152 protein-coding genes, 3 tRNA genes and 12 pseudogenes (1 of these 167 cut by a window edge) are annotated in these 174,084 nt (G+C 69.7%); 105 read left to right on the top strand and 62 right to left on the bottom strand.

Annotated features, from left to right (window positions below):
* Positions 1-131 precede the first annotated feature (131 nt).
* Both VS93_RS32800 and VS93_RS32370 read right to left on the bottom strand, forming a co-directional pair.
* Complete coding sequence (locus tag VS93_RS32800) at positions 132-425, bottom strand: AAA family ATPase (RefSeq protein WP_338022658.1); 294 nt, start codon at positions 423-425, stop codon at positions 132-134.
* Positions 422-550, bottom strand: coding sequence for a hypothetical protein (locus tag VS93_RS32370; protein WP_269082779.1), 129 nt, complete (start codon positions 548-550; stop codon positions 422-424). Before VS93_RS32370 ends, VS93_RS32800 begins: the two co-directional genes overlap by 4 nt.
* 563 nt (positions 551-1,113) lie before the next feature.
* Between VS93_RS32370 and VS93_RS30840 the strand changes: the two genes are divergently transcribed.
* Positions 1,114-1,992 (top strand): hypothetical protein, encoded by an 879-nt coding sequence (locus VS93_RS30840; protein ID WP_046468123.1) that lies wholly within the window; start codon positions 1,114-1,116, stop codon positions 1,990-1,992.
* A 377-nt stretch (positions 1,993-2,369) separates the two neighbouring features.
* Positions 2,370-4,507, top strand: a pseudogene (locus tag VS93_RS33650) (transglycosylase domain-containing protein).
* A 57-nt stretch (positions 4,508-4,564) separates the two neighbouring features.
* On the opposite strand, the gene VS93_RS01020 reads toward VS93_RS33650, so the two are convergent.
* The 5 genes and pseudogenes from VS93_RS01020 to VS93_RS32790 form a co-directional block, all read right to left on the bottom strand.
* Positions 4,565-5,641 carry a prenyltransferase/squalene oxidase repeat-containing protein gene (locus tag VS93_RS01020; protein WP_046468122.1) on the bottom strand — a complete coding sequence of 359 codons (1,077 nt, stop codon included), beginning with the start codon at positions 5,639-5,641 and terminating at the stop codon, positions 4,565-4,567.
* Positions 5,638-6,369, bottom strand: a complete 732-nt coding sequence (locus VS93_RS01015; RefSeq protein WP_046468151.1) for a class I SAM-dependent methyltransferase — start codon at positions 6,367-6,369, stop codon at positions 5,638-5,640. The genes VS93_RS01020 and VS93_RS01015 overlap by 4 nt, the downstream gene beginning before the upstream one ends.
* A 26-nt stretch (positions 6,370-6,395) precedes the next feature.
* Entirely contained in the window at positions 6,396-7,679 is a 1,284-nt protein-coding gene (locus tag VS93_RS01010) for a glycosyltransferase family 4 protein (RefSeq protein ID WP_046468121.1), read from the bottom strand.
* A gap of 348 nt (positions 7,680-8,027) precedes the next feature.
* On the bottom strand, positions 8,028-8,627 hold the full coding sequence (locus VS93_RS32795) for an MBL fold metallo-hydrolase (RefSeq protein WP_338022656.1): 600 nt from the start codon (positions 8,625-8,627) through the stop codon (positions 8,028-8,030).
* 161 nt (positions 8,628-8,788) lie between these two features.
* Positions 8,789-9,061: pseudogene (locus VS93_RS32790) on the bottom strand (MBL fold metallo-hydrolase); the annotation flags it as partial.
* Positions 9,062-9,554: 493 nt separating this feature from the next.
* On the opposite strand from VS93_RS32790, the gene VS93_RS01000 reads away from it, so the two are divergent.
* On the top strand, positions 9,555-10,142 hold the full coding sequence (locus VS93_RS01000) for a TetR family transcriptional regulator (RefSeq protein ID WP_236700264.1): 588 nt from the start codon (positions 9,555-9,557) through the stop codon (positions 10,140-10,142).
* A 772-nt stretch (positions 10,143-10,914) separates the two neighbouring features.
* Positions 10,915-11,166, top strand: coding sequence for a hypothetical protein (locus tag VS93_RS30835; RefSeq protein WP_046468118.1), 252 nt, complete (start codon positions 10,915-10,917; stop codon positions 11,164-11,166).
* A gap of 740 nt (positions 11,167-11,906) precedes the next feature.
* Here the strand turns inward: VS93_RS30835 and nadA are convergent.
* Complete coding sequence (gene nadA, locus VS93_RS00980) at positions 11,907-12,905, bottom strand: quinolinate synthase NadA (RefSeq protein ID WP_046468116.1); 999 nt, start codon at positions 12,903-12,905, stop codon at positions 11,907-11,909.
* A gap of 390 nt (positions 12,906-13,295) precedes the next feature.
* On the opposite strand from nadA, the gene VS93_RS00975 reads away from it, so the two are divergent.
* On the top strand, positions 13,296-14,042 hold the full coding sequence (locus VS93_RS00975; protein ID WP_162231623.1) for an NUDIX hydrolase: 747 nt from the start codon (positions 13,296-13,298) through the stop codon (positions 14,040-14,042).
* Positions 14,043-14,053: 11 nt separating this feature from the next.
* Here VS93_RS00975 and VS93_RS00970 read toward each other — a convergent pair whose 3' ends face one another.
* On the bottom strand, positions 14,054-14,572 hold the full coding sequence (locus VS93_RS00970; RefSeq protein WP_046468115.1) for a DoxX family protein: 519 nt from the start codon (positions 14,570-14,572) through the stop codon (positions 14,054-14,056).
* Positions 14,573-14,722: 150 nt separating this feature from the next.
* Between VS93_RS00970 and VS93_RS00965 the strand changes: the two genes are divergently transcribed.
* From VS93_RS00965 to VS93_RS00945, 5 genes are all read left to right on the top strand, one after another.
* Positions 14,723-15,379 carry an HAD family hydrolase gene (locus VS93_RS00965; RefSeq protein WP_236700263.1) on the top strand — a complete coding sequence of 219 codons (657 nt, stop codon included), beginning with the start codon at positions 14,723-14,725 and terminating at the stop codon, positions 15,377-15,379.
* Positions 15,380-15,500: 121 nt separating this feature from the next.
* Complete coding sequence (locus tag VS93_RS00960) at positions 15,501-16,643, top strand: ABC transporter ATP-binding protein (protein ID WP_046468114.1); 1,143 nt, start codon at positions 15,501-15,503, stop codon at positions 16,641-16,643.
* Positions 16,636-17,367 carry an ABC transporter permease gene (locus VS93_RS00955; protein WP_046468113.1) on the top strand — a complete coding sequence of 244 codons (732 nt, stop codon included), beginning with the start codon at positions 16,636-16,638 and terminating at the stop codon, positions 17,365-17,367. Before VS93_RS00960 ends, VS93_RS00955 begins: the two co-directional genes overlap by 8 nt.
* Positions 17,364-18,044 (top strand): ABC transporter permease, encoded by a 681-nt coding sequence (locus tag VS93_RS00950; RefSeq protein WP_046468112.1) that lies wholly within the window; start codon positions 17,364-17,366, stop codon positions 18,042-18,044. The genes VS93_RS00955 and VS93_RS00950 overlap by 4 nt, the downstream gene beginning before the upstream one ends.
* A 59-nt stretch (positions 18,045-18,103) precedes the next feature.
* On the top strand, positions 18,104-19,012 hold the full coding sequence (locus VS93_RS00945; RefSeq protein WP_046468111.1) for an ABC transporter substrate-binding protein: 909 nt from the start codon (positions 18,104-18,106) through the stop codon (positions 19,010-19,012).
* Between the two features lie 274 nt (positions 19,013-19,286).
* Here VS93_RS00945 and VS93_RS00940 read toward each other — a convergent pair whose 3' ends face one another.
* Both VS93_RS00940 and sppA read right to left on the bottom strand, forming a co-directional pair.
* A complete protein-coding gene (locus VS93_RS00940) occupies positions 19,287-19,814 on the bottom strand; it encodes a flavin reductase family protein (protein WP_046468110.1) in 528 nt (175 codons plus the stop codon).
* A complete protein-coding gene (gene sppA / locus VS93_RS00935; protein WP_046468109.1) occupies positions 19,811-21,532 on the bottom strand; it encodes a signal peptide peptidase SppA in 1,722 nt (573 codons plus the stop codon). The genes VS93_RS00940 and sppA overlap by 4 nt, the downstream gene beginning before the upstream one ends.
* 102 nt (positions 21,533-21,634) lie before the next feature.
* Between sppA and VS93_RS00930 the strand changes: the two genes are divergently transcribed.
* Positions 21,635-22,306 (top strand): hypothetical protein, encoded by a 672-nt coding sequence (locus tag VS93_RS00930; RefSeq protein WP_046468108.1) that lies wholly within the window; start codon positions 21,635-21,637, stop codon positions 22,304-22,306.
* A gap of 178 nt (positions 22,307-22,484) precedes the next feature.
* Here the strand turns inward: VS93_RS00930 and glgB are convergent.
* From glgB to VS93_RS00910, 4 genes and pseudogenes are all read right to left on the bottom strand, one after another.
* Positions 22,485-24,643: pseudogene (gene glgB / locus VS93_RS00925) on the bottom strand (1,4-alpha-glucan branching protein GlgB).
* Positions 24,644-24,815: 172 nt separating this feature from the next.
* Entirely contained in the window at positions 24,816-26,189 is a 1,374-nt protein-coding gene (locus VS93_RS00920) for a maltokinase N-terminal cap-like domain-containing protein (RefSeq protein WP_046468107.1), read from the bottom strand.
* Between the two features lie 27 nt (positions 26,190-26,216).
* A complete protein-coding gene (gene treS, locus VS93_RS00915) occupies positions 26,217-28,007 on the bottom strand; it encodes a maltose alpha-D-glucosyltransferase (RefSeq protein ID WP_236700269.1) in 1,791 nt (596 codons plus the stop codon).
* Positions 28,008-28,119: 112 nt separating this feature from the next.
* Positions 28,120-30,117 carry an alpha-1,4-glucan--maltose-1-phosphate maltosyltransferase gene (locus tag VS93_RS00910; protein ID WP_046468106.1) on the bottom strand — a complete coding sequence of 666 codons (1,998 nt, stop codon included), beginning with the start codon at positions 30,115-30,117 and terminating at the stop codon, positions 28,120-28,122.
* A 516-nt stretch (positions 30,118-30,633) separates the two neighbouring features.
* Between VS93_RS00910 and glgP the strand changes: the two are divergent.
* From glgP to VS93_RS00870, 8 genes and pseudogenes are all read left to right on the top strand, one after another.
* A pseudogene (glgP, locus tag VS93_RS00905) lies at positions 30,634-33,268 on the top strand (alpha-glucan family phosphorylase).
* A gap of 159 nt (positions 33,269-33,427) precedes the next feature.
* A complete protein-coding gene (locus VS93_RS00900) occupies positions 33,428-34,216 on the top strand; it encodes an enoyl-CoA hydratase/isomerase family protein (protein ID WP_046468105.1) in 789 nt (262 codons plus the stop codon).
* Positions 34,217-34,226: 10 nt separating this feature from the next.
* A pseudogene (locus tag VS93_RS00895) lies at positions 34,227-34,771 on the top strand (YbaK/EbsC family protein).
* Between the two features lie 367 nt (positions 34,772-35,138).
* A complete protein-coding gene (locus VS93_RS27505) occupies positions 35,139-36,140 on the top strand; it encodes a serine/threonine-protein kinase (protein ID WP_046468147.1) in 1,002 nt (333 codons plus the stop codon).
* A gap of 72 nt (positions 36,141-36,212) precedes the next feature.
* A complete protein-coding gene (locus VS93_RS27500; RefSeq protein ID WP_082126524.1) occupies positions 36,213-37,121 on the top strand; it encodes a hypothetical protein in 909 nt (302 codons plus the stop codon).
* 247 nt (positions 37,122-37,368) lie between these two features.
* Positions 37,369-38,148: an electron transfer flavoprotein subunit beta/FixA family protein gene (locus VS93_RS00880; protein WP_046468104.1), complete on the top strand. Its 780-nt coding sequence runs from the start codon at positions 37,369-37,371 to the stop codon at positions 38,146-38,148.
* A gap of 31 nt (positions 38,149-38,179) precedes the next feature.
* Entirely contained in the window at positions 38,180-39,124 is a 945-nt protein-coding gene (locus VS93_RS00875) for an electron transfer flavoprotein subunit alpha/FixB family protein (RefSeq protein ID WP_046468103.1), read from the top strand.
* Between the two features lie 115 nt (positions 39,125-39,239).
* Positions 39,240-40,409 carry a cysteine desulfurase family protein gene (locus VS93_RS00870; protein ID WP_046468102.1) on the top strand — a complete coding sequence of 390 codons (1,170 nt, stop codon included), beginning with the start codon at positions 39,240-39,242 and terminating at the stop codon, positions 40,407-40,409.
* A gap of 10 nt (positions 40,410-40,419) precedes the next feature.
* On the opposite strand, the gene VS93_RS00865 is transcribed toward VS93_RS00870, so the two are convergent.
* Complete coding sequence (locus VS93_RS00865; RefSeq protein ID WP_046468101.1) at positions 40,420-41,580, bottom strand: DUF695 domain-containing protein; 1,161 nt, start codon at positions 41,578-41,580, stop codon at positions 40,420-40,422.
* 109 nt (positions 41,581-41,689) lie between these two features.
* Between VS93_RS00865 and mnmA the strand changes: the two genes are divergently transcribed.
* The 7 genes and pseudogenes from mnmA (at position 41,690) to gatA (ending at position 51,016) form a co-directional block, all read left to right on the top strand.
* Entirely contained in the window at positions 41,690-42,775 is a 1,086-nt protein-coding gene (mnmA, locus tag VS93_RS00860) for a tRNA 2-thiouridine(34) synthase MnmA (protein ID WP_046468100.1), read from the top strand.
* A 97-nt stretch (positions 42,776-42,872) separates the two neighbouring features.
* Complete coding sequence (locus VS93_RS00855; protein WP_046468099.1) at positions 42,873-43,385, top strand: DedA family protein; 513 nt, start codon at positions 42,873-42,875, stop codon at positions 43,383-43,385.
* A gap of 98 nt (positions 43,386-43,483) precedes the next feature.
* On the top strand, positions 43,484-44,503 hold the full coding sequence (locus VS93_RS00850; RefSeq protein ID WP_046468098.1) for a methionine synthase: 1,020 nt from the start codon (positions 43,484-43,486) through the stop codon (positions 44,501-44,503).
* Positions 44,504-44,526: 23 nt separating this feature from the next.
* Positions 44,527-46,704, top strand: a complete 2,178-nt coding sequence (gene ligA, locus VS93_RS00845) for an NAD-dependent DNA ligase LigA (protein WP_046468097.1) — start codon at positions 44,527-44,529, stop codon at positions 46,702-46,704.
* Between the two features lie 295 nt (positions 46,705-46,999).
* A pseudogene (locus VS93_RS00840) lies at positions 47,000-49,050 on the top strand (putative bifunctional diguanylate cyclase/phosphodiesterase).
* Between the two features lie 167 nt (positions 49,051-49,217).
* Positions 49,218-49,517, top strand: a complete 300-nt coding sequence (gatC, locus tag VS93_RS00835) for an Asp-tRNA(Asn)/Glu-tRNA(Gln) amidotransferase subunit GatC (RefSeq protein WP_046468096.1) — start codon at positions 49,218-49,220, stop codon at positions 49,515-49,517.
* The gene (gene gatA / locus VS93_RS00830) at positions 49,517-51,016 is read left to right on the top strand and encodes an Asp-tRNA(Asn)/Glu-tRNA(Gln) amidotransferase subunit GatA (RefSeq protein ID WP_046468095.1); all 1,500 of its coding nucleotides are present in this window, start codon (positions 49,517-49,519) and stop codon (positions 51,014-51,016) included. The genes gatC and gatA overlap by 1 nt, the downstream gene beginning before the upstream one ends.
* A 129-nt stretch (positions 51,017-51,145) precedes the next feature.
* Here the strand turns inward: gatA and VS93_RS00825 are convergent, their stop codons facing one another.
* On the bottom strand, positions 51,146-52,405 hold the full coding sequence (locus tag VS93_RS00825) for a Cys-Gln thioester bond-forming surface protein (RefSeq protein WP_338022655.1): 1,260 nt from the start codon (positions 52,403-52,405) through the stop codon (positions 51,146-51,148).
* Between the two features lie 730 nt (positions 52,406-53,135).
* On the opposite strand from VS93_RS00825, the gene gatB reads away from it, so the two are divergent.
* The 8 genes and pseudogenes from gatB (at position 53,136) to VS93_RS00785 (ending at position 66,405) form a co-directional block, all read left to right on the top strand.
* A complete protein-coding gene (gene gatB / locus VS93_RS00820; RefSeq protein ID WP_046468145.1) occupies positions 53,136-54,683 on the top strand; it encodes an Asp-tRNA(Asn)/Glu-tRNA(Gln) amidotransferase subunit GatB in 1,548 nt (515 codons plus the stop codon).
* A gap of 334 nt (positions 54,684-55,017) precedes the next feature.
* Complete coding sequence (locus VS93_RS00815; protein ID WP_046468094.1) at positions 55,018-57,723, top strand: putative bifunctional diguanylate cyclase/phosphodiesterase; 2,706 nt, start codon at positions 55,018-55,020, stop codon at positions 57,721-57,723.
* A 379-nt stretch (positions 57,724-58,102) separates the two neighbouring features.
* A pseudogene (locus VS93_RS00810) lies at positions 58,103-59,861 on the top strand (acetolactate synthase large subunit).
* 19 nt (positions 59,862-59,880) lie between these two features.
* Positions 59,881-60,405, top strand: a complete 525-nt coding sequence (gene ilvN, locus VS93_RS00805; protein ID WP_046468093.1) for an acetolactate synthase small subunit — start codon at positions 59,881-59,883, stop codon at positions 60,403-60,405.
* 116 nt (positions 60,406-60,521) lie between these two features.
* Positions 60,522-61,517 (top strand): ketol-acid reductoisomerase, encoded by a 996-nt coding sequence (gene ilvC, locus VS93_RS00800; RefSeq protein WP_173434227.1) that lies wholly within the window; start codon positions 60,522-60,524, stop codon positions 61,515-61,517.
* A gap of 231 nt (positions 61,518-61,748) precedes the next feature.
* Complete coding sequence (gene serA, locus VS93_RS00795) at positions 61,749-63,335, top strand: phosphoglycerate dehydrogenase (protein WP_046468091.1); 1,587 nt, start codon at positions 61,749-61,751, stop codon at positions 63,333-63,335.
* 614 nt (positions 63,336-63,949) lie between these two features.
* Positions 63,950-65,014: a 3-isopropylmalate dehydrogenase gene (locus tag VS93_RS00790; protein WP_046468090.1), complete on the top strand. Its 1,065-nt coding sequence runs from the start codon at positions 63,950-63,952 to the stop codon at positions 65,012-65,014.
* A 272-nt stretch (positions 65,015-65,286) separates the two neighbouring features.
* Entirely contained in the window at positions 65,287-66,405 is a 1,119-nt protein-coding gene (locus VS93_RS00785; protein WP_046468089.1) for a branched-chain amino acid aminotransferase, read from the top strand.
* 68 nt (positions 66,406-66,473) lie between these two features.
* Here the strand turns inward: VS93_RS00785 and VS93_RS00780 are convergent, their stop codons facing one another.
* Together VS93_RS00780 and VS93_RS00775 are read right to left on the bottom strand one after the other, a co-directional pair.
* Positions 66,474-67,469 carry a saccharopine dehydrogenase family protein gene (locus VS93_RS00780; RefSeq protein WP_046468088.1) on the bottom strand — a complete coding sequence of 332 codons (996 nt, stop codon included), beginning with the start codon at positions 67,467-67,469 and terminating at the stop codon, positions 66,474-66,476.
* 125 nt (positions 67,470-67,594) lie between these two features.
* Complete coding sequence (locus VS93_RS00775) at positions 67,595-67,945, bottom strand: hypothetical protein (protein WP_156184632.1); 351 nt, start codon at positions 67,943-67,945, stop codon at positions 67,595-67,597.
* A gap of 284 nt (positions 67,946-68,229) precedes the next feature.
* Between VS93_RS00775 and VS93_RS00770 the strand changes: the two genes are divergently transcribed.
* Both VS93_RS00770 and VS93_RS00765 read left to right on the top strand, forming a co-directional pair.
* Complete coding sequence (locus tag VS93_RS00770) at positions 68,230-69,036, top strand: helix-turn-helix domain-containing protein (RefSeq protein WP_082126522.1); 807 nt, start codon at positions 68,230-68,232, stop codon at positions 69,034-69,036.
* Positions 69,033-69,272 (top strand): DUF397 domain-containing protein, encoded by a 240-nt coding sequence (locus VS93_RS00765; RefSeq protein WP_046468086.1) that lies wholly within the window; start codon positions 69,033-69,035, stop codon positions 69,270-69,272. Before VS93_RS00770 ends, VS93_RS00765 begins: the two co-directional genes overlap by 4 nt.
* A 62-nt stretch (positions 69,273-69,334) precedes the next feature.
* On the opposite strand, the gene VS93_RS00760 is transcribed toward VS93_RS00765, so the two are convergent.
* The 3 genes from VS93_RS00760 to VS93_RS00750 all read right to left on the bottom strand — a co-directional run bounded on the left by VS93_RS00760 (position 69,335) and on the right by VS93_RS00750 (position 71,175).
* The gene (locus tag VS93_RS00760; protein ID WP_046468085.1) at positions 69,335-69,706 is read right to left on the bottom strand and encodes a DUF4180 domain-containing protein; all 372 of its coding nucleotides are present in this window, start codon (positions 69,704-69,706) and stop codon (positions 69,335-69,337) included.
* 201 nt (positions 69,707-69,907) lie between these two features.
* Entirely contained in the window at positions 69,908-70,747 is an 840-nt protein-coding gene (locus tag VS93_RS00755) for an alpha/beta fold hydrolase (RefSeq protein WP_046468084.1), read from the bottom strand.
* Positions 70,744-71,175, bottom strand: coding sequence for a helix-turn-helix domain-containing protein (locus VS93_RS00750; RefSeq protein WP_046468083.1), 432 nt, complete (start codon positions 71,173-71,175; stop codon positions 70,744-70,746). Before VS93_RS00750 ends, VS93_RS00755 begins: the two co-directional genes overlap by 4 nt.
* A gap of 365 nt (positions 71,176-71,540) precedes the next feature.
* On the opposite strand from VS93_RS00750, the gene cimA reads away from it, so the two are divergent.
* Positions 71,541-73,181, top strand: coding sequence for a citramalate synthase (gene cimA, locus VS93_RS00745; RefSeq protein WP_046468082.1), 1,641 nt, complete (start codon positions 71,541-71,543; stop codon positions 73,179-73,181).
* A 46-nt stretch (positions 73,182-73,227) separates the two neighbouring features.
* On the opposite strand, the gene VS93_RS00740 is transcribed toward cimA, so the two are convergent.
* From VS93_RS00740 to VS93_RS00730, 3 genes are all read right to left on the bottom strand, one after another.
* On the bottom strand, positions 73,228-74,043 hold the full coding sequence (locus VS93_RS00740) for a DUF3152 domain-containing protein (protein ID WP_046468081.1): 816 nt from the start codon (positions 74,041-74,043) through the stop codon (positions 73,228-73,230).
* A gap of 133 nt (positions 74,044-74,176) precedes the next feature.
* Positions 74,177-74,527: an antibiotic biosynthesis monooxygenase family protein gene (locus VS93_RS00735; RefSeq protein WP_046468080.1), complete on the bottom strand. Its 351-nt coding sequence runs from the start codon at positions 74,525-74,527 to the stop codon at positions 74,177-74,179.
* 160 nt (positions 74,528-74,687) lie between these two features.
* Complete coding sequence (locus VS93_RS00730; protein ID WP_046468079.1) at positions 74,688-76,364, bottom strand: cation:proton antiporter; 1,677 nt, start codon at positions 76,362-76,364, stop codon at positions 74,688-74,690.
* A gap of 810 nt (positions 76,365-77,174) precedes the next feature.
* Between VS93_RS00730 and VS93_RS30830 the strand changes: the two genes are divergently transcribed.
* Positions 77,175-77,696: a hypothetical protein gene (locus VS93_RS30830; protein WP_236700272.1), complete on the top strand. Its 522-nt coding sequence runs from the start codon at positions 77,175-77,177 to the stop codon at positions 77,694-77,696.
* 242 nt (positions 77,697-77,938) lie between these two features.
* On the opposite strand, the gene VS93_RS00720 is transcribed toward VS93_RS30830, so the two are convergent.
* On the bottom strand, positions 77,939-78,673 hold the full coding sequence (locus VS93_RS00720) for a YsnF/AvaK domain-containing protein (protein WP_046468143.1): 735 nt from the start codon (positions 78,671-78,673) through the stop codon (positions 77,939-77,941).
* A gap of 655 nt (positions 78,674-79,328) precedes the next feature.
* Here VS93_RS00720 and VS93_RS00715 point away from each other — a divergent pair.
* Positions 79,329-81,644, top strand: a complete 2,316-nt coding sequence (locus VS93_RS00715) for a trehalase-like domain-containing protein (RefSeq protein WP_046468142.1) — start codon at positions 79,329-79,331, stop codon at positions 81,642-81,644.
* A 193-nt stretch (positions 81,645-81,837) separates the two neighbouring features.
* Here the strand turns inward: VS93_RS00715 and VS93_RS00710 are convergent, their stop codons facing one another.
* Positions 81,838-83,181 carry a sensor histidine kinase gene (locus VS93_RS00710; protein WP_046468078.1) on the bottom strand — a complete coding sequence of 448 codons (1,344 nt, stop codon included), beginning with the start codon at positions 83,179-83,181 and terminating at the stop codon, positions 81,838-81,840.
* Positions 83,178-83,876, bottom strand: coding sequence for a response regulator transcription factor (locus tag VS93_RS00705; RefSeq protein ID WP_046468141.1), 699 nt, complete (start codon positions 83,874-83,876; stop codon positions 83,178-83,180). Before VS93_RS00705 ends, VS93_RS00710 begins: the two co-directional genes overlap by 4 nt.
* Before the next feature lie 249 nt (positions 83,877-84,125).
* Between VS93_RS00705 and VS93_RS00700 the strand changes: the two genes are divergently transcribed.
* The 10 genes from VS93_RS00700 to VS93_RS00655 all read left to right on the top strand — a co-directional run bounded on the left by VS93_RS00700 (position 84,126) and on the right by VS93_RS00655 (position 92,547).
* Positions 84,126-85,328: an ABC transporter ATP-binding protein gene (locus tag VS93_RS00700; RefSeq protein ID WP_046468077.1), complete on the top strand. Its 1,203-nt coding sequence runs from the start codon at positions 84,126-84,128 to the stop codon at positions 85,326-85,328.
* 22 nt (positions 85,329-85,350) lie between these two features.
* A complete protein-coding gene (locus VS93_RS00695) occupies positions 85,351-86,652 on the top strand; it encodes an ABC transporter substrate-binding protein (protein WP_046468076.1) in 1,302 nt (433 codons plus the stop codon).
* Positions 86,653-86,667: 15 nt separating this feature from the next.
* Positions 86,668-88,017 (top strand): ABC transporter permease, encoded by a 1,350-nt coding sequence (locus VS93_RS30825; protein WP_046468075.1) that lies wholly within the window; start codon positions 86,668-86,670, stop codon positions 88,015-88,017.
* Complete coding sequence (locus VS93_RS00685; RefSeq protein WP_046468074.1) at positions 88,014-88,934, top strand: carbohydrate ABC transporter permease; 921 nt, start codon at positions 88,014-88,016, stop codon at positions 88,932-88,934. Before VS93_RS30825 ends, VS93_RS00685 begins: the two co-directional genes overlap by 4 nt.
* A gap of 292 nt (positions 88,935-89,226) precedes the next feature.
* Positions 89,227-90,027: a fumarylacetoacetate hydrolase family protein gene (locus VS93_RS00680; RefSeq protein WP_046468073.1), complete on the top strand. Its 801-nt coding sequence runs from the start codon at positions 89,227-89,229 to the stop codon at positions 90,025-90,027.
* A gap of 63 nt (positions 90,028-90,090) precedes the next feature.
* A complete protein-coding gene (gene gltX / locus VS93_RS00675; protein WP_082126520.1) occupies positions 90,091-91,533 on the top strand; it encodes a glutamate--tRNA ligase in 1,443 nt (480 codons plus the stop codon).
* 130 nt (positions 91,534-91,663) lie between these two features.
* Positions 91,664-91,735: transfer RNA gene (locus VS93_RS00670), tRNA-Gln, on the top strand.
* A 62-nt stretch (positions 91,736-91,797) separates the two neighbouring features.
* Positions 91,798-91,870: transfer RNA gene (locus VS93_RS00665), tRNA-Glu, on the top strand.
* Positions 91,871-92,007: 137 nt separating this feature from the next.
* Positions 92,008-92,083: transfer RNA gene (locus VS93_RS00660), tRNA-Glu, on the top strand.
* Positions 92,084-92,205: 122 nt separating this feature from the next.
* Complete coding sequence (locus tag VS93_RS00655; RefSeq protein ID WP_156184631.1) at positions 92,206-92,547, top strand: hypothetical protein; 342 nt, start codon at positions 92,206-92,208, stop codon at positions 92,545-92,547.
* A 50-nt stretch (positions 92,548-92,597) separates the two neighbouring features.
* Here VS93_RS00655 and VS93_RS00650 read toward each other — a convergent pair whose 3' ends face one another.
* Positions 92,598-93,236: a MerR family transcriptional regulator gene (locus VS93_RS00650; RefSeq protein WP_046468070.1), complete on the bottom strand. Its 639-nt coding sequence runs from the start codon at positions 93,234-93,236 to the stop codon at positions 92,598-92,600.
* A 79-nt stretch (positions 93,237-93,315) separates the two neighbouring features.
* Here VS93_RS00650 and VS93_RS00645 point away from each other — a divergent pair, with 79 nt between their 5' ends.
* Together VS93_RS00645 and VS93_RS00640 are read left to right on the top strand one after the other, a co-directional pair.
* Positions 93,316-93,825, top strand: coding sequence for a monooxygenase family protein (locus VS93_RS00645; protein ID WP_046468069.1), 510 nt, complete (start codon positions 93,316-93,318; stop codon positions 93,823-93,825).
* A gap of 113 nt (positions 93,826-93,938) precedes the next feature.
* Complete coding sequence (locus VS93_RS00640; protein WP_046468068.1) at positions 93,939-95,069, top strand: PQQ-dependent sugar dehydrogenase; 1,131 nt, start codon at positions 93,939-93,941, stop codon at positions 95,067-95,069.
* 87 nt (positions 95,070-95,156) lie between these two features.
* Here the strand turns inward: VS93_RS00640 and VS93_RS00635 are convergent, their stop codons facing one another.
* Entirely contained in the window at positions 95,157-95,843 is a 687-nt protein-coding gene (locus VS93_RS00635) for an IclR family transcriptional regulator (protein WP_046468140.1), read from the bottom strand.
* Positions 95,844-96,049: 206 nt separating this feature from the next.
* On the opposite strand from VS93_RS00635, the gene leuC reads away from it, so the two are divergent.
* The 5 genes from leuC to VS93_RS00615 all read left to right on the top strand — a co-directional run bounded on the left by leuC (position 96,050) and on the right by VS93_RS00615 (position 100,089).
* Positions 96,050-97,447 carry a 3-isopropylmalate dehydratase large subunit gene (gene leuC / locus VS93_RS00630; protein WP_046468067.1) on the top strand — a complete coding sequence of 466 codons (1,398 nt, stop codon included), beginning with the start codon at positions 96,050-96,052 and terminating at the stop codon, positions 97,445-97,447.
* A 41-nt stretch (positions 97,448-97,488) separates the two neighbouring features.
* Positions 97,489-98,079: a 3-isopropylmalate dehydratase small subunit gene (gene leuD / locus VS93_RS00625; protein ID WP_046468066.1), complete on the top strand. Its 591-nt coding sequence runs from the start codon at positions 97,489-97,491 to the stop codon at positions 98,077-98,079.
* A complete protein-coding gene (locus VS93_RS33645) occupies positions 98,058-98,306 on the top strand; it encodes an SCO5555 family protein (protein ID WP_082126518.1) in 249 nt (82 codons plus the stop codon). The genes leuD and VS93_RS33645 overlap by 22 nt, the downstream gene beginning before the upstream one ends.
* A 78-nt stretch (positions 98,307-98,384) precedes the next feature.
* Positions 98,385-98,663, top strand: coding sequence for an HU family DNA-binding protein (locus VS93_RS00620; RefSeq protein WP_046468065.1), 279 nt, complete (start codon positions 98,385-98,387; stop codon positions 98,661-98,663).
* Between the two features lie 226 nt (positions 98,664-98,889).
* Positions 98,890-100,089, top strand: a complete 1,200-nt coding sequence (locus VS93_RS00615) for an RNA-guided endonuclease InsQ/TnpB family protein (RefSeq protein WP_046468064.1) — start codon at positions 98,890-98,892, stop codon at positions 100,087-100,089.
* A gap of 95 nt (positions 100,090-100,184) precedes the next feature.
* Here the strand turns inward: VS93_RS00615 and cofC are convergent, their stop codons facing one another.
* The gene (cofC, locus tag VS93_RS00610) at positions 100,185-100,832 is read right to left on the bottom strand and encodes a 2-phospho-L-lactate guanylyltransferase (protein ID WP_173434225.1); all 648 of its coding nucleotides are present in this window, start codon (positions 100,830-100,832) and stop codon (positions 100,185-100,187) included.
* A 249-nt stretch (positions 100,833-101,081) separates the two neighbouring features.
* Here cofC and VS93_RS27490 point away from each other — a divergent pair.
* The 3 genes and pseudogenes from VS93_RS27490 to VS93_RS00595 form a co-directional block, all read left to right on the top strand.
* Positions 101,082-101,783: pseudogene (locus tag VS93_RS27490) on the top strand (lysophospholipid acyltransferase family protein); the annotation flags it as partial.
* A 109-nt stretch (positions 101,784-101,892) separates the two neighbouring features.
* Positions 101,893-102,903: an NAD(P)H-dependent glycerol-3-phosphate dehydrogenase gene (locus VS93_RS00600; protein WP_046468061.1), complete on the top strand. Its 1,011-nt coding sequence runs from the start codon at positions 101,893-101,895 to the stop codon at positions 102,901-102,903.
* Positions 102,904-102,991: 88 nt separating this feature from the next.
* Positions 102,992-104,107 carry a D-alanine--D-alanine ligase family protein gene (locus VS93_RS00595; RefSeq protein ID WP_046468060.1) on the top strand — a complete coding sequence of 372 codons (1,116 nt, stop codon included), beginning with the start codon at positions 102,992-102,994 and terminating at the stop codon, positions 104,105-104,107.
* A 437-nt stretch (positions 104,108-104,544) separates the two neighbouring features.
* Here the strand turns inward: VS93_RS00595 and VS93_RS00590 are convergent, their stop codons facing one another.
* The gene (locus VS93_RS00590; protein ID WP_046468059.1) at positions 104,545-105,000 is read right to left on the bottom strand and encodes an ATP-binding protein; all 456 of its coding nucleotides are present in this window, start codon (positions 104,998-105,000) and stop codon (positions 104,545-104,547) included.
* 273 nt (positions 105,001-105,273) lie between these two features.
* Here VS93_RS00590 and VS93_RS00585 point away from each other — a divergent pair, with 273 nt between their 5' ends.
* The 3 genes from VS93_RS00585 to VS93_RS00575 are packed head-to-tail and all read left to right on the top strand — an operon-like array spanning position 105,274 to position 106,512.
* A complete protein-coding gene (locus VS93_RS00585; RefSeq protein ID WP_046468058.1) occupies positions 105,274-106,083 on the top strand; it encodes a helix-turn-helix domain-containing protein in 810 nt (269 codons plus the stop codon).
* On the top strand, positions 106,076-106,264 hold the full coding sequence (locus tag VS93_RS00580) for a DUF397 domain-containing protein (RefSeq protein WP_046468057.1): 189 nt from the start codon (positions 106,076-106,078) through the stop codon (positions 106,262-106,264). Before VS93_RS00585 ends, VS93_RS00580 begins: the two co-directional genes overlap by 8 nt.
* Entirely contained in the window at positions 106,261-106,512 is a 252-nt protein-coding gene (locus tag VS93_RS00575; RefSeq protein WP_046468056.1) for a DUF397 domain-containing protein, read from the top strand. Before VS93_RS00580 ends, VS93_RS00575 begins: the two co-directional genes overlap by 4 nt.
* A gap of 175 nt (positions 106,513-106,687) precedes the next feature.
* Here VS93_RS00575 and VS93_RS00570 read toward each other — a convergent pair whose 3' ends face one another.
* The 3 genes from VS93_RS00570 to VS93_RS00560 all read right to left on the bottom strand — a co-directional run bounded on the left by VS93_RS00570 (position 106,688) and on the right by VS93_RS00560 (position 108,628).
* The gene (locus VS93_RS00570) at positions 106,688-106,936 is read right to left on the bottom strand and encodes a hypothetical protein (RefSeq protein ID WP_156184629.1); all 249 of its coding nucleotides are present in this window, start codon (positions 106,934-106,936) and stop codon (positions 106,688-106,690) included.
* A gap of 3 nt (positions 106,937-106,939) precedes the next feature.
* Positions 106,940-107,755 (bottom strand): nucleotidyltransferase family protein, encoded by an 816-nt coding sequence (locus VS93_RS26560; RefSeq protein WP_052745433.1) that lies wholly within the window; start codon positions 107,753-107,755, stop codon positions 106,940-106,942.
* A gap of 105 nt (positions 107,756-107,860) precedes the next feature.
* Positions 107,861-108,628 carry an EI24 domain-containing protein gene (locus VS93_RS00560; protein ID WP_046468054.1) on the bottom strand — a complete coding sequence of 256 codons (768 nt, stop codon included), beginning with the start codon at positions 108,626-108,628 and terminating at the stop codon, positions 107,861-107,863.
* 156 nt (positions 108,629-108,784) lie between these two features.
* Here VS93_RS00560 and VS93_RS00555 point away from each other — a divergent pair, with 156 nt between their 5' ends.
* Positions 108,785-109,363, top strand: coding sequence for a hypothetical protein (locus VS93_RS00555; protein WP_046468053.1), 579 nt, complete (start codon positions 108,785-108,787; stop codon positions 109,361-109,363).
* A 53-nt stretch (positions 109,364-109,416) separates the two neighbouring features.
* Here the strand turns inward: VS93_RS00555 and cydC are convergent.
* From cydC to VS93_RS00530, 5 genes and pseudogenes are all read right to left on the bottom strand, one after another.
* Positions 109,417-111,203, bottom strand: a pseudogene (gene cydC / locus VS93_RS00550) (thiol reductant ABC exporter subunit CydC).
* On the bottom strand, positions 111,200-113,050 hold the full coding sequence (cydD, locus tag VS93_RS00545) for a thiol reductant ABC exporter subunit CydD (RefSeq protein ID WP_046468052.1): 1,851 nt from the start codon (positions 113,048-113,050) through the stop codon (positions 111,200-111,202). Before cydD ends, cydC begins: the two are co-directional and overlap by 4 nt.
* Positions 113,051-113,079: 29 nt before the next feature.
* On the bottom strand, positions 113,080-114,126 hold the full coding sequence (gene cydB, locus VS93_RS00540; protein ID WP_046468051.1) for a cytochrome d ubiquinol oxidase subunit II: 1,047 nt from the start codon (positions 114,124-114,126) through the stop codon (positions 113,080-113,082).
* Positions 114,127-114,138: 12 nt separating this feature from the next.
* Positions 114,139-115,578 carry a cytochrome ubiquinol oxidase subunit I gene (locus tag VS93_RS00535; protein WP_046468050.1) on the bottom strand — a complete coding sequence of 480 codons (1,440 nt, stop codon included), beginning with the start codon at positions 115,576-115,578 and terminating at the stop codon, positions 114,139-114,141.
* A 144-nt stretch (positions 115,579-115,722) separates the two neighbouring features.
* Positions 115,723-116,391: a DUF305 domain-containing protein gene (locus VS93_RS00530; protein WP_046468049.1), complete on the bottom strand. Its 669-nt coding sequence runs from the start codon at positions 116,389-116,391 to the stop codon at positions 115,723-115,725.
* Positions 116,392-116,489: 98 nt separating this feature from the next.
* Between VS93_RS00530 and VS93_RS00525 the strand changes: the two genes are divergently transcribed.
* Complete coding sequence (locus VS93_RS00525) at positions 116,490-117,131, top strand: DUF3105 domain-containing protein (RefSeq protein ID WP_046468138.1); 642 nt, start codon at positions 116,490-116,492, stop codon at positions 117,129-117,131.
* 9 nt (positions 117,132-117,140) lie between these two features.
* Here VS93_RS00525 and VS93_RS00520 read toward each other — a convergent pair whose 3' ends face one another.
* Together VS93_RS00520 and VS93_RS00515 are read right to left on the bottom strand one after the other, a co-directional pair.
* Complete coding sequence (locus VS93_RS00520) at positions 117,141-117,599, bottom strand: DUF3515 domain-containing protein (RefSeq protein ID WP_046468048.1); 459 nt, start codon at positions 117,597-117,599, stop codon at positions 117,141-117,143.
* Positions 117,600-117,620: 21 nt separating this feature from the next.
* Positions 117,621-117,851: an Lrp/AsnC ligand binding domain-containing protein gene (locus VS93_RS00515; protein ID WP_046468047.1), complete on the bottom strand. Its 231-nt coding sequence runs from the start codon at positions 117,849-117,851 to the stop codon at positions 117,621-117,623.
* 96 nt (positions 117,852-117,947) lie between these two features.
* Here VS93_RS00515 and VS93_RS00510 point away from each other — a divergent pair, with 96 nt between their 5' ends.
* From VS93_RS00510 to VS93_RS32785, 3 genes are all read left to right on the top strand, one after another.
* Entirely contained in the window at positions 117,948-118,907 is a 960-nt protein-coding gene (locus VS93_RS00510; protein ID WP_156184628.1) for a thiamine-phosphate kinase, read from the top strand.
* 181 nt (positions 118,908-119,088) lie between these two features.
* On the top strand, positions 119,089-119,589 hold the full coding sequence (locus VS93_RS00505; protein WP_338022654.1) for a cellulose-binding protein: 501 nt from the start codon (positions 119,089-119,091) through the stop codon (positions 119,587-119,589).
* Entirely contained in the window at positions 119,586-119,762 is a 177-nt protein-coding gene (locus VS93_RS32785; protein WP_338022653.1) for a hypothetical protein, read from the top strand. Before VS93_RS00505 ends, VS93_RS32785 begins: the two co-directional genes overlap by 4 nt.
* Positions 119,763-119,913: 151 nt before the next feature.
* Here the strand turns inward: VS93_RS32785 and rpmB are convergent, their stop codons facing one another.
* Positions 119,914-120,099, bottom strand: coding sequence for a 50S ribosomal protein L28 (gene rpmB, locus VS93_RS00500; protein WP_046468046.1), 186 nt, complete (start codon positions 120,097-120,099; stop codon positions 119,914-119,916).
* 394 nt (positions 120,100-120,493) lie between these two features.
* On the opposite strand from rpmB, the pseudogene recG reads away from it, so the two are divergent.
* From recG to ftsY, 13 genes and pseudogenes are all read left to right on the top strand, one after another.
* Positions 120,494-122,693, top strand: a pseudogene (gene recG, locus VS93_RS00495) (ATP-dependent DNA helicase RecG).
* A 51-nt stretch (positions 122,694-122,744) separates the two neighbouring features.
* Complete coding sequence (rsmD, locus tag VS93_RS00490; RefSeq protein WP_046468045.1) at positions 122,745-123,326, top strand: 16S rRNA (guanine(966)-N(2))-methyltransferase RsmD; 582 nt, start codon at positions 122,745-122,747, stop codon at positions 123,324-123,326.
* A gap of 70 nt (positions 123,327-123,396) precedes the next feature.
* Positions 123,397-123,873 carry a pantetheine-phosphate adenylyltransferase gene (coaD, locus tag VS93_RS00485; protein WP_046468044.1) on the top strand — a complete coding sequence of 159 codons (477 nt, stop codon included), beginning with the start codon at positions 123,397-123,399 and terminating at the stop codon, positions 123,871-123,873.
* 196 nt (positions 123,874-124,069) lie between these two features.
* A complete protein-coding gene (locus VS93_RS00480) occupies positions 124,070-124,663 on the top strand; it encodes a YceD family protein (protein WP_236700268.1) in 594 nt (197 codons plus the stop codon).
* A 146-nt stretch (positions 124,664-124,809) separates the two neighbouring features.
* Positions 124,810-124,986, top strand: coding sequence for a 50S ribosomal protein L32 (gene rpmF / locus VS93_RS27485; RefSeq protein WP_082126515.1), 177 nt, complete (start codon positions 124,810-124,812; stop codon positions 124,984-124,986).
* Positions 124,987-125,230: 244 nt separating this feature from the next.
* Positions 125,231-125,962 (top strand): ribonuclease III, encoded by a 732-nt coding sequence (gene rnc / locus VS93_RS00475; protein ID WP_046468042.1) that lies wholly within the window; start codon positions 125,231-125,233, stop codon positions 125,960-125,962.
* A gap of 14 nt (positions 125,963-125,976) precedes the next feature.
* The gene (mutM, locus tag VS93_RS00470; RefSeq protein WP_046468041.1) at positions 125,977-126,888 is read left to right on the top strand and encodes a bifunctional DNA-formamidopyrimidine glycosylase/DNA-(apurinic or apyrimidinic site) lyase; all 912 of its coding nucleotides are present in this window, start codon (positions 125,977-125,979) and stop codon (positions 126,886-126,888) included.
* 17 nt (positions 126,889-126,905) lie between these two features.
* Positions 126,906-127,184: an acylphosphatase gene (locus tag VS93_RS27480; RefSeq protein WP_082126514.1), complete on the top strand. Its 279-nt coding sequence runs from the start codon at positions 126,906-126,908 to the stop codon at positions 127,182-127,184.
* A 315-nt stretch (positions 127,185-127,499) separates the two neighbouring features.
* Positions 127,500-127,691 (top strand): hypothetical protein, encoded by a 192-nt coding sequence (locus tag VS93_RS27475; RefSeq protein ID WP_082126513.1) that lies wholly within the window; start codon positions 127,500-127,502, stop codon positions 127,689-127,691.
* A 453-nt stretch (positions 127,692-128,144) separates the two neighbouring features.
* Complete coding sequence (smc, locus tag VS93_RS00465; protein ID WP_046468040.1) at positions 128,145-131,714, top strand: chromosome segregation protein SMC; 3,570 nt, start codon at positions 128,145-128,147, stop codon at positions 131,712-131,714.
* 302 nt (positions 131,715-132,016) lie between these two features.
* On the top strand, positions 132,017-132,946 hold the full coding sequence (locus tag VS93_RS00460) for an ABC transporter substrate-binding protein (RefSeq protein ID WP_046468039.1): 930 nt from the start codon (positions 132,017-132,019) through the stop codon (positions 132,944-132,946).
* A gap of 4 nt (positions 132,947-132,950) precedes the next feature.
* Positions 132,951-133,982: a FecCD family ABC transporter permease gene (locus VS93_RS00455; protein ID WP_046468038.1), complete on the top strand. Its 1,032-nt coding sequence runs from the start codon at positions 132,951-132,953 to the stop codon at positions 133,980-133,982.
* Positions 133,983-134,038: 56 nt separating this feature from the next.
* The gene (gene ftsY / locus VS93_RS00450; protein WP_046468037.1) at positions 134,039-135,214 is read left to right on the top strand and encodes a signal recognition particle-docking protein FtsY; all 1,176 of its coding nucleotides are present in this window, start codon (positions 134,039-134,041) and stop codon (positions 135,212-135,214) included.
* Positions 135,215-135,298: 84 nt separating this feature from the next.
* On the opposite strand, the gene VS93_RS30820 is transcribed toward ftsY, so the two are convergent.
* Genes VS93_RS30820 through VS93_RS00435 form a run of 4 tightly spaced genes read right to left on the bottom strand, consistent with a single transcriptional unit; the run spans position 135,299 to position 137,541 of the window.
* Positions 135,299-135,775, bottom strand: coding sequence for an ABC transporter permease subunit (locus VS93_RS30820; protein WP_236700267.1), 477 nt, complete (start codon positions 135,773-135,775; stop codon positions 135,299-135,301).
* Positions 135,754-136,098: a hypothetical protein gene (locus tag VS93_RS30815; protein WP_236700262.1), complete on the bottom strand. Its 345-nt coding sequence runs from the start codon at positions 136,096-136,098 to the stop codon at positions 135,754-135,756. The genes VS93_RS30820 and VS93_RS30815 overlap by 22 nt, the downstream gene beginning before the upstream one ends.
* On the bottom strand, positions 136,085-137,032 hold the full coding sequence (locus VS93_RS00440; protein WP_046468036.1) for an ABC transporter ATP-binding protein: 948 nt from the start codon (positions 137,030-137,032) through the stop codon (positions 136,085-136,087). Before VS93_RS00440 ends, VS93_RS30815 begins: the two co-directional genes overlap by 14 nt.
* Positions 137,029-137,541: a GbsR/MarR family transcriptional regulator gene (locus tag VS93_RS00435; RefSeq protein WP_046468035.1), complete on the bottom strand. Its 513-nt coding sequence runs from the start codon at positions 137,539-137,541 to the stop codon at positions 137,029-137,031. The genes VS93_RS00440 and VS93_RS00435 overlap by 4 nt, the downstream gene beginning before the upstream one ends.
* 358 nt (positions 137,542-137,899) lie before the next feature.
* Here VS93_RS00435 and VS93_RS00430 point away from each other — a divergent pair, with 358 nt between their 5' ends.
* From VS93_RS00430 to VS93_RS00360, 15 genes are all read left to right on the top strand, one after another.
* A complete protein-coding gene (locus tag VS93_RS00430) occupies positions 137,900-139,204 on the top strand; it encodes an ammonium transporter (RefSeq protein WP_046468034.1) in 1,305 nt (434 codons plus the stop codon).
* 471 nt (positions 139,205-139,675) lie between these two features.
* Positions 139,676-140,830, top strand: coding sequence for a hypothetical protein (locus VS93_RS00425; RefSeq protein ID WP_236700261.1), 1,155 nt, complete (start codon positions 139,676-139,678; stop codon positions 140,828-140,830).
* Between the two features lie 124 nt (positions 140,831-140,954).
* Entirely contained in the window at positions 140,955-142,547 is a 1,593-nt protein-coding gene (gene ffh, locus VS93_RS00420) for a signal recognition particle protein (protein WP_046468136.1), read from the top strand.
* Between the two features lie 340 nt (positions 142,548-142,887).
* On the top strand, positions 142,888-143,349 hold the full coding sequence (rpsP, locus tag VS93_RS00415) for a 30S ribosomal protein S16 (protein WP_046468032.1): 462 nt from the start codon (positions 142,888-142,890) through the stop codon (positions 143,347-143,349).
* Position 143,350: 1 nt separating this feature from the next.
* Complete coding sequence (locus VS93_RS00410; protein WP_046468031.1) at positions 143,351-143,593, top strand: RNA-binding protein; 243 nt, start codon at positions 143,351-143,353, stop codon at positions 143,591-143,593.
* Between the two features lie 132 nt (positions 143,594-143,725).
* Complete coding sequence (gene rimM / locus VS93_RS00405; protein ID WP_046468030.1) at positions 143,726-144,238, top strand: ribosome maturation factor RimM; 513 nt, start codon at positions 143,726-143,728, stop codon at positions 144,236-144,238.
* A 101-nt stretch (positions 144,239-144,339) separates the two neighbouring features.
* Entirely contained in the window at positions 144,340-145,158 is an 819-nt protein-coding gene (gene trmD, locus VS93_RS00400) for a tRNA (guanosine(37)-N1)-methyltransferase TrmD (protein WP_046468029.1), read from the top strand.
* Between the two features lie 170 nt (positions 145,159-145,328).
* Entirely contained in the window at positions 145,329-145,688 is a 360-nt protein-coding gene (gene rplS / locus VS93_RS00395) for a 50S ribosomal protein L19 (protein WP_046468028.1), read from the top strand.
* Positions 145,689-145,957: 269 nt separating this feature from the next.
* A complete protein-coding gene (gene lepB / locus VS93_RS00390) occupies positions 145,958-146,803 on the top strand; it encodes a signal peptidase I (RefSeq protein WP_046468135.1) in 846 nt (281 codons plus the stop codon).
* Between the two features lie 136 nt (positions 146,804-146,939).
* Positions 146,940-147,272 (top strand): DUF2469 domain-containing protein, encoded by a 333-nt coding sequence (locus tag VS93_RS00385; RefSeq protein ID WP_046468134.1) that lies wholly within the window; start codon positions 146,940-146,942, stop codon positions 147,270-147,272.
* A 166-nt stretch (positions 147,273-147,438) separates the two neighbouring features.
* Positions 147,439-147,819: a YraN family protein gene (locus VS93_RS00380; protein WP_046468027.1), complete on the top strand. Its 381-nt coding sequence runs from the start codon at positions 147,439-147,441 to the stop codon at positions 147,817-147,819.
* Positions 147,820-149,343: a YifB family Mg chelatase-like AAA ATPase gene (locus VS93_RS00375; protein ID WP_046468026.1), complete on the top strand. Its 1,524-nt coding sequence runs from the start codon at positions 147,820-147,822 to the stop codon at positions 149,341-149,343.
* Positions 149,340-150,479, top strand: a complete 1,140-nt coding sequence (gene dprA / locus VS93_RS00370) for a DNA-processing protein DprA (RefSeq protein ID WP_046468025.1) — start codon at positions 149,340-149,342, stop codon at positions 150,477-150,479. Before VS93_RS00375 ends, dprA begins: the two co-directional genes overlap by 4 nt.
* Positions 150,480-150,509: 30 nt before the next feature.
* Entirely contained in the window at positions 150,510-150,887 is a 378-nt protein-coding gene (locus VS93_RS00365; RefSeq protein WP_046468024.1) for a RidA family protein, read from the top strand.
* Positions 150,884-151,798, top strand: a complete 915-nt coding sequence (locus VS93_RS00360; RefSeq protein ID WP_046468023.1) for a tyrosine recombinase XerC — start codon at positions 150,884-150,886, stop codon at positions 151,796-151,798. Before VS93_RS00365 ends, VS93_RS00360 begins: the two co-directional genes overlap by 4 nt.
* On the opposite strand, the gene VS93_RS00355 is transcribed toward VS93_RS00360, so the two are convergent.
* The gene (locus tag VS93_RS00355; RefSeq protein ID WP_082126511.1) at positions 151,712-152,332 is read right to left on the bottom strand and encodes a M23 family metallopeptidase; all 621 of its coding nucleotides are present in this window, start codon (positions 152,330-152,332) and stop codon (positions 151,712-151,714) included. The genes VS93_RS00360 and VS93_RS00355 overlap by 87 nt on opposite strands.
* 326 nt (positions 152,333-152,658) lie before the next feature.
* Here VS93_RS00355 and rpsB point away from each other — a divergent pair, with 326 nt between their 5' ends.
* The 5 genes and pseudogenes from rpsB to VS93_RS00330 all read left to right on the top strand — a co-directional run bounded on the left by rpsB (position 152,659) and on the right by VS93_RS00330 (position 157,021).
* Positions 152,659-153,567 carry a 30S ribosomal protein S2 gene (gene rpsB / locus VS93_RS00350; protein WP_046468022.1) on the top strand — a complete coding sequence of 303 codons (909 nt, stop codon included), beginning with the start codon at positions 152,659-152,661 and terminating at the stop codon, positions 153,565-153,567.
* Between the two features lie 102 nt (positions 153,568-153,669).
* Positions 153,670-154,506 carry a translation elongation factor Ts gene (gene tsf, locus VS93_RS00345; RefSeq protein ID WP_046468021.1) on the top strand — a complete coding sequence of 279 codons (837 nt, stop codon included), beginning with the start codon at positions 153,670-153,672 and terminating at the stop codon, positions 154,504-154,506.
* 132 nt (positions 154,507-154,638) lie between these two features.
* Complete coding sequence (gene pyrH, locus VS93_RS00340) at positions 154,639-155,406, top strand: UMP kinase (RefSeq protein WP_046468020.1); 768 nt, start codon at positions 154,639-154,641, stop codon at positions 155,404-155,406.
* A 51-nt stretch (positions 155,407-155,457) separates the two neighbouring features.
* Positions 155,458-156,015, top strand: a complete 558-nt coding sequence (gene frr / locus VS93_RS00335; RefSeq protein WP_046468019.1) for a ribosome recycling factor — start codon at positions 155,458-155,460, stop codon at positions 156,013-156,015.
* Positions 156,016-156,068: 53 nt separating this feature from the next.
* Positions 156,069-157,021, top strand: a pseudogene (locus VS93_RS00330) (phosphatidate cytidylyltransferase).
* A gap of 185 nt (positions 157,022-157,206) precedes the next feature.
* On the opposite strand, the gene VS93_RS00325 reads toward VS93_RS00330, so the two are convergent.
* The 7 genes from VS93_RS00325 to VS93_RS00295 form a co-directional block, all read right to left on the bottom strand.
* Complete coding sequence (locus tag VS93_RS00325) at positions 157,207-157,794, bottom strand: TetR/AcrR family transcriptional regulator (RefSeq protein ID WP_046468018.1); 588 nt, start codon at positions 157,792-157,794, stop codon at positions 157,207-157,209.
* Complete coding sequence (locus VS93_RS00320) at positions 157,787-158,608, bottom strand: alpha/beta fold hydrolase (protein ID WP_046468017.1); 822 nt, start codon at positions 158,606-158,608, stop codon at positions 157,787-157,789. The genes VS93_RS00325 and VS93_RS00320 overlap by 8 nt, the downstream gene beginning before the upstream one ends.
* Positions 158,609-158,710: 102 nt before the next feature.
* The gene (locus VS93_RS00315; protein WP_046468016.1) at positions 158,711-159,559 is read right to left on the bottom strand and encodes an SDR family oxidoreductase; all 849 of its coding nucleotides are present in this window, start codon (positions 159,557-159,559) and stop codon (positions 158,711-158,713) included.
* 302 nt (positions 159,560-159,861) lie between these two features.
* Positions 159,862-160,269, bottom strand: a complete 408-nt coding sequence (locus VS93_RS00310; RefSeq protein WP_046468015.1) for a type II toxin-antitoxin system VapC family toxin — start codon at positions 160,267-160,269, stop codon at positions 159,862-159,864.
* Positions 160,262-160,513 carry a type II toxin-antitoxin system Phd/YefM family antitoxin gene (locus tag VS93_RS00305; RefSeq protein WP_046468014.1) on the bottom strand — a complete coding sequence of 84 codons (252 nt, stop codon included), beginning with the start codon at positions 160,511-160,513 and terminating at the stop codon, positions 160,262-160,264. Before VS93_RS00305 ends, VS93_RS00310 begins: the two co-directional genes overlap by 8 nt.
* 354 nt (positions 160,514-160,867) lie before the next feature.
* The gene (locus tag VS93_RS00300; protein ID WP_046468013.1) at positions 160,868-161,125 is read right to left on the bottom strand and encodes a hypothetical protein; all 258 of its coding nucleotides are present in this window, start codon (positions 161,123-161,125) and stop codon (positions 160,868-160,870) included.
* 96 nt (positions 161,126-161,221) lie between these two features.
* Positions 161,222-162,316, bottom strand: coding sequence for a suppressor of fused domain protein (locus VS93_RS00295; RefSeq protein WP_046468012.1), 1,095 nt, complete (start codon positions 162,314-162,316; stop codon positions 161,222-161,224).
* A 184-nt stretch (positions 162,317-162,500) separates the two neighbouring features.
* Between VS93_RS00295 and rlmN the strand changes: the two genes are divergently transcribed.
* Both rlmN and VS93_RS00285 read left to right on the top strand, forming a co-directional pair.
* The gene (gene rlmN, locus VS93_RS00290; protein WP_046468011.1) at positions 162,501-163,598 is read left to right on the top strand and encodes a 23S rRNA (adenine(2503)-C(2))-methyltransferase RlmN; all 1,098 of its coding nucleotides are present in this window, start codon (positions 162,501-162,503) and stop codon (positions 163,596-163,598) included.
* Between the two features lie 36 nt (positions 163,599-163,634).
* Entirely contained in the window at positions 163,635-164,108 is a 474-nt protein-coding gene (locus VS93_RS00285; protein ID WP_046468010.1) for a VTT domain-containing protein, read from the top strand.
* A gap of 69 nt (positions 164,109-164,177) precedes the next feature.
* On the opposite strand, the gene VS93_RS00280 is transcribed toward VS93_RS00285, so the two are convergent.
* Entirely contained in the window at positions 164,178-165,788 is a 1,611-nt protein-coding gene (locus VS93_RS00280) for a PucR family transcriptional regulator (RefSeq protein ID WP_046468009.1), read from the bottom strand.
* Between the two features lie 220 nt (positions 165,789-166,008).
* On the opposite strand from VS93_RS00280, the gene VS93_RS00275 reads away from it, so the two are divergent.
* On the top strand, positions 166,009-167,307 hold the full coding sequence (locus VS93_RS00275) for an aspartate aminotransferase family protein (protein ID WP_046468008.1): 1,299 nt from the start codon (positions 166,009-166,011) through the stop codon (positions 167,305-167,307).
* Between the two features lie 201 nt (positions 167,308-167,508).
* Here the strand turns inward: VS93_RS00275 and VS93_RS00270 are convergent, their stop codons facing one another.
* The 3 genes from VS93_RS00270 to gabT form a co-directional block, all read right to left on the bottom strand.
* The gene (locus VS93_RS00270) at positions 167,509-167,751 is read right to left on the bottom strand and encodes a hypothetical protein (protein WP_046468007.1); all 243 of its coding nucleotides are present in this window, start codon (positions 167,749-167,751) and stop codon (positions 167,509-167,511) included.
* 225 nt (positions 167,752-167,976) lie between these two features.
* Positions 167,977-168,774, bottom strand: a complete 798-nt coding sequence (locus VS93_RS00265; RefSeq protein WP_046468006.1) for a carbon-nitrogen hydrolase family protein — start codon at positions 168,772-168,774, stop codon at positions 167,977-167,979.
* Positions 168,775-168,885: 111 nt separating this feature from the next.
* Positions 168,886-170,238, bottom strand: coding sequence for a 4-aminobutyrate--2-oxoglutarate transaminase (gene gabT, locus VS93_RS00260; protein WP_046468005.1), 1,353 nt, complete (start codon positions 170,236-170,238; stop codon positions 168,886-168,888).
* Positions 170,239-170,374: 136 nt separating this feature from the next.
* Here gabT and VS93_RS00255 point away from each other — a divergent pair.
* Positions 170,375-171,845 (top strand): annotated as a pseudogene (locus tag VS93_RS00255) (PucR family transcriptional regulator).
* A gap of 85 nt (positions 171,846-171,930) precedes the next feature.
* The gene (locus tag VS93_RS29630; RefSeq protein WP_052745431.1) at positions 171,931-172,173 is read left to right on the top strand and encodes a DivIVA domain-containing protein; all 243 of its coding nucleotides are present in this window, start codon (positions 171,931-171,933) and stop codon (positions 172,171-172,173) included.
* A gap of 23 nt (positions 172,174-172,196) precedes the next feature.
* Here the strand turns inward: VS93_RS29630 and VS93_RS00245 are convergent, their stop codons facing one another.
* The 3 genes in view from VS93_RS00245 to VS93_RS00235 are tightly spaced (each overlapping or abutting the next) and all read right to left on the bottom strand, a layout consistent with a single transcriptional unit that may run on beyond the window.
* Positions 172,197-172,406, bottom strand: a complete 210-nt coding sequence (locus VS93_RS00245; RefSeq protein ID WP_236700265.1) for an HPr family phosphocarrier protein — start codon at positions 172,404-172,406, stop codon at positions 172,197-172,199.
* On the bottom strand, positions 172,313-174,022 hold the full coding sequence (locus VS93_RS00240) for a PTS fructose transporter subunit IIC (protein WP_236700260.1): 1,710 nt from the start codon (positions 174,020-174,022) through the stop codon (positions 172,313-172,315). Before VS93_RS00240 ends, VS93_RS00245 begins: the two co-directional genes overlap by 94 nt.
* Positions 174,019-174,084, bottom strand: partial view of a PTS sugar transporter subunit IIA gene (locus VS93_RS00235; protein ID WP_046468003.1) — the 3' end only. Its footprint extends 399 nt past the window's final position; 66 of the gene's 465 nt are visible here — the last part of the coding sequence; its start codon lies off the right edge, out of view; its stop codon occupies positions 174,019-174,021. The genes VS93_RS00240 and VS93_RS00235 overlap by 4 nt, the downstream gene beginning before the upstream one ends.

Genomic DNA, 174,084 nt, shown 5'->3' with positions numbered 1-174,084 from the left:
GGCCCGAGAAACCGAACACCGTCCGAATCGCTCCCTACCGACGGAGTATGGGAGGGGAGGTCGTCCGGAAACGCCGGTGAAGTGTGTGGTCGGGAACCGGAACCTCTCTTCGACGGATGCGTGGGGAAGCGTCATCGATTCATATCCGTACTCTCTGTGAGTTGTGAGCATCGACTCATAGGGCTCGCTTTCCTGAAGGACTGTTTGCGTTCGTTGTCACGTTCGTAGATTCCCGGGCAGGGAGGAGCAGCGGACACACGTCGGTGGTAGCGGAACTTCTGTGCCGCGATGTGAATGTGCTCCGGCGCGGGGCGCCTCTCCAGACGCAGGCAGCCCACGATGTCCGGGACGTCGCGATCGAAGAGGACGGTCCCGGTCTCCCCTGCCGCGCGCAGGCAGGAACGTAATTCCCAGCACGGCGTCATCTCGGCGACCATGTCGGGGTGACCCACGGCAGCGTGTGCCCGCCGATAGTGGTCCGCTCCTGGATGATGGCTCGCCCACACTCCTCGGAGTGTGCGTAGCCGGCCTTCTGCAGCCGGTCGATCAACGTACTCCTCTCGGCTCCTGGTTACGACGACGAAACGCACTGATTCCGAATGCGTGTGGAAAATCTTCCTTATCTGGCTAAAGAGCCGTCGTTTGTATAGAGAGGTCAGTTATCCGGTGCTATGCCGGTGCTCGCTCCGGCTACTCAGACCGTTCCGGGCCCGGCCTTCGAGAGAGACAGAGCCGGGGTGGCGGTGGTCAGCGTGTCCACGTGCCAGGCTGGAGCGGGAAGGGCGTTAATACCGCGGTGCCGGTGAGGAGAAGGGCGGGTATCGTATTGGCGAGCGTAATCGGCGGTTCCCTCCATAGCGCCGATCCGCCCAAGATTTCCGGTGAACCGATATACCCCACGCTGGCGTCATACGCACGCAGCCACATGGTGGGCGATCGAGATTTCCAGGGGGCGACCAACTGAGCGAGAGTAGATACGGCGAGGACGGGGCCGAGCCGCGTCCTCAAGCCGGGACGCCCGAGACACAGGACACTACTGAGGCCGAGACCCCCACTCCTCAAGGGGGTGACCCCGGCAGTGGCGTCGAAAGTACCGACGATACTGCCAGTGATGTGGCCGACGCGCGCCAGCAGGACCTAGACGACGCTCCAGAGCCGCCGAGGGATGAGGAGGAAGAGCCCTCGACGGACGCTGAAGACACGCCGCCCGCTGAGAACCAGGAGTCCGCAGCCGAGGTCGGTGCGGAGAATGCTTCCGGTGACCTCGACGATGCCGCGGACACCGAGGCGTCGGCTTCCGCCACCGCGTTCAAGGACAGCGGCAGCTTCTTCCGTGAGCGGGTCGCCCGCGCGCTGGCCGAGCAGGGGTACGACTTCAAGCAGGACGGCACCTGGGGCCAGCGGGACCAGCGGGCCTCTGATCCGGAGGAGTCCGCTCAGGAAGAGGCCGACGCGGACTCGGAGGAAGAGAAGACGGAAGAGCTGTCGCTCGCCGGAAACGACGAGGTCGGCACGGATCGGGAGGATCGTCCCGCCGGGGAGGGTCCAGAGGATTCCCAGCCGTCCACCGGTGCGACTGCGAACGAGCGCGCCACTGAAGACGCTGGCGCGGGCGCGGCTGAAGAGGCCGCGGAACCGGGCCCGGCCGCCGACGCCGAGGAGGACGAGGCGCGCGAATCCGCAGTGGCTGGCGAGTCCGCCGCTGCTGAGGAGCCCGTCGCCGATGAGCCTTTGGCTCCTTCGCCATATCCGACGCTTCCGCGGAGGCGCCCGTCGACGCCGGCCGGGCTGGGGAGGACCACGGGCCGGGGCCGGATGGCGCTTCGGAGAGTGCGGCTGGTGCCGACAGTGGGCGGGACGACCAGGAGAAGCCCCTTGGCCAGGAGGAGGTTGCGGAGCCTGCGGGGACCGGCGGTCCCGAGCCCGGATCGGACGAGACCGTCTCGTTCGAGGCCGCGGCTTCTGAGCACGACGACCCCGCTGGGGCGGTGACGGAGTCCCTCACCATCGCCGGCGACGAGACCGGTTCCGGTACCGGAGAGTCCGCCGATGTGCCCGGCGGGCCGGGCCCGGACTTCCCGACCCTTGAGGTTCCGGTCTCCGCCGGTTCCGACGCGGAGGGAGACGGCCGTTCCCCGACCGGGGACGCCGAGCCGGGGCCTGGTGATACCGGCGCCGATACCCGCTCCCTCCCCGAGCCCGACTCCGCCGGCTCGGCACCTGCCACCGAGGGCGCGGGCACCTATACGGCGCCTCCGCCCGGGCCCGCCGGAGCCGGTGCTCCCGCCGCGGCGACCGCCGGTGCAATGGGGTCCGGTGCCGCTCCTCCGCCCGGCAGCGGCCGTGCAGACGCGCCGGCGGGATCCGGGATGCCGGTCGTGGTCAAGAAGCCGGGGAAGGGTCCCGAACAGCCGCGGACGGCCAAGAAGTCGCTCTGGTGGCGGCTCGGCCGCGGCGGGCTCATCGTCGCGGGGATCTTCCTCGTACTCGCGATCGCCGGCTTCGGTGTCGCCTACGCGGTGATCCCGGTCCCGGACGCGGCGAAGGCCGATGCCACCGACCAGGGCTCCACCTTCTACTACGCCGATGGGGAGACCGAGTTCGCCGAACGGGGGGTCAACCGCGACCCGGTGAGTTTTGACGACGTCCCCGAGCCCGTGCAGGAGGCGGTCATCTCCGCTGAGGACCGGGGGTTCTGGACCGAGCCGGGCGTTTCCGTCAGCGGGACGCTGCGCGCCGCGTGGTCCACGCTCACCGGTCAGCAGCTCCAGGGCGGTTCGACCATCACCCAGCAGATGGTGCGGAACTACTACGAGGGCGTGAGCATGGAGCAGACGGTCTCGCGCAAGTTCAAGGAGATCATCATCTCGCTCAAGGTCGACCAGTCCAGGTCCAAAGAATGGGTGATGGAGCAGTACCTCAACACCATCTACTTCGGGCGCAACGCCTACGGGATCCAGGCTGCGGCCCAGGCGTACTACCACAAGGACGTCGCGGAACTGGAGCCGTCCGAGGCGGCGTTCCTGGCAGCGGCGATCCAGCAGCCCTCCAGGTTCGGCGCGGCGGACAGCAGCACCACACCGGCGATGGAGCACCGCTGGCGGTTCGTCGTCAACGGCATGGTCAAATCGGGGGATCTTTCGGAGGCCGAGGCCGAGGAGCTGGAGTTCCCCGCGCCCAAGGAGGAGACCCCGCAGACCGACCTGAGCGGGTACAAGGGGTACATGCTCCAGCAGGCCATGTCGGAGCTCGAGGATCTCGGCTACACCGAGGACAACATCAACCGGGGCGGCTACACGATCGTCACGACGTTCGACAAGGACCTCATGGAGGCGGCCAAGGAGGCCGTGGAGTCCACGGTCGACCCGGACACCCTGCCTGAGGGAGTCCAGACCGGTATGACCGCGATCGACCCCGCGACCGGCGAGGTCGTGGCGTTCTACGGCGGCAAGGACTACACCCAGAACCAGTACGACAGTGCCTTCCGAGGATCGGCGCAGGTGGGGTCGTCGGGCAAACCCGTTGTTCTGGCAACGGCGCTGAAGAACGGCTACAGCCTGAACAGCGTGATCGACGGGCGCGGGCCGCAGTCGATCAGCGGAACCCCGATCCAGAACTACAACAACGCCCCGGGCGGCCCGATGAACCTGATCGAGGCCACGCAGAAGTCGAACAACGTCGGCTATGTGAATCTCGCGATGGAGGTCGGGATCGAGGACGTCGTGCAGACCGCCTACGATCTCGGGCTCCCCGAGGGCAGTATCGGCGAGAACCAGGTGGTCCCCACGCTTGCGTTGGGAATCAACGACGCCGCCCGGTCGATCAGGCCAGCATGTACGCCACGTTCGCCAACGGCGGGGAGCACGTCGAACCGCACGTCGTCAAGGAGATCGTGAACCGCGAGGGCGACGAGCAGCGTTCCGAGGTCGCCACGAAGCAGGCCCTCACGGAGGGTGAGGCCGCCGACGTCACCTACGCGCTGCAGCAGGTGGTCAGCGGAGGTACCGGGACCGAGGCGCGGCTGCCGGACGGCCGTCCGGCAGCGGGCAAGACCGGGACCACCGACGACAGCGTCGCGACATGGTTCGCGGGGTACGTACCGCAGCTCTCGACCGCCGTGAGCGTCTACAACAGCAACAACGAGTCGTTCAGTGTGCCCGGATGGGGGGCGCTCTCGGGCGGTACGCTCTCGGCCACCATCTGGCGTGAGTTCATGACCAGGGCCATGGAGGGCAAGGAGGTCGAGGAGTTCCCGTCGCCCACCTACGGGGGGACGACTGAGAACTGGGCCCCTGATGTTCCCACGAGGGAGCCCGAGGAGGAGACGGAACCCGAGCCGCCCGAGGCGCCGATTCCGGAGGAACCCGAGCCGCCCGAGCCCGAACTCCCCACTCCGGAGGAACCGGTGGACCCCGGGACCCCTGAGGAGCCGCCGGGCGAGCCGGTCGATCCGGGGGAACCCGAGCCGCCCCCCGACGATCCGGGGGAACCCGAGACCACCGGCTAGCCGAGCACACCGCGGTGGCGGCCGTTGCGGCCGCCACCGACCGGCCGGTGGCGCGGGTCAGTAGACCAGCGCGGCACAGCCGCAGGAAGCCGGGTAAGCGGCCGCGACCTCCTCGGGAACATCGGTGAACACCCGTGTTCCCGGCGTCGTCCCGCTGAGCGCGTCGGCGGCGAGGATCACCGCGGCGGCCGTCCAGGTGCTGCGTTCCACCGGCCACTTCACCTTCTCGGCGAACTGGTAGCCGGTCCAGTAGGCGCCGTCGTCGGGGTCGCGCAGATGCTGGATGTCGGCGAGGAGCCGGATCCCCAGCTCGGTCTCGCCCATCGCGGCGAGCGCCAGTACCAGTTCCGAGGTCTCCGCTCCGGTGACCCACGGCTGGTCGCTCACACAGCGGATTCCCAGGCCGGGGCGGACGAACAGGTCCCAGCGCGCTTCGAGGCGCTCCTTCGCCCTGGCCCCGCGCACCGCCCCGCCGAGGATTGGGTAGTACCAGTCCATCGAGTAGCGGCTGCGGTCCGCGAACACCGACTCGTGTTCCGCGACGAGATGGCCGAGTTGCGCGGCCGCGAGTTCCCAGTCCGGCTGCGGACGCCCGAGCCGGTCACCGAGGGCCACAGCGCAGCGGAGCGCGTGGTGGATGCTGGCGCATGCGGTCAGCAGGGCGTGATCGCCCGACGTGCCGTCGGGGCTGCGCGCCCACTGGATCTCACCGCGGTCGGTGCGCAGGCTCAGGACGAATTCGACACCGCGGCGCACGGTCGGCCATAACCGCTCGGCGAACCGCTCATCGCCGGTGATGAGAACGTGGTGCCACACGCCGACCGCCGGGTAGGCGGCGTGGTTGGCCTCGCGGACCGGATCGGCGACCCGCGTGCCCCGGAGTTTGGCGGACCATGAGCCGTCGGTGTTCTGGCTGGTGGCCAGCCACAGGTAGGCGCGCCGTGCGGCCTCGGTGTGCCCGGCGGCCGACAGAGCCATCGCGCACTCCACGTGGTCCCACACGTCCAGGTGGCCGCCAGGGAACCAGGGGATGGCGCCGCTGGGCTCCTGGGTGTTGAGCAGGTATCCCGCGGATTGGGCGATGTCGTCGGCGCTGAGCAGGCCCGGCAGCTCGGGTACATCCCACGAGCTCATGCGGTTTCCTCGCTTCTCAGGGGTCTGCGCAGGTAAACGACCACGCTCTTGCCGATGAGAGGGTTGAGGACGCGTTCGGCGACACGGGTGGTCCTGGGCGCCTGCAGGATGTCCCACACGAGCAGCCGGTGGTAGGCCCTGGCCATCGGGTGGTCGTCGTTGTCGGGACCCACGGCGCACTTGATCCACCAGTACGGGGTGTGCAGCGCGTGGGCGTGGTGGTGCGGGCCGACCTCGAAGCCGGTCGCCTTGAGCTTCGCCTCCAGTTCGGCGCGGGTGTAGATGCGGACGTGTCCGCCTTCGACCGTGTGGTAGTCCTCTGAGAGCGCCCAGCACAGTCGTTCGGGCAGCCATCTGGGGACCGTGACGGCTGCGATCCCGCCGGGCCTGAGAACGCGGAACACCTCGGCCATGCCCGCGGTGTCGTGCGGGAGGTGCTCGAAGATCTCCGCGGCGATCACCCGGTCGAAGGACGCGTCGTCGAAGGGCATGTCGAGCGCGTCGCCTTTGACGGTATCGGCCTCGGTCGCGGCGGGGGCCTCGCCCTCGGTGCGCATGGCGGTGAACATGGTGGCGACGTCGGCGAGGTCGTTCTCGTTCCGGTCGAAGGCCACCACGTCGGCGCCGCGGCGGTAGACCTCGAACGCGTGTCGGCCGTTGCCGCAGCCGAGGTCGAGGACACGGTTTCCCGGACCGACGGGGAACAGGGTGAAGTCGACGGTGATCAGTGGTGACTCCTTGGGTCGTGCCGGCGTTACAGCCGGGCGGTGTAACCGACGGACCGGCTGTGTAGGCGGTCGATCGCCTCGGTGTAGCGGCGGGCGGTCGCCTCGGCGACCGCCCGCCAGGTGAACCGTTCCTGCACCCGTTGCCATGCCACTGCGCCCATCCGGGCGCGTTCGGCGGGGGTATCCAGGAGGGTGCCAATGGCGGCGGCCAGTTTTTCCGGGTCTCCGGGGGGAACGAGCCGCCCGGCCGCGCCGTCCTCGCCCACGACCTCTGGGAGCGCTCCCGCCCGGCTGGCCACCAGCGGTGTTCCGCAGGCCATCGCCTCCACGGCGGGCAGCGAGAACCCTTCGTAGAAGGAGGGGACGGCGGCCACCTGTGCCTCGGCCAGGAGCCGGCCGAGTTCGGCGTCATCCATGCCGCTGACGAAGGTGACCCGGTCGCGCAGGGAGAGTTCGTCGACGAGCCGGTCGGTGGGACCACCGGGTTTGGGTCTGCTGACGATTTTCAGTGAGACGTCGCGTTCGGTGGCGAGTTTCGCGGCCGCACGCAGCAGGGGTGCGACCCCCTTCAGTGGGCTGTCGGCGCTGGCCACGCACACGATCCGTCCGGGGATGCGCTCGATGCCGGCGTGTGGGTGGAAGAAGCGGGTGTCGACGCCTAGTGGGACGACGTCGATGGCGGAGCGGGGTGTCCCGAACTCCCGCACGATGTCGTCGGCGGAGGAGTGGGACGGTACCAGGATGGGGCGGAGGCGGCGCGCGACCCTGCCCTGCATACCGACGAAGCTGTACCAGCGGCGTTTGGAGAGCCTTTGCCATCCTTCGGCCTGTGCGAGCTCGATGCGCCGGTCGACGGTGATCGGGTGGTGGATCGTGGTCACGAGGGGGAAGCCGCTGTTGCGGAGGCTGAGCAGGCCGTAGCCGAGGGTCTGGTTGTCGTGTACGACATCGAACTCGGCCCGCCGGCGGCGCAGTTCGCGCAGCGCCCGCAGCGAGAAGGTGAGGGGCTCGGGGAACCCTGCGGTCCACATCGTGCCGACTTCGAGGGCGTCGATCCAGTCCCGCCATTGGGCGATCGGGGGAGCTTTGAAGGGGTCGGTGTCGTTGTAGAGGTCGAGGCTGGGGAGCTTCTCCAGCGTCACTCCCGGGTCGAGTACGGGATAGGGCTGGCCGGAGAAGACAGTGACGCGGTGCCCGAGTGCCGCCAGCTCGCGTGAGAGGTGGCGGACATAGACGCCCTGCCCGCCGCAGTGGGGTTTGCTGCGGTAGGACAGGAGCGCGATACGCAGGGGGTGGTCGGTATGCGACATATGTCTAACCCATCGGCGGCTGAGGAGTGGTGAGCGGGCATCGAGGTTCGCAGACGCGCGCTTGAGGTGTGGGGAGCGGGGGTCCGGTTGCGCTTTCCGGCTGGCGGGGGCAACACATCACCTCGTTCGTCGCTCGCGGTATCCGCTACCGCTGGTCACAGGGGCGGGACGGGGACGTCCGCGCGCCAGGACGGGGATGCGGAGACAGGGAGCCTGACTTGTGCGCGCCCCATATGTTACTCACCAGTTTATTAGGTGGTCGTAACAAGGCCGGTCGCCGGTACCCGGATCTTAATGTGTGCCGCGATGCCGGCGGTTCGGCCCCCGCCCCGTTCGGACGGCCGCGTGCTACCGCGCGGCGACCGTCTCGGCAGCGGAGGTCCACAGGAGGGTGGTGTTCGCGTCCGTCTCCCGCCTGGAGCCGCGCACGGCCCGACCGCGGCGCTCCAGTAACCGGAGGTGCGCCGCGGTCTCCGAGAGCGCGATCCGCCGGGCGAAGGTGTGCATGTCCGCCCACGCCTTGCGCCATGTGAGGGCGGTGGCGAGCTCCCACAGCGTTGCCGGTTCCGTGGTGAGCACACCGGACAGCTGGTCCAGGCGTTCCTCGTGGTGCGCGATGATCTCGTCGGCCCTCGCTTCGAGGTCGGTGAACCGGTGCTCATGGGCTGGCAGCGCTTCGGTCGCCCCGAGTTCGGGGATCTGGGCGAGAGAGTCGAGGAAGCAGCCGAGGGGGTCGCGGCCGGTGCCGTCGAAGGGGTGGAGGCCGACGTGCGGGGTGATGCGCGGCAGCAGATGGTCGCCGGTGAACAGGCGGCCGCTGTCCTCCAGATGCAGGCAGATGTGGCCCGGGGAGTGACCGGGGGTCCAGACCACGCGCAGTTTGCGGTCGGGGAGGTCGACGAGTTCCCCGTGGGACAGTTCACGGTCGGGGGGTTCCTGCGGTTCCATCCGCGGACCGAGGGCGGTGGAGGCCTCGACCTCTGAGTCGGGGCCCCGGCGAGCCGGAGCTGGCCGTTCTCGGAATCATGCCAGTCGGCAGCGCTGCGGGAACTGATGCGGCGGAGCATGTCGGCGTCGGCGTGGTGCATCGCGATCCATGCGTCCGAAGCCGCGCGCAGCCGTCCGGCCAGCCCGGAGTGATCAGGGTGGAAGTGGGTGAGGACCGCGCCGCGCACGTCGGCGACGCTCAGCCCGATCCGGCCAAGGCCGGCGGTCAGCGCCCGCCAGGATTCGTCGCTGTCCCAGCCGGTATCCACCAGGATGGGGCCGCCCCGGTTCTCCAGCACATAGGTCAGGGTGTAACCGAGGGGGTTGCCCGGGATCGGTACCGGCAGGCTCCATACGCCGTTGCCGAGGTCCTCCACCGGTGGCGTTTCGCGCATACGTTACGACCTTCCTGGACCGCCCTGAAACCGAACCGCATTCTAGACGAAGAAGGGGTGTGCCGGCGCGTTCGGCTGCCCGTCGGGTGGAGGAGTGTGCGGGGTCGGGCCGTGGCGCCCGGTCGGGGGCTCTGGGTACATTGATGATTACGATTAGTGGCCGATGTGTTACGGTCAAGTCTGCGATGCTCTTTTAGAACTGATTCTAAAGTGGCCGTCCCGTCGGTGCGGAGGCAGGCCGCCTCTACCGACATCTGCGACTTAAACAACACCTAATGAGGTCTTCTGCACAGTGGTTCGGCGCTGATTTCGTAGCCGATCTTTGGATAACTTGTTCTTGTAGGGCATAGGACCAACGAAGTCGCCGAACGAAGCAGACAGCGGAGCGTGGCGAAGGTGGCCCTCACCGGGCCGCAGAAGCGGGCAAAGGCGGCACATGCCGGCGGATGACGAGGATGGGAGAGGCATCGTGGCGGTCCAGGCGCCGATCGGTATGCGATCACGAAGTCAGAACCAGCGCCGCAAACGGATCGTGCAGAGCGCGGCGGCTCTGGCGCTGCGTGGCGGGGTCGAGGCCATGCAGATGCGCACCGTCGCCGAACGTGCCGGTGTCGCGCTGGGCACCCTCTACCGGTACTTCCCGTCCAAGATGGACCTTGTGGTCGCGGTGGTCAGCGAAGAGCTCGATCTGCTGGAGAAGAGCATCGTCCGCCGCCCTCCGAACGCGGAGACCGCGGCAGGGCGCGCCGTCGATGTGCTGATGCGCGCCACGCGCGGGCTGATGCGGGAGCCGGAGCTCGCCGACGCACTGGTCCGTTCGCTGATCATGGCCGAGGTCAAGACGGAGCTGGGCCAGCGCATCACCGATCTGCTGTGGCTCGTGGCCACCAGGGCGCTGCCGCCGGAGGAGGGCGGGCAGCAGGCCGAGCCCGACCGGGACAGTGCCGGTTACGTGCTGGCCGGTTCGCTGTCGAGCATCTGGTTCTTCGAGTTGCTGGAGATTCTCAAGGGGGACCGCGACCTCGAACAGGCGAAGCACCGCCTGGAGATCGCGGCTGAGCCGCTGCTCGCGGGCTTCTGAGCGGCGGCTCTCCCGGACCTGCGAGGGCGCGGTCCACCCGCCGCGCTCCCTGCTCGGGGAGCACGGCGGCAGGGAGCGGTCAGGGGTGGTGCCGCGGGTGAGTGGAACCGGCCGTGCGCCACGGCGGCTCAAGCATCCGGGGCGAGGAAGTCCCGGACACCTTCGAGGAACTGGGATACCGCTCCGTCCGAGGCAGGGGGGACGTCGTCGTCTTTCGACCCTTCGCTCTCCTCCGGCGGCCGCTCGTCCGGGGGCGCCTCGCCGCCCGTCTCCTCGGGGGCCTCCGGTGTTGACGGTGGATCGCCGGGCCGCCTGTCCGAGATGGGAGGGCCTGGTGCGGCATCGCCGCTTGGAGCAGGAGAGCGCGCGTCGCTCGTGGGGGCCTCAGCGGATGCGCTCGGCTGGTTCCGCGGTGTGGTCGGGGTGCCCTCCGGAGGAGACGCCAAACCCGGCGCCATGTCATCGCCCGACCCCTCGGCGGCGGGCGGAGGGGACGACGGATTGGGCGGGTCGGAGGGGACGGTGCCGCTGGGCGCTCCGGCCGTGAGAAGCGCAATCCCCCAGAGAGCCAGGGCGACCCCCACTGTGACCAGCCCGGATGTCGCTGAGACCGGCCAGCGGCGCCGGGATGCCCGCTTCTTCCCGCTCGGGTCGTCCTTCTCGCCGCTTGCCGGGACCAGTTCGGAGACGTGCTCCGGTCGGCGCCGGGCAGGGACGTCTCCCGTGGTGACCCGGTCGGACGGGGGATAGCGGGCTCCTCGCCGGTGTTCCCGTGACCAGCGGGCGCGGTCTCGGGGCCACCGGACGGCGGTTCCTGTCCAGGGGCGCCGCTCTGTTCGGAACGGTCCCGATGCAGGGGGAAGCCGTTGCCTCCCAGGGGCGCCATCGCCACGCCGAGCTCCTGACGCTCCGCCGCCTTCAGCGGATCGGTGCAGCCTCGGAGCACCCGGTCGCGCAACCCCTCCGGTGGATCGGGCGGTTCGAGCAGCGCCAGGAGTTCGCTGACGTCGGTGTGGTCCAGTAGGCTCCCGCCGGTGGTGCCGTGGTCGTCGTTCGGGGCCTGTTCGGTGCAGACATCGGCCGCGCGGCGCACGGCCGCACGGCAGAGCTCCCCGGTGATATCGGTGTCGAGGCCGAGGATCCTCGCGATCTGCGACGGCGACAGGCCGTGCCTCAGGTACAGCTCCAGCAGCTCACGCTGGCTCGGGGGAAGCCGCAGCGCCATCTCCACGACGGGGCGTTCGCCAGGGATCGTGGCCAGTTGGGCGTACGGTGAGGCCGGGCTGAATCCGCGCCGCTGGCTCGCGCTCCTGGCGAGTGCGAACAGCCACGGGCGGAGGTCGGAGTGGTCTTCCAGGTGATCGAACAACTGCACCGCGGACAGCAGCGTTTCGTAGACGGCCTCGTCCGCGCCGTCGGGGCCCAGCAGTGTCCAGCAGTACCGGTAGAGCTGCGGTGCGTAGGTGTCGTAGAGGCGGCCGTGGCCCCGCCCCTCATGAAGCAGCGCGGCCAATCCGGCGCAGCGCCGACCGGGGTTGGGTTGCGTGGTCACGACCCCTCCTGAACAGTTCCCTCGCGACACGCGGCCCCGGCGTGCGCCGAAACCGGCTGAAACGTCGGAGTTGTCCGATGACGTTAGCGACGGAAGGGTGCTGCTGTCCGGTGGGTTGGTGAGCTGTGGCGATAAGGAAAGAAATTTGTTACTCAGGGCCGGAACGTGAGGTGCCGACCCTGCGCTGTCCGGTACCGCCTGGCGTCGGCCGGTTACTCTCCGCCCCGCGACGGCGACCCGATCTCGACCATGCGCTCCACCGACCGCCGCGCCTTCGCCGCAGTCTCCTCACTGACGGTAATTTCAGTTGTGCCGTTGCGCAGTGCGTTCAGCAGTTTGTCAGCGGTGATCATCTTCATGTAATGGCATTCGGCGCGTGAGTTGACCGGTTCGAAGACGGTGCGCGGATTGGCGGCGCGCAGTTGGTGCAGCATGCCCGTCTCGGTCGCGATGAGCACCTTGTCGGCCGTCGACTTCTCGGCGGCCGAGAGCATGCCGCCGGTGGACAGCACCCTGACGCGCTCCTCCGGCACCGTTCCCGCGCCCACCAGGTACAGCGCGGAGGTGGCGCAGCCGCACTCCGGGTGGACGTACAGTTCGGCGTCGGGTTCGGCCGCGACCCGCTCACGCAGGGTCCCGCCGTCGATCCCGGCGTGCACGTGGCACTCGCCCATCCAGACATGGATGTTGTCGCGCCCGGTGATGCGTTTGACGTGCGCGCCGAGGAACTGGTCCGGCAGGAACAGGATGTCGGTCTCTTCGGGGATGGAACGGATCACGTCGGCCGCGTTGGAGGAGGTGCAGCAGATGTCGGTCTCCGCCTTGACCGCCGCGGTCGTGTTGACGTAAGCGACGACGACGGCTCCGGGGTGCTCGGCGCGCCACGCGCGCACGTCCTCGGCCGTGATCGTGTCGGCGAGCGAGCAGCCGGCCTCGGGCTCGGGGAGCAGAACGGTCTTCTCCGGAGAGAGGATCTTGGCCGTCTCCGCCATGAAGTGGACGCCGCAGAAGACGATCGTGCCGGCTTCGACGCTGGCGGCCAGGCGGGAGAGCGCGAGGGAGTCGCCGGTGTGGTCGGCGACGTCCTGGATCTCGGGTCGCTGGTAGTTGTGCGCGAGAATGACCGCGTCGCGCTCCTTCGCCAGACGGCGGATTTCGTCGGCCCATTCCTGCCGAGTCATGGTGTCCGCTGTAGCGGTGACCGATGCCATGTCCTACTTCTTCCTCCACGTGGGGCGCGTCGGGCGGTGGAACCGCCGACGGCCTGTGTGCGATGTGGCGAGCGGCCACATCCGGTTTCCTGCGTTCCGGGGTTCCGGCGGGGAGGGCCCGGGGCGCCTGTCCTTCCTCTCCTCGGTGGATGCGCCCGCACCGCGGCTCTCCCGGGACGTGGAGCCGCACGTGCGGACTGCGGCCGGTTAGCGTGGTTCCTCACTGTGCTCCCGGAGGCCGTGGGTGGCTGTGCCGCCCTCCGGGGCCGGCGGCTCTGGGGACTCCTGCGCCACTTCGCGGCCGGCTTCGCTGATCCCCTCCGCGAAACCTCGAAACGCCAGGTTTTTGTCTTACAGGCAAAAACTTATCGCAGCTTAACATGGGGGGTCATGGGAGGGACAGGGGTAGACATCGACGACATCAGTGAGCAGCCGGTGCACGAGAACACGGCCGGGGCGCCAGCTCCCCCCGCCGCCCACGAGGTGCTGGCCGTCGTCTTCCAGATCCGCCAAGGGCGGCTGAGCGTGCTGCTGTGGCGGCGTGCCCGTCCGCCGTTCGAGGGGGCCTGGGTGCTTCCGGGCGGGCGCATCGGCGCCTCCGAAGGGCTGGACGAGTCCATCCGCCGCCAGCTCGCCCAGAAGGTCGATGTGTGCGACCTCACGCATCTGGAGCAGCTGGAGACCCGCGGCGACCCCGGCCGCCATCCCCACGGCCGTATCCTGGCCACCTCCTACCTGGGGCTGGTCCCCGCTGATATCGACCCCGTCACCCCTGAGGACACGAGCTGGCATCCGGCTTCGGGCCTGCCGTCGATGGGGTTCGACCACGCCGCCATGGTGCACGCGGGGCGCCGGAGGCTGCGGGCCAAGCTCTCCTACACCAATGTCGGCTTCGCGCTGGCCCCTCAGGAGTTCACCATGTCGGAGCTCTCGGGCTACTACCGCGCGGCCCTGGGGCACGACGTCGCCGCCACCAACCTCCGCCGTGTGCTGCTGCGGCGCGGTCAGATCGAGGAGACCGGCCGGTCGGTGCCCTCGGGGCGGTCCGGCGGGCGCCCGGCCGCGCTCTTCCGCTTCCGCGCCCGGCGGCTGGAGATCACCGACGCCTTCGCCGTGCTGCGGCCGCCGTCCCAGTGAGCCCGTGCACCTCAGCCGCCCGGGCGCGCTTGCGTCAGGGCCGGCAGGCGGCCTGGTGCGGGACTCCTGCTCGATCCGGCCACCCATAGCGCCACGGTGATGTAGAGGAGCTGCAGCGGGACTCTGAGCCACAGGGGCGTCGCCTCGCCGCCGTTGAACGGCACGTGAGCGACAGCAGCGTAGATGTTGGCCGGAAGCAGCAGCGCGTAGAGCATGGCGAGGCCGATCCCGGCGGACCGGCGTGTCGCGGCGAACACGAGCCCGGCGGCTCCGAGCAGCTCCACTGCGCCGGTCAGGTAGACCACGGTGCTGGCGAACGGCACGATCGGCGGCACCATGCGGACCATGTCGGCGTGGTTGGGCATGACCGTGACGCTCTCCGGGACGAAGTGGGCGCTGGCGGTGACAACGAGCATGGCGGCCATCCCGTGTGCCGCACTGGCCGGCCAGTCGGCGAACCGGCTTGCGCCGAGCGCGCCCAGCAGGCGGAAGCCCGCCAGGGCGGTCAGGAGAACAACGAATGCGGACATGGCCCCTCCTTCTGGATAGCTATACTATCCAATATTGGATAGTATAGCTATCCAATATGTCAAAGCCAAGGAGGCGGCCGTTCACGGCGAGGAGACCGGCGCCCGTACCTCGGGAAAGCGCCTGTCGCCTCTGTGTTAACGTCCTTTTTTGTGACGATTCGCAGTGTGGTGCTCGATGTCGGCGAGACCCTGGTCGACGAGACGCGCATCTTCGGGCGGTGGGCGGACCGGCTCGGGGTCCCGCACCTGGCCTTCTTCGGGGTCATCGGGGGCGTCCTCGCCGAAGGGCGGCAGCTGATGGACGCCTTCGCCATCATCAAGCCCGGTTTCGACCTGGCCACCGAGTCGGCCGCCTGGCGTGCCGAGGAACCCGACCTGCTGCGGGAGAATTTCGGCGCCGCCGACCTCTACGCCGACGTCCGCCCCGCCCTGACCGCGCTGCGCGACGCGGGGCTGGGCGTGCTCATCGCCGGGAACCAGCCGCTTGAGGCCGGTCCCGCCCTGGAGGCCATGGAACTGCCCGTGGACGCCATCCATGTCTCCGAGGCCTGGGGGGTGGCCAAGCCGGACCCGGCCTTCTTCGAACGCGTGCGCGTCGAAGCGGGCAGTGAGCCCGAGGAGATCCTCTACGTCGGTGACCGCCTGGACAACGACATCGTCCCGGCCAAGGCCGCCGGCATGCACGCGGCCCTGATCCGCCGGGGGATGTGGGGGTACCTGCACGCGGAGCGGCCCGAGGCCGAGCGCGCCGATGTGGTGATCGACAGCCTCGCCGAGCTGCCCGCATGGATCAAGAACAGCGCCTGAGCGCCCGGCCGGCGACGGGAGCGGAGACCGCCGTGCTATTGACCTGTTCCCCGGTCGGTGATGTGCGTTCCGATGGCCTGACAGCGCCCTCGACGCCCGGAAGAGAGACGCGGCCAGCCACATGATCACCTTCGAGGATGTCACCAAGCGTTTTCCCGACGGCACCGTCGCCGTCGACCACCTGGATCTGGAGATCCCCACCGGGCGTACCACCGTCCTCGTGGGGCCGTCGGGCTGTGGCAAGACCACGTCGCTGCGGATGATCAACCGGATGGTGGAGCTCACCAGCGGTACCGTCGCCATCGACGGCGACGACGTCCGCACCAGGGAACCCGCCGTCCTGCGGCGCTCCATCGGCTACGTCATCCAGCAGGCCGGGCTCTTCCCGCACCGCACCGTCCTGGACAACATCGCCACCGTTCCGTTCCTCCTCGGCTGGGACAAGCGCAAGGCGCGCGAACGGGCCGGGGAGCTCATGGAACTGGTGGGACTGGAACCCGGGCAGGCCCGGCGCTACCCGCACCAGCTCTCCGGCGGCCAGCAGCAACGGGTCGGCGTGGCCCGCGCGCTCGCGGCCGACCCGCCGGTCCTGCTCATGGACGAGCCGTTCAGCGCGGTCGACCCGGTCGTCCGGGCCAGCCTGCAGGAAGAGCTGATCCGGCTGCAGGACGAACTGCAGAAGACGATCGTGTTCGTCACCCATGACATCGAAGAAGCCGTCAAGATCGGCGATGCCATCGCGGTGTTCCGCCCCGGCGGCAGGCTCGCCCAGTTCGACGTCCCGGAACGGCTGCTCGCCGAGCCCGTCGACGAGTTCGTCGAAGGGTTCATCGGCTACGACCGGGGCGTGCGGCGGCTGTCCTTCTTCCCCGCCCGCACCCTCTCGCTGCGCAGCGACGTCGTCGTCGACGCCGGGACCTCCGCTGAGAAAGCGCGGTCGGTGGCCCGCGATGCGGCCGAGCCATGGCTGCTGGTCGTCGACCCCGACAAGCGCCCGCTCGGCTGGGTGAGCGCCGAAACCCTGGAAGGGGCGGCGGGCGACCGGGAGCTCGGCTCCCTGGCCCTGGTCGGCTACGGCCACATCTTCGTGGTGGCCACGGACTCGCTGAGGGCTGCTCTGGACGCGTCCGTCCTCTCGCCCGCCGGCCGCGCGATCGGCGTCGACACCGACGGAACGGTCGTCGGTGTGGTCTCGCAGGCGGATCTGGGGGCGGCCATCTGGTCGGCGGGCGACGCGGCAGTGCCGGTGGGCGGCCGTGACTGAGGCGCCGCCGGTCGACTGGGGCTGGATCCAGCGCCAGCTCGACGGCGTGATCGCGGACCGGCTGCTGGAGCACCTGTATCTGTCGTTCCCCCCGATCCTGCTCGGTCTGCTCGTAGCGTTGCCGCTCGGGATAGCGTCCGCGCGCTGGCGGCCGGTGTACCCGCCGGTGCTCAGCGGCGCCAACATGCTGTACGCGATCCCGTCGATCGCGCTGTTCTACCTGCTCGCCCCGTACACCGGGCTCACTCCGTGGACGGCGATCATCCCGTTGGCGCTCTACACGCTGGCCATCCTGGTGCCCAACGTCGTCGACGGGCTGAACCAGGTGCCCGACCACGTCCGGCAGGCCGCCGCCGCCATGGGGTTCGGTCCGCTCCGCCGGCTGCTGCAGGTCGAGCTGCCGGCGGCGATCCCGGTCGTGGCCGCGGGGCTGCGGGTGGCGTCGGTCGCCACGATCAGCATGGTCAGTGTGGCCTCGGTGGTGGGGCTCGGCGGGCTCGGCCAACTGATCCTCACCGAGGGCTTCCAGCGCCAGTTCCCGACACCGATCATCGCGGGCATCCTGCTCTCGGTGCTGCTGGCCTTCCTCACCGACGGGGCGCTGGTGCTGCTGCAGCGCTGGCTCACTCCGTGGACGCGCGGGCGCCGGGCGGAAGCGGGCCGCGCCTCGCGCCGGGCCCGCGCATCCAGCGCCCCGGCCCGCGAAGAGGAGGCGGTCCCGTGAACGTCGTCCTGTGGATCCTGGAATGGTTCGGCCGGCCGGAGCAGTGGACCGGAACGAGCGGGATCCCCGCCCGCTTCCTGGAACACGTGCTCTACTCGGGACTGGCCCTGCTGCTGTCGGCCGCCATCGCCGTACCCGTGGGGCTGGTCACCGGGCACACCGGCCGGGGCGGGTTCCTCGCCGCCACTCTGGCCAACTTCGCCCGCGCGCTGCCGACCATCGGTGTGCTCATGCTGGTCGTCCTGGTCCTGGGGATCGGGCTGGCGCCGGTCATGGCGGCGCTGGTGGCGCTGGCGGTCCCGCCGATCCTGGTGAACACCTACGAGGGGGTGCGCGGCGTCGACCCGCAGCTCCGCGACGCTGCGGAAGGCATGGGCATGCGCGGCCGCGAGGTCCTGCTCAGGCTGGAAACGCCCATCGCGCTGCCGCTGATCCTCGTAGGACTGCGCACCGCCGCGATCCAGGTGGTCTCCACGGCCACGATCGCGGCCTTCGTCGGTCTTGGCGGCCTCGGGCGGTTCATCGTCGACGGCCGGGCCCGCCAGGACTTCCCGATGATCCTGGGCGGGTCGCTGCTCGTCGTCCTGCTGGCGCTGATCGTCATCGTGTTGTTCGCCCTGCTCCGCCGGGTACTGGTGGCGCGGGGACTGCGCAGGCGCGCAGCGGCCCCCATATGACCCGAGGCTGCCCGTAGTCCGATCGTCCCCGACAACCCCGTGAGAGAAGAAGGTACGTCATGCGCATCCCGACACGGCTCACGGCCGCCGGCTTCCCCGTTCTGCTGGTGCTGAGCGCCTGCGCGGGCACCGACCCCTATAGCAGCGAGGACGAGGGCTCCGGTGGCGACCAGAGCCGAATCGTGGTCGGCTCGGCAGACTTCCCGGAGAGCACCCTGATCGCCGAGATCTACGCACAGGCGCTGGAGGCCGAGGGCGAACAGGTCGAGACCCACCTCAACATCGGCAGCCGCGAGGTCTACTGGGAGCAGGTCGAGGACGGCAGCCTCTCGGTGTTTCCCGAGTACAACGGCGCCATCCTGTACCACCTCGACCCCGAATCCGAGGTCGGTACCACCGAGGAGACCAACGAAAGAGTGCGGGAGGCGCTGCCGGAGGAACTGGAGATCCTCGACTCAGCCCCCGCCCAGAGCAAGGACTCGGTGACCGTTACCCGGGAGACCGCCGAGCAGCACGACCTGGAGACCATCGCCGACCTCACCGATGTCGCCGGGGAGATGGTGATCGGCGGGCCGCCCGAGTTCGAGACCCGCGCGCAGGGACTGCCCGGCCTGGAGAGCACCTACGGCGTGGAATTCGAGGACTTCCGTTCGCTGGAGGCGGGGATAATCCCGGAGGCGCTCGACGGCGACGACATCCAGGCGGCGAACGTCTTCACGGCGGACGCCTCGATCGCGGCCTACGATTTCGTTCCCTTGGAGGACCCCGAGAACCTCTTCGGCGCCCAGAACGTCACTCCTCTGGTCCACAGCGACGATGTCAGCGACACGGCCCGCGAGGCGCTCAACGCCGTCTCCGCGGAACTCAGCACCGAGGACCTCCGCGAGCTCAACGAACGGGTCGGTATCGACCACGAGGACGCCGACGCCGTGGCCGCGGACTGGCTGCAGTCGGCGGGCCTGGACTGAGGAGCCGCCGCCCCGGTCGTCCGGCGGGGCGGCGGACCGAACGCCCGCTGCGCGGCGCCTGCGGCCACCGCACTCCCGCGAGCGGGCGTTCCGCTCGCTTGTTCCTAGAGGAGGATGAGAGCGAGGATCACTCCGAACAAGATGATCCCCAGAAACGCGTAGAAGCCTTCCATGGGGGAATTACAACGCGGGACCGGTCGGGGTCGGCAAGTACCTCCCCGCCGGGAAACGGTCGCACCGGGTGAGGGGGTGTGACCTCTCCAGAGAGTTTGTCTCAGCCCAGAGTGCGGTACCGCCCCGCATACCTGATCAACGGCGACATTTCGGCCGGTAGGCCGCCCACGGGCGGCAGAGACGTCACCTCTGCGAGGTAGGCGATGTGGTCGCCGGCCGGAACACGCCGCACCACCGAACACTCCAGTGCCGCGATCGCGTCGTCCAGGACCAGCGCACCCGTGTGCTCCCCCCGGTGGTGCGGTTCCCCGGCCACCAGCAGGCGGGCGCTGGGGCGTCCTTCGGCGGCGAACCGCCCGGCGATCGCCCGGTGCTGGGAGCCGAGTACGTTGACCGCGAAGCACCCCTGCGCGTCCATGACCTCGCAGAGATAGCTGGTGTTGATCACGCAGACCATGACCATGGGGGGTTCGGCGGAGACCGACGAGAACGCGCTCACCGTACTTCCGATGTCGTCCAGTTCGTCGTGGACCGTGACCACGGTCACGCCGGTGGCGAACCGTCCCACGGTCTCGGTGAACTCCGCCGGTGCGAAACCGACGGGGTCGCGCTGCGGGTTAGGGGTCAACGGATCTCCCAGTTCCCGGGCATGACCAGCGGTCCGGCGGCGGGCAGTCCGATCTCGGCCGAGAGCTGCGCGAGCGATCCCCACGAGGCCGGCCGCAGTTGGGCGGTGGCCGCCCTGTCCTCGCTGGACTCGGCGGGCAGCATCCGTTCGAGCGGGTTCGTCTGCGGGTAGGACCGCAGGTTCGTGCCGGCGGGCAGCCCGGCCTTCTCCCGTGCCAGCCGCACGGCGGTCTCCAGGCCGCCGAGCTCGTCGACCAGGCCGCCTTCGTAGGCGTCCCTGCCGGTCCACACGCGCCCGCGCGCGAGTTCGTGCACCTGCTCCCGTGTCATGCCGCGCGCCTCGGCGACCTTGACCGTGAAGTCGTCGTAGACGTGGTCGAGCATCGCGTTGATGCGCCGCCACTCGGACTCGCTGAACTGGCGGCCGCTGTGGAACATGCCGGCGTGCTCGCCGCCGTCGATGGACTCCGTGCTCACCCCGAGCTTGTCCATCAGGCCGGACAGCACCGCCTTGCCCATGTACACCCCGATGGAGCCGGTAAGCGTGCCCGGCTGGGCGACGATGGCGTCGGCGCCGAGTGTGACGTAGTAGCCGCCGGATCCGGCGAAGTCCCCCATCGTGGCGATCACGGGGGTGCCGGCCTCGCTGGTCATCCTGGCCTCGCGGCGGATGACGTCGGAAGCGACCGGGGAGCCGCCGCGGCTGTCCACCCGGAAGACCACCGCGCGCACATGCGGGTCGCGCCGTGCGGCTCGGAACGCCGCTGCCAGCGTGTCGGAGCCCAGCACGGTACCCCCCAGTGGAGAACGGTGGCTGCGGCCGGTGGTGATCAGCCCCGCCCCGGAGATGAGGGCGATGTAGCCGCCGCGCTGCGCGGTCGGTATCCGGCCGGCGAGCGCCTGCCTGCGCTGGTAGCGGGAGACGAACTGCAGGTGCGGCTCGACGCTGATGCCGTCCTGGCCGGAACGGAACCGGTCGCGCAGGTCGGCGTAGATCTCGTCGCGGTAGGCCAGCCGGTCGACGAGCCCTTCCTCCATCGCTTCGGCGGCGAGGAACGGTCCGCGGTCGATGAGCGTGCGGACCTGCTCGGGGGTCAGCCCGCGCCGCTTGGCGATGCCCTCGGTGATCTGGTCGTTCAGCGACTCGACGATCCGTCCGGTGGCCTCGCGGTGCGGCTCGGTGAACCCCTGTTCCGTGAACCTGTTGACGGCGGTCTTGTACTCGTGCCGCGCGCCGACCTCGTACTCCACGCCGAGCTTTTCGACCGCGTCCCGGAAGAACGTGGTGTTGACGCTGACCCCGGTCAGCCCGAGCGTCCCGGAGGGCAGCAGCACGATCTCGTCGAACGCCGTGGCAAGGTAGTAGGGCACCGTTCCCGGGCCGAACTCTCCGAAGGACTCGCTCCAGGCGACCGTGGTCTTTCCGGCGGCGCGGAACGCGGCGACCGCCCTGCGCAGTTCCTGCACCTGGGCGAATCCCAGCGGCTTGCCGTCGATTCTGGCGATCAGCGCGCGAACCCGGGGGTCCCGCGCACCGCGGCGGATCCCCTCGACGACATCGGAGAGCCGCTGCCGCCGCTTCGAGATGATCTGTCCGAGGGGGTCACCAGGGGCCTCCTCGGTGAGCCCGTCGGTGAGGTCGAGCTCGAGTATCAGGGGGAGGTTCCGCCGCCGGCGGATCTGGGACAGGGGTTCGATGAGTTTCACGGCATCCACCATGCTCTCAGGCTAGTCGTCAACAGCCGGGGTGTGGGGTGGCACGCGCAGCTTGATGGCCCGCTATCGTCAGTGAGGTCAAACGTGGACGCAGAAGGGAATCGCATGTCTGGCACGACCGGCCGAGCGCGGTTCACAGCGGGCACCCCGGCATTCGGCGCCGCGGCCTTCGCAGCTCTGGTACTGGCCGGGTGCGGTGGCGGGGGCGGCAACGGTCCCGATCCGGCCTACAGTGAAGCGGTTCCGGCGGCGAAGCCCCCGGCGCCCGACGACCTCGTCGCTGTCGACATCGCCGGAGTGAAGATCGGCGCGCCCGAGGACTGGGAGGTCGACAAGGAGAACAACCAGCTCTGCCTGCGCCCGCCGGGCCAGAACGAGTGCGGCTACGGCGCGGTCCAGGTGCTCCCGAAGGCGGCCAAGAACGATCCGAAGAACTGGCCGAAGAAGGGCGCCGCCTTCGACAAGCCGAACGGCTGGGCCTCCACCCCCAACGAGTGCCGCAGCCTGAACACCACCGGCGAGAACGGCGTGGGCGTCGAGAACGCCGAGCAGGTGCAGGTCGGAGACGAGCAGGGGCTGGCCACACACGCCGACGGCCTCAAGTCGCATCACCGGGCCTGGGAGGTGACCTGCGAGAACGGCGACACGTTCGAGGTCCTGCTGTGGTACCTGCCCCAATCCGACGTCGCCGTCTACGCCGGTTCGGTCGACAGCCAGTACCGGACGACCTACGACGAGATCGCCGAATCGATGGACGTCACCGAGTACAATTCCTGACCGCGCGCCTCCCGCTGTACCTCGCCCCGTGCGGGCCGGCCCGCACGGCCCCGGCCGCACGCGGGGCCTCTCCCTCGTCTCCGGCGGGGCCGCAGAAGGCTCGGTGAACCGGTGACCTTGATGAGACCGGGTCGTCCCGGCGGTGGGAAGATCCGGTCTCCGCGAGCTCAGTGCGGTGCTACTCCCGCTTCAGCCACACCGTGGCCAAGGGCGGGAGGGTCACCAGCGCCGAGTTCGGCTGGCCGTTCCACGGGGTGCGGGTGGCTCTGACGCGTTTCGGCGCGGCGTACTCGCTGCCGCCGTAGGCGGTGGCGTCCGTGTTGAGGACCTCCCGCCAGGATCCGGTGGACGGCAGACCCACCCGGCGCTTGGGACGCGGTGTCGGCGAGAAGTTGACCAGGCAGGCGAGGACCGAGCCGTCGTCTCCGTGCCGCAGGAAGGACAGCGTGTTCCCCGCGGCGTCACCGCCGTCGATCCAGGTGAACCCGGCCGGCTCGGTGTCCAGGCTCCATAGCGCGGGTGTGTCCCGGTAGACCCTGTTGAGCTCGGTGACCAGCCTCTGCACTCCGGCGTGGCAGGCGAAGTCCAGCAGCCACCACTGCACCCCGCCCTCGTGCGACCACTCGTCGCCGTGGCCGATCTCGCTGCCCATGAACAGCAGCTGCTTACCGGGGTGCGCCCACATGAAGCCCAGGAGCGCCCGCAGACCGGCGAAGCGCCGCCATTCGTCGCCGGGCATCTTGTTCAGCAGCGACCCCTTGCCGTGCACGACCTCGTCGTGGGACAGCGGGAGCACGTAGTTCTCGCTATAGGCGTACACCATCGAGAACGTGACCTCGTTGTGGTGGTACTGCCGGTGGACCGGGTCGCGCTTGAGGTACTCCAGGGTGTCGTGCATCCACCCCATGTTCCATTTGAAGCCGAACCCGAGCCCCCCGTGCTCGATGGGGAGGGACACCCCGGGCCAGGCCGTGGACTCCTCGGCGATCATGGTGATGCCCGGGTTGCGCCGGTACGCCGTGGCGTTGAGCTCCCTGACGAGCTCCAGGCGTCCAGGTTCTCCCGGCCCCCGCGGGCGTTGGGCTCCCAGTCGCCCCCTTCCCGGGAGTAGTCGAGGTAGAGCATAGAGGCGACGGCGTCGACCCGGAGTCCGTCGATGTGGAACTCCTCCAGCCAGTACAGTGCGCTGGCGATGAGGAAGTTGCGCACCTCGGTGCGGCCGTAGTCGAAGATCAGGGTGTCCCAGTCCGGGTGCTCGCCCCGGCGCGGATCGGCGTGCTCGTAGGTCGGGGAGCCGTCGAAGCGCGCCAGGGCCCATCCATCCTTGGGGAAGTGGGCGGGCACCCAGTCGAGCAGCACGCCGATCCCGGCCCGGTGCAGCTCGTCGACCAGCAGTCGGAAGTCGTCGGGCGAGCCGAAGCGGGAGGTGGGGGCGTAGTAGGAGGTCACCTGGTACCCCCACGAGCCGCCGAACGGATGCTCGGCCACCGGCAGGAACTCGACGTGGGTGAACCCCGTTTCGCGCACGTACTCGACGAGCTCCGATGCGAGCTCGTGGTAGGTCAGTCCCGGCCGCCAGGAGCCCAGGTGGACCTCGTAAATGCTCATCGGCGAGCTGGTCCAGTCCTGGGTCTTGCGTTCGGACAGCCAGGCGTCGTCCCGCCACCGGTACCGCGAGGTGTACACCACCGAGGCGGTGTCCGGCGGGACCTGGGCGGCGAAGGCCAGCGGGTCCGCCTTGTCGTGCCACACGCCGTCCCGGCCGAGGATCTGGTACTTGTACAGTGCGCCGTCGCCGATGCCCGGAACGAACAGTTCCCACACGCCGGTCGCGCCGAGTGAGCGCATCGGGTGGGCCGTTCCGTCCCAGTGGTTGAAGTCGCCGATGAGGCGCATCCCCTGCGCGCCGGGCGCCCATACGGCGAAGGAGGTGCCGCTCACCTCGCCCATGGCAGTGGTGTAGCGGTGCGTGTGCGCCCCCAGGGCCCGCCACAACTCCTCGTGGCGGCCTTCGCTGATGAGGTGCAGGTCGAGTTCCCCGAGAGTGGGCGGGTGCCGGTAGGGATCGTCGTCGACGCGCTCGTCGGCGCCGGGGTAGCGCACGGCGATCCGGTAGTCCGGCACGTCCGGACCGGGGAGCGCCGCGGCGAACACGCCCCGGTGGAGATGCGTGAGTTCGATGCGCCGGCCGTCCTCCAGCACCGCGTGCACCGACGAGGCCAGCGGGCGCAGCGTGCGCAGGACGGCCCCGCCGTCCGCGGGGTGGGCCCCGAGGACGCTGTGCGGGTCGTGGTGCGCTCCGGTGACGATCCTGTCGATCTCGCCGGCGAGAGATATGGTCGCGTGGGTCGTGTCGTGTGCGTCGTTGGTCAGGTTCAAGCCGGGCTCATCTCCAAGCCTTGGCGTGGCTCCCGTTGCCGGGGTCGTCCACGGTCGTCTGTTCGTATCGGGCTTTCGATCTGTGGTTCTCGTGCCCGCCGTGTCGCGGTGCGGGCGCTGCGGCTCCGGTTCACACCGCCAGCGCCGCGATGGAGTCCAACGGAATACGCAGCCACGAGGGGCGGTTGCGGGACTCGTACATGACCTCGTAGACCGCCTTGTCGTATTCGAACGCACGCAGCATGACCTGGTGTTTCTCCGGGTCGACGCCGCCGCCGAAGGCGTAGCCCGCGCAGAACGCCTCGCGGTTGCGGCGGGCCCACGCGCGTGCCACCGGCGCCAGTTCGTCCTCGTAGGCGTTTCCGATGAGCTGGTAGCGGGCCGCGTAGTCGAACGAGCGCAGCATCCCGGCGACGTCCCGCAACGGGCTGGACAGGCGCTGCCGTTCACCGATGGGGGCGGCGGGTTCGCCCTCGAAGTCCAGCAGCACCCACCCGGTGTCGGTGCGCACCACCTGGCCCAGGTGGTAGTCGCCGTGCACCCGCTGCACCGGCAACGGCTCATCGACCTCGGCGAATGCCGAGAACGCGGATCCCAGCGCACCGGTGTAGGGCTTGAGCTGCGGAACCTCCTCGGCGGCCCGGCGTAGCCGGTCGTTCATCGACCGGGCGAGCTCCCGCAGCGCGTGGCGGGAGAGGACGTCGGTCGGCAGTTGCCGGGCCAGGTCCTGGTGGACCGCCGCGGTGGCGGCGCCGAGCCGTTCTGCTTCACCGGCGAAGTCCCCGCCGGCGGCACCAGGGGGAGTGGCGGGTTCGGCGTACAGGTCGCGGACACTGGTGGCGGCCAGGACCCAGCCGTCTGTCGCGGTGCGCAGGTACTCCTGGAGCATCGCCAGCGTCGTGGGGACCGGGCGCCCCTGGTCGCTGAGGTCGGTCTCGATCCAGCCGTGCGGCGGGGACACGAACGGCGACCCGGCCAGAGCCGCGTTGAGCTCCAGATCGGGGTTGTAGCCCGGCCACAGCCTGCGGAAGATCTTGAGGACATAGTCCTCTCCGTAGATCACGGAGGTGTTCGACTGCTCTCCGGTGAGAACCAGACTGCGCAGCCCCGTGCGGACAACGGTGCCGGGGATGGGACAGGAGCGGAGCGAGCCGTCCCCCGCCCCTTCGGCGATGTGCTCCAGCAGCCGCGACATCAGCTCGGAGTCGTGAGCGGCGTCGTAGACCGTGCAAGGGAGGCCGCGCCCCGGTAGCTCGCACACGCCGATCACGGCGTGGCTGAGCTCGGAGCGCAGCGTTCCCTCGGGGCGCAGACCGAGGAGCACCTGGTATCGGGAGGTACAGTCGCGCTGGCCGACATTCACCACCAGCAGGCGCAGCCCCGTTTCACCGGTGACGACCGTATGCTCCGCCTCGACCATCACCTTCTCGATCGGTACCCCCTTCCCGGCGAACCACCGCTGCCGCGGGATCCAGCCGACGAGGAGCTCCTCAAGCTGGGTCATATCTGAGAGGTCCGTTTCCCTTCTCGCCTAGGTCCGCGCCGGGACCGTGGAGGACGCGATGCGCTGGGCGATCGCCTCCATATCCGTCCGGTGCGACACGGGCGTCGTATGCCGGGCCCAGTCTTCTTGCGCCGGCCCTTCCGCCTCGTCCACCGGTGGAAGCTGAAACCAGTAGAAGCCGTGGCCGGGCAGCGTGAGCAGGTACGGGAGCTCGCCGACGGCCGGAAAGCGCACGCCCCCGACGCATTCGATCGGGGTGACGCCTTCGAACCGTCGCAGGTCCAACTCCACCGGCTGCGGAAAGCGCGACAGGTTGTTGACGCACAGCATGCGGTCGTCCCCGTATTCCCGCACGAACGCCAGCACGCTGGGATTGCTCGCGTGCAGCTCGGTGAAGTCTCCGGTGCCGAAGACCGGGTGGCGTTTGCGGATCTGGATCATCTTGCGCGTCCAGTTCAGCATCGATCCGGGGTTGTCGCGCTGCGCTTCGACGTTGAGGGCCTGGTAGCCGTAGATCGGGTCGAGAATCAGCGGCAGGTAGAGCCGTGCGGGGTCGCATCGCGAGAAGCCCGCGTTGCGGTCCGAGGTCCACTGCATCGGAGTGCGCACGGCGTCGCGGTCGCCCAGCCAGATGTTGTCGCCCATACCGATCTCGTCTCCGTAGTAGAGGACGGGCGAGCCGGGCAGGGAGAGCAGCAGGGCGGTGAACAACTCGATCTGGTTCTTGTCGTTGTCGAGCAGAGGAGCGAGCCGCCGCCGGATGCCGACGTTGGCGCGCATCCGCGGATCCTTGGCGTACTCGGCGTACATGTAGTCGCGCTCCTCGTCGGTCACCATTTCGAGCGTGAGCTCGTCGTGGTTCCGCAGGAATATCGCCCACTGGCAGTTGCGCGGGATCCGCGGCGTCTGGGCGAGGATCTCCGAGATCGGGTAGCGCTGCTCGCGGCGGACGGCCATGAACATTCGCGGCATCAGCGGGAAGTGGAAGTTCATGTGGCACTCGTCGCCGCCGGACTCGAAGTCGCCGAAGTAGTCGACGACGTCGGTCGGCCACTGGTTGGCCTCGCTGAGCAGCACCCGGTCGGGGTAGAGGCGGTCGACCTCCGCGCGGATCCGCTTCAGGAACTCGTGTGTCTCCTTGAGGTTCTCGCAGTTGGTGCCCTCGCGTTCGTACAGGTAGGGCACGGCGTCCAGGCGGAAGCCGTCGATGCCCAGGTCCAGCCAGAAGCGGAGGACTTCGAGGATCGCCTCCTGGACCGCGGGGTTCTCGAAGTTGAGGTCGGGCTGGTGCGAGAAGAACCGGTGCCAGTAGTGCTGGCCGCGTACCTCGTCGTAGGTCCAGTTGGAGGTCTCGGTGTCGACGAAGATGACGCGGGCGTCGGTGTAGCGCTCAGTGGTGTGGGACCAGACGTAGAAGTCGCCGTAGGGCCCGTCGGGGTCCTGGCGGGAGGCCTGGAACCAGGGGTGCTGGTCGCTGGTGTGGTTCATGACGAGGTCGGCGATCACCCGGAGTCCGCGCTCGTGCGCCTGCTCCACCAGCTCCACGAAGTCGGCGATCTGCCCGAACTCGGGCAGGAGCTTCATGTAGTCGGAGATGTCGTAGCCGCCATCGCGCAGGGGCGACTCGTAGATCGGCAGCAGCCAGATGCAGTCGATCCCGAGCCAGTCGAGGTAATCGAGTTTCTCGATCAGCCCGCGAATATCCCCGGTTCCGTCGCCGTTGGAGTCGTAGAAACCGCGGACGAGTACCTCGTAGAAGACGGCGTGTTTGTACCAATAGGGAGCGCGTGGCTTCTCGTGGGTGAATGTATCGGGCACGGCCGCGGAGGGCGTGAGGCTGGTGTCTGGCACCGACTCGGGTGTGGTCACGAACTACTCCACCAGTTGGCGTTCCAGTGCGTTCCGCCGGAGATCCCCATTCGCGGCCCGGCTACGGGGCCGATCCGGCAAAAGTGACTGTGAATACGTGCGCGGTCTGGGAAGCCGGGTCAAGGCGGACATAGTTCGCCTCTCCCCAGCTATAGGATTCGCCCGACAATTGGTCCGTCGCGGTGAACGTGTCGTCGGAAGAGAGCCCGAGAGCGGGCATGTCCAGCCGCACCGTTGCCTCGTGTGTGCGGTGCGGATCGAGGTTGACGACGGCCAGGATGATGTCGTCGTCCCCCCGGGCCCCTGCTCCGGCCAGGTACTTGGAGAAACAGATCAGCTCTGGCTGATCCACATGGTGGAACCGCAGGTTGCGCAGTTCCTGCAGTGCAGGGTGCTTTCGTCGGAGAAAGTTTAACCTGCGAAGTAGCGGTGTGATTGTCATTTCGGACGCTTCGGCCGCGTCCCAGTCCCGTGGCTTGTATTGGTATTTCTCGGAGTCGAGATACTCTTCGCTCCCCGGAGCTACCGCGGTATTCTCACAGAGCTCGTACCCGGAATAAACTCCCCACGTCGGTGAGAGCAGGGAGGCGAGCACCGCCCGGATCTCAAAAGCGGGCCTGCCGCCGTTCTGCAGATAAGCGGTGAGGATGTCGGGCGTGTTGACGAAGAGATTCGGCCGCAGGTAGGCGGACGATTCCTCGCTGAGCTCCCTCAGGTAGGACTCGATCTCCTTCTTGGTGTTGCGCCAGGTGAAATAGGTGTAGGACTGGTGGAAGCCGATTTTCGCCAGCGTTTTCAGCATCGCCGGGCGGGTGAAGGCCTCGGAGAGGAACAGGACGTCCGGGTCGGTCTCGGCGATCTCGCCGAGCAGCCGCTCCCAGAAGGCCACCGGTTTCGTGTGTGGGTTGTCCACGCGGAAGATGCGCACGCCGTGCGACATCCAGTACCGCACGGTCCGCAGCACCTCGGCGTAGATGCCCTCAGGGTCGGTGTCGAAGTCCAGGGGGTAGATGTCCTGGTACTTCTTCGGCGGGTTCTCGGCATGCGCGATCGAGCCGTCGGCACGGATGCGGAACCATTCCGGGTGCTCGCGTACCCAAGGGTGGTCCGGTGAGCACTGCAGCGCCAGATCCAGCGCGATCTCCAACCCGTGGCCGCGCGCTTCGGCGACGAAGTCGTCGAAGTCGCCGATATCGCCGAGATCGGGGTGGATCGCGTCGTGGCCGCCGTCGGGTGAGCCGATCGCCCAGACCGAGCCAGGGCCGGCGGTCGCCGGGTCGGCGAGCCGGGTGTGCGGGGTGTTGTTGGGCCCCTTGCGGAAGGAGTGGCCGATCGGGTGGATCGGCGGCAGATAGACGACGTCGAATCCCATGTCGGCGATCGCGGGCAGCCGCTTGGCGGCGGTGGCGAAGGTGCCCGATCGCCGCCGGCCGTCGGCGCCGTCGAGGACCGCCCCTTCGGAGCGGGGGAAGAACTCGTACCACGAACCGACCAGCGCCCGTCTGCGGTGCACCATGACGGGAAACCGCTTGGAGCGCGTGAGCAGCTCGCGGATCGGCGACTCCGAGAGCCGGTCGACGACCTCCGGGGCGGTGGCGAGGGTCAGCCGCCCGGCGGCCGTCAGGGAGGTGTCGCGCAGTCCGGCGGCGACCCGCGCCAGGTCCGGGCGGCTGGGCACCCGGCGCGCGGCGCGCTCGAACAGCCGCGCCCCCTCCTCGAGCATCAACTCGGTGTCCTGTCCCAACGGGACTTTGATCTCCGCGCTGCGCCGCCAGTCCGCGAAGGGGTCGGCCCACGCCTCGATGGTGAACGTCCAGCGGCCCTCACGGGGGAGGGCGACGTCGGTGCCGTAACGATCGCTGCCGGGCGCGACCTCACGCATTTCCTGGTGCCCGTACCGGCGGCCGTCGGGGTCGTAGAGGACGACCCCGGCGCTGGGGGATCCGTGCCCTTCGCGGAGCACGGTCGCCCGAACGGGGAAGGTCTCGCCGACGGCGGCTTTGGCCGTGCCGCAGTCGAGAGCGGGATACACGTCGAGAATGGGAAGGCGTCCGATCACAGCTGCACCGTAAAATCGTGTTCCGAGCGGTTCGGAGATTTGCGTTTTGGTTGCCCAACAGAAAGCAAAGAGATTGCAAAGAGACCCGTCGAAAAGCGGAGCCGGGGAGCTCCGCCGTCCGGTTCCGGTGTGTTCCAATATCTATCCTCGATGCCGATTGGCCGCTCGCCGACGGCACACGGTGATCTATTTTTGTGATTGTCGTCACACAGTCAGCGCTTCCATATTGCCTGGTCATCGGGTATCGATTCGGTTAAATCGGACAAATCAGGCGCCGGTTGCGCGAGGGTTCGCACCGAGGGTTTCAGGTGGATGAAGTTCAAATAAATCAGGAGGAGTGTGCCGTCCCTGCTGTAAATTCAGGGAAACCGAAAGCCGTGAAGCGAGTGTCTTCGCCGTTTCCGACGGCGCCGGAGGGGCGGCCCCGGGTCGGGAGTAAAGCCGGTCCCGGCGGATGCGGGATTTTCGGTGTGCCGGGGTCGCGCATTCCCGGGAGTTTGACTAGCCTCACCATCCGTGAAGGCGATCCGTACGTTCACCGTCCGTACCGTCCTGCCCCAAGAACTCGCGCCGCTGGGATCCCTAGCGGCCAATCTCCGATGGGCGTGGCACACTCCGACCCGCGAGGTGTTCGCCGCGATCGACCCCGGCATCTGGGAGGTCGTCGGCCACGACCCCTACCGCATGCTCGGGGAGGTCACCAGCGAGCGTTTCGCCGAACTCGCCGCTGACGCGGGGTTCCGCGCCAGGCTGCACGAAGCGGCCGCCGATCTGGAGGGCTACCTCACCGGGCCGCGCTGGTACCAGGAGCTGCTCGAAGGGGGCGATGGCGCGGGCGCGTCCCCGCCCTCGGCCGTCGCCTACTTCTCCGCCGAGTACGGGTTGACGGCCGCCCTGCCCCAGTACTCGGGCGGGCTCGGGATCCTGGCCGGCGACCACCTGAAGAGCGCCAGCGACCTAGGGGTCCCGCTGATCGGCGTGGGGCTGCTCTACCGGCACGGCTACTTCTGCCAGAGCCTCTCCCCCGAGGCTGGCAGATGGAGCACTACCCCGAGATCGACCCGAGCGGGCTCCCCATGACCCAACTGCGCGACACCGCCGACGATCCCGTCCGCATCACCATCGGCCTGCCGGGCGGGACGCCCCTCGTCGCACACATCTGGGTGGTCCGGGTGGGCCGGATCCCGCTACTGCTGCTCGACGCCTGTCACCAGGCCAACGATCCCGAGCTGCGCAGTGTCACCGACCGGCTCTACGGCGGCGGGTCCGAGCACCGGCTGCGCCAGGAACTGCTCCTCGCGTCGGCGGAGTCCGGGCGGTGCGGGCCCACTGCGAGCTGACCGGTCACCCGGAGCCCGAGGTCTTCCATATGAACGAGGGGCACGCGGGCTTCCTCGGCCTGGAGCGCGTACGCGAGTACATGAAGAGCGGAGCCCTGACGTTCGACCAGGCGCTGGAGGCGACCCGGGCGGGGACCGTCTTCACAACGCACACCCCCGTATCAGCCGGGATCGACCGGTTCCCGCGCGAGCTCGTCGAACGGCACTTCGCGAAGGAATCCCCGGTCGAGGGGCTGCCTCTGGACCGCGTGCTGCAGCTCGGGGTCGAGGACTACGCGGGCGGCGATCCCGCCGTGTTCAACATGGCCGTCATGGGCATGCGGTTGGCGCAGCGCGTCAACGGGGTGAGCAGCCTGCACGGTGCGGTCAGTCGGGGGATGTTCCAAGGCCTGTGGCCGGGCTTCGACACCGCGGAGGTGCCGATCACCTCCGTCACCAATGGCGTGCACGCGCGCACCTGGGTCGCTGAGGAGGCGCAGGACCTGGCCCAGCGCATCGTGCCCGACTCCGCCGAGTTCACCCGCCCCGAGGGCTGGCGCAAGATCACCGGTGCCTCTGAGGCCGAGCTCTGGGAGATGCGGCGTATCCTGCGGGAGCGGCTGGTCATCACCGCCCGCGCGCGGCTGCGCGACTCCTGGCGGCAGAGGGGCGCCAGCGAAGCCGAACTCGGCTGGATCGACGATGTCCTCGATGCCGACGTCCTCACGGTCGGGTTCGCCCGCAGGGTCCCTTCCTACAAGCGGCTCACCCTGATGCTGCGCGACCGCGCCAGGCTGAAGGCGATGCTCACCGATCCAGAGCGCCCGCTGCAGATCGTCATCGCAGGCAAGGCGCATCCGGCCGATGAGGGCGGCAAGCGCCTCATCCAGGAGATCGTGCGCTTCACCGACGATCCGGAGGTGCGCCACCGCATCGTCTTCCTGCCCGACTACGACATGGCACTGGCCCGTTCCCTGGTGCAGGGCTGTGATGTGTGGCTGAACAATCCGCTCCGCCCGCTGGAAGCCTGCGGCACCTCCGGGATGAAGTCCGCGCTGAACGGCGGGCTCAACCTGTCCATCCGGGACGGCTGGTGGGAGGAGTGGTTCGACGGCTCCAACGGCTGGGCCATCCCCACCGCCGAGGAGGTGGGCGATCCCGACCGCCGCGATGCGCTGGAGGCGACCGCGCTCCACGACATGTTCGAGGAGCAGGTCATCCCCCTCTTCTACGACCAGGACGAGCGCGGCCTGCCCAAGCGCTGGCTGGAGATGGTCAAGCACACACTGGTCTCGCTCGGTCCGAAGGTCCTGGCGACCCGGATGGTGCAGGACTACGTGGCCCGCCTCTACCAAGGGGCGGCCGATTCCTCCCGGCTGCTCACCGGCGACGGCATGGCCGGCGCGCGCGAGCTCACGGCGTGGAAGCAGCGAGTCCGCCGGTCCTGGAACGACGTGCGCATCGAGCACGTCGAGGTGGGGGGCGTCGAGGACCCGCCGCAGGTCGGCGGCGAACTGGAGGTGCTGGCCACCGTCTCCCTGGGCGACCTCGATCCCAAGGATGTCTGCGTGCACGCCGCGGTCGGCAGGGTCGCCCCCTCCGAGCATCTGGTGGATCCGGCCTTCGTGGGGCTCGTCGCGGTCGGCGGCGCCGGGAGCGACGGTGCGCCGGCCCGTTACTCGGGCACGATCCCGCTGGAGCGCGCCGGCTCCTGCGGCTACACGGTGCGGGTCATGCCCAAGCACCCGCTCCTCGCCGATCCCGCTGAGATGGGCCTCCTCGCCCTTCCCGACCCGCCGGGGGGAATGGGCGACGGGGTCGTGCTGCGCTAGGGACCCGCACCCGGACCGGAACCGGTCGGGGCCGCCGCGGCTCCGGCGCCTGCGGCCCGCGTACCTACCGCCGCCGCGGTGACGCGTCGCGGCCGGCGGTGTGGAATGGTTTGCCATGGTTCAGGCTGTGATCCGGTATGGCTGAAAGGTGTGTGGCCCGTGGGTGAGTTCGTTCGTGTGGAGTCTGATCCGAAGAACCCGGCCGTCGCGGTGATCCGGCTGGACCGGCCGAAGATGAACGCGCTGGACGCGCAGATGCAGCGGGAGATCGGCGCCGCTGCGGCGCGGGTGGCCGAGGACGGCTCGGTGCGTGCGGTGGTCCTCTACGGTGGCGAGAAGGTGTTCGCGGCAGGGGCCGACGTCAAGGAGATGGCGGAGATGGGCTACGCCGAGATGTCGGCGCACTCGCGGACACTGCAGGACGCGTTCACCGCGGTGGCGCGGATTCCCCAACCGGTCATCGCCGCCATCACCGGCTACGCTCTGGGTGGTGGCTGCGAACTGGCGCTGTGCGCCGATTTCCGGGTGGCGGCCGACGACGCGAAGCTCGGCCAGCCGGAGATCCTGCTGGGGGTCATCCCCGGCGCCGGCGGGACGCAGCGGCTTCCGCGCCTGGTCGGACCGGCCCGGGCCAAGGACATGATCTACACCGGGCGGATGGTCCCGGCCGAGGAGGCGCTGCGGATCGGGCTGGTCGACGACGCCGTTCCGGCCGCGGAGGTGTACTCCACGGCTGCCGCCATGGCGGCGCGCTACGCTGATGGGCCCGCGATCGCCCTGCGCGCCGCCAAGCAGGCGATCGACTCCGGGCTGGAAACCGACCTCGACACCGGTCTGGAGGTCGAGCGGCTGCAGTTCGCCGGTCTCTTCGCCACCGAGGACCAGAAGGCGGGCATGCGTACCTTCGTGGAGAAGGGGCCCGGTCAGGCGCGGTTCTCCGGCCGTTAGGAGAGATGCGATGTGGGGACTGGAACCGCGGCCCGTCACCAGCGGCGACGACCTGCTCGCCGCTCCGGTGGCGGCCGCGGTCGAGGGCGGGAAGAGCGGCATTCCGGCCGCGGAGCTGATCGTCGCCGAGATCGACCCGGCGCACGCCGACACCGCGGCCCTGGGGGAGGCCTATGGCGTTCCCACGGAGCGTCGGTGAACTGCGTGGTGGTCGCGGCCAAGCGGGGCGGCCAGGTGCGCATGGCGGCCTGCCTGGTGCGGGCTTCGGCGCGGGCCGATGTCAACGGGGTCGTGCGCAGGCGCATGGGAGCGCGCAAGGCGTCGTTCGCGCGCCAGGACGAGGTGGTCGAGGCCACCGGGATGGAGTACGGCGGCATCACCCCTATCGGTCTTCCCGGCGACTGGCCGATTCTGGTCGACTCCGCCGTGCTCGAATGTCCTCACGCGGTGATCGGCAGTGGGGTGCGCCGTTCCAAGCTGATCGTTCCGGGCGCGGCCCTGGCCGACCTGCCGGGGGCGGAGGTCATCGAGGGGCTGGGCGTGCCCGTTGAGTGACCGCTCGACCCGCGGGTCGCCCGCATCCGGGGAGGGCTCTTCCCGGGTTTCCGGGGATCTCCCCGGGCGTGCCGGTGGCGGATACTCGGATCCTCATTTCGAGAGGCCGAATTCGGAACTGTGGACCCCGAGTCTCCGTCATAATCGAGAGATCGCCGGATTGGTCGCACCTCGCCCGAAACGGCATGGTTTCGTTTCCCGGGCCTCCGGGGGCAGGCGGCGTGCCGGATGGCCTTCCCGCCCGGATCGGAGGACCGGGTGCGGTGCGAGGCGACCACCGGCTCTTTAACCGTCACAGGTGCCCGAACGCCCCCGGCCGATAGGCTGGACGCGGTGGTTATGCGGGGTTTGAGGGGATGAGTTCGCTATGGCAATGACGGCAGGTTTCTCCGAGGGCGAGGAGCTGCCGGCCCGCATAGGTCCGTACCTGATCCGTCGCAGTATCGGACAGGGCGGAATGGGGGTTGTGTACCAAGGCGTGGACCCTCGGCAGGACCAGTTGGTCGCGATCAAGGTACTCAAGCCCGAGGTGGCCGGCGACAACATCGCCCGGGCCCGACTGCACCGCGAGGTCGAGACCATGCGTCGGGTGCACAGCCGGAACGTCGCCGAGGTCATCGACGCTGACACCAGCGCCGAGCGCCCCTGGGTCGTCACCGAGTACATTCCCGGCCCCACGCTGGACGCCACGGTCACCGATCACGGTCCCCTGCGTGGACGGGCCCTGAGCCGGTTCGTCACCGGCCTGGCCCAGGCGATCGACGACATCCATGCGGCCGAGGTCATCCACCGCGACCTCAAGCCCGGGAACGTCATCATCTCCAACGGAGAGCCCATCGTCATCGACTTCGGCATCGCCCACGCGGTCGACGGCGCGAAACTCACCCAGACCGGCACGTTCGTCGGCACCCCCAGTTACCTCTCGCCGGAGGTCATCGAGGGCACCGACCTCGGTCCCGCCACCGACGTCCATGCCTGGGGCGGCACGGTGGCCTTCGCCGCCACCGGCAATCCTCCCTACGGGGCGGGATCGTTCGAGGTCATCTTCTTCCGCATCCTCAACGGCGAGGTCAACCTGGAGGGCATGCCCGAGGAGCTGCAGCCCTTGGTGCGACGCGCTGTGGCGCGCGACATGGCGCCCCGCCCGACGGCCGCGCAGCTCGTCGCCGAGGCCGGCCGCCTCAACCTCGACCTGCCCTGGAGCGAGGACCTCTCGCAGTACGAGGCCTCGGGACTGACCGGGAACCACACGATGCAGGGCGCGACACCAGACCCCGGCCCCCAGGGCGGGGGAGGCGGTGCGTTCGGCGCCATGGCCGCGGGCGCCGCCGGGGCCGGGCGGCCGGAGCCGCCGCGGGCGCCGCCATAGTCCTACCGCCGCGATGAGGAGGACAGGGAGGCGGCCGCCGGATCCGGGGCCGCGCCGGAGAGCGACCACACCGTGGTCGCCGGCCCCGACGGGTCGGACCAGGCGGACCAGACCATGGTGGCGCCGCCGCAGGACCCGCAGGCCACCAGCATGATGGGGGCGCAGGCACCCGAGGATCCGCTGGAGCCGCGCACCCAGTACTTCAACTCGACACTGCGTCCGGAGGAGTTCCGGGACATCCTCACCCCGGTCGGGCGGAATTCCGGCAGCAGCCGCACGTCGACGTTCCCGGCCCAGGAGCGCGAGGAGAGGGCGGGCTTCCTCGACCGATTCAAGCGCGGCGGCGGCGACCGGATCAGCGACTATTGGGGCCGCCGCGAGGAGGACACCGGCTACGGCGGTTACTACGACGAGGCGGAGCCGCGCCGGCTTCCCCCGCTGTTCCTGGTGCCGGTGCTGCTGGTGGTGGCCGGCCTCTGCCTGGTCGTCCCGATGATCGGGGCGGTGGTCGGTGTACTGGCCGCGGGCATCACAGGGGCGCTCGACACCGTCAAGAGCGAGCACGCCCGGCGGTTGCAGACCCGTGGTCCGCGCAATTCCGACCACATGGTCATCGCGTTGAGTATGCCTTGGGCCGTGGTGCGCAACCTCGGCGTCACGCTGTTCTACGGGTTGGGGTACCTGCTGGCCGGCATCGTCCTCGGGCTGGTGGTCGGATTCGCCACCGACAGGACGACGCCCAACGATGTGGGCGCCTTCGCGCTCTTCACCGTTGTGATCCTGAGCTTCCTCGGCCCCAACGGCCGGGGTGCGCGGCGCCAGGCCCGGTGGATGGTCGAGAACATCACCATCCGCAATGATTACGTCTACTGGGGAGTCATGATCGGGGCCGTACTCCTGGCCCTGTTCTTCCTCTCGCTGGGGTACACCGCCATTCCCGCGTGGAATCCGATACAGGGGCCCTCCGGGTGGTTCTCGTAAGGGTGCCGCGTGGCTAGGTGAATCTTGCCTCAATCGATGATCGCGCCCGGCGTTTACCCTTGTGCTACTAGTCAGTAACATCGGGGGTGAGTCGCAGACTGATCAGGCGGGACGGCGTGACGTGAACGTCTGCCCCGCTGCCGGGCGACCATCGGGCGTCCGGCATCCTTAGGGACACCGACGCGTCAGGCGTCCGCGCCCTCCGACGGGACGGCGCATGGGAGTGCAGGGAGGTTGGCCACCGGCCATGAATATTGTCGTTTTGGTCAAGCAGGTCCCGGATACGGCGACCGAGCGGAAACTCTCGTCGGATGACAAGACGCTGGACCGCGCGGCGTCCGATGGCGTCATCAACGAGCTCGACGAGTACGCGATCGAGGAGGCCCTCCTCCTCAGGGAGAAGCACGGCGGCGAGGTCACCGTTCTGACGATGGGACCGGACCAGGCCACGGACTCGATCCGCAAGGCGCTGTCCATGGGAGCCGACAAGGCCGTGCACGTCAACGATGAGGCGCTGCACGGCAGCGACGCTCTCCAGACCGCCTACGCGCTCTCCCGGGCGCTGGGCAGGATGGAGTTCGACCTGGTCGTCCTGGGCTCGGAGTCCACGGACGCGCGCACCGGTGTCGTCGGCGCCGCCCTGGCCGAGTACCTCGAACTGCCCCAGCTCACCCTCGCCGGCAAGGTCGATATCGAGGGCCGGGCCATCAAGGTCCAGCGCCTCACCGACTACGGCTACGACGTCGTCGAGGCGCAGCTGCCGGCCGTGGTCTCCGTGGTCGAGAAGATCAACGAGCCGCGCTACCCCTCGTTCAAGCTCATCATGCAGGCGAAGAAGAAGCCGGTCGAGAAGCTGACGATCGCTGACGCCGAGATCGACGCGGCCAAGGTCGGCCTCGCCAACGCGACGACCGAGACCGTGGACTTCGCTCCGGCTCCGCCGCGTGCCGCGGGCACCATCGTCAAGGACGAGGGCGACGGCGGCACCAAGGTCGCCGACTTCCTCGCCGAGAAGAAGTTCGTGTAGGTCCGGCGGAGACGAAAGAAGGATTACGGATATGGCTGAGGTCCTCGTCCTCGTCGACCACGTCGACGGAGAGATCAAGAAGGTCACCACCGAACTGCTCACCGCCGCTCGCCGCATCGGCGAGCCCGCGGCCGTGTGGGTCGGTGAGGGGGCGGAATCGGGCAAGGCGAGACTGGCCGAGTTCGGTGCCGAGAAGGTGTACGTGGCCCCGGCGGAGCTGAACGACTACGTCGTCGCGCCGAAGGCGGAACTGCTGGCCAAGCTGGCCAACGACGCGTCGGCCGCCGCGATCCTGGTCTCGGCCACCCCCGAGAACAAGGAGGTCGCCGGCCGGACCGCTGTCAAGCTGGGCTCCGGCGTGCTGACCGATGTCGTCGACGTCGACGCCGAGATCGTCACCGAGCACAGCGTCTTCGGCGGCAGCACCATCACCCACGCCAAGGTGACGGCGGGGATCCCGGTCGTCGCGGTCCGGCCGAACTCCGTTGCGCCGGAGGCCGCGCAGGGGGCGGCGGTGGAGGAGGAGGTCTCCGTCGAGCTCTCCGACGCCGCCAAGGGCGCCAAGGTCACCGAGCGCGTGGTGCAGGAGAAGGGCGCACGACCGGAGCTCGCCGAGGCCGCGATCGTGGTCTCCGGCGGCCGCGGTGTCGGCTCCGACGACTTCTCCGTGGTGGAGGGTTTGGCCGACGCGCTCGGCGCCGCCGTCGGCGCCTCGCGTGCGGCGGTAGACTCGGGCTGGTACCCCAACCAGTTCCAGGTCGGTCAGACCGGTAAGACGGTCAGCCCGAACCTCTACATCGCGCTCGGCATCTCCGGTGCGATCCAGCACCGGGCGGGCATGCAGACCTCGAAGAACATCGTCGCGGTCAACAAGGACCCCGAGGCGCCGATCTTCGAGCTCGCCGACTTCGGTGTCATCGGCGACCTGCACAAGGTCGCCCCGCAGCTGACGGAGGAGATCGGCAGGCGGAAGTAGCCGGCTCCTGACGGCCGTCCCAGCGGCCCCGGGACGCCCGGGGCCGCTCTCGCTTCCGTGGGCCGGGTACCGCGCGGAGCGGAGCCCGGACGGCCCGCCGTATCCTGAACACACCATGGTGTACCTGGATCATGCCGCCACGACGTCCGTCCGGCCCGAGGTTATCGCGGACATGACGGAGGAGTTCGGCCGCCTCGGCAACGCCTCATCGCTGCATGGAGCGGGGCGCCGCGCCCGCAGGGCGGTCGAGGAGTCCCGCGAGAGCATCGGGGAGGCGCTCGGCGCGGCACCGAGCGAGGTGGTCTTCACCAGCGGCGGCACCGAGGCCGACAATCTCGCGGTCAAGGGCCTGTACTGGGCGCGCAACCAGGCCGACCCCGCGCGGCGCCGGATCCTGCTGAGCGCGGTGGAGCACCATGCGGTGCTCGACCCCGCGCACTGGATGGCCGACCGCCAGGGGGCCGTCTACGAGGAACTCCCGGTCGACGAGATCGGCCGGGTACACCCCGAGACGCTGCGTGCCGCGATCGAGCGCGACCCGACCGATGTCGCACTGGTCTCCGTCATGTGGGCGAACAACGAGGTCGGCACGGTCCAGCCGGTGGCCGAGCTCGCCGCGATCGCCCGCGAGCACGGCATCCCCTTCCACACCGACGCCGTGCAGGCGGTGGGCGCCGAGCCGGTGGACTTCGCCGCCAGCGGCGCCACGGCGCTCACCCTTACCGGGCACAAGATCGGCGGCCCGGTGGGTGCGGGGGCGCTGCTGCTGTCACGGGGCGTCGACCCGGTCCCGCTCCTGCACGGTGGCGGGCAGGAGCGCGAGGTCCGCTCGGGAACGCTCATGACGCCGCTGCTGCGCGGCTTCGCCACCGCGGTCCGGCTGGCCGCGGAGGAGCGGGCCTCCCATACGGCCCGGCTCGCCGAACTCCGCGACGAACTGGTCGCCACCGTCCGCAAGGCGGTCCCCGACATCACGCTCAACGGCCACCCCGTTGACCGGTTGCCGGGCAACGCCCACATCTCCTTCCCCGGGTGCGAGGGCGACGCCCTGCTGATGCTGCTCGACGCCGGCGGGATCGAGTGCTCCACGGGGTCGGCCTGCTCTGCCGGCGTCGCGCAGCCCAGTCACGTGCTGCTCGCCATGGGGGCCTCGGCCGAGACCGCGCGCAGCTCCCTGCGCTTCTCGCTCGGCCACGGCTCGGACCGCGGGGATGTCGCGGCGCTGGGTGGCGCCATTGGGCCCGCGGTCGAGCGCGCCCGGGCCGCGTGGAACAAGCGCCGGTAACGGCGTCCGGCTACCCTAGCTGGCGCTTGAGGGGCTTTCTGATCTGGTTGATCGTCAGCCATTCGGGGTCGAGAGCGCTGCGGATCTGGGTGCGCCCCTCCGGCCATTCGCGGAGGGCCGCCTCAAGCCCGGGCAGCACACCGGAATCCGGGTCGATATAGAAGTGCAGCTGGCGCTGGCCGGCGACCGTCTGCTGGGCCAGAAGCGCGCCGTTGTCTCCGAGGAGCTTGCGCAGGCGGGCGCCGAAGGTCTCCAACGCGTCGGCCGACGACCCGCTGGGAAGCTTGTCCTCGCCGCTGTTGGCGTAGCCCACTGTGACCTGGACATAGAGCGTCAGTGCCGGGAAGTCGCGGCGGTGCAGCGGATGGCGGACCGCGATCTCCAGGCTGCCGCGCAGCGGGATGCGGCCCTGCAAGGTCACCCATCCTCCGCCGACGAGGGCGTCGGCGAGCTGCCGCACGACGGAGGGCATCGACGCCGGCGGCAACGGGTCCAGCGGCTTCTCCACCAGCGGCTCGACGTCGGAGATCCAGCGAACGCAGTCGTCCTCGCCGAGAGCGAGCATCACCACGTGGTCGGCGACACCGGCCTGGACCTCTTTGGGGAGGAACATGAAATCGGGGTGGTAGACCCCGGCCTCTACCTTGCCCTGCTGCTGGTCCACCCGCATCGAGACCGTGCAGTGCGACAGGTCGAGCTCGTGCTCGTCCCAGGCGAGCTGCTTCGTGAGCTTTTCGTGGTCAGCGGGGTGAGCCGGGTGGAACCGCCAGTCGGCCTCCTCGGGGGCGGTCCGCATCCAGCGCTCGGCCAGAATACGGGCGGAGTCGTCGGGGCCGCCGCTGAGCGTCAGCGTGTAGGAGGGGCCTTCGTCCGCGGGGGAGGAGGCGTCGTCCAGTTTCGACATCTGGGCCAGCAGGTCGCCTGCGTCGGCGTCATCGGGCAGGTCCAGGTCGCCGAGGGCGGGGCGCGGGGCGGCGGAGACCTCCCATCTGAGTTCGGGGTGGATGCGCCTCACCAGTTCGGTGATCCGAGCCGCGGCCTCTTCCGGTACCGGGGTGTTGGTGTCGACCGACGACGCGAGGACGTCGCGGACACGGGGCCAGTGGGACCAGAACTCGTCCACGGCGACAGCGGAGTCGGGCGCGGATCGGCGACGACGGAACAGTGCCATAATCCGATTTTCGCAGAGTCCGGGGAGTACCGTGCCACGTCGGCGCGGCTCTTCGCGGGGATGCGGACCGGTGGGAGCAGCCCGTGCCACCGCATAGTCTGGGACCGTTATGAGTTTGCGTGTACTCGCCGCCATGTCCGGCGGCGTCGATTCCGCGGTGGCGGCGGCCCGCGCCGCCGAGGCCGGCCACGACGTCACCGGCGTGCACCTTGCCCTGTCGAAGAATCCGCAGTCCTACCGCACGGGGGCGCGGGGGTGCTGCACTGTCGAGGACTCCCGCGACGCGCGCCGCGCGGCGGACGTGATCGGCATCCCGTTCTACGTGTGGGACATGGCCGAGGAGTTCGACCGCGACGTCGTGCAGGATTTCGTCTCCGAGTACGCGGCCGGCCGCACGCCCAACCCCTGCCTGCGCTGCAACGAGAAGATCAAGTTCGAAGCGGTGCTGGACCGTGCGGTGGCGCTCGGCTTCGACGCGGTGTGCACCGGCCACCACGTCCGGCTGGCCGATGGCCGGCTGCGCCGCAGTGTCGACGCGGCCAAGGACCAGTCCTACGTGCTGGGCGTGCTCACCAGGGAGCAGATCGCGCACACCGTGTTCCCCCTGGGCCACAGCACCAAGGAGGAGGTGCGGGCGGAGGCCGAGCGGCGCGGGCTCGCGGTCGCGGACAAGCCCGACAGCCACGACATCTGCTTCATCGCCGACGGCGACACCGCCGGGTTCCTGAACGAGCGCCTGGGCAGCGAACCCGGACCGATCAAGGACGAGTCCGGCGAGGTGCTGGGCACGCACAACGGAGCGCACACCTACACCGTCGGTCAGCGCAAGGGGCTGAACCTCGGCGGTGCCCCCGAGCGGCGCTACGTGCTCTCCATCGAACCGGTGGCCAACACGGTGACGGTGGGCCCGCGCGAGTCGCTGCAGGTCGACGAGATCATCGGCCGGCGGCCGGTGTGGAGCGGCTGCGACCCGGTCACGGAGCCGATCGCCTGCACGGTCCAGTTGCGCGCGCACGGCGAGGTGTACACCTGCCGCGCCTGGCAGCGCGACGACGAGCTGGTGGTCCGGCTGGAGCAGCCGGCCACGGGCGTCGCCGCGGGGCAGGCGGCCGTGCTCTACGAGGGGGACACCGTCCTGGGGTCGGCCACGATCACCTCGACGTCCCGCAGCGCCGAAGCAGCCGCGGCCTTCTGAGCCGCGCCGCATCCCCGCCCGGCCGCCCACGGTGAACGCTCCGGGTTAGGTTAGGCTTATCACCGTCATCGGGTCGGTGGGCGGTTGGGAGAGCGCGATGCAGTACGGCTTCCTGGAGGGGCAGTCCTTCCTGGTGGTGTATTCCACGCTCTTCGGGATCGTCTTTCTCCGGACGCAGGCCACCTACTGGATCGGCCGCGGAGTAGGGGCCGGGCTGGAGCGGTCCCGCTACGCCGAACGCCTCGGCGAGCGGCTGCGGCGCGCCCAGAAGCTGATCAACAGGTTCGGCCCGCCGGCGGTCACCGTCTCCTATGTGACCTGGGGCGTGCAGACCGCCGTCCATTTCGCCGCGGGGGCCATGCGCATGCACTTCGTGCGCTACCTGGTCGCGATGCTCCCCGGCTGCGCGCTGTGGGCCGCCATCTACAGCCTGGGGGGAATGGCCGTCCTCGGCGTCTGGTGGAACCTGTTCGTCCACTCGCCGTGCGTGGCCGTCGCGGCGGCGGTGCTGCTCGCCGCCCTGACCGCGGGGGGTGTTTACCTGAACCGCCGCAAGAGCGCCGCCGGTCGCGGCGCCGGCGGCGAATCGGTGGCCGGCCCCATGCCGTGACCGGGACGCTGATCGCCCCGGGCGCGGCGCTCTCGCAGGGCCATCGGTGACGCGCCGCCGGCCCCGCTGCGGGCGGGTGTGCTCTACCCTGGGGCACCGTGAGTGAGCAGCGCTACCCCTGGCCCGAAGCGAGTTCCACCGGCGTCGGATCGTATCCGGGGGAGGACCCGGACGAGGTGGCGCGGACGATCCTGGGAGAGTTGCCGGACCTCCCGCACCTCGCTGAACTGCCCGGGCGCGGTGCGGGCGCCGACATGATCGGCCGATCGGCCGCGCTGCTCGTCGACTTCCCGGTGGAGGTGCAGCCCACGGGCTGGCGGGTGGTACAGCGTCCCGGGCGCGACCTGGCGCGGGCGGCGAGCTTCCTCTCCTATGACCTCGACGCGCTCGAAAAGCACGCCCACGCCTACGAAGGGCCGCTGAAGATCCAGGTGGTCGGCCCGTGGACCCTCGCCGCGGGGATCGAGCTGCGGTCGGGCGAGCGGCTGCTGGCCGACTCCGGAGCGGTCGCCGACCTGTGCGAATCCCTGGTCGAGGGCGTGTGTGCGCATATCGAGGACGTCCGCAGGCGGGTGCCACGAGGACGGATCCTGGTGCAGGCCGACGAGCCGTCACTGCCGGCCGCGCTGCAGGGAGGCGTGCCGACGGTCAGCGGGTACGGGCGGCTGCGGGCGATCAACCGTGTCACCTGCGAGGAGAGGATGCGCGCGCTGTTCGGCGCCATCGCCGACACCGGGGCCTTTCCGATGGCGCACTGCTGTGCGCCCGCGGCACCGGTCGACCTGCTGCGCCGTTCCGGCGCGCGTGCCCTCGCCCTGGACGCGACCCTGCTGACCCCGGACTCCGACGAGGCCCTGGGAGTCGCGGTCGAGGACGGCCTGGGACTTTTTCTCGGCGTCGTGGCGGGTACGGACACGCCGTTGTCGGACCCGGCGACTACCGTCGAACCTGTACGTGAGCTGTGGAACCGGATCGGCTTCGCTCCGGAGCAACTGGCCCGCACGGTGGTCACCACGCCCACCTGCGGGCTGGCCGGGGCCTCGCCCGACCATGCGCGCGCGGCGCTCGCGGCCTGCCGCAAGGCGGCGCGGGTCCTGCGCGAGGAGCCACGGCGCTGAATGAGCCGAAAGGACGTGTCCGGGTGAGCGCGCAAGAACGGGCAGGTACCGATGCCGTCTCCGCCGCGGTGCGGGAGCGCCACGCCGAGCTGTGCCAGGAGCTCGACGACCACAGCTACCGGTATTACATGGGTCGCCCGATCATCTCCGACGCGGAGTACGACGAGCTCATGGCCGAGCTCCGGGCGATCGAGGACGCCTATCCCTCGCTGATCACCCAGGATTCGCCCACGCAGAAGGTCGGCGCTCCGATCAGCGTCGACTTCGCGGCGGTCGAGCACCTGGAACGCATGCAGAGCCTGGACAACGCGTTCGATCCCGAGGAACTGCTGGCGTGGGTGCAGCGGGTGGAGAACGAGATCGAGATCGACGCGTACCTGTGCGAGCTCAAGATCGACGGCCTGGCCGTCGACCTCGTCTACGAGAAGGGGCGGCTCGTCCGCGCGGCCACCCGGGGCGACGGCCGGGTGGGCGAGGACATCACCCCGAACCTGCGCACCATCGACGCGGTGCCGGTGCGGCTGGACGAGAGCGTCCGGGCCGCCCACGATCTGCTGGAGGTGCGCGGTGAGGTCTTCATGCCCTGGGACGCGTTCGAGTCGCTCAACGCACGGCTGGCGGACGAGGGCAAGCAGCCCTTCGCCAACCCCCGGAACGCCGCAGCCGGCTCACTGCGGCAGAAGGACCCCCGGGTCACCGCGACCCGCCCGCTGACCATGCTCGTGCACGGGTTCGGCGCGTACGAGAGTGTGCGCTTCACCCACCAGTCGCAGGCGTATGAGCTGATGCGCGAATGGGGGCTTCCGGTCGGCGACCGCTATCGCGTGCTGCGCACGGTCGACGAGGTCCGGTCCTACATCGATTACTACCAGGGGCACCGCCACGACACCGGCTACGAGATCGACGGCGTCGTGGTGAAGGTGGACGACATCTCCGTGCAGCGCCGCCTCGGCTCCACGAGCCGGGCGCCGCGCTGGGCGATCGCGTACAAGTACCCGCCAGAGGAGGTCACGACCAGGCTCCTCGACATCCGGGTGAACGTCGGGCGCACCGGGAGGGTCACCCCCTACGGCGTGATGGAGCCGGTCCGTGTCGCGGGCTCGGAGGTCGAGTTCGCCACCCTGCACAACGCCAACGAGGTGAAACGCAAGGGCGTGCTGATCGGCGACGTCGTGCTCGTGCGCAAGGCGGGCGACGTCATCCCGGAGATCCTCGGGCCGGTGCTGGAGCGGCGGGACGGTTCCGAGCGGCCCTTCGTCATGCCGGAGCACTGCCCGGAGTGCGGTACCCGACTGGGGCAGCAGCGGGAGGGCGACGTCGACCTCCGCTGCCCCAACGCCCGCTCCTGCCCGGCGCAGCTCCGGGAGCGGCTCTTCCATCTCGCGGGGCGCAAGGCGTTCGACATCGAGGAGCTGGGCTACGTCGCGGCGACCGCGCTGACCCAGCCGCTCGAACCGGCCGAACCCCCGTTGCGCGACGAGGGCGACCTGTTCCACCTCACCATCGAGCGGCTGCTGCCGATCAAGACGCTGGTCCTCGACCCGGACACCGGGGAGCCCAAGATCGACCCCGAGACCGGCGAGCGCAAGGTGGTCAGCTTCTTCGCCAACCAGCAGGGCAAGCCGAAGAAGACGAGCGAGAAACTCCTGGAGCAGCTGGAATCGGCCAAGCGGCGTCCTCTGCCGCGGGTGCTGGTGGCGCTGTCGATCCGGCACGTGGGGCCGGCCGTCGCGGAGGATCTGGCCCGGCACTTCCGCTCCCTCGACCGGATCGCAGAGGCCGACGAGGAGGAGCTCGCCTCGGTCGACGGCGTCGGCCCGACCGTGGCGAGGTCGATCGTCGAGTGGTTCGAGGTGGACTGGCACCGCGAGATCATCCGGAAGTGGCGCGAGGCCGGTGTCCGGATGGAGGAGGAAGGCGCCGCCAGCGGGCCGCGTCCGCTGGAGGGGGTGACGCTCGTGGTCACCGGATCGCTCACCGACTACAGCCGCGACAGCGCCAAGGAGGCGGTGGGGAGGCTGGGCGGCAAGGTGACCGGGTCGGTGTCGAAGAAGACCGACTTCGTCGTGGTGGGCGACAGCCCCGGCAGCAAGTACGACAAGGCGGTGCAACTCGGGGTTCCGGTCCTGGACGAGGACGGTTTCGGTGTGCTGCTGGAGAAAGGGCCGGATGCGGCCATGGAGCACCGGCTGAACAGCTAGAATATGGCGCTCTCTACAATGGGCGATCAATGTGCTACGTGTCGCAGTATTCTGGAGCGAATCGGGTGATTGGCCTAGGTACTGTACGCCTCACCTAAAGTCCTCGTCCGGCGACACCTGGTGACGAAGCGTCGTAAGCTGAATGCGTACTGGGTGCATCCCGTCATTCCAGACGACGGCTGTGACGGTCATAGGGGTGACCGCCCCGGCCGAGACAACACTCGTGAGGAGCGTCGGCACCGCGACGGACCCGCCCGCCCGGTGCCGCGTTCCGTGAATCACCCCGAGGACGCATATGTTGGACCCCAACAACACCCGGGATGTCGGCCCGCGGATCGGGACGCCGCTGTGGCTGTACCTCGTGAGCACACAGTGGCCGGCTGCGTCCTTCTCGGTGTCTCCCTGTTCTGGTTCGGTTCCGAGCGCCTGCAACTGCTCGCGGCGCAGCCGCTCATCTGGGTCATGCTGGGCATGGTGATCATCGGCGAGCTGCGTCCCATCGCCACCCCGACCGCGCCGACCGATAACGGGTCCCCGACCTCGCTGCCGTTCTCCTTCGCGCTCATCATCTTCTACGGCCTGCCCGTGGCCGGGCTGATCCAGGTGATCGCCACGGTCATCGCCGGTGTCGCGCGCGGCCACGCGGCGCACCGGACCGCGTTCAACGGAGCCCAGTACGTCCTCAGCTTCGGCGTGGCCGACGCCGTGATCCGGCTGTTCGGCCCCGATACCGCCGACGCGCCGTGGATCCCCGAAGGCGCGCACCTCATCGTGGTGGCGCTCGCTGCGGGCGGCTACTTCCTGACCAACCTGGTCCTGGTGGAATGCGCGGTCGCCATGCACGAGCGCGCCCCTCTGCGCTCCATGCTCACCAAGGACATCGGCCAGCGGCTGTTCGTCAGCGGGGTGCTGCTCAGCCTGGCGCCCCTGGTCGTGGTCGCCATGACACACTCGGTCTGGCTGGTGCCGCTCTTCTTCTTCCCGCTGTCCGCGCTGTACATCAGCGCCACACTGTCGGTGAAGCGCGAGTACCAGGTCAACCACGACGAACTCACCGGACTGGCCAACCGCAAGCTGCTGATCCTGCGCACCCAGGAGGCGCTCAGCGAAGCCCAGCAGCGCAACCACCGTGTGGGGCTGCTCCTCCTCGACCTCGACCGGTTCAAGGAGGTCAACGACACCCTCGGGCACCCCACGGGCGACCGCCTGCTGCAGACCGTCGCACGCCGGCTCACGCACAGCGTGCGGCCCGGCGACCTGGTGGCGCGGCTCGGCGGCGACGAGTTCGCCGTGCTGCTGCCGCAGGTGCGCGACGCTGTCTCGGCGCGCGAGGTCGCCACGCGCCTCCGGGTCTCGCTGGCCGAGCCGATGCGTCTCGACGGCATGGACTTCGACCTGGAGGCCAGCATCGGTATCGCGCTCTACCCGAACCACGCCCCGGACTTCGAGCTCCTCATGCAGCGCGCGGACGTCGCGATGTACGTGGCCAAGGAGAGCCGGTCGGGGGTGGACCTCTACGCGCCGCACAAGGACCGCAACTCCACGGCCCGGCTCAGCCTGTTCGGCGACCTGCGCCGCGCGCTGGTCGAGGGCGAGCTGGAGATGTTCTACCAGCCGAAGGTCAACCTGGATGAGTACCAGGTGGTGGGTATGGAGGCGCTGGTCCGCTGGCGGCACCCCCAGCGCGGTGTGCTCCCGCCGGAGGAGTTCGTGCCGCTGGTCGAGCAGTCCTACCTCATGCGCAACTTCACGCACGAGGTACTGGAACTGACACTGTCGCAGGTCGCGCGCTGGCGGGCCGACGGCCTCCGAACACCGGTGGCGGTCAACCTCTCGGCCCGCGAACTGCTCGATCCCACCCTGCCCGACATCGTTACCGCCGGTCTGCGCCGGCACAGGCTGCCCGCCCGCGTGCTGCGCCTGGAGATCAGCGAGCGCGTGATGGTGACGGACGCCGACGCGATCACGCCGACGATCCTCGCCCTCGCCGACCTTGGAGTGTCCCTGGCCCTGGACGACTTCGGGACCGGCTACTTCACCCTGGCGCGGCTGAACGGCCTGCCGGTGCAGGAGATCAAGGTCGACGAGTCCTTCGTCCAGCGGATCGTCGACGACCCCGACGGCCGGGTGATCGTGGGTTCCGCCATCGATCTCGTCGGCACGCTCGGGATGCACGCCGTCGCCGAAGGCGTGGAGACCGCCCGGGTGGCCGAGGCGGTGCGTTCCATGGGGTGCTACGCGGCCCAGGGGCGGTACTTCGCTCCTCCGCTGGAGGCGGCCGAGGCCACCAAATGCCTCAGAAAGCACAAAGCCCTGCCGGCGGAAGAGCACACGAGGTCGGCTTAGCCGGGCCGGTCGGCTCAGGGCTCCCCGCGCTCCCCGGGCGGTCATAGGATTGAGCTGTCCGAGTCCGACCGAGCCGTGCGCTCCAGAGGCCGTTCCGGCCGCGCGCGAGGGGCACCGCTCCTACGCTCGGACACGTCCGAGTCCACCGAAGAAACGGTTTGCCATTCATGTCCGCCATTACCCGCGATGAGGTCGCTCACCTCGCCCGGTTGTCGCGGCTGGCGCTGCACGAGGACGAGCTGGACCAGCTCGCCGCCCAGCTTGATGTGATCATCTCTGCTGTGGCCAAGGTGCAGGAGGTCGCCCAGGGCGATATCCCGCCGAGCTCGCACGCTCTGCCGCTGACCAATGTGTACCGCCCGGATGAGGCCCGTCCGGGCCTCGACCCCGACCAGGCGCTGGCGGGCGCGCCCGCGGTGGAAGACGAGCGGTTCCGCGTACCGCGGATCCTGGGGGAGGAGGCGTGATGGGGGCGGAACTCCTCCGGATGAGCGCCTCCGAGCTCGGCGCGGCCATCCGCACCGGTGAGACCACCTCCGCCGCGGCCACCGAGGCGTACCTGGACCGGATCGTCGAAGTCGACGGGGAGGTGCACGCCTTCCTGCACGTGGACCGCGAGGCGGCGCTGGAGCAGGCCCGGGCGGTCGACGCGCGCCTGGCCGAGGGCGCGGAACCGGGACCGCTGGCGGGTGTCCCGGTGGCCCACAAGGACGTGTTCACCACCAAGGACATGCCCACCACGGCGGCGTCGAAAATCCTGGAGGGGTGGCGTCCGCCCTACGACGCCACGGTCACCACCCGGCTGCGCGAGGCCGGGCTGGTCATCCTCGGCAAGACCAACATGGACGAGTTCGCGATGGGGTCCTCCACGGAGAACTCGGCCTACGGGACCACGCGCAACCCGTGGGACCTCTCCCGCATCCCCGGCGGCTCCTCCGGCGGCTCCTCCGCCGCCGTCGCCGCCTACGAGGCACCGCTGGCCACCGGTACCGACACCGGCGGATCGATCCGGCAGCCCGCGGCGGTGTGCGGCCTGGTCGGGGCCAAGCCCACCTACGGGGGCTCCTCCCGCTACGGCCTGATCGCGTTCGCCTCCTCGCTGGACACGCCGGGGCCTTTCGCGCGCAACGTGCTGGACGCCGCGATGCTGCACGAGGCGTTCTCCGGGCACGACCCGCGCGATTCCACGTCCGTCGACGCCCCGGTCCCGCCGGTGGTCGAGGCGGCGCGGCGGGCCGACATCGAAGGACTGCGCGTCGGTGTCGTCAAGGAGCTCGACGGCGAGGGCTACCAGCCCGGGGTGCTGCGGCGCTTCCACGAGACCGTGGAACTGCTGGAAGGACTGGGCGCCAAGGTGGCCGAGGTGTCCTGTCCCAGCTTCGGTGCCGCCCTGGCCGCCTACTACCTGATCGCGCCGAGCGAGTGCTCCTCGAACCTGGCGCGCTTCGACGCCATGCGCTACGGCCTGCGGGTCGGCGACGACGGTACGCGCAGCGCCGAGGAGGTCATGGCACTGACCCGGGCGGAGGGGTTCGGCCCGGAGGTCAAGCGCCGCATCATCCTGGGGACCTACGCGCTGTCCAGCGGCTACTACGACGCCTACTACGGTTCGGCGCAGCAGGTGCGCACACTCGTCAAACGCGACTTCGACGCCGCGTTCGGCAGCGTGGACGTCCTGGTCTCGCCGACCACGCCCACCACGGCGTTCCCCATCGGGGAGCGCGCCGACGACCCTATGGCGATGTACCTGGCCGACCTGTGCACCATCCCGAGCAACCTGGCCGGCAACGCCGCCCTTTCGGTGCCGTGCGGGCTCGCGCCGGAGGACGGGCTTCCGGTGGGGCTGCAGATCATGGCCCCGGCGCTGGCCGACGACCGCACCTACCGTGTCGGCGCCGCTGTGGAGGCCGCCCTGGCCCGGCAGAACGGTTCGGACCTGCTCAGCGGGAGCGCCTTCGCTGTGTGAGGGCCGCGGTCGGCCCGACCGCGGCCCGCGATTCCCCCGCGCGGGGGATCGGGCACACGAGAACGCCCGCCGCCGTGGAGTCACGGCGGCGGGCGTCGTCGTAGCCGCGGCCTCAGCCGCTGGGGGCGCTTAGCCCTCCAAGGTGGCGCTGCGGCGCTTACGGCTCAGGTACATCGCGGTGGCGCCGGTACCGAGAGCGGCGACGGCCGCGAGGATCAGGCCGGTGAGAGCGGTGCCGGTGACGGGCAGGCCGCCCTCCTTCTCCTCTTCCTCCTCCGGCTCGGGCTTCTTGTCGGCGGGCTCGCTCGACTCCGGGGACGGCTCCTCGGACGGCTCCGGCTCCGGCTCCGGTTCGGGCTCGGGCTTCTCCTCGCCGGGCTCCTCGGGCTTCTCGGGGACGCCCTCGGTCCAGCTGACCTTGGCGCTGCTCTCCACCGTGGCCTCGCCGGTCTTGGCGGTGATCAGCGTCTGCGTCGGGTCCTGGCCCTCGACACCCTTGAACAGCAGGCCGGCGTGCACGTTGGTGGAGACGGAGGCGGAGACGGTGGCCTCGCCCGGTTCGGCGTCCTCGGGAACCTGCACGCCGAACTTGCCGCCGTCGCCGGCACTCTCGACCGGCTCGCCGGTCTCCAGGTCGACCAGTTCGACACCCTCGGGCGCGTCGAGGTTCAGCGGGACGGAGTCGGCGCTGGTTTCGAGGGTGAACTCGCCGATGGTCGAGCCGGCCTCGCCTTCGGCGGAGGAGGGGGAGATCCGCAGCGAGTTGTCGGGCTCGCCGGTCTGCGGCAGTTCCTCGGCGTTCTCGACCAGGTAGTCGTAGACCTTCTCGACCTTGTCGTGGTTCCTGCCCTCAAGGCTGACGTCGTTGCTGAAGTGCCAGATCGCCGCCTGGGTGCCGCTCATCGCCTCCTTGTCGTTGAGGCCGTCGACGCCGATCTCCTCGGCGAGCTCGTCGGCGCCGACACTCGGGTAGGAGTTCTGCAGGATCCAGTGCACCTTCGCCGGCTCGGCGAAGTCGCCCTTGCCCGGGTAGTTCGACCAGGAGTCCTCCTGGTAGTCGGCCCCGTTGACGATGCCGGTCTCGAAGTCGATGCAGTAGGTCTGCAGGACCGTGTCGTCCTCGAGCTTCAGGTTGAACAGGTTGGCCTTGATGTTCCCCTTGCTGGTGGAGAGCTTCAGGCCGTTGAGGCGTTGCCGGCGTAGGTGCCTTTGGCGCCCTCGGCGAATGCCGGGCCGGCCGCCATGCCGAAGGCGAGAAGGGCGGCGGTGGTGCCGGCGAGCGCGGTCAGGCCACGGACGCGGTGTCTCGGGGGGTGGGGGAGGGATGTATTGTTCAAGTTCTTTCCCGGTTAGTTCTCGAAAAGGAGCCGGATGGTGTCGTTCGCCCACCTCAAAGGGCGAATTGCGGGTGGCCGGCCGAGAAGGGGCGCGCGCCTTTCCGTCCTGCGTCGCGCCGGGCCTCGGTGCGGTGATCGGCCACGGGGGAACTGAGCGTGCCCGTGAGGGCGCTATACGTCGATCGTCGCTGGCGCGCATCGGGACGCGGCGACGAGAAGGTGACTACCGCACCGCCAGATACTAGCGCTCCAATTCCAGGGTTCCAACCGTTCCGGTGGAATGTTGACGACCGTTTCTCGACCCTTGTTATCGGAAGGCCGTGACCTGCGTGTTCGCTTCATCTTTCCGGGGGGACGAAAGTCCCTTTATTTCATGTCGGATCGTTACCGTTCTCAGGTAAACCAGATCCGGGGTACGGGATTCTGGGTGCAATTAAGGAATGACCAGCGGAAACAGGAGGTCTCATCACGGCCTGGTCACGGCGTGCGGCCTTCGGTGCCGCTGTCTCCCGCTTCGCGGAAGTCCGCGGGAGAAGGGGAACGGGGACCGCTCGGAAGCCCCGTGCGGGGGTAAAGTGACCGGCCACGGGAGGCGGACTCCGCGGTCGCGCCCGGGATGGCCGCGCGTCGCCCGAGGCATCGGTAAGCTGCATGCAGTGCCCGCTGCGGTCCATGCGGAGAGGGCACGGCCGGTCACGATGGATGTGTTCCGCTGGCCGGGTGGTACGCGCATACAGTGCATACAGTGGGACTTTTCGGATACGGAAACGGGTTGTGTGGCGATGGTTGGCGCGGTAACGAGTAGCCCTGCCACGAGCGGAGGTCCGGCACCGGTTGCGTACGACGACGTTGTACGCAGGTACGAGCCCGTGCTCGGGCTGGAGACGCACGTCGAGCTGGGCACCGCCTCGAAGATGTTCTGCTCCTGCTCGACTGTGTTCGGAGCCAAGCCCAACACCCAGGTCTGCCCGGTCTGCCTGGCGCTGCCCGGTTCGCTCCCGGTCGCCAACGGCGCCGCGGTGGAGAGCGCGATCCGGCTCGGCCTCATGCTGAACTGCTCTATCGCCTCATGGTGCCGATTCGCCCGGAAGAACTACTTCTATCCGGACATGCCGAAGAACTACCAGATCTCGCAGTACGACGAGCCGCTGTGCACCGACGGCTACCTCGACGTCGCGGTCGAGACCCCTGACGGCCCCCGTGAGTTCCGGGTGGGGATCGAACGCGTGCACATGGAAGAGGACACCGGCAAGACCTCGCATGTCGGCGGGGCCACCGGCCGCATCCACGGCGCCGACTACTCCATCGTCGACTACAACCGGGCCGGCATCCCGCTGCTCGAAGTCGTCACCAAGCCGATCGAGCACACGGGCGAGTTCGCTCCGGAGGCGGCCCGCGCCTACGTCCGGGAACTGCGCGACCTCGTCCGCTCCCTCGGTATCTCCGATGTGCGCATGGAGGAGGGGTCGCTGCGCTGCGACGTCAACGTGTCCCTGATGCCGCGCGGCGGCACCGAATGGGGTACCCGCAGTGAGACCAAGAACGTCAACTCCCTCCGCTCGGTCGAGCGGGCCGTGCGCCACGAGATGGAACGGCAGGCCGGCCTCCTCGACGCCGGGCAGCGTGTCGTTCAGGAGACGCGCCACTTCCAGGAGGCCAGCGGAACCACGGTCTCGGGGCGGAGCAAGGAGGAGGCGCAGGACTACCGCTACTTCCCCGACCCGGACCTGGTGCCGGTCGCTCCGAGCGCCGAGTGGATCGAGGAGCTGCGCGCGACCCTGCCCGAGCCGCCCGCCGCCAAGCGGGCCCGGCTCCAGGCCGAGTGGGGCCTCTCCGATGAGGAGCTGCGTGACCTGGTCAACGCTGAGGCCACCGACCTGGTCGCCGCGACCGTCGACGCCGGCGCGCCCTCGGCCGAAGCCCGGAAGTGGTGGCTGAACGAGCTCTCCCGCCGCTCCACCGAGGCCGAGATCTCGCTGTCCGCGCTGGCGATCACCCCCGCGCAGGTGGCCCGGATCATCGCGCTGGTGGCCGAAGGCACTCTCACCAACAAGCTGGCACGCCAGGTGGTCGACGGCGTGCTCAACGGCGAAGGGACGCCCGACGAAGTCGTGGACGCCCGCGGCCTCAAGGTCGTCAGCGACGACTCCGCCTTGGGGGCCGCGGTGGACGCGGCCATCGCCGACAACCCCGATGCCGCAGAGAAGGTCCGCAGTGGCAAGGTCGCCGCCGCGGGCGCCTTGGTCGGAGCGGTGATGAAGGCTACCCGTGGCCAGGCCGACGCCGGCCGTGCCCGCGAGTTGATCCTTGAGCGGCTCGGCGCGGGATGACCCGGGAAAGGCAGCGAACACGGAGTGTGACCGTGTTGTCGCCTTGTCTCTGCCGGGCCTCTATCTGAGCGTGACATTGGATCAATAGCCTGGTCACGCAGGATTCGGGTGCGCTGCGGCGATCGGCGGTCGAGGGGGTGGCGGGCGGTTCCGGGCGCGATGGCGAACCCGCGGGGGGTGAACCAGTGTCCGGGCGTTGTTCCGCGGATTCCGAGATCTCCCGCAGGGGTCCGTACGACAGACTGCCACTAACCGGAAGGGTGCCCATGTTCACGGCCGTCGCGGGGAGGCATGCGTCCCGCCTCGCCCGGACCACGTACCCCGGGGCGCCGCGATGAAGAGCGGCACCCGCAGGTGGCTCGGCGGTATCCTGCTGCTCACCCTGGTCTACGCATCGGGGACGATGGTCGACGCCGGCGGGATATCGCTCACCACATGGCTCGGTAGCTGGCCCGTGGCCCTGGCCGCGGGAGCGGCGGCCGTGTCGCTGCTGTACGCGGCCCGCCACCGCGCCGAGACGGCCGAGGATCCGGACGCCGACGCCGCCGGCGCCGACACCGCCAGCGCGCTCCGCTATCTCGGCTTCTCCGCGCTCGCCTGGTGCGCGGGCGCCATCATCTATTCGGTCACGGGCCTGCTCAGTGCCAGCGCCGCTCTGTCGCTGACGTTCGGCGACCTGTTCGCGCTCATCGCGCTGCCGCTGTTCGTCATCGGGTTCACCCGCTTCGCCCCGCTGCCGAGCGGGCTGCGCCCGGCACTGCGGCACCTGACCGACAGCTACGTCTGCGCGGCCGCCTTGTTCTCCGTCGTGTGGCTGCTGGTGTTCGCCCCGCTCTACAGCGAACTGGAGGAGAGCGCGGGCCTTCTCGGGTTCGCGCTGGTCTACCCGGTCGCCGACATCGCGGTGCTGTGCCTGCTGGCACCCCTGGTGTTCACCTCCCCGCACAGCACGCGGCGCGCGGTGCTGATCGCGATCGGCGCTTTCGTCATCATCTGCGGTGCGGACCTCATCGGGGCGGTCACCCGTCTGACCGGAGCCGCCCTCGCCGGAGGCATCGAGTACCCGGTCCGGCTGCTCGGGTTCGCCCTGCTGGGCAGCCTTCCCTGGTTGATCCGGGAGCGTGCCGGGGCCGAGCCGCGCCGGATCACCGGCCGCGGCCTGTACCGCTTCGCCCCCGAGATCGCCGCGGCGGGCGCGCTGTGCGTCGCCACGGTCATCCTCACCGTCGCGGCGCTGCGCCTGGAACAGGTGGCGCCGGTACTGCCGTTGGCGGCGGGCTCGGCGGTGGTGGTGCTCGTGGTGCGGCTGATCGGCTTGCTGGAGGAGAACGCGACCCTGACGCGCATGGTCCTCACACGCGAGCGCCATTTCCACGAACTCGCCCGCAACAGCGGGGACGTCATCCTGATCCTGGACTTCGACGGCAGGATCTTCTACATCAGTCCCGGCGCGGCCGAGACGTTCGGGTACCGGCTGGACGACATCCTCGCCGAGCCGGTCACCTCGATGATCCACCCCGAGGATCTGCCCGATGTGGGCGCGGCGATGTCCGCCTTCAACCGGGGCGCCAACGAGGGGATCCACCTGCGGGTGCGGATCCGCGCGGGCGACGGCACGTGGCGGCACATCGAGACCACGGCCTCGCTGTACGAGCAGCCGGGTGAACCCGATCGGCTGCTGGTGACCACGCGCGACATCAGCGCTCAGGTGGCACTGGAGGACCAGGTCAACCACCTGACGTTCCACGACGGCATCACGGGCCTGCCCAACCGCGCCTACCTGGAGGAGCGCACCCGCGAGGTGCTCACCCGCCGCGAGCGTGCGGGCGAGGCGCCGGGAGAGGTCGCCGCGATCTTCCTGGACCTCGACGGTTTCACCGCCGTCAACGACTCCGCCGGGCACACCTTCGGCGACTACCTGCTGGCCCAGGCCGCCCGCCGGCTCCGGGGCACCGCCGGCTCCGGCGTCACCCTCGCGCGCTGGGGCGGGGACGAGTTCGCGGTGCTGATAGAGGAGAGCGCCCACGCCCAGCAGGTGGTGGACCAGGCCGAGCGGCTGTCCAGGGTCGTCAGCGCCGAGCCGTTCCAGGTGGCCGACCGCGAGGTCGTGCTCACCGCGAGCGCCGGCGTGGCGTTCGCCGAGCAGGGGATGGACAGCGGCGAGCTGCTGCGCAACGCCGACATGGCCATGGCCCGGGCCAAGGAGCACGGCGGTGCCGGGCGGCTGGAGATCTATGCCGCCCACATGCACGCCAAGGTGGTGTCGCGGCTGGAACTCCAGACCGAGCTGCGCCAGGCCCTGGCCGACCGCGAGTTCGTGCTCGAGTACCAGCCCGTGGTGGACCTGGCGAGTTCGCGGGTCACCGCCGTGGAGGCGCTCGTGCGCTGGCAGCACGGCGACGAACTGGTCCCCCCGAGCGAGTTCATCGGGCCGGCCGAGGAGTCGGGCCTGATCGCTCCGCTGGGGGAGTGGATCCTGCGCGAGGCCTGCGAGAAGGTCGCGCTGTGGCGCGCTTCGGAGTGGGACATCGGGCTGTCGGTGAACCTGTCGGTCAAGCAGATCCTGTCGCCGCGGTTCGTCGAAACGGTGGCCGGGGTGCTCGCCGAGAGCGGGCTGCCGGCCGAGGTCCTGACCATGGAGGTCGACGAAGAGGTCCTGCTGGAGAACCCGGGGGAGGCCGTCGAGCGGCTGTCCGAGCTGCGCCAGCTGGGGGTGCGCCTGGCCATCGACGACTTCGGGATGGGGTACGCGTCGCTGGCGCATCTGCGGGAGCTCCGGGTCGATGCGATCAAGATCGATCCCTCGTTCGTCCGGGATCTGGGATCCGACGGCACCGTCACGCTGCTTACCCATACGATCATCCGGCTGGGCCAGGACCTCGGCATGCAGGTCATCGCCGAAGGGATCGAGAGCCCGGAGCAATTGGAGCAGTTGCGCTCGATGGGGTGCGGCCACGGCCAGGGCTTCCTGGTGGCGCGGCCCATGATCGCCGAGGGCGTGGAGGCGCTGGTGGGGGGCGAAGCGGGGATACCGCTGTAGGGCGGGTGCCCGCTGGATCCGCTACCGGGGAGAGCGCCTCACGGGACGGGAACGAGATCCGTCTCACCATATGTCTCCGGTGCGACACCGTTTTTCGGTCTGGAAAACCCGGTCTTCGCAGGTCGCCGTGTCCTGCGTAGACCCGCATGCTGATCGTGTCGTCTCATATATTGAGATAAAACCGTGTCTGAGTTGACGGAGTGCCACCGGCTCGGCCATCGTTAACACCGTGCAGAGCAACTTCCACATTCTCGTACTTGGTCGGCGCGCGGCGAGCTGACCGAGTTTCTGCTGCGCGCCCCCCTCAACCGCATCGCGGTGGGGGGTTTTTTGTTGCCAGGCACACCTAGTTTCCGAGCCCTCTCCGAAGGATCTTGTGATGACCGAGCAGATGACCGGAGCCCAATCGCTCGTCAGGTCGCTGGAGCATGTCGGCGTCGACGTGGCGTTCGGGATCCCCGGCGGGGCGATCCTCCCCGCCTACGACCCCCTTTTCGACTCCGCCCGGGTACGCCACATCCTCATGCGGCATGAGCAGGGCGCCGGCCACGCGGCGGAAGCTACGCCTACGCCACCGGCCGCCCCGGGGTCTGCATCGCGACCAGCGGACCCGGGGCCACCAACCTCGTCACACCGCTGGCCGACGCGCATATGGACTCCGTTCCGGTCGTGGCCATCACGGGTCAGGTGGCCTCCCCGGCGATCGGCACCGACGCCTTCCAGGAAGCCGACATCTGCGGCATCACGATGCCCATCACCAAGCACAACTACCTGGTCCGGGACGCCGCTCAGATCCCGCGGACGATCGCGGAGGCGTTCCACGTCGCCTCCACCGGCCGGCCCGGGCCGGTCCTGGTCGACATCGCCAAGGACGCCCTGCAGGCGCAGACCGCCTTCTCCTGGCCGCAGCGCCTGGACATGCCCGGCTACCGGCCCGTGACCAAGCCGCACGGAAAGCAGGTCCGCGAAGCGGCGCGGATGATCGCCGAAGCCAAGCGGCCGGTCCTCTACGTCGCGGCGGTGTGTTCAAAGCCGGGGCCTCGCAGGAGCTGCGGATCCTGGCCGAGCTCACCGGGCTTCCGGTGGTCACCACGCTGATGGCGCGCGGGGTCTTCCCGGACAGCCATCCGCAGCACCTGGGGATGCCGGGCATGCACGGGACCGTCGCCGCCGTGGGATCGCTGCAGAAGGCCGACCTGATCGTCGCGCTGGGCGCCCGCTTCGACGACCGCGTCACCGGCAAGCTCGACAGTTTCGCCCCCGACGCCAAGATCGTGCACGCCGACATCGACCCGGCCGAGATCTCCAAGAACCGGCACGCCGACGTCCCGATCGTCGGTGACTGCCGCGAGGTCATCGCCGACCTGGTGGTGGCCGTCCGCAACGACCAGACCAACGGGCGCCAGGGCGACTACGCCGGCTGGTGGGCCCAGATCGAGCGGCTGCGCAGCGTCTACCCGCTGGGGTACGAGGAGAGCCACGAGGGCGGACTGTCCCCGCAGCACGTCATCAAGCGCCTGGGCGAGATCGTTGGCCCGGACGCCGCCTACGTCACCGGGGTCGGCCAGCACCAGATGTGGGCCTCCCAGTTCATCGGGTACGAGAAGCCCGGGACGTTCATCAACTCCGGTGGCCTCGGGACGATGGGGTTCGCCGTCCCCGCCGCGCTCGGAGCCCAGGTCGCCAGCCCCGGCCAGACCGTCTGGGCGATCGACGGCGACGGCTGCTTCCAGATGACCAACCAGGAGCTCGCGACCTGCGCGGTGGAGAACATCCCCATCAAGGTCGCGGTCGTCAACAACGGGAACCTGGGCATGGTGCGGCAGTGGCAGACCCTGTTCTACGACGGCCGGTACTCCAACACCGACCTGCAGACCGCGCCCAAGGACGAGAAGGTGCGCATCCCCGACTTCGTCCGGCTCTCGGAGGCGTACGGTTGTGTCGGACTGCGGTGCGAGCGCCCCGAGGACGTCGACGCCACGATCGAGAAGGCCATGGCCATCAACGACGCCCCGGTCGTGATCGACTTCTCCGTCAACCACGACGCCATGGTCTGGCCGATGGTGGGGCCCGGAGTGAGCAACGACAACATCCAGTACGCGCGTGACATGGCGCCCGAATGGGACGACGAGGACTAGGGAAGGGCAACGTTTCACGATGAGCCAGCACACGCTTTCCGTCCTCGTGGAGGACACGCCGGGCATACTGGCGAGAGCATCGGCGCTGTTCTCCCGCCGCGGATTCAACATCCACTCCCTCAGCGTCAGCACGACCGAATACGAGGGGCTGTCCCGCATGACGATCGTGGTCAACTGCGACCGCCACCCCTTGGAGCAGGTGACCAAGCAGCTCAACAAGCTGGTGAACGTCATCAAGATCGTCGAGATGGACAACGACGCATCGGTGCGCAGGGAACTCCTGCTGGCGAAGGTCAAAGCCGACGCCGGCACCCGTTCCCAGGTCATCCAGACGGCCGAACTCTTCCGGGCCAACGTGGTCGACGTCCACCCGGACGTCGTCGTGGTCGAGGCCACGGGCCGACCCGAGAAACTCGACTCGCTGGTCCGGAACCTGGAACCGTTCGGCATCAAGGAGCTGGTGAAGTCCGGACTGGTCGCACTGGGGCGGGGACCGAGGTCGATCACCGATCGGTCGCTCCGCGCAGTCGAGCGCAGCGCGTGAACCACCCCCGGACGCGCGGTCGGCCAGGCGCGGGCGCCGGGAACCCGTCATCCGCACCGCCCGGCCGCACCGGCCCGCGGCGGTGCCGAGCAGCAAGGACTAAGGAGTAAGCCGAAGTGGCAGCAGAGATGTACTACGACGACGCCGCGGACCTGAGCTTCGTCCAGGAGCGCAAGGTCGCCGTCATCGGCTACGGCAGCCAGGGGCATGCGCACGCGCTGTCGCTGCGGGATTCCGGTGCCGACGTACGGGTCGGGCTCGCGCAGGGCTCCGCCAGCCGCGCCAAGGCCGAGGAGCACGGCCTGCGCGTCGTGACGCCCGCACAGGCGGCCCAGGAGGCCGACCTGATCATGATCCTGGTGCCGGACCACATCCACCGGGACCTCTACGCCAACGAGATCGCCCCCCACCTCAAGTCGGGCGACGCGCTCTTCTTCGGCCACGGGTTCAGCATCCGCTACGGCCTGATCCAGCCTCCGGCCGATGTGGACGTCGCCATGGTCGCGCCCAAGGGGCCCGGGCATCTCGTCCGCCGCCAGTTCGAGGCGGGCCGCGGCGTTCCCGTGCTCGTCGCCGTCGAGCAGAACCCCTCGGGCAAGGCGTGGGACCTCGTGCTCTCCTATGCCAAGGGCGTCGGCGGCACCCGCGCCGGTGCGCTGAAGACCACCTTCACCGAGGAGACCGAGACCGACCTGTTCGGTGAGCAGGCGGTGCTCTGCGGGGGGCTCTCCGAGCTGATCAAGGCCGGGTTCACCACGCTCACCGAGGCCGGGTACCAGCCCGAGGTCGCCTACTTCGAGTGCCTGCACGAGGTGAAGCTCATCGTCGACCTCATGTACGAGGGCGGCATCTCCAAGATGTACTGGTCGGTCTCCGACAACGCCGAGTACGGCGGGTACACCCGCGGGCCGCGCGTCGTCAACGAGCAGACACGCGAGGAGATGCGCCGGATCCTGTCCGAGGTCCAGGACGGCAGCTACGCGCGCGAGCTCGTCAACGAGTTCGACGCCGGCCGGCCGAACTTCCTCAAGCGCCGCGAGTCCGAGCAGAGCGAGCCGATCGAGAAGGTGGGCGCCGAGCTGCGCCCGCTCATGAGCTGGCTCAAGGGCTGAAACCGCGCGACACGGCGGCCCGGCGGACGCGCCGTCCGGGCCGCCCCGGCGTCACCCCGCTGACCTGCGGCGATAGTGTGCTTCCTGGGAGTTTCCGCCCCCTACCTCCTTCCCGTAACCCACCGGCACAGTAGACTTTTTATCGGCCGTGCGGCCGAAGAGTAAGTTATGGAGTTCGTCCAAGGCCGCTGCGAACAGTGGCCACGTCGCAACCCACATAAGGATTTAGCTGTGCCCAAGCCCTCCGTTCTCGTCGCGGAAGAACTCTCGCCCGCCGGAATCGCGCTGTTGGAGGAGGATTTCGAGGTCCGCCGTGTCGACGGCGCAGACCGCTCCCAGCTGCTGCCCGCCCTCGCCGGAGTCGACGCCCTGATCGTGCGCAGCGCGACCAAGGTCGACGCCGAGGCGCTGGCCGCGGCTTCCAATCTGCAGGTGGTGGCGCGTGCGGGCGTGGGTCTGGACAACGTCGACGTCGACGCGGCGACGAAGGCCGGCGTGCTCGTGGTGAACGCGCCCACGTCCAACATCGTGAGCGCCGCCGAGCAGGCCATCAACCTGCTGCTCGCGTCGTCGCGGAACACCGCCCCCGCGCACAACGCGCTCATCAAGGGGGAGTGGAAGCGTTCCAAGTACACCGGTGTGGAGCTCTACGACAAGACCGTGGGCATCGTCGGCCTCGGGCGGATCGGCGCCCTGGTCGCCCAGCGGCTCGCGGCCTTCGAGACCCGGATCATCGCCTACGACCCCTTCGTGCAGCCCTCGCGTGCCGCGCAGATGGGCGTGGAGATGGTCAGCCTGGACGAGCTGCTGCGGAGCAGCGACTTCATCAGCATCCACCTGCCGAAGAACAAGGACACGGTCGGGCTGATCGGCGACGAGGCGCTGCGGAAGGTCAAGCCGAACGTGCGCGTCATCAACGCCGCCCGGGGCGGCATCCTCGACGAGGACGCGCTGTACCGGGCACTGAAGGAGGGGCGCGTCGGGGGCGCCGGTATCGACGTCTGGGCCAAGGAGCCGTGCACCGACAGCCCGCTGTTCGAGTTCGAGAGCGTGGTGGTCGCCCCGCACCTGGGCGCCAGCACCGAGGAGGCCCAGGAGAAAGCGGGCACCCAGGTGGCCCGGTCGGTCAAGCTGGCGCTGTCCGGCGAGTTCGTTCCCGACGCGGTCAATGTCCAGGGCGGTGCCGTGGCCGAGGACGTCAAGCCGGCCCTCCCGCTCACCGAGAAGCTCGGCCGGATCTTCACATCGCTCGCCCGCGGTGTGGCCAGCCGGGTCGAGGTCGAGGTCCGGGGCGAGATCGTCGCGCACGACGTCAAGGTGCTGGAACTGGCGGCGCTCAAGGGCGTGTTCCTTGACGTCACCGAGGAGACGGTCACGTTCGTGAACGCCCCGCTTTTGGCCAAGGAGCGGGGCGTCGAGGTCACCATGACCACCAGCGATGACAACTCCGACTGGCGCAACCTCGTCACGGTCCGCGGGATCCTGCCCGACGGCCAGCGGGTCTCGGTGTCGGGCACGCTCACCGGGCCGCGCCACTACGAGAAGCTCGTCGAGATCAACGGCTACGACATGGAGATCGGGCTCAGCGAGCACATGGCCTTCTTCTCCTACGACGACCGCCCCGGCATCGTCGGGAAGGTCGGCGCGCTGCTCGGCGAGGCCCAGATCAACATCGCCGGCATGCAGGTGAGCCGGGACCAGCAGGGCGGCAAGGCGCTCATCACGCTGACCGTCGACTCCGCTATTCCGGACGACACCCTTGAGGAGATCTCCAAGGAGATCAAGTCGGTCTCGACCCGGCAGGTCGACCTGGACTGATCCCGGGCTCCGCACATACTGAAGGGCTGTCCGCCGGAACGATGCGCGGACAGCCCTTCAGCGTTTTCGGTGAACACTCCTTCCCGTCGGAGTGGCCGGATAGTTGGCCTTCCGATAGTCTGTCTTCCAACGAGTTGGTGCGCCGGTAATGATGCCGGCACTCCGCGCGAACGACCGCCGTCCCCACATCGATCTGGCGAGAGCGGCGGCTCTTCCCGGGCAGGCGATCCCACCGGAATCCGCGCGGTTCACCCGTGCCCGCACGCGACCCCGGAACGACCGGGGGACGACCACGCGTGCGCGTGAGCCGGGTTCTCCACAGTGTCCACCCTGATCCGGCCCTGTCCGGGCCGCCGGACTCGGATCTGCCCCGCGAGGAGGATCGCCATGTACGAGATGACCCAGGAGGCTCCGGCCGAAGCGGAAGACGAGGCCACCCGGGCCGTGCAGACCGCGTTGGACCGTCGTGACAACGGCGGCTCCGCGGGTCGCTAGGCTTGTCTCATCACCGCTTTCGCTCATCTCAATACCGAGAAACCGGTTGTCGGCGTCCGCAGGGGCGCCGACACCCGTGAGTGCCGAGACCATTGTTGAAGTAGAGGCTGGGCTGTTCCATGGCTGCTCGCACCGTTAAGTTGGCCGTCATCCCCGGTGACGGAATCGGGTCCGAGGTGGTGGCGGAGGGACTGAAGGTCCTCTCCGCCGTCGCCCCGAAACACGACTTCGCGCTGGATACCACCGAGTACGAGCTCGGTGCCAAGAGATGGCACGCCACCGGGGAGACGCTCCCCGATTCGGTGGAGGAGGAGCTCCGCGGCCACGAGGCCATCTTCCTGGGGGCCGTCGGCGACCCCTCGGTGCCCAGCGGCGTCCTGGAGCGGGGTCTGCTGCTCCGCCTGCGGTTCGCGTTCTCGCACTACGTGAACCTGCGCCCGGTCCGGCTCTACCCGGGCGTGTCCACCCCCCTGGCCTCCACCGCGTCCGACGACATCGACATGCTCGTCGTCCGCGAGGGCACCGAGGGCCCCTACGCGGGCATGGGCGGGGTGATGCGCAAGGGGACCCCGGGCGAGATCGCCACCCAGGACAGCGTCAACACGCGTCTCGGCGTGGAACGCGTCGTGCGCTACGCGTTCGAGAAGGCCGCCGCCCGCCCGCGCAAGAAGCTCACCCTCGTGCACAAGGACAACGTCCTGACCTTCGCGGGGGAGCTCTGGCAGCGCGTCGTCCGCGAGGTCGGCGCCGAGTACCCGCAGGTCTCGGTGGACTACTGCCACGTCGACGCCGCCACCATGTTCTTCGTGTCGCAGCCGGGGCGCTTCGACGTCGTCGTCACCGACAACCTGTTCGGTGACATTCTCACCGACCTCGGCGCGGCCGTCGCCGGCGGCATCGGCCTGGCCGCGAGCGGCAACATCAACCCGGAGAACGACTTCCCCAGCATGTTCGAGCCGGTGCACGGCTCCGCCCCCGACATCGCCGGCCAAGGGAAGGCCGACCCCACCGCCACGATCCTGTCGTCGGCCATCATGCTGGAGCACCTCGGCCTCGACACGGCCGCCCGCCAGGTCGAGCGCGCGGTGGCCGAGGACCTGCACGCCCGGGCGAAGGACGCCAGCGAGCGGTCCACCACCCAGATCGGCGACGACATCGCCCGGCGAGTAACCGAGCAGGGCTGAGGCCACCCGCCTCGGCCCTGCACATCGGGCAGGCGGCACGGCCGAGGCGGACGCGGAACCCCGGTAGCCAGCGGGCGTGCCAACGGCACGCCCGCTGGGCGTTTCGGGCGCGCGCCACCCCGCAACAGCCATGTCCGGCCCGCGTGCCGCCCTTCGACGCGCCCCGACCCGGCAGGGGGCCGCGGTATGGCCCGGGTGCGTCTTTTCCGTCACACTTGATCCTGGGCCGGCAGTGTTGCCGGTCTGGTGTACCCGAGAGGACCTAATCACTCATGAACAGCAGCACCACCACAAGCGGGTTGGCGTTCGAGGTGCGGCTCTCGCCCCAGCGGAAGACCCCGCAGGAACGAGCGGCCCTCCTGGAGAATCCCGGGTTCGGCAACGTATTCACCGACCACATGGTCACCGTCCGCTACACGGAGAGCAGGGGTTGGCACGACGCCCAACTGGAGCCGTACGGGCCGCTGATCCTCGACCCGGCCACCGCGGCCCTGCACTACGCCCAGGAGATCTTCGAAGGACTGAAGGCCTACCGGCACCCGGACGGCACGATCGCCTGTTTCCGGCCCGAGGCCAACGCGGCGCGGTTCAACCGCAGCGCCCGGCGCATGGCCATGCCCGAGCTCCCGGAGGAGCTCTTCATCGGAGCCATCGAGACACTCATCCAGCACGACGGGGAGTGGGTCCCCACGCAGGAGAACAGCAGCCTCTACCTGCGTCCCTACATGTTCGCGACCGACGTCGGGCTCGGGGTGAACAACCCCTCCCGCAGCTACCTGTTCGTGCTGATCGCCTCGCCGTCCGGCCCCTACTTCTCGGGCGGGATCAAACCGGTCACGGTCTGGCTCAGCGAGGACTACACCCGCGCCGCGCCCGGCGGCACCGGCGAGGCGAAGTTCGCGGGCAACTACGCCGCGAGCTTCCTGGCCCAGGCCCAGGCGGTCGAGAAGGGGTGCGACCAGGTCGTCTGGCTCGACGCCCTGGAGCACCGCTGGGTCGAGGAGATGGGCGGGATGAACCTGTTCTTCGTCTTCGGTTCCGGTGACGACGTCCGGCTCCTCACCCCCGAGCTCACCGGGACGCTGCTTCCCGGCATCACACGCGACTCGCTGCTCAAACTCTCCTCCGAACTCGGCATCGCCGCCGAGGAGGGGCGGATCTCCACCGAGCAGTGGCGCGCGGCGGCGCAGAGCGGCGAGCTCACCGAGGTCTTCGCCTGCGGTACCGCGGCGGTCATCACGCCGGTCGGCCACGTCAAGGGCTCCGGCGGCGAGTTCTCGATCTCCGACGGCACGCCCGGCCCGCTCACCATGCGCCTGCGCGAGGAGCTCGTGGCCCTGCAGTACGGCACCCGCCCCGACACCCACGGCTGGGTCCGCAAGGTGGGTTAAGAGGCCGTCCCCACCCCGCCGATCTTGAGCACACGGTCGCTTCAACGTGCTCGGAAGGAACGCTCAGCTCAGGATCGGCGGGGAGGGGCGCCGAGGTCGAGCGCGAAGCCGTGGGACGCCAGTTCGGTGAGGAATTCGGCGGGGTCGACGAGCCGCTCGATGTGGTGGACGCCCGCGGGCAGATCGGGCAGCCGCCGGAGGAGCAGTGCGGCGGTGAGACCGGTCGCGCGGCTCTGTCGGCGCCCGCCGAAACTCGCCCGGGCCGTGCCCGAGCGGGCGGTCACCGCGAAGCCGTCGCCGCCGAGGTGGAACCGGGACAGCGTGTCCAGCAGCAGGTCGTGCACCCGCGGGCGGCGCAGCAGGCGCGAGACCGCGGGGTGCCGCGCGGCGACCAGCAGGGTGGTCGTGGCGCGGGAGTCCAGGCACAGGCCGGTCCGCACCCGCTCGACCCCGAGGCTCTCCGGCAGGGTGTACTGGTCGGAGAAGGGGAATCGGTAGACCGTGCGTTCCCCGAAGGGGCCCGGGAAGCGCATCCGCCACGATCCCTCCAGCCGGCCCAGACCGTCCAGGGTCCAGGCCAGCGCTGCGGGTCCGTGCCGCTCCCCGGAGCCGATGAGCACCCCGATCTCCACCTCCGCCGCCCCTGAGCGCTCGGCGCAGGACGCCGCCAGCAGGTTCGTCACGCCGGGTGCCAGGCCCACACTGAGCACGGCCGTCGCGCCGTGCTCGCGGGCCAGGCCGTCGAGTTCCCCGATCCCGGCGAGCAGCCGGTGCGTGGCCGAGACGTCGAGGTAGCCGGTGCCCCGTTCCAGGCAGGCGCGGGCGATCCGGGCGTTGTCCAGCTCCGCGCACATGAGGACCGCGTCGACGCCGTCCAGCGCGCGGGCCAGGTCGGCCTCGTCCGCCGCGTCCACCCGCATCGCGGTCGCGCCGGGGACGGGCCGCGCGGTGTCCGGGTCGCGCCCGGCCACGACGACGGCGGCCTCGGGGAGGAGCCGCACCAGCGCCGCCGCCGCCTCGCGGCCCACCGCGCCGTACCCGCCGAGTATCAGGATCCTGTCCATGATGTGTCTCTTCCCCCGTCCCCGCCCCGTCAACGGACAGCGGGTACGACCCGTCATCCCGCTGACGCTTCTCGACGGAATCGGGCCTGCCCAGCGCCGGGCAGGCCCGGTTTCCTATCAGTGAGTCAAGTGGGGTTGCCGCACCAGTGGCAGGCGGTGCGGGGCGCGGCGTTGGCCGAACCGCACAGCGAGCAGAAGCGCATGGCGCCGCGGACATTGGCGATCTCGGCCTGCATGCGCTGTTCGGCCTGGAGCCGGGTATGGCAGCGGTGCAGCGCGGCGGCGGCCAAGTGGCAGGCGGCCGCCCAGCGCTCCAGCAGCTCCAGCAGCTCCACCCGGGCCGAGACGTCGGCGGTCCCGGCGGAGAACACGTACTCCCGGCCGTCGAGAGAGAAGGCCACGTTGCGGCCCTCGGGATCGACCCGCACCGCGAGCGGCGCGGTCGCATCGGGACCGGACGCGGGCGGGGCTATCACCGTACCCCCGAGCGTGAGTCAGGCAGACCAGCACATAGGGCCGCATCCGGCCCCGCTGACTCCGATACGCCCGCACCGGCCGCGCGGCCGGTAGTCTGTTCCCGCTCATCTGGCACCTCCAGGTGGGCCATGCCCCGGGACGGGTCACAGCCGTCGCCGGGGTCTTCTTGTGTTCGAAGGTCTACAGTGCCAATTTGTATTCTGGCCTGCCATGTTTTCCACAGTTCCGTGGAGAATCATAGATTTATGAGACACGACGGGAATCACGGTGGAACCATGTAGTCATGGCTGAGACACGAGATCCTGCGTGGGAAAGATTCGGAGCTGAGGTCCGGCGACTACGTGAACTATCTGGGGGAACTCAAACTGACCTTGGGCGTAGTGCGCTCATGGCAAAAGCGACGATGAGCGCCATCGAGAGAGGGACGAGAGCCCCCAAACAGCGCCAAGCAGAAGCCCTCGATACAGCGCTGTCTACGGACGGGGTTCTCGCCCGGCTGTGGCAAGAGATCACCAATCAGCGCAAGGTCCCCGAATGGTTTAAGGACGTTCTGCTTCTGGAGCAGAGATCCCGCGTGATCCGTGAATACGAGCCCACCGTTATCCCCGGTTTGCTCCAGACACCTGACTACGCTCGGACAATGATCGGCGCGCGGCACACCAGGAAGAGCCAGGAGGAGATCGAAGAACTCGTTGAGACCCGTACGAGCCGCCTGCCGACGATCCGGAAAGAGCGCCCCCTGCTGCTGTTCGTCATCAGGGAGACCGCGTTCGCCCATGTGGTAGGCAGCGAGAAGGTCATGAAGGAGCAATTGGGACACATCACTACACTTGCGGAAGAAGGCATCGTTCAGGTTCAGATGCTCCCTCCCAGTCGGGTCACTGCTGGGCTCTGCTCTCACTTCCGGATCAGTACCCTCAGCACGCCTCAGTCCGTCATCTACTTCGAGCACCCGCTGGGAGGCGAGACCTACGACGCCTCAGAGCACGTCGAGGAGATGATGACCTTGTTTGGACAGCTTCAAGCGGAAGCTCTTCCACCTTCCTCCTCTATTGAACGCATTACGAGGATGCAAGGTGATCTCACATGAGGGCATGGCGCAAGTCCAGTTACAGCCAGAACTCCGGTGGCAACTGCGTCGAGGTGGCTGTCCCCTGGCGCAAGTCGAGCTACAGCACCGGTGGCAGTGCCAACTGCGTTGAGTGCCGTACGGAGCATGAACGGGTGCTGGTCCGGGACACGCGGCATCGGCGGGTGGGGCACCTGGACTTCAGCGCCGCCGCGTGGACCCGCTTCCTGACCGCCGTGCGCCGTGACGAGGTGTGACTCCGTTTACCCCGACCGGATCGAGGGTGCTCGGTACTGGTGAGAGGCCATCCCCGTCGAAGTCAGCGGGGTAGGCCGCGCAGCCGGGCGTCGAGCGCGTCGAGGTCGGGGAGGAACCACACGTGGTCGGCCCGGTTCGACTCGTGGACGAGGGCGCGCAGGGCCGAGCTGGCCGCCAGATGCCGGGAGATGTCGCCGATGACGGCCAGGCGCATCCGGTAGTTGCGGAACTTCTGCATGACCTCGCCGGCGAAGCGGGTGTCCAGAGAGAAGAAGCGCTCGTCCAGGCGGTCCGCGGGAACGGCTACCACCTCGGCGCCGATGTAGGCCGCGCCGATCAGGTCCAGCGCGTCCTGCGCCGTGGCCACCTGGGGCCCGGCCGGGTCGCACACCAGCACCGGCACCCCGGCCCGCTCCCGTATCACGTCAGGCACGGCCGACCTCCCGGAGGTTCACGCCGGGGCTGCCGGTGAGCACGGCTTCGAGCGGGTGCGGCACGTCGGCGGCGACGCCGCCCGGTCTCACGATCGCCATACGGTACTGCTCCTCGTGACGGTCAGGTCGGTCCGGCCGTGGCCGGCGGGAACCGGGGCGACCGCCGCCTTCCCCGGTCGTGAACGGATCGCAGTGGCGGGTCAGCCGCGCAGGAACGCCAGGACGGAATCGGTCTGGTCGAGGATCGAGTGCCCGACCTCGGGCAGGAGGGCGACGGTCGCGTGCGGCACACACTGGCGCATGCGCCGGGCGGTGTCCTCGGAGTCGAGCATGGCGTCGCGGCCACCGATGATCACCAGCACGGGCATGGTCAGGCGGCGCAGCGCGTCGTCGGTGAACACGGGCAGGCGCTGCGTGCGCGGCTTGAAGTGCGTGAAGGTCAGCACCAGGTGGTCGAGGACGGGCCGGGCTTGCGGGGCGTCCAGGCCCGTGACGATTCGTGCCGACCGGCGCAGCCCCCAGCGCCCGAAGGGGCGCAGGAGCAGGGCCTTGGCCATCCAGCCCGTTTTCTGTCTGCCCAGGCCGCCGGGGCACAGCAGGGCCAGGCGTGTCACCCGCTGCGGCCGGCGGGCGGCGTAGTCCAGCGCCAGCCAGCCGTCCAGGGAGGCCCCGACGATCGAGGTGCTCGTGATGCCGAGGCCCTCCAGCACATCGTCCAGCCACAGCGCATAGGCCTCGGAGGCCAGGGGCGGGCGGGACGGCGTGCTCAGGCCCGGCTCGCCGATGAGGTCGAGGGCGTGGACACGAAAGTGCCGCGCCCAGGAGGTGATGTCGTTTCGCCACATCGTGGTGTTCGTCCCCGAGCCGTGCAGCAGCAGCACGGGCGGCGCGTCCTTCGGGCCGCAGACGAGGACGAAGGTCTCGCCCTCGCGGGTCGGTACCCGCACATGTTCGGCGGCCACCGGCCAGGTGCGCAGCACCTCCCGGTAACGCCGCCGGATCTCGTCCGCGCCGGCCTCGGACCTGTAGATCGTGCTCATGATGCGAGAACCGCCTCGATGTAGTCGAACAGCCGGGCGGTGTCGCCCAGGCCGCCCAGGACGATGATCTTCATCCGGGCCCTCTCCTCGTCGTAGGCCGTCTCGATCCGCAACGGCTGCTCACCCGGGCCGCGGTTGGCGGCCGAGCCCATCAGCAGGGTGGTCAGGCGGTCGGCCGTTTCGGGGCTGACCGCGTCGATCTCGACGATGCCCGACACCTCGGTATGCCGCTGCCGCCTGGCCGTGTCGCGCGGGGACGCGGGCGCCGAACGGCCGGTGAAGGCTTCCAGATCCTCGTGCGCGATCCGGTACTGCTTGCCGATGCGGACCGCGCTGAGCCGCCCTTCGCGCACGTAGTTGCGGATGGTGCGCACATGCAGCCCCAGGCGTTCGGCGACCTGTTCCACGGAGTAGAAGCGATCATTCACGAAAGTACTCTAAACTTCTCTGTCGAGGGACACAATAGGGAAAATCTGAGGAAAATAGGGAGTCTTGCCGGGCGGTGGAGACGGTCGTGAAGTTAATCCCGCTTGCCCCCTCCGCGGGTGGCATTGACTTCACGAAGGCCGCCGCGGGTGAGGGCGACCGCCCGGGGAACGCATGGTCCTCCACCGGCCCAGCGACTCGTGTGGCATACTGGGGCCCGTGCCGTCTCAGGTGATCATTATCGTGAGGCGCGCTGGCTGAAACCGGACCTCGCCAGCGCGCCGACCTCTCGTGTCCACGAGAGGTCTTTTTATTGGGCTGGCGAGGCCCCCATCACCACACGACGCGTTCGACCCGGGAGCTCCCCATGCCAGACGACAGTTTCCACGTCTTCGACACGACCCTGCGCGACGGCGCCCAGCGTGAGGGCGTCAACCTCACCGTCGCCGACAAGCTCGCGATCGCGAAGCTGCTCGACGAGTTCGGCGTGGGGTTCATCGAGGGCGGCTGGCCGGGAGCCAACCCCAAGGACACGGAGTTCTTCCAGCGGGCTTCACGAGAGCTCCCGCTGAGACACGCGCAACTCACCGCCTTCGGCGCGACCCGCCGGGCCGGTGCGCAGGCCGCCGACGACCCTCAGGTGGCCGCCTTGCGCGACTCCGGGGCGCCGGTCGTCACCCTGGTGGCCAAGAGCGACGTCCGCCATGTCGAGCGCGCCCTGCGCACCACCCTCGACGAGAACCTGGCCATGATCGCCGACACCGTCGCCCACCTGCGGGACAGCGGGCAGCGGGTGTTCCTCGACTGCGAGCACTTCTTCGACGGGTACCACTACGATCCCGACTACGCGGTCCGGGTGGTGCGCACCGCCGCGGAGGCGGGCACCGACGTCGTCGTCCTGTGCGACACGAACGGCGGCATGCTGCCCAGCGACATCACCCGGGTCGTCACGGAGGTCCAGGAGGCCACCGGGGCCAGGCTGGGCATCCACGCCCAGGACGACACCGGCTGCGCCGTGGCCAACACGCTGGCCGCCGTCGACGCGGGTGTCAGCCACGTGCAGTGCACCGCCAACGGCTACGGCGAGCGGGTGGGCAACGCGAACCTCTTCTCCGTGGTCCCCGCCCTCGCCCTCAAGCACGGCCGCCCGGTGCTGCCCGACGGCTGCCTGCAGGAGATGACGCGGGTCTCCCTGGCCATCGCCGAGCTCGTCAACATCGCCCCGGCCACCCACCAGCCCTATGTCGGGATCTCGGCGTTCGCGCACAAGGCGGGCCTGCACGCCTCGGCGATCAAGGTCGACCCCGACCTGTACCAGCACATGGACCCCACTCTCGTGGGCAATGACATGCGGATGCTGGTCTCCGACATGGCCGGGCGGGCCTCCGTCGAACTCAAGGCCAAGGAGCTCGGGCTCGACCTCGGCGGCGACCGCGAGATGCTGGGCCGCGTGGTCGAGCGGGTGAAGACGCTGGAGCAGGCCGGGTACAGCTTCGAGGCGGCCGACGCCTCGCTGGAGCTCCTGCTGCGGGAGGAGCTGGGCCGGAAGGTGCGCTACTTCGAGACGGAGTCGTGGCGGGTGATCGCGGAGCGGACGGCAACGGAAAGTGCCGCGACGCCTGGCGTCTCCGAGGGCGCCGCCCCGCTCGCGCCGGCGGCCGGCACCGCTGTCAGCGAGGCGACGGTCAAGCTGCACGTCAAGGGCGAGCGCGTGATAGCGACCGCGGAGGGCAACGGCCCGGTCAACGCGCTGGACCGCGCGCTGCGCAGCGCGGTGGAGGGCGTGTACACGGCGCTGGCCGGCCTGGAGCTCACCGACTACAAGGTCCGCATCCTCGAAGGCGCTTCGGGGACCGCGGCCATCACCCGCATCCTGGTGACCTTCAGCGACGGCCGCTCGGAGTGGACCACGGTCGGTGTCGGGGAGAACGTCATCGACGCCTCGTGGATCGCGCTGGAGCAGGCGGTCTGCTACGGCCTGCTCCAGCAGGGCTACCCGGTGCCCTGAGCCGGCGGGCGGACGCGCCGCCTCCGGTGCCGCGGCCGTGCGCGGGTCAGGGGTGCACCCAGCCGTTGGGTTCGCAGCCCTTGAGCCCGAACGTCTGCTGCTGCATGACCGGCGCGGGTCCGCCGTCGGTGTCGCAGTCGACGTGGCCGTGCCCGAGGACGTGGCCGACCTCGTGGTTGACGACGTAGATGCGGTAGGTCTCCAGGTCGCCGTCGAAGTGGTCGACCCCGCTGACCCAGCGGTTCTGGTTGATGACCGCCCGGTCTCCGTTGCTGCAGGAGACGCGGCCGTCGGTGCGGAGCGGCGCGCACAGGGCGTCCACGGTGTCCGGTGCGGCCAGTGTGATGCGGAAGTCCGCCTCGTCCTGGGAGTCCACGCGCTGGAACGAGCGGTCGCCGTCGCCGATCCAGCCGCGTTCGTCGCCGAGGATCACCTCGACGGCCGCGGCGAAATCCTCGGCCTCGCCCGGCAGGTCCTCCTCGACCTCGACGAGGTAGCGCATCGTGGCCCCCTCGCCCGCGACCCCACTCTCCCCCTTGACCACCTGCATTTCCCCGCTGCCGCTGGTGACCTCGTCCACGACGGAGCGCATCAGCACCGGCTCCTTTTCCTCGGCCGGACCGGCCGGGGGCTCGGAGGAGGCGCCGGGGGCCGACAGGGAGCGGTCGGTGTCGGTGCCCGCGTTCTCCTCGGCCGTCGGAAGGCCGATGACCAGGACGCCCGCTCCGGCAGTGATCGTAGCGAGGCCGCTGATGAGGAGCAGGGGGTATCGCCGGCTGCGCCGGTGCTTCGGGCGGCGGCGGGCGGAGCCGCGGTGCGCGGCGTTCTCGTCGAGGAGGGTGCCCGGATCGGGAGTTGACACGGGGGCGGAAACCTTTCAGCGCCGATACGGGGCGGTTGCCCGGCGTCCCAGTGAGGTGAGGCGGTCCGCGGAGCCGCCCCGCTGCCCACAGCACCGGCCGGGGCGCGCACGCGCCCCGGCCGGGGCGCACGGTTCACCCATCGGTTTTGACATGCTGCACCACTTCGTACCCCCATAGTTCGCTGTCGGTCGCCGCCGGACCGCCGCGCCCGTGCCCGTGCCCGGCCTGCTCGGCTTCGGCCGCGGCCTTGGCGTGCCCCTGCTGGAACGCGCGGCTCTCCACCCAGTTCCGGAAGTCCTCCTCGGAGCGCCAGCGCGTGTAGACGAGGTAGCGGTCGGTGCCTTCCACTGGACGGAGCAACTGGAACTCCTCGAAGCCGGGCTGGCCCTCGACCAGTCCCGCACGGTTGGCGAACCGCTCCTCCAGTGTCGCCCGGGAGTCCTCCGGGACGGTCAGTACGTTGAACTTCACCACACTGCCCACAAGGAACCTCTCAACCGTCGCGGTTTCGTCTCGATCGTGTGCGTTCCAGTCTGCTGCACCTTTCGGTCCGGACGTAGTGCGGCGGTTCTGTGATTCTGTCACGCGTCTCTCCGCGCACGCGGCACGTATGCACGATCGGTAGCAATAATATTGCGTAAAGTTACTGCTTGGGGTTCTTTCGTTCACGCTCGCCGTCCGCGGCCGGTGCGGGGCCGACCTCGTCGGAGATCATCGTCAGGGTCTCGGCGGCCGCGGAGGAGAACGGTTCGAGGACGATGTCGGCCCCGGCGGCGCGCAGCTGCGCCGCATCGCGTGCGGTGTGCGCGGTCAGCGCGACCCGCCCCTGGTAGTCGTGGTGGCGGAGCGCGTGGAGCAGCGTCCGGTTCGTCTCGACGACGGGGATCGTGCTGACCACCAGGCGCGCCCGGTTCAGCGGCAGCGTCTCCAGGAAGTCGAGGTCCTCGGCGCTGCCGAAGACAGCGGTGATCCCCTCGCGGTTGTTGGCGCTCACCCGCTGGGGGTCGAAGTCCACCACGAGCATGCGGTATCCGCTTGCGGCGAGGCGGTCGGCGAGGCGGCCGCCGAAGCGGCCGAGCCCGTACTGGATCACGTCGGCGTCGGTCTCCGGGCCGGCGATGTCGGCGGCTCGGCTCTTGCTGCGGTCGAGTGGTGTCAGCCATCGCTGCAGGTACCGGTAGATCGTGTGCGAGTAGAGGATCAGATAGGTCGAGCCGCCGATCGTGATCAGCCCGACCACCGTGATGAGGCTGACCGTCTCGGTGCCGATGTGGCCGAGACTGAACCCGAGCGCGGCCAGGATCAGGGAGAACTCGCTGATCTGGGCGACGGTGAGCCCGGCCAGGAAACCCACCCGCACCGGGTAGCGCATCGCCACCATGATCAGCAGGACGATGATCGGATTGCCGACCAGGACGAACACCGAGAGCACCGCGGCCTCGGTGAACTGGCGGGCGGCGTCGGTGAACTCCAGCTGCGCGCCGAGGTTGAGGAAGAAGAACAGCAGCAGGAAGTCGCGCAGGCTGATCAGGCGGGCACCCAGGGCGTCCCGGTAGGAGGTGGTGGCCAGCGAGACGCCGGCGAGGAAGGCGCCGACCTCGGAGCTGAAGCCGAACCACTCGCTGAGCGCGGCGATGGAGACGGCATAGGCCACGCCGAACAGCACCAGCAGCTCCTGTGAGCGGGCGATGTAGGGCAGCAGCCACGGCAGCACGTAGCGGGTGAGAACGGCGATGCCGGCCAGCAGGCCGATCCCCGTGCCGAGGACCGTCCCGATCTCCAGGGCCATGTTGTTGTCCCCGGTCTGCCTGCCGAAAGCCGTGAGGCCGATCATCACCAGGACCACGACGATGTCCTGCACGATGAGGAAGCCCACGGCGATGCGCCCGTGCAACTGGTCGAGTTCCCGCTTGTCCGAGAGCAGCTTCACGATGATGATCGTGGAGGAGAAGGTGAGCGCGATCGCCACGTAGACGGCGGTCACCGGATCCATTCCCAGGCCGCGCGCGATGAGGTACCCGATTCCCGATGTGAAGACGACCTGGCCGAGTCCGGTGGCCAGCGCGATGGGACCGGTGGTGCGGATCAGGTGCAGGTCCAGCCGCAGGCCCACTAGGAACAGCAGGATCGCGATGCCCAGGCGGGCGAGCAGCTCCATTTCGCCCTCACCGACCACCCAGCCGAACCCGACCGGCCCGACGAGGATCCCCACCCCGATGAAGGCGACGATCAGCGGCTGGCGCAGGAAGGTGGAGAGCAGCCCGGCGACCGCGGCGACCGCGAGAACCGCCGCGAAGAGCCAGAAGTCGTGCGCGTCCATCGGTAGCTCTGATCCAAACAGTCGAGGGGAATCCTTGACCAGCATGGTCATTACTTTTTTACGAGCCGGACCGGCGGTGGGCCCGGCGGGGCCCGGCCGGTGATCCGCTGCCTTTCCCCGCTCACCGGGAAGGAGTAAGCTCGCGGACATGAGCCGACGACATTGATACCCGACTGAATCCCGGATCGCGCGCAGGCTCTACGCCTACGCGTTCCTTGAGGACCTCGTCCTGCTCTACCCGGTCTACGCGCTGCTGTTCGCCGAGACCGGTCTCTCGGCCGCCGAGATCTCCTCGCTCTTCATCATCTGGTCCGTCACGGCCTTCGCGCTTGAGGTGCCGTCAGGTCTGTGGGCCGACGTCTTCTCCCGCAGGTACCTGGTGACGCTCGCGCCGGTCCTCACCGGTGCCGGATACGCGTTGTGGACGTTCGCCCCCTCCTATCCCTCGTTCGCGCTGGGCTTCGTGCTGTGGGGCGCCGGCGGCGCCCTGAGCTCGGGCGCGCTGGAGGCACTGGTATACGAGGAGCTCGCGCGGGCGGGGAGCCGCGGGCGACGGGATGCGCGGGGCGGTAGCGCCGCCTACCCGCGCCTCATCGGCCGGGCACGCGCGCTCGGCACGACCGCGGCCATGGCCGCGACCGCTCTGGCCGCGCCGGTTCTGGCAGCGGGCGGCTACCTGGCGGTGGGATGCGCCAGCGTGCTGGTGACCCTGCTCAGGGTGCCCGTGGGGTGGTCGATGCCGGAGTCCCGCGGCGAGGCGGAACGAGGCGAGGGCTTCACCGAGGTGCTGCGCGGCGGGGCCGCCGCGAGATGCGGCGGGCGCCGCGGGTCCGGGGCGCGGTGCTGCTCGTCGCGGTGCTCGCGGGGATCGCCGGGGCGTTGGAGGAGTACGTCCCGCTGCTCGCGCAGTCGACCGGAGTCGGCGTTCCCGCCGTCCCGTCCCTGGTGCTGCTGGTCATGGCGGGGATGGCGGTCGGCGGCTGGCTGGCGGGGCGGGGAACGCGGTGGGCGGCGCCGGCGCTGGCGGTCGCCGCCGGGTGCCTGGCCGCCGGGGCGCTCAGCGGGCACCCCGCGGGCATGGTGCTCGTGGCCGCCGCGTTCGGGATCCTCGAGTGGGCGATGGCCGCCGCCGAGGCGCGGCTGCAGGACCGCGTTTCGGACCGGGCGCGGGCGACCGTGACGTCGATGGCGAGCCTCGGTGCGGAGGTGGTCGCGATTCTGGTGTTCGCCGCGTACGCGCTGGGGTCCGTCTGGGTGGGGCCGGCCCCGCTCTTCGCCCTGGCGGCCGCCGCCTGCCTGGCCCTCGCCCCGGCCCTGTGGCGCACCGGATAGGCCGGGTCCGCGTGGTCCCGGCCCGCTCCGCGGACGGCGGAGCACGCCGGCGCGGCCATGTGCGCTGGGGTGTCCGGTCCGGCCGGACCGGTACGGCGAAACACCGCTGAAGGTGCGGACACCCGTACGGGACCGCGGCGGCCGCCCGAACGCCTCCGAATCCTGCCCCGAACGCTCCGGAGCCGTCAGGCGGACGCGCGCCGGGGCGGGGCCCGCGATCCCCTTCGCTCGTACCGGAGGCGCTACGCCGGGCGGTCGGGCCCTTCGCCCTCCTCTTCCTCCAGTTCGACGCGCTCCTTGCGCACCTCGCCGCGGACCTGCGCGTCCTCGGTCACCTCTTCCTTGGAGACCTTGATCCTCTCCACGGACTCCGTCCGTTTGGACACGACGGGACGCTCCGCATGGAGGGTGATCTCCTCCTCCTGGGGCTCCATCGCCTGGGGCCCGGGAGCGTCGGCCTCCGTCACGGGCTCACGCTCTACCCGCAGCTCCTCGTGGGTCACGGGGACGGTCTCGCTGAACTCCTCGCTTTCGACCGTCTTGCGTACCCTCGCCTTTCCGGCCTCGCGGCGTTCGACCCCGATGTCGGCCCGTTCCTCCGAGCGGGTGACATAGGAGGCGTCGCTCTGCTGAGGACTCCTACGCCGCTCCTCCTCCATCGAGCCGCGCCCGCCCCTGATATCGAGGCCGTAGTGTTCGTAGAGATCGCGTTCCTCGTCGGACGATATGGGCGTGTCCGCCTCGAAGTGAGGGGCGTCCTTCACCGTCTGCTTGTCGAAGGGCACCTGGAGGTCCTCCTGAACGGGGCGCGCTCCCTGCACGGGAACGAAGCACTCCCGCGTGCCGAACAGGCCGGTGCGCACTGTGACCCACTTCGCCTCCTGCGAGGCGTCGTCGTAGAACACGTGCCCGATCTTGCCGATGTTCTCACCGCTGGAGTCCAGCAGGTGATGACCGATCAGCTCCTGCGGTCGCATGCTGATCACTTCCGTATTCGTGTTGCGGATATCGATGGAGACGGGAGCCGAAGGAGAGCGCTCCCCTTCCTCCTGCCGCCTCCTGAACGCACGTCTACCCTGGTCAACGCATTATCCTACATATGGCGGAACAGATATCGAACCCGGGTGGGCTGTTTAACGGAAATTGGCTCAAAGGGGCGGAGCGCGGAAACCGCTGAGGGGTCCGGCTATGGTGCCGCGGCCGCGGCAGGGGCGGTGTTTCTCGGTTGGGCCGCTTTTTACCCGTTGTCGGAGCCGTGGGATCCTCCCTCGGTCCCTGTTTCCGCCGCGCGGGGAAGGGCGGTTCCGGCGAACAGGTCGCGATCAGCTCGGTAACCGCGGCAGCACGGTCCGGAGCCGGGTTCCTTCCCGGAGAGGCGGGCGTTCTCCCCTCCGCGGGCCGGGCCTTAAAAGTTCCTTAAGCACGGCCTAACGCCTAGTTAGAGGCATGTTGGCGTGGCCGACGGCGACCCTAGCGTCCTTGTACCGGTCGCGGTGATGTGACCGGTTTCATGTGACCCCCGCTGTCGGAGGAAACGAACGTGACTACCCCCCTGGGTTGCTGGAGTTCCGGAGCCGGTCCACGTCCGGGCCGCCCTTCGCGTCGCCCGGGCAGCGGGCCACACCAACGGCGGTGGCGGCTGGCCTGCCTGTCGAGTTGCGCCGCGCGATCGCCGAACTGGCGCGTACCCCGAGGCTGCTCATCACGTGCGACTACGACAAGATCGTGGCGTCCGGCCTGAACGGGGTGTCGGCGTGCCCGCTGCCGGAAGCGGTGCACGCACTGCGCTCCCTTGCCGGGCTGCCCGCGACCTCGTGCGCGGTGATCTCGGGCCGGGCCCTGCCGGACCTGGCGATGGCCTCCCGGCTGCCGGCGGAGGTGCACCTGGTGGGCCGCGATGGCGCCGAGACCGACCCCCGTTTCCCCGTCCCCGCGGCGGAGAGCGCGGGAGAAGCCTTTCAGCCCGGTGAGGAGGGCGATGCTCTGGACGTGCTGCGCACCCAGACCGGCGCGACCGCGACACTCTCCCTCAGCGGGGAGCCGGGGGGCGACGTGGCCGCACGGCTCCTCCGTTCGGAGGCGGAGAGCCGGGCGGGGCGGGAAGAGGCGGCACCCGCGCACCGGATCGGCGATGCCCGCACCGCTGTGCTGCTGCTGGAACTGCTGGCGGAGGAACGCCGCCTGTGGTCGTTCGGTGCCCCCGCGCCGCCGATCGAGCGGCTGTCGATGCTGTCGAACCAGTGGTCGATCGCGCTGCTCGGCCCGGACGCGCGCCTCATGTGGTTCTGCCGTCCGGACCCGGACTCCGGTGCGGTGTTCGCCGAACTGCTCGGCGGGCGCGAGGGCGGGCACTTCGCCATCCGTCCTGACCACAGCGGCCGGCCGCTCGGCCAGCGCTACCTGCCGGGCACGATGACCGTGCAGACCCGGTGGTCGCGCCTGCTGGTCACGGATTACCTCGCGCACGACACCGCGCCGCACCGCACGGATATCGTCAGGGTGATCTCCGGATCCGCGCCCGCGGTCGTGGAGTTCGCGCCGCGCCCCGAGTTCGGCCGGGTTCCGGTGCGGCTGGTCCGTGAGGGCAAAGGGCTCCGGATCCTGGGGGCCGCGGAGTCGATGGTGCTGTACTCGCCGGGGGTGGAGTGGGAGATCAGCTCTGACGGCGCCAATGATGTGGCGCGGGGCGTGGCCCGTCCGGCGCCTGGGCGTCCCGTGCTGCTCGAACTGCGGTGCGGTACCGACGCGCTGTCGCCTCCCGCCGCCTCCGAGCCGCAGCGCCGGGAACACGCCGGGTCGTGCTGGTCGGACTGGCTGGCGGGATTGCGGCTTCCGGAGACCGACCGGGAGCTGGTCGCGCGCTCCGCCCTGACGCTGCGCGGATTGTGCCGGCCGGACGGTGCCGTCCTGGCGGCGGCGACGACCTCACTGCCCGAGGAGATCGGCGGGGTGCGCAACTGGGACTACCGGTACTGCTGGGTGCGCGACGCGGCGCTGAGCGCGCAGGCGCTGGTGTCACTCGGCTCCACCGCAGAGGCGGAGGCGTTCCTCGGGTGGGTGCACAGAGTGCTGGAGAGCCTGCCCGGCCCGGAACTGCTGCGCCCGCTGTACACACTGCGCGGCGACGACCTGGGGCCGGAATCGGTGATCGAAGCCCTGCCCGGCTACGCCGGGTCCAGACCGGTGCGGATCGGCAACCTGGCGGACCGGCAGGTGCAGCTGGACGTGTTCGGCCCGGTCGTGGAGCTTGTCGCCCAGCTCGCCGAGGCGCGAGGTCGGCTTCCTGACGGCGACTGGGACCTTGTCGTCGCGATGACCGAGGCCGTGGCGCGGCGCTGGCACGAACCCGATCACGGGATCTGGGAGGAGCGCCTGGAACCCCGGCACCACGTGTACTCCCGGGTGATGTGCTGGCTCACGATCGACCGCGCGATCCGGTTGGCGCGGCGGCACGGTCGCGAGCTGCCGGACTCCTTGGAGGAGCTGCGCGCGACCATCGCCGCCGATGTACTGGAACGGGGATGGAACGACGAGGTGCAGGCGTTCACCACCGCCTACGACGGAACCGACCTCGACGCCGCCTCCCTGCACATCGGACTGGCCGGGCTTATCGAGCCCAGCGATGAGCGCTTCCAGGCGACGGTGACGGCCATCGAGGAGGAGCTGCGCAGCGGCCCGGCCGTCTACCGGTACCGGCGCGACGACGGCCTGCCCGGCGGTGAGGGCGGTTTCCACCTCTGCGCGGCCTGGTTGATCGAGGCGTACTTGCTCACGGGACGGCGCACTGAAGCGGAGGAGCTGTTCAAGCAGTTGGTAGCCTGCGTCGGTCCCACAGGGCTGCTTCCCGAGGAGTACGACCCAGTGAGTGAACGTTCGCTGGGCAACCACCCCCAGGCGTACTCGCACATGGGGCTGATTCGCTGCGCCCGGTTGCTCGACGGCATGTGAATCCGGCCTGTTGCGCCGTTGTCCGCACAAGCCGCGCTTACCCCCGGCCGCTCCCGCTATCACTCCCATCCCGGCGGATGCGGCCGGTCCTGGCGCCCCCAGATCCCCTCCCCTTCTGGGGGCGCCCCTCCCTCGCTCCGGGCGGTGTGTGCCGTCATGGTGCCGGGCGCGTGGCAGGGGAGGCGCAGTCCGCCTACCCGTTGTTCCGGAGCCGCCAGGCCCGAGGTCCCTCCGACTCGGGGTGCGCCCCCGCTTCGGCGAACCGCAGCCGGATCCGGGCGCCGCCGAGCCTGCCGCGTTCGATGTGCACCGTGCCGCCCGTGCCCTCCACCGCGGACCGGGCGATGTCCAGGCCCAGTCCGGTGGAACCGCCCCCGCTGGCGCCGCGGCGCAGCGCGGCCGCCGGGTCGGCGATCCCCGTGCCGCCGTCCTCCACCACCAGGGTGACCCACCCGGCGTGGGCGACCAGCGCGACCGCGAGCGGCGTTCCGGGGGGCGTGTACCGGAAGACGTTGGTGAACAGGGCGTCGATCACCGCGGTGAGCTCGCTTCCGGTGAGGGCGATGCGCAGCGGGGCTTCCGGGAGATCGATCCCGCACGAGCGCTTCTGGTCCCTGGCGAGCATGCCCCAGAACTCCAGTCGCTCCCGGAGGAGCTCCACGATGTCGCAGCCGTCGGGATCGTGGTCGGGCGCGGCGTGATCGGCGGTGCTCCGGGCGGTACGGATGATGTCGTCCACCCCGTGCTCCAGGGTGGCCACCGCGCTGCGGATCCGTTCGGCCACCGGGCCCGTCCCGGCCTCGGCGTCCAGCCGCAGCGCGGTCAGCGGGGTGCGTAGCTGGTGTGAGACATCGGCGGCCATCTCCCGCTCCCTTTCCAGCAGTTCCTGCACCCGGTCGCCGATGGTGTTGACGGATGCGGCGAGCGTGGTCAGCTCCTCGGGGCCGCTCAGCCTGATCCGGGTCTTCAGATCACCGCGCCCGATCGCCGCGGCGGTGGTCGCGAGGACGTCCATGGCCCCGCGCAGGGAGGAGGTGAGGCGGTCGGCGAGCAGGACCGCGCCGGCCACCGCAGCGGCGGCCAGCAGGAGGACCAGCGCGATCGTGGCGAGGGCGGTGCCCGTCGGTCCGGAACGGGGGCGATGGATCTCCACGACGGCGGTCTCCGCCTCGGCCGTGCGCACCGGCCGCAGGTGCAGGGTTCCGCCGTCGGCCTCGACGTCCAGCTCCGTGTTTCGCGCCGCGGTCCACTGCACGTCGTCGGTGTCGGCGCGGCTCGCCCCGATCGTCGCCCCATTGGGCAGGTGCACGGCGAGCCGCCCCTCCGCCCCGGCCGGGGTACTGGCGATCACATGGCGCAGCACGTCGTCATCGGTGTCGGCCGCGGCGACGGCGGCAACGGTCGACGCCTGCAGGAGCGCCTCGTTGTCGGCTCGCTCGAGTTCCCCTTGCCACACGACCACAGTGATCGCCGCGACCAGGACCAGGGCCACCAGCATGGCGGTCAGCGCGGCGGATCGTGCCAGCAGCCGCCTCACTCCGGTTCCACCAGTTTCAGTCCCACGCCGCGCACTGTGTGCAGGAATCTCGGCTTGGCCGCGGTCTCGCCGAGCTTGCGGCGCAACCAGGACACGTGTACGTCGATGGTCTGGTCGTGCCCGCCGAACGGGTGCTGCCGCCAGACCGATTCGGCGAGCTCGCGCCGGGTGACGACCCGGCCGACCCGCTCCGCCAGGTAGGCCAGCAGATCGAATTCGAGCCGGGTGAGCTCCAAGGGCTGGTCGCCGAGAGAGGCCTGCCGGCGAGCCAGGTCGATGCTCAGCTCTTTGACGGTCAGTTTCTGGCCGGTGTCGCCGTCCTCTCCCTTGGCCGGCCCGCTCCGGCGCAACAGCGCGTTGATCCGCGCGGCCATTTGCACGCTGGAGAACGGCTTCACCACGTAGTCGTCCGCCCCGTCGTTGAGCAGCCGCACCACGGACCCCTCGTCGCCGCGCGCGGTCGCCACGATCACCGGCACGTCGCTGACCCCGCGGAGCATCCGCAGGGCGGCCGCGCCGTCGAGGTCGGGGAGCCCCAGGTCCAGGATGACCAGGTGCGGCTGCTGCTCCGTCGCCGTGCGGAGCGCGTCCAGAGCTGTACCGACCGGGTGAACAACGTGGCCGAGGTCGCTCAGCGCGCGGACCAGAGCCGCCCGCACCGTTTGGTCGTCCTCGACCAGTAACACCGTCGCCATGAAGGAAACCGTAACCAAGATCACGACCGAAGAGGACCGAAGTCCTCACTGTCTGCTGTGCCAACCACTGTGATACCGCCCAATCCGGGCGAATTCGCCTGGTAAGGGATCTTTAAAAGGACCGACATTCCGCCTTAAGGCTGTTTTAGGGCGACTGCAATTAACGTCACGTTCACGCCGGGACGCTAGTGGCGCCCGTCACAAACGGTGCGAGGCCGGAACCACGCCGGCCTGCTGTGAGGAGATGTCGTGGCACAAATTCTGATCAACGAGATGGCCAAGGTGTACCCGGATGGCACCCGGGCCGTCAACGACCTCGATCTGGAGATCCAGGACGGCGAGTTCCTGGTGCTCGTCGGCCCTTCGGGGTGTGGCAAGACCACCGCTCTGCGGATGATCGCCGGACTGGAGCAGATCAGCGAAGGCACACTCAGTATTGGGGAGCGCGTCATCAACGCCGTGCCCGCCCGGGACCGGGACGTGGCGATGGTGTTCCAGTCGTACGCCCTCTATCCCCACCTGAACGTCTTCGAGAACATCGCGTTCGGACTTCGCCTGCGCAAGATCGGCAAGGACCAGATCGACAAGCGCGTACGCGAGGTGGCGGGCGTTCTGGAACTGGAGGAGCACCTCAAACGCAAGCCGGGCCAACTCTCCGGTGGTCAGCGGCAGCGTGTGGCGATGGGCCGCGCGATCGTCCGGGAGCCCCAGGCGTTCCTGATGGACGAGCCCCTGTCCAACCTGGACGCGAAGCTCCGGGTGCAGATGCGCGCGCAGATCGCTCGCATCCAGCGTGACCTGGGTGTCACCACCGTCTACGTCACGCACGACCAGACGGAGGCGATGACGCTCGGCGACCGGGTGGCCGTGATGAAGCGGGGCGTGCTGCAGCAGGTCGGGCCGCCCCAGGAGCTCTACGACCACCCGCGCAACCTCTTCGTGGCGGGGTTCATCGGTTCGCCCGGCATGAACCTGCTCTCCGCGGAGCTGGAGCGCGATGACGACGGCCGGTACCGGGCTCGCATCGGCTCTCAGGCGCTGGAACTTCCCGAGAGCCTGCTGCACCAGCGGCCCGCCCTCCGCGCCTACGCCGGGCAGGAGGTCGTGCTGGGGATCCGCCCGGAGGACATGGAGGACGCCGAGATCGTCGGCGCCACCCGGGGCGCGACCCTGGAGTCGGTCGCGGACCTGGTGGAGGCGATGGGGTCCGACGTCCTGGTGCACTTCCCGATGGACGCCGCCCCGGTCGTCACCGAGGACACCAAGGAACTCGCCCGAGACTCCGGCGCCACCGACGCCGGCTTCACCGGAGCGGAGAAGAAGCCGGTACTGGTCGGCCGGTTCAGCCCGCGCACCCACGTCTTCGAAGGGCAGCCGATCACGGTGGCCGTCGACACCGCGCGGCTGCAGTTCTTCGACCGGACCAGCGGAATGTCGATCTTCGACGACTGACTTCGACGACTGAGGAGTCCCGATGAGATACCCCCCGTGGACCGCGGCACTGATCGCGGTCACCCTCGGTGTCAGCTTGGCATCGTGCAGTGATAACGAAGGTGGCGGCGACGGCGAACTGGCCGGCCACACCATCGAGGTCGTCGCTCCGTGGAGTGGTGACGAGCAGCAGCAGTTCGAGCGGGTGCTGAGCGCCTTCGAGGAGCGGACCGGCGCCACCGTCGATTACACCAGCGCCGGCGACGAGCTGCCGACCGTGCTGCAGACCCGCGTGCAGGGGGACACCGTCCCCAATGTGGCGATCGTGGCCCAGCCCGGCCTCATCCGGCAGTTGGCCGACAGCGACGCGCTTAAACCGCTGGCCCCGGACGTCCTGGAGGTCCTCGACGAGCACATGGCCGGGGCGTGGCGGGAGTTCGGAGAGGTGGACGGCACCCCGTACGGCCTCTACTTCAAAGCGGCGAACAAGTCGCTGGTCTGGTACAACGACGCGACGTTCACCGAGACCGGCGCGGCCTCGCCCCACACGTGGGAGGAGTTCCTGGAGATCTCCAACGGCCTGGCCGACATGGGGGTCGAGCCGCAGTCCATCGGCGCCGCCGACGGCTGGGTGCTCACCGACTGGTTCGAGAACATCTACCTGCGCACCGCCGGTCCTGAGATGTACGAGAAGCTCAGCCGGCACGAGATCCCGTGGACGGATCCCTCGGTCCGCGAGGCCTTGGAGGTCATGGCGGAGCTGTTCGGCGAGGACAGGCTGATCGCGGGCGGCGGTGGAACGGCGCTGCAGACGGACTTCCCGGATTCCGTGATCAACGTCTTCGGGGAGGAGCCGGAGGCCGCCATGCTGACCGGCGCGGACTTCGTGGGAACCGTCGTTTCGGAGAGCACGAACGCCGACGTGGGCGACACCGCGCGGACGTTCCCGTTCCCGTCGATCGGAGGCAGCGGCGACTCGCTGGTCGTCGCCGGGGATGCCGCGGTGGCCATGAAAGACGACAAGCCCACCCGGGAACTGCTGAAGTTCCTCGCCTCGCCTGAGGCGGGCGAGGAGTGGGCCGAACTCGGCGGTTTCCTCTCCCCCAACCAGAACGTCTCGTTCGACGCCTACCCGGACGAGACCACCCGAGGGATCGCCAAGCACCTGATCGGCGCGGGCGACGGTGTGCGGTTCGATCTCTCCGACCAGGTGCCCGCCGCATTCGGGGCGACCAACGGAGCCGGTATGTGGAAGACCCTTCAGGACTTTCTCGCCGACCCCGACGACGTCGACGGTGCCATGGAACGACTCGAGGCGGACGCCGCCAAGGCGTACGACACGTAGACAAGGCGATCGCACATGAAGTTCCGTCTCCCCTCCCCATCCCGTACCGCCGGAGATCCCACGAGCGCCCGCGGACCGCAGGACGGCGCGCGCTTCGGGGAACCCTCCCGCACGGCGCTGCTCTTCCTGCTCCCCGCGGCGCTGCTGTTCGCGGTCTTCCTGGTCTACCCGACCATCTACTCGTTCGTGCGCAGCTTCTTCGACGCCTCGGGCGACGAGTTCGTCGGGCTGGGCAACTACGTCAGCATGTTCACCGACGCCCGGACCCTGACCGCGATCAGGAACACCGGTATCTGGGTGCTGGTCGCCCCGGCGCTGGTCACCGGGCTTGGTCTGGTCTTCGCCGTGCTCACCGAGCGCATCAGGTGGGCGACCGCGTTCCGGCTGCTGCTGTTCATGCCGATGGCGATCTCGCTCTTCGCCTCCGGGATCATCTTCCGCCTCGTCTACGAGGAGGACCCCGAACGCGGCATCGTGAACGCGGCGGTCGTCAGCGTGCACGACATGTTCACCTCCTCCGCCGAATACCCCGAGGCCCTTCCCCGCGACGATGACACGCTGGAGGTCACGGAGGGCGGGTACACGACCTCCGCGACCTACGAGCAGGGCGACGTGGTCGAACTGCCGCTGGTGGGCTTCAAACCCGGCGACCTGCCAAGCCAGGCCGAGGCGGCCGCCGTCCCCGAGCCGGCCGGCAACGAACTGCGCGGCACGGTGTGGCTGGACGCGTCGTTCGGCGGCGCGGAGAACCGGATCGATCCCGGCGAGAACGGGATGCCCCGGGTCACCGTCGAAGCCGTGCGCGACGGACAGGTCGTCGCCACCACGTCCGCGGGCAACGACGGCCGGTTCACCCTGCCCGACCTGGGAGCCGGCGAGTACCGGCTCCGGCTGGCCGAAAGCGACTTCGAGGCGCCCTTCCGCGGACTGACCTGGCTCGGATCGTCCCTGATCACCCCGGTGATCATCTCCTCCTGGATCTGGATCATGACCGGGTTCGCGATCACCTTCATCGCGGCGGGGCTCTCGGCGATACCGCGCGAGGCGCTCGAAGCCGCACGGGTGGACGGCGCCACCGAATGGCAGGTGTTCCGAAAGGTCACCGTGCCGCTGCTGGGACCCCTGCTGCTCGTCGTCTTCGTCACGCTCATGATCAACGTGCTGAAGATCTTCGACCTGGTGTTCGTGATCGCCCCCGGCTCGGTGCAGGCCGAGGCCAACGTCATCGCCCTGCAGATGTGGCAGGTGTCGTTCGGCGCGGGAGGGAACCAGGGGCTGGGAAGCGCCCTCGTCGTACTGCTCCTGCTGCTGGTGCTGCCGATCATGCTGTTCAACATCCGCCGATTCCGACGGGAGCGCTCGTGACCACCCCGACGAAAACCACCGGCCCCTCTGTGGCCGAAGTGGAGGTGTCCGTATCCGGCTCGCCTCGTCGCGGCGTCGCGGCGCGACTGGTCGGCAAGCTCGGCACCGGTACAGTGCAGTTCTTCCTTGTGGTGGTGGCCCTCTTCTGGATGCTGCCGGTCATCGGACTGCTGGTCGTGTCGTTGCGGTCCGAAGCCGACAACACCGCGAGCGGCTGGTGGACCATCTTCCTCAAACCCGCCGAGCTGACCCTCGGCAACTACGGGGACCTGGCCCGTAACGAGGCGATCCTGAAAGCCTTCCTGAACACCTTCTACATCTCGGTGCCCGCCACCGTTCTGGTGGTGGTGATCGCCGCCCTGGCCGCCTACGCGCTGGTGTGGATGGAGTTCCCGGGCCGGGACTGGCTGATGATCGGCGTGGTGGCCCTGCTGGTGCTGCCCATCCAGGCAGCGCTGATCCCCATCGCCAAGCTCTACGGCGCGCTGGACGTATACGGCCACATCATCGGCGTCATCCTGTTCCACGTCGCCTTCGGACTGCCGTTCGCCATCTTCCTGCTGCGCAACTTCTTCGCCGGAATCCCGCGCGACCTGCTGGAGGCGGCGCGGATGGACGGCGGCAGCGAGTGGCTGATCTTCCGCAAGGTCGTGCTCCCCGTCGCACGCCCGGCCCTGGCTTCGCTGACCGTCTTCCAGTTCCTGTGGGTCTGGAACGACATGCTGGTGGCCCTGGTCTTCGCGGACCCGGACGCGGCGCCGATCACCGTGGCGCTGCGTGCCCAGCTGCGCCAGTTCGGCACGAACATCGACCTGCTGGCCTCGGGAGCGTTCCTGTCGATGCTGGTCCCGCTGCTGGTGTTCTTCGCCTTCCAGCGCTACTTCGTACAAGGCATGTTCGCCGGCTCCACGAAGTAGCGGGGGCACGGGGCGACGCGACTGTACGGACGGAGCAGCCGCGCCGCCCCGTCTCGGGGGCTCTGTCCCGGGCCCTGGGCGGGCCCTCAGCGTCCGCTGAGGGCCCGCCCTTGACGCATCTCCGCCGCTTCTTCGGTGGCCGGGCGGTAGGGCGCCCGAACACCGGCTGACCGGGGACGTGGGCCGCGTACCGGACTGCCCGCCGGAGCGGGGCCTGTTCCGCGTGCCGAGGCGCGGCGGCCTCGATAATCTTGGTCTTGGACGCAGCAGGTGAACGTTGAGTAGGAGACCCTTGCGCATCGCGAGATTCTCATCCGGCGAGGACGTCGGTTTCGGCCTGATCGAGGCGGAACAGGACAGCGGGCAGGAGTACGTTGCCCGGATGAGCGGGCACCCCCTGCTCGGGAACATCCAGCTCACGGGGGAGCGCGCCAAGCTTGAGGACGTCCGGCTCCTCTCACCGGTGCTGCCGAGCAAGGTGGTCTGCATCGGCAAGAACTACGCCGATCACATCGCCGAGATCGCCGACGTCACCGGAGAGCCCACCGACGACCCTGCGGTCTTCCTCAAGCCCTCCACCGCGGTCACCGGCCCCGGCGACCCTGTGTTCTACCCTCCCATCTCCGAGCGGGTGGACTTCGAGGGGGAGCTGGCCATCGTCATCGGCCGGGTGTGCCGCGAAGTCCCGCGAGAGCGCGTGAAGGACGTCGTCTTCGGCTACACCTGCGCCAACGATGTGACGGCACGTGACCTGCAGCAGACGGACAAGCAGTGGACCCGGGCGAAGGGCTTCGACTCCTTCTGCCCCCTCGGTCCGTGGGTCGAGACCGGCCTGAGCCTGGAGGAGGCCGGCGACCTGCGGGTCACCACCACCGTCGACGGCGAGGTGCGCCAAGACGGCCGCACGTCGAGCTTCATCCACGACATACCGGCGATGATCTCCTACATCACCTCCTTCATGTCCCTGCTGCCCGGGGACGTCGTCCTCACCGGCACCCCGGCGGGCGTGGGCCCGGTCGAGGTCGGCCAGCAGATGACGATCGCCGTCGAGAAGGTCGGCGAGCTGAGCAACCGGGTCGTCGCCCGGGAGTGACGGCAGTGCTCCGTCCTGGCCTGCTGGTTCTTGCCGTCCGGCGCACGCCAGTAGGCTGGGGCCGTGACTGAGACGCCGATCCGCACCCGCTTCGCCCCGTCACCCACGGGCATGTTCCATGTCGGCGGCGCGCGCTCCGCGCTGTTCAACTGGGCGCTCGCCCGGCAGCGCCCCGACGGCAGGTTCGTGCTGCGCGTCGAGGACACAGACGCCGCGCGCAACAAGCCGGAGTGGACCGAGGGCATCATCAGCGCCCTGGCCTGGCTGGGAATCCACGAGGAGGACCCGCACTTCGAGGGGCCCTACTTCCAGTCGGCCTATGCCGACAAGCACCGCGAGGCCGCCGAGGCCCTCTTCAAGGAGGGGCGGGCCTACTATTGCGACTGCACCCGCGAACAGGTGCAGGAGCGCCGCGGCAACCCGCATCTCGGCTACGACGGTTTCTGCCGCGACCGCGGGCTGGAGGCCGGTCCGGGGCGGGCGCTGCGGTTCCGGGTGCCTGACGGCGGACCGACGGTCGTCGACGACCGGATCCGCGGCCGGGTGGAGTTCGAGCACGCCTCCATTGAGGACTTCGTCATCGCGCGCGCCGACGGTTCCCCACTGTTCGTGCTGGCCAATGTGGTCGACGACGTCGAGATGGAGATCACCCACGTCGTCCGGGGTGAGGAGCACCTGTCCAACACACCGAAGCAGCAGTTGCTGTGGCAGGCGCTGGGCCGGACCCCGCCGGTGTGGGCGCACCTGCCCGTCATCGTCAACGAGAAGCGGCAGAAGCTGTCCAAGCGCCGCGACAAGGTGGCCCTGGAGTCCTACCAGGAGGAGGGCTACCTCCCGGAGGCGATGGTCAACTACCTGATGCTGCTCGGCTGGTCGCCCGGCGGCGACCGGGAGATCATGCCCTGGTCCGAGATGGAACCGCTGTTCGCGGTCTCCGACGTGAACAGTTCCAGCGCCTTCTTCGACGAGCAGAAGCTGCGGGCGTTCAACGGCGAGTACATCCGCGCGCTGAACGCGGACGAGTTCGTCGAGCGGTGCCGGCCGTGGCTGGCCCCGGAGCGCGTGCCCTGGCCCGAGGAGAACTTCGACGAGGACGTATTCGCGGCCATCGCCCCGCTCGCGCAGAGCCGGGTCGCCGTGCTCAGCGAGATCGTGCCCAACGTCGATTTCCTGTTCCTGGACGAGCCGGTCGAGGACGAGAAGAGCTGGTCCAAGGCGATGAAGCCCGGGGCCGGTCGCGAGATGCTTGCAGCCGCGCTGGAGAGGTTCGCCGATCCCGCTCTGCCGTGGGAGGCGGGAACGCTCAAGGGCGCGCTGGAGGAGATCGGCGCGTCGCTCGGTTTGAAACTCGGAAAGGCGCAGGCGCCGGTGCGTGTGGCGGTCACCGGCCGCACAGTGGGGCTGCCCCTGTTCGAGTCCCTGGAGCTGCTGGGCCGCGAGCGCGTGCGGGAGCGGCTGCGCGCCGCACTGGCCAAGCTGGAGAGGGACGCTTCGGCGAGCGCGTGACACCCGCACGCGGGTGCTCGGGGCTGCGCCGGGCCGTCCGATCCGGTTCGCGAGCACTCCCGATCTCCGCTACAGTAATGGCTGCGCCGAAGGGAGCGGAGCCCGACAGGGACCGACCTCTGAGTAGCACTGGGGTATGGTGTAATCGGCAGCACGACTGATTCTGGTTCAGTTAGTCTAGGTTCGAGTCCTGGTACCCCAGCGATGGCGCCGGTTCGGACCGTTGTCGCGAACCAGCCCGGCCGCGAAAGCCAGCGGCCATAGGCCCCCGTCGTCTAGTGGCCTAGGACGCCGCCCTCTCAAGGCGGTAACGGCGGTTCGAATCCGCTCGGGGGTACGCACTGGGAAAGGCTCCCACGTTCGGTGGGGGCTCTTTTTCTGCCGATCGGAGTGATCCGGTCGGTACCGGGACGCACGACTCCTCCGGGGCGGCGGGAAACCGGCCCCCGGCAGGGCGTGCCCCGGTTTGCGCAGGCCCCCGTCGTCTAGTGGCCTAGGACGCCGCCCTCTCAAGGCGGTAACGGCGGTTCGAATCCGCTCGGGGGTACCAGCGTGGGCCCTTACCCGTTCGTGTCAGGGCGCTCGCGGGAAGCGCGCATGGTGGAACGGCCCGGTACGGGGCGGGCGTCGGACGGGGTGCCCGCGTTCCCCGAGGGGCCGAAGGAGCCGCCGATGACCCCCCCGTTCCTCTCCCGCGCCGCTGTGGTCGCGGCTGCCGCGCTCGCCCTGGCGGGGTGCGAGTACCACCAGAAGTCGTGCGAGAACAACATCTGCACGCTGACGACCAACTCTCCCTACGAGGACGAGTTCCCCAACGGGGACCGCTACGCGGTCGAGGAGATCGACGCGGGTGAGACGGTCACGGTCTCGGCGGGATCCTTCGGGAACGAGGAGACCGCGGAGCTCGGCGAGGGGGAGATCGCACGACTGGGCGAGTACACCGCCGCCGTTGAGTCCATCGACGACGGCGAGGTCACGGTCGTCTTCCGGCCCGGCGGTCAGGGAGGCGGCTGAGGCGCGGGCCGTGCTCCACCCGGGCGTTCCGCACCGGAACGAGGAGCGGATCAGCAGTCGGCGCCGCCTCGGAGGCGCCGGGCCGATACGTCCTCCTGGGCGAGCCGGTGCAGCGACACCAGAGCCTGGTCCATGAGGGCGGTCATGGCCGCCACGTACTCGACCACCTGCTCGCGTGGCGCGGCGGGGTCGACCCGGCCGACGTCGTGCTCCGCCGCTGTGTGCACGGCCTCCGCGTAGAGGTCCAGGGTCTGGGGGTCGACCTGGTACCCGACCCGGGCCAGGGTGACGATCGTCCTGGTGAGCTGGTGCCGCGCGGGGGAGAGGGGGCTCACCCGCCATCCGAGCCGGGCGAGGAGCTCGTCGGTGCTCCGCTCGGCCTCGCGCCATTCGGGCCCGTCGTTGTGCGGAGTGTCGGGGGTGAGCGCGTACTGCACGGTGCCCAGCAGGCGGTGCAGGTCGATACCGGTGTCGTCGATGGCCTCCAGGATGGTGCGGATCTTCGCCAGTGGAGCCTCGGCCCCTTCCACCAGCGCCCGGATGAGCCGCAGCCGCCGCAGGTGGGCGTCGGAGTAGACGGCCTGCGTCGCGGACGTGGCCTCGCCCTTGGGGAGCAGCTCTTCACGCAGGTAGTACTTGATCGTCGCGACCGGCACACCGCTGCGCCGGCTCAGTTCGGAGATGCGCAACCGTAAATCCCTTCCCTTCTGTTTTGGATAGTACTACTCTCCAAAACTAGAGAGTGGTGCTATCTGGTTTGGGAGAGCCGTGGCCGAGATCGAGAACGGGCGCCGCACGACCGAACCGCGCGAGACCCTCACCGTGTTCCTGATCGGGTTCCGGGTGAACGCCCTACTCAAACCGCATCGCTGGTGGTGGGTCACCAGGGCCTTCCGGGAGATGGAGGCCGAACTGCTGGCCGACCCCCGGTGCGGACTGCTGCACAGCAGCACGCTGGTCGGGACCCGCGGGGTCACCTCGGTGCAGTACTGGGAGAGCACGGAGGCGTTGATGAGCTACGCGCACGCTGACAGGCACAGCAATGCCTGGCAGGAGGCCTACCGCCGCCTGGACGGGTCGGCCGGCATATGGCACGAGACCTACGAGATCGGCGCCCCGCAGTCCGGGGACGGCCGGGGCTACGAGGCGATCTATCTGGACCTTCCGCGGAGGGGGCTCGGGACGGCCCTTGGGACGAGGCCGGTCACCCGCGAGACCCGCCGGGCCGCCAACCGGCTCGCCCGACCTGCGCGGCCGCAACGGGGCGGCGCAGGTTAACCGCGGCATGCCGCCGCCCGGCGGTCGCCTAAGCTGTGCGGACAATGCGGGCGCACCGGCGCGTTCCACGTGTCCCGGCGCTCTCGCGGGTGTCGTTGGGCAGGAACAGGGGCATGCGTACACAGCTCAATCGCACGCGCGTCCGCCTCAAGGGCGGCGCGATCCTCGGAACGGTCCTCCTGCTGTCGGCCTGCGCGGCCGATGACGGAACGGGCGGCGAGCCGGGAGGCAACGGGCAGGCCAACGCCCCGGAGGAGCGCGGCGCCGCGCCGGGGGACCCCTCCGACGTCGCCACCGACCTGGAGCTGCCGTGGGACTTCGAGTTCCTGCCCGACGGCGACGCGCTGGTGACCGAGCGGGACAGCGCCCGGATCCTGCGCGTGACCCCCGAGGGTGAGGTCAGTGAAGTGGGAACGGTCCAGGGCGTCGACCCGGGGACCGAGGGCGGGCTGCTCGGGATGGCGCTGCCGCCCGACTTCGAATCCGCGCCCTATGTCTACGTCTATTTCACCTCCGGATCCGACAACCGGATCGTGCGGATGCCCTTCGACGACGGCGACCTCGGCGATCCCGAGGTGCTCCTCGACGGCCTCCCCAAGTCCCCCGTGCACAACGGAGGCCGCATCGCCTTCGGGCCGGACGGCATGCTTTATGCCGGGGGCGGCGACGCACAGGAGGCCGAGTCGGCCCAGGACACCGATTCCCTCGCGGGTAAGATCCTGCGGCTGACCCCGGACGGGGGCGTCCCGGAGGGCAACCCCTTCGGCAACGAGGTCTACAGCTACGGCCACCGCAACGTGCAGGGTCTGGCCTGGGACGACGAGGACCGGCTGTTCGGCGTCGAGTTCGGCCCCGACTCCGATGACGAGATCAACATGATCGAGGCGGGCGGCAACTACGGCTGGCCCGAGGTCACGGGCACCGGCGGTGGGGACGACTACATCGACCCCGTCGTCGTCTGGGACCCCGCTGAGGCCTCGCCCAGCGGCGGGGTGATCGCCGGCGGATCGCTGTGGGTCGCGGCCCTGCGCGGGGAGCGTCTCTGGCAGGTCCCGCTGACCGGTGACGCCGGCGACCCGGTGGGTGAGCCGCGGGAGCACTTCGTCGGCGAGTACGGGCGGCTGCGGCACGTGGCGGTCACCCCCGACGGCGGCGAGCTCTGGATCAGCACGAGCAACCACGACGTGCGCGGTGACCCCGGCGAGGGAGACGACCGCATTCTGCGCGTCCCCCTGCAGGACTGATCCGGCGTAGAGCGCACCGTGGCGCTCCCGCGGAGGGCGCGCACCGGCCGGAGCCGGTGCGCGCCTTTACCGGAAGCGGCGGGGAGATCAGGGGGCGGACTCGTGGCTGTGCAGCGCCTCGGTGATCTTCTCGGCGGCGGCGGTCACGGCCTGGGCGTGCAGCCGGCCGGGGGAACGGGTGAGGCGCTCGATCGGCCCGGAGACCGAGATGGCGGCGATGACGCGGCCGCCGGGTCCGGAGACGGGGGCGGAGACCGAGGCGACCCCGTGCTCGCGCTCGCCGACGCTCTGCGACCACCGACGCCGGCGGACCTGGGTGAGGCTGGCCGCGGTGAAGCGCGCGCCCCGGAGGGATCGGCGGATGCGCTCGGTGTCCTCCCACGCCAGCAGGATCTGGGCCGCCGATCCCGCGTTCATGGGGAGTTCGCTGCCCACCGGGACCGTGTCGCGCAGCCCGCTGGTGCGTTCGGCCGCGGCCACGCACACGCGAACGTCGCCCTGGCGGCGGTAGAGTTGAGCACTTTCACCGGTGAGGTCGCGCAACTGGGCGAGCACGGGATTGGCAACGGCCAGCAGCCGGTCCTCACCGGTGGAGATGGAGAGTTCACCGAGGCGGGGGCCGAGCACGAAGCGGCCCTGGCCGTCCCGGGTGACCATGCGATGGCGCTCCAGAGCGACGGCCAGGCGGTGCGCGGTCGGCCGCGCCAGCCCGGTGAGCCGTACGAGCCGGGCCAGTGACGCCGGGCCGGACTCCAGGGCGTCGAGAACAGACATGGTCTTGTCCAGGACACCGACGCCGCTGGATGGGCTAGAGTTGTCCATAGCTTGATATTGCCGTCTCGCTATTTGGAAAGCAAGTCCGCTCGAAAACTCCGCGTCGCGGGCATTGCGACCACGGGAGACCCCCGGGGCCGTCCTCACGGGCGGAGCGCACCGGCGAGAGGCGCGCCAAACGAAACGTCGAGACGCGAGGAGTCGCAATGGCTCGCACAATGGCCGAGAAGGTCTGGGAGGAGCACGTCGCACGGCGTGCCGAGGGGGAGCCCGACCTGCTCTACATCGACCTGCACCTGGTGCACGAGGTCACCAGTCCCCAGGCGTTCGAGGGCCTGCGCCTCGCCGGCCGTCCGGTCCGCCGTCCGGACCTGACGCTGGCGACCGAGGACCACAACGTTCCCACCGAGAACATTCTCGGCCCCATCGCCGACAAGGTGTCGCGCACCCAGATCGAGACACTGCGCAAGAACGCCTCCGACTTCGGCGTGCGGCTGTTCCCCATGGGCGACCTCGACCAGGGCATCGTGCACGTCGTCGGCCCGCAGCTCGGACTCACCCAGCCGGGCATGACCATCGTCTGCGGCGACAGCCACACCAGCACCCACGGCGCTTTCGGCGCACTGGCGTTCGGTATCGGCACCAGCCAGGTGGAGCACGTCTTGGCCACGCAGACGCTGCCGATGACCCCGTTCAAGACGATGGCGGTCACCGTCAACGGCACACTCAAGCCCGGTGTGACCTCCAAGGACATCATCCTCGCCGTCATCGCCAAGATCGGTACCGGCGGCGGCCAGGGCTACGTCATCGAATACCGCGGCGAGGCCATCCGGGCGCTGTCGATGGAGGCCCGGATGACCGTCTGCAACATGTCGATCGAGGCCGGCGCCCGGGCCGGGATGATCGCGCCGGACGAGACCACGTTCTCCTACATCAAGGGCCGCCCGCACGCCCCCGAGGGCGCCCAGTGGGACGCCGCGGTGCGGCACTGGCGCAGTCTGCGGACCGACGACGACGCCGAGTTCGACATGGAGGTCGTGCTCGACGCCGAGGAACTCAGCCCCTTCGTCACCTGGGGAACCAACCCGGGCCAGGGGGCGCCGCTGAACGATGCCGTGCCCGACCCCGCCTCCTTCGAGGATCCGGCGGCGCGTGCCGCAGCGGAGAAGGCCCTGGAATACATGGACCTCACCCCGGGGACCCCGCTGCGCGAGGTCGGGGTCGAAACGGTCTTCCTGGGCTCCTGCACCAACGGCCGGATCGAGGACCTGCGGGCGGCCGCGGAGATCATACGCGGGCGCCGGGTCGCCGACGGCGTCCGCATGCTGGTCGTTCCCGGCTCCATGCGGGTCAAGGAGCAGGCGAACGCCGAAGGGCTCGGTGAGGTCTTCACCGAGGCCGGCGCCGAATGGCGCGAGGCGGGCTGCTCGATGTGCCTGGGGATGAACCCCGACCAGCTCAAGCCGGGGGAGCGCAGCGCTTCGACGTCCAACCGGAACTTCGAAGGGCGCCAGGGCAAGGGAGGACGTACCCACCTGGTCTCCCCGCTGGTCGCCGCCGCGACCGCTGTCCGGGGCACCCTCTCCTCCCCCGATGACCTGTGACCACGGCCGGCACCACACGACCTAGGGATTGAAGTAGCGACATGGAGAAGTTCACCGTCCACACCGGCCGCGCCGTTCCGCTGCGCTACAGCAATGTGGACACCGACCAGATCATCCCCGCTGTCTACCTCAAGCGGGTCAGCCGGACCGGCTTCGAGGACGGGCTGTTCGCCGCGTGGCGGGCCAACGACCCCGAGTTCGTGCTGAACCAGCCGCAGTACAAGGACGGGACCGTGCTGATCGCCGGTTCCGACTTCGGGACCGGGTCCTCGCGCGAACACGCCGTGTGGGCGCTGCAGGACCACGGATTCAAGGCCGTAGTGGCCCCGCGCTTCGCCGACATCTTCCGCGGCAACTCGCTGAAGGGCGGGCTGCTCACCGTCGTGCTGCCGCAGCAGGTCATCGAACGGCTGTGGGACATGGTCGAGGCCGACCCCGCCACCGAGGTCACGGTGGACCTGCAGGAGCGCGAGGTGCGGGCACCGGGGGTCTCGGAGCCGTTCGAGCTGGACGACTACACGCGCTGGCGGCTGCTCGCAGGACTGGATGACATCGCCTTGACCCTCCGCGAGACGGAGGCGATCGACGACTACGAAACCCGGCGCAAGTCGTGGCTCCCAGTAACCCAGTAGGGAGCGAAGACCCGGCGGACGAGGAATTTTACCTTGATTTGGCAGAGCGCCTCAGAGAGGCTCATCGCCGGGCCCACGCACTCCCGGAAGGCGTCCGAATTCCGGTGATTCGTAGGCTTTTGACCGTTACGGAGGCGGTCAAAAGGGACCCCGTACGCGCCTCAGAGCGGCTCGATCGGATGCTCGAAGAGCTCCCACCCCAGGTCGATGACCCCCCGACACGCTGATTTCCCAGGCGTTTGTGTTTGTGCTCAGGGCCTCACGTCCCCTAATTTCGTGCGAGCAAGGGGGAACCGGAGGAAGCAATGAACAAGCGTGACCTGATTGACGCGATCTCCGACCGGCTGGGGGACAAGAAGACCGCCACCGAGGCGGTGAACGCCTTGTTGGAGACCATTCAGCACACCGTCGCCTCTGGCGACAAAGTGGCCATCACCGGATTCGGAGTTTTCGAGAAGTCCGAGCGCGCCGCCCGTACGGCCCGCAACCCGGCCACCGGGGCCCAGATCAACGTTCCCGCGCAGTACGTTCCGAAGTTCCGTGCGGGGGCCGATTTCAAGGCTCTGGTGAACGGCGAAAGGTAAGAAAGCACGTCCCATGACCGAGCGCTCCGCTCGGGTGGCTGCCCGGGCCCTTCGGGGCCCGGGCAGCGGCATGTGCGGCGGTCCGGCGCCGCCGGGTCACCGAACCTTCTGGAGGATGCTCCCGCCTTCAGGCGGGGGAGGAATCTGGTTCCTCGCGTAGCGGGACAAGAAGCGCCGAACCACAGCGGTTCCGCAACTGTCGCACCTTCTGCATAGATTGGCCGCCATGCCCACGAAGACGACTCAGGACACCGGTTCCGCCCGGTACACCTACCGTCTTCGCCTGTCTGCTACCGCGCGTCGGGCGCTGCTGGCCGAATGGGGCCGGTGCCGGTGGGTGTGGAACCAATGCGTCGCCGAGTCCAGGACGGCGCACAAGGCCAAAGAGAAGTGCGGCCCAGCCCGGCTCGACACGATGCTGACCGGCTGGCGCGCCGGTAAGTGCTGGCTGGCCAAGGGCGCCAGTGTCCCCCAGCAGCACACCATCCGGGATTTCGCTAAATCCCGCGCCAAGGCGCTCAAGGACATCAAGGCCAGGTTGCCCATGCGGCAGCGCGCGGGGATGCCCCGGTTCAAGAAGAAGGACCTTGCGGATCCGACGCTGAACTACTCGCGGCGCGGCTTCCGGTTGAAAGAGGGGCGGTTACACCTGGCCGGGGGCATCAGTGTGCGGGTGGTGTGGTCGCGCGACCTTCTGGGTGAAGCGTCGTCGGTTCGGGTGTACCGCGACGCGCTGGGCCACTGGTACGCCTCGTTCGTCGTCTCCGCCAAGGGTGATCCGATGGCCCCTACGGGGCGGGTGATCGGTATCGACTGGGGTGTGAAAGAGTTGGCGACCACCACCAGCGAGGACCACGACCTTGCCCACCCCGAGTACGGGAAGAACGCCGCCGCGAAGCTGGCCCGGTATCAGCGGATGATGGCGCGGCGCCGTCAACCTAGGGGCAAGGCGCAGAGTCGGGGGTACCGCAAGGCCCAACGCATGGCGGCGAAGCTGCACAAGAAGGTCGCCCGGCAGCGCCAGGACACCGCCCGTAAGTGGGCCAAGGCCGTTGTGCGCGATCATGACGGCCTGGCGGTGGAGGACTTCCGTCCCAGGTTTCTGGCCAAGTCGACTATGGCGCGTAAAGCCGCTGACGGGGCGATCAGTGCGACTAAGGCGGCCTTGGTGGAGATGGGACGCAAGCACGGGCGTGGTGCGCGCCTGGTGCATCCGGCGCACACCACGATGGATTGCGCATGGTGCGGAGCGAGAACCAAGCACGCACTACCTCTTTCCGAGAGAACGTATGCCTGCACCGTGTGCGGGGTCGTATCCCCGAGGGATAAGAACTCCGCGCGTGTGATGCTGGTCCGGGCTGGTCTGGCCCCGGATGGTGTTGAGGGTGGAAGACCAGACGGGGCGCTGCCTCGTTTGGCGGCCTGAGCCATGAATCCCCACGTACGCCATGGAGGTGCCGCGTTAGCGGCGACCGGCCGCAAGGCCGGGCGGGAATCTCCCGCCTTCAGGCGGGGGAGCAGTCAAAGCCCCAGCCGGCCCAGGAGCTTGGCCGTGTGAGGCCCCACACCGAGCGCGGCCGCCGCGCGCAGGTCCTCAAGGGTGTCGACATCGCGGCGCACGCCGGCCACGTCGCCGAGCACGAGCTCGGACGCGCCGTTGCGGCGGTGCCGGCGGCGTGACGCCCCTTCGAACGCGGGGGCGAACTCCGCGCCCGGCGCTGCGGTGTAGAGGGTCGTGCCGACCCCCGGAGCGTCGGCGAGGAAGGAGCGCTCGCGGTGCCCGGCCTCGCGCAGGACCCGATCGAGTTCGCCGGGGCGCAACGCGGGAAGGTCCGCCGACAGTGCGCACACCCCCGCCTCGGGGTGGCGCCGCACCGCCTCGGCGGCTCCGTGCAGAAGCGCCGGGTTGAGTCCGAGAGCGGGCTCGTCCGGAACGACGTGCGCGCCCACCCCGCGCACGGCGTCCGCGGCCCGGGCGTCGTCGGTGACGACGAGCACCGACCGGGTGCGCGGACACTGCACGGCGGCCATGACCGTGTCGCAGGCCATGGCCAACGCGAGGTCTGCTCGGTGCGGGCCCGCGAGGGCGGCGAGGCGGGACTTCGCGCTCGCCAGTCGCTTCACCGGGATCACCAGCGACCATCGGAGGGCCGCCTGGGCAGCGGGCACCGGGGCCACCTCTCGACTCGATTACGGCCAGGACGTAGAAAAGACTATGTCGTGGCCGGACGCGCGGGCGCTGAGGCCGCGGGTGAGAGTCCCTCTCCTGGGGCATGGACAAGGGCGAGCGCGACTCCGTCCTAGACTGGACCGGTTGTGCACGGCCGGTACCGCCCGCACGCGGCAGATCGGTGCACGCGCCTCGGCCGGCGTCGAGATCGTAAGGAGTCCGCGGTGAAACAACGTGAATCGCGATGGGTGAAAGCCGTCGTGGCCGCCATCGTCCGCCCGATCCTGTCGGCCGTGACGAAAACCGAGTGGCGAGGGCAGGAGAACATCCCCCGCGAGGGCGGCGTGATCATCGCGGCGAACCACCTCTCCATGGCGGACCCGCTGACGATCGCGCACTACCTCTACGTCGCCGGCCGCCGGTGGCCCACGTTCACCGCGAAGGAGAGCGTCTTCCGCATCCCGGTGGTGAAGGCGGTGGCCAACAGCACCGGCCAGATCCCGGTGAAACGGGGCAGCACGGACGCGATCAAAGCGTTGAAAGAGGCGGAGAAGGCGCTGACTGAGGACCAGGCGTCGGTCATCTTCTACCCGGAGGGCACCTGCACCCGCGACCCCGGCCTGTGGCCGATGGTCGCCAAGACCGGTGTCGCGCGGCTGGCGCTGACCACCGGGGTGCCCGTCGTCCCGGTGGCCCACTGGGGCGAGCAGCACCTGCTGCGCTACGGCACCATGAGACTGCGCCCGTTCCCGCGCAAGCACGTGCAGTTCAGGGCGGGGCCGCCCGTGGACCTGTCGAAGTACCGCGACCGCCCGTTGTCCGCGACCCTGCTCAAGGAAGCGACCACCGACATCATGCGGGCCATCACACAGCTGCAGGCGCAGATCCGCGGCGAGGAGCCGCCCGCCACTCCCTACGATCCCAAGCGGGCCCGGCTGGAGCGCGCGGAGCGATCCGATGAGGGCGGGAGCGGCCCTCAGGGCAAGGACGCCGGCGGGGGCGAGGACGGCACGGCCGCAGTACAGCCTGAACGGGCAGGAAAGCGAGGATGGGGGCGAGATGACGAAGGTCGCGGTACTGGGCTGCGGCTCGTGGGGGACCGCGTTCGCCAACGTAGTGGCCGACGCCGGCGGCGCGGACGTCGAACTGTGGGGCCGCCGCGCCGAGGTGGTCGACGCCGTCAACCAGCGGCACGAGAACCCGGACTACTTCCCGGGCATCGAGCTGAACCCGGCGCTGAGCGCGACGACGGACGCGGCGAAGGTCCTGCAGAACGCGGAGTTCGTGGTCATCGCCGTTCCCTCCCAGACCCTGCGCGAGAACCTCGCCGCCTGGGCGGGGCTCATCCCCCGCGACGCGGTCGCCGTCAGCCTGATGAAGGGGATCGAGCTCGGCACGTCCCGCCGGATGAGCGAGGTCATCTCCGAGGTGCTGGGACTGCCCGCCGAGCAGGTCGCGGTGGTCTCAGGGCCGAACCTCGCCCGCGAGATCGTCGAGCGCCAGCCCGCGACCGCCGTGGTGGCCTGCCCGCACGAACCCACAGCGGTGCGGTTGCAGCACATCTGCAAGTCGGCCTACTTCCGCCCGTACACCACCACCGACCTGGTGGGCGTCGAGCTGGGCGGCGCGGTCAAGAACGTCATCGCGCTCGCGGTGGGGGTCGCGGTCGGCATGGGCTTCGGGGACAACGCCAAAGCGTCGCTGATCACACGCGGACTCGCCGAGACGGTCCGGCTGGCCGTGGCGCTCGGCGCGGACGAGCACACCCTGGCCGGTCTGGCGGGCATGGGCGACCTCGTGGCCACCTGCACTTCCGGGCTGTCGCGGAACCGCACGTTCGGCGAGAAGCTGGGGTCCGGCATGACGGTGGATGAGGTCATCACCGAGACGCGGCAGACCGCCGAAGGGGTGAAGTCCTCGGAGTCGGTCCTGGCTCTGGCGCAGGCGAACGACGTGGACATGCCCATCACCGAGGCCGTGGTCGCCATGATGCACCATGACCTCTCCCCGGCCGAGGCGCTGCTGGCGTTCATGTCCCGCACCGCCAAGCCGGAGCGGTACGGGGTCTGACCCGGTTTGATCGGTAAACGTCCGGATCGCACCGGACGCGCCTGTCCGGGGCCGAAAACCGGGCGGAGGCGAGATAGGGTCGGGCAGCATGGCCGAGCAGCGAAAGATTCGAGTCGCCGTGGTCTTCGGCGGACGCAGTTCCGAACACGAGATCTCCTGTGTCACCGCGGGCAGCGTGCTCTCCGTGATCGACACCGACCGCTATGAGATCGTGCCCATCGGGATCACCCGGGACAGCAGGTGGGTGCTCACCTCCGGGGACCCCGAGCGCCTGGCGATCACCGACGGGGAGCTGCCCACCGTGCAGGAGACGGGCGCCGAACTCGCGCTGCCGTTCGACGCCGCCGCCAACCTGCTGGTGGTCGAGCCCGGCGAGATCCCGCGGCGACTCGGCGAGGTGGATGTCATCCTGCCGCTGCTGCACGGCCCCTTCGGCGAGGACGGCACCATCCAGGGGCTGTTCGAGATGATGGGCGCCCGCTACGCCGGAGCGGGGGTCTTCGCGAGCGCCGCCTCCATGGACAAGGTCTTCATGAAGGCGCTCCTGGCGGGGAACGGCATCAGGACCGGCAGCTACGTGCCGGTCACCGACCGCCAGTGGCGGCGGGAGCGCAAGCGGGTCCTCGACGACATCGAGGCGCTGGGCGGCGTGGTGTTCGTGAAGCCGGCGCGCGCCGGCAGCAGCGTCGGCATCACCAAGGTGGCCGACGCGTGCGACACCGACGCGGTCGTCGCCGCGGTGGAGGCGGCGCGCGAGCACGACCCGAAGGTCCTCGTCGAATCCGGGATCGAGGGCCGCGAGATCGAGTGCGGGGTTCTGGAGGCGGTGGACGGCGGTCCCCCCGATGTGTCGCTGCCCGCGGAGATCCACGTGGCCGACGGGTTCGACTTCTACGACTTCGAGGCCAAGTACCTCTCGACCAGCAGCCTCACCATCCCGGCGGAGCTGTCCACGGATGTGGTCGCCGAGATCCACCGGCTGGCCGGCCACACGTTCGACGCCCTGGGATGCGAGGGGTTGGCCCGCGTGGACTTCTTCTACGGCGCCGACGGGGAGATCTACGTCAACGAGATCAACACGCTTCCCGGCTTCACCCCAAGCTCGGCCTTCCCGCAGATGTGGGCCGCCACGGGGATCGAGTACGGCGACCTGGTGGAGCGGCTGATCCAGACCGCCCTGCGCCGCGAACCGGGCCTGCGCTAGGAGTCCCGCCGCCAGGACCCCGCCGACGTTTCTATGTCAGTGGGTGGGGTCGTGGTGGGGGCCTTGTTTGGTGGTTGGTCGTGTCCGCTCGCGGGGTTTGGGTGTGTGGTGGTGGGGCGGGCGTGCCGGATCTGTCCACGTTCGCTCCTCGCGGCGGGTCCCTAAGACCGGGGGCCGGGTGCAGGAAAAACGCGGTGGAGCCCAAGGGCCCGCACCGCGCCCATCAAGCTTGTCGGCCCCCGGTCTCCCGCCGCGATGCGCTCTGCGTGACCAGATCCGTCCACCCTCGCCGCCGCTCGTGGCTGGTGTGGGGGCGTGGGGGCGTGGTCGTCAGTGTGTCCGATTCGTGGGGATTTCCCCGCCGATCTTGAGGATTTGGTTCCTTCATTCGCATTTGAGGGAACGTTTTCGTCAAGATCGACGGGTGGACCTCTCTGTTACACCGCGCCGAGGGGTTTGGCGCGGTGGGGTGTGGTCTGCTGTTCGGGTAGCCACTGCAGGAGGAAGAAGGTGCCCTCTTCCACGGGGGTGAGGGTGCCCCATGTGGTGGCCAGCGCGTCCACCAGGTGCAGGCCGCGCCCGGACTCCGCCCAGGGGGCGGCCGCCACCAGGCGGGGCACCGAGGACAGCCGCCGCGGCAGCCGGGTGCGGACCTCGCCCCGCACGCCGTGGGTGTCCACCTGGACGCGCAGGTGGAAGGTGCGACCCGGATCGCCGCTGCGGGTGTGCACGATGGCGTTGGTGCACAGCTCGGAGGCGATCACCTCGGCCTTCTCCACCACCTCAGCGGGCACCGTGACGGCGGGGGCGATGCGCAACGCCCCGGCCACGAACCGCCGCGCGGCCGAGACGTTTTCCAGAACCCCGGGGAAAGAGGTAAACGCCACGCTCACCGGGCCACCCCCGATACGGGCCGCAGCACATAGGGCCGCACCCGAGAGGGGCCAGGGCGCCGGAACCGGGGGTCCGCCCCGATAGGGTTTGCCATGTCATCGACTCCTTGTCAGTCGGTGGCCACGCCCCGGGAGTGTTAGCGCACTCGCCGGGGTCTTGCTAACTCTCCCCAGAATGACGGCTAACAGGTCAGAAAAACGTGTCTGTATGGCTGGCGAGATATCTTGGGGAAAACCGACTGCGCTTGACGTGTTTTGTGGTCTCATGACGGCATGGGTCACCAGCAACAGGAAATCAATGTGCGCTTCGGCCGTGAGATGAGTCGGCTGCGGCGCATAGCCCGATACACGCAAGCCCGAGTCGCAAAAGAAGTGGGAGTCAGCCACGGACATATAGGAAACGTCGAGAACGGGAAGCGCACGCCGGACCTTCGGTTGGTCGCCGACCTGGACCGGGTCCTACGCGCAGAGGGACGCCTAGAGCGGCTATGGGCGACCCTGACCGGTGACGGAGAACCGGTCTGGCTCGACGACCTGGAAGAAGTGGAGCGCCGCGCCACCTCGATCATGGAGACGCATACGGTTCTGTTCCCCGCCCTCATCCAGACCGAGGACTACGCCCGGGCGGTGGCCCGGACCACGACTCCTTGGGCTGCTCCCAACGAAATAGAGGAAACGGTCAAGACCAGACTTGTACGCGCACAGCGGTTCGCGGATTCTCACGCTCCGGTGTACCGACTGGTCATCCCTGCGAGCGTCGTGACCTACCACCACGGAAGGCCCGAGCTGCTCACCAAACAACTGGAACACGTCGCAGGGTTGGCTGAGAGGGAGCGCATCGATGTTCAGGTAGTTCGACCCTGGTGTCATCCCGGGTTAATAGGCCCATTTATGCTGCTATCGTCCGCAGGGGCACCAGATGTCGTGTATGCGGAGTCTGCGTACGCTGGGCGGATCATCGACGATCCGGACCAGGTGCAAAAGTTCCGGGTGCTGTTGAGTGATCTACGCGCCGTGGCTTTGTCGCCCGAAGACTCACTGCAGCTGATCCGGGAAGAGACGGAGAGGTTGAACCATGGGTGAGCAGGTCTGGCGGAAGTCGAGTTACAGCGGAGCAACCCACCAGAACTGCCTGGAGACCGCGGAGTCTCCCCAGGCCGTGGAAGTCCGAGATACCCAGAACCGGGAGTTGGGGCGCCTGTCGGTTTCGGTTGCGGAATGGAAAGCCTTCATCAAGGCGATCAAGGCCGGAGAATTCTCATGATCGCCCATGAGCTGATCTGGCGCACGTCCAGCTACAGTAACGACACCGGCGGGGCCTGTGTCGAGGTCGCTGAGACCTGGCGCACGTCCAGCTACAGCGGCGGCAACGCCGGGGCCTACGTCGAGATCGCCGAGGCTTCGCGCTCGGTGCTGGTACGGGACACGCAGCATCGGGAGTTGGGGCACTTGGGCTTCGCGGTGCCGGCGTGGGCGGCGTTCCTCGCTGATGTGAAAACCGACCGGCTGTAGCCGAGAGACACCCGTTAACGCTTCTACATCAGTCGGTGGGGTGTGTGCCCGGGATCCGCACGGTCGGCGCTGGTACGTCTCAAACAGCGGGCGCGGCCTGGTTTCGGTTGGATGCGCTTTCTGGTGGGTGGGCTGGCCAGACCACCCACCAACGACTGAACGCGGCCTGCGCCTTTCAGGCGGTCGCGGCGCGTACCGACGCGGAGAACCGGTCGATGAGCTGATCCATCGTGTAGAAGTACCGTCCGTGGGTGCGGAGGAGATCGTCGCGGGACCGGGCACCGAGCACGATGACCTCGACATCACGGCCCTGGTGGTCCGCTTCGGCGGCGAAGCGCGCTTCCATCGCCTCGCGGGCATCGCTGAACTCCTCCTCACGGAGGATCTCGCCTCGCGTGCGGTCATAGACCAGCAGGAAGTTCACCACCTAGCCACCATACCTTCCGCGTAGTGCTCGGACCAGGCTCGCAAAACCATCCTGGAAGCTTCGCAGTGTCCACTGGATCTCGGCTTCCGCGCGAGCGATGTCGGCGCGGTTATCATCCGCACACCGCCTGTGCTCGTGCTGAGTGATCAAGCGCGAGAGGTTCTGCAGGCTGTCGCCGGCTGCTCTGCTGACTCCGGCCTGGCTCTCCTCCTCGATCACGCGTGTCTCGGTCCGGCCGGCGAGGAGCCACCTTTCGTTCGCGCCGTCGTGCATCACCACATGAGAGGGTTCCTCCCCATAGCGGACGCCGCGCCCTACCACGTCGGCGTACCTCTCGAAGGTTTCCGCCCATTCGTGTTGTAGGCGGGTGCGGAGCTGGATCTCAACCGGAATGCCGTATGGGTAGGCGATTACGTGCAGTGTCCGATAGCCATGGCTCGGGTTGTGCCGCCGGTCAATGAGTCGTGCCTCTTTCGGGGCGTTGGAGAACAACTCCAGAATACGGTCGGCGAGTGCGTCCTGTTCTATGAGGCTCATGTCACAGACCAGTCGCATGCCGGCGAGATCCTGAACATCGCGGAGCCAACGCCCACCCCCTCTAGCCAGTTTCTCAAGGATGGTGTCCTTGGTTTTGGTGCGGTAGGTGGGTTCAAGACCGAGGTTGGTGGACACCCGCTCGACCGTCTCCAACAGCAGGTCCGAGTAGACCAGCAGGAGTTCGTTGAGAGCGGCGATATCCTCGGCCGCTGGAGTCTCCGCGTGGATCAGTCTTCGGCCAAGCTCGCCGATCTGGTTTTTTGACAGGGGGAGCCGCACGGGATATTTCTAGCAGCCCTGTGCCCCCAAACCATCAATTCTGAGGAATTCCCTGCGGTTCCGTGTGGTGGATGTGGCGATACTGATCGCCGAGGGCCTGTGGCGTCAGTGTGCGGGCTGCGCCGGCGGCAGCAGTTGCCGGGCCAGGATGGTGCCGCCCGCGGCAGCGGCCGGGAACACCGCGACGGCCACGAACGGGATGGCCAGCAGCAGGTAGCAGGGGACGGCGAAGCCCAGCGTCCGGACCCGGCGAGTGGCCATGTGGCGGCGGCGGTCGCACAGTCGGCGCATGCCGCGCCGGTCGAAGGCCGCGCCGACCAGTTCGGTACCGAGCAGCCAGCCGCCGACGAGCACCGCCACGACCGGCACCAGGGTCTGCCCGACCAGCGGGAGGAACCCGGCCAAAAACAGCAGGACCGTCACCGCCACCGAGATCAGCACCAGGGTCAGCGACTGCCGGATCCCGCGCGCGATCGACGCGGCGAACGGCTCATCGGCCTCGGGCGGGGCGTCGCCCAGCTCGTGCTCGACCTCCTCGGCGATCTTGTCGTAGAGCGGGGCGCCCAGGGCGAGGGTGATCCCGGTGAAGCCGACGACCATGACGAGCACCGAACCGGCCACGACCGCGAGTCCCAGGGCAACGCGCAGTGCGGTGCTCCACTCCGGGGCCCACCCGTCGGCGAACGGCGTCATCCACGCGGCGATGTCGTCGATGTTCACCAGCAGTGCGATGAGCGCCGCCAGGAACAGTACCGACGTGACGAGCGGGGGGAGGGCCCCGAGCAGGAACAGTTTCGGCCGCCGCAGCACGGTGGCGAAGCCGCGCAGCAGCACAGCAGTGCCGCCGAAGGCTTCGGTAACGGGATTACTCACGCTGACCGACGATAGCGGCTCCCGGACCCCGGTCGGCTCTTCCGGTAACCGGACACGTCGGATTGGATTGCCCGCATGCGTACTGGTACCGCACCCCTTGCCGGAGGGGCCCGCAAAAGACCGTCTGCGTCGTCCAGGCGGCTACGGCCCTCTGCCGTGCTGCTGGTCCTCTTCCTCAGCGCGCCCGCGCTGGGCGGATGCCAGAATCCGCACCAGCGCTATGTGCAGCGACAGGTGGATGCCTACGAGGGAGAGTTCGCCGTTCTGGACGGCGGTGGGTGGGAACCACAGGACCTCATCGTCAGCGGTGGGGAGACCAGGGAGCACGTAAGGATCACCTACGCGGACGGCGCCGACCGACGCGTGGTAGTCGAGTCGGGCGAGTCCTTCACCGGTTACCTCGGATGCGACCCGGATTCTCCCCCTCCTTCCGACCCTTCTCCTGACTACTACGTCTGCGCATGGGAAGGTGATCTCGTGGTGACGCGGATAGTGACGGAAGAAGCGGCGAGGAACGTGGGAGTGGAGGCGGGGGAGGCTTTCGAAGTTCGTGCTGATCTCTCCGGCAGGACGAACGCCAACGTCATCCGGTCCCCCCGGGAGGGCTCCGAAAGCCCGCAGAACAGCACCGTCGACCTGGTGGAGGTGGGCGGGTACCTGCGCCAGGCCGCCCAGGAGGACCGTGAGGAGCTCATCGAGACCGTTGCCGAGGTCATGGCCGAGGCCACGCCCTGATCCGCTCTCTGGGACGGGGCAGCCTCAGCTCCGGTGAAACCGTTCCGCCGGGGTCACGCCCCGGAATCCCACGACCCCCGCACCGCGGCGTCGCGGTACCAGCCGTCCTGGGCGAGCAGGTCGGCGTGGGTTCCCCGTTGCAGGATCCGGCCTTCGGAGAGCACGTGGATTTCGTCCACCTGCTCCAGCCCGGTCAGGTCGTGCGTGATCAGCAGCGTGGAGTACCCCTCGGCGGCCGCGAGCAGGTCGGTGATCACCTCGTCGCGGGTGTCCGGATCGAGGTGGGCCGTCGGTTCGTCCAGCACCAGGATCCGGGGTGCGGCGAGCAGTGCGCGGGCCAGCGCGAGGCGCTGCCGCATGCCGCCGCTCAGCCGCATGCCGTGCGCGCCCACCTCCGTGTCCAGACCCGCGGGCATCGCCGCCACCTCGTGGTCCAGCCGGGCGCGCCGCAGCGCCTCCCAGAGGTCCTCGTCGGAACAGGACGGGGCGGCGAGCCGCAGGTTCTCCCGGAGCGTGCTGGTGAAGATGTGCGGGTCCTGCGGAACACCGGTGATGAACCGCCGCGCCTCGTCCGCCGGGTACGCGGCGATGTGGGTGCCGCCGAGCTCGACCGTTCCGGACTCGGGGTCGCGGAAACGCAGCAGCACGGAGGCGAGCGTGCTCTTCCCGGCGCCGCTGGGCCCCAACACGGCGACGGTCCGGCTCGGGGCAACGTCGATGTCCACGCCGTCCAGCGCCCGTGGCTCGTCCGGGCCGTAGCGGACCCGCAGCGAGCGCACGCGCAGCCCGGTGCCGTCCGGCTCCAGCGGTCCCGGCTCGGTCGGCGGTGCGGTCATCGGCGGTGTGTCCAGCACGTCGAACAGCCGCTCGCCGCTCGCGCGCAGCGAGCCCAGGCGCGCCGCCACCGCGGGGAGGGGCGCCACGATCTCGAAGGCGGCGAGTGTGGTCAGCACGAGCACCGCGAGGGAGATCGCGCCGAGCGCGCCGCCCTCGACCGCGGCCACTCCCAGCAGCAGCGCCGCCCACACGGTCACGCCGGTGATCAGGGTGGTCGCTCCGGCGCCGAACCCGAGCAGCGTCGCGTCGCGCTGGGCGACGCGGGTCAGTTCGTCGTCGGCCTGCTCGACTCGCCGCACGGCGCGGTCCATGGCGCCGTAGGCGACCAGGTCGGGAGCGCCGTAGAGGGTGTCCACCAGCGACGTGGCGAGCTCGCCGCGGACCGCGGCCTGGCGCCGGCCGGGCCCCCTGCCGAGCACGGCCGCCGCGAAGGGGACGGCCAGGCCCGCGAGCAGCAGTCCGGCCCCCAGCACCAGCCCGCCCGGAAGGAACAGCAAGGTGCAGAACGCGACCGCGGCTCCGCCGGTCAGCAGCGCGGCCAGCGGCGGGGTCAACCCCCGGATGAGCAGGTCCTGCGTGGCGTCGGTGTCGCTGACCAGCCGGGAGACCAGGTCACCGGAACGGAATTTGCGAACAGGTTCCGTGCGCGCCAGCCGCTCGTAGACGCGGACCCGGACATCGGCCAGCGTGCGGAACGCGGCGTCGTGCGTCACCAGCCGCTCCAGGTAGCGGGCGACGCCGCGGGAGATCCCCAGGGCGCGGGTGGCCACCACAGCGATGCTCAGCGCCGTGATGGCGGGTGCTCGGCGGCCTTGGCCAGCAGCCACGCGGCCACCGCCAGCAGCGCGACCCCGGAACCGGTCGCGGCGGCACCGAGGAGGACCCCCAGGGCGAAGCGCGTACCGCGCGGCCACGCCAGCGCGATCATGCGCCGGAGCGGATCGCGTGCGCGCCCCGCGGGGTCGGCAGGGGCCGGCGAGGGCGTGGCGGGCGCCCGGGTCATGAAGGCACCTCCGTTGTGGTCCGGCCGGCCTCGACCCGCACGACCTCGTCCGCGAGGTCGGCCCATCCGGTGTCGTGCGCGACGATGATGCCGGTGCGCCCCCGCACCAGCCGTGCGGCGGCGGTCCGGATCGCCGCGGCGTTCTCCGGGTCCAGGTGGGCCGTCGGCTCGTCGAGCAGCACGATCGGCGCATCGCGCAGGAACGCGCGGGCCAGTGCGATCCGCTGGCGCTGCCCGGCCGAGAGCCGGGTCCCGCGCTCGCCGATGCGGGTGTCGTAGCTCTCGGGGAGTGCGCGGATGAACGCGTCGGCCTCCGCCCGCGCGGCGGCGCGCCGGACGGCTTCGAGGCTCGCCTCCGGATCCCCCAACCGGATGTTGCCGGCGACGCTGTCGTCGAAGAGGTAGGGGTGCTGCGGCACCCAGGCGATCCGGCGCCGCCATTCGTCGGGCGGGATCGCCGAGAGCGGCACCCACCCGTCCGCGCCGGTCGGGCCCTCCGGCGGGCCTTCCCCGCCCGCTTCAGTGGTGCCGCCGGCCGCCGGTTCCGGGATCTCCTGGACCAGGATCCGCCCGGAGGTGGGTTCGGTGAACCGCAGCAGCAGCGACAGTATCGAGCTCTTGCCGGATCCGCTGGGTCCGGTGAGCAGCAGGCTCCGCCCCGGTTCGACGAGCAGTGCCGCGTCGCGCAGCGCCGGGGCCTCGCGGTCCGGGTAGACGAGTCCCACGCCGTCCAGGCGGATCCGCGGCGCCCTGTGGGCGCCGATCGGTACCGGAGTGGTCGGGTCCTCGCCGCGTTCCCCGGGGCGGGCGCGCGCCTCCTCGGCCCGCTCATCGAGGACGCGGAACACCTGCTCCGCCACCGCGACCCCTTCCATGCTGGCGTGGAAGCGGGCGCCCACCTCCCGCAGCGGCAGGTAGGCCTCGGGGGCCAGGATCAGCACCAGCAGCGCGGTCTCGTAGTCCAGTATCCCGTACATCAGCCGGATGCCGATCTCCACCGCGACCAGCGCCACCGCGAGGGTGGCGAGCAGCTCCAGGACGAACGCCGAGAGGAACGCGATACGCAGCGTCGACATGGTGGTGCGCCGGTGCTCGTCGGTGATCCGGCGGATGATGGCCGCCTGGGCCTTGGCGCGGCGGAAGACCGCGAGGGTGGGCAGCCCCTCGACCACGTCGAGGAAGTGCCCGCCGAGGCGGTTGAGCAGCCGCCACTGGCGCTGCGTGCGGGCCTGGGTGTGCCGGCCGACCAGTGCCATGAAGATCGGGATCAGCGGCAGCGTCACCGCGATTATGATCCCCGAGATCCAGTCGGCCCTGGTGACGACGACGAGTACCGAGATGGGGACGAGCACCGCCAGCACCAGCTGCGGGAGATACCGGGCGAAGTAGTCATCCAGCGCGTCCAGGCCACGTGTGGCGAGAGTGACCAGTTCACCGGCGCGCGGGGTGCCCGTCCCCTGATCGGAGCCGGTCTGCCCTGACAACCAGACCGCTCCGCGTCCCGGACTCTCCGGGAGACCTTCCTCCTCGGCCGCCCGAGTGCCCGTCACATGGGCGAGCAGCCTGCGGCGGAGCTGGGATTTCGCCCGTGCCGCGGAGCGCAGGGCCGCTGTCTCGGCCCCGTAGGCGAGCACCCCCCGGGCGATCGCGACCCCGGCGACGGCCGTGATCGCCCACGACAGTTCGTCCAATCCCATCCCGCGGGTGGCCCCGGCGATGACGTGCGCCAGCAGCCAGGCTTGCGCGAGCACGAGGACGGTGATCGCCACGCCGCTGAGCACCGTGACGACCAGATGTACCCGTACCGCCTGTGCGGTGCGCACCAGTCGCGGATCAAGGGGCTTCATCCGAAAAAGTCGTCCCTCCTCGGTGGGCACTAGTGGACGCTCGGCGGCGGGCCGGCCTCGGCGCCGCCGCCGTAGGAGGGAGTCGGCTCGATGTGCTCCCGGGTGACGCGCCTGCGGAACACCCAGTAGCTCCAGGCCTGGTAACCGAGGACGAGCGGGAGGAAGACCACCGCCAGCCACGTCATGACGGTGAGCGTATACGGGGCGGACGCGGCGTTGCGGATCGTCAGGCTGTGGGCGGGGTCCGTCGTCGACGGCAGCACGTCGGGGAACAGCGACCCGAACAGGGTGGTGGAGACCGCGCCGACGGTGACCGCCGTGGCGGCGAAGGACCAGCCCTCCCGGCGCTTCGCCGCGAGCACGACGCCGGCGACCAGCCCGAGGGCGGCGATGGCCACGATCGGCGCCGTCCACGGCGCCCCGTGCGCGGCCTGCGTCCACACCAGGAACACCACGGTGGTGGGGATCGCGACGGCGGCCGTGGCGGCGACCGAGGCGCGGGCGCGGGCCCGGACCTCGCCCCCGGTCTTCAAGGTGAGGAACACCGCGCCGTGCAGGGCGAACAGGGACAGTGTCATCACCCCGCCCAGCATGGCGTACGGGGTGAACAGGTCGAACAGGCTGGCGGTGACGATGTGGTCGGCGTCCATGGCCAGCCCGCGCACCAGGTTGGCGAAGATGACGCCCCACAGCAGGGCGGGGATCGCGCTGCCGTAGAAGATGGCCCGGTCCCACCAGGAGCGCCAGCGGTCGGTGTCGCCCTTGCCGCGGTACTCGAAGGCCAGCCCGCGCACGATCAGCGCCAGCAGGATGAGGAACACGGGCAGGTAGAAACCGCTGAGCATGGAGGCGTACCAGGCGGGGAACGCGGCGAACGTCGCGCCGACCGCGGTGATCACCCACACCTCGTTACCATCCCAGACCGGCCCGATCGAGTTGATCATGACGCGCCGGTCGGTGTCGTCCCTGCCGATCACCGGAAGCAGCATCCCGACGCCGAAGTCGAAGCCTTCGAGGACGAAGTAGCCGGTCCACAGCACCGCGATGGCGAGGAACCAGATGAGTACGAGATCCATGGTGGTCGGCTCCTAGTAGACGAACGCCGGAACAGGACTGTCGCTGCCGTCCTCGCCGTCGTCCTCCTTGGCGGGGACCACGTGCGAGGGGCCTGCCTTGACGTAGCGCCACAGCAACCATCCCTCGACGACGGCCAGTGCTCCGTAGATCGCTGTGAACAGGCTGAGGGTGAACGCCACCTCGGCGAGGCTCACCCCGGGCGAGACGCTCTCCGCGGTGAGCAGTACCCCGTGCACCGTCCAGGGCTGGCGGCCCATCTCGGTCAGGAACCAGCCGAGGATGTTGGCGAGCAGCGCCGAGGGGAGCGCCAGCATCGTGGCGTAGTAGAACCAGCGGGTCTCGGGGAGCCGCTTCCGGCGTGTCAGCCACAGCCCGAGGACCGCCACCGCGACACCGGCCAGCCCGAGCCCGATCATCAGCCGGAACGACCAGTACAAGGCGAAGATGTTGGGGGTGTAGTCCCCGGGGCCGTAGGCCTCCTCGTACTGTGCCTGGAGGTCGTTGATGCCCTCGACGGTCCCGCCGAACTCCCCGGTCGCCAGGAAGCTCAGCACGTAGGGGATGTTCAGGTCGACGACGTTCTCCCGGGCCTCGGTGTCGCCGACCGCGAACATCGAGAACTCCGCCGCGTCCTCGGTGTTCCACAGCGCCTCGGCGCCGGCGAGCTTCATCGGCTCGTACTGCGCGGCCAGCTTGGCCTGGTGGTCGCCGGAGAAGACGACGAGGACGCCGGCGATCAGGGTGACGATCAGGCCGGCCCGCAGCGTCTTGCGGAACAGTTCGTGCTCCCCGTTGGGCAGGGGGCCCTCCTGCCCCGCCGTCCTGCCCCGCCACAGCTTGAAGGCGCTCACCGCGGCCACGAACAGCCCGGCGGTGATGAAGGACGCGCTGAGCACGTGCAGGTAGGTCGACCAGGCCTGGGCGTTGCTGAGCACCGCCCAGATGCTCGTGAGTTCGGCGCGCCCGGTGGTCTCGTTGACCTGGTAGCCGACCGGGTGCCGCATCCAGGCGTTCGCGGCGAGGATGAAGTAGGCGGAGAGGTTGCTGCCGACCGCGACCGCCCAGATGCACCCGAGGTGCACCTTCCGGGGCAGCCGGTCCCAGCCGAAGATCCACAGTCCGATGAACGTGGACTCCAGGAAGAACGCCAGCAGCGCCTCCATGGCCAGCGGTGCGCCGAACACGTCGCCCACGAACGTCGAGTACTCGCTCCAGTTCATGCCGAACTGGAACTCCTGCACGATCCCGGTGACCACTCCCATGGCGAAGTTGATCAGGAAGAGCTTCCCGAAGAACTTGGTCGCCTGCAGGTACTCGTGCCTGCCGGTCCGGTACCAGGCGGTCTGGAAGGCGGCGACGATGAGCGAAAGGCCGATCGTCAGCGGCACGAACAGGAAGTGGTAGACGGTCGTGATCCCGAACTGCCACCGTGCGAGGTCCAGTGCCTCCATGCTCGCCTCTCCAGCCGCCCGACAACGCGTAGTACTACAAACTGTAGTTCTACAGCGTGTAGTAAGTCGAGCGGGGCAGGAGAGGCGTACATCACCGGCGCGGCAGGGGATGCGGGCATCCGCCGCGATGGCGGAGGGAGGGCGTCAGTCGATCTCGACCGGGTCGGCGCCGCGCTCCTCCAGCATGTCCTGCATCAGCTCGATCTCACTCTGCTGCGCCTCCGCCATGCCCGACGCCAGGCGAACGACTTTCGGCTCCTCCGCCAGCACCGCCGCGGCCTCGGCCATATCGATGCCGCCTACGTGGTGCCCCACCATCGCCTCAAGGAAGATGATCTCGGCCTCGCGGTCCTCGGCGTCCCGCAGCTCGGCCATGGTCTCGTCGGAGACCCACCCCGGCATCGTCTCGGGGACCTCGCCGCCCCCGTGGCCCCCGTGCCCCTCCATCCAGGTCATCGGCGGTTCCGGGCCGCGGGCGCCGAGCTCCCACCGGGCCAGCCACCCCTGCATCCGCCCGATCTGGGCCTGCTGGGTGCGCGTGATGTCCGCGGCGACCGCGGAGAGCCGCGGCTCGTCCGTCTTCTCCAGGATGATCAGCGACATGTCCACCGCCTGCGAGTGGTGCGCGCTCATGTCCCGCAGGAAACCGGCCTCGGCGCTGTTGTCCAGCGGGACGGTGGGGCGCCCCAGCAGATAGCCCGCCCCCAGGGCGACCACGATGAGTACGGCTACGATCCATAGGGGAGTGGAGCGGGTGAGGACGGGTCGGGCGGTCGGGACCTCTTCCGTCCCATTGGTGTATTCCTGTCCCATGGGAACCAATCCTGGTCGAATAGACGTTCTCCACGCGCGTGTAAGAGCATAGGAAAGCTTTTTCGTTCCGTGGGCTATGAGTGACGACGGGAGACGCGGTGGGCAAGACCTCAGCGGAGCAGCGGCGCAACAAGGCCGAGGAGAGACGCACCCAACGCATCAAGGAGGCGCGCAGGCGCAAGGTGCTCAAGATCGTGGCCGGCGTCGCGGCCGTGGTGCTGGTCGTCGGAGGGATCGCCTACCTGTGGTACCGCGACTACGACCGCCGCAACATCGACGGGCTCGCGGAGTACGATACCGCCCGGGGGCACGTGACCGAGCGGGTCGACTACGAGCAGTCGCCTCCGGTGGGTGGGGAGCACTTCGCCACGTGGCAGGACTGCGACGTCTACTCCGAGCCGCTCCTCAACGAGTTCGCGGTGCACTCCATGGAGCACGGCGCGGTGTGGATCGCCTACGAGCCCGGCCTCGACGACCAGCAGGTCGAGCAGCTTGAGGCGCGCCATACACCCGGCAGCTTCGTGCTGGTCAGCCCGTACGAAGGCGACATGCCCGCCCCCATCGTCGCTTCGGCGTGGGGTAAGCAGCTTCCGCTCCAGGACGCGGGCGACGAGCGTCTCGACCAGTTCCTCCAGGTCCACGAGCGGAGTTCGGACGTCCCCGAACCGGACGGGGCCTGTTCCGGCGGTGTTCCCCTCAGCGAGAAGGAGGCCGAGAAGGAGATCGACGGTCTCGGGTGAACCGGGCGCTCAGAGCTTCCCCCCGGGCAGCGCCGGGATGTTCTCGTTGATCAGGTCGCTGATCTCCACCAGACCTTCGGCGGGCGCCCCGTAGGCGGGCGGAATGGACATCTCGACGTAGGCCTCGTGTCCCACGGCGGTGTACAGGTTCGGCTCGTCCGGGGGCTCCGGCAGCCAGGCGACGTCGTTCACCACCATGAGCTCCGAGTCCGGCCGCAGCGCGTCCGGGCGGTCCACTCCGCAGCGCAGCGCGATCACGGGATCGCCCCACGCCGCGACGAGGTCGGAGCCGGGCTCCGAGACCTCGGCCTCGCCGAACAGCGTGCGGGGAACGTCATCCACCAGCGTGCGGCACAACTCGGCCGCCTGCTCTCCCGGCGTCGGCTCTGGCACCTGGACGTCGGTCGCGGTGCACCCCGCCATCAGTGTCACTCCGGCCAGCAGTCCGCCTATCGCCGAACGTCGCATCAGGGTCGAAGCTCCTATGCCTCAGATGTTCACGATCGGGCACGTGAGCGTTCGCGCGATTCCCCGTAGCCGCTGGATCCTCGCCACCACCAGGCGTCCGAGGGCGTCGACGTCATCGGCCTGTGCCCGCACGATTACATCGTAGGGCCCCGTGACATCGTCGGCCTGGATCACTCCGTCGATCGCGGAGATCTCCTTCGCGACGTCCGTGGTCCGGCCGACTTCGGTCTGGATCAAGATGTATGCCTGCACCGTGAAACCCCTTTTGGAGAACTTGCGTGATCGTCGCCGACCGATGAGCGCGGGTCTAGACCACTGCGCCGAAATCGTCACCGTACCCTGAGGGCTGTGTTGCAGACCATTGGGGACCTGGGTGAGTTTGGGCTGATCGCGCGTGTTACGGCCAGATTCCCCGGTACAGACAACGTAATCCTCGGACCGGGCGATGACGCCGCGATCGTCGGAGCCCCTGACGGGCGTGTGGTCGCCACGACCGACGTGCTCGTCGAGGGGCGGCATTTCCGCCGCGAATGGTCGTCTCCGAGTGAGGTGGGGCACAAGGCCGCCGCCCAGAACTTCGCCGACATCGCCGCCATGGGGGCCCGCCCGACCGCTCTGCTGATCGGTCTGGCCGCCCCTCCCGAGCTTCCGGTCTCCTGGGTCGACGCGTTCGCCGACGGCATCAGGGACGAATGCGCGGCCGCGGGCGGATCCGTGGCCGGCGGGGACACCGTCGCCTCCGACACCCTGACGATCGCGATCACCGCTCTGGGGGATCTGGCCGGGCAGCGCGCGGTCCGGCGGGACGGGGCGCGGCCGGGGGACATCGTCGCCGTGACCGGGAACCTCGGACTCTCCGCGGCCGGGCTGGAACTCCTCGGCGCGGGGCTCGACCGGCCGCGGAAATGCCTGGAGGAACACCTCCGGCCGCGCCCGCCCTACGCACAGGGGCCGGCGGCGGCCGGGCTCGGGGCGACGTCGATGCTCGACATCAGTGACGGCCTGGTACAAGACCTTGGGCACATCTCGCGCGCCAGCGGGGTGGTGATCGATCTGAACCCCGACACGCTGATCCCCGTTCCCGAACTATATGAGGCAGTGGAAAGGCTGGCCGAGTTCCGGAAGCCGGTACGCGACCCCGTCGACTTCATGCTCGGGGGAGGCGAAGATCACGCTCTCGCGGCGACCTTCCCGCCCGACGTGGCGCTTCCCCTGGAGTGGAGCCGGATCGGGACCGTCGCGGCGGGGACCGGAGTCACGGTTGACGGTTCGACCGTGCCCGCGGGCGGATGGGACCATTTCGGATGATCCAGAATTGGTGGAGTGGACAGCCAACACTCACCGGCGCAGTGAGAGAGAATCGGTCTTACGGGGTAAATCACGCTAAGCTGCTGACGCGCATCGGACATTGTCGTCGGAGATCGGACCCACGATGACGGCGGGGCGGAGAACAACGCCATCGCACACGAAGCGTGACGGAGGGCGGAGTATGGGGCGGCATGACGGACCCGGGGGCGACCGGCGCGGCGCGCACCGGGCCGAGCCGAAGAACTCCGGAACTCTGGGAAACGTCGGGCAGGTACTCGGGAGCACCGTGCCCCGGCGCGTCGAACCGCCGCGCCTGCTGTCCGTACTGCTGGTTTCCGGGGTCGCGCTGGGCCTCCTGCTGTTCGCGTACAGCACCACCCAGATCTACCTGCGCTTCAACGAGCCGCCCGCGGAACAGCAGGGGGCGGGGGCGGTGCCCTCTCCCGGAGAGGAAGAGTCCGAGTCGCCGTCGCCCCAGGAGACACCGGATCAGCAGACCGACCCCGGGAACTCCTCCCAGCCCGGTGGGGAGGGCGGGAGTCCGGCGGGTCTCGCCACGGTCTCCTACGAGGTACTCGACTCCACCGACAGCGCCTTCAGCGGACAGATCACCGTCACCAACACCTCCCGCGGCGCACTGGCGGACTGGGAACTCGTCCTGGCTTCGCCAACGCGCAGGTGACCTCCCTCAGGAATGCCAATTGGGAGTCCACGGAGGGCGGCATCGTCGCGCGCCACCCCCCGGGGACGGACCCGCTCGCTCCGGGAGAGGCGGCCACCATCGACTTCACCGCGGAGGGGCCCGCCCAGACCCCTGACAGTTGCTCGCTGAACGGCGACGCCTGCTCCCTGTGACCCGTCCCATCGGTGCGGTCGGCGGCGGAGACCGCGGATTCCCGCGGTGTGAACGCGCAAGAGCGCCGCGGCGCGAACACGGTGCTCGTGTCCGTACCGCAGCGCTCCGCACGGCGTTTTTCGGCGGGCGGAAGGCGGCCCGCCCGGAAGGTCAGCGGGAGACCTTGCCCGCCTTGATGCACGAGGTGCACACGCTCAGGCGCTTGGGCGTTCCGCCCACGCGCGTGCGCACGGTCTGGATGTTGGGATTCCAGCGGCGGCGGGTGCGGCGGTGCGAGTGGGAAACACTGTTACCGAACCCTGGTCCCTTGCCGCAGACGTCGCAGACGGAAGCCACGGTAACTCCATTCAAGCGCTCGGGCCCGCATGCCTTCGCGCACGCGGTGTACCGACCCGAGAGAGGTCTGATGAGCAGGTTGGCGCGCGGCGCCAACCGTGGAAGCGTACACGACGGCCGAGGCCCGATCCCAAACGAGAGCGAGTCAGCCCCTCGTACACGCCGAGGACAACGGGGTTGGCGGTCCGGGAATGAACGCCCGTCGCCGTACCCAGTATAACCCGATCGGCCGCGTCGGGTGTCAGAGCGGCGAGGAGGGGCCCGCCCTCCGAGACCGCGCCGATCGGACGCGTTCGCCGCCCGGAAGGTGTACGCACGTTCTAACGTGGCAGGGCAGGGAACTGCGCGGGAACGTGGGCCCGCCAAGGCCTCGACGCCGGGGTGAGGAGAGCCGTTGATCAGTTGGGACAAACCGCTGCGGACGGTTCTTGGCGCGTCCGCCGCCAAGAAGCTCGCCGCCGACCTGGACCTGCGCACCGCCGGGGAGCTGCTGCGGTACTACCCGCGCCGCTATGCCACCCGGGGCGAGCTGACCGAACTCGACTCCCTGGCCGAAGAGGAGCAGGTGACCGTTGTGGCCGAGGTGCTCAGCGCGCGCACACGCGACCTTCGGGGCAAACCGGGCAGCAGGCCCCGCAGCCTGCTGGAGGTCGTCGTCACCGATGGCACGGGCCAGCTCACCCTGGCGTTCTTCAACAAGGTGGGCTTCCATGCGCGCGAGCTGCGTCCGGGCCGACGCGGCATGTTCGCCGGGAAGATCTCCCTGTACCGGAACAAGCGCCAGCTCGCACACCCCGTTTACGAGATGCTTCCGGACGGCGGCGACCAGGAGGACCGGGTCCGGGAGTTCGCCGAGCGGCCGATCCCCATCTACCGGCGACCAAGGAGCTCACCTCCATGGCGATCGCCCGGTGCGTGGGCCTCCTGCTGGATCAGCTCGACGAGCTTGCCGAGCCGCTCCCCGAGGAGCTGCGGCGGCGCCACCGTCTCCAGGGGCTGCGCGAAGCCCTGGAACGGATTCACCGGCCCGCTGAGGAGGCCGATATCGGCCCCGCCCGCCGGCGGCTCAAGTGGGACGAGGCGTTCGTGCTGCAACTCGTGCTCGCCCGGCGCCGCGGGGAGGCGGCGGAGCTGCCCGCAACACCCCGGCCGCGGGCGGCGGGCGCCCTGCTCGACGCCTTCGACGCCGGACTCCCGTTCACCCTCACCAGCGGGCAGGCCGAGGTCGGTGAGGTCGTCTCCGCCGGGCTCGATTCCAGCCACCCGATGCACCGGCTGCTCCAGGGCGACGTGGGCTCCGGCAAGACGCTCGTGGCCCTGCGCGCGATGCTGCAGGTGGTCGATGCCGGAGGGCAGGCCGTCCTGCTCGCCCCGACCGAGGTGCTCGCCCAGCAGCACCACCGTTCCATCACCGCCATGCTCGGCCCGTTGGCCGGAGGAGGGCGGCTGGACGGCGCCGAGCACGCCACGCGGGTGGCGCTACTCACCGGGTCCCAGGGGGCGGCGGCGAGGCGCGAGTCGCTGCTCGACGCGGCGTCCGGCGCCGCCGGCATCGTGGTCGGCACCCACGCGCTGCTGCAGGAGCACGTGAGTTTCGCCGACCTCGGCCTGGTCGTCGTCGACGAGCAGCACCGGTTCGGCGTGGAGCAGCGCGACGCCCTGCGGGAGAAGGCCGCCGGAGGCCGTCCGCACGTGCTCGTCATGACCGCGACCCCGATCCCGCGGACCGTGGCGATGACCGTCTACGGCGACCTCGACGTCGTAGCGCTCACCCAGCTTCCGGCCGGCCGCTCGGCGGTGGCCACGCATGTCGTGCCGGCTCAGGACAAGCCGCACTACCTGGCCCGGGCCTGGGAGCGCATCCGGGAGGAGGTGAACCAGGGGCGGCAGGCCTACGTCGTCTGCCCGCGCATCGGCGGCGACGAGCGGGAGGAGACCGCGGCCGCCGACACAGCGGAGCCGCAGGAGGAGCCCGGCCGCCGCCCGCCGCTGGCGGTCCTCGACGTCGTCTCCGAACTGGCCGAAGGGCCGTTGTCCGGGCTGCGCGTGGCCGCGTTGCACGGCCGCCTCGCCCCGGACGACAAGGACGCGGTCATGCGCCGCTTCGCCGAGGGGGAGCTGGACGTGCTGGTGGCGACCACGGTCATCGAGGTGGGGGTGGACGTGCCCAACGCCACGGTCATGGCGATCATGGACGCCGACCGGTTCGGGGTCTCCCAGTTGCACCAGCTCCGCGGCCGAGTGGGGCGGGGGAAGCTGCCCGGCCTGTGCCTGCTCGTCACCGACGCCGCGGAGGGGGCGCCCGCGCGCGAGCGGCTGGCCGCGGTCGCCGCCACGACCGACGGGTTCGAGCTGTCGCGGGTGGACCTGGAGCAGCGGCGCGAGGGCGACGTCCTCGGCGGGACGCAGTCCGGGCGGCGGTCCTCACTGCGGTTGCTCACGCTGCTGCGTGACGAGGAGCTCATCGGGGCGGCCCGCGACGAGGCCATCGCGCTCATCGAGCCGATCCCGGGCTCGAACTGCACCCGGAACTGGCCGACGCCCTGAGCCGGCTCCTCGACGAGGAACGGGCGGCCTACCTGGACAAGACCTGACGCCGCCGAGAGTGGTGTCCCGGAGCGTCCGGCCGCGCTAACGTAACGGCCATGACCCGCATCATCGCCGGCACCGCGGGCGGGCGGCGGCTCGCCGTCCCCGCCGGCCGTACCACCCGCCCCACGGGTGACCGGGCCCGTGAGGCGCTGTTCGCGTCCGCGTGGTCGGACCTCGGGTCCTTCGCGGGGCTCCGGGTGCTGGACCTCTACGCCGGGTCCGGGGCGCTCGGGCTGGAGGCGCTGTCGCGCGGGGCGGCGCACGCGCTGCTCGTCGAGTCCGATCGGCGCGCGCTGAGCACCCTCCGGCGCAACGTCTCATCCCTCGGCCTTCCGGGCGCGCAGCCGGTCGCCGGGCAGGTCCGGCGGGTGCTCGAACGCGGCCCCGAGGGTGCGCCCTACGGCTTCGTGCTCGCCGACCCGCCCTACGTGCTCACCGACGCCGAGATCACCGAGATGCTGGCGGCGCTGCGCGATCACGGCTGGCTCGCACCGGAGGCGCTCGTCGTGGTGGAGCGCTCCAGCCGCGGGCCCGACCTGGAGTGGCCCGAAGGGTACATAGAGACGAGGGCCCGTCGATACGGTGAAGCGGCCCTTTGGTACGGTCGCGCCGCGAGTCCCCCCGAAGGCTCCTGAGCGTCCGGGAAGGAAACACCGGTGGGGCGGCCTCGCCGCCCGTAGCAGGTCGCCAGAGAGGACGGTTCCCGTGCGCCGCGTCGTCTGTCCCGGGTCCTTCGATCCGGTCACCAATGGTCACATCGACATCATCGGGCGCGCCGCGCGCCAGTACGACGAAGTGATCGCGGCCGTCCTGGGCAATGTCAGCAAGCGCGCCCTCTTCAGTGTCGACGAGAAGCTGGAGATGCTGGATGAGTGCACGCGCGCGTTCACCAATGTGCGCACCGCCAAGTTCGACGGCCTGCTCGTGGACTTCTGCCGGGAGAACGACATCGGCACGATCATCCGCAGCCTGCGCTCGGTCAGCGACTTCGACTACGAACTGCAGATCGCCCAGATGAACTATCAGCTCTCCGGTGTGGAGACGATGTTCATGACGGCCAATCCGCAGTACTCGTTCCTCAGTTCCAGTCTGGTCAAGGAGGTCGCCCAGCACGGGGGCGACGTCAGCAGCCTGGTGCCCCCGTACGTGGAGCAGCGGTTGCGGGAGAAGTACAAGGAGTAGGGGGCCGGAGTAGGACAGTGAGGGGTGCGTGTCCCCGCTGATTTGGGAACAGGCTTCCCCGGTCGGTAGAATTCAAGGCTGACCATTGCTCTGTTCTCGTGGTCCGTACCGGTTCGAGGCCCGTCGCCGACGACCGCCGGCGGGCCCAGCCCGTCGTCACCGCCCGCCACGGGCGGTGCACTCCACTGAAAGCGCGATTACTCTGACTCGTCTCGACCCCCGTTCCCAGTTCGTGGTCGACACCCGGCCGCTGGGCCGCCAGCCAGGTTCGATGCGGACCTCCAACCGCGTCGTGCCCAGTCCCGGTTCGTTCGCGACCGGGATGGTCGGCGTACCCGAGGGCACCGACATCGAGCTCGACTACCGGCTCGAAGCGGTCATGGAGGGTGTGCTAATCACGGGCACGGCGCGGACCCTGTTCGAAGGGGAGTGCTCGCGCTGCCTCGATCCGGTCTCCTCCTCCGTGGAGGCGGACTTCCAGGAGCTGTTCCGGTATCCGGGCGACGACGACGGCTCCGGGGGCGCCGGTTCCGGGACCGAAGCGGACTCCGGAGACGAGGAGGAGGACTACTATCTTGAGGGCGACCTGCTCGACCTGGAGCAGGTGATCCGTGACGCGGTCGTTCTCGCGTTACCGCTGACACCGCTCTGCAGGGCCGACTGCCCAGGTCTGTGCGTCGAGTGCGGTGTCAAACTCGCCGAGGCCGGAGCCGATCACGGTCACGGCGAGCGCGCCGACCCCCGTTGGGAGGCGCTACGGAAGCTGAGCGAGGAGTTCGGCGACCAATGAGATCTCACTCCCTGAGTGGGCGACGGCACCGTCCCGGCCATGGGGCGTGCGGTCCGCGCAGGAGTGCGGTGTTCCCCCGCGAGCGCGGGAATGACCATAGGCAAAGCGAGCTCCCGCGGCCGCGGGGGTGACCCAGGAGGATTGAAGTGGCCGTCCCGAAGCGGAAGAAGTCGCGGGCCCGCACCCGCATTCGCCGTTCCCAGTGGAAGGCGTCGCGCCCGGTGCTGACCAGCTGCCCGCGTTGCCGCGACCCCAAGCTCCCGCACGTCGCCTGCCCCACGTGTGGCACCTATAACAACCGGCAGGTCGTCAACCCGGCCTGAACCGCGAGTGATGGCGGGCTCAGTTCACTGAGCCCGCCATCACGCCTATCGGAAACAACCGGATAAGAGGACATCGTGCCGGTGCGGGCCTACCCGAGGCCGTGGTGGCCGCCGGGGAGAAGACACTTCTTCGCGACGATCACCTCGCCCTCGAGCGTCCCTAATCGGCCCAGACGAGCGCAGCCAGGAACGAAGGAGAGCGCGCCCTGTGGTGCGGCGCCGGATATAGGGATGTGAATTTTCAGTGGCCACTCAACTCAACCCGACCGAGGCACAGGAGTTCTACCGGGCGATCGGTGTCGAGGTGGATCCCCAGGTACTGGTACGGGCGCTGACGCACCGCTCCTATGCCTACGAGAAGGGCGGGCTGCCGACCAACGAGCGTCTGGAGTTCCTCGGCGACTCGGTCCTGGGCCTGGTCGTCACCGACACGTTGTTCCGGGAGCACCCGGATCTGCCCGAGGGGCAGCTCGCCAAGCTGCGGGCCGCTGTGGTCAATATGCGCGCGCTCGCCGATGTGTCGCGCGGCCTGGGCATCGGCGACTACATTCGCCTGGGGCGGGGCGAGGAGGCCACCGGCGGACGCGACAAGTCCTCGATCCTCGCCGACACGCTGGAGGCGGTCATCGGCGCGGTGTACCTCGACCGCGGCCTGGACGTGGCCTCCGATCTGGTGCACCGTCTGTTTGACCCCCTGATCGCCACGGCGTCGGGCCTGGGCGCGGGGCTCGACTGGAAGACGTCGCTGCAGGAGCTCACCGCGGCCGAGATGCTCGGTGTTCCCGAGTACCAGGTCGAGGAGAGCGGTCCCGACCACCAGAAGACGTTCCGCGCGACGGTCCGGGTAGCGGGGGAGACGCACGGTCTCGGCGAGGGGCGCAGCAAGAAGGAAGCCGAGCAGCAGGCCGCCGAGTCGGCCTGGAAGGCGATCCGGGCCCGGGCCGAGGTCCAGCGGCACGGAGAACACCAGAACTAGGAAGTGCGCCGCCGATGCCTGAGCTCCCAGAGGTCGAAGTGGTCCGGCGCGGCCTTGAGCGCTGGGTGGTCGGACGCGGGATCGGCGACGTCTCGGTGCTGCACCCGCGGTCGATCCGCCGCCACGCGGCCGGTGCCGGTGATTTCTCCGGGCGGTTGGCGGGACGCGCGGTCACCGCGGCCCGGCGCCGCGGAAAGTACCTGTGGCTCACGCTGGACTCCGGGGAGGCGCTGCTCGCCCACCTGGGGATGAGCGGTCAGCTGCTGGTCCAGCCGGCTGAGCGCGCTCCCGAGCGCCATCTGCGCGTGCGTGTTCCGCTGGACGGGGACGGCGGCGAGCTGCGCTTCGTCGACCAGCGCACGTTCGGCCACCTGATGGTGGACTCGCTCGTCGCCGACACCGCACAGGTGAGACCGGACACGGCCGCGGCCGTGGGAGCGGACCTGGCCGTGCCTTCGGTGATCCGGCACATCGCGCGTGATCCCCTGGACTCGGCCTTCGACGACCGCGCCTTCGCGGAGGCGCTCCGGCGCCGCCGCACCACCCTGAAGCGCGCGCTGCTGGATCAGTCCCTCATCAGTGGGGTAGGCAACATCTATGCGGACGAGGCGCTGTGGCGGGCCCGGCTGCACGGGGAGCGCGCAACAGCGGACTTGGAGCGTCCGCGGGTCGCCACTCTGCTGGAGCAGGTGCGCGCTGTGCTGCGCGACGCGCTGGAGGATGGTGGGACCTCCTTCGACGGCCTCTACGTCAATGTGAACGGCGAGAGCGGGTATTTCGAGCGCGGCCTGAAGGTCTACGGGAGGCGGGACCTCCCGTGCGAACGGTGCGGGGCACTCATCCGGCGTGTCGCGTTCATGAACCGGTCGTCGTTCAGCTGTCCGAAATGCCAGCCGGAGCCCTGGTTCTCAGAGGCCGCGCCGTAACGTGGGAGGAGGAGCCGATGTCAGGGGAAGCCCGGCTGACGGCCTGGGTGCACGGCTACGTTCAAGGCGTCGGCTTCCGGTGGTGGGTCCGGTCGCGGGCGCTGGAGCTCGGGCTCAACGGAGCGGCGACCAATCTGCCGGACGGCCGGGTCGAGGTGGTCGCAGAGGGGCCCCGGAAGGCGTGTGAGCAATTGCTCGAACTGTTGCGTGGGAGCGATACCCCTGGTCAGGTTGCTTTGGTCGTTGAACGTTGGGGGAACTCCGGGGGTTCGTTCTCCGGATTCATTGAACGATGAGTATCCTAGAGGGGCTACGCGGTTCGTGAGCGCCCCGCGGCAGGAGTGTGTCGTCCGCAGTGCACGTGATGCGGCGGTAGGGCACAAATGGTGCCCCGGGGGTGCTCGAATACGAGTCGTGCGCTGTGACCTGCCTGGTTACTGCTCAGTTACGTACAGTCCCGTTCAATCTTGACCAGTAGCGCCCGCAGTGAGATTCTGGAAGATAGACCACGTGCCTTTCCAGTCATGAGACGCATCGGAATTCCGGTCGCGTGATCGTGGCTCACGTGTGCGTGGGGTTAATCTGGTCACTCAGTGTGGAGGACCCACATCATGGCGAAGGCTCTGTTTGGCCACGTCGGCGGTCCTGATCCTCAAATGGTTCAGGAAATGCGGCGGCTGCAGAAGCGAGTACGTGACCTCGAAGACGAGATCGGGCGACTTCAAGCCCGAAACGATCAGCTCTCTGCTGCTGTCACGGATGTCACCGTCAGTGCGACCGACCGCGAGCCCGCGCTCGCTTGACGCTCTATAGCGTGCCCGCGTGGAGTAAGGGGCGCCCAGTATTTCCCCGGCGTCCCTTGGGCCGCTTACGTTGAGCTGTTCTTTTCCCTCCGGTGGTCGGCCCTTTATCGTCCAGGGTGTACCCGGAGCGATTTCCCCGCAATCCTCGGTATCTTCGTTCGATACCGCGCACCGTTTCGTTCGTTGTCGACCTCTCTGACGCCACCGCTACGCGGATGGGGACAGCGGCTGCGACGGTGCTTCGCGGGACCTCGATATCCGTGAACCGCATTCGGTCTTCGCCGTGCGTGCACCCCGCACGCCCTCCGGACTCGGCCGCGCCGTGACCGGAGTCCGCGGGAGCGGCGCCGCTGGTACCGGCGCGAACGTGCGGCAGGACCGGGTGGTTCATGGCACCCTTACCCTCAGGGGCAGATCAGGGGCAGCGGAACGCGACCGAGGGGGACGCAGAGCGTGTATCTGAAGAACCTCACGCTGCGTGGCTTCAAATCGTTCGCCTCGGCCACCACCCTCCGTTTCGAGCCCGGCATCACCTGTGTCGTCGGGCCCAACGGTTCCGGCAAGTCCAATGTCGTCGACGCGCTGGCCTGGGTCATGGGCGAACAAGGGGCGAAATCCCTGCGCGGCGGCAAGATGGAGGACGTCATCTTCGCCGGTACGTCCTCGCGGGCCGCGCTGGGCCGCGCGGAGGTCAGCCTCACCATCGACAACACCGATGGGGCACTTCCCATCGACTACTCCGAGGTCACGATCAAGCGGACGATGTTCCGCAACGGCGGTTCGGAGTACGCGATCAACGGAGACACCTGCCGGCTGCTCGACCTTCAGGAACTGCTCAGCGACTCCGGTATCGGCCGCGAGATGCACGTCATCGTCGGCCAGGGGCAGCTGGACACCGTTCTGCACGCCGGGCCGGAAGAACGGCGCGGCCTCATCGAAGAGGCCGCGGGCATCCTCAAGCACCGCAAGCGCAAAGAGAAGGCCCTGCGCAAGCTCGACGCGATGCAGGGCAACCTGGACCGCGTAACCGACCTCACCGCCGAGCTGCGCCGCCAGCTCAAGCCCTTGGGCAAGCAGGCCGAGCTCGCCCGCCGCGCCGCGGTCATCCAAGCCGACCTCCGCGATGCCCGGCTCCGGCTGCTCGCCGACGACATCGTCACCCTCAAGGAGCGGTTGGAGAAGGAGGAGGCGGACGAGGCCACCGTCCGCACCCGCCGAGAGGCCACCGAGAGGTCCCTCGCCGATGCCCAGGAACGGGAGACCCAGCTGGAGAACGCGGCCACCGAGGCCGCTCCCCGGCTCGCTCGGGCCCTGGAGACCTACCACGGGCTCTCCCGGCTCAGGGAGCGGCTGAACGCCGTGGCCGGTCTCGCCGCGGAACGCCACCGCAATCTCGCCGGCCTCACCGCCGAATCCGAGGAAGAGCGCCCCGGCCGCGACCCGGAGGAACTCGAACGCGAGGCCGAGGAGGTGCGCGCCCAAGAAGAGGAGCTGCGGTTCCGCCTGGACGACTCCCGGGAGAGGCTGGAAGCGGCCGTTACCGACCGCACCGCCGCCGAGCAGGCCCTCCAGGAGGAGGAGAGACGGATCGCGACCGCAGCCCGCGCGGCGGCCGAACGGCGGGAGGACCTGGTTCGTCTCCGCGGTCAGGTCGAGGCGCTGCGCAGCCGGCTCGCGGCCAGCGAGGCCGAGGTCGACCGCCTCGACGCCGCCGCCGTCGATGCCCGGGAGCGGGCCGAAACCGCCCGCGCCGAGCACGAGCAGGCCAGCGCCGACTCCGAGGGGCTGGACCAGGGGGACGCCGAACTCAACGAGGCCCAGGAGAACGCCAAGCGCGAACTCGCCGCCGTCGATGCCCGGCTGAAGAAGCTGCGTGAGACCGAACGGGCGGCTGAGCGCGAACGCGCCGCACTGGCCGCCCGCAAGGAGGCCCTGGAGATGGGCCTCAACCGCAAGGACGGAGCGGGCGCGCTGCTGGGCGCCGCCGACCGGCTGCCCGGGCTTATCGGCTCCATAGCGGCCCTGGTGCAGGTGGCCCCCGGGCACGAGACCGCTATCGCCGCCGCCCTTGGTGCGGCCTCCGACGCCGTCGCGGTCGACGGCGCCGACGCCGCCGAGGCCGCGCTGGACCTGCTGAAAACAGACGACGCCGGCCGCGCCGGGATCGTGGTGGCCCAGAACGCCGACGGGGCCGTACCGCCGCGGAGCGCCTGGCCGACGCTGCCCCAGGGCGTCCAATACGTCGTCGACACCGTGCACCCGCCGCCGGAACTGGAGTCCGCCGTCACCGCGCTGCTCGACCGGACGGCCCTGGTCGCCGACGCCGCCGAGGCCCGCCGGGTCCTCGGTGCGGAGCCGGAGCTGCGCGCGGTCACCCGCGACGGCGACGTCTTCGCCCCGGCCCTGGTGCACGGCGGGTCCTCATCGTCGCCGAGCCTCCTCGAAGTGCAGGCGGCCGTGGACGAGGCCGAGGAGCGGCTCCAAGAGGCGGCGGCCGCCTGCAAACGGGCTGCGGCGGAGCTGGCCGAGACCGAGGAGGAAAGGGCACGTATCACGGGCGCCGCCGACGACCTCGCCGCCCGCCGCCGCGCCGCCGACAAGCGCCGGAACGAGGTGGCCCAGCAACTCGGGAAGCTCGGCGGGCAGGCCCGTTCCGCCGAGGCCGAGGCCGAGCGCTACGCCTCGGCGGCCGCGAAGGCGGGCCGGGGCCGCGAGGCGGACCTGGAGAAGCTCGCCGGCCTGGAGGAGCGCCTGGCCGTTGCCGAGGCCGAACCGATCGAGGACGACGAGCCCGGTACCGACCACCGCGACGCCCTTGCCGAGCGCGCCTCCGCGGCCAGAGCGGCGGAGACGGAAACGCGCCTGGCGGTACGGACCGCTGAGGAGCGCGTCCGCTCGATCTCCGGCCGGGCCGACGGCTTGGCGCGTGCCGCCGCCAAGGAACGCGAGGCGCGGGAGCGCGCCGCACAGCGCCGCGAGCTCCGGCGCCGGCAGTCGCGCGTCGCCGAGGCGGTGGCCGAGAGCGCCGCTGAAGCGCTCCAGCGGATCGAGGCCTCCGTGGCCGACGCCGACGCCGAACGCCGGGCGGCGGAAGAGGAACGCGACGCCCGCGACGTCGAGCTGAAAACCGTCCGGGCGCGCGTCCGCGAGCTCTCGGTCGAGATGGAGAAACTGGTCAACGCCGTGCACGGCAGCGAAGTCGCCCGTGCCGAGCGGAGGCTCCGGCTGGAGCAGATGGAGACGAAAGCCGTGGACGAGATGGGGGTCGACGTCCCGACGCTCACCCACGAGTACGGGCCGCGGGTCCCCATCCCGCCGCCCGACGACGCCGGGGACGCCGAGGCCGTCGCCGTCCCCTACGTCCGCGAGGTCCAGGAGAAACGAGCGCGCACCGCCGAGCGCCAGCTCAACCAGCTCGGCAAGATCAATCCACTGGCGCTCGAAGAGTTCGCCGCCCTTGAGGAGCGCCACAACTTCCTTACCGCGCAGCTGGAGGACCTGAAGAAGACCCGCAGTGACCTGATCACGGTGGTCAAAGAGGTCGACGACCGGGTCCAGGAGGTGTTCTCCGCGGCCTTCGCCGACGTCGAGCGGGAGTTCGCGAAGATCTTCGGCCGGCTCTTCCCCGGAGGGGAGGGGCGCCTGGTCCTCACCGAGCCCGGCGACATGCTCACCACCGGCATCGAGGTGGAGGCGCGGCCCCCGGGCAAGAAGGTCAAGCGGCTGTCCCTGCTGTCCGGGGGCGAACGGTCGCTGACCGCCGTGGCCTTCCTCGCCGCGATCTTCAAAGCGCGGCCCTCGCCCTTCTACGTGCTGGACGAGGTCGAGGCGGCGCTCGACGACACCAACCTGCAGCGGTTGCTGCTGATCTTCGACGAACTACGCCAGGCCTCCCAGCTCATCGTCATCACCCACCAGAAGCGCACCATGGAGGCCTGCGACGCGTTGTACGGCGTGACCATGCAGGGCGACGGCATCTCCCAGGTCATCAGCCAGAAGCTGGAGCGCAAGGAGAGGGCCTGACCCCCGTGCCGCCGTCCGGGCGCGAGGGGCACCCCCGCCGTCCAGGCATCCGGAAAGGGACCCGGTAAAGTGGCAGTATTGCCGCTGCCGAGCGGTTCTGGCAGGGCAATGGCACCGTGCGAGCGAAGTCCGGTCGGGGCGCGGCCCCGGAATCCGGCGCTGTCCCGCAACTGTGACGCCCGCCGCCCCGGCGGCGGGACGAGCCAGGTCGCCTCCACGGATGCCGGCGACCGCTGTTCTCGTGGGAAGGGCAGTCCGTCTCCGCGGGCTCCGCGCTTTCCGACCTATGCCGAAGGAGACCCGTGCGTACCGCACGCCGAACAACGGCCGTACTGCTCCTGGCCATCCTCGTGCTCCCCTCCTGCGGTGCCCGGGAACCGGCGGGCCCCGGCGCCGGGGCGGGCGGCGAGTTCCCCGTCACCATCACCGACGCGCGCGGCGAGACCACCCTGGAGGAGGCGCCGCGGCGCATCGTCTCGCTCTCGCCGACCAGCACCGAGATCCTCTTCGCGATCGGGGCGGGCGAGCAGGTGGTCGCCGCCGACGAGCATTCGAACCACCCGGAGGAGGCGCCCGACACCGAACTGTCCGGCTTCACCCCCAGCGTCGAGGCGATCGCCGAACACGAGCCGGACCTGGTCATCCTGGCCCGCGACGCCGAGGACGCGGCCGAGCAGCTCGAAAGGATCGAGATCCCGGTCGTCGTGCTCCCCGCGGGCGAGGTCCTGGAGGACACCTACGACCAGATGCGGCTGCTGGGCGAGGCCACCGGGCACTCCGATGAGGCCGAAGAGGCGGCCGATCAGGTCGAGGCCGAGCTCGACGGCATCGTCGCCGAGACCCGGGAGCAGACGGGCGACGTCGACCTCAGCTACTACCACGAGCTCGACGACGCCATGTACTCGGTGAACTCCGGGACCTTCATCGGACAGGTCTACGAGCGGTTCGGGCTGAGCAACATCGCCGACGCCGCCGGGGACGAGGCCGACGGCTACCCGCAGCTTTCGGCGGAGTTCGTCGTCGCCGAGGATCCGGACCTGATCTTTTTGAGCCACGGCGGCGTGGACGCCGTCGCTTCGCTGGAGGAGCGCCCGGCCTTCGACACCATCAGCGCCGTCCAGAACGGCGACGTGGTCACGCTCGACCCCGACATCGCGTCGCGCTGGGGGCCGCGTGTCGTGGAACTGGCCCAGAGCGTGTCCGAGGCGGTCATCGCCGCGGAGGAGACGTAGTCCTTTGCGACGCACCCGGTCGGCCTGGGGCCGGCTCTGCTGCGCGGCGGCCGTACTCGCGGCCGCGATGCTGGCCGGAGTCGCCGCCGGCGCCGCCTCCATCACCCCGGCGGACATCGCGGGTGAACTGGTGGCCAGGCTGCCGCTGGGGGCGGAGTCCCCGCTCAACGACCGGGAGCTCGCGGTCCTGGTGGAGCTGCGGATGCCCCGGGTGGTGCTGGGGGCGGTCGTCGGCGGCCTGCTGGCCACGGCCGGCGCCGCCTACCAGGGCGTGTTCCGCAACCCGCTGGCCGACCCCTACCTGCTCGGGGCGGCCGGCGGGGCGGGGCTGGGCGCGACCCTGGTCATCGTCTACGGCCCGACCCTGGCCGTGGACCCGGGATCGCTGATCCCGGCCGCCGCGTTCGCCGGAGCGATCCTCGGCGTCGCCGCGGCCTACGCGCTGGGGAGCTCGGCGGGAAGGGGCGGCACCGCCGCGTTGATCCTCGCCGGGGTGGCGGTGTCCTCGTTCCTGTCCGCGGCGCAGACGCTCGTCCAGATGACCCGGATCGAGAACCTGCAGCGGATCTACTCCTGGCTGCTCGGCGGCCTGGGCAGGGGCGGCTGGGACGACGTCTGGATGGTCGCCCCTTACGCGGCCGTTAGCGTGGCCGTCCTGCTGGCCTGCGGATACCTGCTGGACCTGCTGGCGATGGGCGACGAGAAGGCGACCAGCCTCGGACTGAACGCGACGGGGGTGCGGCTGCTCGTGATCTCGGCCGCCTCGCTGGCCACCGCCGCCGCCGTCTCGGTCAGCGGACTGATCGGGTTCGTCGGCATCGTGGTGCCGCACATCGTGCGCCGCCTCGTCGGTACCGGTTACCGGCTGATCCTGCCGATGTCGCTGGTGACGGGTGCGGCCTTCCTGGTGCTGGTGGACATCTCGGTACGCACCGTCATCGCCCCTGCGGAGCTCCCCCTCGGTGTCGTGACGGCGTTCCTGGGAGCCCCATTCTTCCTGGTCATCCTGCGGGCCACGCGGAACCGCGGCACGTGATCTCGTGAGCCGCGTGACCTGATCGTGCCTCTTCTTCTGTAAGACTGGTTGACGTTATGGACTACACCATCTTCGCTGTCGCCATCTTCGTCGTCGCCGTCCTGGTGTTCGGCGGCGTCTTCCTGATCCGGCCGCGGCGACCCGATTCCGGCAAGGAGCCGCGCGCCGGCGACGAGGGCGGTTCGGCCACGGGTACGGCCGTCGCCGAACCGGAGGAGAAGGAGGAACCCGGCGGTCCGTCCGCCGCGGCGGGAACGGCCACCATCGAAGAACCGCCCGTCGCGCCGGTCGAGATCGAGATCCCGCCGCCGTCCGCGGGGCGGCTGGTGCGGCTGCGTGCCCGGCTGGCACGCTCGCAGAGCGTTTTCGGCCAGGGACTGCTCAACCTGCTCGCGTCGGACAGGCTCGACGAGGACGCGTGGGAGGGGATCGAGGACATCCTCGTGACCTCCGATGTCGGCGTCACCTCCGCCTCGCAGATCGTGGACGGCCTGCGCACCAAGGTCAAAGTGCTGGGGACCCGGAGCCCCGAAGAGGTGCGCGGCCTGCTCCGGGAGGAACTGCTGGCGCAGATCAACCCCGAGCTCGACCGCGCGGTGCGCACCGAGCCGCATGGCACCCGGCCCGCTGTGATCATGGTCGTCGGGGTCAACGGGACGGGCAAGACCACAAGCTGCGGCAAGCTCGCCCGAGTGCTCGTCGGCGACGGGCGCAGCGTGGTGCTCGGCGCGGCCGACACGTTCCGCGCCGCGGCGGCCGATCAGCTGGAGACGTGGGGCAGCCGTGTCGGTGCGCCCGTGATCCGCAAGGACGAGGGCGCCGACCCGGCCAGTGTCGCCTTCGACGCGGTCACGCGCGCATCGGACGAGGGCGCCGACACGGTCATCATCGACACCGCCGGCCGGTTGCACACCAAGACCGGGCTGATGGACGAGCTCGGCAAGGTCAAGCGGGTCGTCGAGAAGAAATCCCAGGTGGACGAGGTCCTGCTGGTCCTCGACGCGACCACGGGGCAGAACGGCCTGCGGCAGGCGAGAGTGTTCGCCGAGGTCGTCAACATCACCGGCATCGTGTTGACCAAGCTCGACGGCACCGCCAAGGGCGGCATCATCGTCCAGGTCCAGCGGGAACTCGGGGTTCCGGTGAAGCTGGTCGGGCTGGGTGAGGGGCCCGACGACCTCGCGCCGTTCGAACCCGAAACGTTCGTCGACGCGATCCTCGGCGAGGGGTGAGCCTCCGCCGCGCCCTGTACAACGAACGGCCTCCCTCCCGCGCTGGGAGGGAGGCCGTATTGCCGAGCGCCTGTCTCTCAGGTGTCACACGGACACATCACGCCGGGTGAACGTGCCGGCGGCGATGCTCACCAGTGCCGCCGGAACGGCGACGAGGACGGCGGTGAACCCCGCGTCGAACCCGTTCACGAGCGGGTTCGGGTCCAGCCCGTAGTAGAAGGCGGAGAGGAAGCGCAGCCACTCCAGCTCCTCCACCTGCATCGCGAACGTGTTGCCGATGTAGCCGATCACCGCGAACAGCGCCGCGGTCGCCAGGGCGATGCTGCGCCTTCCGGTGAGAGCGCCGACGGCCAGCGCGAGCGAGCCGTAGGACAGCGCGATGAGCGTGACCATCGCGGCGGCGGCGAAGAGGTTCGCGGCGGCGATCTCGATCTCCAGCAGAGGGCCGAACACCAGCAGGATGAGGAACACGGCCAGTCCGAGCGCCGCGACGAACGCGGCCATCCCGGCGAACCTCTGCACCAGCACCCGGGTGCGGCTCACCGGGTAGGCGAGGACCAGTTCCAGGCCGCCGTCCTCTTCGTCCCCCGCGACCGCCCGGGTGCCATGATGATCGCCGCGACGATCATCAGGACCGGCGTGAGCAGAGCGAGCACGGTGGAGTTCAGATAGCCCTCGGCCGAGGTCATGTCCTGCCAGCCCATGGCCTCGACGAGCCCCTGGGGGTAGGCCTGCATGAACTCGTCCATGGCTTCGGCGGAGTCCGCCATCGACGGCCAGAACCCGCTGTACAGCAGGGTGACGGCGGCGACGGCGACCACCCAGCCGACGAGCGCGCGGAGGTTGTCGTGCAGGTACTTGCCGAAGACGTTACGCAGCAGCATCGCGGTCCGCCTCTCCCTCTGCGCCGGCGTCGGCGCCGCCACCGTTGTAGTGAATGAAGAACAGTTCCTCCAGGTCGGGCTCTTCGCTGGTCAGTGTGAGCACCGTGTGCTGGGCGGCCAGCTTCACCAGCGCGTCGGGGCTGCCGTCGACCACGCAGTGCAGCGTGTCGCCCTCGACGGCGACCTCGCGGACGTTCTCCGCGGCCGCGAACTGGTCCCCGGAGACCGGTTCGGTGAAGCGGAGCGTGATCTTGCGGGAGGAGCGCTCGCGCAGGGCGTCCATGTCCTCCACCGCCACGATGCGGCCCCTGCGGATGATGGCGGCGCGGTCGGCCACGTCCTGCACTTCGCTGAGCACATGCGAGGACATGAACACGGTCCGCCCTTCGTCGCGGGCCTCGCGCACCATGGCCAGGAACTCCTGCTGCAGCAGCGGGTCCAGGCCGCTGGTGGGCTCGTCCAGGACCAGCAGCCGGGGCTCATGCATGAAGGCCTGCACCAGGCCGACCTTCTGCTTGTTCCCCTTGGACAGGCCGCGGATGGGCCGTGCCAGGTCGAGGCCGAGGCGCCGGGCCAGTTCGTCGATCCGGCCCCGGCTCACACCGCCACGCAGGTTGCCCAGGTAGGTGAGCAGCTCGCGGGCGGGGCGCCGGCTGGACATGGCCAGTTCCCCGGGCAGGTACCCGATATCGCGGCGGATGTGCACGCCGTCGGTGCGCGGGTCGTGTCCCAGGACGCTCAGTTCGCCCTCGTCGCGCCGGATCAGGTCCAGCATGATCCGGATGGTCGTGGTTTTGCCGGCCCCGTTGGGCCCGAGGAACCCGAAGATCTCGCCCTGCCGGACGTCCAGGTCGACTCCCGAAAGCGCGCGGTGCCGACCGTAGCTCTTGGTCAGTCCTGTAGCGGTGATAACCCGTGGGGGGTGTACGGTCATTCGTTCGCTCGATTCTGCGTCTGCCATTGTTCCCAGCGTTCGATCAGCTGGGGCAGCTCCTGGTCGAACCAGCGGTAGAAGTCCCGCATCTCCCTGAGTCGGTCCAGCCTGCCCGGCGGGGAGTCCGCCAGTGTGGCGATCCCCTCGTCGGCAGCCTCGATGACCGGGGTGAACCTCGATGCCCTGGTCCGCATGATCTGGGTCCAGGCATCGCTCTTGATGCGGTAGTAATCCCGCCGATGTCCCGGCTTGGCGACCTTCTCCACCAGTGCGGCGGCGGTCAGGGTGCGCAGTGCCGGGTTGATCGACCCTTTGCTGGCCTGCAGGGCGGCACAGATGTCTGGAGCGCTCTGCTCCGGCGGTTCGCAGACGAGCAGCAGCGCCAGGACTCGGCCGTGCATGCGGACCAGCCCCATGTGCTCCAAGAGCACGGCGAATTTCTCCACGTAGGCCAGCTCCGCGGCCGTGGAGGATCCCGTGGGCTCTCCAGCGCTATCAGCATCGCTCATAAAGTTCATTATCGACTGAACATCCTGTACACGTCCGAATATGCCCTACCGGAAGGGCGCTCAGACCCGCCTTAGCGGGTTCTTAACGGACGGAGGCGTCCGGCCGCGGCGGTCCTGTGCCTGCGGATGTCCACTTCGGGTGTCCGTGCAGGTCTACGACTCCTCCTGGGGCGGTGCTTTACCCGGACTTAACACGTGGCGCCATGTCTTTACGGCGGCGCAACGCGTACGGCCCTCCCGAGAAACACCGCGGGTCGAAGGTGACTGCTGGTGATCTTCGCCGAGCCCGACGACGTGCTCGCTGACCATTTCTTCTCGGCTGAATACGAATCCCCCATCCATATCTCGTGGAGGCGAAATGATCGACAGCGGTACTACCGCGTGGTTGCTGATCAGCGCCGCTCTGGTGATGCTGATGACACCGGGTGTGGCCTTCCTGTACGGAGGCATGTCCCGGGCCAAGAGCGTGCTGAACATGATGCTGATGAGTTTCGCGAGCATCGCGATCGTCAGCGTCCTCTGGGTACTTGTCGGGCACTCACTGGCCTACGGCGGTGGTTCCGGGCCGCTCACCCCGTTCGTGGGCGGATTCGAGTACGTCGGCTTGAGCAGCCTCATCGGCGAGGTCGCCGAGGGCGGGTACCCCGAACTCGTCGACGCCGGGTTCCAGATGATGTTCGCCGTCATCACTGTGGCCCTGATCAGCGGCGCCATCGCCGACCGCGCCAAGTTCGGCGCCTGGGTGATATTCGTTCCGCTGTGGGCGCTGCTCGTCTACTTCCCCGTGGCCCACTGGGTCTGGGGCGGCGGCTGGGTCGGAGAGCTGACCATCGGCGGTGCCGAGGTCATCGACTTCGCCGGCGGTACGGCCGTGCACATCAACGCGGGTGCGGCGGCTCTCGCGCTCACCTTCGTCCTGGGGCGCCGCAAGGGCTTCGGCGCGGAGTCGATGCGTCCGCACAATCTGCCGTTCGTGCTCCTCGGCGCCGCCCTGCTGTGGTTCGGCTGGTTCGGCTTCAACGCGGGTTCCGCCTACGCCGCTGACGAGAGCGCCGCTCTGGCGCTGGTGAACACCCAGGTGGCCACGGCCGCGGCCACGGGTGCGTGGATGCTCGTCGAGCGCCTCCGCTACGGCAGCGTGACGGCTCTGGGCTTCGCCTCCGGTGCCATCGCCGGTCTTGTGGCCATCACTCCGGCCGCCGCGGACGTGACCCCGTTGGGTGCCATCGGGGTGGGCTTCGCCTCGGGCGCCGTCTGCGCCTACGCGATCAGCTGGAAGTTCAAGTTCAAGTACGACGACGCCCTGGACGTCGTGGGCATCCACATGGTCGGCGGCATCGTCGGTTCGCTGATGATCGGTTTCCTCGCGGCCGAGATCGCCGGCGGCACGAACGGCCTGTTCTACGGCGGCTCGGTCTCCCTGCTGCTGGTGCAGCTCATCGCGGTGATCGGCGTGCTGCTCTACTCTCTCGTCGTCACCTACATCATCGGCAAGCTCATCGACCTGGTCATGGGCTTCCGGATTCCGGAGCACGTCGAGACCAACGGGCTGGACAGCGAACTGCACTCCGAGACCGCCTACGCCTTCGACGAACTCGACGATCTGGAAGGACCGGAGCTCTCCTCGCCGACGCCTCCGGGCGAGGAGGTGGCCTCGCGGTAGGTCCGATCAGCAGGCGTCCTCAGCGTAGAGGGCGGTGACCGTACCAATACGCCGCGAGGCGGAGCCGGACCGGTGTGGGAGACCCCTCGCCGGTCCGGCTTTTTCCGTACGGCGCGCGCCGTGAGCTACCCCACTGCGTGACGGTGTCCGTCGTGGTCCCCGATCGTGTGTGGCGCGTCCGTCGCATGGCAGGGGACGCCCGCGCCTGTTCGCCCGCCCGGTGCGGGGAAGGCGTTCGATACGCTTATTGGCTGACGAGGGATCCGCGCTCTTCGTTCCGGAACGAACTCCGAGACGCCGGGCGGCCCCCGGACAAACGCCCGGAGCCGTGTTGCGTTCCCGCGCGTCCAATTCCCGACTACAGACGACATGCTCGTTCCCCCGCATGTACCCATGGCAGGGCCAGGAGGCATAATGGCGCCGGTTATTCCTAGTGAACGCCGATCAAGCGGGCCTTTCAGGTTCGCGGCGGTGGCGGCCGTGCTCGCGGTCGGCACAGCGGGATGCTCCATCGACCTGAGTGACTGGCGCCCCGGCGGCGGTGGAGGAGCGGAGGCCGAGGAGTCTTCCGACCCCGTCGACGCGGCCCCATTGCTGGAGGAGGCGCTCGACTCCCTTGCCGCCGCCCCCGCCATTCTCGCGCAGGGCCAGATCGGCAACTCCGACGGCGGGGAGGTCAAGGAGGCGTCGTTCACGGTGACCGACTCCGGCGCGACCACCGGCTCCGTCCAGGAAGGCGAGAGCGAGGCCCAGGTGAGGATGGGCGACAGCAAGATGTTCGTCCAGGCGCCGGACGAGTACTGGCTGAACCAGGGAGTCTTCAACCCCGACAGCGACCAGTACGGGGAGAACTGGGTCCGCGTCGACGGAACGCAGATGGGCGTCAACCCCGCCGCGGTGCTGGCACCGGAGCGGCTCTCCGAAGCCCTGCGGGAGCTTGCGCCCGCCGGCGGCGAGGCGACGCCGGAGAACCTCGACGGCACCGCCGCCTACCGGATCGACCTCGCCGGTACGGACAACCGCGTGTGGGTCACCGAAGAGGAACCGCACCGACTGCTCCGCATCGAGATCGAGGAGCTGGTTCCCAAGGACGCCGAGAGCGGTCCCCGGACACGGCTGAACATCTCCGAACCCGAGACCGCCGACGTGGAGCAGGCCTACGACGACCTCATCGCCTGGGCCGAGGACGACCTGGGTGGCGCGCGGGACGCCCGGTTGGAGGTCGCCTGGGACGGCCAGCTCGACATGCAGTGCGAGACCGGCGGCCAGTGCACCGTCGAGGGCACGGTGCGAGACGATTCCGTCGACGAGGGGTCGGGCACCGTGCAGGTCCGGATGGACGCTTCGTTCGAGAACGACGAACTGGGCGAGCAGGAGTGCGACGACACCGCCAAGCTGGAGGCCGGTGGAACCGTCACCCTCTCCTGCAGCGTCGACTACGAGCTGGCCCCCAGCTCCACCCCGCAGGAGTACGAGATCGGCGGCGAAGGCCTGCTTTCGACACGCGGGATCACCGGCAATGCCAGGGACGAACTGGTCGAGACGCTCCAGACGGAGCGCCAGACGACCCTGGGCGAGGACGAAAGTGCCGAGGAGAGCCCGGACGAGGAGGGCGACTCGGAATGACCTGCGAGGCTGATGCGCGGACTGAGGTTGACGCGCGGATTTCCGCGGCGTCCGCCGGAGGCGCATAACCGGGATTCGGCAGGTAGCTAGGAAGTCAACCCGAGACGAAGGATTGACCACACTCGTGTTCGAGACGCTTTCCGACCGGCTGACATCGGTCTTCACCTCGCTGCGCGGCAAGGGACGGCTGTCCGAGGAGGACATCAACTCGACCGCGCGCGAGATCCGTCTCGCGCTGCTCGAGGCCGACGTCGCGCTTCCCGTCGTCCGCGACTTCATCGCCCAGATCAAGGAGCGGGCCCGGGGCGAAGAGGTTTCCAGGGCGCTGAATCCGGCGCAACAGGTCATCAAGATCGTCAACGAGGAACTCATCCGGATCCTCGGGGGCGAGACCCGCGAGATCCGGTTCGCCAAGAACCCGCCCACGGTCATCATGCTCGCGGGGCTCCAGGGCACCGGTAAGACCACGCTCGCCGGCAAGCTCGGCCTGTGGCTGGCGGACGAGCGCAACACTCCGCTGCTGGTCGCGGCCGACCTGCAGCGCCCCAACGCGGTCACTCAGCTGCAGGTGGTAGGTGAGCGGGCGAACGTTCCGGTTTTCGCGCCGCAGCCCGGAAACGGCGTCGGTGATCCGGTCGAGGTGGCGCGGGAGTCCATCGACTACGCCCAGCGCAACAACCACAATGTCGTCATCGTCGACACTGCGGGCCGCCTGGGCGTCGACAGCGAGATGATGCAGCAGGCGGCCGACATCCGCGACGCGGTGCGGCCCGACGAGATCCTCTTCGTCGTCGACGCGATGATCGGGCAGGACGCGGTCAACACGGCCCAGGCGTTCCTGGACGGTGTCGGTTACGACGCCGTCGCGCTCACCAAGCTCGATGGCGACGCCCGGGGCGGTGCGGCGCTGTCCATCCGGCACATCACGGGCCGGCCGATCATGTTCGCCTCCACCGGTGAGAAGCTGGAGGACTTCGACCTCTTCCACCCGGACCGGATGGCCTCGCGCATCCTGGACATGGGCGACATGCTCACCCTCATCGAGCATGCCCAGAAGACGTTCGAGGAGTCCGAGGTCGAGAAGATGGCCAGCACGCTGGCCTCTGAAGAGGACTTCACCCTCGACGACTTCCTGCAGCAGATGTCGATGGTCCGCAGGCTCGGACCGATCAGCAACCTGCTCGGCATGATGCCCGGCATGGGCCAGATGAAGGAGCAGATCGGCAACGTCGACGACAAGGATCTGGACCGGATCGCGGCCATCATCCAGTCGATGACGCCTGCCGAGCGGGACAATCCGAAGATCATCAACGGGTCGCGTCGGCTGCGCATCGCCAACGGTTCGGGCACCCAGGTCAGTGACGTCAATGGCCTCGTCACCCGGTTCTTCGAGGCGCAGAAGATGATGCGCCAGATGAAGAACGGGGGTATGCCCGGAATGCCGGGTATGCCGGGGCAGAGTGGTGGCAAGAAGAAGGCCAAGGCCCAGGCCAAGAAGGCCAAGAAGGGCAAGCAGCGCAGCGGCAACCCGCTCAAGGCCAAGCAGCAGGAGGCCGAGAAGGCGGCCGAGCGCCAGCGCCGCCAGGAGGAGGGCGGCGACCAGTCCTCGCAACTGCCTCCGGGCCTCGGCGGGGGTGCCGGCGCACCGCAGCTTCCTCCCGGACTGGGAGGCGGTAAGATGCCCGACCTTTCGGATTTCAAGCTGCCCAAGCAGTGATCCCCGCGTTCCGGGGAGCCGGATCGGGGCCTCTGTCCACGCGATCACCTATGATCGTGGTGTGGCCTGATACTCACCGGCGGTCTGTGCGGATCGCGTCCGCTCCCGTTTCCCCACAGCGGAGGCGGGGCGCGCCCGGTCCGGCTCGGGGGACCCGCCGGTATCCGGTCGGCCGCGCAATTCGTACCCGTGAATCTGGCACAATGAGATGTCGACTAACGGTGTCTCGGGCCGGCCCTCTACTTGCCCGGGCACCCACGTCCTCCGCTCGGTGACGCTCCGCATCCCCACGCGGCGCGGAACTGGGCATCCACACCGTAATCGGGAGAAGACCACACCAGTGGCTGTCAAGATCAAGCTCAAGCGTATGGGGAAGATCCGTGCGCCGCAGTTCCGCATCGTTGTCGCCGCCGCTCAGAAGAAGCGCGATGGCAAGGTCATCGAGGAGATCGGCAAGTACCACCCGAAGGAAGAGCCGAGCCTGATCGAGGTGGACTCCGAGCGGGCGCAGTACTGGCTGTCCGTGGGGGCGCAGCCCACCGACCCTGTGAAGGCTCTGCTGCGGAAGAGCGGCGACTGGCAGAAGTTCAAGGGCCTGCCGGCTCCGAAGCCGCTGAAGGTGGCCGAGCCCAAGGACAAGGAAGCCGAGGAGGCCACGTTCCAGGCCGTCCTGAAGGAGCTCGTCCTGCCCGGCCAGGAGGAGAGCGGCAAGGCCGAGAACAAGGGCAAGTCCGGCAAGAAGTCCGAGAAGGCCGAGAAGCAGCCCGCTCAGGCTGGGGAGAAGTCCGAGGGCGAGGCCTGACGTGCTGGAAGAGGCACTTGAGCACCTGGTGAAAGGCATCGTCGAGAATCCCGACGATGTCCAGGTGAGAGCCCGCAGGCTTCGCAAGGGCAAGGTGCTCGAAGTTCGGGTCCACCCCGATGACCTCGGGAAGGTGATCGGCCGCAGCGGCCGTACCGCCAAGTCGCTGCGAACCGTCATCGGTGCGCTGGCCGGAGGGCGCTACGTCCGGGTCGACCTGCTGGACCTGCACGAAGTGCGCTGAATCGCGCTCCGGGGGCGTCGGCCGAATGGTCGGCGCCCCTGTTTTCTGTCCCGCCTCCCTCGCTGGTCGCGATCCGCCGACGGGTCCGCGGGAACCGTCTAACGTAGAGATCAGCGATCCGTGAGGAGAACGATGCGTCTCGTTGTCGGCCGGATCGGCCGGGCGCACGGCATTCGCGGTGAGGTCGCCGTCGAGGTGCGCACCGATGATCCGGCTGCGCGTTTCGTCGCGGGGGTCCGGCTGCTGACCGATCCCGAGAGTGCGGGGCCGCTGACGATCGCGGCGGCCCGTCGGCACGCCGGGCGGTTACTCGTCCGGTTCGACTCGGTCTCCGATCGCACGGACGCCGAGAACCTGCGGGGCGTGACCCTGCTCGTGGACTCGGCCGATATCGGTCTGTTGGACGACCCGAACCAGTTCCACGATCATGAACTTATCGGCCTTACCGTCGTGACCGGCGGAGGCGAGAAGGTCGGGACCGTCGACGACATCCTGCACAACGCTCAGGACGTGCTGGTGGTCAAGGATCCGTCCGGGCGGGAGGTGCTGATCCCGTTCGTCCGCGACCTCGTGCCCCAGGTCGACACGGCAGCCGGCCGCCTTGTGATCGATCCCCCGCCCGGTCTGCTCGACCTGGGTCGTTGACGCCGGGGAACGAGCCGACCGGTGGTGAGGCGCGCCACGTTTCCAACACGCAGCCCGCCCGCGAACGGCGGGCGACGAGGCCGGAAGAGCTACTGAGTACCATGCGCATCGACATCATCACCATCTTCCCTGACTACTTCGCGCCTCTGGAGCTGTCGCTGATCGGCAAGGCGAGAGCGGCGGGGATCCTCGACATCCGGGTGCACGACCTCCGCTCCTGGACCTACGACCGGCACAAGACGGTGGACGACACGCCTTACGGCGGAGGGCCCGGCATGGTCATGAAACCCGAGCCGTGGGGCGAGGCGCTCGACGCCGTCACGGCGCCGGCGGAGACGGCCGCGGCGCCGCCCGTGCCTCCCGCCGCGCCCGGGCCGAGACTGATCCTGCCGGCCCCCAGCGGTGTCCCCTTCACACAGGTGCACGCTGAACGGCTCTCCGATGAACCGTGGCTGGTTTTCGCGTGCGGGCGTTACGAGGGCATCGACGCGCGGGTCGTCGACGACGCCTGGGAGCGGATGCCTGTGGAGGAACTCAGCATCGGCGACTACGTCCTGGCGGGCGGGGAGTCCGCGACCCTGGTCATGGTGGAGACGATCTCACGGCTGATGCCCGGTGTGCTGGGCAACGCCGACTCCGCCGTTCAGGACTCCTTCGCGCCGGGGGCCATGGAGAACCTCCTGGAAGGGGCGGTCTACACCAAGCCGCCAGTCTGGCGCGGCCGCGAGGTCCCTCCGGTTCTGCTGTCGGGAGACCACGGGGCGGTCGACCGCTGGCGCCGAGACGAAGCTCTCCGCAAGACCGCACGCAACCGCCCCGAGCTGCTGCGTGAGATCCCGGAGAACCACCTCGACCAACACGATCAGGATGTCCTCCGCGGGGCTCGGTTACAGGTCGGCTCCGAATCTGTGGCAGACTAGATGAGTTGCCCCTGCCGTTGAGTTCCGTTCGTATGCTGCCGGTACCGGCTCTGATGGTTGCGAGGAACCTGCCAGAGGCACGCTATTCCGACCCCAGCAGATCCGCCCGCGCGAACCGCAGTGTCCGTCGGTCCGTCGCCGCGGCGCGCAATCGATGAGGAACCGCTGAGATGCACACCGCTATTCAGGAGCTTGAGAAGGCCCAACTGCGCTCCGACATCCCCGAATTTCGCCCGGGTGACACGCTGAACGTCCACGTGCGCGTGACGGAGGGGAGCCGCTCCCGGATCCAGGTCTTCAAGGGTGTCGTGATCCGGCGGCAGGGCGAAGGCAGCCGGGAGACCTACACGGTCCGCAAGATCAGCTACGGCGTGGGCGTGGAGCGCACGTTCCCCGTGCACACTCCCGTGGTCGACAAGATCGAGGTTGTCACCCGCGGCAGGGTGCGCCGTGCCAAGCTCTACTACCTGCGCAACCTGCGCGGCAAGGCCGCCCGCATTCCCGAGCGCCGCGAGCCCGCCAAGCGCTGAGACCAAAGATCCGGTCGCCTCGGGGAGTGTTTCGTCCGGCGCACGCCCCCGCCCTCGGATAAGGTCTGGGCAATGACGGACGAATCCTCGCACGACCGGGTAGCGCGCGAGCAGGGACTGCTCTGCAGCGAGCGGTCCGCCCGAGAACACTGGCTCCCTCATGTCCCGACGTGGGGGAGCCATCGGTATGTGGGGCTCTGTCGTGCGCGGAACAGTGTTTCGAGACGGGGGAATCGGTGGGCACGGCTGAGGAGAGCGCGGACGACAAGATGAGTGCAAAAAAGAGCGCCAAGAGCGAGAAACAGGGGTCCTTCTGGAAAGAACTCCCCATTCTGATCGTGATCGCGCTGGTCTTGGCTTTCGTCATCAAGACCTGGGTCGTCCAGGCGTTCTACATTCCCTCGAAATCGATGGAGAACACCCTGCTCATCGGCGACCGGGTCCTCGTCAACAAGGTCGTCTACCAGATCCGCGACATCGAGCGCGGTGAACTCGTGGTGTTCAACGGAACGGGCTCCTGGGACGAGGAGGACGCCGTCACCGTGCAGGAGGCGAGCAACCCGGTCTCCCAGGGTTTCACATGGGTGGGTCAGCAGCTCGGCGTGGCTCCCACCGGCAAGGACTACATCAAGCGCGTGATCGGTGTGCCGGGCGACACGGTCGAGTGCTGCGACTCCGAGAACCGCGTCCTGGTCAACGGCGAACCGCTCGACGAAACGTATCTCTACCCGGGAAGCCAGAGCACCCACAGCGAGTTCGGTCCGGTGGAGGTCCCCAAGGGCCGACTGTGGCTCATGGGCGACCACCGGGAGATCTCCTACGACTCCCGGCTGCACCAGAACGATCCCGGCGAGGGAAGCGTCGCCGAGGAGAGCGTGGTGGGCCGGGCGTTCGTGCTCGTCTGGCCGCTGAACCGGATCGACGTGCTCTCCGTCCCCGAGACGTACTCCTCGCTCGAGGAGCGGACCGGCGATACCGCCGCGGCGGGGCTGCCGCTCATGCTCGGGGCCGTCGCCGCGGTCCCGGTGCATCGTGGCGGCCGCCGCCTCCGGAACCGTCTCCGCTCCGTGCGCGGAGCGGACGACCGTTCCCGGCCACTGGCCGGGAACGGTTGACACAGTGGCGCATGATGGAATCTGTAGCGGGTTGATCCTCGCTCGAAGAGAGTGGCCACATCCCACGCTGGGAAGACCGAACGGGTGAGGGGGCCGGACCGCCGAACCGGGAGTGCACGACGAAAGCGAGCACGAGATGAGTTCTGAGGACCTGGAGAAGTACGAGGCCGACATGGAGCTGCAGCTCTACCGCGAGTATCGCGATGTCGTCGGCCTGTTCAGCTACGTGGTGGAGACCGAGCGCCGCTTCTACCTCACCAACCACGTGGACCTGCAGCCGCGCACCACGGACAACGGCGAGATGTACTTCGAGGTCACGATGGAGGACGCCTGGGTCTGGGACATGTACCGGCCGGCGAGGTTCGTCAGGAACGTGCGCGTCGTGACGTTCAAGGACGTCAACGTCGAAGAGATCACCAAGGCCGATCTCGAGGTCCCCTCCGCCGGCGGTCCGGGGGACGAGAGCTGACCCACTCCCCGATCATCGCTGATCCGCCGCCGGCGTCCTGACGGACGCCGCCCGGCCCCGGTGCCTGCCGCGGTTCGCGTCTGTGCACTGTCCGTCCACAGGCGCGAAACCGCGGTAGCACCGCCCCGGATCACCGTCGCACCTTGGTGTGCGGAGGTGATCGTCCATGATGACCGACGCCCGGGCATGGGTACGGCGCCGGGAGGCCCTCGGCCGGCACGGAGAAGAGCTGGCCGCGGCCTATCTGGTACGCGCGGGGATGCGTATCCTGGCGCGCAATTGGCGGTGCGCAGCGGGCGAGATCGATATCGTCGCCCGCCACGGCGGTACGCTCGTCATCGCCGAGGTCAAAACGCGCGCGAGTCTGCGTTTCGGTACGCCGCTCGAGGCGGTGAGCCGCGGGAAACGGCAGCGACTGCGCAGGCTGGCCCGGCTCTGGGCCGCGGAGAACGCGACCGGCGGAGTGCGCACGCGCATCGACGCCGTGGCCGTGCTGGTGTTCCCGGGAGGCCGCAGCTACATCAAGCACCGGCGCGGGGTGGCCTAGATGGGACTCGCGCGCGCCAGGTCCGTCGCCCTGCTCGGGGTCGACGGACACACTGTGGAGGTCGAGGCGCACCTCGGCGGCGGCCCGGCTGGACTGACCCTCGTCGGCCTGCCCGATACCGCCGTGCGCGAGGCCCGCGACCGCATCCGCGCGGCCGTGGTCAACAGCGGCGAGTCCTGGCCCGACGACCACATCACGGTCAGCCTTTCACCGGCCAGCCTGCCCAAGCGCGGCAGCGGTTTCGACCTCGCCATCGCCGCGGCCGTCATGGGAGCCAGCGGCGCCGTCCCCGTGGGGACCCTGCACAACGCCGTGTTCCTGGCCGAAGTCGGCCTTGACGGCCGTACCCGGCCCATTGCCGGCGTGCTGCCCGCGGTCCTGGCCGGCGCGCGCGGCGGGCACAGCACGTTCGTGGTGGCGCGGGGAAACGCCACCGAGGCCCGGCTCGTTCCCGACGTCGAGGTGCTGGCGGTCGCCTCCCTCAGCGAGTTGTTCGCGCGGCTTCGGGGCGAGCTCGTGGACGAGCCGCTCTTCGATGACGAGGAAGAGCCAACGGCCCCGCGCACCGGACCGCGTCCCGATCTCGCCGATGTCCTCGGTCAGCCCGTCGCCCGGAGGGCCGTCGAGATCGCCGCGGCCGGCGGGCACAACCTGATGCTCCTCGGCCCGCCGGGCACCGGCAAGAGCCTGCTGGCCGAGCGTCTCCCGACCGTCCTTCCTCCCCTCAGCATGGCGGAGTCCATAGAGGTCACCGCCGTGCATTCGGTCGCGGGCGCCCTTCCCAAAGGTGCGCCGCTCATCACCGAGCCGCCGTTCTGCGCGCCGCACCACACCGCCACCCGCGCGGCGATCGTCGGGGGCGGCAGCAACCGGCTGCGCCCCGGCTGCGTCTCGCTGGCACACCGCGGCGCGCTGTTCGTGGACGAGGCTCCCGAGTTCGGCCGAGGCGTCCTCGACTCGCTGCGCCAGCCACTGGAGACCGGGGAGGTGATCGTGGCGCGTTCCGCCGCCACCGTGTGCTTTCCGGCGCGTTTCCTGCTGGTCCTGGCCGCGAACCCGTGCCCCTGCGGCAAGCCGGGCAGCGCCTGCACCTGTTCGTCGCTGCAGCGCCGGCGGTATCTGGCCCGCCTTTCGGGGCCGCTGCTCGACCGGGTGGACCTCAAGGTCGAACTGCAACCGGTGACGCGCGCCGAACTGCTGGCCGACCAGGCATTCGCCGAGGCGTCCGAGACCGTGGCCACCCGCGTTTCCCAGGCCAGGGAGCGCTCCGCCAGGCGGCTCTCCGGTACACCGTGGTCCACCAACGCAGAGATCCCCGGCGCTGAGCTGCGCCGCCGATTCCCGGTCTCCGAGCCGGCGCTGCGGCCCCTGGGCACGGCCATGGAGCGGGGCGAGATCAGCGCTCGGGGGGTCGACCGGACGCTCAGAGTAGCGTGGAGCCTGGCCGATCTGGCGGGACGGTCCCGGCCCGGGGCGGACGACACGGCCTACGCCTTCGCCCTCTGGTCGGGACGAGCTCAATGACCGGCCCGCTGGTGCCCGCTGAGGAGCCGTCGCGAGACGCGGTGGCGCGCGCGTGCCTGACCGCCACGGTCACCCCGGCCGATCCCCTCCTGGGAGCCATGCTCGCCGAACGCGGCGCGGCCGCCGTCTGGGAGGCGCTGCGTTCGGGAGACGACCTGCCGGTCGGGTCCGCACACGGCCGCGACACCGCGCGACTCGGACGCTGGCGGGCCCGCGCCGCCGCCATTGACGCCGACGCGCTGCTGACCCGCGCTGCCGATCTGGGGATACGGCTGGTCACCCCGGGCGATCCGGAATGGCCGGGCCAGCTGGACCAGCTGCACGAGCAGCGCCCCTACGCGCTGTGGGTGCGCGGGGCGCACGATCTGCGCAACGCCTGCCTGCGCTCGGTGGCCATGGTGGGTGCGCGGGCGGCCACCGGGTACGGACTGCATGTCGCCGGCGAGCTGGCCAGCGGGCTTGCGGGACGGTCGTGGGCGATCGTGTCCGGCGGCGCCTACGGTATCGACGCGGCGTCGCACCGCGGAGCGCTCGCCGGCGGTACGCCGACCGTCGCCGTCCTGGCCTGCGGCCTCGACAGGGACTACCCGCGCGGACACGAGAACCTCTTCGCCGACATCGCCGTCCGCGGCACGCTCGTCAGCGAGCATCCCATAGGAGTCCGGCCCACCCGGCATGGTTTTCTGGTCCGCAACCGGCTGATCGCCGCGCTCACTCCGGGAACCGTCGTCGTCGAGGCGGGGCTGCGCAGCGGCGCGCTGAACACCGCCGGACACGCTCTGGAACTCCACCGGGCGCTCATGGCGGTTCCCGGGCCCGTCACCTCGGCGCTGTCAGCCGGGTGCCACCGGCTGCTGCGCGATTGGCAGGCCGTCTGCGTCACCGATGCTGCGGACGTCGCCGAGCAGGTCGGCCATATCGGCGCCGACCTGCGCCCCGGTGTGGCCTGTGATCGGCTCGACGTCGAGGCCCGGCGGGTGCTGGCGGCCGTGCCGGAGCGTTCGGGAGCCGGGGCCGCCGCCATCGCCGGCGCCGCGAACCTCGGGCTCGACTCCGCGCTGCGCTGCCTCGGTCTGCTCGCGGCCGGCGGGTTCGTGGAGCGAAGCCCCGCGGGGTGGCGCGTCAGGGGACGGTAGCGGCGCGGCGGCCGAGGGTAGGGTAACGCCATGACGAAGACCCACAGTGACGCGATCGTGGTGGACGGACCGCTGATATTCGTCTCCGGTCAGGTGCCCGACGCCTCCGACGGCAGTGTGGCCGCGTGGGACGCCGCGGAACAGACCCGCCAGGTCTTCCACAATCTCGAGAAGGTCCTCGCGCAGCACGGGGCCGACCTGCGGCACCTCGTCAAGCTCACCTACTACCTCCGCCACATCTCCGACCTTGGGGTGGTCCAGGAGGTGCTGCAGGAGTTCCTGGTGCACCAGCCGCGCCCGACCGCGACGCTGGTCGAGGTCGCGGGCTTCGTCGACGCCCGCTATCTCATGGAGCTCGACGCCGTGGCGAGGCTGCCCCGCGACGACCGTTCCGCCCCGGCGACATGAGCGGATCCAGAGCCGGCTCCCGGGCGGAGGACGAGCACGCGGATGTCCTCCTGGATTTCCGACGCCATCTGGAGTCCGAACTGGGGCGCTCCCCGCATACGGTCCGCGGCTATCTCGGTGATCTGCGTTCCCTGCTGGCCTACCTCAGCGAGGCGGCCGCGGGCATCGACGGCATCGACGTCAACGTGCTGCGCGGGTGGCTCTCCCGGCTGCACGACAGTGGAGCAAGCCGTGCCACGATGGCACGGCGCATCGCCGCGGCCAGGGTTTTCACCGCGTTCCTGTACCGCAGGGGCCGGTTGGAAACCGATCCGGGCCCGCTGGTCGCCTCCCCCAAGCAGCACCGCTCCCTGCCTTCGGTACTCGGCGAAGAGCAGGCGGTAGCGGCACTCGACGAGAGCGCGGTCGGTGTCAGCTCCCCCGCGGCGCTGCGGCGGGCGGCCGTGGCCGAGATCCTCTACGCCACCGGCATCCGCGTGGCGGAGCTCTGCGGGCTCGACCTTGACGACGTCGACCGCGAACGCCACACCCTGCGGGTGCGCGGTAAGGGCGGGAAGGAGCGCGTAGTGCCCGTCGGCACTCCCGCGCTGGCGGCGCTTGACCGCTGGTTGCGCGACGGCCGCCCGCACTGGAGCACGTCCGCCAGCGGCACGGCGGTCTTCCTCGGCACGCGCGGCGGGCGGCTGGGCACCCGTTCTGCACGCCGTGACGTGCACGAGGTGGTGGGCGACGGCACCTCGCCGCACGGACTGCGGCACAGTGCCGCCACGCACCTGCTCAACGGGGGAGCCGATCTGCGCAGTGTCCAGGAGGTTCTGGGGCACTCATCTCTGCGGAGCACCCAGATCTACACGCACGTCTCGATCGACCGCCTCACCGAGACCTACAACCGCTCCCATCCCCGCGCCTGATGAACGGGGCCGGGCGGCGCCTCGGCCCCGGACCGGAAGCAGCCGGACCTCTCCCGCGCCGAGCAGGGACAGGGGATCGAGATAGGTGCGGTCGCGCAGCAGACCCCAATGCAGGCAGGAACGGGCGCCGCAATGCCGGGGCGCAGCGGCCACGGTGCCGATCGGGTCGCCGGCGCCGATCTCCGTACCACGTGCGATCTCCGCCCGCACCGGAACGTAGGTGGTGCGCAGTTCGCCGTGGCGGATGCTCACCGCGGCGGTTCCCGCCACGTTCCCGGCGAAGGCCACCCGCCCAGGGGCGGGGGCGAGCACCGTATCGCCCGGCTCGGCCGCGAGATCGACTCCCCGGTGGCCGGGGAGCCAGCGCTGCGCCGGAGGGGCGAACTCGCGGATCACCTCCGGCTCGCCGCTGAGCGGCCGGCGCCACGGGCCGTCGTCGGCCGGGGCGGGGGCCGGCCCGGCGAGTACGGTCGGTACCAGCACGAGCAGGGCGAGCAGTGTCCGGGGCCGGTGCCGGAGGAGTGCTGTTCCCATGTCTTCGAGCTTGATCGGTGCCGAAGCGCGCGGCCAGCCGGACCACCGTCCTGTGGATGCCGGAGGGGAACCCGTCCGGCGTCTTCGAGCGGTTCGGCGGACATGCTTGACATCTCATGACGGTGACGTTTAAAGGGGCGCGGTGATACCGCCGGGCCGGTTAGAATCTGCTGTGGCCCGTATGGGCCCTACAACTACGCACGTCCTCGCGACTTCCTTCGGGAAGGGGCCGTTCCTTCGGTCCGCACCGCGGTGCGGCGGACCGGCCGGGGCGTCAGGAACAACCGAGGCGGAACGCGTTCCGCCGCTTCAAGGAGGACCTAGTCATGGCCACAGTCGTGACGATCCGTCAGCTGCTCGAGAGCGGCGTCCACTTCGGACACCAGACCCGTCGCTGGAACCCGAAGATGCGGCGCTTCATCTTCACCGAGCGCAACGGCATCTACATCATCGACCTGCAGAAGTCGCTGGCCTACATCGACCGCGCCTACGAGTTCGTCAAGGAGACGGTCGCCCACGGTGGCAGCATCCTCTTCGTCGGTACGAAGAAGCAGGCGCAGGAGGCCATCGACGAGCAGGCCCGCCGCGTCGGTATGCCGTTCGTGAACCAGCGGTGGCTCGGTGGCATGCTCACCAACTTCTCGACCGTGCACCGGCGGCTGCAGCGGCTCAAGGAGCTCGAGGAGATCGACTTCGACGACGTCGCCGGGTCGAGCCTGACCAAGAAGGAGCTGCTCGGTCTGCGCCGCGAGAAGGAGAAGCTCGAGCGCACCCTCGGTGGCATCCGCGACATGGCCCGCGTGCCCAGCGCCGTGTGGATCGTGGACACCAAGAAGGAGCACATCGCGATCAGCGAGGCCCGGAAGCTGAACATCCCGGTCGTGGCCATCCTGGACACCAACTGCGACCCTGACGAGGTCGACTACCCGATTCCGGGTAACGACGACGCGATTCGCAGTGTCAGCCTGCTCACCCGGGTCGTCGCCGAGGCCGTGGCCGACGGGCTCCTCGCCCGCTCCGGTGCCTCCGCCAGCGAGGAGAAGACCACCGAGGAACCGCTCGCCGAGTGGGAGCGGGAGCTCCTGGAGGGCAAGGCCGAGAGCGAAGCCCCGGCCGAGGCCAAGGCCGAGGCGACTGGTGCGGAGGCCCCCGCCGAGGCCCCTGAGGCCCCCGCCGAGGCCCCTGAGGCCGCCGCCGCGTCGGCCGCGGACGCCGAGGCCCCGAAGGAAGCCTGAACCGGGCTGCGACCGGCCCTCCGCGAAGGGGAGTATCCCGGCAGGCGCGGAGGGCCCTTTGAGACCTGTCGACCCATTCCTAGGGAAATTAGAGACACAGTTATGGCGAACTACACCGCCGCCGATGTCAAGAAGCTGCGCGACCTTACGGGCGCCGGCATGATGGCCTGTAAGAAGGCGCTGGAGGAATCGGCGGGCGACTTCGACAAGGCCGTGGAGGTCCTGCGCGTCAAGGGCGCCAAGGACGTCGGCAAGCGCGCCGAGCGCACCGCCGCCAACGGCCTGGTCGCGCTCAAGCAGGAGGACGAGACCTCCGCGGCCCTGGTCGAGCTCAACTGCGAGACGGACTTCGTCGCCAAGAACGAGAAGTTCCAGCAGCTCGCCGCTGACATCGCCGACTTCGTGGCCCGCACCGGTCCCACTGACACCGCGACGCTGCTCACCTCGGAGTACGCCGACGGCAAGACCGTGCAGCAGGTCGTCGAGGAGCACAGCGCCGTCATCGGTGAGAAACTGGAGCTGCGCCGCTTCGCCCGCTATGAGGGCGGCTACGTCGCGAGCTACCTGCACAAGTCCGACCCCGACCTGCCGCCGACCATGGGCGTGCTCGTCGAGCTGGACAAGGCCGATGCCGAGGTCGGCAAGGACCTCGCCCAGCAGATCGCCGCGCTCGCTCCGAGGTACGTCTCCAAGGACGACGTCCCTGAGGACGTCGTGGAGAGCGAGCGCCGCATCGCCGAGGCCACGGCCCGCGAGGAGGGCAAGCCGGAACAGGCGCTGCCCAAGATCATCGAAGGTCGCGTCAACGGTTTCTTCAAGGACGCGACGCTGCTCGGCCAGCCGTTCGTGAAGGACAACAAGAAGACCATCGAGAAGGTGGTCAGCGAGGCCGGCGTCACTGTCCGCCGTTTCGTCCGCTTCAAGGTCGGCCAGTCCTAGACCTTTGACATGATGGAGGTGCCGGGGGTTTTCCCCGGCACCTTCGGTGGATAAAGGCGGGGTTCGGCCGGGAACCGGGTGGGCCTCGCACCGCTGTACCACTCGGGGGAACGGAGAAGGAGGCCGAGCGCCGTGTCGGAGAACGAGGGGCATGCAGAGGCCAACGACCCGCCCATGCACGATTCGGGGTGGGGACGTGTTGTCCTGAAGCTGTCGGGGGAGGCCTTTGCCGGCGGTGAGCAGTTAGGCATCGATCCCGGGGTCGTGGAGTACATCGCGGCGGCGGTCGCGGACGCCGTGTCCGAGAGCATCGAGGTCGCAGTGGTCGTCGGCGGCGGGAACATGTTCCGCGGCCAGGCGATGTCCGAAGGCGGGATGGAACGCGGCCGCGCCGACTACATGGGGATGCTGGGCACCGTCATCAACTGTCTGGCGCTGCAGGACTTCCTGGAGCGGCTCGGTGTCGAGACCCGCGTGCAGACGTCCATCCACATGAGCCAGGTCGCCGAGGCCTACATCCCGCGCCGGGCCGTGCGGCACCTGGAGAAAGGGCGCGTGGTCATCTTCGGCGCCGGGCTAGGGGCGCCCTTCTTCTCCACCGACACCACGGCGGCCCAGCGAGCGCTGGAGATCGGTGCACAGGCGGTCCTGAAGGGTACGCAGGTCGATGGGGTCTATGACTCCGATCCGCGGCGCAATCCGCACGCGGTCAAATTCGACCGGCTCGACTACAACGAAGTGCTCACTCGGGGTCTGAAGGTCATGGACGCCACCGCGGTGAGCCTGTGCATGGACAACGGTCTGCCGATCGTCGTCTTCGACCTCATGGGGAAGGGCAACATCGTCCGCGCCACGCGAGGCGAGAAGATCGGCACCATCGTGTGCCCGGCGGACAGCTGACCCCGCGCGCAGACCTCGAACCGACGCAGCAAGCGACTCACGGGAGCCGACATGATCGAAGAGACACTCCTCGAAGCCGAGGAGAAGATGGAGAAGGCAGTCGGGGTCGCCAAGGAGGACTTCGCCGCGATCCGCACGGGACGTCCGGGACCCGCGACGTTCAACAAGATCACGGCTGAGTACTACGGCGCCCAGACTCCCATCAACCAGCTCGCGTCGTTCGCCGTTCCGGAACCGCGCATGGTGGTCGTCTCGCCTTTCGACAAGAACTCGGCGCAGGCCATCGAGAAGGCCATCCGCGACAGCGATCTCGGTGTCAACCCGGCCAACGACGGCAACGTGATCCGGGTGGTGTTCCCGGACCTGTCCGAGGAGCGCCGCAAAGAGTACATCAAGGTCGTGCGGAGCAAGGCCGAGGACGGCAAGGTCTCGATCCGCAACATTCGCCGGCACGCGAAGGACGCGCTGGACAAGGCGGTGAAGGGCGGCGAGATCGGCGAGGACGAAGGCCATCGCGCCCAGGATGAACTGGACGAGCTCACCCACAAGTACGTAGGGGAGATCGACGAGCTGCTGAAGCACAAGGAATCGGAACTACTCGAGGTCTGATTCCCTTGTTGAACTCCGAATCGGCCCCTGACGCCGAAGGCGGGCGCCGGCCGGTGCCCGGCGAGTCCGCCGGGGGCGCCGACGCGCCGGAACAGCCGCTGGACCCGCCACCGGAGGCGGCGGGTGAGGGTGGCGGGGCCGGGCGGCGCGAAAGCGCGAATGAGAAGCAGCGATTCATCCTGCACAAGCCCGGGGGCGAACCGATCCGTACCGGCCGTAACCTGCCGCTGGCCATCGGCTCGGGAGTGGTGCTCGGGGCGCTGGTCCTGGTCTCGATCTACCCGTTCCCGGCGGCGTTCGTCGCGATCACGTCCGCGGCGGTGTTTCTCGGGCTGCGCGAGCTGAGCCGGGCGGTCGCCGGCCAGGGCACAGCGCTGGTGCTGCCGCCGCTCCTGGCGGGCGGTGTGGCGATGCAGGTGTGCGCGTACTTCGGCGGTCCCGCCTGGCTCGTGGGGGCGACCGCGATCACCGCGATCGTCGTCCTCTCGTGGCGGTTGCGGGCGGGGGCCGAGGGGTATGTCCGCGACGCCGCGGCGAACCTTTTCGCCTTGCTGTACCTGCCGTTCCTCCTGGGCACCTGGCAGCTGCTGATCGCCACTCCAGGCGACGGCCAGGAGCGGCTCATCGCGTTCATCGTCGTGACGATCAGCAGCGACATCGGAGGCTATTTCGCGGGGATCATCGCGGGCCGGCACAAGATGGCCCCGGTCATCAGCCGAACAAGACGTGGGAGGGTTTCGCCGGTTCGGTTCTGGGCTGCATGCTGGCCGGAGCTCTCACGGTCGAACTGATGCTGGGCGGCCCGGCATGGGCGGGTGTGCTGCTCGGTGCCGCGGTGGTGCTGGCCGCCACCATGGGCGACCTGGTCGAGTCGCTGATCAAGCGGGATCTGGGCATGAAGGACATGGGCCGCTTCATGCCGGGGCACGGCGGACTGCTCGACCGCGTCGACTCCCTGCTCATTGCGGGCCCGGTCGCCTGGGTGGTGCTGACCCTGCTGGTGTAGGCCGAGGGCGCGATCGGGGTGCCGCTCCGGTCCGGCGGGCGCGCTGGCTGGAGGCGGCCTCCAGGCGGATGCGTTTGTTCCCTGGGACTCCCACGTCCGGCCCGGTTTCTCCCCGTGCCCCGCGCCGCGGTACCCGCTCGGGGCGCGGCCCTATGCGCCCATGCTCCTCCACGGGCGCGGGGTGTTCAACCGCCCGCCTCAGGTGCGGACCGCGGCCAGTCCCGCAGGGCCCTGATGAGCGCTTCGACGAGTATCCGGTAGCTGTGCTCCGTGCTCTGCGGCAGGCCGAAGCCGCCGCGGGCCTCCAGTTCCACGAACCCGTGCAGGGCGCTGCGCAGCGCCCTGATCGCGTCGATGGCGTCGCTGTCGGGGAGGCCGAACCCGCGCATGACCGAGACCATGGCCTCCACTCCCACGTAGAACGCGGCCGATGCCTCCTCGTCCTGGGGGGAGGGTGCCCGTTGCAGCGCCGCGTAACGGCCGGGGTGTGTGCGGGCGTACTCGCGGTAGGCGGTGGCGACCGCGCGCAGGGCGTCGTCGTGGGAGCGGCCCATCGCGGCGCGGCCCAGCCGTTCCCCGAACTCCCGCGCGCACCGGACCGCTACCTCGCGGCGGAGCCCCTCCACCCCCCGGACGTGCTTGTACAGGCTCGGTACCGCGACGCCGACACGTTTGGCGACCGCGGCCAGCGAGAGCCGGTCGAAGCCTTCCTCATCGGCGATCCGTGCGGCCTCCTCGGCCAGCACCGCGGGGGTCAGCCCGGCCCTAGGCACCGTGCGCCCGGCCTACCGAGTCGGCGAGAGCGAGCACCGCGGGCACCACGAGATCGGGCCGCTGCGCCTGGGGGTAGTGGCCGCTCTCGGGGACGATCAGCTCACGGGCGCCGAGCCGTCCGGTCATCCAGTTCGCCTCGGCGACGGGTTCGGACCAGTCGGGGTCCTGTTCCCCCATGATCACCAGTGCCGGGGCCGCGACGTCGTCCAGGCGGGCCGGGACCGGGTGGAAGGAGTTGCCGATGGTGCTGACGATGGCCCGGTAGCGGTCCCGCGGGCGCAGGTGGGCGCGGATCGCCGCGATGTGGTCGGCGTGGTCGTCGGCCGTGCGCCCGGTGAATAGTCCCCCGATGTACCTCAGGACGAAGGCCGGACCCCACGGGCGCAGGAACATCGCCTGGAAGGCGAGCCGCCGGGCGGTCCCCAGCCCCTCGCCGCGCAGGAACGCGCCGAGCAGGACGACACCGGACACCAGGTCTGGCCGGGTCGCCGCGACCCAGGCCGTCGCGGTCGCGCCCAACGAGTTGCCGACGACCAGCGCGGGGCCGCCGCCGAGCTCCTCGATGAGCGCGGCGACGTCGCCGGCCGTGGCGAGGGTGCTGTAGTCGCCGAAGGTGGTGTCGCTGTCGCCGTGCCCGCGCAGGTCCATCGCCGCTACGCGGTACCCGGCCTCGGCGAGGGGCGGCCCCAGGTGCCGATAGGTGGAGCGGACGTCGACCATGCCGGGCACGCAGACGACGAGCGGCCCGGTGGCGTCCTCCGCGTCGTAGAGGTCGTAGGCGATCCGGCCCTCAGGGCGGTTGAGAAGGTGCATGGCCGTTCCCTCCTGTGAATGGGATTAGCTTTAAAGCTAATCCCATTAGCTTCAGCGGTCAAGGGGGCCGGACCGCAATGGCCGCGGGCCCGCGGGCGAGAGTCAGCGGAAGTCGCCGGCGTGGTCGGCGACCCACTGGTGATAGGTGCGCGCGGGCGAGCCGGTGATCCGGTCCGCGGGGCTGACCGGCTCCTCGCGGCCACCGGTCCCGCTTTCGGCGTGCGCGTCGAGGATGCCGTCCACGACGTCGGCCGGCCACCCGGCGCCGAGCATCTCCTGGCGCACGGCCTCGGCCGGGACCTCCTCCAGGCGCAGCGGGCGCTCCAGCACCTTGCCGATGATCCGCACCCGCTCGGCCGTGTTCAGCACCTCCGTGCCGGTCACCTCGTACTTCTTCCCGTCGTGACCGCCGGTGGTGAGCGTGTGCACCGCCACCGCCGCCAGGTCGGCCTCGTGAACGACCGCCCGCGCGCCCGCCGCGAACGGGGCGTGGACCACGTCCCCGCTGCGGATCTGCTCAGCCCACTGCAGGTCGTTGCTTGCGAACCCGCCGCCCCGGACGAAGGTCCAGCGCAACCCCGAGTTCCGGATGAGCCGTTCGAGATCGGCGTGGAACCGGTTGATCGGGTCGGCCTGCTGGTCCGCGGTTTCGTCCACGCCCGTCGACGACAGGTAGACGACGCGCCGGGCGTGCCCGCCGATCACCTCCAGCACAGCGGGCGCCCCCTCGCTGCTGAGGAAGGGCCATACCAGGAAGACGTCCTCCACTCCCTCAAGCGCCGTGTGCAGCGACGGCGGATCCGACAGGTCGCCGCGGACGATCTCGGTGCCGCCGGGGAGGTGTGCCGAGGCCGGATCGCGCGCCAGCGCGCGGAACCGCGCGCCCGACTCGCGCAGCTGCCGGACGACCTGCCCGCCGACCTTGCCGGTGGCTCCGATGACCAGGATCATGCTGTCTCCCTCACAGGTGTTCTGCGTGCCTGGGACAACGGAACATCCTCAACCAAGGTTGATGTCAAGCCTCCGCCCGCCGGTCCCGCTCACCTGCGGGCCGGTGCCCTTGCGCCGCGGCTGCACAGGGTGCCGGCCGTGGTGAGCGCGGAGGCGAGGAAGGTGCGGGCACGGTGACGGGGCGGTCCACGGAGGTCGGCGCCGTCCTCTACGGAAACACACATCGGGACGTGTCAGCGGACCTTAGACCAGGCTCCTGACTTGTTTACTCGAGCCCAGACGCGCGGTCTGCAGCCGAAGCGTCAGAGGGCGACGACGTCGAGGAACGCTTCGAGTCCTTTGAAGTCCTCAGGGTTGCGCGTGTAGAGGGGGAACCCGTGGGTGATGGAGATGGAGGCGATCTGCAGGTCGGCCACCCGCTTGCGCGGTTTGCGGCCGGCCGCCAGTACCAGTGCGGCGACCGAGCCGTATGCTCGGGCGGCCTCCGTGTCGAAGGGAAGAGGTGCGAAAGTCGACTCGATCCACTGCAACCGGAGTTGGCGCTGTGCCCGCTTGAGCGGATCGTTCGTCGTGTGCAGTCCCGCGGACAGCTCTGCCAGCGTGATCGCGCTGATGGCGAACTCGTCCGGGAGCCTGTCACCGAGCGCCTGAAAGTCGACGATGACGGAGGTGTCGAGCAGTCCGCGGCTGACCTGGGCTGAATCAGTCACGGTAGGGCTCCGGATCGAACAGCTCGTCGAGCTCGGCGTGGAGCCCCCGGCCGTCGACCGGGGGCAGGTGAGCGGTGGCGCGCAGGGCCTCCTCCTTGGAGACGAAGGTCCGTTTGCTCAACGGGCGCAGCTCCGCCATGGGTGTCCCATTCCGGGTCACGATGAACGTCTCTCCGTTGGCGGCGGCCTGCAGGATCGCACCGCTGTCGTTGCGCAACTCGCGCTGGTTGATCTCTTTGGCCATGCTTCCAGAGTAGTACTCTGTGCGACAGAGTGCTACGAAGATACTTATACTCTACGGCTCCAGCGCAGAAAGGGTCACCGTCCGGCGCCGAAGTACATCAGGGTGCGTCCGGCGGCCAGTGCGCGGAAGTCGCGGTGCCGCAATGGAGCGGTGATAGGGGTGTGCTCGCCGGGGGAGGTCACCGTTTCCCTCGGGGGAGCCTGGAGGCGGGGGCGGGCATGGTGCCGACGATGTACCGGACCGAACCGGCGGTCAAAGGATTTTCCGGGGGCGGAGCGCCCCGCGGACGAGCCCGGACCGGCGCCCGCACCGTTCCGGCCGCCGCTTACGGGATGCGCCGCACGTGGGCGGCCGTCAGCTTCCCGGGAGGCCGTCCCGCACGTTCCACAGCGTCACGGTCCCCACCGTGAAGACGATGAACAGCACCGTGTACTTCACCCTGCGCAGTTCGAACACCACCCGGCTCGGCTCCACCGCCTCCGGGTCGCGGTACTGCCATTTCGTCAGCACCCACGACAGCCGCGGATGGACGATGTTGACCAGGAAGAACAGATTCGCCGCGACGAGCAGGGCGAGAAGGACGAAGTACAGGGAATCCAGCGACTCGAACACGGGAACCTCGATGGGGGTATGAGCGGGAGCACTGTGCCCCGTATAGCATGCGTTCGCGGCACGGGCATCCCGACCGGAGAGTGCTCGCCTCCGCCGCTACGAGTGCGGCCCCGCCAGCACCCAGCTCCGGCCTTCGGCCGCGAGCTTGTCGATGAGGGTCGCCGCGTCGTGCTCCTTGGCGAAGAGGTGCTCGGGACGGGTTATGGGGACGACCCACAGCCACTGCACCGGGTCGCCGTGGAAGGTGAGGCCCGAGGTGTCGGGCGGGATGCGGGCGCCGCCGGAGAGCGGCGCGGGGTCGGCCACGAGCAGGACCGCCGTGCTCTCCCCGCGCATGACCGTGTCCTCGTTGTTGTCCAGCCACTTGACGCTGTGCCCGGGGCCGAACCAGGTCACCGCGCGCCACGGGAACGCGCCGATCCACCGGAAGATCCGGGCCGCCAGGTGCGCGGGCATGGTCGTGGCCAGCCCGAGCTCGATCCGGGCGAAGGAGGAGGCGTCGGCCATGTAGCGGTCGAGTGTGGGCATGCGCTGGCCGCACATGCCGACCGTGCTGAGGACGGTGAACGGGCGTCCGGTCCGGGGCGGGTGCTCTGAGACGCGGACAAGGGGGGCGTGGCCGTCGGAGACGTCCCAGTAGTGCCCCGCCGTGCCGACCTTGCGGGTGAGGTGGTTGTACACGGTGCGCTGCACGCTGCGCCAGGCGTTGGGCGAGGCCCTCCAGTTCCAGTACGCCTCGGCGTGCACCACTCGCGGCCACAACTGGGCCTCCACAGTGTCGAGCTCCCACGCGTACGGGCTGCGGCCGATCGCGTCGCGCGTGTAGCCGGGAAGTCCGCTGTCGGCCTCGGCCCAGCCGGGGATGATGGCAAGGGGAGTGTCACCGTCGAGCAAGGCCACTCCGTCGCCCTCCTCGAACCACACGGCGCGCAGCCGGTCGGTGTCGAACCGGGTGCGGCCGTGCGGGTGCTTGGTGTGCGCGGCGGGCATGAGCGGGGCCCGCCCGTGGTATAGGCCGGTGGGGTCACTGGTTTCGGGCGCGACCTCGTGGTTGGCCAGCCACACCGGGACGCGGACCTCGCCGCGGGCGTCGAGCAGGTAGGCGGCGGTGGTGCGGGTGTCGCACTCGACGACCACGCGGCGGCTACGGTAGGGGCTGATCTGGTCGAGGAGGACGCGAGTCCCAGCCAACCTGCCCTCCTTCTCGGATCGTCGTCCAGCGAACGGTGCCGACCGCGTGCCGCATAGTATGAGCGGTGCGCCTTAACGGTCGGCACCGCGGCGTAAACGTGTACTGGTCATATAGAACCCCAAATTATCGCGCATCGCCGATTTCGTCGCCGTTTTCACCCTCGTCCGCCCACCTTGGATCCCGATGCCTGCCGAGCTCACCTTCGCCGCCCCGAACCGGGCCAAGCCGCCCCGCCACCTCGCCGACCTCAGCGCCGAGGAGCGCCGCACCGTGGTCACGGAGCTCGGGGAGAAGCCGTTCCGTGCCAAGCAGCTCGCCCAGCATTACTTCGGTCACCTGGAGTCCGATACCTCGGCCATGACCGACCTGCCCGCCGGCTCGCGGGAACGTCTCCAAGAGGCGCTGCTGCCCACACTGCTCACCCCCGTGCGGCACATCACCTGCGACAACGGCATGACCCGCAAGACCCTGTGGAAGGCGTTCGACGGGGTGATGTTCGAGTCGGTCCTCATGCGCTACCCGGACCGGGTGACACTGTGCGTTTCGTCGCAGGCCGGGTGCGGGATGAACTGCCCGTTCTGCGCCACCGGACAGAACGGGCTCACCCGCAACCTGTCCACCGCGGAGATCGTGGACCAGGTGGTCTCCAGCGCGCGCGACCTCGCCCGCGGCGAGGTCGCCGGCGGCCCCGGGCGCATCGGCAACATCGTCTTCATGGGGATGGGGGAACCGCTGGCCAACTACCGGCGGGTACTGGAGTCGGTACGCCGGATGACCGATCCCGTGCCAGGCGGGCTGGGCATCTCCCAGCGGGGCGTCACCGTCTCCACTGTCGGTCTCGTCCCGGCGATCGAGAAGCTGACCGCCGAGCGTATGCAGGTCCGGCTGGCCATCTCACTGCACGCGCCCGATGACGAACTGCGCGACGAGCTCGTGCCAGTCAACACGCGCTGGAAGGTCTCCGAGGTGCTGGACGCGGCGTGGTCCTACGCCGCGAGCACCGGCCGCAGGGTCTCCGTCGAGTACGCGCTGATCCGCGACATCAACGACCAGGCGTGGCGTGCCGACCTGCTCGGCGAGCTGTTGTCCGGGAATCTGGTGCACGTCAACCTGATCCCCCTCAACCCCACCCCCGGCTCGAAGTGGACGGCCTCGCGGCCCGAGGACGAGCGGGAGTTCGTGCGCCGGCTGGAGTCGCACGGGGTGTCGGTCACCGTCCGCGACACCCGCGGCCAGGAGATCGACGGGGCCTGCGGCCAGCTCGCGGCCGCCGAGAAGTAGCCCTCGGGCGCCCCCGCCCCCACCGGAAGGGCCGCAGTGATCGAGACCGCCGCCGCGTTCCTGGTCGGACTGGCCTCCGCCCTACTGCCGATCATCAATGTGGAGATCTACCTGGTGGGCGCGGCGGCGGTGGGGGGCGACGGAGCGCTGTTCGCGATGGCGCTGGCGGCCGGCGTCGGCCAGACGCTCGGCAAGATCGCCTACTACTACCTGGGGAAGGGAACGCTCGACATCGCCTGGCTGCACCGGAAGGCGGGCCGCACCGGCCGCTGGACCGAGTGGTTGGCCCGATGGCGGGCCAAGGCCGAAGGGCGCCCGTGGTCGACGGCGGGGCTGGTGGCCGTCAGCTCCTTCTCCAGCATCCCGCCATTCATGGTCATCTGCGTCCTGGCGGGCGCCGTCCGGGTTCCCCTGCTGACCTTCGTCCTGGTCACGCTGGCGACCCGGACGGCGCGGTTCCTGCTTCTGGTCTACGCGCCGGGCGCGGCCATGGGGCTGCTGCCCGGTTGACGGCGGTGGTGTCCGAGTCTGCCGACCGGAGAGGCCCGTTTCCAGCGGCCCGTCCCGCTCCCGGTCCGGTCAGCTCTGGAGCCGGTCGCGCACCGAATCCAGGGAGAGCAGTGCCACGTGCAGCGACAGGCAGGTTTCCACGGACTCCAGATCGGCGTCCAGCACATGCGAGATCCGCCGCAGCCGCTCGTAGAACGCCGGCCGGGACAGGTGCGCGGTGGAGGCGGCCAGCGCCTTGTTCCGGCCCGCTGCGAGGTAGCGGCGCAGCATCTCGGTGAGGTCGCTGCCGTGGCGGGCGTCGTAGGCCAGCAGCGGGCCGAGTTCGCGCTCCACGTAGGTCTGCAGCCGCTCGTCGTCGCGGAAGAGGTGCAGCAGACCCCGCAGGCGCAGGTCGGGCAGGCGGTAGAACGGGCGGTGGTCGGTCTGGTGCACCGCGACGTCGCCCACTTGGCGGGCCTCCAGGAAGGAGCGGCGCACCTCCCGGATGTCGTCCGTGCGGGAGCCGACGGCGAGCACCGGCCCGGCGCCGACGCGTTCGCGGATGCGGTCGGCGAGCCGGTGCAGGCAGGAGTCCGGGTCCTCCTGGGCCGGGGGTGCGAGCAGGATGCCGACCCGGACGTCGTCCAGGGAGCCGACCAGCGCGGGCAGCCGCAGTTCGCGGCAGGCGCGTGCGGCGCCCTCGGCGGTGTCGGCCAGCCGCGCCTGGGCGGCCAGGCCCGTCCCGTCCGTCCGCAGCCGCAGGACCAGGCCGATGAGCTGCCGCCCGGCCAGGGGGACGCCGACCGCGCGGGCCCGCACCAGAGCCTCCTCGGGGTCGGAGTAGCTGCGGTCGACGATCCCGGCGATGATCGTGCGGTGCGTCTGGCGTTCCAGGCTCTCCTGGTGGCGTTCGAGCAGCCGGCCGAGCGCCAGGGTCGTGGCGGCGCGCTCCACCAGCATGGTCAGCCGGGGAGTGGGGGAGGCGCCGCAGATCAGGATGAGCCGCCCCCAGTCCTGGCCCCGCGCGCCCACCGTTGTGATCAGCCAGCCCGCGGCGGGGTCGTGCACGGTGCGCTGGCCGGTCCGCGCCGCACGCGATCGGCTCTCCCAGGAGGTCAGCAGGATCCCGGGCTCCTCCCCGTTGAGGTCGCAGGCGAGCACCTGGTGCGTGAGGTTCTCCAGGACCGCGGGGCAGCCGGAGAGCCGCGCGATCTCCCGCAGTACTCGCGCCGGCTGCGCCCCGTCCACCGACAACCGGGTGAAGACCTCGTGCAGCTGCTCGGATTCGCGCAGCTCCTCCAGTTGCTCGTTGACCACCCGGACGTGTACCGCCTCGGTGATCTCGACGAACCGTGCTTCGCGGTCCAGCGAGATCACCGGGATACGGGCCTCGCGGGCCGCGCCCAGAAGTGCTTCGGGCAGATCGGAGTGGTACTTGCGGCCCAGCTCGACCGCGATGCCGCTGACACCCACGGCCGCGAGGTCGTCGACATAGCGCCGCAGCGCCGCGGATTCGTCGGGCATCGCGATGCCGGTGGTCAGGACCAGCTCCCCGCCGCGGAGAAGGTGCGCCAGGTCCGTGACCTCGGCTATGTGCACCCAGCGCACCGCGACGTCGAGATGGTCCGACCCCACCACGACCCGGGGACGCGCCCGCTGAAGGGCGGGCAGCCGGAGCACATCGGCGAGCGTAGGCAGCACGTGACCAGTGTAGATCGCTCTGTCAGGCAGGGTGCCCTGCGACTTTACAGGGTGCCAAGGGGCGCACCCGGTCGGCGCCCGCGGTGCGGTCACGGTCCGCGCGGCCGGTGCCCGGCCGCCGGCCGTGTACCGGTGATTCTGATAACCCGTTAAACGGACACTCCCGATATCGACAGCGTGAGGCTGGCGACGGAGCGCCGCGGCGGGTGAGACTGAGACCATGTCGGATCTGCTCGCTCGTCACCACGCTGTCATGCCCTCGTGGCTCTCCCTCTACTACGAAAACCCTGTTGAGCCGGTCAGTGCCAAAGGGGCCCGGGTCACCGACGCCGACGGCCGGACCTACCTCGACTTCTTCTGCGGGATCGTCACCACCATGCTCGGCTACGACGTCGCCGAGGTCCGCGAGGCGGTCGAGCGCCAGCTCGCCCGCGGCATCGTGCACACCTCCACCCTTTACCTGATCCGCGGCCAGGTGGAGCTCGCCGAGAAGATCGCCGGCCTCTCCGGGATCCCGGACGCCAAGGTGTTCTTCACCAACTCCGGGACCGAGGCCAACGAGACCGCGCTGCTGCTGGCGACCTGCGCGCGCGGCAGCGACCAGGTTCTGGCCATGCGCAACAGCTACCACGGGCGCTCCTACGGCACGATCGCGGTCACCGGCAACCGCGGCTGGAAGAACTCTTCGCTGTCCCCGCTCAACGTGCACTATCTGCACGGCACCGACCGCGATGCCCCGGCCTTCCGGGGCATGTCCGACGCCGGGTACATCGACGCCTGCGTCGCCGACCTGCGCGACGTGCTCGCCACCGCCGCGGCGCCCGATGTCGCCTGCCTGATCGCCGAGCCGGTCCAGGGCGTCGGCGGGTTCGCGATGGCCCCTGACGGCTTGCTCGCCGCCTACAAGGAGGTGCTCGACGAGCACGGCATCCTGTTCATCTCCGACGAGGTGCAGACGGGCTGGGGGCGGACCGGATCCAGCTTCTGGGGGATCGGCAACCACGGTGTCACCCCTGACGCCATGACCTTCGCCAAGGGGCTCGGCAACGGTTTCGCCGTGGGCGGGCTGGTCGCCCGCGGCGAGCTGATGGACGGGCTCACGGCCAAGGGGGTGTCCACCTTCGGCGGCAACCCGATCGCCATGGCCGCCGCCGGCGCCACTCTCGACTACGTCCTCGACCATGACCTGCAGAGCAACGCCGCCCGCCTGGGTGCGACGCTGATCGGCGGGTTGCGGCCCCTCACCGAGCTGAGCACCGTTGGCGCCGTGCGCGGCAAGGGTCTGATGTTCGCCGTCGAGATGGTCGAGCCCGGTACCGGGGCGCCCGCTCCCGCGCTCGCCACGGCCGTCATGGGGCGGGCGCGCGAGCGCGGCCTGCTGGTGGGCAAGGGCGGGCTGCACGACAACGCCCTGCGCATGTCCCCGCCTCTGACACTCACCGAGGAGGACGCCCGGGAGGGGCTGGACATCCTGACCGATGCCATCACCGCGGTGCACACCGAGGCGACCAAGGGCTGAGACGGGGGTGGATGCCGGTGCTCGTGCGGGGGCCGGTCCGGGAGCGGTTTCGGTGCTGCCGCGGAGGGGGCGTTCGCTGCTGGAGGCGGGCGCCGTCCGCCGAGATGCTCCGGCGCTGCTCTCCGGCTCTTTTACCGGCACCGAAGCGGCTCGCGGAGCCGCTTCGGTGCGCGGATCAGGCGGCGCGGGCGGGCGCCGCCCTCAATGGGCCGCCAGCGCGTGCTCCGCGGACCGCGCCATGTGCGACGCGATGATGTCGGCGCACTCGCGGCACCCGTAGACCCTGGTGCCGTCGGGCAGTTCCCCCAGCGGCGTGCGAGGCCGCGGCCATTTCGCGTGGCAGATCGCGCAGGCATCCCCCATGCACTGCACGCTGCTCAGCGACCCTGGATCGAAGATGTAGATGTCGGTTGTGTCGGCATTTGCTGTGCTTGGCTGGCACATTATGCTCAGACCGCTCAACGTCCTTGCTCCCCCCGTGGTTTAGGACAGTGTGGCGGGCCGTAAAGTTATCGGCTCTTTATTGAATCAGATGCCGTGGGAAGCCGAAACGGCCTTGACCGATTTTTGTAACTCACAGCTCGGAGATGGCAACCCAGGGTAGTCGGACGTCGATGGTGCGCAGCCGGTCCGGCGCGGCTTGTCGCGACATTCCCGGAATCGGGAGCGCTAGTTCGGGACGACGGTGAACCGGCGCAGGCGCAGGGCGGGGTTCTTCGTCCGCACCTCGGCCACACGCTTCGCCGAGATCCGGGCGACCGCAACGCCGGTCTCCTCGCCCAGCGCCGCTATGCGGACGCCCATAGGGTCGATGACCATGCTGTTCCCGGCGCCGGTCGGAGCGTTCTGCCCCGCAGCGGCGATGTAGATGGTGTTCTCGATCGCGCGCGCCCGCGCGAGCGTGACCCAGTGGTCCTCCTTCAGCGGGCCGGGCACCCACTCCGCGCCGAGTAGCAGCACATCGGCGCCGGCATCCACGATCCGCCGTGTCACTTCGGGAAAACGCAGGTCATAGCAGGTCTGCAGGCCGAACGTCAGGCCCTCGACGGTGAAGGTCTGCGGGGGCTCTATCTCCCCCGGTCGCACGACCTCCGACTCGGTCGCACCGAAAGCGTCGTACAGGTGCAGTTTCCGGTAGGAGGCCGTGACCTCGCCGCGGGGGTCGATGGCGACGAAGGTGTTGAGAAAGTGCCCGGAACCGGGCAGCGCCTCGTTCACGCCGGCGGCGACGTGCACCCCGTGGTCGCGGGCGAGCCGGGCGAGCCCGGCGGTGAAAGGGCCGTCCAGGGGTTCGGCCGCCTCGACGAACCGGTGATCGACGCGGGGCGCGGTGAACATCGCGTATTCGGGCAGCAGCACCACGTGCGCGCCGTTCCCGGCGGCCTCGGTCACGAGCTCGCCCGCTGCGGCGAGGTTGGCCAGCTTGTCCTCGCCCGGTGCGAATTGGCCGACTGCGACGTGCACCATGGTCCCTCCTTCGGCGCCCGACTCCCACCCTAGGGCGGGCGGGCGGTACGGCCCGCGCCGGCCCGCGCCCGGGAAGGGCGCGGGCACGTAGCCGGAGGGTACCGGTGGGGCTCAGATCCCGGCGAACGCCTCTTCCAGGATGGACAGGCCTTCGTCGAGCAGATCGTCGCCGATCGCCAGCGGCGGCAGCAGCCGGATGACATTGCCGTAGCTGCCGGCGGTCAGCAGGACCAGCCCCTGGGAGTGGCAGTACCGGACGACCTGCCCCAGCGCCTCGGTGTTGGGTGAGGTGTCGCCGCCCCCCTTGACCAGCTCGACCGCGAGCATCGCGCCGCGGCCGCGCACGTCACCGACGATGTCGTACTTCTCGGCGAGTCCCCGCAGCCGATCGAGCGCCACTTCGCCGATGGCCCGGGCGCGCCGCACCAGCCCTCGCGACTCGATGGTCTCCAGCGCGGCCAGCGCCGCCGCGCAGGCCGCCGGGTTTCCGCCGTAGGTGCCGCCCAGACCGCCGGCGTGCACGGCGTCCATCAGCTCGGCGCGGCCGGTCACGGCGGCCAGCGGCAGCCCACCCGCGATGCCCTTGGCGGTCGCCATGAGATCGGGGACGATCCCCTCGTGCTCGCAGGCGAACATGTGGCCGGTTCGGGCGAAGCCCGTCTGCACCTCGTCGGCGATGAACACGATCCCGTTGGCCCGGCAGAACTCCGCCAGTTCGGGCAGGAAGCCGGCTCCCGGCTCGATGAAGCCGCCCTCCCCCTGGATCGGCTCGATCAGCACAGCGGCCACGTTCTGCGCGCCGATCTGCGCGCCGATCTGCGCGCTGATCTGGGCGATGGCCTGGCGGGCGGCCTCGGGCCCGCAGTTCTCCGGGCCGGTGGGCCAGCGGAACGGGTAGGCCATCGGCATCCGGTACACCTCGCCCGCGAACGGGCCGAACCCCTGCTTGTAGGGCATGTTCTTCGCGGTCAGCGCCATGGTGAGGTTCGTGCGGCCGTGGTAGGCGTGATCGAACACCACGACGGCCTGCCGACCGGTGGCGCCGCGGGCGATCTTCACCGCGTTCTCCACGGCCTCGGCGCCGGAGTTCAGCAACATGGAGCGCTTTTCGTGGCCGCCCGGCGTGATCCGGTCGAGCGCCTCGCACACCTCCACGTAGCCCTCGTACGGGGTCACCATGAAGCAGGTGTGGGTGAACCGTGTGAGCTGCTCACACGCCCGCTCCACCACCGCCGGGTCGGCGTTTCCCACATTGGTCACCGCGATGCCGGAGCCGAAGTCGATCAGCGAGTTGCCGTCGATGTCCTCGACGATCCCGCCGCCCGCGCGCTCGACGTACACCGGGAGTACGCTGCCCACCCCCGCGGCCACCGCGCGCTCCCGCCGCTCCTGGAGCGCCCGCGACTTGGGGCCCGGGATCTCGGTGACGAGCCGTCGAACCTGTGCGACCTGGGGCGTTGCCATGACTACCGTCCTCCCTGAGTGGTGATCGGCCTTGACCATACGGTCTCCGGCGCGGGCCGGTCATCGACGCACTGGATAAGATCAGGGACTGCTTTCGCCAATCCGGTGTCCATGGAAGGAGATGGAAGGAGGGGGAGTGCCGCCCACACTCGGTGCCGTACTGCGCACCCCGCAGCTCCGGCTGCGCCTCCTCACCGGCGAAGACCGGCTCGACCGCCCGGTGCGCTGGGTGGCCGTCAGCGAGCTCACCGACCCCACGCCCTACCTGGCCGGTGGCGAGCTGCTGCTCACCACCGGGGTGCGCTGGCACGAGGGCGGGGAAGCGGCGCGCGGTACGTGCGGCGGCTGATCGAGCGAGGGGTCACCGGGCTGGGCTTCGGCAGCGGCGTCGCGCGTGAGGACGTGCCCGCCGAACTGGTCGAGGCGGCCGCCGAACTCGGCCTGCCGCTGATCGACGTGCCGCGGCCCACCCCCTTCATCTCGGTCGGCGAAGAGGTGTCCCGGCTGCTGGCCAAAGAGGAGTACGAGGGGCTGACCCGGGCGTTCGACGCCCAGCGGCGGCTCACCAGGGCGGCACTGCGCGGGGCCGAGGCCGTGGTGGACCGTCTCGCGAGCGAACTGGGCGGATGGCTGCTGCTGCTCGCCGTGGACGGGACGCTCCGGTACGCGGCCCCGGCCGGCGCCGCGTCGCACGCCCCCGCGCTGGAAGCCGAGGCGCGGCGGCTGCGCGACTCCCGGCAGCGCGCGAGCGCCTCGCTGCCGACCGGCGAGGAGCACATCTCGCTGCAACCGCTGGGCGTCGGCGGGCGGACCCGCGGCTTCCTCGCCCTTGGCACCGGACACCGGCTCGGCTCGGAGGAGCGGACCCTGGTCAACGCCGCGATCTCGCTGCTGTCCCTGGAACTGGAGCGCTCGGCTCCGGCGCGCGGTGAGGGGCTGCAGGAGGGCCTGCTGGAGGCGTTGATCGGCGGCGCGGTCGCACTGGAGTCGGAGCAGGCCGGGCGGTTGCGCGCCGCACTGCCGGCCGAGCCGGTGCTCCTCGCCATCACCGACGCCTGGGAGACCAGCCGCCGTTGTGGGACCCGAACCTGGACGGCTGCCTCGCCGCCGAGACCGGCGAGCACCTCATCGTGCTGGGCGGTGGGAGCACCGACCCGGGCGAGGCGCTCGCCCGGCTCACCGGGGGACCGGTCGGCGCCAGCGAACCGGGCGGCTACGGCGACCTGCCCGCGGCCCGCGCCCAGGCGGAACGGGCGCTGGAGGCGGCACGCGGCGGCGCGGGGCCGCTGGTCCGCTTCGGCGACCTGCCCAGGGGATTCCTCGGTCTGATCGATGAGGAGGCCGGCGCCGGCCTGGCCCGGGAGGTGCTGGGTCCGCTGCTCGCCCACCGTTCGGCCGGTGATCTCCTGGAGTCGCTGCGCGCCTACCTGGCCGCCGCCGGCCGCTGGGACGCCGCCGCCGACGCCTTGGGGGTCCACCGGCACACGCTCCGCTACCGGATCACCCGCATCCGGGAGCTCCTGCCCGGCGATCTGGACGACCCCGACTACCGGACCGACCTATGGATCTCCCTGCGCGCTCTGGAGGGGCCCCGGCGGCGCCGGTAGCGCCCTCCCCTCACCGGAGGAGGCGTCCCGGCGCCGTAGCCGGAGACAGCGCGCGGCATACGGAGTTCCTGGCAGAATGCCGACTATGTCGACATCTCATCCCCCAGTCGAGTTCGCCGTCATCCTCCGCGGCTACAACCGCAAGCAGGTGGACGTCCTCCTCGACCGCATCTCCATCAGCCTCGCCGAGGGCAGCGAGACCCTCGGCGGCATCACGGCCGACGAGGCCCGCGCCCACTCCTTCGACATCGCGCTGCGCGGCTACGACCGCCGGCAGGTGGAGGAGCACCTCGAAACCCTCATCGCCGATCTGGAACGGCGCGAGTAGGGATAACGGGGCGCCGCTCACGGTCAGGTCGCGTCGAGGTCGCTCTCCAGGAGCGCGACCAGCTCGTCCAGCTTGCTCTCGGCGCCGTCGCCCTCGGCGGTCAGGACGACCGTATCGCCGCTCTCGACGCCCAATCCCATCACCGAGAGCAGGCTGCGGGCGTCGCCGGCGGGTCCGTCTTCTCTGGCGATGCTGACCGGGAGCCCGGTCGCCATCGCGGCCTGCACGAACAGGCCCGCGGGGCGGGCGTGCAGGCCGACGGACGAGCCGATCGTCGCGGTGCGCTGGGGCATGGTTCGGTTCTCCTTGGATCTTCTCTGCGGGGCGGTCGGAGGCGGGAAGTCAAGCGGCGGTGGCCGCGGGGAGCGGTGGGGGCGCTTTCCGGGGGACGGGAGCGACGGCCGACGCTTTTCAGCGCCCACACCGCCAGGGCGGTCACCACGCTCCCGGCCGCGATCGCGGCCAGGAACATCAGCGGGCTGCCGATGAGCGGGATCACCCAGACCCCGCCGTGTGGGGCGCGCAGTGTCGCGCCGGAGGCCGCCACGAGGCCGCCGGCGACACCGGATCCCACCATCAGCGAGGGGATGACGCGCAGCGGGTCGGCCGCGGCGAACGGGATCGCGCCCTCGGTGATGAAGGAGGCGCCGAGGAGCCAGGCCGCCTTCCCGTTCTGCACCTCCGCCGGGGTGAACAGCCGCCGCCAGACCACCGTCGCCAGGGCGAGACCCAGGGGCGGCGTCATCCCGGCGGCCATCACGGCGGCCATGATCGTGAACTCCACCGCGTCGCCGCTCGTCGTGCCGACCGTGGCGAGCCCGGCGGTGGCGAACGTGTAGGCGACCTTGTTGACCGGGCCGCCCATGTCGAAGGCCATCATCAGGCCCAGGACGGCGCCGAGCAGGATCAGGCTGCCGCCGGTCAGCGATCCGAGCCAGGAGCTGAGCCCGCTCATCAGGGCCTCCAGCGGGCGCCCCAGGATCAGGAACATGACCAGGCCGGTGACGAACGACGCCACCAGCGGGGTCACCACGACCGGCATGATGCTGCGCACGGCCGAGGGGACGGGCATCCTGCCCAGCCCGAGCGCGACGAAGCCGGCGAGGAAGCCGGCCGCCAGCCCGCCGAGGAACCCCGCCTCGACCGTCACCGCGACCGCGCCGCCGAGGAACCCGGGCGCCAGTCCGGGGCGGTCGGCGATCGCGAACGCGATGAACCCGGCGAGCACCGGGACCAGGAACGCGAACAGGGCGTCGCCGCTGAGGAACAGCAGGGCGCCCCAACTGTGCGCGGAGACGACGCTGAAGTCGTCGATGACGGTGGAGGGCTCGGCGTCGGCGATCTCGTAGCCGCCGATCATGAAACCGAGGGCGATCAGGATGCCGCCCGCGGCGACGAACGGGATCATGTAGGAGACGCCGGTCATCAGCCACTGGCGGACGCGGGTGCCCACGCCGGCGCCCGACGCGACCTTGGTCTCGGGGGTGGGCACGTCGGCGCCGCCGGTACCGGCGGCGGCCGCGCCGGAGGCGGCTCCGGTCCGCGCACGGGCGGCCTCCGCCGCTGAGGCCAGGACGGCCTTCGCGTCGTTGATCGGGGCCTTCACCCCGACATCGACGTAAGGCTTGCCCGCGAACCGGCCCTTGTCGCGGACTTCCAGATCGGCGGCGTAGATGACGGCGTCGGCCGCGGAGATCACGTCGGCGCCGAGTGCCTGGGCGCCCGCGGCGCCCTGGGGCTCGACGCGGATCTCGTGGCCTTCGGCCTTCGCCGCCTGCTCCAGGGCCTCGGCCGCCATGTAGGTGTGCGCGATACCGGTCGGACAGGATGTGATCGCCACGAACTTCATGCCACGTCCACCTCTCGGATCACTGTGTCGGCGACGCTCCGCGCGTCGGGGGATTCCAGCAG

It is taken from the genome of Allosalinactinospora lopnorensis, assembly GCF_000981225.1.
Classification (GTDB): Bacteria; Actinomycetota; Actinomycetes; order Streptosporangiales; family Streptosporangiaceae; genus Allosalinactinospora; species Allosalinactinospora lopnorensis.
This window is presented reverse-complemented; position numbering and strand designations above follow the sequence as displayed.

Coding starts and splice junctions, on each gene's coding strand:
- VS93_RS00865 (WP_046468101.1), bottom strand. CDS start 41,580: ATGGCACTGTTCCGTCGTCGCCGATCCGCGCCCGACTCCGCTGTCGCC.
- VS93_RS00720 (WP_046468143.1), bottom strand. CDS start 78,673: ATGCGACCGCAGGAGCTGATCGGTCATCACCTGCTGGACTCCAGCGGT.
- mutM (WP_046468041.1), top strand. CDS start 125,977: ATGCCTGAGCTCCCAGAGGTCGAAGTGGTCCGGCGCGGCCTTGAGCGC.
- dprA (WP_046468025.1), top strand. CDS start 149,340: ATGACCGGCCCGCTGGTGCCCGCTGAGGAGCCGTCGCGAGACGCGGTG.
- VS93_RS00275 (WP_046468008.1), top strand. CDS start 166,009: ATGTCGGATCTGCTCGCTCGTCACCACGCTGTCATGCCCTCGTGGCTC.
- VS93_RS00505 (WP_338022654.1), top strand. CDS start 119,089: ATGGGGCGGCATGACGGACCCGGGGGCGACCGGCGCGGCGCGCACCGG.
- rimM (WP_046468030.1), top strand. CDS start 143,726: ATGCGTCTCGTTGTCGGCCGGATCGGCCGGGCGCACGGCATTCGCGGT.
- mnmA (WP_046468100.1), top strand. CDS start 41,690: ATGAGTTTGCGTGTACTCGCCGCCATGTCCGGCGGCGTCGATTCCGCG.
- gatB (WP_046468145.1), top strand. CDS start 53,136: ATGGTTGGCGCGGTAACGAGTAGCCCTGCCACGAGCGGAGGTCCGGCA.
- VS93_RS00705 (WP_046468141.1), bottom strand. CDS start 83,876: ATGGCGACGGTGTTACTGGTCGAGGACGACCAAACGGTGCGGGCGGCT.
- VS93_RS00765 (WP_046468086.1), top strand. CDS start 69,033: ATGAGGGCATGGCGCAAGTCCAGTTACAGCCAGAACTCCGGTGGCAAC.
- VS93_RS00930 (WP_046468108.1), top strand. CDS start 21,635: ATGTCTGGCACGACCGGCCGAGCGCGGTTCACAGCGGGCACCCCGGCA.
- VS93_RS00315 (WP_046468016.1), bottom strand. CDS start 159,559: ATGATCCTGGTCATCGGAGCCACCGGCAAGGTCGGCGGGCAGGTCGTC.
- trmD (WP_046468029.1), top strand. CDS start 144,340: ATGCGCATCGACATCATCACCATCTTCCCTGACTACTTCGCGCCTCTG.
- VS93_RS01020 (WP_046468122.1), bottom strand. CDS start 5,641: ATGAGCTCGTGGGATGTACCCGAGCTGCCGGGCCTGCTCAGCGCCGAC.
- VS93_RS00640 (WP_046468068.1), top strand. CDS start 93,939: ATGCGTACACAGCTCAATCGCACGCGCGTCCGCCTCAAGGGCGGCGCG.
- VS93_RS00595 (WP_046468060.1), top strand. CDS start 102,992: ATGGCCGAGCAGCGAAAGATTCGAGTCGCCGTGGTCTTCGGCGGACGC.
- VS93_RS00780 (WP_046468088.1), bottom strand. CDS start 67,469: ATGGACAGGATCCTGATACTCGGCGGGTACGGCGCGGTGGGCCGCGAG.
- VS93_RS00355 (WP_082126511.1), bottom strand. CDS start 152,332: ATGGGAACAGCACTCCTCCGGCACCGGCCCCGGACACTGCTCGCCCTG.
- VS93_RS00655 (WP_156184631.1), top strand. CDS start 92,206: ATGACCCCCCCGTTCCTCTCCCGCGCCGCTGTGGTCGCGGCTGCCGCG.
- VS93_RS01000 (WP_236700264.1), top strand. CDS start 9,555: ATGCGATCACGAAGTCAGAACCAGCGCCGCAAACGGATCGTGCAGAGC.
- VS93_RS00960 (WP_046468114.1), top strand. CDS start 15,501: ATGATCACCTTCGAGGATGTCACCAAGCGTTTTCCCGACGGCACCGTC.
- VS93_RS00530 (WP_046468049.1), bottom strand. CDS start 116,391: ATGGGACAGGAATACACCAATGGGACGGAAGAGGTCCCGACCGCCCGA.
- nadA (WP_046468116.1), bottom strand. CDS start 12,905: ATGGCATCGGTCACCGCTACAGCGGACACCATGACTCGGCAGGAATGG.
- VS93_RS27480 (WP_082126514.1), top strand. CDS start 126,906: ATGTCAGGGGAAGCCCGGCTGACGGCCTGGGTGCACGGCTACGTTCAA.
- sppA (WP_046468109.1), bottom strand. CDS start 21,532: ATGGTGGATGCCGTGAAACTCATCGAACCCCTGTCCCAGATCCGCCGG.
- leuC (WP_046468067.1), top strand. CDS start 96,050: ATGGCTCGCACAATGGCCGAGAAGGTCTGGGAGGAGCACGTCGCACGG.
- VS93_RS00380 (WP_046468027.1), top strand. CDS start 147,439: ATGATGACCGACGCCCGGGCATGGGTACGGCGCCGGGAGGCCCTCGGC.
- VS93_RS00375 (WP_046468026.1), top strand. CDS start 147,820: ATGGGACTCGCGCGCGCCAGGTCCGTCGCCCTGCTCGGGGTCGACGGA.
- VS93_RS00790 (WP_046468090.1), top strand. CDS start 63,950: ATGGCTGCTCGCACCGTTAAGTTGGCCGTCATCCCCGGTGACGGAATC.
- VS93_RS00970 (WP_046468115.1), bottom strand. CDS start 14,572: ATGTCCGCATTCGTTGTTCTCCTGACCGCCCTGGCGGGCTTCCGCCTG.
- VS93_RS27505 (WP_046468147.1), top strand. CDS start 35,139: ATGGCAATGACGGCAGGTTTCTCCGAGGGCGAGGAGCTGCCGGCCCGC.
- VS93_RS00920 (WP_046468107.1), bottom strand. CDS start 26,189: ATGACCCAGCTTGAGGAGCTCCTCGTCGGCTGGATCCCGCGGCAGCGG.
- cydB (WP_046468051.1), bottom strand. CDS start 114,126: ATGGATCTCGTACTCATCTGGTTCCTCGCCATCGCGGTGCTGTGGACC.
- rpsB (WP_046468022.1), top strand. CDS start 152,659: ATGGCCACAGTCGTGACGATCCGTCAGCTGCTCGAGAGCGGCGTCCAC.
- leuD (WP_046468066.1), top strand. CDS start 97,489: ATGGAGAAGTTCACCGTCCACACCGGCCGCGCCGTTCCGCTGCGCTAC.
- VS93_RS00580 (WP_046468057.1), top strand. CDS start 106,076: ATGGGTGAGCAGGTCTGGCGGAAGTCGAGTTACAGCGGAGCAACCCAC.
- VS93_RS00600 (WP_046468061.1), top strand. CDS start 101,893: ATGACGAAGGTCGCGGTACTGGGCTGCGGCTCGTGGGGGACCGCGTTC.
- ftsY (WP_046468037.1), top strand. CDS start 134,039: ATGGACTACACCATCTTCGCTGTCGCCATCTTCGTCGTCGCCGTCCTG.
- VS93_RS00870 (WP_046468102.1), top strand. CDS start 39,240: ATGGTGTACCTGGATCATGCCGCCACGACGTCCGTCCGGCCCGAGGTT.
- VS93_RS00855 (WP_046468099.1), top strand. CDS start 42,873: ATGCAGTACGGCTTCCTGGAGGGGCAGTCCTTCCTGGTGGTGTATTCC.
- VS93_RS00785 (WP_046468089.1), top strand. CDS start 65,287: ATGAACAGCAGCACCACCACAAGCGGGTTGGCGTTCGAGGTGCGGCTC.
- gatC (WP_046468096.1), top strand. CDS start 49,218: ATGTCCGCCATTACCCGCGATGAGGTCGCTCACCTCGCCCGGTTGTCG.
- VS93_RS00575 (WP_046468056.1), top strand. CDS start 106,261: ATGATCGCCCATGAGCTGATCTGGCGCACGTCCAGCTACAGTAACGAC.
- VS93_RS00755 (WP_046468084.1), bottom strand. CDS start 70,747: ATGAGCACGATCTACAGGTCCGAGGCCGGCGCGGACGAGATCCGGCGG.
- lepB (WP_046468135.1), top strand. CDS start 145,958: ATGAGTGCAAAAAAGAGCGCCAAGAGCGAGAAACAGGGGTCCTTCTGG.
- VS93_RS00270 (WP_046468007.1), bottom strand. CDS start 167,751: ATGTGCCAGCCAAGCACAGCAAATGCCGACACAACCGACATCTACATC.
- VS93_RS00875 (WP_046468103.1), top strand. CDS start 38,180: ATGGCTGAGGTCCTCGTCCTCGTCGACCACGTCGACGGAGAGATCAAG.
- VS93_RS00320 (WP_046468017.1), bottom strand. CDS start 158,608: ATGCACCTTCTCAACCGCCCTGAGGGCCGGATCGCCTACGACCTCTAC.
- VS93_RS00975 (WP_162231623.1), top strand. CDS start 13,296: ATGGGAGGGACAGGGGTAGACATCGACGACATCAGTGAGCAGCCGGTG.
- gabT (WP_046468005.1), bottom strand. CDS start 170,238: ATGGCAACGCCCCAGGTCGCACAGGTTCGACGGCTCGTCACCGAGATC.
- VS93_RS00945 (WP_046468111.1), top strand. CDS start 18,104: ATGCGCATCCCGACACGGCTCACGGCCGCCGGCTTCCCCGTTCTGCTG.
- VS93_RS00695 (WP_046468076.1), top strand. CDS start 85,351: ATGAGATACCCCCCGTGGACCGCGGCACTGATCGCGGTCACCCTCGGT.
- VS93_RS30815 (WP_236700262.1), bottom strand. CDS start 136,098: ATGCTGCTGCGTAACGTCTTCGGCAAGTACCTGCACGACAACCTCCGC.
- rsmD (WP_046468045.1), top strand. CDS start 122,745: ATGACCCGCATCATCGCCGGCACCGCGGGCGGGCGGCGGCTCGCCGTC.
- VS93_RS00305 (WP_046468014.1), bottom strand. CDS start 160,513: ATGGCCAAAGAGATCAACCAGCGCGAGTTGCGCAACGACAGCGGTGCG.
- VS93_RS00520 (WP_046468048.1), bottom strand. CDS start 117,599: ATGCGACGTTCGGCGATAGGCGGACTGCTGGCCGGAGTGACACTGATG.
- VS93_RS27475 (WP_082126513.1), top strand. CDS start 127,500: ATGGCGAAGGCTCTGTTTGGCCACGTCGGCGGTCCTGATCCTCAAATG.
- VS93_RS00440 (WP_046468036.1), bottom strand. CDS start 137,032: ATGACCGTACACCCCCCACGGGTTATCACCGCTACAGGACTGACCAAG.
- VS93_RS00535 (WP_046468050.1), bottom strand. CDS start 115,578: ATGGAGGCACTGGACCTCGCACGGTGGCAGTTCGGGATCACGACCGTC.
- VS93_RS32795 (WP_338022656.1), bottom strand. CDS start 8,627: ATGGAACCGCAGGAACCCCCCGACCGTGAACTGTCCCACGGGGAACTC.
- gatA (WP_046468095.1), top strand. CDS start 49,517: ATGGGGGCGGAACTCCTCCGGATGAGCGCCTCCGAGCTCGGCGCGGCC.
- VS93_RS00365 (WP_046468024.1), top strand. CDS start 150,510: ATGACGAAGACCCACAGTGACGCGATCGTGGTGGACGGACCGCTGATA.
- VS93_RS01010 (WP_046468121.1), bottom strand. CDS start 7,679: ATGTCGCATACCGACCACCCCCTGCGTATCGCGCTCCTGTCCTACCGC.
- cimA (WP_046468082.1), top strand. CDS start 71,541: ATGCCAGACGACAGTTTCCACGTCTTCGACACGACCCTGCGCGACGGC.
- VS93_RS00430 (WP_046468034.1), top strand. CDS start 137,900: ATGATCGACAGCGGTACTACCGCGTGGTTGCTGATCAGCGCCGCTCTG.
- VS93_RS00385 (WP_046468134.1), top strand. CDS start 146,940: ATGAGTTCTGAGGACCTGGAGAAGTACGAGGCCGACATGGAGCTGCAG.
- VS93_RS00240 (WP_236700260.1), bottom strand. CDS start 174,022: ATGAAGTTCGTGGCGATCACATCCTGTCCGACCGGTATCGCGCACACC.
- VS93_RS00730 (WP_046468079.1), bottom strand. CDS start 76,364: ATGGACGCGCACGACTTCTGGCTCTTCGCGGCGGTTCTCGCGGTCGCC.
- rplS (WP_046468028.1), top strand. CDS start 145,329: ATGCACACCGCTATTCAGGAGCTTGAGAAGGCCCAACTGCGCTCCGAC.
- VS93_RS29630 (WP_052745431.1), top strand. CDS start 171,931: ATGTCGACATCTCATCCCCCAGTCGAGTTCGCCGTCATCCTCCGCGGC.
- VS93_RS00435 (WP_046468035.1), bottom strand. CDS start 137,541: ATGAGCGATGCTGATAGCGCTGGAGAGCCCACGGGATCCTCCACGGCC.
- VS93_RS00360 (WP_046468023.1), top strand. CDS start 150,884: ATGAGCGGATCCAGAGCCGGCTCCCGGGCGGAGGACGAGCACGCGGAT.
- VS93_RS30825 (WP_046468075.1), top strand. CDS start 86,668: ATGAAGTTCCGTCTCCCCTCCCCATCCCGTACCGCCGGAGATCCCACG.
- frr (WP_046468019.1), top strand. CDS start 155,458: ATGATCGAAGAGACACTCCTCGAAGCCGAGGAGAAGATGGAGAAGGCA.
- VS93_RS00620 (WP_046468065.1), top strand. CDS start 98,385: ATGAACAAGCGTGACCTGATTGACGCGATCTCCGACCGGCTGGGGGAC.
- VS93_RS00770 (WP_082126522.1), top strand. CDS start 68,230: ATGGCTGAGACACGAGATCCTGCGTGGGAAAGATTCGGAGCTGAGGTC.
- VS93_RS00635 (WP_046468140.1), bottom strand. CDS start 95,843: ATGTCTGTTCTCGACGCCCTGGAGTCCGGCCCGGCGTCACTGGCCCGG.
- VS93_RS30830 (WP_236700272.1), top strand. CDS start 77,175: ATGCGGCGGGCGCCGCGGGTCCGGGGCGCGGTGCTGCTCGTCGCGGTG.
- cydD (WP_046468052.1), bottom strand. CDS start 113,050: ATGAAGCCCCTTGATCCGCGACTGGTGCGCACCGCACAGGCGGTACGG.
- ilvN (WP_046468093.1), top strand. CDS start 59,881: ATGAGCCAGCACACGCTTTCCGTCCTCGTGGAGGACACGCCGGGCATA.
- VS93_RS00265 (WP_046468006.1), bottom strand. CDS start 168,774: ATGGTGCACGTCGCAGTCGGCCAATTCGCACCGGGCGAGGACAAGCTG.
- rlmN (WP_046468011.1), top strand. CDS start 162,501: ATGCCTGCCGAGCTCACCTTCGCCGCCCCGAACCGGGCCAAGCCGCCC.
- tsf (WP_046468021.1), top strand. CDS start 153,670: ATGGCGAACTACACCGCCGCCGATGTCAAGAAGCTGCGCGACCTTACG.
- VS93_RS00815 (WP_046468094.1), top strand. CDS start 55,018: ATGAAGAGCGGCACCCGCAGGTGGCTCGGCGGTATCCTGCTGCTCACC.
- VS93_RS00615 (WP_046468064.1), top strand. CDS start 98,890: ATGCCCACGAAGACGACTCAGGACACCGGTTCCGCCCGGTACACCTAC.
- VS93_RS32800 (WP_338022658.1), bottom strand. CDS start 425: ATGACGCCGTGCTGGGAATTACGTTCCTGCCTGCGCGCGGCAGGGGAG.
- VS93_RS00585 (WP_046468058.1), top strand. CDS start 105,274: ATGGGTCACCAGCAACAGGAAATCAATGTGCGCTTCGGCCGTGAGATG.
- VS93_RS00880 (WP_046468104.1), top strand. CDS start 37,369: ATGAATATTGTCGTTTTGGTCAAGCAGGTCCCGGATACGGCGACCGAG.